Source organism: Micromonospora sp. NPDC023966, from assembly GCF_040639095.1.
Lineage (GTDB): Bacteria > Actinomycetota > Actinomycetes > Mycobacteriales > Micromonosporaceae > Micromonospora.
The window spans coordinates 1-182030 of the sequence record NZ_JBEZZJ010000015.1; the positions used below are offsets into that span (position 1 = coordinate 1).

At 74.8% G+C, this 182030-nt stretch carries 163 protein-coding genes, 7 tRNA genes, 4 pseudogenes and 1 riboswitch; of the genes and pseudogenes, 74 read left to right on the plus strand and 100 right to left on the minus strand.

The features are described from left to right. Positions 1–143 precede the first annotated feature (143 nt). Entirely contained in the window at positions 144–1103 is a 960-nt protein-coding gene (locus AB0F68_RS19925) for a vanadium-dependent haloperoxidase (protein WP_357340304.1), read from the plus strand. A 25-nt stretch (positions 1104–1128) separates the two neighbouring features. Here the strand turns inward: AB0F68_RS19925 and AB0F68_RS19930 are convergent, their stop codons facing one another. Further along, complete coding sequence (locus AB0F68_RS19930; protein ID WP_357340704.1) at positions 1129–2058, minus strand: NAD(P)-dependent oxidoreductase; 930 nt, start codon at positions 2056–2058, stop codon at positions 1129–1131. Positions 2059–2194: 136 nt separating this feature from the next. On the opposite strand from AB0F68_RS19930, the gene AB0F68_RS19935 reads away from it, so the two are divergent. The 4 genes from AB0F68_RS19935 to AB0F68_RS19950 all read left to right on the plus strand — a co-directional run bounded on the left by AB0F68_RS19935 (position 2195) and on the right by AB0F68_RS19950 (position 6835). After that, the gene (locus AB0F68_RS19935) at positions 2195–4360 is read left to right on the plus strand and encodes an FUSC family protein (RefSeq protein WP_357340312.1); all 2166 of its coding nucleotides are present in this window, start codon (positions 2195–2197) and stop codon (positions 4358–4360) included. Between the two features lie 54 nt (positions 4361–4414). Then, on the plus strand, positions 4415–4897 hold the full coding sequence (smpB, locus tag AB0F68_RS19940; RefSeq protein ID WP_357340314.1) for an SsrA-binding protein SmpB: 483 nt from the start codon (positions 4415–4417) through the stop codon (positions 4895–4897). 88 nt (positions 4898–4985) lie between these two features. Next, the gene (locus AB0F68_RS19945; RefSeq protein ID WP_357340316.1) at positions 4986–5561 is read left to right on the plus strand and encodes a helix-turn-helix domain-containing protein; all 576 of its coding nucleotides are present in this window, start codon (positions 4986–4988) and stop codon (positions 5559–5561) included. Continuing rightward, the gene (locus AB0F68_RS19950; protein ID WP_357340318.1) at positions 5558–6835 is read left to right on the plus strand and encodes an MFS transporter; all 1278 of its coding nucleotides are present in this window, start codon (positions 5558–5560) and stop codon (positions 6833–6835) included. The genes AB0F68_RS19945 and AB0F68_RS19950 overlap by 4 nt, the downstream gene beginning before the upstream one ends. 93 nt (positions 6836–6928) lie before the next feature. Here the strand turns inward: AB0F68_RS19950 and AB0F68_RS19955 are convergent, their stop codons facing one another. After that, positions 6929–9574 (minus strand): glycoside hydrolase family 3 N-terminal domain-containing protein, encoded by a 2646-nt coding sequence (locus AB0F68_RS19955; RefSeq protein WP_357340320.1) that lies wholly within the window; start codon positions 9572–9574, stop codon positions 6929–6931. A gap of 268 nt (positions 9575–9842) precedes the next feature. On the opposite strand from AB0F68_RS19955, the gene AB0F68_RS19960 reads away from it, so the two are divergent. After that, positions 9843–11081 carry a family 16 glycosylhydrolase gene (locus tag AB0F68_RS19960; RefSeq protein WP_357340322.1) on the plus strand — a complete coding sequence of 413 codons (1239 nt, stop codon included), beginning with the start codon at positions 9843–9845 and terminating at the stop codon, positions 11079–11081. Positions 11082–11103: 22 nt separating this feature from the next. Continuing rightward, positions 11104–11268, plus strand: a complete 165-nt coding sequence (locus AB0F68_RS19965) for a DUF397 domain-containing protein (RefSeq protein WP_357340324.1) — start codon at positions 11104–11106, stop codon at positions 11266–11268. A 58-nt stretch (positions 11269–11326) separates the two neighbouring features. Here AB0F68_RS19965 and AB0F68_RS19970 read toward each other — a convergent pair whose 3' ends face one another. Further along, positions 11327–11785 (minus strand): Lrp/AsnC family transcriptional regulator, encoded by a 459-nt coding sequence (locus tag AB0F68_RS19970; protein WP_357340327.1) that lies wholly within the window; start codon positions 11783–11785, stop codon positions 11327–11329. A 111-nt stretch (positions 11786–11896) separates the two neighbouring features. Between AB0F68_RS19970 and AB0F68_RS19975 the strand changes: the two genes are divergently transcribed. From AB0F68_RS19975 to AB0F68_RS19990, 4 genes are all read left to right on the plus strand, one after another. Then, positions 11897–12955, plus strand: coding sequence for a Glu/Leu/Phe/Val dehydrogenase dimerization domain-containing protein (locus AB0F68_RS19975; RefSeq protein ID WP_357340329.1), 1059 nt, complete (start codon positions 11897–11899; stop codon positions 12953–12955). Positions 12956–13019: 64 nt separating this feature from the next. Then, entirely contained in the window at positions 13020–14003 is a 984-nt protein-coding gene (locus AB0F68_RS19980) for a DUF664 domain-containing protein (protein ID WP_357340331.1), read from the plus strand. A 19-nt stretch (positions 14004–14022) separates the two neighbouring features. Continuing rightward, positions 14023–14541 carry a GNAT family N-acetyltransferase gene (locus AB0F68_RS19985; RefSeq protein WP_357340333.1) on the plus strand — a complete coding sequence of 173 codons (519 nt, stop codon included), beginning with the start codon at positions 14023–14025 and terminating at the stop codon, positions 14539–14541. A gap of 16 nt (positions 14542–14557) precedes the next feature. After that, positions 14558–15406: a PhzF family phenazine biosynthesis isomerase gene (locus AB0F68_RS19990; RefSeq protein WP_357340340.1), complete on the plus strand. Its 849-nt coding sequence runs from the start codon at positions 14558–14560 to the stop codon at positions 15404–15406. 51 nt (positions 15407–15457) lie between these two features. Here the strand turns inward: AB0F68_RS19990 and AB0F68_RS19995 are convergent, their stop codons facing one another. Then, the gene (locus tag AB0F68_RS19995; protein ID WP_357340344.1) at positions 15458–25138 is read right to left on the minus strand and encodes a calcium-binding protein; all 9681 of its coding nucleotides are present in this window, start codon (positions 25136–25138) and stop codon (positions 15458–15460) included. Positions 25139–25420: 282 nt separating this feature from the next. Beyond that, complete coding sequence (locus AB0F68_RS20000) at positions 25421–31213, minus strand: TIR domain-containing protein (RefSeq protein WP_357340346.1); 5793 nt, start codon at positions 31211–31213, stop codon at positions 25421–25423. 9 nt (positions 31214–31222) lie between these two features. Here AB0F68_RS20000 and AB0F68_RS20005 point away from each other — a divergent pair, with 9 nt between their 5' ends. Together AB0F68_RS20005 and AB0F68_RS20010 are read left to right on the plus strand one after the other, a co-directional pair. Then, positions 31223–32554, plus strand: a complete 1332-nt coding sequence (locus tag AB0F68_RS20005) for an SLC13 family permease (protein ID WP_357340348.1) — start codon at positions 31223–31225, stop codon at positions 32552–32554. 105 nt (positions 32555–32659) lie between these two features. After that, positions 32660–32983: a nuclear transport factor 2 family protein gene (locus AB0F68_RS20010; protein ID WP_357340350.1), complete on the plus strand. Its 324-nt coding sequence runs from the start codon at positions 32660–32662 to the stop codon at positions 32981–32983. A gap of 4 nt (positions 32984–32987) precedes the next feature. Here the strand turns inward: AB0F68_RS20010 and AB0F68_RS20015 are convergent, their stop codons facing one another. Beyond that, positions 32988–33437 (minus strand): hypothetical protein, encoded by a 450-nt coding sequence (locus AB0F68_RS20015; RefSeq protein ID WP_357340352.1) that lies wholly within the window; start codon positions 33435–33437, stop codon positions 32988–32990. Beyond that, positions 33430–34749 (minus strand): molybdopterin-dependent oxidoreductase, encoded by a 1320-nt coding sequence (locus AB0F68_RS20020; RefSeq protein WP_357340354.1) that lies wholly within the window; start codon positions 34747–34749, stop codon positions 33430–33432. The genes AB0F68_RS20015 and AB0F68_RS20020 overlap by 8 nt, the downstream gene beginning before the upstream one ends. Positions 34750–34942: 193 nt before the next feature. Between AB0F68_RS20020 and AB0F68_RS20025 the strand changes: the two genes are divergently transcribed. Continuing rightward, a complete protein-coding gene (locus AB0F68_RS20025; protein WP_357340357.1) occupies positions 34943–36004 on the plus strand; it encodes an NAD-dependent epimerase/dehydratase family protein in 1062 nt (353 codons plus the stop codon). Positions 36005–36158: 154 nt separating this feature from the next. On the opposite strand, the gene AB0F68_RS20030 is transcribed toward AB0F68_RS20025, so the two are convergent. Continuing rightward, complete coding sequence (locus tag AB0F68_RS20030; RefSeq protein ID WP_357340359.1) at positions 36159–37667, minus strand: hypothetical protein; 1509 nt, start codon at positions 37665–37667, stop codon at positions 36159–36161. Between the two features lie 145 nt (positions 37668–37812). Between AB0F68_RS20030 and AB0F68_RS20035 the strand changes: the two genes are divergently transcribed. The 4 genes from AB0F68_RS20035 (at position 37813) to AB0F68_RS20050 (ending at position 40798) form a co-directional block, all read left to right on the plus strand. Then, a complete protein-coding gene (locus AB0F68_RS20035; RefSeq protein ID WP_357340361.1) occupies positions 37813–38487 on the plus strand; it encodes a glycosyltransferase family 2 protein in 675 nt (224 codons plus the stop codon). Continuing rightward, positions 38484–39170: a DUF2064 domain-containing protein gene (locus AB0F68_RS20040; RefSeq protein WP_357340363.1), complete on the plus strand. Its 687-nt coding sequence runs from the start codon at positions 38484–38486 to the stop codon at positions 39168–39170. Before AB0F68_RS20035 ends, AB0F68_RS20040 begins: the two co-directional genes overlap by 4 nt. Then, on the plus strand, positions 39167–39796 hold the full coding sequence (locus tag AB0F68_RS20045) for a class I SAM-dependent methyltransferase (protein WP_357340365.1): 630 nt from the start codon (positions 39167–39169) through the stop codon (positions 39794–39796). Before AB0F68_RS20040 ends, AB0F68_RS20045 begins: the two co-directional genes overlap by 4 nt. Positions 39797–39898: 102 nt before the next feature. Next, complete coding sequence (locus tag AB0F68_RS20050) at positions 39899–40798, plus strand: GNAT family N-acetyltransferase (protein ID WP_357340368.1); 900 nt, start codon at positions 39899–39901, stop codon at positions 40796–40798. Between the two features lie 47 nt (positions 40799–40845). Here the strand turns inward: AB0F68_RS20050 and sigJ are convergent, their stop codons facing one another. After that, positions 40846–41724 carry an RNA polymerase sigma factor SigJ gene (gene sigJ / locus AB0F68_RS20055; protein WP_357340370.1) on the minus strand — a complete coding sequence of 293 codons (879 nt, stop codon included), beginning with the start codon at positions 41722–41724 and terminating at the stop codon, positions 40846–40848. A gap of 155 nt (positions 41725–41879) precedes the next feature. On the opposite strand from sigJ, the gene AB0F68_RS20060 reads away from it, so the two are divergent. Beyond that, positions 41880–42680 (plus strand): NAD(P)H-binding protein, encoded by an 801-nt coding sequence (locus AB0F68_RS20060; RefSeq protein WP_357340372.1) that lies wholly within the window; start codon positions 41880–41882, stop codon positions 42678–42680. Here AB0F68_RS20060 and AB0F68_RS20065 read toward each other — a convergent pair. Next, positions 42677–43312 (minus strand): M23 family metallopeptidase, encoded by a 636-nt coding sequence (locus AB0F68_RS20065; RefSeq protein ID WP_357340374.1) that lies wholly within the window; start codon positions 43310–43312, stop codon positions 42677–42679. The two genes, AB0F68_RS20060 and AB0F68_RS20065, sit on opposite strands and share 4 nt — an antisense overlap. 161 nt (positions 43313–43473) lie before the next feature. On the opposite strand from AB0F68_RS20065, the gene AB0F68_RS20070 reads away from it, so the two are divergent. Further along, entirely contained in the window at positions 43474–43782 is a 309-nt protein-coding gene (locus AB0F68_RS20070) for a hypothetical protein (protein ID WP_357340378.1), read from the plus strand. Positions 43783–43785: 3 nt separating this feature from the next. Here the strand turns inward: AB0F68_RS20070 and AB0F68_RS20075 are convergent, their stop codons facing one another. The 5 genes from AB0F68_RS20075 to AB0F68_RS20095 all read right to left on the minus strand — a co-directional run bounded on the left by AB0F68_RS20075 (position 43786) and on the right by AB0F68_RS20095 (position 48307). Then, positions 43786–44688, minus strand: coding sequence for an inositol monophosphatase family protein (locus AB0F68_RS20075; protein ID WP_357340380.1), 903 nt, complete (start codon positions 44686–44688; stop codon positions 43786–43788). 15 nt (positions 44689–44703) lie between these two features. Further along, positions 44704–45357, minus strand: coding sequence for a hypothetical protein (locus AB0F68_RS20080; protein WP_357340382.1), 654 nt, complete (start codon positions 45355–45357; stop codon positions 44704–44706). Then, positions 45354–46355 carry a hypothetical protein gene (locus AB0F68_RS20085; RefSeq protein ID WP_357340384.1) on the minus strand — a complete coding sequence of 334 codons (1002 nt, stop codon included), beginning with the start codon at positions 46353–46355 and terminating at the stop codon, positions 45354–45356. The genes AB0F68_RS20080 and AB0F68_RS20085 overlap by 4 nt, the downstream gene beginning before the upstream one ends. A gap of 55 nt (positions 46356–46410) precedes the next feature. Further along, entirely contained in the window at positions 46411–47202 is a 792-nt protein-coding gene (locus AB0F68_RS20090) for a class I SAM-dependent methyltransferase (protein ID WP_357340386.1), read from the minus strand. A 145-nt stretch (positions 47203–47347) separates the two neighbouring features. Continuing rightward, positions 47348–48307 (minus strand): LpqB family beta-propeller domain-containing protein, encoded by a 960-nt coding sequence (locus AB0F68_RS20095; RefSeq protein ID WP_357340388.1) that lies wholly within the window; start codon positions 48305–48307, stop codon positions 47348–47350. A gap of 137 nt (positions 48308–48444) precedes the next feature. On the opposite strand from AB0F68_RS20095, the gene AB0F68_RS20100 reads away from it, so the two are divergent. Continuing rightward, entirely contained in the window at positions 48445–49038 is a 594-nt protein-coding gene (locus AB0F68_RS20100; RefSeq protein ID WP_357340390.1) for an HD domain-containing protein, read from the plus strand. 9 nt (positions 49039–49047) lie between these two features. Here the strand turns inward: AB0F68_RS20100 and AB0F68_RS20105 are convergent, their stop codons facing one another. Then, complete coding sequence (locus AB0F68_RS20105; protein WP_357340397.1) at positions 49048–50043, minus strand: DUF5937 family protein; 996 nt, start codon at positions 50041–50043, stop codon at positions 49048–49050. Positions 50044–50118: 75 nt separating this feature from the next. Here AB0F68_RS20105 and AB0F68_RS20110 point away from each other — a divergent pair, with 75 nt between their 5' ends. From AB0F68_RS20110 to AB0F68_RS20130, 5 genes are all read left to right on the plus strand, one after another. Then, positions 50119–51378 carry an MFS transporter gene (locus AB0F68_RS20110; protein ID WP_357340399.1) on the plus strand — a complete coding sequence of 420 codons (1260 nt, stop codon included), beginning with the start codon at positions 50119–50121 and terminating at the stop codon, positions 51376–51378. 117 nt (positions 51379–51495) lie between these two features. Then, entirely contained in the window at positions 51496–52050 is a 555-nt protein-coding gene (locus AB0F68_RS20115; protein WP_357340401.1) for a hypothetical protein, read from the plus strand. 92 nt (positions 52051–52142) lie between these two features. Continuing rightward, positions 52143–52823 (plus strand): response regulator transcription factor, encoded by a 681-nt coding sequence (locus AB0F68_RS20120; protein WP_357340405.1) that lies wholly within the window; start codon positions 52143–52145, stop codon positions 52821–52823. Between the two features lie 7 nt (positions 52824–52830). Next, positions 52831–54222, plus strand: coding sequence for a HAMP domain-containing sensor histidine kinase (locus AB0F68_RS20125; protein ID WP_357340407.1), 1392 nt, complete (start codon positions 52831–52833; stop codon positions 54220–54222). Then, positions 54210–55106 (plus strand): Gmad2 immunoglobulin-like domain-containing protein, encoded by an 897-nt coding sequence (locus tag AB0F68_RS20130; RefSeq protein ID WP_357340409.1) that lies wholly within the window; start codon positions 54210–54212, stop codon positions 55104–55106. Before AB0F68_RS20125 ends, AB0F68_RS20130 begins: the two co-directional genes overlap by 13 nt. Positions 55107–55134: 28 nt before the next feature. Here the strand turns inward: AB0F68_RS20130 and AB0F68_RS20135 are convergent. Further along, positions 55135–55205 (minus strand) — tRNA-Cys (locus AB0F68_RS20135). Positions 55206–55219: 14 nt separating this feature from the next. After that, positions 55220–55292, minus strand: a tRNA-Arg gene (locus AB0F68_RS20140). 55 nt (positions 55293–55347) lie between these two features. Between AB0F68_RS20140 and AB0F68_RS20145 the strand changes: the two genes are divergently transcribed. The 3 genes from AB0F68_RS20145 to AB0F68_RS20155 are packed head-to-tail and all read left to right on the plus strand — an operon-like array spanning position 55348 to position 56209. Continuing rightward, positions 55348–55827 carry a DUF2975 domain-containing protein gene (locus AB0F68_RS20145; protein WP_357340411.1) on the plus strand — a complete coding sequence of 160 codons (480 nt, stop codon included), beginning with the start codon at positions 55348–55350 and terminating at the stop codon, positions 55825–55827. Beyond that, positions 55827–56048 (plus strand): helix-turn-helix transcriptional regulator, encoded by a 222-nt coding sequence (locus tag AB0F68_RS20150; protein ID WP_107078484.1) that lies wholly within the window; start codon positions 55827–55829, stop codon positions 56046–56048. The genes AB0F68_RS20145 and AB0F68_RS20150 overlap by 1 nt, the downstream gene beginning before the upstream one ends. Further along, on the plus strand, positions 56045–56209 hold the full coding sequence (locus tag AB0F68_RS20155) for a hypothetical protein (RefSeq protein ID WP_357340413.1): 165 nt from the start codon (positions 56045–56047) through the stop codon (positions 56207–56209). Before AB0F68_RS20150 ends, AB0F68_RS20155 begins: the two co-directional genes overlap by 4 nt. A gap of 6 nt (positions 56210–56215) precedes the next feature. Here AB0F68_RS20155 and AB0F68_RS20160 read toward each other — a convergent pair. From AB0F68_RS20160 to AB0F68_RS20185, 6 genes are all read right to left on the minus strand, one after another. Continuing rightward, positions 56216–56288: transfer RNA gene (locus tag AB0F68_RS20160), tRNA-Gln, on the minus strand. A 23-nt stretch (positions 56289–56311) separates the two neighbouring features. Then, a tRNA-Arg gene (locus AB0F68_RS20165) sits at positions 56312–56384 on the minus strand. A 41-nt stretch (positions 56385–56425) separates the two neighbouring features. Continuing rightward, positions 56426–57625 (minus strand): RtcB family protein, encoded by a 1200-nt coding sequence (locus AB0F68_RS20170; protein ID WP_357340415.1) that lies wholly within the window; start codon positions 57623–57625, stop codon positions 56426–56428. A gap of 31 nt (positions 57626–57656) precedes the next feature. Further along, positions 57657–57730, minus strand: a tRNA-Gly gene (locus tag AB0F68_RS20175). A gap of 28 nt (positions 57731–57758) precedes the next feature. Then, positions 57759–57831: transfer RNA gene (locus AB0F68_RS20180), tRNA-Glu, on the minus strand. 31 nt (positions 57832–57862) lie between these two features. After that, positions 57863–57935: transfer RNA gene (locus tag AB0F68_RS20185), tRNA-Pro, on the minus strand. 475 nt (positions 57936–58410) lie between these two features. On the opposite strand from AB0F68_RS20185, the gene AB0F68_RS20190 reads away from it, so the two are divergent. After that, complete coding sequence (locus AB0F68_RS20190) at positions 58411–59022, plus strand: DUF6058 family natural product biosynthesis protein (RefSeq protein WP_357340417.1); 612 nt, start codon at positions 58411–58413, stop codon at positions 59020–59022. Here AB0F68_RS20190 and AB0F68_RS20195 read toward each other — a convergent pair. Continuing rightward, positions 59000–61006, minus strand: a complete 2007-nt coding sequence (locus AB0F68_RS20195) for a translation factor GTPase family protein (RefSeq protein WP_357340419.1) — start codon at positions 61004–61006, stop codon at positions 59000–59002. The two genes, AB0F68_RS20190 and AB0F68_RS20195, sit on opposite strands and share 23 nt — an antisense overlap. Before the next feature lie 187 nt (positions 61007–61193). Between AB0F68_RS20195 and AB0F68_RS20200 the strand changes: the two genes are divergently transcribed. After that, the gene (locus AB0F68_RS20200; RefSeq protein WP_357340421.1) at positions 61194–62387 is read left to right on the plus strand and encodes a spore photoproduct lyase family protein; all 1194 of its coding nucleotides are present in this window, start codon (positions 61194–61196) and stop codon (positions 62385–62387) included. Here the strand turns inward: AB0F68_RS20200 and AB0F68_RS20205 are convergent. Continuing rightward, positions 62375–62773, minus strand: coding sequence for a hypothetical protein (locus AB0F68_RS20205; protein WP_357340423.1), 399 nt, complete (start codon positions 62771–62773; stop codon positions 62375–62377). The genes AB0F68_RS20200 and AB0F68_RS20205 overlap by 13 nt on opposite strands. Before the next feature lie 163 nt (positions 62774–62936). On the opposite strand from AB0F68_RS20205, the gene AB0F68_RS20210 reads away from it, so the two are divergent. After that, positions 62937–63716, plus strand: coding sequence for an alpha/beta hydrolase family protein (locus AB0F68_RS20210; RefSeq protein ID WP_357340425.1), 780 nt, complete (start codon positions 62937–62939; stop codon positions 63714–63716). Positions 63717–63748: 32 nt separating this feature from the next. Here AB0F68_RS20210 and AB0F68_RS20215 read toward each other — a convergent pair whose 3' ends face one another. After that, entirely contained in the window at positions 63749–64255 is a 507-nt protein-coding gene (locus AB0F68_RS20215; protein WP_357340427.1) for a DinB family protein, read from the minus strand. A gap of 100 nt (positions 64256–64355) precedes the next feature. Between AB0F68_RS20215 and AB0F68_RS20220 the strand changes: the two genes are divergently transcribed. Both AB0F68_RS20220 and AB0F68_RS20225 read left to right on the plus strand, forming a co-directional pair. Continuing rightward, entirely contained in the window at positions 64356–65396 is a 1041-nt protein-coding gene (locus tag AB0F68_RS20220; RefSeq protein WP_357340429.1) for a M36 family metallopeptidase, read from the plus strand. 151 nt (positions 65397–65547) lie between these two features. Continuing rightward, the gene (locus AB0F68_RS20225; RefSeq protein ID WP_357340431.1) at positions 65548–66573 is read left to right on the plus strand and encodes a LacI family DNA-binding transcriptional regulator; all 1026 of its coding nucleotides are present in this window, start codon (positions 65548–65550) and stop codon (positions 66571–66573) included. A 12-nt stretch (positions 66574–66585) separates the two neighbouring features. Here AB0F68_RS20225 and AB0F68_RS20230 read toward each other — a convergent pair whose 3' ends face one another. The 7 genes from AB0F68_RS20230 to AB0F68_RS20260 all read right to left on the minus strand — a co-directional run bounded on the left by AB0F68_RS20230 (position 66586) and on the right by AB0F68_RS20260 (position 75050). Then, positions 66586–67896, minus strand: a complete 1311-nt coding sequence (locus AB0F68_RS20230; RefSeq protein WP_357340434.1) for a D-alanyl-D-alanine carboxypeptidase — start codon at positions 67894–67896, stop codon at positions 66586–66588. 167 nt (positions 67897–68063) lie between these two features. Continuing rightward, positions 68064–68648 carry a hypothetical protein gene (locus tag AB0F68_RS20235; protein WP_357340441.1) on the minus strand — a complete coding sequence of 195 codons (585 nt, stop codon included), beginning with the start codon at positions 68646–68648 and terminating at the stop codon, positions 68064–68066. A 43-nt stretch (positions 68649–68691) separates the two neighbouring features. Continuing rightward, complete coding sequence (locus AB0F68_RS20240; RefSeq protein WP_357340444.1) at positions 68692–69666, minus strand: flippase-like domain-containing protein; 975 nt, start codon at positions 69664–69666, stop codon at positions 68692–68694. A gap of 169 nt (positions 69667–69835) precedes the next feature. Further along, the gene (locus AB0F68_RS20245) at positions 69836–71101 is read right to left on the minus strand and encodes a serine hydrolase (RefSeq protein WP_357340446.1); all 1266 of its coding nucleotides are present in this window, start codon (positions 71099–71101) and stop codon (positions 69836–69838) included. 135 nt (positions 71102–71236) lie between these two features. After that, positions 71237–71872 carry a hypothetical protein gene (locus AB0F68_RS20250; protein ID WP_357340449.1) on the minus strand — a complete coding sequence of 212 codons (636 nt, stop codon included), beginning with the start codon at positions 71870–71872 and terminating at the stop codon, positions 71237–71239. A 13-nt stretch (positions 71873–71885) separates the two neighbouring features. Further along, the gene (locus AB0F68_RS20255; protein ID WP_357340451.1) at positions 71886–73670 is read right to left on the minus strand and encodes a DUF4012 domain-containing protein; all 1785 of its coding nucleotides are present in this window, start codon (positions 73668–73670) and stop codon (positions 71886–71888) included. Positions 73671–73820: 150 nt separating this feature from the next. Then, complete coding sequence (locus tag AB0F68_RS20260) at positions 73821–75050, minus strand: glycosyltransferase family 4 protein (RefSeq protein WP_357340453.1); 1230 nt, start codon at positions 75048–75050, stop codon at positions 73821–73823. A gap of 123 nt (positions 75051–75173) precedes the next feature. Between AB0F68_RS20260 and AB0F68_RS20265 the strand changes: the two genes are divergently transcribed. Continuing rightward, positions 75174–75785, plus strand: coding sequence for a low molecular weight phosphatase family protein (locus AB0F68_RS20265; RefSeq protein WP_357340455.1), 612 nt, complete (start codon positions 75174–75176; stop codon positions 75783–75785). Here the strand turns inward: AB0F68_RS20265 and AB0F68_RS20270 are convergent. Next, entirely contained in the window at positions 75766–77220 is a 1455-nt protein-coding gene (locus AB0F68_RS20270) for a polysaccharide biosynthesis tyrosine autokinase (RefSeq protein WP_357340457.1), read from the minus strand. The two genes, AB0F68_RS20265 and AB0F68_RS20270, sit on opposite strands and share 20 nt — an antisense overlap. Before the next feature lie 367 nt (positions 77221–77587). Here AB0F68_RS20270 and nhaA point away from each other — a divergent pair, with 367 nt between their 5' ends. Next, positions 77588–78892, plus strand: coding sequence for a Na+/H+ antiporter NhaA (gene nhaA, locus AB0F68_RS20275; protein WP_357340459.1), 1305 nt, complete (start codon positions 77588–77590; stop codon positions 78890–78892). Positions 78893–78932: 40 nt separating this feature from the next. Here the strand turns inward: nhaA and AB0F68_RS20280 are convergent, their stop codons facing one another. From AB0F68_RS20280 to AB0F68_RS20315, 8 genes are all read right to left on the minus strand, one after another. Further along, positions 78933–79139 (minus strand): hypothetical protein, encoded by a 207-nt coding sequence (locus tag AB0F68_RS20280; protein ID WP_357340461.1) that lies wholly within the window; start codon positions 79137–79139, stop codon positions 78933–78935. A gap of 164 nt (positions 79140–79303) precedes the next feature. Further along, positions 79304–79891 (minus strand): TMEM165/GDT1 family protein, encoded by a 588-nt coding sequence (locus AB0F68_RS20285; RefSeq protein WP_357340463.1) that lies wholly within the window; start codon positions 79889–79891, stop codon positions 79304–79306. A 236-nt stretch (positions 79892–80127) separates the two neighbouring features. After that, on the minus strand, positions 80128–81093 hold the full coding sequence (gene egtD, locus AB0F68_RS20290; RefSeq protein ID WP_357340465.1) for an L-histidine N(alpha)-methyltransferase: 966 nt from the start codon (positions 81091–81093) through the stop codon (positions 80128–80130). Between the two features lie 40 nt (positions 81094–81133). Continuing rightward, complete coding sequence (gene egtC, locus AB0F68_RS20295; RefSeq protein WP_357340468.1) at positions 81134–81880, minus strand: ergothioneine biosynthesis protein EgtC; 747 nt, start codon at positions 81878–81880, stop codon at positions 81134–81136. 16 nt (positions 81881–81896) lie between these two features. Next, entirely contained in the window at positions 81897–83231 is a 1335-nt protein-coding gene (gene egtB, locus AB0F68_RS20300) for an ergothioneine biosynthesis protein EgtB (protein WP_357340470.1), read from the minus strand. Further along, positions 83228–84463, minus strand: coding sequence for an ergothioneine biosynthesis glutamate--cysteine ligase EgtA (gene egtA / locus AB0F68_RS20305; protein WP_357340472.1), 1236 nt, complete (start codon positions 84461–84463; stop codon positions 83228–83230). Before egtA ends, egtB begins: the two co-directional genes overlap by 4 nt. Positions 84464–84632: 169 nt before the next feature. Then, positions 84633–85418 (minus strand): hypothetical protein, encoded by a 786-nt coding sequence (locus AB0F68_RS20310; RefSeq protein WP_357340474.1) that lies wholly within the window; start codon positions 85416–85418, stop codon positions 84633–84635. A 16-nt stretch (positions 85419–85434) separates the two neighbouring features. Beyond that, on the minus strand, positions 85435–86076 hold the full coding sequence (locus tag AB0F68_RS20315) for an RNA polymerase sigma factor (protein WP_357340476.1): 642 nt from the start codon (positions 86074–86076) through the stop codon (positions 85435–85437). Positions 86077–86633: 557 nt separating this feature from the next. Between AB0F68_RS20315 and AB0F68_RS20320 the strand changes: the two genes are divergently transcribed. After that, positions 86634–88037, plus strand: a complete 1404-nt coding sequence (locus AB0F68_RS20320) for a protein kinase (RefSeq protein ID WP_357340478.1) — start codon at positions 86634–86636, stop codon at positions 88035–88037. Positions 88038–88116: 79 nt separating this feature from the next. Here AB0F68_RS20320 and AB0F68_RS20325 read toward each other — a convergent pair whose 3' ends face one another. The 4 genes from AB0F68_RS20325 to AB0F68_RS20340 all read right to left on the minus strand — a co-directional run bounded on the left by AB0F68_RS20325 (position 88117) and on the right by AB0F68_RS20340 (position 93393). Next, positions 88117–90585, minus strand: a complete 2469-nt coding sequence (locus tag AB0F68_RS20325; protein ID WP_357340480.1) for an FtsX-like permease family protein — start codon at positions 90583–90585, stop codon at positions 88117–88119. Between the two features lie 5 nt (positions 90586–90590). Next, on the minus strand, positions 90591–91355 hold the full coding sequence (locus AB0F68_RS20330) for an ABC transporter ATP-binding protein (RefSeq protein ID WP_357340482.1): 765 nt from the start codon (positions 91353–91355) through the stop codon (positions 90591–90593). A gap of 149 nt (positions 91356–91504) precedes the next feature. After that, positions 91505–92170, minus strand: a complete 666-nt coding sequence (locus AB0F68_RS20335) for a response regulator transcription factor (protein WP_357340485.1) — start codon at positions 92168–92170, stop codon at positions 91505–91507. Beyond that, positions 92167–93393, minus strand: a complete 1227-nt coding sequence (locus tag AB0F68_RS20340) for a histidine kinase (RefSeq protein WP_357340487.1) — start codon at positions 93391–93393, stop codon at positions 92167–92169. Before AB0F68_RS20340 ends, AB0F68_RS20335 begins: the two co-directional genes overlap by 4 nt. 12 nt (positions 93394–93405) lie before the next feature. Here AB0F68_RS20340 and AB0F68_RS20345 point away from each other — a divergent pair, with 12 nt between their 5' ends. After that, positions 93406–93660 carry a hypothetical protein gene (locus AB0F68_RS20345; RefSeq protein WP_357340706.1) on the plus strand — a complete coding sequence of 85 codons (255 nt, stop codon included), beginning with the start codon at positions 93406–93408 and terminating at the stop codon, positions 93658–93660. A 60-nt stretch (positions 93661–93720) separates the two neighbouring features. On the opposite strand, the gene AB0F68_RS20350 is transcribed toward AB0F68_RS20345, so the two are convergent. Beyond that, positions 93721–94404: a DUF305 domain-containing protein gene (locus AB0F68_RS20350; RefSeq protein ID WP_357340489.1), complete on the minus strand. Its 684-nt coding sequence runs from the start codon at positions 94402–94404 to the stop codon at positions 93721–93723. A 138-nt stretch (positions 94405–94542) separates the two neighbouring features. Here AB0F68_RS20350 and AB0F68_RS20355 point away from each other — a divergent pair, with 138 nt between their 5' ends. After that, positions 94543–95991, plus strand: a complete 1449-nt coding sequence (locus AB0F68_RS20355; protein WP_357340506.1) for a hypothetical protein — start codon at positions 94543–94545, stop codon at positions 95989–95991. 56 nt (positions 95992–96047) lie between these two features. On the opposite strand, the gene AB0F68_RS20360 is transcribed toward AB0F68_RS20355, so the two are convergent. The 5 genes from AB0F68_RS20360 to AB0F68_RS20380 all read right to left on the minus strand — a co-directional run bounded on the left by AB0F68_RS20360 (position 96048) and on the right by AB0F68_RS20380 (position 100230). Further along, entirely contained in the window at positions 96048–97040 is a 993-nt protein-coding gene (locus AB0F68_RS20360; protein WP_357340508.1) for a linear amide C-N hydrolase, read from the minus strand. 45 nt (positions 97041–97085) lie between these two features. Then, positions 97086–98021 (minus strand): PfkB family carbohydrate kinase, encoded by a 936-nt coding sequence (locus AB0F68_RS20365; RefSeq protein ID WP_357340510.1) that lies wholly within the window; start codon positions 98019–98021, stop codon positions 97086–97088. 39 nt (positions 98022–98060) lie between these two features. Next, on the minus strand, positions 98061–98534 hold the full coding sequence (locus AB0F68_RS20370) for a DUF1203 domain-containing protein (protein ID WP_357340517.1): 474 nt from the start codon (positions 98532–98534) through the stop codon (positions 98061–98063). Positions 98535–98637: 103 nt separating this feature from the next. Continuing rightward, positions 98638–99462 (minus strand): MerR family transcriptional regulator, encoded by an 825-nt coding sequence (locus tag AB0F68_RS20375; protein ID WP_357340519.1) that lies wholly within the window; start codon positions 99460–99462, stop codon positions 98638–98640. 111 nt (positions 99463–99573) lie between these two features. Continuing rightward, positions 99574–100230, minus strand: coding sequence for a helix-turn-helix domain-containing protein (locus AB0F68_RS20380; protein WP_357340521.1), 657 nt, complete (start codon positions 100228–100230; stop codon positions 99574–99576). 95 nt (positions 100231–100325) lie between these two features. Between AB0F68_RS20380 and AB0F68_RS20385 the strand changes: the two genes are divergently transcribed. Next, positions 100326–101294 (plus strand): NADP-dependent oxidoreductase, encoded by a 969-nt coding sequence (locus AB0F68_RS20385; RefSeq protein WP_357340523.1) that lies wholly within the window; start codon positions 100326–100328, stop codon positions 101292–101294. Between the two features lie 236 nt (positions 101295–101530). After that, the gene (locus tag AB0F68_RS20390; RefSeq protein WP_357340708.1) at positions 101531–101725 is read left to right on the plus strand and encodes a hypothetical protein; all 195 of its coding nucleotides are present in this window, start codon (positions 101531–101533) and stop codon (positions 101723–101725) included. A 53-nt stretch (positions 101726–101778) separates the two neighbouring features. On the opposite strand, the pseudogene AB0F68_RS20395 reads toward AB0F68_RS20390, so the two are convergent. The 5 genes and pseudogenes from AB0F68_RS20395 to AB0F68_RS20415 all read right to left on the minus strand — a co-directional run bounded on the left by AB0F68_RS20395 (position 101779) and on the right by AB0F68_RS20415 (position 106904). Beyond that, a pseudogene (locus AB0F68_RS20395) lies at positions 101779–103154 on the minus strand (asparagine synthetase B). 4 nt (positions 103155–103158) lie between these two features. After that, positions 103159–104124 carry a hypothetical protein gene (locus AB0F68_RS20400; RefSeq protein WP_357340525.1) on the minus strand — a complete coding sequence of 322 codons (966 nt, stop codon included), beginning with the start codon at positions 104122–104124 and terminating at the stop codon, positions 103159–103161. Between the two features lie 108 nt (positions 104125–104232). Next, entirely contained in the window at positions 104233–105018 is a 786-nt protein-coding gene (locus tag AB0F68_RS20405) for an isocitrate lyase/phosphoenolpyruvate mutase family protein (protein ID WP_357340527.1), read from the minus strand. Continuing rightward, entirely contained in the window at positions 105015–106028 is a 1014-nt protein-coding gene (locus AB0F68_RS20410) for a cytochrome P450 (protein WP_357340530.1), read from the minus strand. Before AB0F68_RS20410 ends, AB0F68_RS20405 begins: the two co-directional genes overlap by 4 nt. Before the next feature lie 132 nt (positions 106029–106160). Further along, a complete protein-coding gene (locus tag AB0F68_RS20415; RefSeq protein WP_357340532.1) occupies positions 106161–106904 on the minus strand; it encodes a helix-turn-helix domain-containing protein in 744 nt (247 codons plus the stop codon). Between the two features lie 128 nt (positions 106905–107032). On the opposite strand from AB0F68_RS20415, the gene AB0F68_RS20420 reads away from it, so the two are divergent. Beyond that, positions 107033–109252 (plus strand): family 43 glycosylhydrolase, encoded by a 2220-nt coding sequence (locus AB0F68_RS20420; RefSeq protein ID WP_357340534.1) that lies wholly within the window; start codon positions 107033–107035, stop codon positions 109250–109252. A gap of 54 nt (positions 109253–109306) precedes the next feature. Here AB0F68_RS20420 and AB0F68_RS20425 read toward each other — a convergent pair whose 3' ends face one another. Further along, positions 109307–109840, minus strand: a complete 534-nt coding sequence (locus AB0F68_RS20425) for a 2'-5' RNA ligase family protein (protein WP_357340537.1) — start codon at positions 109838–109840, stop codon at positions 109307–109309. A gap of 57 nt (positions 109841–109897) precedes the next feature. Between AB0F68_RS20425 and AB0F68_RS20430 the strand changes: the two genes are divergently transcribed. Next, positions 109898–110326 carry a nucleoside deaminase gene (locus AB0F68_RS20430; RefSeq protein WP_357340539.1) on the plus strand — a complete coding sequence of 143 codons (429 nt, stop codon included), beginning with the start codon at positions 109898–109900 and terminating at the stop codon, positions 110324–110326. Positions 110327–110342: 16 nt separating this feature from the next. On the opposite strand, the gene AB0F68_RS20435 is transcribed toward AB0F68_RS20430, so the two are convergent. Continuing rightward, positions 110343–110948: a response regulator transcription factor gene (locus tag AB0F68_RS20435; protein ID WP_357340541.1), complete on the minus strand. Its 606-nt coding sequence runs from the start codon at positions 110946–110948 to the stop codon at positions 110343–110345. Continuing rightward, complete coding sequence (locus tag AB0F68_RS20440; RefSeq protein WP_357340543.1) at positions 110945–112087, minus strand: histidine kinase; 1143 nt, start codon at positions 112085–112087, stop codon at positions 110945–110947. Before AB0F68_RS20440 ends, AB0F68_RS20435 begins: the two co-directional genes overlap by 4 nt. A 133-nt stretch (positions 112088–112220) precedes the next feature. Between AB0F68_RS20440 and AB0F68_RS20445 the strand changes: the two genes are divergently transcribed. Both AB0F68_RS20445 and AB0F68_RS20450 read left to right on the plus strand, forming a co-directional pair. Further along, positions 112221–113048: a hypothetical protein gene (locus AB0F68_RS20445; RefSeq protein ID WP_357340545.1), complete on the plus strand. Its 828-nt coding sequence runs from the start codon at positions 112221–112223 to the stop codon at positions 113046–113048. 106 nt (positions 113049–113154) lie between these two features. Next, positions 113155–114903 (plus strand): DEAD/DEAH box helicase, encoded by a 1749-nt coding sequence (locus AB0F68_RS20450; protein ID WP_357340547.1) that lies wholly within the window; start codon positions 113155–113157, stop codon positions 114901–114903. A 107-nt stretch (positions 114904–115010) separates the two neighbouring features. On the opposite strand, the gene lon is transcribed toward AB0F68_RS20450, so the two are convergent. Then, positions 115011–117347: an endopeptidase La gene (gene lon / locus AB0F68_RS20455; protein ID WP_357340550.1), complete on the minus strand. Its 2337-nt coding sequence runs from the start codon at positions 117345–117347 to the stop codon at positions 115011–115013. A gap of 245 nt (positions 117348–117592) precedes the next feature. Between lon and AB0F68_RS20460 the strand changes: the two genes are divergently transcribed. Both AB0F68_RS20460 and AB0F68_RS20465 read left to right on the plus strand, forming a co-directional pair. Beyond that, complete coding sequence (locus tag AB0F68_RS20460; protein WP_357340710.1) at positions 117593–117940, plus strand: Lsr2 family protein; 348 nt, start codon at positions 117593–117595, stop codon at positions 117938–117940. A 174-nt stretch (positions 117941–118114) separates the two neighbouring features. Further along, on the plus strand, positions 118115–118972 hold the full coding sequence (locus tag AB0F68_RS20465; RefSeq protein ID WP_357340552.1) for a hypothetical protein: 858 nt from the start codon (positions 118115–118117) through the stop codon (positions 118970–118972). A gap of 83 nt (positions 118973–119055) precedes the next feature. On the opposite strand, the gene AB0F68_RS20470 is transcribed toward AB0F68_RS20465, so the two are convergent. Together AB0F68_RS20470 and AB0F68_RS20475 are read right to left on the minus strand one after the other, a co-directional pair. Continuing rightward, a complete protein-coding gene (locus AB0F68_RS20470; protein WP_357340554.1) occupies positions 119056–120372 on the minus strand; it encodes a hypothetical protein in 1317 nt (438 codons plus the stop codon). A 267-nt stretch (positions 120373–120639) separates the two neighbouring features. Beyond that, positions 120640–121506: a DUF2726 domain-containing protein gene (locus tag AB0F68_RS20475; protein WP_357340556.1), complete on the minus strand. Its 867-nt coding sequence runs from the start codon at positions 121504–121506 to the stop codon at positions 120640–120642. Positions 121507–121629: 123 nt separating this feature from the next. Here AB0F68_RS20475 and AB0F68_RS20480 point away from each other — a divergent pair, with 123 nt between their 5' ends. From AB0F68_RS20480 to AB0F68_RS20495, 4 genes are all read left to right on the plus strand, one after another. Continuing rightward, on the plus strand, positions 121630–122199 hold the full coding sequence (locus tag AB0F68_RS20480; protein ID WP_357340558.1) for a GNAT family N-acetyltransferase: 570 nt from the start codon (positions 121630–121632) through the stop codon (positions 122197–122199). 45 nt (positions 122200–122244) lie between these two features. Further along, the gene (locus tag AB0F68_RS20485) at positions 122245–122961 is read left to right on the plus strand and encodes a helical backbone metal receptor (RefSeq protein WP_357340712.1); all 717 of its coding nucleotides are present in this window, start codon (positions 122245–122247) and stop codon (positions 122959–122961) included. A 163-nt stretch (positions 122962–123124) separates the two neighbouring features. Further along, a complete protein-coding gene (locus AB0F68_RS20490; protein WP_357340715.1) occupies positions 123125–123691 on the plus strand; it encodes a hypothetical protein in 567 nt (188 codons plus the stop codon). Positions 123692–123867: 176 nt separating this feature from the next. Beyond that, positions 123868–124236, plus strand: a complete 369-nt coding sequence (locus AB0F68_RS20495) for an FKBP-type peptidyl-prolyl cis-trans isomerase (RefSeq protein WP_357340560.1) — start codon at positions 123868–123870, stop codon at positions 124234–124236. Between the two features lie 60 nt (positions 124237–124296). On the opposite strand, the gene AB0F68_RS20500 is transcribed toward AB0F68_RS20495, so the two are convergent. Next, a complete protein-coding gene (locus tag AB0F68_RS20500) occupies positions 124297–124650 on the minus strand; it encodes an anti-sigma factor antagonist (protein ID WP_357340563.1) in 354 nt (117 codons plus the stop codon). Between the two features lie 185 nt (positions 124651–124835). On the opposite strand from AB0F68_RS20500, the gene AB0F68_RS20505 reads away from it, so the two are divergent. Then, positions 124836–125855, plus strand: coding sequence for an SMP-30/gluconolactonase/LRE family protein (locus AB0F68_RS20505; protein WP_357340566.1), 1020 nt, complete (start codon positions 124836–124838; stop codon positions 125853–125855). A 56-nt stretch (positions 125856–125911) separates the two neighbouring features. Here the strand turns inward: AB0F68_RS20505 and AB0F68_RS20510 are convergent, their stop codons facing one another. From AB0F68_RS20510 to pdhA, 4 genes are all read right to left on the minus strand, one after another. Next, entirely contained in the window at positions 125912–127186 is a 1275-nt protein-coding gene (locus AB0F68_RS20510; protein WP_357340568.1) for an Ig-like domain-containing protein, read from the minus strand. A gap of 253 nt (positions 127187–127439) precedes the next feature. Continuing rightward, positions 127440–128801 (minus strand): dihydrolipoamide acetyltransferase family protein, encoded by a 1362-nt coding sequence (locus AB0F68_RS20515; RefSeq protein ID WP_357340570.1) that lies wholly within the window; start codon positions 128799–128801, stop codon positions 127440–127442. After that, positions 128786–129790, minus strand: coding sequence for an alpha-ketoacid dehydrogenase subunit beta (locus tag AB0F68_RS20520; protein ID WP_357340573.1), 1005 nt, complete (start codon positions 129788–129790; stop codon positions 128786–128788). Before AB0F68_RS20520 ends, AB0F68_RS20515 begins: the two co-directional genes overlap by 16 nt. Further along, on the minus strand, positions 129790–130995 hold the full coding sequence (pdhA, locus tag AB0F68_RS20525) for a pyruvate dehydrogenase (acetyl-transferring) E1 component subunit alpha (RefSeq protein WP_357340717.1): 1206 nt from the start codon (positions 130993–130995) through the stop codon (positions 129790–129792). Before pdhA ends, AB0F68_RS20520 begins: the two co-directional genes overlap by 1 nt. Before the next feature lie 72 nt (positions 130996–131067). Between pdhA and AB0F68_RS20530 the strand changes: the two genes are divergently transcribed. Further along, positions 131068–131574, plus strand: coding sequence for an Lrp/AsnC family transcriptional regulator (locus AB0F68_RS20530; RefSeq protein WP_357340575.1), 507 nt, complete (start codon positions 131068–131070; stop codon positions 131572–131574). Between the two features lie 4 nt (positions 131575–131578). Here AB0F68_RS20530 and AB0F68_RS20535 read toward each other — a convergent pair whose 3' ends face one another. The 3 genes from AB0F68_RS20535 to AB0F68_RS20545 form a co-directional block, all read right to left on the minus strand. Continuing rightward, the gene (locus AB0F68_RS20535; RefSeq protein WP_357340577.1) at positions 131579–132553 is read right to left on the minus strand and encodes a DNA primase small subunit domain-containing protein; all 975 of its coding nucleotides are present in this window, start codon (positions 132551–132553) and stop codon (positions 131579–131581) included. Positions 132554–132597: 44 nt separating this feature from the next. Then, positions 132598–132924 carry a hypothetical protein gene (locus tag AB0F68_RS20540; RefSeq protein WP_357340580.1) on the minus strand — a complete coding sequence of 109 codons (327 nt, stop codon included), beginning with the start codon at positions 132922–132924 and terminating at the stop codon, positions 132598–132600. Between the two features lie 175 nt (positions 132925–133099). After that, positions 133100–133327 carry a hypothetical protein gene (locus AB0F68_RS20545; RefSeq protein WP_357340719.1) on the minus strand — a complete coding sequence of 76 codons (228 nt, stop codon included), beginning with the start codon at positions 133325–133327 and terminating at the stop codon, positions 133100–133102. 130 nt (positions 133328–133457) lie between these two features. Here AB0F68_RS20545 and AB0F68_RS20550 point away from each other — a divergent pair, with 130 nt between their 5' ends. The 4 genes from AB0F68_RS20550 to AB0F68_RS20565 all read left to right on the plus strand — a co-directional run bounded on the left by AB0F68_RS20550 (position 133458) and on the right by AB0F68_RS20565 (position 137277). Continuing rightward, positions 133458–134189, plus strand: a complete 732-nt coding sequence (locus tag AB0F68_RS20550; RefSeq protein WP_357340582.1) for a histidine phosphatase family protein — start codon at positions 133458–133460, stop codon at positions 134187–134189. Then, positions 134173–135036 (plus strand): NAD(P)H-hydrate dehydratase, encoded by an 864-nt coding sequence (locus AB0F68_RS20555; protein WP_357340585.1) that lies wholly within the window; start codon positions 134173–134175, stop codon positions 135034–135036. The genes AB0F68_RS20550 and AB0F68_RS20555 overlap by 17 nt, the downstream gene beginning before the upstream one ends. 146 nt (positions 135037–135182) lie before the next feature. Next, positions 135183–136667: a S8 family serine peptidase gene (locus tag AB0F68_RS20560; RefSeq protein WP_357340587.1), complete on the plus strand. Its 1485-nt coding sequence runs from the start codon at positions 135183–135185 to the stop codon at positions 136665–136667. Positions 136668–136776: 109 nt separating this feature from the next. Next, positions 136777–137277: a hemerythrin domain-containing protein gene (locus AB0F68_RS20565; RefSeq protein WP_357340589.1), complete on the plus strand. Its 501-nt coding sequence runs from the start codon at positions 136777–136779 to the stop codon at positions 137275–137277. 60 nt (positions 137278–137337) lie between these two features. Here AB0F68_RS20565 and AB0F68_RS20570 read toward each other — a convergent pair whose 3' ends face one another. Next, a complete protein-coding gene (locus AB0F68_RS20570; protein WP_357340591.1) occupies positions 137338–138141 on the minus strand; it encodes an SDR family NAD(P)-dependent oxidoreductase in 804 nt (267 codons plus the stop codon). A 162-nt stretch (positions 138142–138303) separates the two neighbouring features. After that, a riboswitch (ZMP/ZTP riboswitch) is annotated at positions 138304–138393 on the plus strand. Positions 138394–138411: 18 nt separating this feature from the next. Between AB0F68_RS20570 and AB0F68_RS20575 the strand changes: the two genes are divergently transcribed. Then, on the plus strand, positions 138412–139848 hold the full coding sequence (locus AB0F68_RS20575; RefSeq protein ID WP_357340598.1) for a glycine hydroxymethyltransferase: 1437 nt from the start codon (positions 138412–138414) through the stop codon (positions 139846–139848). A gap of 148 nt (positions 139849–139996) precedes the next feature. Here the strand turns inward: AB0F68_RS20575 and AB0F68_RS20580 are convergent, their stop codons facing one another. From AB0F68_RS20580 to AB0F68_RS20605, 6 genes are all read right to left on the minus strand, one after another. Beyond that, positions 139997–141652, minus strand: coding sequence for a ribulokinase (locus AB0F68_RS20580; RefSeq protein WP_357340600.1), 1656 nt, complete (start codon positions 141650–141652; stop codon positions 139997–139999). A 40-nt stretch (positions 141653–141692) separates the two neighbouring features. Next, complete coding sequence (locus tag AB0F68_RS20585; protein WP_357340602.1) at positions 141693–141944, minus strand: hypothetical protein; 252 nt, start codon at positions 141942–141944, stop codon at positions 141693–141695. 69 nt (positions 141945–142013) lie between these two features. Next, on the minus strand, positions 142014–142949 hold the full coding sequence (locus AB0F68_RS20590) for a carbohydrate kinase (protein ID WP_357340605.1): 936 nt from the start codon (positions 142947–142949) through the stop codon (positions 142014–142016). 49 nt (positions 142950–142998) lie between these two features. Then, on the minus strand, positions 142999–143841 hold the full coding sequence (locus tag AB0F68_RS20595; RefSeq protein ID WP_357340607.1) for an ATP-binding cassette domain-containing protein: 843 nt from the start codon (positions 143839–143841) through the stop codon (positions 142999–143001). Next, the gene (locus tag AB0F68_RS20600; protein ID WP_357340610.1) at positions 143838–144866 is read right to left on the minus strand and encodes an ABC transporter permease; all 1029 of its coding nucleotides are present in this window, start codon (positions 144864–144866) and stop codon (positions 143838–143840) included. The genes AB0F68_RS20595 and AB0F68_RS20600 overlap by 4 nt, the downstream gene beginning before the upstream one ends. A gap of 97 nt (positions 144867–144963) precedes the next feature. Next, the gene (locus tag AB0F68_RS20605) at positions 144964–146043 is read right to left on the minus strand and encodes a substrate-binding domain-containing protein (protein WP_357340612.1); all 1080 of its coding nucleotides are present in this window, start codon (positions 146041–146043) and stop codon (positions 144964–144966) included. A gap of 236 nt (positions 146044–146279) precedes the next feature. Here AB0F68_RS20605 and AB0F68_RS20610 point away from each other — a divergent pair, with 236 nt between their 5' ends. Both AB0F68_RS20610 and AB0F68_RS20615 read left to right on the plus strand, forming a co-directional pair. Continuing rightward, positions 146280–148826: a GH32 C-terminal domain-containing protein gene (locus tag AB0F68_RS20610; protein WP_357340627.1), complete on the plus strand. Its 2547-nt coding sequence runs from the start codon at positions 146280–146282 to the stop codon at positions 148824–148826. An 89-nt stretch (positions 148827–148915) separates the two neighbouring features. Next, on the plus strand, positions 148916–149965 hold the full coding sequence (locus AB0F68_RS20615; RefSeq protein WP_357340633.1) for a LacI family DNA-binding transcriptional regulator: 1050 nt from the start codon (positions 148916–148918) through the stop codon (positions 149963–149965). Here the strand turns inward: AB0F68_RS20615 and AB0F68_RS20620 are convergent. From AB0F68_RS20620 to AB0F68_RS20635, 4 genes and pseudogenes are all read right to left on the minus strand, one after another. Beyond that, a pseudogene (locus AB0F68_RS20620) lies at positions 149943–150881 on the minus strand (PLP-dependent aminotransferase family protein); the annotation flags it as partial. The gene AB0F68_RS20615 and the pseudogene AB0F68_RS20620 overlap by 23 nt on opposite strands. A gap of 51 nt (positions 150882–150932) precedes the next feature. Then, positions 150933–151262 carry a hypothetical protein gene (locus tag AB0F68_RS20625; RefSeq protein ID WP_357340635.1) on the minus strand — a complete coding sequence of 110 codons (330 nt, stop codon included), beginning with the start codon at positions 151260–151262 and terminating at the stop codon, positions 150933–150935. Between the two features lie 10 nt (positions 151263–151272). After that, on the minus strand, positions 151273–152424 hold the full coding sequence (locus AB0F68_RS20630) for an alpha-hydroxy acid oxidase (RefSeq protein WP_357340638.1): 1152 nt from the start codon (positions 152422–152424) through the stop codon (positions 151273–151275). A 109-nt stretch (positions 152425–152533) separates the two neighbouring features. Continuing rightward, positions 152534–152662 (minus strand): annotated as a pseudogene (locus tag AB0F68_RS20635) (alpha/beta hydrolase); the annotation flags it as partial. A gap of 197 nt (positions 152663–152859) precedes the next feature. Here AB0F68_RS20635 and AB0F68_RS20640 point away from each other — a divergent pair. Beyond that, positions 152860–152988, plus strand: coding sequence for a hypothetical protein (locus tag AB0F68_RS20640; protein WP_357340640.1), 129 nt, complete (start codon positions 152860–152862; stop codon positions 152986–152988). On the opposite strand, the gene AB0F68_RS20645 is transcribed toward AB0F68_RS20640, so the two are convergent. After that, entirely contained in the window at positions 152975–153583 is a 609-nt protein-coding gene (locus AB0F68_RS20645; RefSeq protein WP_357340721.1) for a dihydrofolate reductase family protein, read from the minus strand. The two genes, AB0F68_RS20640 and AB0F68_RS20645, sit on opposite strands and share 14 nt — an antisense overlap. On the opposite strand from AB0F68_RS20645, the pseudogene AB0F68_RS20650 reads away from it, so the two are divergent. The 4 genes and pseudogenes from AB0F68_RS20650 to AB0F68_RS20665 all read left to right on the plus strand — a co-directional run. Then, positions 153582–153653: pseudogene (locus tag AB0F68_RS20650) on the plus strand (hypothetical protein); the annotation flags it as partial. The gene AB0F68_RS20645 and the pseudogene AB0F68_RS20650 overlap by 2 nt on opposite strands. A 221-nt stretch (positions 153654–153874) precedes the next feature. Beyond that, the gene (locus AB0F68_RS20655) at positions 153875–154063 is read left to right on the plus strand and encodes a hypothetical protein (protein WP_357340642.1); all 189 of its coding nucleotides are present in this window, start codon (positions 153875–153877) and stop codon (positions 154061–154063) included. Positions 154064–154108: 45 nt separating this feature from the next. Beyond that, positions 154109–154498, plus strand: coding sequence for an MmcQ/YjbR family DNA-binding protein (locus AB0F68_RS20660; RefSeq protein WP_357340644.1), 390 nt, complete (start codon positions 154109–154111; stop codon positions 154496–154498). Then, positions 154498–155139, plus strand: a complete 642-nt coding sequence (locus tag AB0F68_RS20665; protein ID WP_357340646.1) for an HAD family hydrolase — start codon at positions 154498–154500, stop codon at positions 155137–155139. The genes AB0F68_RS20660 and AB0F68_RS20665 overlap by 1 nt, the downstream gene beginning before the upstream one ends. A gap of 33 nt (positions 155140–155172) precedes the next feature. Here the strand turns inward: AB0F68_RS20665 and AB0F68_RS20670 are convergent, their stop codons facing one another. Further along, positions 155173–155649 carry a dethiobiotin synthetase gene (locus AB0F68_RS20670; protein WP_357340723.1) on the minus strand — a complete coding sequence of 159 codons (477 nt, stop codon included), beginning with the start codon at positions 155647–155649 and terminating at the stop codon, positions 155173–155175. Between the two features lie 122 nt (positions 155650–155771). Beyond that, positions 155772–156455, minus strand: coding sequence for a TetR/AcrR family transcriptional regulator C-terminal domain-containing protein (locus tag AB0F68_RS20675; protein ID WP_357340649.1), 684 nt, complete (start codon positions 156453–156455; stop codon positions 155772–155774). Between the two features lie 57 nt (positions 156456–156512). Here AB0F68_RS20675 and AB0F68_RS20680 point away from each other — a divergent pair, with 57 nt between their 5' ends. Continuing rightward, positions 156513–157337: an alpha/beta hydrolase gene (locus tag AB0F68_RS20680; protein WP_357340651.1), complete on the plus strand. Its 825-nt coding sequence runs from the start codon at positions 156513–156515 to the stop codon at positions 157335–157337. A gap of 211 nt (positions 157338–157548) precedes the next feature. Here the strand turns inward: AB0F68_RS20680 and AB0F68_RS20685 are convergent, their stop codons facing one another. Genes AB0F68_RS20685 through AB0F68_RS20720 form a run of 8 tightly spaced genes read right to left on the minus strand, consistent with a single transcriptional unit; the run spans position 157549 to position 165224 of the window. Beyond that, a complete protein-coding gene (locus AB0F68_RS20685; RefSeq protein WP_357340654.1) occupies positions 157549–158796 on the minus strand; it encodes a beta-ketoacyl synthase N-terminal-like domain-containing protein in 1248 nt (415 codons plus the stop codon). Then, complete coding sequence (locus AB0F68_RS20690) at positions 158793–160061, minus strand: beta-ketoacyl-[acyl-carrier-protein] synthase family protein (protein WP_357340656.1); 1269 nt, start codon at positions 160059–160061, stop codon at positions 158793–158795. Before AB0F68_RS20690 ends, AB0F68_RS20685 begins: the two co-directional genes overlap by 4 nt. Next, positions 160058–160465, minus strand: coding sequence for a cupin domain-containing protein (locus AB0F68_RS20695; RefSeq protein WP_357340658.1), 408 nt, complete (start codon positions 160463–160465; stop codon positions 160058–160060). Before AB0F68_RS20695 ends, AB0F68_RS20690 begins: the two co-directional genes overlap by 4 nt. Further along, positions 160462–161169: an SRPBCC family protein gene (locus AB0F68_RS20700; protein ID WP_357340660.1), complete on the minus strand. Its 708-nt coding sequence runs from the start codon at positions 161167–161169 to the stop codon at positions 160462–160464. The genes AB0F68_RS20695 and AB0F68_RS20700 overlap by 4 nt, the downstream gene beginning before the upstream one ends. After that, a complete protein-coding gene (locus tag AB0F68_RS20705) occupies positions 161166–162692 on the minus strand; it encodes an acetyl-CoA carboxylase biotin carboxylase subunit (protein WP_357340662.1) in 1527 nt (508 codons plus the stop codon). Before AB0F68_RS20705 ends, AB0F68_RS20700 begins: the two co-directional genes overlap by 4 nt. Beyond that, the gene (gene accB / locus AB0F68_RS20710; protein WP_357340666.1) at positions 162692–163168 is read right to left on the minus strand and encodes an acetyl-CoA carboxylase biotin carboxyl carrier protein; all 477 of its coding nucleotides are present in this window, start codon (positions 163166–163168) and stop codon (positions 162692–162694) included. Before accB ends, AB0F68_RS20705 begins: the two co-directional genes overlap by 1 nt. Continuing rightward, a complete protein-coding gene (locus AB0F68_RS20715) occupies positions 163165–164895 on the minus strand; it encodes an acetyl-CoA carboxylase carboxyltransferase subunit alpha (protein WP_357340668.1) in 1731 nt (576 codons plus the stop codon). Before AB0F68_RS20715 ends, accB begins: the two co-directional genes overlap by 4 nt. Then, positions 164892–165224, minus strand: a complete 333-nt coding sequence (locus tag AB0F68_RS20720) for a TcmI family type II polyketide cyclase (RefSeq protein WP_357340671.1) — start codon at positions 165222–165224, stop codon at positions 164892–164894. The genes AB0F68_RS20715 and AB0F68_RS20720 overlap by 4 nt, the downstream gene beginning before the upstream one ends. A gap of 413 nt (positions 165225–165637) precedes the next feature. Between AB0F68_RS20720 and AB0F68_RS20725 the strand changes: the two genes are divergently transcribed. The 6 genes from AB0F68_RS20725 to AB0F68_RS20750 all read left to right on the plus strand — a co-directional run bounded on the left by AB0F68_RS20725 (position 165638) and on the right by AB0F68_RS20750 (position 170949). Then, a complete protein-coding gene (locus AB0F68_RS20725; protein ID WP_357340673.1) occupies positions 165638–166486 on the plus strand; it encodes a BTAD domain-containing putative transcriptional regulator in 849 nt (282 codons plus the stop codon). Positions 166487–166626: 140 nt separating this feature from the next. Next, positions 166627–166974, plus strand: a complete 348-nt coding sequence (locus AB0F68_RS20730) for a TcmI family type II polyketide cyclase (protein WP_357340675.1) — start codon at positions 166627–166629, stop codon at positions 166972–166974. Positions 166975–167208: 234 nt separating this feature from the next. Further along, positions 167209–168042, plus strand: coding sequence for a hypothetical protein (locus AB0F68_RS20735; RefSeq protein WP_357340677.1), 834 nt, complete (start codon positions 167209–167211; stop codon positions 168040–168042). Between the two features lie 215 nt (positions 168043–168257). Further along, positions 168258–169460: a low temperature requirement protein A gene (locus tag AB0F68_RS20740; RefSeq protein ID WP_357340679.1), complete on the plus strand. Its 1203-nt coding sequence runs from the start codon at positions 168258–168260 to the stop codon at positions 169458–169460. A gap of 117 nt (positions 169461–169577) precedes the next feature. Then, positions 169578–169784: a hypothetical protein gene (locus tag AB0F68_RS20745; RefSeq protein WP_355643202.1), complete on the plus strand. Its 207-nt coding sequence runs from the start codon at positions 169578–169580 to the stop codon at positions 169782–169784. A gap of 205 nt (positions 169785–169989) precedes the next feature. Beyond that, positions 169990–170949, plus strand: a complete 960-nt coding sequence (locus tag AB0F68_RS20750; protein WP_357340683.1) for a TIGR03557 family F420-dependent LLM class oxidoreductase — start codon at positions 169990–169992, stop codon at positions 170947–170949. Between the two features lie 97 nt (positions 170950–171046). Here AB0F68_RS20750 and AB0F68_RS20755 read toward each other — a convergent pair whose 3' ends face one another. The 3 genes from AB0F68_RS20755 to AB0F68_RS20765 form a co-directional block, all read right to left on the minus strand. Beyond that, complete coding sequence (locus AB0F68_RS20755; protein ID WP_357340686.1) at positions 171047–173152, minus strand: amino acid transporter; 2106 nt, start codon at positions 173150–173152, stop codon at positions 171047–171049. An 81-nt stretch (positions 173153–173233) separates the two neighbouring features. After that, positions 173234–173635: a hypothetical protein gene (locus tag AB0F68_RS20760; RefSeq protein WP_357340688.1), complete on the minus strand. Its 402-nt coding sequence runs from the start codon at positions 173633–173635 to the stop codon at positions 173234–173236. A 150-nt stretch (positions 173636–173785) separates the two neighbouring features. Then, complete coding sequence (locus AB0F68_RS20765; RefSeq protein WP_357340691.1) at positions 173786–174652, minus strand: hypothetical protein; 867 nt, start codon at positions 174650–174652, stop codon at positions 173786–173788. 123 nt (positions 174653–174775) lie between these two features. Here AB0F68_RS20765 and AB0F68_RS20770 point away from each other — a divergent pair, with 123 nt between their 5' ends. Continuing rightward, a complete protein-coding gene (locus tag AB0F68_RS20770; protein ID WP_357340693.1) occupies positions 174776–175324 on the plus strand; it encodes a CGNR zinc finger domain-containing protein in 549 nt (182 codons plus the stop codon). A gap of 4 nt (positions 175325–175328) precedes the next feature. Here the strand turns inward: AB0F68_RS20770 and AB0F68_RS20775 are convergent, their stop codons facing one another. The 3 genes from AB0F68_RS20775 to AB0F68_RS20785 all read right to left on the minus strand — a co-directional run bounded on the left by AB0F68_RS20775 (position 175329) and on the right by AB0F68_RS20785 (position 179968). Further along, a complete protein-coding gene (locus AB0F68_RS20775; protein ID WP_357340695.1) occupies positions 175329–176069 on the minus strand; it encodes a phosphotransferase in 741 nt (246 codons plus the stop codon). Between the two features lie 77 nt (positions 176070–176146). Then, the gene (locus AB0F68_RS20780; RefSeq protein WP_107078757.1) at positions 176147–176917 is read right to left on the minus strand and encodes a DUF5995 family protein; all 771 of its coding nucleotides are present in this window, start codon (positions 176915–176917) and stop codon (positions 176147–176149) included. A gap of 108 nt (positions 176918–177025) precedes the next feature. After that, complete coding sequence (locus tag AB0F68_RS20785) at positions 177026–179968, minus strand: AAA family ATPase (RefSeq protein ID WP_357340698.1); 2943 nt, start codon at positions 179966–179968, stop codon at positions 177026–177028. A 188-nt stretch (positions 179969–180156) separates the two neighbouring features. Here AB0F68_RS20785 and AB0F68_RS20790 point away from each other — a divergent pair, with 188 nt between their 5' ends. Next, a complete protein-coding gene (locus tag AB0F68_RS20790) occupies positions 180157–181998 on the plus strand; it encodes an adenylate/guanylate cyclase domain-containing protein (RefSeq protein ID WP_357340701.1) in 1842 nt (613 codons plus the stop codon). The last annotated feature ends 32 nt before the right edge of the window (positions 181999–182030 follow it).

A 182030-nucleotide genomic window follows, 5' to 3' on the forward strand; every position in this document is an offset into this window, starting at 1 on the left:
CGCCGGGGTGTCGGTTGGGGGGCCCCCCGCGCCGCCCCCCCCCCCCCCCCGGGCGGGGGGGGGGGGGGGGGGGGCGGGGGGGGGGGGGGGGGCCCCGCGGGGCCGGGGGGGCCCCCCCCGCGCACGCCGCGCTAGCCGGGGCCGTGCACGAGGCCCTCACCACGCTGGCGCCGGCGCGCGCCGCCGACCTGGACGCGGCGCTCGCGGCCACGCTGGACCGGCTGGGCCCGGCCGCGGTCGCACGCACCGCCGTCGTGACCGGCCGGGACGCCGCTCGCGAGGTGCTCGCCGAGCGGGCCGGCGACGGGCTCGACCTCGCCTCGGTCAACCGACCCTTCACCCCGCCGGCGCCGGCGCCGGGCGTCTGGCGGCCGACCCCGCCCGGCTTCGCCGCCGCGGTGCAGGCCGGCCAGGGCGACGGCCGGCCGTTCCTGATCGACGACGTGCGGGCGTACCTGCCCGAACCGCCGCCCGCGCTCGACAGCGATCGCTACGCCCGTGACCTGGCCGAGAGCCGGGCGGTCGGCGCCGCGGAGACCAGCAGCCGCACCGATCGGCAGACCGATGTGGCCCGGTTCTGGGCGCAGACCTCGCTGAACGGCTACACCGGGGCGCTGCGCGCCGCCGTCGCCGCGCCGGGGCGGGCCCGCGGGACGGCGCGCCGGGCGGCGCTCATCGCCCTCTTCCATGCGGCGACCGTCGACGCCCAGCTCGTCACGTACGCGGCCAAGTACCGGGACCTGCGCTGGCGCCCGGTCACCGCCCTCCGGACCGGCCACATCGCGCCGGATCCGGCGTGGGCCCCGCTGATCACCACCCCCGCCCATCCGGAGTATCCCAGCGGGCACACCACCTACGCGGGGGCCGCCGAGATCGCCCTGCGGGCCCTCGCCGGGCCGCCGGACGGGCCGGTGGCGCTCACCAGCCCCACCGCTCCCGGCGTCACCCTCACCTACCGGGACTGGCGCGAGCTGACCCGGGACAACGTCGACGCCCGGGTGTGGTCGGGCATCCACTTCCGGCACACCGACGAGGTCGGCGCGACGGTCGGCCGCCAGGTGGCGGCGGCCGGGCTCGCCCGCTGGGACGGCCGACCGCTGTAGCCGCACCCGGACGCTCCGCCGCGTGCTATCGGGTCGCCTCCCGGGCGAGGGCCCGCGTCACGACCGTCAGGTCGTCGCCGCCGAGGCCCTGCTCGGCCGCGCGTCGCCACTCGCCGGCCAGCGCCTCGGCGGCCGGGAACCGGCCGGGCGGCACCTCGCGCAGCGCGAGGTCCACGTCCTTGAGCGCCAGGGCCAGCGAGTACTGCGTCGTGTAGTCGTCCCCGGCGATCCGGTCCAGCTTGTCGCCGGCCCAGGGCGACACCAGTGGGCTGCCGCGCAGGGCCCGGTGGACCGTGGCGCGGTCCAGGCCGAGCACGTCGCCCAGGGCGACGGCCGCGGCGATCCCCTCGTTCACGAAGGCGAGCAGCAGGTTGTTGACCAGCTTCAGCCGCGACCCGGCGCCCACCGGCCCCACCCAGACGGTCTGCTGCCCGACCGCGTCGAAGACCGGCGCCACCCGGTCCCGCACCTGGTCCGGGCCGGAGGCGAGGACGACGAGCCGGCCCTGTTCGGCCGGCCCCCGGCTGCCGGCCACCGGGGCGTCCACCAGGGTCACCCCGGGGCGCTCGGCACGCACCAGCTCGGCCAGGCGCGCGGTCTCGGTCACCCCGATGGTGCTCATCTGCGCCCAGACCGCCCCCTCGGGCAGCGCGGCGAGCATCCCCTGGTCGACGGCGATCGCGCGCACCGCGGCCGCGTCGGTCACCATGGTCACCACCACGTCGGCCCGGCGTGCGGCGTCGGCCGGGTCCGCGGCGACCTCGGCGCCCTGGTCGCCGAGCGCGCGGGCCGGCGCCGGGTGCCGGTTCCACACCACCGTCGTCAACCCGGCCCGGACCAGGTTCGCCGCCATCGGCGACCCCATGCCGCCGAGCCCGAGCACCGCCACCCGCGTCATCCGCCGCTCCCCGCCTCGCCTACCGGGCAGCCTAGGCGTGCCGGAGGCGGGCAGCATCGCGATCGCGGACACTCGACCGGCGGGGACGCGGCCGGTCGGTCCAACCGGGGACCGTCACCGCCGCCGACCCGATAGAGTCCCGGGAGCAGACGGCCTGCCGCCCCCCGGGGACCTGTTGGGGAGCGGTGTGGGCATGGGTCGACGGCCCGGCGAGGAGCTGCGGGACCGGCTGCGTCGCCGCGACCCGGGCTACCGCCTCATCCGTCGGGCGGTTCGGCTGACCGTCGTCGCGTCCCTCACCTTCTACGGCTGCCGCTACGGCCTGGGCGACGTCACCCTCGCCACGTACGCCCTGTTCGGCACGGTCGCCACGGGCAGCTTCGCCCAGCTGCCGGGGCCGCCCGCGGTACGGGCGCGCACCGTGCTGGCCGCCGTACCGGTGGCCTGGGTGCTCGTGGCGGTCGGCACCGTGCTGGCGGTCAGCACCGCGGCGGCGTCCGCCGGGATGCTCGCCGTCGGGTTCGCGGTGGCGTTCGCGGGGGTCGGCGGGCCACGCCTGGTCGGGCTGGCCAACGCGCTCCAGCTCTTCTACATCCTGGCCTGCTTCCCGCCCTACCAACCGGGCACCCTCCCGGCCCGGCTGGCCGGCGTCACGCTGGGCGTCGTCCTCGTCGCGCTCGCCGAGGTGACGCTCTGGCCGGACCCGGCGCCGGCCACCTTCCCGCAGCGCCTCGCCGCGGCGGCCGGCGGCCTCGCGGACCTCGTCGACGCACTGGCGGACATGCTGGTCGCGCGGCCCGGCGCGGCGGAGGAGGCGGCCCGGCGGCACGCCCGGGCGGCACAACTGCTCGACGAGGTGCGGATGCCCCGACTGCCGATGACGGCACGCCCGACCTCGGCCGGTCGCCGCGACCGGGCCTGGCGGGACGCGGCGGCGGCCGCCCAGGAGGTGCTCGCGGTCGCCGGGCCCCTCGCGTCCCGGCCGGAGGTGCCGGGCAGTGGCGACGCCGACCTGGCGGGCGTGCTCCGGCGGTGCGCCGCCGCGCTCCGGCGCTCCGCGGACGTGGCGGTACGGCGGCCGGGGGCACCGGCCGTCGACGAGCCGGAGCGGGCCGCCGCGCTGCCGCCGTCGTGGCGGGCGGCCGGGGCGGCCCGGCTGCGCGTGGATGCGGCGGTCCGGACCCTCCTCGACCACGTCGGCACGTATGCGACGGCGGTCCGGATCGCCACCGGTCCGCCGGGACGTCGCGCCGCGCGCCCGCCCGAGGCGGGCCCGGACCAGTTCTGGTACGCCGGGCGCAGCACGTGGTCGCTGTACCGGCAGCAGTTCCGGGCGCACCTCACCCCGCGGTCGGTGTACCTCGAGGGCGCGGTCCGGCTCGCCGTGGCCCTGACCGCCGCCCGGGTGGTGGCCGGGGTGGTCAACCTGCAACACGGGTTCTGGGTTCTCCTGGCGACGCTCAGTCTGATGCGGGCCTCCGCGTCGGACACCCGGACCACGCTGCGGCCGGCGTTGATCGGCACCCTCGCCGGGGGCGCCGCCGGCGGCCTGCTCCTGCTCGTCTCGCCGGAACGCCAGGCGTACGCCGCTCTGCTGCCGCTGGCGCTGGTGCTTGCCTTCGGCGTCGGCCCCCTGCTCGGCCTGGGCTGGGCCCAGGCGCTGCTCACCCTGCTGCTCATCGTCGTGTTCGCCCAGCTCAACCCGGCGTCCTGGCAACTGGCCGGAGCCCGGGTGGTCGACGTCGCGATCGGCGCCGTGGTGGGCGTCCTCGCCGGCCTGCTGCTCTGGCCGCGCGGCAGCGGGGGCGAACTGCGCCGCAACGCGGGCGCCTACCTGGCGGCGAGCGGGCGGGCCGTCGAGAAGATCGTCGAGGCGCTGGCGGGTACGGCGGACGCGCGCGGCGCGGTCGACGCGGCCCGGCGCGCGGAGGCCCTGGCCAGCGCGTCATTCGTCCAGTACCACGCGGAGCGCCACGATCCTCGGCTGTCCCAGGTCGACTGGGACCGGGTGCTGGCGGCGGCGCACCGCGCCAGCCACGGCGGGCAGGCGCTGCTCGCCGACCGCCGGCCCGGCGCGCTGGCCCCGTGGCCCGGCCCGGCGACGGCGCTGGTCACGCGGGCCGGCCGGCTCCGGGACGACTACGCCGACCTCGGCCGCCAGGTGACGCGGGGCCGGATCGACCGGCCGCCCGCGCCCACGGACCCCGCCGGGGACATCGCGCGGCAGGTGCACGGGCTGGTGCGCGACGGCGAGGACCGGCCGGAGGTGCTGTCCCTGGTGGAGGTCGACGGCTGGCTCGACGACCTCGGCGGTCACCTCCGCCGCGCCGCCGCACCACCGCCGTCCCGGGACGGCTGACGAGCCGCGGCCGGCGGGTATCCTGCTCGGCGTCGACCGGCGGGGAGGTGGGGCGTGACCAGGGAGACCGGGCGCAAGCTCGTCGCCTCGAACAAGAAGGCACGACACGACTACACGATCCTGAAGACGTACGAGGCCGGGATCGTGCTGGCCGGCACCGAGGTGAAGTCGCTGCGCGAGGGGCGGGTGTCGCTGGTCGACGCGTTCGCCCAGGAGCGCGACGGCGAGATCATGCTGTACGGCCTGCACATCGCCGAGTACGGCTTCGGCACCTGGACGAACCACCAGCCCCGGCGCACCCGGAAGCTGCTGCTGAACCGGGTCGAGATCGCCCGGATCCTGGAGAAGCTGCGCGACGGCGGGGTCACCCTGGTGCCGCTGTCGATGTACTTCTCCAACGGCTGGGCCAAGGTCGAGCTGGGCCTGGCCCGGGGCCGCAGGTCGTACGACAAGCGCCAGGCCCTCGCCGAGCGGGACGCCAACCGCGAGATCGCCCGCGAACTGGGCCGCCGCCTCAAGGGCCGCCGTCCGTCCTGATCCACCCCCGCGCATGCGGCCCGCTTCCCGTGCGCACCGACATACAAGGCTTCTTGTACATCATCCGTTGTGGGTCTAGCCTGTCGTCATGTCGGACGAGCCGAGCACCCTGCACCTGACCGACCCGCGGGCCATGCGGGCGCTGGCGCACCCCACGCGGATCCGGCTCCTCGGCGAGCTGCGCATCCGTGGCCCGCAGACCGTGGGCATGCTCAGCGACGTCACCGGTGAGGCGGTCGGCTCGGTGAGCTACCACCTGGGCAAGCTGGCCGAGCACGACTTCGTCCGGGAGGCCCCGGAGCTGGCCCGCAACCGCCGGGAGCGGTGGTGGCGGGCCGCGCACGCGCGTACCGACTGGGAGCCGGTGGAGCTGCTCGACGACCCGGAGCGGCGGCTCGCCTCCGGCCTGCTCCGCCGGGCCGTCCTCCAGCGCTACGTCGAACGGTTCGAGGCCTACCTCGACGCCGAGGCGTCGCTGGACCCGGCGTGGGTGCGCGGCACCACGAGCAGCGACAGCTTCCTCCACCTGACCCCCGACGAGCTGGTGGAGCTGCGCCGCGAGCTTTCCGAACTGGGCGCCCGCTGGCAGGCGCGCAGCAACCCGGACCGGCCGGAGGCGCGGACGGTCACGCTGATCTGGCAGGCCTACCGGGGGCCGCAGTGAGCCGCCGGTGGGGGCCGCTGGCCGGGCTGCTGGCCGCGCACACGGTCTCGCTCACCGGCAACATGCTCACCCTGATCGCGCTGCCGCTCTACGTGCTGGCCGAGACGGGCTCCCCTGCCGCCACCGGGCTGGCCGGCGCGTTCGCCACCGCGCCGGTGGTGCTCGGCGGCGCCTTCGGCGGCGTGCTCGTCGACCGGATCGGCTACCGCCGGGCGAGCGTGCTGGCCGACCTGGTCTCCGGCGTGACGGTCGCCGCCGTACCGCTGCTGCACGCCACGGTCGGGCTGCCGTTCCCGGCGCTGCTCGGGCTGGTCTTCGTCAGCGGCCTGCTCGACACCCCGGGCCAGACGGCCCGGACGGCGCTGCTGCCCGAGGCGGCGACCGAGGCCGGTGTGCCGATCGAGCGCGCGATCGGCTGGTTCGGCGCCACCGAGCGGGGCGCCCGCCTGATCGGCGCGCCGGTGGCCGGCCTGCTGGTCGGCGCGCTCGGCGCGCTCCCGGTGCTGGCCGTGGACGCGGCGACGTTCGGCGTCTCGGCGCTGGCGGTGGCGGTGCTGGTGCCGGCGAGCCTGCGGCCGTCCGGCTGCCCCGGCGAACCCTCGGCCGGCTACTGGCGGGACTTCGCCGCCGGGCTGCGCTTCCTGGTCCGCGAGCCGCTGCTGCGCGCCATGGTGCTGCTGGTGCTGGTCACCAACCTCTTCGACGCGACCAAGAGCAACGTGCTGATGCCGGTGGTCGCGGCGCGGGACCTCGGCGGGGCGACCGCCTTCGGCGTGCTGGTCGGCGCGATGGGCGGCGGCGCGCTGGTCGGCTCGCTGCTGTTCAGCGCCGTCGGGCACCGCCTGCCGCGCCGCGCCACCTTCGTCACCGCCTTCGCCGTCTGCGGGGCGCCGCCCTTCTGGGCCCTCGCCGCCGCCCCGCCACTGCCGGTGATCGCCGCGGTCTGCGTGGTGTCCGGCCTGGCCGCCGGCGCGATCAACCCGCTGATCGGCGCGGTGGAGCTGGAGCGGGTGCCGGCGACCATGCGGGCCCGGGTGTACGGGGTGATCGGGGCGGGCGCCTGGGCCGCCATGCCGGTGGGCGCGTTCGGCGCCGGGCTGGCCGCCGACCGGTTCGGCACCACCGCCACCCTCGTCACCGTGGGCGCCGGCTACCTGCTGGTGGTGCTCACCCCGCTCCTCGGCGGCCCGTGGCGGGACCTGCGCCGGCCGACGCCACCGGAACAGCCACAGTCGGAACGGTCACCCACGCCCGCCGTCACCGGGGCGGAGTGACGGCGGCCAGCGGCCGGCCGGAACCGCGCGGCGACCCGGGCCGGCACGCCGGTCTCCCCGATGACGACTCACCCGGGAGACCGGCGTGGCGGGTCAGGCGGCCACGCGGGCGAGCAGGGCGAACGCGCGGACCGGGTCGCCGGTGAGCTGGGCGTGGTCGGCGTCGGCGATCAGCGCCGCCCAGTTCTCCGGCGCGCTCCCCCGCACCACGGCAGCCTGGGCGGCGTCCCGGGCGACTCCGAGGATCGCCTCGACCAGCCCGGCGTCCCGGCGGTCCGCGCCGAGCTGTCGCCCGAGCCGGTCCAGCACCCGGGGGGCGTCGCGCAGCGAGCCGTCGGCGTTCCAGCCGGCCGGGGCCAGGGCCGCCCGCACCTGCGGCCGGTCGGCGGCGACCGCGGCCAGCCGGTCCCGACCCGGGTCGGTGCGCAGGCCCCAGCCGAACGGGAACAGCGGCCGGTAGTCGGCGTCGCCCACGTTGACCGGTACCTGCGCCTCGTCCCGCGGCCAGCTCACCGGCAGCCGGCCGGTGAACGGGCGGCGGCCGAAGAGCACGTCGGCCACCCCGGCGCCCTCGCTGCCCGGCAGCCACGACGCCACCAGGGCGTCGATCTCGCCGAGCTGGTCGGTGAGCACCTGCGGCCGGCCGGAGACCACCAGCACCACGCAGGTCGGCAGCGCCGTGCAGACCTTGTCGACGACCGCCCGGTCGGCGGGCTGGAGCCGCAGCGACTTCTCCTCCTGCTGCGGCCCGCTGCACCAGCCGCACTCCGGGCCGCCGACGTCGCCGTAGCCCTCCGCGTACGGGGTTTCGCCGACCACCACGACGCCGACCTGGGCGCCGTCGGTGGGGGCCGAGGCGTCGGCGCTGTAGGTGACCCGGGCCCCGGGGGCGACCTCGCGGATGCCGTCGAGGATCGACGTGCCGAGGACGGCGTCGGCGCCGGAGACGCCCTGCCAGGTGATCGTCCAGCCGCCGGCCTGGTTGCCGAGGTCGTCGGCGTTGCGTCCGGCCAGGTAGATCGAGGCGTCGCGGCGCAGCGGCAGGGCCCGCCCGCTGTTCTTCAGCAGCACCTGCGACTTCGCCACCGCCTCCCGGCCGACGGCCCGGTGCGCCGCGCTGCCGACCTGGTCGACGTTGTCGGCCGAGGCGTACGGGTGCTCGAAGAGACCGAGCTCGAACTTCTTGGTGAGGATCCGCCGCACGGCGTCGTCGATCCGCGCGGTGCTCACCCGCCCGGCCGTCACCTCGGCCAGCAGCAGTTGCTCGAACTGCTCGGCGTTGTACGGCTCCATGAACATGTCGGTGCCGGCGTTCACCCCGACCCGGACCTTGTACGCGGTCAGCCCGCCGTTGGTCGGCTCGGCGGGGTCGGGGATCTGGTGGATGCCCTCCCAGTCGGAGATCAGGAAGCCGTCGAAGCCCAGCCGGCCCTTGAGCACGTCGGTGATCAGTTCGCGGTGGGCGTGCATCTTCGTCGGGTTGCCGAGCCCGTCCTCGGCCCAGTCCACGCCGGAGAAGGAGGGCATCACGCTGCCCACCTTGTGGGCCCGCACGGCCGGCAGGTACGGGGCGAGGTCGACGCGGGCGAAGTGCGCCCGGTCGGTGACGGTGACCCCCTGGTCGATCGGGTACTTCTGCTCCCACCAGGGCTTGCCCTCGTTCGCGGCGGCGACGGCCTCGTCGTAGTCGGTGTCGCCGTCGCCGGCGTAGTGCTTGGCGGTGGCCAGCACCCGGTCGTCGTCGTCGAGCCGGCCGGGCCGGCCCTGGAGGCCGTCGATGACGGTCTCCATCGACACCACCAGCGCCGGGTCCTCGCCGAAGCTCTCGTAGCTGCGGCCCCACCGCTCGTCCCGGGAGACGCAGAGGCAGGGGGCGAAGTTCCACGGGATGCCGGTGGCGCGTACCTCGGCGGCGGTCGCGTGGCCGACCCGCTCGACCAGCTTGGGGTCACGGGTGGCGCCGAGCCCGACGTTGTGCGGGAAGACGGTGGCGCCCACGACGTTGCCGTGGCCGTGCACGGCGTCGATGCCGTAGATCATCGGGATCTGGAGGCGGGTGCTCAGCGCCTGCGCCTGGAGCCCGTTGACCATCTCGACCCAGGCCGCCGGGGTGTTGCTGGCCGGCGTCGAGCCGCCCCCGGAGAGCACCGAGCCGAGCTGCCAGCGGGCGACCGCGGCGGGGTCGTCGGCGACCGCCGCCCGCTCGGCCTGGGTCATCTGGCCGATCTTCTCCGCCAGGGTCATCCGGCCGAGCAGGTCGGCGACGCGCCGCCGCACCGGCAGCCGGGAGTCGAGGTATGGCAGGCCGTGCGCGCCGACCACCACGGTGGGCCGGGCCGCGACGGTGGCCCCGTCGGCGGCCAGGGTCAGCGGCACCGTCTCGGCGGTCTCCGCCGCCCCGTCCGCGCGCACGCTGACCGCGACCGAGCGGGTGGCGCCGGACGGGCTGCCCGCCGGGAAGGTGAGCGTGCCCGAGGCGGCGGCGTAGTCGGCGCCGGGGGTGGCGGTGCCGGCGCCGGTGGCCCAGCGCACGGTGACCGGCGCGGCCAGGGGTCGTCCGTCGGGGGTGGACACACCGACGTCCACCGGCACCCGGCTGCCCTCGGCCGCCGCGTACACCGACCGGCCGGTGGTGACCGTGGCCGTGCCGGCGTCGGCGGCCGCCGCGGGCGGGGCCGGCAGCAGGGCCACCACGAGGGCGCCGGCCCCGGCGAGCGTGGCGGGTCTGGACAGTCTCATCTCGCGCCTCCCCCGGGACCGGTCGCCCGGTGCCCCGTCGGCCCCGGACCGCCCACGTCCCGGTTCCGGATCCTCCCGAACCGCATCGCATCGCGTCAATATTTCCGGCCGGTTCCGGAACCGGTCGCGGCAACCCCGGGAAGCGCTCTCTTGACAGGTCCGCACTTCGTTCATAACTTCATCGAAGTCTATCTTTATGGTTTGTTTACCGTTCGGCGACTCAGGTCCGCCGCAGCGGGGACGACCGGAAACCGCAGGGAGGCACCCCGTGCGCAGCATCCGCACCATCGCCGCCGTGGCCCTCGCGGCCGTGGGCCTCACGGCCGCGCTCACCACCGTCAGCGGCGCTCCCGCCGTGGCCGCGCCCGGCGCGGTGACCTGGTCCGACGACTTCAACGGCGCGGCCGGCACACCGCCGGACGGCAGTCGCTGGCGGTACGACACCGGCGGCAGCGGCTGGGGCAACAACGAATTGCAGTACTACACCAACAGCACCCGCAACGCCGCCCTCGACGGCAACGGCAACCTGGTCATCACCGCCCGCAAGGAGAACCCGGCCGGCTACTCCTGCTGGTACGGCAGCTGCCAGTACACCTCGGCGCGGCTGCTCACCAACGGCACGTTCAGCCAGGCGTACGGCCGCTTCGAGGCGCGCATCAAGATCCCGCGCGGGCAGGGGCTCTGGCCCGCGTTCTGGATGCTCGGCAACGACATCGCCACCAACCCGTGGCCCAACAGCGGCGAGATCGACATCATGGAGAACATCGGCCGGGAGCCGTCCACGGTGCACGGTAGCCTGCACGGGCCGGGCTACTCCGGCGGGGCCGCGCTGACCGGCCAGACCTCGCTTTCGGGCGGCCAGGCGCTCGCCGACGCCTTCCACACCTACACTGTCGACTGGGCGCCCGACTCGATCACCTGGTACCTGGACGGCGTGGCGTACTCCCGCAAGACCCCGGCCGACGCCGGCAGCAACCGGTGGGTCTTCGACCACCCGTTCTTCATGATCATGAACGTCGCGGTCGGCGGCAACTGGCCCGGCTCGCCGGACGGCAGCACCACCTTCCCGCAGACCATGGTGATCGACTACGTCCGGGTCCAGGCCTGGGACAACGGCGGCGGCTCCACCACCGGCGCGCCGATCGTCGGGTACGGCAACAAGTGCGTCGACGTCGCGTCCGCCAGCACCGCCAACGGCACCCCGATCCAGCTCTGGACCTGCAACGGCACCGCCGCCCAGCGGTGGACCTGGAACGCCGACGGCTCGGTGCGTGCGCTCGGCAAGTGCATGGACGTGGCCGGCGGGTCGACCGCGAACGGCGCCAAGGTGCAGCTCTACGACTGCAACGGCACCGGCGCCCAGCGGTGGACCTTCACGGCCGCCGGCGACATCGTGAACCCGCAGGCCAACAAGTGCCTGGACGCCACCGGCGTCAGCTCCGCCGACGGCACCCGATTGCAGATTTGGGACTGCACCGGCGGCGCGAACCAGAAGTGGCGCCGCTGACCGCGACCGCCTTTTCGCAGGAGTGACACCGGGGCGGACGGTACGGACCCGTCCGCCCCGGTGTCGCCGCGACCCGAAGGACTCGACGGGTCCGGTGCTCACCTTCGACCCGCCGGTGTGGCGGGCGTTCGTCGCTGGGTCAGCCGCTACGAGTTGGACCTGGCTGCTGGATGAGTGGTGCGTCTGAGTTCCGCCGGCTCGCGGGCGGCGCCGCCTCCGCGTGGTCCGAGCCGCGCGCCGCCCTCCTACCGGTCGAGCGGTTCGATCACCTGCTTGCGGGCGTGCTGGTAGATGACCGAGCTGCGGAACCCGACGATCTCGCGGCGTCCGCTGAACTTGTCCATGAGGAAGGCGTGCAGGCTGTCCACGCTGGGCACGGCCACGTGGACCAGGAAGTCGTCGCCGCCGGCCACCACGAACACCGACACGACCTCGGGCAGGCTCATCGCGTACTTCTTGAAGCCCTCGATGACGGTGCGGCTCAGCGGGCGGACCTGCACATGCAACAGGGCCTGCACCTCGCGGTTGAGCGCGGCGAGACTGATCTCGGCGTGGTAGCCGGTGATCACGCCGCGTTCCCGCAGCGCGCGCACGCGTTCCAGGCAGGTCGACGGCGCGATGCCCACGGCGCGGGCCAGTTCGCGGTTGGTCTGCCGCGCATGTGTCTGGAGATGCTGGATGATCGCCGCATCAAGTTCGTCCACGACCGAGATCGTGCCACCATTTCCGAACGACGTTCGGTACGACCCGGCGACACCCGTCCATCTGCCTACTGTCAACCCCGTTCCGGCAGGCGGATGACAGGAGGAACCATCGTGGTCACGGCGGAGGTCGACAGCGGGTCCATGCACGAACACGTCGTCGTCAGGCGGGGCACCCGGTCCGGCCTGCCGATCATCGTCGCGGTGCACTCCACCGCGCTCGGGCAGGCCATCGGTGGCTGCCGGCTGGCGCGCTACCCGCACTGGCGGGACGGTCTCACCGACGCGCTGCGGCTCTCCGCCGCGATGTCGGACAAGTGCGCACTGGCCGGGCTGCCCAACGGTGGCGGCAAGACGGTCGTCGCCCTCCCGCCGGGCCGGACACCGGACGGAGCCACCCGCCGGGCCATTCTGCACGACGTGGGCGATGTCATCGCCGGTCTGGCGGGCGCCTACGCCACCGGCCCGGACGTGGGATCCGGACCGGACGACATGGTGACCATCGCCGAGCGGACGCCGTACGTGTTCTGCCGACCGGTCGACGCCGGCGGCAGTGGCGACTCGTCCGCGCACACCGCCGTCGGGGTGCTCGCCGCGCTGCGCGCGTTGTGCGCCGAGCGGTTCGGTTCGGCCGACCTCTCCACGCGCAGCCTCGCCGTGCTCGGCCTCGGCCGCGTCGGCGGCCACCTGCTGCGGATGCTCGCCGGCACCGGCGCGACGCTGGTCGCCAGCGACCTCGACGACACCCGGCGCCCGCTCGCCGACGCCGCCGGCGCCGCCTGGGTCAGCCCGCAGGGCTGCCTGACCGCCGACGTGGACGTCCTCGTCCCCGCCGCCCTCGGCGGCCTGCTGACCGCGGACTCGGTGCCGAAGCTGCGCTGCACCGCGATCGCCGGGCCGGCCAACAATCAGCTCGACACCCCGGCCACCGCGGACCTGCTGCACCAGCGGGGCATCCTCTGGGCGCCGGACATCGTCGTCAGCGCGGGCGGCATCATCCATGCCACCGCCGTCGAGCTGCACGGCGAGACCTCCGAGCAGGCCGCCGTCCGGGTCCACGGCATCGCCGACACCCTCACCGGCGTCCTGCGTACCGCCCGTGCCACCGGCTCGACCCCGGCCACCGCCGCCCGCTCCCGGGCCCGCCAGCGCATCCGGGACGGCCACCGATGAGCCGTACCCGCCGTCGCCCACGCACCCGCGCCCTCAACCTCGGATTGATCTGGAGCGTCACGGCATGACCTTGAACACCAAACTCGTGATCGTCGTCCGCGCCGACCTGCCGGCCGCGCTGGCGGCCAACGCGGCGGCGGTGCTCGCGCTGAGCCTCGGCGGACGGCTGCCCCACCCACCGGCCGCCGACGCCAAGGACGGATCCGGCGAGCGGCACGCCGGGCTGAACCCCCATCCGGTGCCCATCCTCAGCGCCACCGCCGACCAGCTCCGCGACCTGCACCGCAGCGCTCGCGCCGACGACGATCTGATCACCGTGGGCTTCAACGAGGTCGCCCGACAGGCCCGGACCTACCACGACTACCTGGCCGCGCTCGCCGCGACGCCCGCCGACGAGATCGACTACGTCGCCGTCGCGGCGTACGGCCCGCGTAACCGGATCACCGCCCTGACGAAGCGACTCCCGCTCTACGCCGCCGACGCCCCGGTCGACGCACGGCCGGACCGGACGCACCGGAAGGCGGGGCTGTTCCCCACCGCCGAGGACGGCCGGTTCAGCACACCCGCCAACGTCGGTGAACGGCAACTGCTGCACGACATGCTCCGAGCCCAACGCCACACGCTCGCCCTGAAGTGCGCCGGCATCGAGGAAGCCCTGGCCCGCCGGACGGTGCCGCCGTCGACGCTGTCGCTTCTCGGCCTCGTCCGGCACCTCGCCGACGTGGAGCGCCGCTGGTTCCGCCAGGTCCTGGCCGGGCAGGACGCACCCCCGCGGTTCTCGTCCCGGACCAACCCGGACGGCGACTTCGACGACGCGGTACCCGAGCCCACCGTCATCGCCGCCGCCCACCGGGCCTGGCACGACGAGGTCACGTTCGCCGACACGTTCATCGCCGACGCCCGCGACCTCGACGTCGAAGGTAACGACGCCTGGCGCGGTACCGTCTCGCTGCGTTGGGTTCTGGTGCACCTGATCGAGGAGTACGCCCGCCACAACGGGCACGCCGACCTGCTCCGGGAACGGATCGACGGGACGGTCGGCATGTGACACTGCCATGATCAGGAGCATGACGCCCCTCACCCCGGACCCCATCCGCACCGAGCGGCTGCTCCTGCTGCCGCTGCTCGTGGAGCACGCCGAGGAGATGGCCGCCGCGCTGGCCGACCCGCGGTTGCACACCTTCATCGGCGGCTCCCCCGCCGACCCGCAGGCCCTGCGCGCCCGCTACGAACGGCTCGTCGCCGGTTCCCCCGGCCCGGCCGTCTCCTGGTGCAACTGGGTGATCCAGCTTACCGACGAGGAATGCCTGGTGGGCACGGTCCAGGCGACCGTCAGCGGCCCGGCCGACGAGCGCCTCGCGGAGATCGCCTGGGTGGTGGGAACCCCCTGGCAGGGGCGGGGCATCGCCACCGAGGCGACCCGCGCGCTGATCGGCTGGCTGGGGCAACGACGGGTGGGCACGGTGATCGCCCACATCCATCCGGAGCACCGGGCGTCCGCCGCCGTCGCCACCGCCGCCGGCCTCACCCCGACCGACATCCGGCACGAGGGCGAGATCCGCTGGGTACGGGCCGCCGGCGGCTGACCCGTAGCCTGGCGCCATGACGGAAGTCCTGCGGTACGCCGCCTTCACCACCGACCCGACGGCGGGCAACCCCGCCGGCGTGGTCCTCGACGCCGCTGACCTCACCGACCCGCAGATGCAGGCCATCGCCGCCGACGTCGGATACTCCGAGACGGCGTTCCTCACCGCCACCGGGCCCGGCGAGTACGACGTCCGCTACTTCAGCCCTCAGGCCGAGGTGCCCTTCTGCGGCCACGCCACCATCGCCTCCGCCGTGGCCGTCGCCGAGCGCGGCGGCACCGGCGAGCTGATCTTCCGTACCCCGGCCGGAACGGTTCCGGTGGCGACCGCCCGGGACGCCGACGGACGGCCCACCGCGACCCTGACCAGCGTGGCGCCCTCCGACGCGCCGGTGGCGCCGGAGGACCTCGCCGAGGCGCTCGCCGCCCTGGGCTGGGCCACGGCGGACCTCGATCCGGCGTTGCCGCCCCGCGTCGCGTACGCCGGCGCGCACCACCTGGTCCTGGCCGCGGCGACCCGGGAGCGGCTGGCCGCGCTCGACTACGACTTCGACCGGCTGCGCGACCTGATGCTGCGGCAGGACTGGACCACCGTGGCGCTGGTGTGGCGCGCCTCCGGCACCGAGTTCCACGTCCGCAACCCCTTCCCGGTCGGCGGGGTCGTCGAGGATCCGGCGACCGGGGCGGCGGCCGCCGCGCTCGGCGGCTACCTGCGTACCCATGGCCTGGTCGAGACGCCGGCCACGCTGCACCTGCATCAGGGGGCGGATCTGGGCCGGCCGGGCCTGCTGGTGGTGGACGTGCCGGTCACCGGCGGCGTCCGGGTGACCGGCAACGCCGTGGTCATGCCCGAAGCTCGACGATGAACGCGCCGGAGCCCGGCTCCCCCCAGGAGAGCCGGGCCCCGGACGCGTCCCTCAGTCGGTGCAGGACGGTGTGTCGAAGTGCCCCGGTGTGCTCGGGAACGCGGCCCCGGCCCCCTGGTCCGGGTTGTCCCGCGGGTACACGTAGGACAGTTCCAGGAAGGCCGAGGTGCCCGCCGTGGTCACGTCTCCCGCGCTGCGACCGGCGCCGTCGGCCCAGGCCAGCCCGGTCAGGAAGTCCTGCATGGCCGGGCTGTGCTGGCGGACGTCGTTGAACCCGCCGTAGGCGGCGTTGCAGTGGGTGAACAGGTTGTACGCGCCGTTCCAGTCGAACAGCCGGTCACCGTTGTTCGGCCCGTTCTGCGTCACGTCGCCCTGGAGCACGTCCCGGTCCCAACCCCCGTAGATCCAGTCGGTGCCGTGGTGGTGCTGGTTGTCGGCCAGGACGTCGTTGTCCAGGTTGGTCGCCTCGAACCAGCGGCACGGGTCGACCGTGCCGGCCGCCAGGTCCACCGGCCAGGCCCCCGCCGCACAGTTGTCCGGGTAGGAGCCGCGCGGCCGGAAGTCCAGCAGGTCGGAGCCGAGCACCGCGGTGACCGCCGGGCCGCTGGTCGCCCCGGCCCCGCCGAACAGGTGGTCGACGTACTGGTCCTGGTCGCCCCGGGCGGCGGCGCTGAACACGCCGTCCACCCGGCACTGCGGGTTGGCCGCGTCGAGCACCGGGTCGCAGCCCTTGCCGCCCCAGAGCACGTCCGAGCCCTCGCCGCCGAACACCTCGTCGCCGCCGCTGTCGCCGTTGGCCACGTCGTCGCCGAAGCCGCCGTGGATGTTGTCCGCGCCGGCGCCGCCCCGGATGAGGTCGGCCGCCCCGGCGGTCAGCCCGGCGTACGGCATGGGCGCCGAGGTGGCGCTGCCGATCCAGGCATCCCCGTCGGTGTCGTGCAGCAGGTCCACCCGGCGGTCGTACCCGCCGGCCCGGAACCCGGTGAACGACTCCTGCGGAACCGAGGAGAGCGTCAGGCTGAAGCCCAGCGCCGCGACGTCGTCGGCGTTGAGGAACTGGTTCACCACGCCGCCCCGGTCGCCGAGGATGGCGTCCCGGCCGTCCTCGCCGTAGAGGGTGTCCGCGCCCAGCTCACCGAAGAGGTCGTCATCGCCGGCGCCGCCCCGGATCAGGTCGTCGCCGTCCTGGCCCCAGGCCCCGTCGTTGCCGGCGTCACCGTAGAGCTGGTCGTTGCCGTAGGCGCCGGCCGGCTCACAGGTGGCCTGGGCGGTGGTGCAGAACCGGGTGGACGGGCCGGGCAGCGCCGGGTCGTGGGTCCGGGCCACCGTGGCGTCGGCCGGCACCGCGCCGGTCGGGTACCGCTCGGTGTAGACCCGCTCGGCCGCCTTGCCGCCGGCCGTGGTCACCGTGCGCAGCAGCGAGCCGTTGTCGGCGAGGAGCACGTCGTCGGCGCCGTTGCCCTCGACGACGTCCCCGGTGTCCCGGAACCCGGCGGCCGCGCTGCCGCCGATCAGGTCGTCCTGCCCGGCCGGCGCGCCGGCGCCGACCAGGTCGGCCGGGGCCGCCGGGTCACCCGGCCAGCCCGGGTCCGGCAGCGGCGAGACCGTGGTCCGGCCCGCCGCGCCGAGGGCGGTGTCGCCGCGCAGCGCGTCCGCGCCGCCGTTGCCCTCCAGGTAATCGCCGTCGCCGTCGCCGGTCAGCGCGTCGTCGCCGTCCTGACCCCAGAGGGTGTCGACGCCGTCGCCGCCGCTGATCCGGTCCGCGCCGAACCGGTTGGCGGTGGCCGCCGCCCGGTCCAGCAGCACCACGATCCGCGGGCCGAACGGGTTGCCGTCCGCCCCGAGCCGGACCGTCACCGCCGTGGGCTGCTCACCGGAGAGCGGGCGGAGCACCGCGCCGTTGTCCCCGATGACCGCGTCGGACCCGGGTCCGCCGAACACGGCGTCCGCGGTGTCCGGCTGGCCCGTCGTGGCCGCCCCGGTCCCGTCGTACGCGGTGCTGGAGCCGCCCACTAGGTCGTCGTCGCCGGTGTCGCCCTCGACCCAGTCGGAGCCGGGACCACCCTCGGCGAAGTCGGCGCCCGCGTCGGCGTGCACCCGGTCCGGGCCGCCCTGCCCGAGGATGACGTCGTCGGCGTCGCCGCCCGAGATCAGGTCACCGCCGCTGGTGCCGGCCAGCGGGGCGAACCCGAGGTCGAGCAGCGTGACCTTGCGCGCCGGGCCGGTCCGGCCCTGGGTGACCCGGGTCGCGTCGGCGGTGGCCGGCGTGAACCGAGCGTTGTCCCCGGCGATCAGGTCGGGGTCGCCGTCGCCGTAGAGCTGGTCGCCGGTGTCGGGGCGACCGTTGCCGGCGAGGGGCTCCTGGGCGGAGCCGCCGACGATCTCGTCCCTGCCGAGGCCACCGTGGACCAGGTCGGCGCCGTTGTTGCCCTCCAACTGGTCGTCCCCACCGTCGCCGTCGACCCGGTCGTCGCCGAGCCCGCCGTACGCGATGTCGCCGTCGGGCCCGCCGGAGAGCACGTCCCCGGCGCCGGCGGCCGGCACGTCCCCGGCCAGGTCCAGCGGGTACGGCCCGACGTCGCCGATCCGCGGGGTGCCGTTGTCCCCGACGATCCGGTCGACGCCCTCCTCGCCGTAGACGAAGTCCCGGCCGTCGGCCACGCCGGCCACCCGGCCGCCGCCGTAGAGCACGTCGTCGTCCGGGCCGCCAAGGACCTGGTCGCCGCCCTCGTTGCCCTCGGCGGTGTCCACGCCGGTGCCGCCGTACAGGCCGTCGTCGCCGGTGTTGCCGAAGAGCAGATCGATCCCGTCGTCGCCGTGCAGCTGGTCGACGCCCGGACCGCCCCAGGCCCGGTCGGCGCCGCCGCCCAGGTGCAGGGTGTCGTCGCCGAGCTGGCCGCAGGCCCGGTCGTCGCCGCCGCCGAGGTCGGCACGGTCGTTCCCGCTGCCGGCGGTGACCACCTCGACCCCGGCGCCGCCGAGGATCAGGTCGGCCGCGCCCTGGTCGGTGGCGGGTGGCTGGTCGCCGGCGAGGGTGACGTCGGCGCAGGTCTCGGCGGTCAGCCGCTTGTCGCCGAAGACGATCGCCCCGCCGTCGCCACCGATCACGTGGTCGCTGCCCAGGCCGCCGACGAGCAGCTTGGTCTGCGACCGGGTGTCGGCCGGCAACGGCTGGTGGACGACCTGGCGGGCCGGGCCGTAACCGTCGGTGCCGTCCGGGTCGCCGACGCTGGACGGCTCGGCGATCACGTAGTCCTCGTCCGGGCCGCCGAACAGCTCGTCGGTGCCGTACCCGCCGACCAGCACGTCGTCGCCGCCGTAGCCGTACAGGTGGCCGGTCTGCCCGTTGGCCGAGTGGGACACGACCAGGTCGGTGCCGGCGCTGCCGTGCACGGTGTCCTCGCCGGAGCCGGTGTCGACCTTGTTGGTCAGCCCGGCGTCGCCGCTTCCGTCCGCGTCCTGGTCGGCCGGGAGGGCGCTGCCGGCGGTGTGGATGGTGTCGTCGCCCTTGCCGCCGTTGACGATGTCCCCGCCGGGGCCGCCGACCAGGCGGTTCTTCCCGTTCGGCCGGTCGTCGAGGACCACGCCGAGCACGTCGTCGCCGCCGTTGCCGTAGACGGTGCTGGCGCCGTGGCCGACGGTGACGTGGTCGGCCACGCCCGAGGTCGCCTCGGCCGGGTCCGCCAGCCTGGTCCAGTCGACCAGGCCGTCGAGGCTCTTGTCCCCGACCGAGGTGTGCACGGTGGTGGCGCCGGCCCGGTCCACCGCGCCGAGGCCGCTGTCGCCGGCCACCACGTCGTTGCCGTCGCCGGTGGTGATGCTGTCCTGCCCGCCGCCGCCGGCCACCCGGCTCACCTGGCCGGCCGCCTCGGCGGTGACGATCACGTCGTCCCCGTCGCGCCCGTCCACGTACGCCGGACCGGTGCCGGTGCGGATCTGGTCCCTGCCATCGGAGCCGAGGACCACGGCCGCCTTGTCGAACGCGGAGGTCTTCGTGCCGTCACCGCTGGTGTCACCGTCGCCGAGCAGCAGCACCGACAGGGAGACCTTGTCCGCGTCGGCGACCTGGTAGTCGCGCCCGTCGACGACCACCCGGGCCAGGTTCGGGTCGAGGAACTCCTGCTTGCGTCCGAGCGCCTCGACCGCGAAGCCGTCGAAGTCGTCGGTGGCGCCCTCGGTGCCCGCGTCGGCGTAGTGCAGCGCGTACACCTTCACCACGTCACCGGCGTAGGTGCCGGCGCCGTTGTCCCACGCCTTGTCTCCGCGCTGCTCCTTCTTGCCGAACTTGCCGGCGAAGACGACCAGGGTGTCGCCGACCGTGCCGCCCAGCTCGGGTGGCTTCGGTTTGCAGTCGGGTTGGGCCCGGAAGTCCAGCAGGGTGGCGTCGACCAGGGTGAAGTCGAAGGTCTTGGAGAACAGGAACAGGTCGATGGTGATGTAGACCTTGAGGAAGACCGAGAGCTGGCCGCTGGTGGTGAAGAGGCAGACCGGGTTCACCAGCAGCGCCTGGAGGAACTCGCTGGTGCGGAACTTTCCGTCGTTGTTCGGATCGTTCCAGCTGAATCCGACGGTGAGCCGGATGCCACCCTGGATGCCCGCCTTGACGATGAGCACGCTGACCTCGGCCCCCGCGGCGATCTCGCCGCGCAGGGTGACCACCGGGACGGGCTTGCCGCTGCTGTCGCTGGTCTTGAAGTAGAGGCCGTCGAGCAGGCTGACCGCGTCGAGGGCGGTGCCGTCGGTGGCGGCCTCCACGGCGTGCCGGATGCCGGCGGTGTCCAGGCCGGCGATGAACCGGGCGGTCACCGAGGCGCTGCCGGAGAGGGTGATCAGCACCGGCGGCGGGGCGTACACGGGGCCGAAGGACTGCCGCCAGCTGAACCCGAGCGACAGCGGCCCGGAGTCGAAGCTGACCAGCTCGACGTCCTGCCCCATGAGCAGCCCGAACAGCGAGCCCGGGTTGTCGAAGATCGGGAAGCTGAAGCCGGTCTTCTGGGCATTGGACTTCCCATCGGAGCCCGGCGCGAACAGCTTCTCCCCGTCGTTGCCGGCGGCGGTGTCCACCGCGGACTTCACCTCGTCAGCGGTCTTCGCCTTGGTGAACGGGTCGTCCCGCTTGATCAGGCTCTCCGCCGACGCCGGGGAGGCCTCGGTGGTGAGCGCCTTCGCCGGGTCGACCAGGAACTGGCCGAGCGGGATCGAGCAGCCGGCGTCGCAGTCCGGTATCCGGTTCACGAAGGTGATCACCGCGCGCACGGTGTCGACGAAGTCGAGCTTCGGCCCGCCGGTCAGGGTGCTGAACGTCTTGGCCAGCCACACCAGGGTGATGTCCGGTCCGCCGGTGGCCTTCGACAGGTCCGACAGCACCGGGATGGGCGCGTACAGGGTGTCGATGACCGGCTGGAGCGGGCCGGTGACCGCCTTGAGCTTCTCCACCACCGGCTTGAGGATCTTGCTGAAGAAGGCGCCGGCGTCCAGCGCGACGTCGGTGAAGGTCACCTGGAGCGGGGTCGTGACCCCGCCGCCGGTGGCGCTCAGCCCGCCCTGCTTGTGCTCCAGGCCCCACTTGAGGCCGAAGCGGGCGCTGATGCCGGGCAGCGCGGAGCCCACCTCGTCGCCGGTGTTCACCGCCGCCGCCAGCTTCCAGTCGATGTTCACCTGGGCGGTGAGGTCGGTGGCGAGCAGCGAGCCGAGGTCGGCGAACTCGGCGAGGGTGAGCTTGGCGTCCGCGTCGGCGGCGCAGTCCGCGGCCACCGCCGGGTCGAAGCAGCTCTTCTCCCCGGCGGAGCCCTTCAGGTCGACCCCGAAGTACGCCCGCACCAGCGGCGCGGTGCCCTGCTTGGTGGCGTTTACCTGGATGAAGGCGAGCTGGGCGGCCAGGTCGCCGGTCATGTCGAAGTTGGCGCCGATCTGCACCTCGGGCGCGGTGTCCCCGTCGTGGGTGGGGACGTAGAAGCCCTCGTCCCGGTCGAGGACCAGGTCCAGGTGCAGCTTCCAGCCGAGCTTGGCCTGGATGCCGTCGGGGGCGCCCTTCTTCGCCTTCAGCGACAGGCCGGGGATGCCCAGGTCGAGCGGGACGTTGACGCCGAGGCACTTGTCGCTGTCGCCGGCGTCCTTGCAGCCGTCCGCGGCCGAGGGCGCGCCGCGCGAGGCGGTCAGCTTGATCCGGATGGACTGGAAGTCCTCCGGCTGGCAGGGGGTGGCCACCCCGCTGCGACAGCCGACCACCGCGCTCACGCCGGGGTCCAGATCCTTGAGCACGTCGTTGAGCGCCGTCTGCATGCCGGCGCTGTCCAGCGTGGCGTTGGCCAGCACCGGGCCGATCGCCGCCTTGACGTCCGCGCGCAGTTGGGCGACGAACTTCTGGCCCTGCTGCAGGTCGTCGCCGACCAGGGGGAGCTTGCCGTCGAAGCTGGCCAGCCGGAGCGCCTCCTCCACCTTGGCGAGGTAGCCGTCGATGCCGACGTTGAAGTCGGTCAGCTTCAGCGACAGGTTGGCGAAGCAGGAGGTGAGGTCCGGGGTCTGCGCATGCGGCAGCAGGTCCAGCCCCATGGCGAAGGTGAGCAGATTGGTGTCGTCGGCGGGTTCGCAGTTGTTGACGAACAGCGGTGCGCGGGCGCAGACCGGGGTGGTCGTGCCGCCGACCCCGCCGCCGCAGTCCACGCCGGCGGTGGTGAACGTCGGCGTCAGGCCGAGCAGGTCGGTGACCGGCCCGTCGGCGGCGAGCCCGCCGAGGCCCACGCTGAGGTTCGCCTTGACGGTGGCGAAGTCGGGGTCCTTGCCGAGGTCGAGGGCGAGCGGGCCGACCCGGGCGGCCAGCGCCGCGTCGTCCACTCCACCCTTGACGGTGACCTTGGCCGAGGAGGTCTTGTCCAGCAGCGGCGCCGCGTTGAGCTTCAGCGGCAGCAGCAGGCCCAACTTGGCCTGGGCGTCCACGTCGAGGGCGAAGGTGCCGGAGCTGTCGAGGCTGACCAGCTCGCGGGCGCCGTCCCAGGCGAAGGCGAGCGGCCCGGCGGTGCGGACGTTGCGCTTCCAGTCCAGCCCGACCCGCAGGTACGGGCCGCCGGCCCGCTCGTCCAGGGTGAACTGGATGCCGCTGTCCGCGCCGATCGCGTTGTTGAGCTGGTCGAGGGCGTCCTGGAGGGTGTCCGGGGGTGCGGCCAGCAGCTTGTCCAGCGCGTCGGCCAGCTCGGGGCGCAGCGCGTACGCGGTGCCGTCGGCGGGCTTCGGCGTGCCGGCCGCGTCGATCCGCAGGGTCTGGTCGTCCACGCGGTCCAGCACCCGGTACGCCTTGCTGCCGATGACCACGGTCCGCTTGGCCAGGCGGGGGTCGAAGGCCGCGTCACCGCTGCGGTTGCCGTCCTTGAGCAGGAAGTTCGCCCCGTCGGCGGTGAAGGTGACGCCCTTGCCGACGCCGCTCTCGTCGGCGCCGAGCAGCTCCCGGGCCGAGCGGCCGAGCAGCGGGATCTCGGTGTTCACCGGCCCGCTGCCGCCGCCGGGCTGGGTGAGCGCGGCGTTGACCAGCCGCAGCGCCTCGACCACGACCGCGAAGAGGGCCTTCGGGTCGTCCGGGTTGAAGTCGACGGCGAAGATGCCGTCGAGGCTGCTGGTGTCCACCACCGGCTGCTCGCCGGCCTTCCAGCTGACGTCCACGCCGACGCCCTGGCCGAGGGCGCCGGTGGCGCCCGGGACGCTGACCGTGACCCGGCCGGTGGTCTTCACCGAGGAGGAGACGGCGAGCAGGTCGCCCGGCTCGGACTGCAACCGGCGGAACAGCTCGCCGAGGCTGAGGTCCTGGGCCTGCTTGAAGCTGACCTGGAGCATCCGCTGCCCGGCGGCGGCCGGGCCGACGGAGAGGTCGCCACCGAGCTTGACCTTGAGGAAGCCAGCGGTGGCGAAGAAGTCGACCGCGGTGGTCACCGGGAAGTCGGCCGCGAACAGCGGCGTGGCCGGGTCGGTGCGCAGCAGTACCCGGTCCGCGTTGGCGGCCGGGCTGCCGAGGTCGTCGCGCAGGTCGAGCACGAGGGTGACCGCCGCGCTGTAGCGCGGTTTCACGGTGGCGAAGCTGGCCTGGGCGTTGGCCGTCCGGAGGCCGACCTTCTTGTCCCCGCCGGCCGGCTTGGTGAGGGCGCCGGCCAGTTCGACCGCGCCGATGTTGGGGCTGGAGCCGCTGATCACCCACACGCTCTCGGGGCCCGGCTGGCCGCCGATCCAGTTCTCCGCCAGGGTGACCGTGGTGGCGGTGTTCGCGGCGATGGTGCCGGCCGAAGTGCCCGCGACCACCCGCTGACCGACCAGCTCACCGGGGGTGAACCGGTTCTCGGCGACGCTGAAGCCCTTGGCCGTGAAGGTGGCGCCGCGGCCGGAGACCGAGGCGGCGCCCGGGTCCAGCGGCACCGCCACGGTGGACTCCCGCTCCAGCTTCAGCCGGAAGACCAGCTTCTCGCCGGCGAAGGAAAGGTTGTCGACCGGCAGCCCTTCGGCGGCGAGCAACGCCACGAGCTGCTGGATCGAGCTGAACTTCGGCTGGCCGGCCTTGGCCGGGTCGTCGGTGGCGGGGTCGAACTCCGGGTCGTCCGGCTTGGGGTGCACGTACTTCTTGAGGAAACCGGTGAGCTTCTCGTTGACCTTCACGGCGTCGGCGAAGGTGCCGCGCAGGAAGGGCAGGCTCAGGTTGCCGGCCGGCCCGCTCTGCTGCACCCCGCTGAGCAGGGTGGCGAGCTGGGCCAGCCCGGAGGCCAGGTCCAGCGGGCTCATGTTGCGGAACTTCGCGATGGTCTCGTCGAGCCCGGTGGTCGTGACGGTCGGGCTGCCCACGCTGATGTCGTTCCAGTCGACCTTGACGGTGGCGGCGACGGCGGGCAGGTCGAAGGGGGCGCCGGCGGTGGCCGCGCCGAGGTTGACCTGACCGTGCACTGAGCCGGGGCCGGGCTCGGTCTCGGTGTCGGAGATCCGGCCGCCGCCGGAGTTGTCCAGCGCCACCTGGACCAGACCGGCGAGGGAACCGGCCGCGCCCAGCTCACCGGTCCCGGCGCCGGCGCCGGTGTCGAAGGCGAGCCGCCCGTCGCCGTTGGGGTCGGTGACGGTGGCCTTGACGTGGGTCCGGGCGGTGAGGGTGCTGCCGGCGGTGAGCGTGACGCCGAGGATGCCGACCGAGGCGGTGGCCTGGTCCAGGTCGGCGCGGAGCGTCGCCGCCGCGTCGATGTCGAGGCGCGGGGTGTCCCCGTCGCGGACCAGGTAGGTCTCCCCCGCGGCGGTGTGCCGGGCCCGCAGGTGCAGGGTCGCCCAGCCGGTGACGTCGACCGCCTTGGCGACGGTCACCCCGCCGACCGCCAGGTCCTTCGCGGTGACCTGCCGCTTGGTGGTGATCACCACGTCGAGCAGGTGGTCGCCGCCCGTGGTGGTGACCGTGCTGGTCAACCGGGTGCCGCCGCCGAGGTCCACGTCGTCCCTGGTCAGGGCGCCGGCCAGGGCGTCGGACGCCTTCCGGGCCAGCTTGTCGGTGTCCACCAGGGCGCCCGGACTGACGCCGAGCAGCGGCAGCGGCTGGCCGAGCCGGCCGACCCGGGACAGGCCGCCCTCGGTCCAGGTGGCGGTCTTGGACATCAGGGTCTTGAGCGCGCTTTCCCACGCCTCGTCCGCGTGGGCCGGCGCCGCCGTCCACACGAGGGCGAGCGCGGCGGTCACCACCGCCGCGGTCAGTCCGGCGAGCAGCCGCCGTAGAGCCACCATGAGCCACCTCTTCCTCGACGCCCGTCACCGACGGCGCTGGTCCCGCGCCAGCACATCGATCGCGGAGGAGACTTACAACTTCTGTGTCGAGATCGTGACACAGCGTTAAGCTGATCGGTCGACGTCACTACGCCGGGCGTCCTGACCGGACTGAGCGGTCAGCCAGATCCACACACCGGCACGGACGCAACCCGGCGAGGCGTGTAACGAAACGGCCGGTGCCGACGCTGGTGAAAAGCGCTCCGCGCGGGGCGCCGGCGCGCGGCCGGTGGTTCGCCCGGGTCAGAACGGGGCGTCGACGGCCAGCCGCCGCACCTGGGTCAGGTACGGGTCCAGCTCGCCCACCTCGAACCGGCAGGTGCCGATGACGTGCCAGAACTGGCCGCCCGGATCACCGTCCAACTTGTACCGGCCGTCCGGGCTCACCGCCGCCCAGCCGTCCGGCAGGCCGATCAGGGTGATCCGCAGCTGGGCGTGCTCCGGGTCCGCGACGTCCCACAGCCGCACGGTGCCGTCGTCGCCGGCGCTGGCCAGCAGGCTGCTGTCGGGGCTGAACGCCACCGACCAGACCCGCCGGGTGTGTGCCGCCAGCGTGCCGTGCAGCCGACCGGTGCCCGGGTCCCAGAGCCGGATGACGAGGTCGTCGCCGGCGGTGGCGAGCAGGTTGCCGTTGGGGCTGAACGCGCACGACCAGAGCCGGCCGGTGTGCTCGGTGAGCACCGTGCGCCGCTCGCCGGTGAGCGCGTCCCAGACCACGGCGACGCCGTCGTTGCTGGCGCTGGCGAGCAGCGTCCCGTCGGTGCTGAAGGACACCGCGTAAACCCGGTCGGTGTGGTGTTCGAGGGTGAGCCGGCAGGTCGCGGTGGCCGCGTCCCAGAGCCGGACGAGCTGGTCGTCGCAGCCGGTGGCGATGGTCTCGCCGTCCGGGCTGAACGCCATCGCGCGCACCCGGCCCCGGTGCGGGGTGAGGGTGGCGAAGTGCCGGCCGGTACGCCTGTACCACAGCCGCACCGTGTCGTCGTCGTTGGCGGTGGCGAGGGCGTCGCCGTCGGGGCTGAACGCGGCCGCCCAGACGTGGTCGGTGTCCACGTTGAGCTCCCGCTCGTCGACGCCGGTGTCGGTGTTCCACAGGTGCACGCCGCCGTCGCCGCTCGGCGCGGCGACCAGCGACTCACCCGGGCAGAAGACCGCCGACAGCAGCCGGTCGGCGGGGCTGGCGAGCTGCCGGACCAGCCGGCCGGTGCGCGGCTCCCAGAGCCGGACCACACCGTCGTTGCCGCAGGCGGCGAGGACCTCACCGTCGTCCCGGAAGGACAGCGCGGTGACCCGCCGGCCGTGCCCGCGCAGGGTGTGCTGGAGCTGCCCGGTGCGCACGTCCCACAGCCGGGTGGTGCCGTCGTTGCTACTGGTCGCCACCTGCGCCTGGTCGGGCCGCCAGACCACCGGCCAGACCGATCCGCGGTGCCGGGTCAGCTCGTGCCGCAGTTGACCGTCGGCGCTGTCCCAGAGCTGGATCGCGCCGTCGCTGGCGGCCGTGGCGAGCAGGCTACCGTCGCGGTTGAACCGGACGCTGTAGATGGCGCCGCGCTGGCGGCCGAGCACCCGGACCGGACGGCCGGTCTCCACCTCCCAGAGCCGCAACACGCCATGGGTGTCGCCGGTCGCCATCAGCGTGCCGTCGGGGTGGATGTCGAGGGCGTACACGTCGGCCTCGTGGCCGCGCGGCTGGCGCAGCAGCTCGCCGTCAACGGCCCGGCGGATCCAGACCCGGCCGTGCTGGCCGACCGCGGCCAGCAGCCGGCCGTCCGGGCTGTGCACCACCCGGTAGACCACCTCCGGCTCGCGCACCTCGAAGGCGAGCCGGCCGGAGGGGATGTCCCAGCCCCGGAGCACGCCGGCGCTGTCCACCACCACGACCCGCCGGCCGTCCGGGCTGAACGAGGTGCCCCAGATCGGCGCCGCGTGGCCGGGCCACTCGTGGCGCAGCCGGGCGGTCCGGGTGTCGTAGAGCCGGACCACGCCGGCCGCGTCGCCCACCACCAGCCGGCCCCGCTCGCCGTCGGTGAGCAGCGGCCACACCCAGCCGGCGAAGACGTCCTCGATGACGTGCCGCACGTCGCCGTGGTCGGCGTCCCAGAGCCGTACGGTGAGGTCGGCCGCCCCGGTCACCAGCTGGTGCGAGGCGGCGTCGAAACGGACCGCGTAGACCCGGCCCCGGTGGCCCTGCAGGGTCCGCACCGGCAGCCCGGCGGCGGTGTCACAGATGAGCACACCACCGTCGTCGCTGCCCACCGCGAGCACCGCGCCGTCCGGGCTGTACGCCACCGGCACCGGCAGCCGGCCCACCTCGAAGCCGTACGCCACCCCCACCGCGGGCGGGGCCAGGCCCGGCGCGACGGGACGGCCCGGGGCGACCACGGCTCCGCGGAGCTCCGGCGCGCGCAGCAGCGCCGCGTCGGCGCTCACGTCGATCAGGGCGGTGCGGTGCCACCTGCTGCCGGTGATCCGGGCGCCGCGTAGGTCGGCGCGGAACAACCGGGCGCCGGCCAGCTCCGCGTCGCGCAGGTCCGCCCCGGCGAGGCGGGCCTGGTCCAGGCGGGCGCCGCGCAGCCGGGCGTGCTCCAGCCGCGCCTCGGTGAGGTTGGTGGCGACCAGGCGGGTGTCGGTCAGGTCGGCGCCGGTCAGGTCCGCCCCGGCGAGTTCCCGGTGGGAGAGGTCCTCGCCGCGCAGCACCGCGCCGCGCAGGTCGGCCCGGTCGGGCAGCCGCAGCCGCGCGCTGAGCCGCAGCGCGTTGGCCCGGACCGTCTCCCCGGCCGCCTCGTCACCCAGCACCCGGGCGGTCCAGGCGGTGCAGCGGGCGGGGTCGGCCAGGTCGCCGAGGAACTCCACGGTCAGCGCCGACAGCGGGCGCACCGCCAGCGCGAGCGGCTCCTCGCCCCGGTTGAGCTGCTCGGCGATCCCCTCGGCGACCAGCCACTCCATCACCGAGGTGTGGATGAACCCGAACAGCCCGTCGTCGGTGCGGACCAGCAGGCTGCCGGCGCCCACCGCGTGGATCGCCTGCGGCCCGGACAGCCGGGAGTCGGCCAGCCCGGCGAGCTGGCCGGCGGCCTCGGCCAGCTCGGCCAGCCGGAGGTGGGACTCGCCACTCTCCCAGAGCTGGAAGGCGAGCCGGCTCACCGCGTGCCACAGCTCGGGTCGGCGCAGGCTCACCGGCGCGCCCGGGATCCCCTGGGTGCGCCGCTCCTCGAAGTCCAGCCAGGACTCCAGGATCTCCCGGTAGAGCGCCGCCGCGCTGAACGTGCCCCCGGCCCCGGCCACCGCGGCCAGCCGCCCCTCGTCGAGGTTGGCGATGAAGCCGAGCATCCGCGGGTTGCGGGAGAGGCCGAGCAGGTCCTTCACCCCGGCCAGCAGGTCCAGCCGCTCGCGGGCGGCCCGCTCGTCGCCGCCGTAGCGGTTGCGCAGGAACGTCTCGATCTGGCCGGGGGTGAAGTCCTCGATGGCCAGCACCCGGCGGTGCGGCAGCAGACCCACCCGCTCGCCCAGGGCGGTCAGCACCTGCGAGTTGGTCTTGAAGTGCTGGGTCCGGCTGCTCACCACGATCTTCGCGTGGCCCTCGGCCGCCTGGAGCAGCGTCTCCAGGTGGTCGGCGGCCCGGTCGTAGGTGACCCGGGCGACCAGCTCGTCGAAGCCGTCGAAGAGCAGCACGATCCGGCCCTGGCGGAGCATGTAGCGGAACGCCTTGAGGTCGATCACCTGCTCGCCGTGGTTGGCCAGGTGCGCCGCGACCAGCCCGTCGACCGAGTGCGCCTTGTCCAGCGCGCGCAGCTCCACCAGGATCGGGATCAGGTCGGGCGCGGCGGTGGGCAGCCGGCGGGCCACCTCGCGCAGCGCGAAGGTCTTGCCCCGGCCGAAGTCGCCGAGCACCAGCACGAACCGGCCGTCGGGCGCGGAGATCAGCTCCAGCAGCTCGTCCACCACGTCCTCACGGACCCGCTGGTCGGCGCCGACCAGGTGCCGGTAGCGCTGCGGCACGTACTGGCCGGGCGGGTAGAGCCGGTCGGCCTGCAGCCGGGCGGTCTGCGCGGCGACGTATTCGCGCAGGTCGAGCAGGCCCTGGAACTCGGTCAGGTGCAGCACCCGCACACCGCGCCGCTGCGCCGCCTCGGCCAGCCCGCGCGGCACCCGGTCGCCGTCGTAGACCAGCTCGGAGGGGATGTCCGGATCGGTGGCGTGCACTCGGCGGGCGAAGTGGTCGACGTCGGCCGGGGTCGGGGTGCCCACGTACGCCCCGACCCGCTGCTGCCGGACCACGCCGTCGGCGCGGTAGGTGATGTAGAGGTGCGGCGGGTCGGCCTCGACCCGGCGGACCACCACCCGGTCGTGGCGGGCCTCGCAGACCTCGGCGAGCCGGTCGAGCAGGCGCTCCAGCGGGGCGGGCGCGACCACGGCCGGCGCGGCGGCCGACGCCTCGGCGGCGCCCTGGGTCGGCCCCTCGACCACGCTGGGCTGCCGGGGGTCGGGCACCTGGGCCGGGCCGGCCGCGCCGAACGTCGCCTCGGCGCGCGGCCAGCTCAGCCTGGTCGGCTCGCCCACGTCGTGCCGGTCGTCGCGGCCGAGCACCCAGCGGGTCATCCCGTCGGCGCCGAGCCGGAGCACCTGGGCGCGGCCGTCGCGGGAGGCGGTGGCCAGCGGCACCACCGGGTCGACCCGGGCGCTGGGCGCGGCGTCGGCGAGCAGCAGGTTGAGCATCGGGCCGACCAGCCGGTTGAACGAGCCGCGGTCGCGCAGCGACGCCGGGTCGGGCACGGCCAGCTCGTCGGCGTACGGGGTGCGCGGGCCGGGGGCGTGCGCCATCGCGCCGAGCCGCAGCCAGCCGGACTGCTGGTAGTGGCGCAGTCGCTGGGCGAACCAGGTGGACTGGGCCTCGCCGAGGAAGCCGTACCGGTCCTCCTCGCGGTGGGTGATCGCGACCGTGGAGTTCAGCCCGGCCACCACCACCCGCAGATCCGGCACCGGGAAGAGGGTCCACGGCTGCTCGCTGTCGAAGATCCGGTCCTCGAGGCCCTGGTAGAGCTCGTCGAAGAGGCGCGCGTAGTGCCGCCACTTCGGCCAGTACGGCGGCTGCGGGTCGACGTCGTCGGCCTCGCAGGTGGCGAAGTAGGCCCGGCTGGCGGCCATGGTGACGTCGCGCGGGCCGGGCACCACGACCAGCCGGTGCGGCTCCAGGCCGAGCAGCACCCGCAGCCCGGTGAGGAAGCTCAGCGCGTCGGAGAACTCCCGGGGGCTGCCCGACTCGGTCAGGTTGCCGGCCACCACCAGCAGGTCCGGCCGGGGCACCCCGTCGTTCATCAGCAGGGTGAGGTCGCCCATCAGGTGTTCCTGGAGCTCGCCGGGGGTGACCGGGGCACCCGGCTCGATCACCCCGCGGCCGAAGCGCGGCCCGGCCACCTGGAGCACGGTGAGGGTGCCGCGCGCCGCCGGCACGGCCGCCGCGGCGGGCGGGAACGGCGGCGGGTTGATCGGGGTACGCCGGGCGCGGCGGGGTGCGGGCGCACCGGCGGGCGCGGCGAGCACCCCGGCCGGGTCGGCGGGGTGGTGCGGGAAGGCCGGCTGCCGCATCGGCTTGGCCCGGCCGTCGAGCGCCTGCCGGATCCGGTCCAGCACCCGGGCCCGCGCCTGCGCCGGATCGGCCACGCCGACCAGGTCGACGTAGGTGATGGTGGCGAGCAGGCCGTCGATGGGACAGTCCTCGACCCGCACGGTGACCAGCTTGTTGCCGGTGCCGTCCGGGTCGGCGCGCAGCGCGGCCTGCCACTCCAGCTTGCCGTAGGTGGAGTGCAGGTAGCGTTCGGACAGCACCGCCACGACCACCTCGGCCTCGCGGACCCCGCGGTCCATGAAGTCGATGAAGTTGGTGCCGGCCACGAAGTCCCACGCCTGCAGCAGCGTGCGGTAGCCGGCGGCCTCGAACTCCCACGCCAGCCAGGTCGCCCAGCGCTCGTCGGCCGGGGAGTAGCTGATGAAGAAGTCGATGGGGCGGTCGGACCGGGTCGGGTGCGCGCCTACGGACACAGGATCATTATGGCCACCGACGGTCAATTCGTGGACACCCTCGGCAGCCGCTGCGCCGGCCGCGTCGGGCCGGTCCGGCCGGGCGACGGTGTGCGAGGATCATCCCTCGTGGAGACCGTGGGCCAGCCGCCGTCCGCCGCACCGGACCGGAGCCGCTGGGGGCGGCTGCACGTCCTGGACTGGATCGCGCTCGGGCTGGCCGCGGTGGGCGTCGTCTGTGTCCTCACCGGACTCCTCCCCCGCGCCGACGCCGAGGCCACCGTACGCCGGATCGTGCCCATCCTGATCTTCCTCGGCACGGTGGTGGTGCTGGCCGAGCTGACCGCGGTGGCCGGGGTCTTCGACGCGCTCGCCGCCCGGGTGGCGATCACCGCCCGGGGCAGCTACCGGGCGCTGTTCTGGCTCTGTGTGGGGTTCGCCTCGGTGACCACCATCGCGCTCAACCTGGACACCACGGCCGTCCTGCTCACTCCGGTGATGATCGCCCTGGCCCGCAAGCTGGGCGTGCCGCCGACCCCGCTGGCGATGACCACGGTCTGGCTGGCCAACACGGCGAGCCTGCTGCTGCCGGTGTCCAACCTGACCAACATCCTGGCCAGCGACCGGATCGACCTGGAGCCGGTGCCCTGGGCGGCCCGGATGTGGTGGCCGCAGCTGGTCGCCATCGTGATCACGATGCTGCTGCTCTGGTGGTGGTACTGGCGGCCGGCCCGCGCCGGCGCCGACCCGTTCGTCCCGCCGCCGCCGCACGTGCCGCCCGACCGGGTGCTCTACCGCACCGCGCTCGCCGCCTGCCTGCTCTTCGTCGCCGGGATCCTGGCCGGGGTCGAGATCGGGCTGGCCTCCGGGGTGGCCGCCGCGATCCTGGTCGCCGGGTTCGCCGTGCGTGCCCGGCGCAGCCTGCGGCTCGCGCTGATCCCGTGGCGGCTGCTGGTCTTCGTGACCGGGCTGTTCCTGGTGGTGCAAACCATCGGCCGGCACGGCCTGGACACCGTGATGGGCACCCTGATCGGCGCCGACCCCGGCGCGGAGGGGGCGCTGCGGGCCGGCGGGGTCGGCGCCCTTTTCGCCAACGTGGTCAACAACCTGCCCGCGTACGTGGCCGGCGAGGCGGTCATCGCCCCCGACCACCACACCCAGTTGCTGGCCCTGCTGATCGGCACCAACGTCGGCCCGCTCGCCACCCCGTGGGCCTCGCTGGCGACGCTGATCTGGTACGAGCGCTGCCGGGCCGCCGGGGTGGCCGTGCCGCTGGGCCGGTTCGTGGCCACCAGCGCCGCTCTCGCCGTCCTGGCCACCACGGCCACGGTGGCCGCCCTGCTGGTCGGTCCGGGGTCCTGACCTCAGCCCCCGGCTGCCGCCGGAACCGTGCGAACCGGCCGTGTCCGTCGTACCCGCCGGGCAGGATCAGAACGACCCGCCACGACCCGGCAAGGAGCCAGCACCGTGAACACCCCGCCCGACATCATCCGCCGCTACTTCGCGCTCGCCGGCCAGCCGGACAAGGACCCCTACTTCGCCCTCTTCGCCGACGACGCCGTCGTCGAGGACGAGGGGAGGACCCACCGGGGCATCGCGGAGATCCGCGCGTGGCGCCGCGAGACGCCGCTGGTCTCCTACGAGATCACCGATGTCGAGAACACCCCGGCGGGCACGGTCGTGACCGCCACCATCAGCGGCGACTTCCCGGGCAGCCCGTTCGCCGGCCTGCGGTTCCGGTTCGAGGACTACGACGACCGCCACATCCGCCGGCTGCGCATCGCCCCGTGACCCGTCAGCGGGCCCGGCGGACCAGCCGACGGGCGGCGTAGAGCAGCGCGCTCACGGCGAAGAGAGCGCCGCTGACCGCCAGCCACCGGCCGAGCATCGCCCGGGGCGCCAGGCCGGTCGCCGCCAGGTAGGTGCCGTCGCCGAGCCCGAGGACCCCGGGCAGGTAGACCAGAAACAGCAGGCCGGCGCCGAGCGCGGGGACCCGGACGTGGTTCAGCGGCGACGGGGTGCCGCCCCGCCGCAGGGCGCGGCGCAGCATCCGGTCGAGCGACGCGTACACCGGGAAGAGGACCAGGTCGTGCGCGATCACCGCGCCGAGGAACCAGAGCAGCATCCGGCCGGCCGACGCCGCACCGGCCAGCCGCAGCGCGATCCAGCCGGTGACCGCGAAGCAGCCGGCCAGGAGCAGCAGGTGCCAGGGCGCGGCGCCGTAGGCGCGCCGGAACCTAGCCATCGAACGCGATCTCCGCCACCCACTTCGTGCAGTGCACGCCGGGCAGCGCCGGCACGATGATCCGCGCCGGGTAGCCGTGGTCGGGGGTCAGGTCGACGCCGTTGACCCGCAGGGCGAGCAGCGCGTCCGGGTCGGTCACCTGACCGCCGTGCAGGACGGCCTCGCGGAACAGGCCGGCGCGCTCCAGCGACCGCACCCGCGCGGTGGCCGGATCGGCCGCCCCCACCAGGGCGGCCAGGTCGCGCAGCCGGACCCCGGTCCAGGTCTGCGAGGTGGACCAGCCCTCCACGCAGGCGATGGGCAGGACGGCCGTGTGCTGCGCCAGGGCGAGCAGCCGGGCCCGGTCCAGGGTGACCGTGTGGTTTCGGCCGCGCAGGGTCAGCCGCCAGCCCGGGCCGGTCTGGTCCGGGGTCACCCCGGCCGCGGCGACGCTCCGGTTGACCGGGAAGCCGGTCGGCCCGTCGTCTCTCCGGCGGCCGCGCGGCAGCAGCAGCGCGGTGTCGCGCAGCGCGTCGACGCTCTGCCCGACGGTCAGCGCCGCCAGCAGCAGCGCGCCTCCGCCGACCAGGCCGAGCACCCCGCGCCGGCTCATCGTCGCCGGCCCGGGCCGCCGGGCCACCAGGCCGTCCGGATCCGTCGGCTCCGGCCGGGTCACCTCCACCGGGGTACGCGCGAAGCCCGGCCCGCGCAGCGCGGTGACCAGCCGGGGCAGCTTGATCGCCACGTGGGTGACCAGCGCCGCCGTGAAGATCCAGGCGCCGTACCAGTGTGCGGTGTAGAAGTCGAAGCCGAACAGGTAGGCGTACTGGATGTTCAGCAGGCCGGTGACCGTCTGGAAGAGGATGCCGCCGACCAGCAGCAGCAGCGACAGCCGCTCCAGCAGCTGGGCGGCCGAACGGGCCGGCGGCCAGTCGAAGAGCTTGGGCACCACCGACCAGAGCTTCCCCAGCACCACCGGCAGCAGCACGATCCCGAGCGTCACGTGCAGCCCCTGGGTGAGGCGGAACAGCCAGGCGGGTCGGGTCGGCCAGTCGAACACCGGCGGGTGCAGCCAGCCCACGTCCCGGGGGAACGCCTGGTCGAAGCGGGGACCGTAGGCGATCCAGTCGAGCAGCCCGGTCACGATCACCAGGGGCAGGGTGGCCAGCAGCACGGCGCCGAGCACCGAGGTCAGCCAGGGCCCCCGGACCGGGCTGCGCCAGGCGCGGTCGACGGCGTCCACCCCCGGCGGCCGGTGCCGGGCCAGCGCCGCCCACAGGGCCGCTGGGGCGGCCGACGGCGCGTCGTCCGGTGGGGGTGGGCTGGCGGGCACATCTCCTCCTGGGCTGCGCGGTCCGGGCCCACCCGTCACGCCGGTGGTCCCTTCAGCAGGACGCTAGACGCCGCATCCGCGCGCCGGTCCGGTTTGCCGCATTACCGAACCCTTACCGCCGCCGTCATTACGGACCGCTGACGTGCACCGCGAACCGCCCGAACCGGACCCCGCGGTGCCCTAGCCTGGCCGCATGCGGGTACTGGTCACCGGCGCGGCCGGCTTCATCGGATCGCAGATCGCCGACCTGCTCGTCGCCGTGGGCCACGAGCCGGTCTGCCTGGACGCCCTGCTCCCCCAGGCGCACGGCGGCGCGCTGCCGGAGTGGTCCCGGCCGCACGACCCGGTGGTCGGCGACGTCCGCGACGCCGCGCTGCTGGACCGGCTGCTGTCCGGGGTGGACGCGGTCTGCCACCAGGCGGCCATGGTGGGGCACGGGCTGGACCCCTCCGACGCTCCCGACTACGCCGGACACAACGACCACGGCACGGCGGTGCTGCTCGCCGCCATGCACCGGGCCGGGGTGTCCCGGCTGGTGCTGGCCAGCTCGATGGTGGTCTACGGGGAGGGGCGCTACACCTGCGCCGAGCACGGCGTGGTCCGCCCCGCCCCGCGCCGGCCCGTCGACCTGGCCGCCGGCCGCTACGACCCGACCTGCCCGGCCTGCGGCGGCACCCTCGACCCGGCCCTGGTCCCCGAGGACGCCCCGCTGGAGCCGCGCAGCACGTACGCGGCCAGCAAGCTCGCCCAGGAGCACTACGCCGCGGCCTGGGCCCGGCAGACCGGGGGCGGGGTGTGGGCGCTGCGCTACCACAACGTCTACGGCCCCCGGATGCCCCGCGACACCCCGTACGCCGGGGTCGCCTCGCTGTTCCGCTCGGCGCTCGCCGACGGCCGGCCGCCCCGGGTGTACGAGGACGGCCGGCAGCGCCGCGACTTCGTGCACGTGACCGACGTGGCCCGGGCCAACCTGCTGGCGCTCACCGCGCCCACCCCGGACGGCCTGGTCCCGGTGAACGTCTGCTCCGGCGAGCCGCACACCGTCGGCGACCTGGCGGCGGCCCTGGCCCGCGCGATGGGCGGCCCCGAGCCGGAGGTGGTCGGCGGCGCCCGGGCGGCCGACGTCCGGCACGTGGTGGCCGACCCGACCCGGGCCCGGGACCTGCTCGGCTACACCGCCCGGGTCGCCTTCACCGACGGCGTCACCGCGTTCGCCACCGACCCCCTCCGCGAACCCGCCGCCCTGCTCGCCTGAGCCCTCACCCCCTCGCCCTCCCCGGTCGATCGTGAGGTTGGCGGTGGCGATCCGCCCGATTCGCCACCGCCAACCTCATGATCGACGCGGATGCCGGGAGATCTTGGCGAGTTGGCGTTCGGAGGGAACGGGAAGTCGTCAAGATCCGAAACGGTCAGGAGACCGTGAAGAGCAGGTGGTTGACGGCGAGGGCGGTGAACGCCTGGGCGGCCAGCCACCAGCGGCGGGTCGGCGCGGGCAGGTGTGCCACGGCGATCAGGAGCCAGACCGCGAACGGCAGCCAGATCCGCTCCACCTCGGCCTTGCTCATCCCGGACAGGTCGGCGCCGGCCACCGCCAGCGCGGCGGCGGCCGGCAGCAGCACGGTGGGCCCGAGCGCCGCCACCGGCGCCATCCACCGTCGGCCGAGCCGCACGGCACCGCTGAGCCCGCCGACCGGCCGGCCGGGCACCCGGTCACGGGGCTGGCCGCCCCGCGCGGCGCCGGGTGATCGCCAGGCGGCCCGGGCGGCGAGCGCCACGCGGCGCAGCGCCGGCCCGAGCACCGGCCCGGCGGCGAGCCCGGCGCGGCGCAGCGCCGGGCCGAGCACCGGCCCGGCGGAGAGCAGCAGCGCCGCCAGGTTCGCCCAGACCCAGTAGCCGTACGGGCGGTCGACCGCCCAGCCCTGGTAGTAGCGCTCGACCACCCGGTCGTACCCCTCCCACCAGCGGAAGCCGGCCAGCACGAAGAGCGCCGTGACGCTGGCGACGCCAGCCGTCGCGGCGAGCAGCGCGGCGCGGCGGCGGTCCCGGCGCAGCGCCAGCACGGTCACCGCCAGGGCGCCGACGAGCACGAACCCGTACGACAGGTGCAGCGCGAAGCCGAGCAGCAGCCCGCCGGCCAGCGCGGCGGCCGGGCCGCGTACCGCCAGCAGGGCCAGCCCGGCGGCGACCACGCCGGTGAAGACGGCGTCGCCGGAGGCGCCCAGCCAGACCGCGCCGGGCAGCAGCACCAGGAAGGGCAGCACCGCCCGGGCCGCCTCGGCGGCGCCCAGCGCGCGCAGGGTGACCGGCACCGACACCGCGACGGTCGCGCCGACCAGCACGCAGCAGAGCGCCGCGGCGGCGCCCCCGCCCAGGCCGATCCGGTCCAGCCAGACGAAGACCAGCAGCGCGCCCGGCGGGTGCCCGGCGGTGTGGGTGGACCAGGAGTCCGGCTGGAAGTCGAGGATCCGGTCGGTGAAGCCGGCCAGCGTCCGGGGGATGTCGGTGACGCCGGGCACCTCGTGCAGGTACTCCGCCTGCACGGTGAGCCGCCGGGCCAACCCGGCCGACCAGCCGTCCACCAGGGCCAGCGACAGCGTCCAGGCGACCGCGGCCAGCCAGCCGGCGGCCAGCAGCGGCCCCCAGCGGGCGGTCCGCGCCCAGCGCAGACCCGGCCCCAGCACGACCACCGCGACCAGCACGGCGAGCGGGGTGCCCCAACCGGCGTGCGGCCGCCAGGTGGCGTAGAGCGGCGCGGCGTCCGCGTGCAGGCCCGCGCCCCGGCGGTTGAGCACCAGCCCGACGGCGACCGCGGCGGCCAGCAGCACCGCCTCGACGGCCAGCGCGACCAGATCGCCCCGGTGCCCGGGGATGGTCCGCCGTGGGCCGGGAACGCGGGGCAGGGTGGCTGCGGATCTCATGACGACCGGACGGTACGGCCCGCCGGGCCGCCGGGTGGGCGGATCCGCCGGCACGTCACCGGATGGTAAGAAATGCCTGCTCGGTAAGGGTTCCGTAAGCACGATCCGGGCCTGGCGGGGCGCGGACCGGCCTAGCGTCGGCGGCATGCCGACACAGATCGACGTGGTGCTGCCGTGCCTGGACGAGGCCGCCGCCCTGCCCGGCGTGCTGACCGCGCTGCCGCCCGGTTACCGGGCGATCGTGGTGGACAACGGCTCCCGGGACGGCTCGCCGGAGGTGGCCGCCCGGCACGGCGCGCGGGTGGTGCGGGAGCCCCGCCGGGGCTACGGGGCGGCCGTGCACACCGGCCTGGAACACGCCGAGACCGAGCTGGTCTGCGTGCTCGACGCCGACGGCTCCTTCGACCCGGGCGAGCTGCCCGCGCTGGTCGCCCCGGTGGCGGCCGGCGCCGCCGACCTGGCGGTGGGCCGGCGCCGGCCGGTGTCCGCCGGGGTCTGGCCGTGGCACGCCCGGGCCGGCACGGCGCTGGTCGCCGCGCTGCTGCGGCAGCGCGGGGTCCCGCTGCGCGACCTCAGCCCGATCCGGGTGGCCCGGCGGGACGCCCTGCTCGCCCTGGGCGTCACCGACCGCGCCTTCGGCTACCCCCTCGAACTGATGATCCGGGCCGCCGCGGCCGGCTGGCGGATCCACGAGCGGGACGTCCGCTACGCCCCGCGCGCCGCCGGGACGCGGTCCAAGGTCTCCGGCTCGGTCCGCGGCACGGTCCGCGTCACCCGGGACTTCCTGGCCGTGCTGCGCAGCGTGGACGGCCCCCGGTGACCGTCCTGCTGGTGGTGGCCAAGACGCCCGTGGCCGGGGCGGTCAAGACCCGGCTCTGCCCGCCGGCCGAGCCCGCCCAGGCGGCCCGGATCGCCGCGGCCGCGCTGCGCGACACCCTCGACGCCGTCGCCGCCACCCCGGGCGTCGTCCCGGTTCTGGCGCTGGCCGGCCGGTTCGCCGACGCCGAGGACGGTGCGGACCTCGCCGCCGCGGTCGCCGGCTGGCCGGTGCTGCCGCAGCGCGGCGACGACTTCGCCGACCGGCTCGCGTACGCACACGCCGACGTGGCCGCCGCCTACCCGGGGCGGCCGGTGCTCCAGATCGGCATGGACACGCCGCAGCTCACCGCGGCGCGGCTGGCCGCCGCCGTACGCCGGCTCGACGGGACGTCGACCGACGCGGTGCTCGGCCCGGCCGCGGACGGCGGCTGGTGGGCGCTGGGCCTGCGCGACCCCCGGCAGGCGGCGGCGCTGCGCGGGGTGCCGATGTCCACCCCTGACACCGGGCGGCGCACCCGGGCCGCGCTGGCCGGGCGCGGCCTGCGGATCGGGACGCTGCCGGTGCTGCGCGACGTGGACGACTGGACCGACGCGCTCGCGGTGACGGCCCTGGCCCCCACGGGCCGGTTCGCCCGGGAGGTCGCCGCCGTGTGGCGGGCCCGGCCGGTCGGGGGCCGGCGGTGACCGCCGACGGTTTCGCCACCGCGCTGCGGCACCGGGACAGCGACGCGCACTGGCTTGTGCAGGGCGACGGGGCGCGCCGCCGGTTGCCGGTGGAGCGGTGGCACGGGCCGGCCGAGCCGGCGACGGCCGCGGTGGTGGCCCGCTGCGCCGGCCCGACGCTGGACCTGGGCTGCGGTCCGGGCCGGCTCACCCTGGCGCTGGCCCGGGCCGGGCTGACCACCGTGGGGGTCGACGTCTCGGCCCGGGCGGTGGCCCTGACCCGGGCGCGGGGCGCCGTCGCGGTCCAGGCCGACCTCTTCGATCCGCTTCCCGCCGAGGGCCGGTGGCGGCACGTGGTGCTGCTGGACGGCAACATCGGCATCGGCGGCGACCCCGGGCGGCTGCTGCGCCGGTGCCGGGAGCTGCTCCGCCCGGACGGCACGGTCCTGGTCGAGCTGGACCCGCCCGGCAGCGGCACCTGGCAGGGCCGGGCGCGCGTGGTGTCCGGACGGCACCGGGGTCCGAGCTTCGGCTGGGCCCGGCTGGACACCCGGGCGGTGCACGAGCCGGCCGCGGCGGCGGGCCTGGTGGTCCGCGAGCTCCACTCGGCCGGCCGGCGCTGGTTCGCCGAGCTGGTCGCCGGGTAGCGCGGCCGGCGCCCGCCGCCAGGCCCCGGGGCCCCGCCGGGCCGCGACGTCGGTCCGGAAATCCGGTACGGGTGAGGCCCGGCGGCGGGCTACCGTGCGCGGATGAGCGGCGTCCCGACCCTGCAGTTCCACACCGATCCGGGCGAGTTCCTCGCCGCGGCCGGTGACCATCTGGCGGCGAACCCGGTGGTCGGCACGGTCGTGGCCACCGTCGCGCACCGGCTGCTGGCCCGTCGGGCCGACGGGGTCGCACTCCCCGAGCACGACTGGTGGCTGGTGGTCCGGGACGGGTCCGGCGCCGTCGTCGGCGCCGGGATGCGGACGGCGCCCTTCGCGCCGCGCCCGCCGTTCCTGCTGCCGATGCCCGACGAGGCGGCCGTGGCGCTGGCCCGGGTCTGGCACGAGCGCGGGGAGGAGGTGCGCGCGGTCAACGGCGCGCTGCCCGCCGCGCAACGGTGCGCCGACGAGGTGACCCGGCTCGGCGGCGGCCGGGTCGAGGTCGCCCAGCACACCCGGCTGCACGAGCTCGGTGAGCTGGTCCGGCCGGCGCGGGTGCCCGGCAAGTTGGCCGTCGCGACCGAGGACGACGTCGACCTGGCCGCCGAGTGGTTCGACGCGTTCATGGCCGACGCCGACGAGCAGGCGGGCCGCCCGCGCGGGGTCAGCGCGCACGAGACCCCCGACCGCGCCGAGCTGCTGCGCCGGATCCGGGACGGGCGGTTGTGGTTCTGGACCGACGAGGCGGGCCGGCGGGTGCACCTCACCGCCGCCAACCCGCCGTCGTTCGGCGTCGCGCGCGTCGGCCCGGTCTACACGCCGCCGGAGCAGCGCGGCCGGGGCTGGGCCGGCAACGCGGTCGCGGAGGTCTCCCGGCTCCTGCGGGCCGAGGGGGCCCGGGTCTGCCTCTTCACCGACCAGGCCAACCCGACCTCGAACCGGATCTACGCCACCCTCGGCTACCGGCCGGTGGTCGACATGGCCAACCTGGTCATCCTCCCCTGACGCCGATCCGGGCCGGCCCACCCGCGGGCCGGCCCTCGGCACCGGACTCAGTCGGCGAGGCCGAGCGCGGCCAGCCGCTCCGGGTCGGCGATCACGTCGATGGCGGCGATCCGCCCGTCGGTGACCGTGAACGCCATCACCGACAGCGGCCGGCCCCCCGCGCTGACCAGCACGCCGGCGGCGCCGTTGACCAGCACCGGCCGGGCGAACGGGGAGAACCGGCCGAACGTGGTGGCCTGCGCGGCCACCACCCGCGCCCCGGTGAGCACGGTGGAGTGCCGGGCCCGGGCGGTCCCGCCGTCGGAACGGAGCACCACGTCCGGGTGCAGCACGGCGACCAGCCCGTCGAAGTCGCCCTCCCGGGCGGCGGCCAGGAACGCGGTGACCACCTCCCGCTGGCGGGCCAGGTCCGGGTCGGGTGCGGGCGCCTGGCCACGGACCCGGCGGCGGGCCCGGCTGGCGAGCTGCCGGGCGGCGGCCGGCGACCGGTCGACCAGCGTGCCGATCTCCTCGAAGGGCACACCGAACATGTCGTGCAGCACGAAGGCGAGCCGCTCGGTCGGGGTCAGGGTGTCCAGGACCACCAGCAGCGCCAGCCCGACCGAGTCGGCCAGCACCGCGGCCTGCGCGGGATCGGCGTCCACCTCGGCGACGTCGACGACCGGGTCGGGCAGGCGTACGTCGAGGGGGTCCTCGCGGCGGGTGGCGCGGGCCCGCAGGGTGTTCAGGCAGACCCGGGCGACCACCGTGGTCAGCCAGGCGGCCAGGTTGTCCACCGCGGCGACGTCGGCGCGGGCGAGCCGCAGCCAGGTCTCCTGCACGGCGTCCTCGGCCTCGCTCAGCGAGCCGAGCATCCGGTACGCCACCGCCCGCAGCTGCGGCCGCTGCTGCTCGAACCGCTCGGCCAGCCAGGTGTCCTCGCCCATGTCCCAGTCCTTCCTCGCGGGGTTCCCGGTTGACCGACCCGCGCCGGCCCGCCCGTGTGACAAGGGGTGACGCCGGTCACTCCGGTCACACTTTCCCGCCGCCACGGGTCGAGCCGGTGAAGCCCGAAACCTAGCGGATCTCAACGGAGGACGACATGAACGCACCGATCCTGGTCACCGGCGGCACCGGCACCCTCGGCCGCCTCGTCGTGCCGATGCTGCGCGAGGCGGGTCACCCGGTGCGGGTGCTCAGCCGTCACGGCGGCCGGCCCGGCGACGGCGTCACGCACGTCACCGCCGACCTGCTCACCGGCGCCGGCGTCGACCCGGCGGTACGCGGGGTCGACACCGTGCTGCACCTGGCCGGCGGGCCCAAGGGCGACGACGTGGCGACCCGCCACCTGGTCGACGCCGCCCGGCGCGCGGACGTGCGGCACCTCGTGTACATCTCGGTGGTCGGGGCGGACCGGGTGCCGCTGGCCTGGCTGAGGTCCAAGCTGGACGCCGAGCGGGCGGTCGCCGGATCGGGCGTGCCGTGGACCACGGTGCGCGTCGCCCAGTTCCACGACCTGGTGCTGACCATGGTGGAAAAAATGGCGAAGCTGCCGGTGGTCCCGGTGCCCGGCGGGATGCGGCTCCAGCCGGTCGACGCCCGCGAGGTGGCGGCCCGGATGGTCGAGCTGACGCTGGGCGCGCCGGCCGGCCTGGTGCCCGAGCTGGCCGGCCCACGGGTGTACGGCCTGGACGAGCTGGTCACCGGCTATCTGGCGGCGGTCGGCCGGCGGCGGCTGCGGCTGCCGGTCCGGCTGCCCGGCAAGGCCGGCCGGGCGTACCGGAACGGGGACAACCTGGCCCGCCCCGGCGCCACCCTCGGCGTACGGACCTGGGAGGCGTTCCTGGCCGAGCGGCTGCCGCACCCGGCGTACCCTGCCGGCCAGCCTTCGGCCCGTGGCTAGGGCCGCCCGGCCGGGCAGTTGTTGCTGGTGAGCGTGACGCCGTACTCGGTGTCGTCGTGGGTGATGCCCGAGGCTGAACCGTCGAACCAGGTCTCGACCTTCTCCCAGCCTCGGTGCTGCTCGTAGTGCAGGTGCGGGGCGCCGGAGTCACCGGTGCTGCCCACCCGCCCGAGCTGCTCGCCGCGGGCGACCCGCTGGCCGGCCCGGACCAGCGGCGGTTCGAGCAGGTGCAGGTACTCGGTCTGCCACTTGCCGCCGTGGTCGATCTTCACCCAGTACCCTCCGCCGCGTCCGCGCGGACCCTTCGGGTTCTCCGGGGTACGCCCACCGAGTGACCCGTTGATCCCCGCCACGGTGATCGTGCCGGCAGAGGAGGCGAGCAACGGCCGCCCCCACGCGTCGCCCGCCGCGGGGAACAGGTCGATGTCGTAGTCATCGTGGCCGGGGTAGGTGCCCAGCCGCCAACGCTCGCCGCAGGGCACGGGGAGCTGGAACAGCGGGCGCGGACCCGGCGGCCACAGCAGGGGTACGACGGCGGCGACGGCGAGCACGGCCGCGACCGCGCCGACCGCGAGGGCGATGCGAACGGCAGGGCGGCCGGTGCGGTGTCTGGGTGGCTGGCCGGTCGTCATCCCGCCGAGCATGGCAGGCATCGGCAACGCCAAGGCGGCGTCAACTACGCTGAGCACGGCACCCCGGTTCCCCACGCCGGAATCACCGCTGAACCGGCTTCCAGGCCAAAGCGTCAGGAATAGGTTGGCTCGTCGGACGTCCGGGTGGGATGGTGCGGCGCGTGGAGAACGGTGAGCCGGTCGTGATGCAGGTGTACTGCCGGGTCGAGGTCGTCGTGGACGATCCGGACGCGGTGGCGGCCCTCGCTGTGCGACGGCTGCGGGACGCGAACATCGACTGGTCGAGCGAGCCGGACACCGTCGACGAGGCTGCCGCCGAACTCCACGCGGATCTGCCGCAGGCGCTGGCGAGCCTGGTCGACGCGGACCGACTGCTGGATGGCGTGCCGGGGGTGCAGGTGCGGCGCGGGCGCTGGTGGGCCGAACAGGGTGAACCTTCCCGCCGGTTCCAGCCCGGGTTCGAGGACTGACCCTCACCAGCCCACGGTGGAGAGGCTGATCGGGGTGAGCTGGCGGACCTGCGGCTCGATCCACTGCGCCGCGGTGACCAGCTTCACCAGCCGGTCGATGGTCTCCGGCGGGCCGGCCACGAAGCTGCGCCGGTCCGCCGGGCAGCCGTACCGGTCGTCGAAGCAGCCGCCGTCGAGGGCCCGGACCACCATGCCGGCCTCGACGGCGAGCAGCATCCCGGCCGGCAGATCGACCGCCTCGGGGCGGTAGCCGACGATGCCGTCGATGTCGCCGCGGGCCAGCATCACCCAGGACAACAGCGGCGCCCACAGTTGCAGCACCCGCCGGGCGGTGGTGTCGAGCACGACCTTCAGCGCGCGGGCGGTGCTGTCGTCACGGCGTACCTCATGTCCCTGGGTCCAGGCCAGCACCGGCGCGGCCGGCACCGGGCGGTGGGGCGCCTGCAGCGGGCGGGCGGCCGGCCCGGACTCGTGAACGAAGGCGCCCCGGCCCCGCACGGCGGACCAGGTGCGCCCGGCGACCGGGTCGTTCACCACGCCCACCACCGGCGAGCCGCGGTCGCACAGCGCGATCCCGACCACGTACGCGGGCAGCCCGATCGCCACATTGTTGGTGCCGTCAAGCGGGTCGACCAGCCAGGCCCAGGAGTTGTCGGCGGCGTACTCGCCGCCCTCCTCGGCGATCACCCCGTGCTCCGGCCAACGGGCCCGGATCCGGTCGACGATCAGCCGTTCGGCGGCCAGGTCCAGGTCGGTGACCAGGTCACCGGAGTCGTTCTTGGCCCGGGCGTGCAGCTCCCCCCGGGTCCCCCGGCGCAGCAGCCGCCCGGCCGCCTGGGCCGCCTCCACCGCGAACCGGTGCGCGTCGCGCAGGTCGGGCCCGCCTCTGTTCGGCTCCACGTCCATGGCTCCTCCAGCCAGTCAGCCCCGTGCCACCAGTCGCGCTATCTCCCGCGCCATCCGTGCCGTCTCCGCCGCGTCGCAGCGGTCCCGGCGTATCCGGTGGCTGCGCCCGTCCACCGCGCCGAGGCTCAGGTCGCACACACCGGGCGTGGTCCGGCCGAGCGCCACGGTCACCGCCGGCTCGCCCGCGCCGACCTCCGAGGTGTGGAAGCCGCCCGCGCGCAGCGCGTAGGAGTCGCCGGCGGAATGGGTCTCCACGGTGGCCGTCACCGCGGTGACCAGCCGGTCGGTGGCCGCCATCTCGTCGACGTCGCCGCGGCTGTGCACCTCGTAGATTCGCCAGGACGGGTCGGCGGAGGCGTCGGTCACCTCGATCAGCTCGTTGCGGACCGTGCCGTGCAGCACGTGGCTGAGCAGGTCCCAGCTGTGGGAGTGCATGGTCGAGGTGGTCGGCCGCACCGGCGGCGGGTCGGCCGGCCAGGCGTGCACGCAGATTCCGTCCGGGCCGGTGCGCTCCACCGGCAGGCAGGTGAAGCCGAGCGGGTGCCGGACGGCCCGCAGTGGCCGCCGCCCCTCGGCGACGTCGTCGAGGACGTCGAGCACCCAGCCGCGTAGCAGCTCCGGCCGGGCGCCCCGGTCGATCTCCCGTTCGAGGTCGGCGTAGCTCATCATGCGTACGGGTTCCTCGCCTGGATGGCCCGGCTCACGATGTCGGCGACCTCGCGGTCGCCGAAGGAGCGGGGTAGCGGCAGCCCGAGGGTGGTGAACAGCCGGCGGACCTGCTCCACCGAGGGCTCGTCGTCGAGCTTCACCGGCGCGGCGGCCTCGACGGGCACCCGCCGGCTCTGCTCGCGGCTGTACTGCAACTCGATGTTGAACCGGTTGTAGTAGAGCTCCTTGCGGTCGATCCGCAGCGCCGGGGTTTGCGGGTTCTCCTGTGTGATGATCACGCACGTCGAGGAGAGGTCGTAGCGGAAGGTGGTCATCTGCGCGGTGAGCCGGACCTCGACGGTCAGCAGCCCGGAGCGTTGCAGGTGCCAGCAGGCGGCCAGCACCGTCGCGTACGACTCCTTGCGGGTGCGGTCGACGGTCCACCGCTCCCCCGGCGCGTCCGGGTCGAGGCTCCGCCGGAACCGCGCGTACCGCTCGCAGACGTCCTCGTCGGTCGGGTCGATGATCTCGATGGCGAAGCTCAGGGTGGCGTTGCGCCGACGGGCGTGCTCCAGGCACTCCGGCAGGGTGACCGCCCGGGTGAAGGTGCCGGTGCCGCCCTTGAAGGTCCACCGGTCGGTGTGCCGGCGAGCCTCGGCCAGGGCCTGCCCGACCTCGCTGCCGTGCAGCACCCGCACCATCGAGACGCTGTCGATCGCCTCGCGGGCCCGGTTCAGCGCCCCCTCCGGACCGGTGATCTCGTGCATCTGCGGGACCAGTTCGGTGAGCCGGTCGCGGGTGTTCCGCATCACCTCCCGCACCTCCTGCTGGGCGGTCTCCCGCCGGAGCCGGTCGCGCAGCACGGCCTGTGCGAGCACCGCCAGGACCAGCAGGATGGCGCTGTTGACGACGTCCTGGCTGACCGTGTTGGTCAGGCCGAGGACGGCCACGGTGACGGCCAGCAGCAGGCCGATGAACGCGTCGAGATTGTTGACGACCCAGGTGAACAGGCGCGCCATGACATCCCCCGGTCGACGACGGAAGCTCCATGATAGCCCTATGTCAATATCACCATCACGCCCTGTTCGGGTGCCCGGCATCCCTCGGTGACGGTGTCTCCGCGGTCCGCCGGGCGGCGCAGATCAGCGAGCCGCCGAGCCCCGGCGCGACCCGGGCCAGCAGCCGGGAGGCGACCCAGCGTCCACCCGGGAGCCGCCAACCGACCTCATTGGAGCGAATCGCCAGCGGTGCGAACCCGGCCCGGCACAGGACCCGCCGCAGCAGCGACGCGGTGAACGGCCGGATGTGCAGCCACAGGTAGGGGTGCAGGGGGTCCACCTGGCGGGGCGCCCGGCCGGCGAGGAAGGCCAGCCGGTCCTGCGCGGGCGCCAGGTTGGGGGTGGTCAGCACCAGCAGGCCGCCCGGGGCGAGGACCCGGTGGCATTCGCGCAGCAGCGCCAGCGGGTCGTAGACGTGCTCGATCAGCTCTCCGGTGAGCAGGCCGGCGAAGCTGCCGGCGCGGAACGGCAGGCCACGGGTGGCGTCCAGGCAGACCGGCAGGGCGTCGCCGCCGACGGCCCGCCGGGCCGCGCCCAGCGCGGCCTCGGCCATGTCGGCCACCACGAGCGGGCCGGGCAGCGTGGCCGGGTCGAGCATACTGCGCGGGCCGCAGCCCAGCTCCAGCACCGGCCGTCCCGCGGGCACGCCGTCGACCATCAGCCGGGCCGCGACGGCGCGGCGGATCCGATGGTACGGGTCGTCGACGTACCCGTTGACCTGCGCGCCGTCGTGGTAGCTGCGCCGGTTGGCGCGGCGGCCGTGTGCCTGCGCGCTGCGCGACGAGGACCCGGTCGGCGGCTCGGCCATCGCACCCTCCACTGCGGTCGTCGCCCCCGTCGGCGGCGCCCGCCTCCAGCCTCGCACCGCCGCCGTCCGGGAGCGCGGCAATCCACCCCGGTACGCCGACGCGGCGGCCGGGATGCCGGCCGCCGCGTCGCGGGTCGTGGTCGAGTCAGATGGCGCGGGCCCAGTCCACCCGCATGCTGTCGTCGTACTCGTCCCCCGGGATCCACCACTGGTCGCCGAAGCCGCTGGTCGAGACGATGATGTTGCCGCCGTCCGGATACTCGTTGGTGGGCGGCACCGACAGCGCCGCGCAGTAGCGGCCGTCCGGAGAGAACACCGGCGACAGGTACATCCGCGGCTCGTCGGTGAGCTTCTTGAGGCCGGTGCCGTCGATCCGCACCGACGCCAGCGAGTCCTCACCGAGCGGCAGGTCGACGTCCCGGTACCAGCGGTTGGTGCAGAACACCACCCGCTCCGAGTTGGGCATGAAGACCGGCCAGCCGAACCGCTCGCCCTCCTCGGGCGCGTAGACCCGCCGCACCCGCCCGGTGGCGAGCTCCAGCATGCGCAGCTGGTGGCCCTCCGACCGGCTGATCCACTGCATGACGATCATGGAGCCGTCCCGGGACCAGTTGGGCCGGTACATCGTGTGCCCCTGGACGAGCACCCGCCGGCTGCCCGTGGCCACGTGCACCGCGACCAGCGTCTCGCGGTCGACGACCAGGGCGACCTCCGTGCCGTCCGGGGACCAGGTCGGCCACTCGTACGAGATGCCGAACGGGTCGCTGATCACCTTCCGGACCTCGCCGGTCACCCGGTCGAACAGCGACAGGTTCGACCCGGTCTCGCCCGCGTAGTTCAGGTTGTTCACGGCCACGTACCGGCCGTCGGGCGAGGTGGTGGCGTCGTAGGCGTGGGTCAGCAGCACCTGCGGCGTGGTGTGGCCCCGGTTGATCTGCAGAAGCCCCGCGCTGCCGGTGACGAGCCACGGCCCGTTGACCACCTCGGTGGACTCCGCCGCGGCGGCGGGCGCCGTGGCGGTCAGCCCACCGGCCAGCCCGGTCGCCGTGGCCGCCCCGGCCAGCGCGGCGGCACGCAGCAGGGCCCGGCGATTCAACTCGGTCATGAAACACCCCCGTGATAGACGTCGATCCACCCTCCTGAACGGACGATCACGACGGCATCGGACGAGCGGCCGTTCCACGGTCGGCCACTCGGTCACCCCGTACGGTGATCGCCCCGGCGGCCGGTACCCTCGCCCCGGTGACCTCCGACGCGCTGCGCCGCGCCCTCACCGATCCGGGCGATCCGCCACTGCCGCCCCTGCCGGGCGTGGCCGCCGAACTGCTCACCGCCCTGCAGGCGCCGCCCCGGCTCGCCGCGCATCTGCGGCTGGTGCACGACGTCGCTCGGCAGCTCACCGCCGCGTTCGCCGCGCGCTTCCCCCTGGTGCCGTTCGACCGGCAGGCGGTGCTGTTCGGGGCGGCGATCCACGACCTCGGCAAGGTCGAGCACCCGGAGGAGTTGTCCGGGCCCGGCTCGGCGCACGAGGAGGCGGGCTACCAGCTGCTGCTGCGCTTCGGCGTCCCCGAGGAGCGGGCCCGCTTCGCCGTCACGCACGCCGCCTGGCACGCACCGGGCGTGCAGCTCGAAGACCTGCTGGTGAGCCTCGCCGACAAGGTGTGGAAGGGCAAGCGCGTCACCGACCTGGAGGAGCTGGTGGTCGACCGGCTGGCCGACATCACCGGCCAGCCGCGCTGGCAGGCCTTCCTCGACCTCGACGACGTGCTCGCCGGGCTGGCCGCCGACGCGGACCGCCGGCTCGCCTTCCAGGCCGAGCATCCGGTGCACGGCTGACGCCCGGCCTCAGCCGCCGACCGGCTCGGTCGGGCCGGCGCCGGCCAGCAGCGACTCCGCCGAGCCGGTCCGGGCGTACAGCAGGAACCGCCCGGCCCGGTGGGTGCCGACCAGGCCGGCGTCGCGCAGCGCCGTCAGGTGGTGGGAGACCGTGCCGGCGCTGAGGCCGCAGCGCCGGGCCAGCTCCGTGGTGGCGGCGGGCACGGCGAGTTCGTGCAACAGGGTGGCCCGGGTACGCCCCAGCACCCGGGCGAGTGCCGCGCTGGCCGGGGCGGCGCTGCGCTCCCAGAGGGTCCCGACCGCGCGGGCCGGATAGCGCAGGAGGGGCTGCGAGGCCCGCTCCGACAGGTTGGACCAGACCCGCCCGCCGCCGAAGACCGACGGGACCAGCAGCAGGCCCCGCCCGCCCAGGTCGTAGGTCCCCGCGCGGGTCAGGTGGTCGATGTGCAACGTCCCATCGTCCCAGGAGACGTACGGGTCGATCCGGTTGAGCAGGCCGCGCACGCCGTCGGTCGCCATCCGCCCGGCGCCGACGAGCACCTCGCGTTCCAGCAGGGTCCGCATCCGGGGCCAGTACGGGGCGATCGCCACCTCGACGTAGTCGGCGATCACCTGTGCGAGGCGGGCCAGCCCGGCCGGTGGGTCGGCGTACAGCGCGGCGAGCCGGGGCGGACGCGGCCCGGGCAGCTCGTCCAGGCCGGCCCGGACCACCTCCGGTGGGGTGGCGGCGAGCGCGGCCAGTTCCCAGTCGATGGTGGGCAGGGCGGACGGCGGCGGCGGGCAGACGAAGCTCGGAATCACCACGGTCGGCATCGGCACGAGGTCGGCGAGGAGCCGCCAGTCCACGGTGGACAGACGGGGCCGCACCTGCCGGTGCCAGAGCTGGTGGGCGGGGAACCAGTCGGGGCTCCGGAGCACCCGGACGCTGGCGATCGCCTCCCACAGCGGCGAGATCGCGAACCGGATCCCGGCCAGGTCCCGTACCCCCAGCGCGACGCTCAGCACCTCGCACCTCCCGACGGATTCGACCTGGCTCAAACTTATCGACCGCGGCGGTGGCCGCCGACCAGGGTCCCTGTCATGACCACCACCGTTCCCCCGTCGATCCGCTGGCCCCGCCCGTTCCGCTACGTGTACACGGCGAACCTGGCCGACAGCCTGGGCTTCCAGGTGGGCTACCTGGCCGTGCCGGTGCTGGCCGTGTCCGTGCTCGCCGCCACCCCCGGCCAGGTCGGCCTGCTCGCGGTGCTCGGCACCGCCGCCTTCCTGCTGGTCGGGCTGCCCGCCGGGGTCTGGGTGGACCGGTCGCCCCGCCGCACCGTGATGGTCGCCGCCGACCTGGCCCGCGCCGCCCTGTACGCCTCGATCCCGCTGGCCTGGTGGGCGGACGCGCTGACCCTCGGCCAGCTCTACGCGGTCGTGCTGCTCACCGGCGTCGGCACGGTCTTCGGTGACGTGGCCGCGCAGAGCTTCCTGCCGGAGTTGGTCGGCCGGGACCGTCTGGTGGCGGCGAACTCGCTGCTCATGACCACCAACGCCACCATCCAGATCGGCGGCCGGGGATTCGGCGGCCTGCTCGTGCAGTGGCTCGGCGCCCCACTCGCCCTGGCCCTGAACGCGGTCACCCACCTGCTCTCCGCGCTCGCCCTCACCCGGGTACGCCCCATCGCCACCGTCGCGATCGGACGGGACCGGCCGGCGGGCGGCTTCGGCCGACAGCTCGCCGAGGGCGTCCGGCACGTGCTGGGCAACCGACTGCTGCGCCCGCTGGCCGTCTCGCTGGCCAGCATCAACCTCACCGTGAACCTGATGACCACCATGCTGCCGGTGGTCTTCCTGCGCGAACTCGGCCTCGGCGCCGGCGCGCTCGGGCTCTTCCTCGGCGCCGGCGGGGTGGGAGCGCTGCTCGGTGCGGTGACCGCCCGTCCGTTGGCCGCCCGGATCGGGCACGGCCGGGCACTCTGGCTGCCCGGGCTGCTGGTGGCCCCGGCCGGCGCGCTGGTCGCTCTGGTCGACACCGGCGCGTGGCTGTGGCTGGCCGGCCTCGGTTGGCTGGCGCTGGCCTGGCGGACCGGGATCGGCAACGTGATCGGCGTCAGCCTGCGGCAACGGGTCACCCCGGACGCGCTGCTGGGCCGGATGAACGCCACCTTCCGGTTCCTGCTCACCGGCGCGATCGCGGTCGGCGCCGGGCTGGCCGGCCTGCTCGGCCAGTACGCCGGCGCCCGTACCTCGCTCTGGGTCGGCGCGATCGGCGCCGCGTTCACGTGGCTGCCGCTGTACCGGTCCCCGGTGCGCACGCTGCCCGACCCGGACCGGCTGCCGCCGACCGCCGGGTGACGCCCGCCCCGCTGTTACCCGGCGGTTACCCGGCTGCGAAGCCGCTGTGGCACGGCGCGCCGACCGTCGGGGCAGGGACGCCGGACGGGGTCCCGGCACATTGGCAGGGAGGGCACCATGAGACTGAGGAGAACACTGCTGGCGCTGGTCGTCGTGCTCGGCGGGCTGATCGCCGGCACCGGCGGCGCGACCGCGGCGTCGCCGTACTGCGGGATCACCTGGGGCAGCACGGCCAGGTCGGCCGGCACGCTCACCAGCGATCCGCTGATCGAGGTCCGCACCGGGCGGCACGACTGCTGGGACCGGGTGGTCTTCGAGTTCGCCGGGCCGGCGAACGGCTACTCCGTCGCCTATGGCGAGACGTACACCGAGGGGCAAGGGCTCGCGCTCAGCCCGTACACCGCCGGGGACGCGCTGCTGTCGGTGTCGCTGCGGGCGCCCGCGTACGACGACGCACACGTCGCAACCCTGCCGTACCGCGCCGGTGAGCACGCCGCGACCGTGCTGGGCTACCGGACGCTGCGGGACGTCGTCTTCGGCGGCAGCTTCGAGGGCTACACGACCTTCGCGGTGGGCGTCCGCGCCCGACTGCCGTACCGGGTCTTCGTGCTCAGCGGCCCCGGCACGCACAGCCGCATCGTGATCGACGTGGCCCACCAGTGGCAGGCGTGACCTTTCCCCAGGTGAGAGGGGCCGACCGGCCCCTCATCACCGTCCATTGCGCCCACGCCCCACAGCGGCGCACCGGACTACCCTGAGTGGTCATGGAGGGCCGTGTGCTGGTCGTCGAGGACGACGCCTCCATCCGGGAGGTGACGGCCCTCGGCCTGCGCCGGGCCGGGTTCCGGGTGGCCACCGCCGTCGACGGTCCGGCCGCCCTCACCGCGTGGCGCGCCGGCCCGGTCGACCTCATCGTGCTCGACGTGATGCTTCCCCGTCTGGACGGATTCGAGGTGTGCCGGGAGATCCGGCGCACCAGTCAGGTGCCGATCCTCATGCTGACCGCCCGTACCGACACCATCGACGTGGTGGTCGGCCTGGAGTGCGGGGCCGACGACTACCTGCGCAAGCCGTTCGACCTGCCCGAGCTGGTCGCCCGGGTCCGGGCCGTGCTGCGCCGGACCGTCGCCCCGGCCCCCGAGACCACCGTGGCCGCCGGGCCGCTGGAGATCGATCCGGCCCGCTTCGTGGCCCGCAAGGACGGCCGGGAGCTGACCCTCACCGCCACCGAGTTCCGGCTGCTGCTTGAGCTGGCCCGGCGCCCCGGCCAGGTGTTCACCCGGGAGCTGCTGCTCGACCGGGTCTGGGGGCACAGCTACCTCGGCGACTCCCGACTGGTCGACGTCGCCGTGCAGCGCCTGCGGGCCAAGGTGGAGGACGACCCGGGCGCGCCGACCCTGATCCGGACGGTCCGCGGGGCCGGCTACAAGCTTGCGACGGGGTGAGCGCGCCATGGTGGCCGGCAGAGTCGTACCCGGGCGGTTGCGGCGCCGGCTCGTCGTCGCGTTCGTCCTGGTCGCTGGAGTGTCCGCCGGCGCGCTGGCCGGCGGGTCCTACCTCATGCTGCGGCAGGCCCGGTTCGACGGCTCGCTGCAACGCGCGGCGGCCGACGCCCGCTACCAACTGGTGATCGCCGCCCAGTTCCTGCCGCTGACCGACGCCCGCCGCGCCGACCTGCTGACCAGCTTCGAAGAGTCCGGCCGGCACGTGCTGCTGGTCGCCGGCGACAGCCAGGCGTCCAACCCCCGGTACGCCCCCACCCCCGGCCCCGATCTGCGCGCCACGGTCGCCGCCGGGCAGCTCGGCTTCCAGCGCACCCCCGGCCGGCCACACCTGCTGGTCGTCGGCGGCCGGATCCCCGGCTCCACCGCCGAGCTGTACGTGGTGACCGTCGAGGACGACCTCGTCACCGCCCTCGACCAGCTCCGCACCGCCTCGGTGGTCGGCTGGGCGGCGGTGGTGCTGCTCGCCGCCGCGGTCGGCAACGCCCTCGCCCGCCGCACCCTGGAACCCGTCGGCCGGGCCAGCCGGGCCGCCCGGGCCGTCGCCGAGGGGCTGCTGCACACCCGGCTGCCGGTGCGCGGCCGGGACGAGTTCAGCGCCTGGGCCACCTCGTTCAACGAGATGGCCCAGGCGCTGGAAACCAAGATCGAAGCGCTCTCCCAGGCGCAGGCCCGGGAACGGCGGTTCACCGCCGACGTGGCGCACGAGCTGCGTACCCCGGTCACCGCCCTGGTGGCGGCGGCCTCGCTCCTCGCCGACCAACTGGACGCCCTGCCCGCCGACGCCCGCCGGGCCGCCGAACTGCTCGTCGCCGACGTGGTCCGGCTGCGCCGGCTCGTCGAGGAGCTGATGGAGATCTCCCGGCTGGACGCCGGGCGGGAGGTGCTCGCCACCCGCCCGGTGGACGTCGGCGCGCTGCTGCGCGGGATCGTCGCCGCCCACCAGGGCGCCGGCCGGGCCACCGTGGACGGCGAGGCGCCGCCGGTGCAGACCGACCCGCGCCGGCTCGAACGGATCCTCACCAACCTGGTGGCCAACGGGATGGAACACGGCGGCGGCGACCTGCGCGCCGAGATCCGGCACACCGGTGCCCAGCTCGTGGTCGACGTCGCCGACCGTGGCCCCGGCATCCCCGCCGCACACCTGGCGCACATCTTCGACCGGTTCTACAAGGTCGACCCGGCCCGTACGGGCCCCGGCAGCGGACTCGGCCTGGCCATCGCCCGGGAGAACGCCCGGCTGCTCGGCGGCCGGCTCGACGTGGCCAGCGAGGTCGGCCGGGGCACCCGCTTCCGCCTCACCCTTCCGCTCGACGCCGGGGGCACCCCATGCGACGCCTGATTCCGCCGCTCGCCGCGCTGCTGCTGCTCACCGCCGCCTGCGCCCCGCCGCGCACCGGCACCCTCGGGCCCGCCCCGGCCGGCCCGTCGCCCACCACCGCCGCCGCCGCCGGCCCGACCGGCACGCCCGCGCCGACCCCGCCCGCGCCACGCACCCCGACCACTGCGGCCACGACCGGCAGGCCGACCACCTCGGCGCCGACCGAACCGGACGGGACGCTGACCGTGCAGCTCTGGTTCGCCCGGGACAGGAAACTCGCGCCCACCCGGCGTGCGCTGCCGGCCACCGTGGCCACGTCCCGCCTGGCGCTCATCGAACTGGCCGCCGGCCCGTCCCCGGCCGAGACCGCCACCGGCCTGACCACCCTGGTACCGGCCGGCACGCGGGTGACCCGTATCGCCGGCGGGGTGGCGACACTGTCGCCCCCGGCCGGCTTCGACGCCGGCGGGGCGGCCACCGCGCGGCTCCGCCGGGCCCAGGTGGTCTGGACGCTCACCCAGTTCCCCACCGTGCGGCGGGTCGCCTTCGCCCCGACCGACAGCGCGACCGGACGGGACGACTACGCCGACCTGCTGCCCCCGATCGTGGTGACCGCCCCGGCGATCGGCGACCCGGTGGGCAGCCCGGTCACCGTGACCGGGACCGCCGACGTGTACGAGGCGACGGTGAGCGTCCGGGTGCTGGACGCCGCGGGCCAGGAGATCGGCACCGCGTTCACCACCGCCTCCTGCGGCTCCGGCTGTCGCGGCGGCTACCGGCTGGACGTCCGCTACCGGCGCGCGACGGCCGGACCGGGGACGATCGAGGTGTACGAGGTGTCGGCGCGCGACGGCACCCGGATCAACGTGGTCCGCATCCCGGTCGACCTGGCCGCCGGCCGGTGATGCGACGCCACAGCGGACGGCATGGTCGAGACCAAGCGGGGATTCGAACCCCGGTGCGCGGAGTTGCAGTCCGCTCCCTGGCCACTCGGGCACTTGGTCGGGTCGGTGCGGCGTGCCCCCGGCTGGACTCGAACCAGCGGCCTTCGGATTCGGAATCCGACGCGCTCTCCACTGCGCCACGGGGGCCTGGGCAATCCCGGAACCTATTGACATTCGATAGGTAGCGAGTGATAGTCGATGCATGTTCACAGCTCAACGGGCGGTGGCCCCGCTCAAAGCCTTCCTCGTGCTGCTGTTCGGGATCCTGGTCCTGTTCCAGGTCATGTCACTGCCCGGGCAGTTCGCGCACATGGCCAGGGAGAACCCGGACATGGCCTACCTGAGATGGCCGGCGACCGCGGTGACGGTGTTCTGGGTGCTCTGCGTGCAGGTGGTGATCGTGTGCACCTGGAAGCTGCTCACCCTGGTCAAGAACGACCGCATCTTCAGCGAGGCGTCGTTGGGGTGGGTCGACGCGATCGTGTGGGCCATCGCCGCCGCGTGGGTGGTGCTCGTGGGCGTGTTCCTCTACGTCGGCTTCAACGCGGACGACCCGGGCCTGCCGATCCTGCTGTTCCTGCTGGTGACCGGGGTGACCGTGCTGGGGCTGCTGATGGTGGTGATGCGGGAGCTGCTGCGGCAGGCCACCACGCTCCGGACCGACATGGAAGCGGTGATCTGATGCCCATCGTGGTCCGCATCGACGTCGAGCTGGCCAAACGCAAGATGAGCGTCGGCGAGTTCGCCGAGCGGGTCGGGCTCACCCCGGCGAACGTCGCGGTGCTGAAGAACGGCCGGGCCAAGGCCGTCCGCTTCAGCACGCTGGAGGCCATGTGCCGGGTGCTGAACTGCCAGCCCGGCGACCTGCTCGAGTGGGTCGAGGAAGAGGGAGAAAACCGATGAAGTACGTACTCGGCCTGGTCGCGGTCCTCGCCGTCGCGCTCGGCATCGCCGGCCTGGTGTACGGGGAGGCCGACGACTCGCCCGGCCTCCAGCTCCTGGCCGGCCTGCTCGTCATCGGCGCGCTCGCGATCGGCGTGCGGATCGTCCGACGCAGCCGGTAGGTGTCGCTGCGATTTGAGGATTCGAACCTCAATTCTCCGATCCAGAATCGGATGTGCTGCCTGGTTGCACCAGCTCGCATGGGATCCGCGGACCGCGGACCGTGCCCCGACCAGGATTCGAACCTGGGCTCTCCGGTTTCGTAGACCGGCGCGCTCTCCGCTGCGCCACCGCGGCGGACGACCGGCGCCCCTCCCCCTCCAGGGGCGCCGGTCGGTTCAACCCTTCACGCAGACGACCTGCTTGAGGTGGGCGACCACCTCGACCAGGTCCTCCTGCTGGGCCATCACCTGGGTGATGTCCTTGTACGCGCCGGGGATCTCGTCGACCACCCCGGCGTCCTTGCGGCACTCGACGCCGGCGGTCTGCTCGGCCAGGTCGGCGGTGCTGTACGTCCGCTTCGCCTGCCCCCGCGACATCCGCCGCCCGGCCCCGTGCGACGCCGAGCAGTACGCGTCGAGGTTGCCCTTGCCGCGCACGATGTACGACCCGGTGCCCATCGAGCCCGGGATGATGCCCAGGTCGCCCCGGCCGGCCCGGATCGCGCCCTTGCGGGTCACCAGCACCTCGACCCCGTCGTAGCTCTCCTCCGCCACGTAGTTGTGGTGGCAGGAGATCGGCTCGTCGTAGGTGACCTGCGGGAACTTGTCCCGGACCACCCCGCAGAGCAGCGCGAGCATGACGGCCCGGTTGCGGCGCGCGTACTCCTGGGCCCAGAAGAGGTCCCGGCGGTAGGCGTCCATCTCCGGGATGCCGGCGAGGAACACCGCGAGGTCCCGGTCGGGCAGGTCGACGTTGTGCGGCAGCCCGCGGGCCACCGCCATGTGCCGCTCGGCCAGTTCCTTGCCGATGTTGCGGGAGCCGGAGTGCAGCATCAGCCAGACCCGGGCGTCGTCCGGGCCACCCTGCTCCAGGCAGACCTCGATGAAGTGGTTCCCGCCGCCGAGGGTGCCCAGCTGGCGCTGGGCCCGCGTCTCCAGCTGCGCCACCTTCCGGTCGAGGGTGGCGAAGCCCCGCCAGAACGCGTCCCAGCCACCCTGCTCCAGACCGCGGATCCGGCGCGTGTCGACCGCGTCGGTGCGCATGGCGAAGCCGACCGGGATGGCCGCCTCGATCGCCGTCCGCAGCGGGGCGAGGTCGTCGGGCAGGTCGGCCGCGGTGAGCGAGGTGCGGACCGCGGACATCCCGCAGCCGATGTCGACGCCGACCGCGGCGGGCGAGACGGCCTGCCGCATGGCGATGACCGAGCCGACGGTGGCGCCCTTGCCGAAGTGCACGTCCGGCATCACGGCGACGCCCTGCACCCAGGGCAGCGCGCCGATGTTGCGCAGCTGCCGGGCCGCCTGCGCCTCGATCGTGTACGGGTCGGTCCAGACCCGGACCGGCGCCCGGGTACCGGCCAGCGGGGTGAAACCCATCGTCGTCTCCTCGGTTCAGGGGTGCTGTTCGAGCGGCTGGCCGGATTCGAACCGGCGATCTTCACCATGGCGAGGTGACGCGCTGCCTGACTGCGCTACAACCGCGTGGTGGTCGCGGGGTCGGGACCGGGCGTAGGCCGTACGGGACTCGAACCCGTAGCCTCCCGGGTGAGAACCGGGTGAGCTGCCAATTGCTCCAACGGCCCGTGCGGGGCGGCGGGTGCCGTCCGCGTGGTGTCCGGGACCGCGGAATCGAACCGCGTGTCTCTCGCGCCCAAGGCGAGCGGGTCAGCCAGCTCCCTCGTCCCGGTTGCCGGCCGGCGCTGGCGCGCCGGCCGGGCATCGTGCTCATGCCGTCCACTGTGGAGTTGAGAAGAAGCGACGTCGCCGGCCGGAGGTCGGGACGAGGAGTGCTGCGAGGTACGAGAACCCGGAGTGGGTGACGAAAAAGCCGCCCGGTCCCCGGTCACGGGGAGGGCGGCTGCGCGTGTGTGTCGCGCCGGCGCTAGTCGCGCCACCACCCCGGTTGCCCCTGCTGCCGTCGGCAGCGACCCAGGCCCGATTCGGGCAGCAGGGCACCGCCGCGCGGCGCGGGCCGCTCGGCTCGGGTGCGCTTCTGCTGCGACACGGTGTGCTCCCTGGGTGGTGGTGCCGGTTGACGTTTGCCCGTTCACGGTACGGGCGGGGCCGGGAGCGCGGCAACGGATATTCGCGAGAACGTTTCGGCCGGCCCCGAACGGCGCCCGCCCTAGCCTTGCTGTCAGCCGAAGCGGAAGGGGCACGGAATGGACTTGCGGCACCGGGTGGCGGAGCGGTTTCGGGAGGTCAACGGGGAGCACCCGATGACGGCGGCGGACGACGCGTACGTCAGCGCCCAGTTCGTGGTGCTCGACGCGCTGTGCGCGGCGTCCGGGCGGGACCCGGACGGTGTACGACGGTTGATGCTCGACCGGCGGCTGCCGCTGCCGGGCTATCTGCGGTCGGACGGCGCGGAGATGGTCCCGGCGGACCTGTTCGCGCTGGCCGAGCGGGCCGGCGGGGTGGACGCGCTGCCCGGCTGGTTCGCCAGGCATTGGGCGGACCGGGCGCGCGGCGCGACGGAGTGGGACGCCTACCTCAGCGGGCAGTACGTCTGCCTGCGCTCGGTGACGCCGGAGTCGATCCGGCGCAAGGACGAGCTGACCGCGGCGATCGGGGCGGCGCCGGCCGAGCCGGACGCCGGGTCGGCGGCCTGGCTCGACCGGCTGCACGCGCTGGTCGACGAGTTGGACGCGCTGGAGCCGGCGTTCACCGGCTACGACCGGCTCCGGTTCGGCGGCCCGACGTCCCGGGACACCTGCGTGGACGCGGTGCGGGCCCGGTATCCGCGGCGGGTCAGCGCGCCGACCGGCCGGTGACCCGGCGGGCGACGGCGAGCAGGTACTCCTTGCGGTGCAACGGGTCGTGGTCCCAGCGGGGCCGGCTCGGGGCCGGTCCGCGGACCGGTCGGTAGTGGTCGAACTCGGCCTCCATGGTGCCCTCGCCCCGGGTGAGCCCGGGCAGCCGCTGCTCCAGCGCGTGCACCCGCCCGGCCGGCACCTCCCCCTCGATCAGGTAGGACGTGCCGCGCAGGATGCTGGTACGGGTCGCCGCGCCCAGCCCGGCGAGCACGGGCAGCACCGCACCCAGCAGGTCGGCGGGCAGGTCGAGCCGGAACCGGTGCACCGGCTCGTGGACCCGGGTGCCGGCACGGGTGAGCGCGGTCATCAACACCAGCGGGGTGAGGTTCCGGAAGTCCCCGGCGGTGCTGGACATGCTCTTGTCGAACACGCCGTGGGCGTGGCTCTGCCGGGCCCAGTAGCCGCCGTGGGTGAGGGTGACCACGCAGTCGACCACCGCCCAGCCGCGCAGGCCCTGCCGCAGGGTCTCCCGGACGGTCTCCTCGACGGCCTTGAGGAAGGCCAGCGGCATCGAGCCCAGTTCGATGCCGAGCCGGAACTCGACGCCGCTGCCGAGGGGCCCGGGCTCGACGCGCAGGCCGACCGTGCCGAGGAACGGGTTGGGATCCTTGCCGATCCACTCGACGGCGGCGCCCACGCCCACCACCCGCTCCACACAGACGGTGGTGGTCTCCCGGAAGGTGACCGGGACGCCGTACTCGTCGGCGAGGGTGGCCTCGATGACCTCCTTCTGCACCTCGCCGTAGAGGGACACGGCGATCTCCTGGCGCCGGTCGTCCTGGCGCAGGTTGATCAGCGGGTCCTGCTCGGCGAGCTCGGTCAGGGCGGCGTGCAGGGCCGGGCGGTCGGCCGGGCGTAGCGGTTCGACGACGGTCTCCAGCGTGGGCGGGGCGAAGTGACGCCGCGCGGCGGGGCGGTCGGGCGGGACGCCGAGCACGTCGCCGACCCGGACGCCGGCCATCCCGTGCAGCCGGACGATCCGGCCGGCCCCGGCCGCGTCGACGGGCGTCGCGTCGCCGCCGTCGAAGACGCCGAGGGCGGTCACCCGGGCCTCCCGGCCGTCGCCGTGGCGGATCCGGTCGCGGACCCGCACGGTGCCGGCGAAGATCCGGGCGTACGCGAGCTTCTCGCCCGCCGGGCCGCGCTCGACCTTGAAGACGGTGCCGGAGAGCGGGGCCCGGTCGTCGCCCGCGGTGGCGGGGAGCAGCGCGGTGACCGCGTCGATCAGGTCGTCCACCCCGGCCCCGGTCATGGCGGAGCCGGCGAGCACCGGGTGCACCCGGGCGCGCCCGGTCTGCGCGGTGAGCGCCCGGCGCAGCCGGTCCGGGGTGACCGCCCGCTCGTCGGCCACGTACGCGGCCAGCAGCGCGTCGTCGTACGCGGTGAGCAGGTCGACCAGGCGGGCGTGGTGGCCGGGGTCGCCCGGCGGGTGCGGGACCCAGCGGGCGGCCGGGGTGCCGGCGGCGTCGACCCGGCCGAGGGCGACGACGTCGGGGGTGAGCCGCTCGGCGAGCTGGCGCAGCACCCGGTCCGGGTCGGCGCCGGCCCGGTCCACCTTGTTGACGAAGAACAGGGTGGGGATGCCGAGGCGGTGCAGGGTGCGGGCCAGCACCCGGGTCTGGGCCTGGACGCCCTCGACGGCGGAGACCACGAGCACCGCCCCGTCGAGCACGCCGAGCACACGTTCCACCTCGGCGATGAAGTCGGGGTGGCCGGGGGTGTCGATCAGGTTGACGGTGGTCCCGGCGACGGCGAAGGAGACCACGGCGGAGCGGATGGTGATGCCCCGCTGCCGCTCCAACGCCAGGGTGTCGGTGCGGGTGTTGCCGGCGTCGACGCTGCCGGGTGAGTCGATGACCCCGGCGCTGTGCAGCAGCCGTTCGGTCAGACTGGTCTTACCGGCGTCGACATGGGCGAGGATGCCGAGATTGAGGGTTTTCACGAAGCGTCATGTCCTCGGGGTAGGCGGTCAGTGCCTTCGGGTGGGACATCGACGCGGCTCGCATTCTCGGGCTCCTCCCCTCGGTGGACGTCGTGGTCGATTGCAGCAGCCGACGCGGGCGCCGGCAACCGATTAACCCGTTCGGGGTGGGGCGTTGGCTCGGCGGCGCAGCGGGTAGACGGCCCGGATGAGCCCAGACGATGCCGGGACGGTGGACGTCGACCAGCCGCTCGCGGTCGGCGTACCCGCGGCCCCGCACGACGCGAGCGGCGAGCGCGTGCCGACCCGCGACCTGTCGGGCCTGGCGCCGCCGCCGCGACCGGCCCGGCGGTGGACGCCGAAGCGGGTGGTCGCCACCCCGGCGGCGCTGGAACACCCGCACGGCCGGCGGATCGCCGAGCGGGTGGCGGCGCTCGGCATCGAGGTGGAGCGGCTGCGCGGAAACCGGGTCACCGGGCTGCGCGGGGAGACCGCGCGGGAGACGTACGCCCGGGCCAAGTCGACCCTGGCGATCGTGGTCAGCCCGCCGTCGCGGCGCCGGTTGCAGCCCATCGCGCCGAGCGCCGACTGGCGGGTGGACCTGGCCGAGGGCTGCCCGGCGCACTGCCAGTACTGCTACCTGGCCGGATCGCTCACCGGCCCGCCGGTGACGCGGGTCTACGCCGACCTGGACGACATCCTGGACGGACTCGCCGACTACGTCGGACGCGGGACGGTGACCAGTCGCCGGGTCGCGCGGGCGGGCGAGGGAACCACCTTCGAGGCGTCCTGCTACACCGATCCGCTGGCCCTGGAGCACCTGACCGGCAGCTGGCAGCGGGCGGTGCGGCACTTCGGCGGCTGGGCCGCGCCCGTGCAGCTGCGCTGGACGACCAAGTACGACGACGTGGACGGCTTCCTCGGGCTGCCGCACGCGGGCCGGACCCGGGTGCGGTTCAGCGTCAACTGCCGGCCGGTGACGACCCGGTTCGAGGGCGGCACGAGCCGGGTGGAGGACCGGGTCGCGGCGCTGCGCCGGCTGGCGCTCGACGGGTACCCGGTGGGGCTGACGATCGCCCCGATCATTCCGCTGCCGGACTGGCGGCGGCACTACGCCGAGCTGCTGGACCTGGTCGCGGTGGCGGTGGACGGGGTGCCGGCGCTCGACCTGACCGCCGAGCTGATCACGCACCGGTTCACCCCGGGCAGCAAGGAGGTGCTGCTCGGCTGGTATCCGCGTACCCGGTTGGAGATGGACGAGGCGTCGCGCAGCCGCAAGCACGGCAGATTCGGCGCGGTGAAGTACGTCTACCCGCGGGAGACCATGGCGGAGCTGCGGTCCTGGTTCGACCGTGAGCTGGCCGCGCGGTTGCCGGCCTGCCGGGTGCTCTACTGGACCTGAACCACCGGGGCCGGGTGGCGCTTCATCTCCTCCATGAAGGGGTAACGCGCGGTCAGCTCGGCGAGCGTGCAGCCGGCCCGCCAGGCGGCGGCCACCTGGGCGACCTGGAGCAGGTCGGTGGCGTCGCCGCGGGCCTGGACCTCGCCGTCGACCCGCAGGTCGATCATGAAGTAGCGGGCCTGGGCGCCGAGGCTGACGCAGACGACGCCCCGGTCGGAGGCCGCCTCGGCGCAGGTGAACCGGCTGCGCCCCTGCTCGGGCGCGGTCACCCGGCCGATGTCGAGCTGGTGCCGGGCCGCGGTCTGCACGAGTGCGGGAGCCAGGCCGCCCGGCTCGACCAGGTCCGGGTAGAGGCGCACACCCAGTGCCGTCGACACGTCGCTCATGACTGACTCCCACTTCCTTGTGACAGAGACCAGCAGCACGCAGGTTACGGGTGTGTTTCCGGCGCGCCTGATCATCCTGTCCCCCCTGGACGCCCGACGGCAATAGGAAGCGTCGATTCGACCACCATCGGGGCCGCATCCCGGGCCGGGTACGCTCCCGCCCATGGCCCGGATCCGCTGTGACTTCTTCTCCGCGGCGCTCGGTATGGGCACGTCGATGACGGTGCTGCTGCCCGACCACGGCTCGGCCGGGATCGGCATGGCCGGCGGGACCACCGCCGGGGACCCGCCGGTGCTCTACCTGCTGCACGGCCTGACCGACGACGACACGATCTGGACCCGGCGCACCGCGATCGAGCGGTACGTCGCCCCGCTGGGCCTCGCCGTGGTGATGCCGCAGGTGCAGCGGAGCTTCTACTGCGACGAGGCGCACGGCAACCGCTACTGGACCTTCCTCAGCGAGGAACTGCCCGAGGTGTGCCGGTCCTTCTTCCGGCTCTCCGACCAGCGTGCGGACACCTTCGTGGCCGGCCTGTCCATGGGCGGTTACGGCGCGGTCAAGTGGGCGCTGCGCCGGCCCGACCGGTTCGCCGCGGCGGCCAGCCTCTCCGGCGTCCTGGACGTCTCCCGGCGACGCCACCACCCGACGCGCCCCATGGACCCCGCCGTCTGGCACACCGTCTGGGGTGACCGGGACGTACCGGGTCCGGACGACGACACGGTGGCGCTGCTGGAGCGCGCCGGCGACGACCTGCCGGCGCTCTACGTCGCCTGCGGCACCGAGGACTTCCTCTACGAGGACAACACCCGCTTCGTCGACACGGCACGCCGTCGAGGGCTGCCGGTCACCGTGGACTTCTCCCCGGGCGACCACGACTGGGCGTACTGGGACGCGAAGATCCAGGACGTGCTGGCCTGGCTGCCGCTGCGCCGCGACGGCTGACCCGGCAGGCGCCGCACCTCCCAGGCGACCGGTCAGACGCCGACGGTGCCGTCGATGGCCTCGCGGAGGAAGTCGGCGTGACCGTTGTGCCGGGCGTACTCGTGCATCATGTGCAGCATCACCAGGCGCAGCGAGACGTCCTCGCCCCACCGGGCCTGGTGGCCCGTCACGTCGAGCGACTCGGCCTCGCGCTCGATGCGGCGGGCGTGCTCGACCTCCCGCTGCCACGCCTCGAACGCCTCCGACCGGCTCGACGCGCTCGCGTCGTACGCCTCCTGGAAGTCCCCGGTGGCCGACCAGAGCAGCGGAATGTCCTCGGCGTTGATCACCCGGCGGAACCAGGTGCGCTCGACCTCGGCCATGTGCCGCACCAGGCCGAGCAGGGACAGCGTCGATGGCGGCGAAGACTGCCGCCGCAGCTCCTCGTCGGTCAGCCCCTCGCATTTCAGGGCCAGGGTGGCGCGGTGGAAGTCGAGGAACGCCCGCAGCGTCTCCCGCTCCCCGGCCAGCAGCGGCGGGCCGATCCGTTCGGTCTCCACGAGGGTCCCTCCCCGCAGGCCGGTCGGCCCGCTCGTGGTTGCTTGGCAGTGCTCCCCGGGGAGCCTAGTCTCAGCGGATCGATCCGCCTCCGAAGGGATCATGATGCACCCCCACTTCCGACGTTCCGCGCTGGTCGCCTCGGCGGTCACCGCGGCGCTGGCGGCCGGCGGCACCACCGTCCAGGCCGCCGGCGACCCCTACGACCACACCGCCACCGCGACGGTCTTCGCGCCGAACCCCGTCCAGCAACTGGGCGACCAGTCGCTGACCGACGCCAAGGACGCCGACCAGCCGGCGCTGGCCGGGGCGTACCGGTCGGTGACGCTGACCAACCTGGACGGCTCCGGCACCCTCACCGGCAAATACGTGGTGGTCAAGAGCAAGACCGGCACCCCGGCCCGCACGGTCGACGGCGCGTACCCGGCCTGGCACCGGGACGCCGACCAGTTCGAGCAGGTGATGGGCTACCACTGGGTGAACACGGCCCAGGCGTACCTGCAGTCGCTCGGCTTCGGCAGCACGCTGCGGCCGGTCAACCAGCGGCAGATCGAGCTGCGCATCGACCAGTACGGCGGCGACAACTCGTTCTTCCGCGAGGACAAGGCGAACATCACCCTCGGCAAGGGCGGCGTGGACGACGGCGAGGACGCCGAGGTGATCGTCCACGAGTACGGCCACTCGGTGCAGGACGGGCAGGTGCCCGGCTTCGGCACCACGCTGGAGTCCGGCGCGATCGGCGAGGCGTTCGGCGACTACCTGGCGGTCGCGGTGACCAGCTGGGCCACCGGCGTGCCGACGAGCACCCCGGAGGCCTGCGTGGCCGACTGGGACTCGGTCTCCTACACCCGCACCGCCCCGCACTGCCTGCGCCGCCTCGACGGCACCAAGGTCTACCCTGCCGACCTGGTGGGCGAGGTGCACGCCGACGGCGAGATCTGGTCCCGCGCGCTGTGGGACATCCGTGCCGCGCTCGGCGACCGCCGGGCCACCACGGCGATCGTGGAGGCGCAGTTCGCCTTCACCCCGGACGTCACCTTCCGGGACGCGGCGCTGGCCACCGTGGCCGCCGCGCAGCGCCTTCACGGCACCCAGGCCGCGACCGCGACCCGGGCCGCCTTCGTCGCCCGCGGCATCCTCTGACCGCCGCGGTGGGCGCCGCTCCCCGCCGGGGCGGCGCTCACCGCGGCGAGGACCGGGCCATCGGAAGGTCCACCTACGTCCGCCGGCGGCAGCAGCAGGTTGGCCGTCTCGAGCGGGGCGGGACCGGCCGACCGAATCGAAGGAGACACGGGTGAGCGGGGACGACGAGCCGAGGGTGACCATCACCGCGATCGCGCGGGAGGCCGGTGTCTCGGTGCCGACCGTGTCCCGGGTGCTCAACGGGCGCTCCGATGTCGCCCCGGGCACCCGGGAACGGGTCGAGGAACTGCTGCGCCACCATGGCTACCGACGCCGGGGCAGCCGCGCGGTGCGCCGGGCGGACCTGGTCGACCTGGTCTTCAACGACCTCGACAGCCCGTGGGCTGTGGAGATCATCCGGGGCGTGGAGGACGTCGGCCACTCCGCCGGGGTGGGCACCGTCGTCTCGGCGATCCACCGCGAGTCCACCTCGACCCGGCAGTGGCTGCAGAACCTGCGCGCCCGTGCTTCGGATGGGGTCATCGTGGTGACGTCGCACCTGACCCCGCCGGTGCACGCCCAGCTGCGCCGGCTCAACGTGCCGGTCGTGGTGGTCGACCCGGCCGCCGGGGTGCCGGGCACGGACGTGCCGGCGATCGGGGCGACCAACTGGTCGGGCGGCCTGACCGCGACCGAGCACCTGCTGGAGCTGGGCCACCGCCGGATCGGTTTCGTGGCCGGCCCCACGCACCTGCTGTGCAGCCGAGCTCGGCTGGACGGCTACCGGGCCGCGCTGGAGGCGGCCGGCGTACCGCTGGACGACCGGCTGGTGCAGCCCGGCGACTTCTACCACGCCTCCGGCTTCACCGCCGGCAGCAACCTGCTCGACCTCGACGACCCGCCCACCGCGATCTTCGCGGCCAGCGACCAGATGGCCTTCGGGGTCTACGAGGCCGTCCGCCGGCGCGGGCTGCGGGTCGCCGACGAGGTGAGCATCGTGGGCTTCGACGACCTGCCGGAGGCCCGGTGGGCGTCGCCGCCGCTGACCACGGTGCGCCAGCCGCTGGTGGAGATGGGCCGGCTCGCCGCCCGCACGGTGCTGCGCCTGGCCCAGGGCGAGGAGATCGAGTCGCCGCGCGTGGAGCTGGCCACCGAACTGGTGGTGCGGGACAGCACCGCCCGCCCCGCCGGCCGGTAGGGCGAGGCTCTTTCAGTCGTCCTCCGGCATCTTCGCTCCCGGCACGGCCGCCCTGGGCGGCATCGCGGCGAGGGCGGCGGCGTGCCGGCGGCGCCGGCCCAGCAGCACCGCTCCGCCGGCCACCAGCACCACCCCGACCGCCACCGAGGGGCCGGTGCCCGGCCACGCGCCGGTGGCCGCAGAGCCGGCGCCCCCCAGCCCCGCGCCCCCGGCGAGGGCCGACGCCGCCCCGGTCGGCGCCGCGGCGACCCGGTCCAGTTCGCCGGGGCGGACCAGCCGGCCGACCGCCGCGTCCCGCGGCAGGCCGAAGCCCCAGTCGAGCAGGGCGGCGCCCTGCTGCCAGCCGCGCTGCGTGGGGATCTCCGCGCCGAGCAGGGTCACCACCAGCCGCTGGCCGCCGCGCTCGGCCGCGCCGACGTACGTGTGCCGGGCCAGGTCCGTGAAGCCGGTCTTGCCGCCGATCGCGCCCGGATAGTGGTCGAGCAGCATGTTGTCGTTCTGAATCTGGAACGCCTTCTCGCGCAGCGCCGGCTGGGCGGGCACCTCCGCGGTCCGGGTGGCCGTGTACCGCCGGAACGCCGGGTCGGCGAAGCACGCCCGGGCGATCAACGCCAGGTCGTACGCGCTGGTGAACTGGCCCGGACCGTCCAGGCCGGACGGCGTGAACGCGTGGGTCTGCCGCGCGCCGAGCCGCCGGGCCTCCTCGTTCATCGCGCGGATGCCCCCGGCCGTCCCGTCCGGACCGCCGCCCAGCCGGGCCAGGGCGTTGGCCGCCTCGTTGCCGGACTTCAGCAGCAGGCCCAGCCAGATCGTCTCGATCCGGTACCGCCCGCCCGCGGCCAGCCCCACCGCCGAGCTGCCCGGCTCGATGGCCAGGTCCTCGTCGGTCACGGTGACCTCGCGGTCCGGGTCCAGCCTCGGCAGCATGGTGGCGGCCAGCAGCAGCTTCTGCACGCTGGCCGGTACGCCGTACTCGTGCGGGCCGCAGCCGCCGAGCACCGCGCCGCTGTCCAGGTCGGCGACCACCCAGGAGGTCGCGGTCACCGCCGGCGGAGCGGGCGCGACCGGCGGCAGGACCAGGCCGGCGGTGGCCAGGGCGGCGCCGCCGACGGCCCGTGCGGCCGGGTCGGCCGCGGGCGGCGGCTTCGGGGGCCGGATCGCCGGGGCGGGCACGTTCGGGCAGGGCGGCGCCCCGGCGGGCAGCCGGCCGACCCGGACGGCCGGCCCGCCGGTCCGGGCGCCCGCCACAGCGGGCGCGGGCAGTATCGATGCCGGCACGAGCAGGGCGGCGGCGAGTGCCACCGACGGTCCCCAGGTCCTCATGAACCGGGACGGTAGCCACGCCGACCCGATCGGGTCGCCTGCTCGCCCATTCGCGTCCGACGACCCGCCCGCGGCGGTAGGCTGCCCGGCCCGCCCGCTGGCGCGGCGGTGCCGCCGAGTGCGGCCTCGACCGCAAGCGGGTGGCCGGCGGCGTGCCGCGGCGGCTCTCACGGGACGCGGCCGGTGGACTGGAGCAGCGCGGCGACCACGGCCACCGCGTCGCCGACCGCGTCCAGCAGCCGCCAGCGGCCAGGCTCGTCGGGTCCGGCGGTCGCGGACCGGCTCGCCGCCTCCGCTACCAGCCGCGTCGGGTCGACGCACCGCTCCCGGTGACGGCCCGCCGGGTCGGTTCGGGGCGTGCAGTGGATGTCCACGCCCGGGGTGGGGCGGGTTACGAGGTCGGCGCCGGAGGAGATGACCGGGACGCACAGCCGGCCCTGCTGGCGCAGCGGCCCCAGCAACTGGTCGGCGATCGGGGAGGTCGTCACGACCGCCCGGGCGTCCGGCGGGATCGACCGGCGGACCCGGCGCCGGACCGGGCGCAGCAGCAACCGGAGCACGGCCGTGGACACCCGGAACCGGCTGGTCAGGAGCAGGCAACGCCAGGGCACCCGGGGCAGCAGCTCCGGGAGGCTCAGCCGGTCCACCGCGTAGCCCAGGCCGCGCAGCCGCCGGGTCAGCTCGGCGGCGTCCCGGTCGGGTCCGGCGCCCGGTCCCGCGGAGACCACCACGATCCGCCCCGCGTGCTCCATGCGCGGCGGATACCCGTGGTCACCGCGTCCACGCGCCGGTCGGTCAGACCGCGCCGCGCCGCACGAGCAGCCGTAACGCCACGTAGCCGGGCAGCACCGGCAGCCAGAACGTGGCCAGCCGGTAGACGAGCACCCCGGCCACCGCGGTCTCGGTCGGGACGCCGTAGAGCAGCAGGCCGGAGACCAGGGCCGCCTCGGTGGCGCCGAGCCCGCCGGGGGTCGGCGCGGCGGTGGCCACCCCCTCCCCCACCACGCACACCAGCACCACCGGCGCGAGCAGCGCCGGCGCGGCGGACAGCCCGACGGCGAGCAGGGCCAGCCAGAGCGCGGCACCGTAGGCCAGGGTCAGCGCCACGCTCACGGTCAGCAGCGGCACGATCCGGCCGCCCTGGGCCAGCGCGCGCAGGGCGTCCGTGGCCTGGTGCCGGGCCGTCCCGAGCCGGGCTCGCCACCGCGGTACGGCGAACGCAACGGCGACGGCCAGCAGCACGGCGAGCACGGTGAGCAGCACGGCCAGTCCTCGCCCGGCGGCGGCGTCGGCCAGGTGCCGGCGGGTCCCCCGGGTGAACGGCAGCAGGACGGGCAGCAGCAGGGCGACGGCCAGCACACCGGCGACCCGGTTCACGGCGACCGCGGTGGCCGCGGCCGGCACGGTAAGTCCCTGGCGGTGCAGGTAGCGAAGGCTCAGCGCCACGCCGCCGAGCGCACCGGGCGCGAGCCGGTTGACGAAGGCGGCGGCCACCTGGACGGCGACCGTGCGGCCGAGCGGCACCGGGGTGGCGACGGCGAGCCGCAGCGCGAGCGCGCTGAACAGGTAGGTGGCGGCCGCGGCGAGCAGCGAGCCGGTCACCGCGAGCGGGTCGGCGTGCCGCAGGGCGTGCAGCGCGGCGCGTACCTGGCCGAGCTGGGGCAGCAGGAAGTGCACCAGCAGGCCGAGCATGACCAGCAGGAAGACGTCCCGCCAGGTGATCCGCACGGCGTGGGCCGGGCGGCCGGACGGTGGGTGCCTCCGGCGCATCGCCGGAGTCAGCGGGCGGTTTCCGGGCGGCCGTCCACCGCGGCGGGCGTGCCCGGCGTGGTTGCGTCGGCTGGCCGGCTGTCCCGCATGATCCGACCATAGGGGGACCGGCCGCCGAGGCGGGCGGCATCGCCGCCGATCCGCCCGACCGGTACGCGGCCGGCGCCGGTCAGGCGCGGCGGCGACCGACCCGGCGGCGCCGACCACGGCGGGCGACCAGCGCCGCCACCAGCCCGCCCACGGTGAGGGCGAGCAGGCCGGCGGCGGGTGCGATGACCTGCCAGTCGCCGTCGGCCATCCGACGCAGCGCGGTCCCGGCCGGCCCCCGCCACTGCGGCGGCGGGGTCGGGCGGGCCGCTGCCGGGGAGGAGCTGGTGTCAGCCTGCTCGGCGTCCAGTTCGCCGGGGCCGACCAGCCGGCCGACCGACGCGTCCCGGGGCATCGCGAAGCCCCAGTCGAGCAGTTGGGCGCCCTGCTGCCAGCCGCGTACTGGGCGGGCCTCGGCGCCGAGCAGGGTGACCACGAGCCGCCGGCCGCCGCGCTGGGCGGCGCCGACGTAGCTGTGCCGGGCCAGCTCGGTGAAGCCGGTCTTGCCGCCGAGGGCACCCGGATAGCGGTAGATCAGCTGGTTCTCGTTCTGGATCTGGAAGCCGCCGGCCTTGAGCGCGGGCTGGGCGGGGATCTGGGCCCGCTCGGTCAGCGCGTAGCGGCGGAACCGCTCGTCGGCGAAGCACGCCCGGGCGATCAGCGCCAGGTCGTACGCGCTGGTGAACTGGCCGGGGCCGTCCAGCCCGGACGGGGTCACCGCGTGGGTCTGGCGGGCGCCCAGCCGGTGCGCCTCGGCGTTCATCTCGGCGACGCCGGCGCCCGCGCTGCCAGCGCCGAGCCGGGCCAGCATGTTCGCCGCGTCGTTGCCCGACTGGAGCAGCAGCCCCAGCCAGAGCGTCTCCACCGCGTAACGCCCGCCGACGAGCAGGCCGACGGCCGAGCTGCCCCGCTCGATGTCCAGGTCGGCCCGGGTCGCGGTGGCCACCTGCTTCGGGTCGAGCCGGTTCAGCATGGTGGCGGCCAGCAGGAGCTTCTGGGTGCTCGCCGGGGTGGCGTACTCGTGCGGGCCGCAGGCGCCGAGCACGGCGCCGCTGTCCAGGTCGGCGACCAGCCAGGTGGTGGCCGTGAGCGCCGGGGGCGGCGGGCTGCCGGGCGGCGTCACCAGGCCCGACGTGGCCAGCGCGTCCCCGCCGATGGCCTGCTGTTCCGGCACCGGCGGGGGCGGGGTGGGACGGGGCGGCCGGGTCACCTTCGGCGCCGGCAGTCGCGGGCAGGGCACCGCCGCCCCGGCGGCGGCGGTCACCGGCGGCGCGGCGTCCGCCGGGGCCGGCGCCCCGGTGACGAGCAGGGCGACGACGGTGGTGGCGGCCAGGACCCGGGCTCTCATGGAGAGGCACCCTACCCAGACCCGTTCCGGGCGCGGCGCAGACACCGGCGTTGCCGCACGCGTGAAGGTGCCCGCCGGACCTGGTCCGGCGGGCACCTTCACGATCGGTCCGGGACCTGCCCGGGGTGCCTCAGGTCAGCGGGAGCCGATCCCGAAGCGATCGCGCCGACGCCAGGCCAGGGAGAGCAGCACGAGCACCGCGCCCGCACCGGCCAGGCCGCCGCCGAGCTTCACCGGCGTGCTGAGGCTGTCGCCGGTCACCGGCAGGTTGCCGCTGCCGTGCGGCGGCCGGTGCGGCCGCGCCGGGTAGACGATGCCCGTGGCGCTGTCCGACAGAGTCCCCCGGGTGGCGGTCTCCTGGGTGGCGGTGAAGCGGTACCGCCCGGTCCGGGTGGGCTTGTAGGTGACGGTGAAGTCGCCGTTCTCGTCCGCCGTCACGGTGAACGCGGTCGGCGCCGGCTGCGGCTGCTGGTAGGCCACCGCACTCATCGCGACGGCGCTGCCGTCGCTGCGGCGGGCCGTCCCCTGGGCGGGTGCCGCGTTGGGGAGGCCGCTGATCGCCACACTGATGGTGACCGCGCCGGGCGCGAAGCCCGTGCCGGTCAGGGTGAAGGTTTGGCCGAGGAAGATGGCGGTCGGCTGGACGGTCAGCGACACTTCTTCCGCCGGCGGGTACACGGGCGGCTGCGGCTGTGCCGCGCCGGCCGCCGTCGGCATGGCCGCCACGGCCAGGCCGACCGTGAGTGCCATGAAGATGCGGGATAGCCGCATGATGGATTCCCTCCTACTGATCACAGCTTGGTGCGGAAACAACTTGGGTGGTCCATGGGGTGACGGTGGGTGTGAGCACCAGCTCGGCCGTGCCGGCGCTCGTCTTGCCGGTGAGCAGGGTGACGTCGAGGGTCCGGGTACGACCCGGCTTGACCTCCACGTTCACCACGGTCACCTGGCGACTACCGGCGGTCGCGCTGCCCATCCGGGCGTCCCGGCCGTCGAGCCGCCCGCCGAGCACCGCCCCTCCGGTCGGCGTGTACACCGACACGAAGGTGCGGGCGGTGTACGGATCGCCGGAGAGCGCGAGGCCGGTGACCGACTTGGTCAGGCCCGACTTCGGGGCGGTGGAGTGGACCGTGACCCGGAGCCGCAGCTCCCGGCGCCCGTCCGGCTGGCAGTCGCCGACCGTCACGGTTGCCGAGAACCTCAGGTAGTAGCCGAGCTTCGCGCCGCTGCCGTCGTTGAGGAACACGCCGACGGTGGGCACGGTGTCCTTCTCGCGGAGCTTCCCGGCCAACCGGCTGTCGCCGAGGACGCGCTGCTCTGCGGGGTGGACACTCCAGAACAATATCCGACGTTCTGCAATAGAACGGTTGAAAACGGTCAAAAGAGCCCTTGGATTCACCGCCTTGGTGAAGAGCGCGTCGAACACGGCGGACGCGGCCTGCGCGAAATAGGTGTCCTGCTCCCGGGTGTCGAGCGTCCGGTAGGCGTCGCTGAGCAGAGTCCGGACCACCGTGCTGCCGGCCAGACTCGGCCGGTCCGGCACGGTGACCGGCCCGATCACGCCGAGCAGGTACGACAGCACCAGCGGATCCACCGCGAGCACCCCGTCCACCGCCGTGCCGGTGCGGCGGCGGACCATCTCCCGGTAGAGCGCCGCCGCGGTCGGGAAGTCCGGGCTGAGGTTGACATCCGCCGGGTACGTCCCGGGCAGGTCGTTCCAGAGCCGCCGCACCTCCTGGCTCACCGGCAGCGGCGGGGTGAACAGCCCCAGGCTGCTCGCGCTGTTCTGGCCGGACATCCGGATCCGGCCGTTCTCGGCCCGCAGCACCGCGTGCGCGCCGAACATCCCCCCGGTGGCGCGCAACTCGGCCGGGTTCTGGGAGACGAGCAGGTAGCTGCGGGGGCCGTCGGCGCCGAGCAGCGCCGGCAGCAGCCGGGCGCCCTGGTCCGCCGCGGCGGTGAGCTCGCCCAGCCGGTCCAGTTCGGTCCGCAACCCGGCGACCGCGTCCCGGACCTGTTCGACGAGGTCGTCGGTCGACACGGCGCGCAACCGGGCACCGGTGTCCCGCACCGCGCGGTCGGCGGCGGAGACCTCGGCCGAGACGGCGCGCAGCCGGCCCAGGTCGAGCCGCCCCTCCTTCGGCACCAGCGAGGCGAGGTCGACCCGGAGCAGGGTGGGGAAGGCCAGGCGGGCCAGGTCGTCCACGGCCACCGCGATCTGGCGTACGGCGGCCAGGTCGTCGCCCGCGTACGGGGCCTGCTGGCCGAGCCACCAGCCCAGGTCGCCGGTGGCGCTCCGGGCGGCGGCGGCCTGCTCCTGGAGCGCCGCGAGGGTGCGCTGGGCGCGGGCGGCGTCGCCGCCGACCACCTGGGTGCTGAGCTCCTGGGCCAGCCCGGCCGCGTTGAGCAGGTGCGCCCGGGCCTGCCAGCCCCGGAACCCGACCCAGCCGCCGGTGGCCAGCAGCACCGAGACGACGACCAGCCCGACAAGCAGGAACCGGCGTACCCGGGCCCGGCTCCGACGCCGGGAACGCCGCCGCCGGCGGGACAGCCCACCGCTTTCCGTCACACCACTCTCCCCAGGCTCGAAACCGGACACCAATGACGTTTGATCGCTTTCTAGCACGAATTTCCACGCATTCGTGGCGCAATCAGGGACTTTGGTGCCATATGTCGGTTTCGTGAGGTTCGCTCCGGTCAGCGACGGGCGTCGCTCCGGTCAGCGGCGGGCGTCTGCGGCGCGCGTCGAGACCTCGTGCAGCAGCCGCTCGATCCGGTCGACGCCGGCCCGCAGCGACATCTCCCGCAGGTAGGCGTCCCGCCCCCGGCGACCCATGTCCATCCGGGCCGGCGGCGGGATCGCCGAGGCGAGCCAGAACCGGTCCGCCAGCGCGGCCCAGTCCTCGGGCGGGCAGGACAGCCCGGCCCGGGCCCGTTCCACCAGGGCCACCGTGTCGCCGCCGGCCGAGGCGACCACCGGAGCGGCGCAGGAGAGCGCGGCCTGGAGCTTGCCGGGCACCATGCCGCGCAGCTCCGGCAGGTCACGCAGCATGACGAGCTGGTAGTCGGCCGCCGCGTACAGCTCGGGCATGTCCAACGGGGACCGTCGGTCGACGAACCGGACGTTGTCGGCCTGGAGTTCGGCGGCGAGCCCCCGCACGCGCCGCTCCTCGGCTCCGGAGCCGACCAGGACCAGGTCCATCCGGTCGTCGAGCGCGGCCGCCGCGCGCACCGCGGTCTCCAGCCCCTGCCGTACGCCGATCGTGCCGGCGTGCATCACCACGCAGCGGTCGTCCCGGCGGATCAGCCGCCGGGCCGCCCGGCTGGGCTCGGTCGGGCGGAAGATTCGCTCGTCGGTCCAGTTGAGCACCACCCGGACCCGCTCCGGGTCGGCGCCCCCGGCGACCACCAGGTCGCGCATGGACGGTGCGGTGACCGCGACGGCTCCCGCCTCCTGGTAGACCCGGCGCAGGGTGGCGTCCAGCCGGCCCGACCACCGGCGGGTCTCCCCCGCTCGGGACGGCTCCTCCTCCGGCCAGACGTCCTGCACGTGCAGCACGGTCGGCACCCGGCCGAGCAGCCGCACCAGGCCGGCCGCGGCGAAGGTGACCGCCGGGAGCTGGAAGACGTACAGGGCGTCGACGTCGCCGAGGTAGCGCCGGCCGGTCAGCGCCACACTGCCGGCGAAGGAGAGCCAGCTGGCCATCCGCGCCCCGGCGGAGCCGTCGCCGCCGGCGTACCGGGGCACCCGGCGGACGGTCAGCCGCTCGCTGTGCGTCTGGTGCCGCCAGCGCTGCCGCCAGCCCGGATAGACGTGCCCGCCGGGATAGTCGGGGAAGCCGGTGAGCACCCGGACCTCGTGGCCGCGGGCGGCCAGCTCCTCGGCCAGGCTGCCCGGGATGAACGCGGGCTCCGGCGGGAAGTGGTACGACAGGATGCCGATCTTCATGGCCGCGCTCCCGGCGCGGCTTCCCGGCGCGCGGGCCCCGGCACCCCGTACGATGCCGACATCCCCTCTGCGTCCGGCCGCGATCGCCGGAACATCGCCGTCGCGGCGCCGTGTCCCGCGACCATGCCGACGAGAGGGGTGCAGATGGTCGACGGGGTGCTCTTCGTCTGCCACGCCAACATGTGCCGGTCACCGATGGCGGAGTTCATCGCCCGGCGGCTGCTCCGCGACCTGCCGGTCACGGTGACCAGCGCGGGCACCGACGCCCTCGACGGGGCGGCCATGCACCCGTACGCGGTCGAGGTGGCCGCCGGGACCGGGGCGGACCCGGCCGCGTTCCGCACTCGCCGGCTCCGCCCGGAGCACCTGACCCGGGCCACCCTGGTGCTGACCGCGACCCGGCGGCAGCGCTCGGTCTGCACGGCACTCGCCCCGGCGGCGCTGCCCCGGACCTTCACGCTCCGCCAGTTCGCCCGGCTGGCCGCCGCGGCCGCCACGGCCGAGCCGGCCGAGGTGACCGAGGTGGCCGAGCCCGCCGCCCCGCCCGAGCGCACCCCGCTGCGGGCCGCCGTGGCGGCGGCCGCCCGCGCCCGGGGGCGGCTGCAACCCGCCACCCCCGACGCGGACGACCTCCGCGACCCGATCGGCGGCTCGCCGGCCGACTTCCGGCGCTGTGCCGAGGAGATCGAGCGGTCCATCCGACCGGTGCTCGCGCTCATCGGGACAGCCGGCTGAGTTCCTGGGTGTGGTCGCCCACGGCGGCCTGCTCCCCGCGCCGGGCCGCCCCGGCCCGGTCGGTGGGGACGGACGGCGCCGCGGCCGGCACGACCACCTTGTACGCCTCGTACTGGTAGGCGTCCGCCTTGGCCACCTTGGCCATGTTCAGCACGCAGCCGAGCAGCCGCACCGAGACCGAGTGCAGCGACTGGGCCGCCGCGGCCACCTGGCTGCGCGAGGTCCGGCCCTGCTGGGTGACCAGCAGCGCCCCGTCGGCCTGCACGGCCACCACCACGCCGTCGGTGACGGCGAGCAGCGGAGCGGTGTCGATGATGACGATGTCCGCCGACTCGCGCAGCGCCACGAGCAGGTCCGCCATCGCCTTGGAGCCGAGCAGCTCGCTGGGGTTGGGCGGGGTGGCGCCGCTGGGCAGCACCAGCAGCGACTTGTCGCCCCACCGCTGCACCACGTCGCCGACCTGGACGTCGCCGACGAGCACGTCGGTGAGCCCCACCCCGCCGTCAAGACCGAGGTAGTCGGCGATCTTGGGACGGCGCAGGTCGGCGTCGATGAGCAGCACCCGCCAGCCCGCCTCGGCCAACGCGATGGCCGTGTTGCAGGCCATGGTGGTCTTCCCCTCGCCCTGCAGGGCGCTGGTGACCGCGATGACCCGGGCCGGCTCGTGCACGTCGACGAAGCGCAGGTTGGTGCGGAGCTTGCGGACCGCCTCGGCGCGCCGCGAGTTGGCCGCCTCGCCGACGATCAGCGGGGCCGCCTTGGCGCCGGACTCGAACGGAATCTCGCCCAGCAGCGGGCTGCCGGTCACCCGCTGGAGCGCGGCGGCGTCCCGCATCCGGACGTCGGCCAGCCCGCGCAGGACGGCCAGTCCGGCGCCGAGCAGCAGCCCCAGGAGGCCGCCGATGACCAGGTTCCGCACGGGCTGCGGTGAGACCGGGCTGGACGTCACCCGGGGACCGCTGACCACCTCGAGCTTGATCGGCGGCGCCTTGCCGTCCGGCGGGGTCTCCACCTTCTGCACCAGCTCGATGAACTTGGCCGAGAGCGTCTCGGTGGTCTTCAGCGCCCGGGTCTGGTCGGTGTCGGTGATGGTGGCCTTGAGCAGCACCGTGCCGGCCTCGGTGGAGGTGACGATCCGGCGCTGCACCTGGTCGGCGGTGAGCCCGAGCGGGGCCTCGGCGACCACGCTCTGCGCCAGCCGGTCGCTGGTGAGCAGGTCACCGTAGGACTTCACCCGCTGCTGGAGGAAGAGGCCGCCCTGGTAGGCGTCGGTGACGCCCTGGCTCGGCGTGGTGACGAAGAAGGTCACCGAGGCCTCGTAACGGGGCGCCGTGCGGACCGTCACGAGAGCGGCGGTGCCCAGGGCGATCATCACCGTGACCAGCACGATCCACCAGTGGCGTCGGACCAGGCGCAGGTAGCTGAGAACGTCCATCACGCTCCCCCTCGCGACGCGCCGGTCTGCCGATGAAACTGCACGAAAGCCCCCTAATAACCCAGTACGCGTGCCAGGATCGAAACGCCTATACCTCACGGTAAGCGACTCGATGAATGTAAACGATCAGAACCGCACAGACGGTCTAAATCCTCCCATTTAGAGAGCACTCACCGAGGCAACCCGTGGATCGTCGGGCCACCCGGAGTGGCCGCCTTCTTCCTGTTAACGCTGGACACGGCCGCGTGGTGCGGCGGATTTCCGGCGAGTCGCGGGCGGGCCGGCGGCCGGATAGGGTCGGAACCGGTGTGCCGGGAAGCCTGGTCGGCGATCGCTTCGCCGACCCCGCTCCCGGAACGGACGCCGCATGACCGAACGCACCACCCCGCCCTCCTCCCGCCTGCTGTCCCGCCGGTCCTGGCCGGAGGCCCGCTTCCTGGCCGACGTGCTGCGCACGGAGACCGTCGGCGGCGGCCTGCTCCTGCTCGGCGCGGTGATCGCGATGGTCTGGGCCAACTCCCCCTGGCGCGCCGCGTACGCCGAACTTGGTGACTGGGTGCCGTGGCCGGGCGGCGCCGGGCTGCACCTGGACCTCAACCTCGCCACCTGGGCCGCCGACGGCATGCTGGCGATCTTCTTCTTCGTGGTCGGCTTGGAGCTCAAGCGGGAGTTCGTGGCCGGTGACCTGCGCGACCCGCGCCGTGCGGCGCTGCCGGTGGTGGCCGCCATGGGCGGCATGGTCGTGCCGGCGCTGGTCTACCTGACGGTGACGCTCAGCGCCGGCGGGGTGGGGCTGCGCGGCTGGGCGATCCCCACCGCCACCGACATCGCCTTCGCGCTCGCCGTCCTCGCCGTGGTCAGCTCGCACCTGCCGCAGGGCCTGCGCGCCTTCCTGCTCACCCTCGCGGTGGTCGACGACCTCTTCGCGATCGTCATCATCGCGGTCTTCTACACCGCCGACCTCCACCCGCTGCCGCTGATCGCCGCGCTGCTACCGATCGCCGCCTTCGGGCTGCTGGTGCGGCGCCGCCACACCTGGTGGTGGGCGCTGCTCCCGCTCGCCGTGACCGCCTGGGCGCTGGTGCACGCCTCCGGCGTGCACTCCACGGTGGCCGGGGTACTGCTCGGCTTCACCGTGCCCGTGCTCGCCCCCCGGGGCGGCGGGCCGGGGCTGGCCGAGCGGCTGGAGCACCGGTGGCGCCCGATCTCGGCGGGCCTCGCGGTGCCGATCTTCGCGTTCTTCGCCGCCGGGGTGACCCTGGTCGACGTCGACCTGGCCGCGGTGCTCACCGACCCGGTGGTGGTCGGGGTGGTCGCCGGGCTGGTCCTCGGCAAGACGGTCGGGGTGTTGGGCTCCACGTTCCTGCTCGCCCGTTTCACCCGCGCGGAACTCGACGAGGACATCACCTGGGCGGACCTGGCCGGGCTGGCCCTGCTGGCCGGCATCGGCTTCACCGTGTCGCTGCTCGTCGGCGAGTTGGCGTTCGGGCCGGGCAGCCCCGAGGACGAGCGGGTGAAGGCCGCCGTGCTGCTCGGCTCGCTGGTCTCGGCCGGGCTCGCCTCGACGGTGCTGGTCCGGCGCAACCGGGTCTACCGGCGGATCAGCGAGCGGGAGAGCCGGGACTCCGACGGCGACGGCATCCCGGACGTCTACCAGGACAGGCCGGCCTAGCTCGCGCGCCGGCCGCCACCGCGGCCGGCTCGACTCGGGTTCAGCGGCGCCGGTCGGCCCGGCGCTCCTCGCCGCGCTCCTCGGTCTCCTCCTCCAGCGCGTCCGTGACCGGCTCGGTGAGGTCGTCGCCCGGGACCGCGATGGCCTCGATCCGGTCCTGCTCGTCGGAGCGCCCGCCGGCCGGCGGCTCCGGAGCGGTGGCGCCCCCGGCGAAGCCGTACTCGTTGGGCTCGTCGTGCCTGCTCATGCGCTGGACCTCCCGGTCGTCGGGGTTTCGTCTCGTGGCTCACGCTAGGCGGTGGTCGTCGCCCGCCGCAGCGTCGCCCGGATGTTCATACCCAGGGGACCCGGCTCTCGATCATCCGCCGGCCGGTTCCGCCGCACCCCGGCGGCGGAACCGGCCGGCGGGGGTCAGGTCAGTTCGGCGACCGCCTCGAGGATCAGCCAGAGGCCGGAGATGGCGAAGAGCACGGCGGCGCCGTAGCGGATGGCCTTCTCCGGCAGGTGCCGGCCGAGCAGGCGGCCCACCAGGATGGCCAGGGCGTCGGCGGCGACCATGCCGAGGGTGGAGCCGAGCCAGGTGCCGAACCAGCCGTACTTGGTGGCCAGGGTGATGGTGGCGAGCATGGTCTTGTCGCCCAGCTCGGCCAGGAAGAACGCCACCCCGACGGCGACGATGGCGTTACGGCTGCTCTTCTCCGCCTTGCGCTTCTCCTCCTCGGTCAGCTTGTCGCCGCGCAGCGTCCACGCGCCGAAGCCGAGGAACGCCAGGCCGGCGACGAGCGAGATCCAGCTGGTGGGCAGCGCCGCGTTGAGGCCGTATCCGATGGCGACCGAGGCCAGGTGCACGATCGCGGTGGCCACGGTGATGCCGATGAGCACCGGCAGGGTCCGGAACCGGGTGGCGAACGTCAGAGCCATGAGCTGGGACTTGTCGCCCAGCTCGGCGACGAAGATGACGCCGAAGCTGATCACCAGCGCGACGAGGAAACCGTCCATGTGAACCTTCCCGATCAAGCCGGGAGGAGGTACGGGGGCGCCCTCGACCCGGCTGCGACAGCCTGAGTCGAAGGTCTCGCCCGCCCCGGGGACCGGGGCCGCGTGGCCGGATGCGGAACGCATCAGTATGTCGACCACGACATTGGGGGCTACTCCCCTTCGCGGCCCCAGCCTAGCGGATCATCACGGCGCGGGCCGCGACGGGTGAACAGGCTCACCCGCCGCGCCCCGGCGGCTCAGTCGGCCCGGGCCAGGCTGACCCCGAAGAGCCCGTCCGGGTCGGTCCAGAACGCCTGCCGGTCGAACCCCGCCGCGACCAGTTCCCGGCCGATCCCCTCGGGCCGGAACTTGGCCGAGACCTCGGTCCGCAGCTCCTCGCCGGCGGCGAACTCGACGTCCAGGTCGAGCACGCGCACCCGGACCGGACGCTCGGCCCGCAGCCGCATCTCGATCCACTCGTGCTCAGGGTCCCAGACCGCCACGTGCCGGAACGCCTCCGGGTCGAAGTCCGCCCCCAGTTCCCGGTTGATCACCCGGAGCACGTTGCGGTTGAACTCGGCGGTCACCCCGGCCGCGTCGTCGTAGGCCGGGACGATCACCGACGGGTCCTTGACCAGGTCGGTGCCGACCAGCAGCCAGTCGCCGGGCTCCAGCGCCGCGCGCGTCGCGGTGAGGAACTCGGCCCGGTCCACCGGCAGCAGGTTGCCGATGGTTCCGCCGAGGAACAGCACCAGCCGCCGGCCGCCGGTGGGCAGCCGGTCCAGGTGCCGGGTGAAGTCGCCGACGATGCCCCGCACCCGCAGCCCGGGGTACGCGGCCGCGATCTGCCCGGTGGACCGGCGCAGCGCGCTGACCGACACGTCCAGCGGGACGAAGGTGCCCAGGTCGCCGTGGCGGGTGAAGGCGTCCAGCAGCAGCCGGGTCTTCCCCGACGAGCCGGAGCCCAGCTCGATCAGGGTCTTCGCGCCGGTCAGCTCGGCGATGTCGTCCGCGTGCGCGGCGAGCACCGCCCGCTCGGCCCGGGTCGGGTAGTACTCCGGCAGCCGGGTGATCTCCTCGAAGAGCTCGCTGCCCCGGGCGTCGTAGAACCATTTCGGTGGCAGCCACTTCGGTGTCGCGGTCAGCCCGACCCGGACGTCCTCCCGCAGGCCGCGGCTGAGGTCCTGCTCCTCCAGGTGGATCTCCAGTGGCTCCGCGCTCATCAGCTGTCCTTCCTGTTCCTACCGCTGTGGGAAAGGGATGTCAGGCGACCGTCAGCTTCCGGGTGTCCAGCCCGGTGGCGGTGGCCACCACCAGCCGGCCGTCCGGCAGCGCCCGCCAGCCGGGGTCGTCGTCGAAGGGCTCCGAGGCCAGCAGCACCGAGCCCGCGGTATGCCGCGCCGACAGGGCGTGCCCGGCCACGGTGGCCGCCACCGTGATGCCGTCGGTAAGCAGCAAGTTCAGCCGCGATCCCGGGGCGGCGGCGGCGACCGCCGCGACGGTCCCGTCCAGCGCGTCGCCGGGCGCCGCACCGGCCCGCAGCCGGTGCCGGACCAGCGCCCAGAGCAGCGCCGAATCGCTCGGCACCTCCAGGGTCAGCAGGTCGCGGACGGGCAGCCCGGCGGCGAGCGGCACCAGGCTGTCCGGCCAGCCCCGGACCACCCCGTTGTGGCTGAACAGCCACCGCCCCTCGGCGAACGGCGCCGCCGCCGTCTCGTGCAGCGGCATGCCCACCGTGGCGGACCGGACGGCGGCCAGCACCGCGCCGGCGACCGTCACGCCGGCCAGCTCCGGCAGGGTGGTGTCGCTCCACATCGGCTGCGCCCGCCGGTAGCGGACCGGGTCGCCGTCGCCCGGGTACCAGCCGACCCCGAAGCCGTCGGCGTTGATCGTGCCGCCGCCGCGCATGTCGCGCGGCGCCCAGGACTGCCGCAGCAGGCCGTACGGCGGGTCGAAGAGGAGGCTGCGCAGGCTGACCGGCGGACCCAGGTACGCCAGGTGGCGGCACATCAGGCGGCACCACCCGTCACGCCGCCTCCTCGGGGCGGGCGTCGCGGGCGCAGCGGAAGCCGCTGAAGATCTGCCGCCGGATCGGGTAGTCCCAGTTGCGGAAGGTGCCCCGACACGCCGACCGGTCGGTGCCGAACGAGCCGCCGCGCAGCACCCGGTAGTCGTCGCCGAAGAAGACCTCCGAGTATTCCCGGTAGGGGAACGCCACGAAGCCCGGGTGGCCCCGGAAGGTGCTCGACGTCCACTCCCAGACGTCGCCGACGAGCTGGTGCACGCCGAGCGGGGAGGCGCCCTCCGGGTACGCGCCCACCGGCGCCGGCCACAGGTGCCGCTGCCCCAGGTTGGCGTGCGCGCCGGTCGGGTCGGCGTCGCCCCACGGGTACCGGCGGGACCGGCCGGTCGCCGGATCCCAGCGGGCCGCCTTCTCCCACTCCGCCTCGGTGGGCAGCCGCTTGCCGGCCCAAGCGGCGTACGCCGCCGCCTCGTGGAAGCAGACGTGCACCACCGGCTCGTCGTCGCGCACCGGCGACCAACGGCCGAACCGGCGGTACGCCCAGCCGTCGCCGTCGCGCCGCCAGTGCATCGGGGCGCTCAGCCCGGCCTCGACCCGGTGCCGCCAGCCGGCCTCGCTCCACCAGCGCGGCTCGTCGTATCCGCCGTCGGCGATGAAGGCGCGGTACTGCCCGTTGGTGACCGGCGCCGCGTCGATGGCGTACGCCGGCAGGTCGACGGTGTGCGCGGGGCGCTCGTTGTCCAGCGCCCACGGGTCGGTGGAGGTGCCCATGGTGAACGGGCCGGCCGGCACCAGCACCTCGCCGCCGACCCGGGCCCGCGGCTCCGGCGGAGGTGGGGCGTGCAGCACCGGAACGCCGGCGCGCAACTGGTGGGTGGCGAGCATGGTCTCGTCGTGCTGCTGCTCGTGTTGAACGATCATGCCGAACGCGTAGCCGTCCTCGACCAGCTTCCGGTCGGTGAACCGGATCCCGTCCAGCAGGTCGTACACCTTCTCCCGGACGGTGCGCACGTACGCCCGCGCCTCGGCCGGCGGCAGCAGCGGCAACGCCGGGCGGTCCTTGCGGGGCTGCTTGAACGCGTGGTACAGGTCGTCGATGTCGCGGCGCACCGGCTCGCGCCCGCCGACGTCGCGGACCAGCCACAGCTCCTCCTGGTTGCCGACGTGCGCCAGGTCCCAGACCAGCGGGGACATCAGCGTGGAGTGCTGCCGCACCAGGTCGTCGTCGTCCACCGCGTCGGTCAGCAGCGCGGTCCGGGCGCGGGCGCGCTCCAGCTCGGCCGCGATCCGGCCGCGCAGCTGTTCGCCCTCCGTGGCCGGCCGCTCGGTCGTGGTCACCGGTGTCCCCTTTCCGCGGCGGCGCGGCGCCGCCGGATCGCTCGGCTCGTCTCGTCGTGGAGCCCGGCCGGCAGGTCCAGCCGGGGCAGGGCCGCCAGGGCCAGGTCGAACAGGGTCGCCGCGGCGGCGGCCAGCGGTGGCTCGGCCAGCCCGTGCCGGGCCGCCGCGGACCAGCGGTCGGCGACCGGGGCGGCGGCGGCCAGCGCGTCCCGGGTGGTGGCCGGATCGGCGAAGAGCGCGGCCAGCACCGCCAGCGGCACGGCCCACTCCCGGTCCGGCTGGGTGTCCAGGTAGCGGACCTCCAGGTAGCCGCGCGGGCGGACCGGCGGGAAGAGCGTGCTGAGGTGGTATTCCAGGTCTTCGGTGGTCGGCGGGCGCGGCAGCGCCCCGGCCAGCCAGTCGGCGAAGGTGACGCCGGGCGGCGGGGTCCAGTCCGGGCCGTCGCCGCGTACGCAGAGCAGCGGCGCGGCGAGCGCGTAGCCGGTCCAGGCGGCGACCGGGTCGCGGTCGGCGCGGCCGGGCGACCAGACCGGGCGGGTGCGCGCCGGGTCCATGGCCAGCCAGGCGGCCATCCGGGTGGAGGCCCAGCCGGTGCGCCGGCCGGCGTGCCGGCCGGCGGTGGCGAAGGCGGCCAGCAGCGGCGGCCCGACGGCGTGCGCGGCGGCCCACCGCTCGGCCACCCGGTCCGGCTCGCCCGCGTCCAGGCAGATCTGGAGCCCGGCGGTGCTGTACATCATCGCCCGACCGGCCGGCCCGTGGCGATCGAAGACGCCGCGCATGGCGCGGTAACGCGGGGTCTCCAGCACGGGATGCGGGGGGCGCCAGGGGTCCATGCCGGTTCGGCCCAGGACGAGGCCGGCGGCGTCCAGGAGGGCTCGCAGCTCGGCGAGGTCCGCCTCGGTGGCCAGGATGAGCGCGGCGACCGACGGTCGCGGCGCGGAGGAGATCTCCACCTGCCCGCCCGGCTCCACGGTCACGGTGCCACCGCGCCGGAGCCCGGCGGCCGGGCTGGTGGGGTCGAGGGTGACGGGGCTGTGCCGTCCCAGCGCCCGGCGCAGTCGGTCGCGGTCGACCGGGCGGGTCGGGTCCGCGGCGTCGTGCACCGTCCATTCCAGCTCGATGCCGGTCAGGGTGGGTGGCCCGGTCTTGAAGCAGATCCTGGCGATGTGCCCGTGGGCCCCCGCCTCGTCCCGCAGGACGGTGATCCGGTCCAGCTCCGGCGACATCACCAAGAGACGGCTCCTCTCCCCGGGCGGGCGACCACGCTGTCGGCCGGGCGCCCCTGCCGTGGCGGCCGGGCGTCCGCGGGTCCCACCATCTTCTGTCTAGCAGACGGAATCCGCGCGCCCGAGGAGATGAATTTTTGTCCGGAATCCGATTGCGGACGGCGGCCGGATCGGCTCAGCGACCGGGGGCGGTGGTCGGCCTGCCGGTCCGCCGGGTCGGGGCGGCGGGCGCGGACGGGGTCGCCTTGTGGGCCGACGGCTTCGGTGAGGCGGCCCTCGGCGAGGCGGGCTCCGGCGGGGCGGCCTCCGGCGACTTCTCCGGCACCAGGGCCAGGCAGTAGTCCTCGACCCGGTCGGCGCCGCCGGCGGCGGAGACCAGGTCGGCGAAGACGTCGGTCTCCAACGCCCGGGCCCGCTGCCGGTCGGATTTCGCCAGGTACGCGCGGCACAGCCCGGCGAGCTGTGCGGCGTCGGCCGGCCGGCCCGGTCCGCCGGATCCGCCGGGTGTCGGCGCGGTGGACGGGATCCCGCCGGACGGCCCGCCGGACGGGGTGGCGCCCCCGGAGTGTGTCGGCGTGCCCGGACCGCTCGCACCGGTGCTGCCGGAGGTGGCCGGGACCGGCGGGGGCGCCGGTTCCGGGTTCCGGTCGAGGCTCACCGCGGCGAACGCCGCTCCGGCGGTGGCGGTGGCGGCGACGCCGGCCAGCACCGCGCCGACCCGGAAGCGGTGACGCGGTCGCGGCGCCGCGGCCGGGGCCGGGTTCGCCCGGGCGGCGCGGAACGCGGCGACCGCTCGCTCCTCACCGGTCAGCTCGCCTGGGTCGGCCGGGGCGGCCGCCGCAGCGAGCAGGAGCGCCAGCGGGTCGGCCGTCGGTTCCGGGGGTGTCCCGGTGCGGGCCGTGTCGAGGAGGCGCTCCGACTCCGCCCGGTCGGCGGGCCCGTCGGACCGGCGAAAGTTCATCCCGTTTTCCTCCACGTCAACCGTCCGCCGGCTCGGCCTTGGGCGCCTGCGGCGCCTGCCGTCCCCGGCCGGTACGGGGCCGGGGCGGGGTCGCTCCCCCGGCCTGGTCCGACGACTGGTCCGCGTCGGTGCGCTGGAGCATGGCGGCCAGCCGGCGCAGCCCGCGGTGCGCGGCGGTACGCACGGCGCCAGCCCGCCGGCCGAGCACCCGCCCGGCGGTCTCCGCGTCCAGCCCGATCACGGCGCGCAGCAGCACCGCCTCCGCCTCGCGGGGCGGCAGGCTGGCGATCAGGGCCAGCGCGCTATCGGTGCCGATGGTCTCGCCCGCTCGCTCGGCGGTGTCCGCGTCCCCGGCCAGTTCGCTGAGCGCCTGCACGGGCACCGGCAGGGCGGGCCGTCGCCGCTGCCGGCGCAGGTGGTCCATGGCGCGGTTGCGGGCGATGGTGACCGTCCAGGCGCGGAACTCCCCGCCGGTGAAGCTGGGCAGGTCACGGGAGATCTGGAGCCACGCCTCCGAGGCCACGTCCTCGGCGTCGGCGCCGACCAGGGCGGTGAGGTAGCGCAGCAGGCCGGGCTGGAGGCTGCGGTAGAGGAAGCGGAACGCCTCCTCGTCGCCCGCCTGCGCGGCGGCGACCGCCTCGTTCAGCTCACCGGTCATGGATCCGCCGTTCCCGCCGTGCCGACTTCCGGCACCGGCGCCCGCCGGTGCCGGTGTGCCCGACGCCCGCCCGGTCGGACGACCGGACCTCCACCCGCACCATCAGCCCCCCGCTGACCTGATCGGCGCCGGCACGGAAGGTGCCGGGCGCCGTATGGAACTACCGCCGTGAGGACGGTCGTCGGCGGACATACCGTACCGGCGGCATGGGGCGGCCGGGAGCCGGGCCAACGCTAGGAGCGGACGTTGGGTTGGACAAGGCGCCGCCCGCCGGCAAAAGAGTGAGAATTGTCTACGGACAGTCGCGGCGCGTCGGTGTAACGAACGCCACCCGGAATGCGCTGCGGTTCGGTGAACCGGGACAAAACACCAGTCCGGAACTCGGACACACGAACTGTCGGACACATTTTCCTGGCCGATCGTACGCGGATCGTCACGGTCAGCCAATCGGTTCGGGCGGGCCCGACCGTTCGGCCGAGTCCCGCCGGGCCGCGCGCCGGTCGTGACGGGAGAGATCGCGGGAAATACTCCGGGGCCGCTCTGGGTACGGTAATGGCGTGTTGACTTCAGACGTCGTGCTCAGCGGTCGGTACCGCCTGGATGACCGTGTCGCCACCGGCGGCATGGGCGACGTCTGGCGTGCCACGGACCTGGTGCTCGGCCGTCCGGTCGCGGTGAAGGTCCTGCTGCCCGCCCTGGTCTCCGACCCCGACTTCATCGCCCGGTTCCGCTCCGAGGCGCGGATCATGGCGTCGCTGCGCCACCCGGGCGTGGTCCAGGTCTTCGACTGCGGCGAGGACGACCTGCCCGACGGCAGCCGGGCCGACTACCTGGTCATGGAGTTCGTCGCGGGCGAGCCGCTCTCCCGCCGGATCGAGGCGGCCGGGCAGCTCGAGGTCGGCGAGACGATGTCGATCGTGGCGCAGGTGGCCCAGGCGCTGCAAGCGGCGCACACCCGGGGCATCGTCCACCGTGACGTCAAGCCGAGCAACCTGCTCGTGCAGGACGACGGCACCGTGGTGCTGGTCGACTTCGGGGTGGCCCGGTCGACCAACGTCACCAGCATCACCAGCACGAACGCGGTGCCCGGCACCGCCCTCTACATGGCCCCCGAGCAGGCCGCCGGGCGTCCGGTCTCCGGCGCCACCGACCTCTACGCGCTCGGCGCGGTGGCCTACTGCTGCCTCACCGGCAACCCGCCGTTCACCGGGGACAACCCGCTCCAGGTGGCGGTCCGGCACCTCGACGACGAGCCGCCGGAGCTGCCGGACGAGATCCCGCAGCCGGTCCGCGACCTGGTGGCCCGGGCCCTGGCCAAGGACCCGGCGGACCGCTTCCCCACCGCCGCGGCGATGGCCGAGGCGGCCCGCGCGGCCGGCTCCGAGGCGCCCACCTCGATGGTGCCAGTGGCGCTGCGCGGCGCGACCGGATCCAGCCGCACCCGCGACGACCTGACCGCCGCGGCGCAGGGGGCGCTGGTTGCCCCGGCCCGCCGGCCGGGCCGGCGCGGCACGCTGGTCGGCGCAGCGGCCGCGGTGCTGGTGGCGCTGGCCGCGCTGGGCGCCGCCCTGGGCGCGGCGAAGAACGCCGAGGCGCCGGCCACCCAGCTCGACACGACCCCGCCGGCGGTCGCCCCGAGCAACTCGGTCGCGGACGCCGCGGTCACCGAGGCGCCGCCGACGGAGGGGGGTGGCCGCAGCTACCGCCCGGTGGGCCCGACCGGCCGGCCCTCGGTCTCGTCCTCGGCGACGCCGAGCCCCTCCGGGAGCGCGTCGGCCCAGCCGACCCCGTCGAGCGTCCCGTCGACCCAGCCCGCCCCGCCGACCACGGCGCCGACCACGAGTTCGCCGCCGGTGGAGACCACCGCACCGACCGAGACCACGACGACCACGACCGCCCCCGCGGGTGGCGGCGACGGCGGGGGCGACGGGGGCGGGGCCCAGCCGGCGTCCGACCGCTGACCCGGCGGCAGCCGGAACAGATCGAGCCGGCCCCGCGCCTGTCGCGGGACCGGCTCGACGCGTCTCGGGCGCCCGGCGGTCACTCCGTGCCGAGAGCCGCCACCACCGGTCGGGACAGCGCGCGCCGGGCCGGCAGGACCGAGGCGGCCAGCGCGGCGACCACCGCCACCGCGACGATCAGCCCGAGCCGCCCCCAGGGCAGGACCAGGGTGAAGTCCCCGCCGAGCTGGGCCAGCACGGCCATCCCGCCGGCCGCCACCCCGATGCCCAACGCGATGCCGAGCAGGGTGCCGACCAGCGCGGTGAGCACCGCCTCGACGGCGAGCAGCGTCCGCATCCCGCCACGGCTCAGGCCGACGGCGCGCAGCACCGCGTTCTCCCGGGTCCGCTCCACCACCGAGAGGGTGAGCGTGTTCGCCACGCCGACCAGCGCGATCACCACGGCCAGGCCGAGCAGCGCGGTGACGAAGCCGAGCACCAGGTCCACGGTGCCGGTGAGCATCTTCTTGTAGGCGGCCTGGTCCAGCAGGTTGACCGTCGGATAGTTGGTGAGCACCGACTCGACGGCGGCCCGGGCGACGTCGGCGCTGACCCCGTCGGCGGGGTCCACCTCGGCCAGGTGACCGCGCTCGGCCGGGAAGAGGCGGGTGAAGTCGGCGTCGACGACGTCCACCGCGTGTCCGGCGGGCACCGAACTGCCGGCCAGGGCCCGGTTGTCGTCGGCCACCACGGCGGCCACCCGGAACGACCGGCCGGCGAGCGGGACCGTGCTGCCGACCGACCAGCCGCGGGCGGCGGCCAGCTCGCGGTGCACCAGCACCGCCCCCGGGCCCAGGTCGGCCGGGTCGCCGGCGTCCACCGCGGACAGGGTCCGCCGGACCAGCGCCGGGTGGGCGGCGCGCACCTCGATCCCGTCGGCCACCCGGGTGCGCTGCTCGTGCACCACGCCCAGCTCCGGCCGGGCGGCCAGTTCCCCGGCCAACGGCGCCGGCAGGTCCCCGCCGATCCCGGTGACCAGGAAGTCCACTCCGATCCGCGCGTCGACCGCGCGCTCGATGCCGGCCTTCGCGCTGCCCGCGCCGACCACGAACGCGGAGACCAGGCCGATCCCGATGACCATTGCGGTGGCGGTGGCCGCCACCCGGCGCGGGTTGCGCACGGCGTTCGCCACGGCCAGCCCGGCCGGGACGCCGAGCAGCCGGCGGGCCGGCAGGCCGAGCACCCGCACCAGCGCCGGCACCAGCACCGGGCCGAACAGCACGATGCCCAGGAAGGCCAGCACCCCGCCCGCGGCGACCAGCGGCACCTGGCCCGTGGCCCCGGCACCGGCCAGCGCGGCCACCCCGGCGGCGAGGACCAGCGCGCCGGCCGTGAGCCGGACCCGGCCGGCCCGCCGGGCGGGCTGCACGGCGGCGTCGGTCAGCGCGGCCACCGGCGCCACCCGGGTGCCCTGCCAGGCCGGCACCGCGGCGGACGCCACGGTCAGCAGCGTGCCGAGACCGAGGGAGAGCAGCACCGTACGGGCGGTCACGGCGACCGGCGTGTCGAGGGTGGACAGCAGCGCGCCGAGGCCCGCGGCCAGCCCCACCCCGGCCAGCACCCCGACCGCCGAGGCGAGCAGCCCGGTCAGCGCCGCCTCGCCGAGGGTGGCCCGGTAGACCTGGCCCCGGGTGGCCCCGACCAGCCGCAGCAGAGCGGTCCGCCGGGACCGCTGGGCGAGCACGATGGCGAAGGTGTTGGCGATCACGAAGCCGGCGACCAGCACCGCCACCGCGGCGAAGGTGCCGAGGAACAGCTCGAACTGCCGCCGGTCGCGCACCGCGTCCGCGACGGCCGCGTCGAGGATCGCCGCGCGGTCCCGGACCACGACCTGCCGCCCGACCGCCGCGCGGACCCGGTCGGCGAGCGCCGCCCGGTCCACCCCGGGCCGCGCGGCCACCATGATCCGGCCGAAGCCGCGTTCCCCGCTCACGGCCAGCGCGTCCGCGCCGGCCAGGCCGATGAACGGGCCGCCGACGTCGCGCGAGCTGCCGGCCACATCGACGGCGCCGACCAGGGTGTACGGCCGGGCCGGCCCGCCGTTCCCGCCGACCCGCACCGGGCTGCCCAGGGTGAAGCGCTGGTCGGCGACGGTCTCCTCGTCGAGCACCAGCTCGCCGGGCCGCTGCGGCAGCCGCCCGGCGACCACGTCGTACGACTGGAGGGCCGGGTCGGTGGGGATCGCGGCGAGGACGGCGTAGCCGAGCACCGGCCGACCGTCGGCGCCCATCACCCCGGCGGTGCCGGTCAGCTCCCCCTCGGCGGCGGCCACCCCGTCGACCGCGCGCACCCGGTCGACCAGGGTCGGCGGCAGCGGCGTGGCGTCGGCGTACGCGGCCAGGTCGGTGTGCCGGTCGAAGGCGCCGGCCCGCTCGTACGCCCCGGCGCGCATGCCGTCGATGAACATCAGGGTGCCGGCGACGAAGGCGACGCCGAGGACGATCGCCAGCGAGGAGAGCAGCAGGCGCAGCCCGTCGGCGCGGACCTGGCGCAGGGTCAGGCGCAGCATCCCGGTCACCGCCCCACCAGCGGCGCGCCGACCTCGAGCCGGGTGAGCGCGTCGATGACCTGGCCGGCGGTCGGGGCGTGCAGCTCCTCGACCAGCCGCCCGTCGGCGAGGAAGACCACCCGGTCGGCGTGCGCGGCGGCCGTCGGGTCGTGGGTCACCATGACCACGGTCTGGCCGAGGGTGTCCACCGCCTCACGGAGCAGCCGCAGCACCTCCGCGCCGGAGCGCGAGTCCAGGTTGCCGGTGGGTTCGTCGGCGAAGATCACCCACGGTCGGGTGACCAGCGCCCGGGCCACGGCCACCCGCTGCTGCTGGCCGCCGGAGAGTTCGGCGGGCCGGTGCCGGAGGCGGTCGGTGAGGCCGACCGCGGCCACCACCCGGTTCAGCCACTCCGGGTCGGGCCGCCGGCCGGCGATGGCCAGCGGCAGCACGATATTCTCCTCGGCGGTCAGGGTGGGCAGCAGGTTGAACTTCTGGAAGACGAAGCCGATCCGGTCCCGGCGCAGCCGGGTCAGCCGGCGGTCGTCGAGGCGGGCGAGGTCGGCGTCGCCGATGCGCACCGTGCCGGCCGACGGCCGGTCCAGGCCGGCGAGGCAGTGCAGCAGGGTCGACTTGCCGGAGCCCGACGGGCCCATCACGGCGGTGAACCGGGCGGCGGCCAGATCGAGGTCGACGCCGTCGAGGGCGACGACCCGGGACAGCCCGGAGCCGTACTCCTTGCGCAGCTCACGGGCGGTGACGGCGACGCCGGTGGTCGGGGTTGCGGACAATGTGGTGCTCCCGTCGGACGGGGATCGGCTGACCTCTCCGACGCTATGGGCGGCACCCGTCCGGTGATCTCCACCTGCGCGCTCGACCTCGGTACGCCGGTGGTCGCCCCCGACCGGGTGGACCCGTACGACCCAGGTCGTACGCCGGGTCAGCCGCCCGGGGTGACCAGCCCGCTCTCGTACGCCAACACCACGGCCTGGACCCGGTCGCGGAGCTGGAGCTTGGCCAGGATCCGGCCGACGTGGGTCTTCACCGTCGCCTCGGCGACGTGCACCCGGGCAGCGATCTCGGCGTTGGAGAGCCCCTGCGCGACGAGCAGCAGCACCTCCCGCTCCCGCTCGGTGAGCTGGGCCAGGCGCGGGTCCTCGGCCGGACCCGGCCCGAGCTGGCCGGCGAACCGGTCCAGCAGCCGCCGGGTGACCGACGGGGCCACCACCGAGTCGCCCTCGGCGACCACCCGGATCGCGGCGAGCAACTCCTCCGGCGGGACGTTCTTGAGCAGGAAGCCGCTGGCCCCGGCGCGCAGCGCGGCGAACGCGTCGGCCTCGGTGTCGAAGGTGGTGAGCACCAGCACCCGCGGGCGGCTCGCGGCCGGCCGGGCGCAGATCCGCCTCGTCGCCTCCACGCCGTCCATGGTGGGCATCCGCAGGTCCATCACCACCACGTCGGCCTCGACCCGGTCCAGCACCCGCAGCGCGTCCGCGCCGTCGATCGCCTCGCCGACCACGGCGAGGTCGGGTTGGGAGTCGAGCACCATCCGGAACCCGGCGCGCACCAGCGCCTGGTCGTCCACGATCACCACCCGGACGGTCATGCCGCCGCCTTCCCTTCCTCGGTAGCCGGCGCCGACGGTAGCGGCAGCCGCGCCTCGACCCGCCAGCCGCCGCCCAGCGTCGAGCCGGCGGCGAGGCTGCCGTCGTACACCCCGACCCGCTCGCGCATGCCGACGAGGCCGTGCCCGCCGGACGGCGCCGGCCGGACCACCGGACGGCCGCGCCCGTCGTCGACCGCCCGGACCACGACGGCGTCCGCGGACCAGTCGAGGCGCAGCTCGACGGCCGCGCCCACCCCGGCGTGCTTGAGCGCGTTGGTCAGGCTCTCCTGCACGACCCGGTAGACGGTCAGCTCCAGGCCGGGTGGCAGGGCGACCGGCGTGCCGGTGGCGGTGTCGGTGATCCGCAGGCCGGCGGCGCGGAAGCGGTCCAGCAGGTCGGGCAGCTCGACCAGGGCGGGCCGCCGGTGCGCCGGCTCGGCGTCGACCGCGGCGTCGGGCTCGGCCGCCGGCTCCGGCCGGCTCGGTTCCCGGAGTACGCCGACGAGGCGCCGCATCTCCTCCAGCGCCTGCCGTCCGGTGTCCGCCACCACCTTGGCCGCCTCCCGGGCGGTGGCCGGGTCCCGGTCGATGGTGAACCGGACCCCGTCCGCCTGCACGATCATCACGGCCATGCTGTGCGCGACCACGTCGTGCAGCTCGCGGGCGATCCGGGTGCGCTCCTCCGCGACCGCCGCGCGGGACTCGGCCTCCCGCTCGCGTTCCAGGGTGGCGGCCCGCTCCTCCAGGGTCAGCACGTAGAGCCGGCGGGTCCGCACGTTCAGCCCGACCAGCCACACCGCGCCGGTGACCAGGCCGTAGTAGAGCGCGCCCGCCCACCAGGGCGCCGGGCCGGGCATCTGCACGGCGGCGAGCAGCACACCGATGGCGGCGACGATCCCGGCCAGGATGCCGTCGCGCAGCCGGTCGGCGTACTTGACCACGCTGTAGAGGGCGATGAGCACGCCGATGTCGTAGGCCAGCGGGCCCCAGCCGACGATCACCTGTAGCAGCGCGAGCACGGCCACCCCGGCCGCCACCGCCGACGGGTGGGTCCGCCGGAACAGCAGGACCAGCGCCATCACCAGGCCGACTGCGGTGGCCGCGACGCCGCCCTGCTGGGCGAAGATCCCCAGGAGGGCGAAGAGGGCGACCAGCCCGGAGACGGCGACGTCGAACGCGACGCTGCGCAGCAGGCGCCCGAAGACGATGCGGTCCACGGTCACCCAGGGTACGGGCTGGCGTGCTCGGCGCCCGAGCCGCGCTGGATCATCCACCTGCCCACCACGCTCACCCGGCTCACCGAGGCCGTCGCGCTGGCCGTCGCGCTGCGCGAGTCGCTGGGCCACGTCACGCACATCGACTTCGGCGAGACCACGCTCAGCGAGGAGGACCGCCAGTTCGTGCGTACCCGGATCTGGTGCGACGCCCGGCTGCCCCACTGCCGCCGCTGCCCCCTCCCGGCCGACCACGACGGCCTTTGCGGCGGGTGAACTCCCGATCTTGGACACTTACCGTTCCTCGCGAACGGCACGTGTCCAAGATTCGGAAGCTCAGGGAGCGATCAGCTCGCGGAGGCGGGCGATCTCGGCGGACTGCTCGGTGGCGACCGAGTTGGCGAACTCCTGCAGCGTCTGGTCCACGCCCACCTTCAGCAGGTCGGTGGACATGATCACCGCGCCCTCGTGGTGCGCAGTCATCATCTGCACGAAGAGCCGGTCGAACTCCGCGCCGCGGGCGGCGGCAAGCTGCCGCATCGCGTCGGCGGACTGCATCCCGCGCATCGCGCCGTGGTCGTGCCCGGGGACCTCCGCGTCGAGCCCGCGCGCGCCGAGCCAGCCCCGCAGCACCCCGATCTCGGGCCCCTGGGCGGCCCGGATCCGGTCGGCGACGGCGCGTACCCGGGGGTCGGCGGCCCGGTCGGGGGCCAGGGTGGCCATCTCCACCGCCTGCTGGTGGTGCGGAATCATCATCCGGACGTACCAGACGTCGAGGCTGTTGTAGCGCGGCGGCGCGCCCTCCCGGACCTCCTGCGCGGCGCGGGTGGCCGCCGCCTCCCCGGGCCGGCCCGGCACCACGACCGGCGGCGCGTCGACCGGGGAGACTGTTGCGGACGGGCTCGCCGCGTCCGCCGCGGGCCGCTCGTCACCCGACCGGGTCAGCGCCACGCCGACCACGACCAGGAGCGCCACCAGGGCTGTGACGGCGAGCCAGACGCGTCCCTGCCGGCCGGTCATACGACACTCCCTCCGGTCGAGGTGACAGCGATCCTATCCATAGACAATCCCGCTTAGATGTGATCGGGATCACATTGATGAATGTCGTCGGCATGTAAGGTGTGGACAATCATCATCCCCTTTCGGAGGGTGCCGCCGATGATCGCCATCCGCACGTCCCGAATCCGGATCGTCAGCCTCGCCGCCGCCGGCCTGCTCGTCGCCGGCGTCGTCACCGCCCCACCCAGCAGCGCCCAGGAAATCTCCCGGGCACAGATCGCACCGGCCACCGTGGACAGCGCCGTCCCCGGGGTCGACGAGATCTCCAGCAGCCCCAACCTGCGGCAGATCGCCAACCTGCCGAAGCAGGCGCCGTTCGACACCTCCGCGGCGTTCGGCACCGACATCGCGTTCCAGGACCGGTACGCGTTCGTCGGCAACTACGACGGCCTCGTCATCTACGACATCTCCCGGCCGAGCGCGCCGACCATCGTGTCGCAGGTGCTCTGCCCCGGCTCGCAGAACGACGTCTCCGTCCACGGCAACCTGCTCTTCCTCTCCACCGACGCGCCGCGCAGCGACGACTCCTGCTCCAGCACCCCGGTGGACCGGACCGAGACCCGCTGGGAGGGCATCAAGGTCTTCGACATCAGCGACAAGACCAAGCCGCGGTACGTGAAGTCCGTGCAGACGTCCTGCGGCTCGCACACCCACACCCTGGTGCCGAGCAAGGACCGCCGCTCGGTCTACCTCTACGTCTCCTCGTACGGGCCGTCGGACACCTACGTGGGCTGTCCGCAGCCGCACGACTCGATCTCCATCGTCAAGGTGCCCGTGAAGGACCCGACCGCGGCCGCCGTGGTGGCCACGCCGAACCTCTTCCCGGACGGCGGCTACCCGGGCATCCCGGGTGAGAAGTCGGCCACCAGCGGCTGCCACGACATCACCGCGTACCCGGCGAAGGACCTGGCCGCCGGCGCCTGCATGGGCGACGGCATCCTGCTCGACATCGCGGACCGGGAGGCGCCGCGGGTGATCGAGCGGGTCCGGGACACCGAGAACTTCGCCTTCTGGCACTCGGCGACGTTCAACAACTCCGGCACCAAGGTGGTCTTCACCGACGAGCTGGGCGGGGGCGGCGCGGCGACCTGCAACGAGGCCACCGGGCCGAATCGCGGTGCGGACGCCATCTACGACATCACCGGTCGCGGCGACGACCGGCGGTTGACGTTCCGCAGCTACTACAAGATCCCCCGGGTGAACGCCGACACCGAGAACTGCGTGGCGCACAACGGCTCGCTGGTGCCGGTGCCCGGTCGGGACATCATGGTCCAGGCCTGGTACCAGGGCGGCATCTCGGTCTGGGACTTCACCGACTCCCGGCACCCCACGGAGATCGCCTTCTGGGAGCGGGGTCCGCTGGCCGCCGACCGGCTGCGCACCGGCGGTTCCTGGTCGGCCTACTGGTACAACGGCCACATCTACTCCAGCGACATCCAGAAGGGCCTGGACGTGCTGGAGCTGCGCGACCCGCGTACCTGGGCGGCCCGGCTGATCCAGGTGCCCGAGCTGAACGTGCAGACCCAGACGGGCTACCTGAGCTGGTGACCCTGAGCTCGTGACCCGTCGGCCGGGTCCGGCCCCCTGGTGGGGCCGGGCCCGGCTCAGCTCATCGGCAGCCGGTAGCCGCGCTCGCCGCCGCCCGCGGTGACCAGCCGCACCTCGCCGGTGCGCAGCGCGTACGTCACCGACCAGCGGGTGTGCGCCTGCCGCACGGCGTCCAGCAGGCGCAACGCGGCCGGGGCGTCCACCGACCCGCCGGCCCGGTCGAGCGCCTCGGCGAGCACGCCGTAGCGGTGGTCGCGGCGTAGGTCGCGGTCGGCCACCCCGACGGCCGGCACGTTGGTCAGCGCCTGCCAGGCGCCCCGGCCCTTCTCGGCCCGCATCGCGCCGTCGACGAACTCGACCACCGCGGACGCGCCGGTGGCGTCGGCGATCAGGTAGTGCAGCGGCGGACCACCGTCGAAGTCCAGGTTGTAGCGCCCGAACACGGCGATCGCCTCGTCCACGGTGGCGGCGGAGTCCAGCACCAGGCGCAGGATGCGTACCGAGCCGACGGTGGGCCGGCCGGGCACCGGCTCCGCCGTCGCGCCGTCGTCGGCGGCCAGCCCGACGGCCAGGCCCCGCTCGTTCATCCCGTCGAAGGGCAGCAGCGGCGCGTTCAGCAGCCGGCGGTCACCGGCCGGGTCGGCGGTGACCCCCAGGTAGGAGATGTCCACCAGGGAGATCGAGGCGTAGCCGTCCGGCGGGTCGGTGCGCAGCACCAGGGCCGGGTTCGCCTCCCAGTCGAAGTTGCGGGCGAACAGCGGCCGGCTCCGGTCGCCGGGGGCGGCGAAGAGCGAGCAGCCGAACGGTGTCGCCTGTGGCGTGCCCGCGACGCCGGCCGTCGGGTCGTAGTCGCCGACGTAGGTCATCTCGTACAGCGGCAGGTCGTCGACCCGGCGCAGGCTGGCCAGGGTCCGCTCGACCTGGCCGGCGTCCTGCCGGGAGGCGGTCGGCGTGCCGGCCCCGGCCGGCTCGGCGGGCCGGGGGCTCCCGGCGCAGCCGGTCGTGACGAGGAGCAGGGCGAGCCCGGTGGCGAGCAGGGTCCTCCGCATGCCCGCGACGCTAGAAGAGGCGGCGGCCGATGTCCATCGGGGACATCAGCGGTCCGGGATTCGGGCGAGCTGCGCCTCGATCGCCTCGCCGGTGAGGGCGGGCCGGCCACCGGGATGGCCCACGGTCGCGCCGGCCGCCGCGACCGCGTACCGGGCGAGCCGGGGGTACGGCTCCTCGCGGAGCAGGCCGGCCGTGACGGCGGCGACGAAGGCGTCCCCCGCGCCGGTGCTGTCCACCGTGGGCGTCTCGCTCAGCGGCACGAAGAGTTCCCCGTCGGGCCAGACGAAGGCGTTGCCCTCCCCCGCCACCTCGACCGCGACCAGCGCCGGCCCCCGGGCGGCCAGTTCCCGGCCGGCGCGCAGCCCCGCCTCGGCGTACTTCGGCGGATCGCCCCCGAGCAGCAGCCCGGCCTCCCGCGCGTCGGCCCGCAGCACGTCGGCCCGGGACAGCAGCTCCACCGCGCCGTCCGGGTCCTCCGGCGCCCCGTCGAGCACCACGAGCCGGTCGGCGTCGCGAGCGGCCCGGGCCGCCGCGAGCGCCGCCGGCAGCGGCTGCTGGAGCTGGACGACCACCGCCCGGGCCGCCCCCAGCACCTCGGCCGCGGCGATCACGTCCGCCTCGGTGAGCAGGGTCGCCTCGGGGATGTCCTCCAGGTACCGCCAGCGGGCCCGGGCGTCCACCACGTCCACGATCAGCGCGCTCGGCGTGTCCGGCCGGCGCAGCACCGGGGCAACGTCGATGCCGTCGCTGCGGGCCCGGCCCAGCAGCCGGTCGCCGACCTCGTCCTCGCCGACCACACCGAGCAGCCCGACCCGGACCCCGAGCTGGGCCAGCCCGACGGCCTGGTTCGCCCCCTTGCCGCCGAGCAGCTCCCGCCGGCACCGCACCGGGGCCGTCCCGGACGGGCCGGGCACCTCGTCCACCAGCAGCACGAGGTCCCGTGCGACCTGCCCCACCACGATCGCGTCCAGTCCGGCCATGCCGGGCTGATACCCCGGCCGCCGCCGGTCACGCCCGGTTCAGCCGCGGACCGCGGCGAACATGTAGCAGCCGTACACCACGTTGCGGCTGTGCAGGCGGTCCACCGCCGGGTCGGCCAGCAGCTCGGCGATGACGGCGTCCGGGTCGTCGCCGTCGTGGTGCCGGCCACCGACGATCCGGCCCCGCCGGTCGTACGCCCGGAGCACCTGGGGCCGCCCCCGCCAGTCGGCCGGGTACGCCGTCGCCTCCGCCGGGCCGGGGCAGTCGACTGCGTGCGCGAAGATCGGCCCCACCTCCCGGTACGGGCCGGGCGGCAGCGGCGGGGCGTACCCGAAGAGCAGCAGCGGCTCGCCCGGGGTGGCGTCGCGGAGGCAGCAGCGCAGCGGCTCGCCGCCCTCGGCGCAGTACCGCTCGGGCGGCTGGCCGGAGGCGTCGCGGCCGGTGCGTCGCACGTCGGCCAGCACGTCGGCGGGCACGGGGCGGATCAGGTACCTGGTGCGCGTCCTCGTCATGCCGTCCAGCCTGGCCGGGAACGCGGCCGGTGGCTGGCGGCGATCGGACCTCGCGTGCCCCCGGTGGGACGGGCCGCCCGCGCGGGCGGCCCGTCCGCGCGGTTCACCGCCGGGAGACCGGGATCTGCAGCTCGGTGACGCCCTTCTCCGGCGCGTCCGCGCAGTAGTCGAGGTAGACCTCGCGGGCGTACCCCTCGGCCCGCCAGCCGTTCTCCTCGATCCACCGGGCGAGCACCCGCATGCTGGTCTCCGCCTCGTCCATCGGGCCGTGGTGCACCAGCGTCGCGGCCGCGGGCAGGGCCGGCAGGTCGACCACGGCCACGTCCCCGGCGGCCGCCGGGTCGACACCGACGGTCACCCCGGCGTGCACGACCACCGCCTCCCCCTCGCCCTCCGGCTCGTACCAGGCGATGCTCGGCCCGCTGGGGCGGACCCGCGCGGCCTCCAGGCGGCGGAACAGCTCCGGGTAGAGCGGCTGGATCACCGGGCTGATGTCCGGCGGCTCGTAGCTGGCGGCGACCGCGGTCAGTTCCGCGATCCGCACCGCCGGGATCTCCTTGAGTACGACGTCCTCGGTGGTCATGCGTCCCTCCGCATCGAGCATCCGGAGTCTCGCCTCGATCCCGCCCAGCCGGGCGGTGTCGGCGGCCACCTGCGCCGCGAGCTGGGCCCGGCGCAGCCGCAGCATGCCGCGCAGCTCGGCGACGTCCAGCCGGTCGTCGAGGATCGCCCGGACCTGGTCCAGGGTGAGGCCCAGCTCCTTCAGGGCGATCACCCGGTTGAGCCGGCCGAGCTGGTCCGCCCGGTAGTGCCGGTAGCCGGTGTGCGGGTCGACGACGGCCGGGCGGAGCAGCCCGATGCCGTCGTAGTGCCGCAGCATCCGGACCGACACCCGACCGAGTGCGGCGAATTCTCCGATGGTGAACATGGCCCCCTCACGCTCGCCCCTGACACGGTGTCAGAGTCAAGCGGCGGAGTCACGGACGGGACGCGACGCGACGTGCCGTACGGCGCGCGGGCCAGGGCCCCGGCAAAGTCATCAGGTGATGCCGAGTTCAGCGGGCCGGGTGCCATCGCGGCGTTCGTCGATACCGGGTAACGGCGCCGCTGGCGGCGGGTGGGGCAGCGGATGAGCGCCCTGCGGGCGTAGGCCGTCAAAGATGATCGAGAGGTATCGGCGCCACAGGTCAGGTGGGGCGTCTGGCACATAGCTGGTGACGTAGTTGGGCGCGCACATCAGCAGGATGACGTCAGCGCCGGTGATGTCGGCTCGGACTGCGCCATGCTCACGAGCCCGATCGACAAGCTTGTGCACGGTGCAGAACATCCGCTCGCGGGCCCGGATTACGTCCGCGTTCAGCTCGCCGGCCTCCTGGAGGAACGACAGGTCGCGTTGCTGCTGCTGGTCCGCGGCGACGGTAAGGAACTCCAGCAGAGCGAGGCCCGGGTCCGCCGCGTCGAGAAGCTGCTCGCCGACGGCGTTGAGCGCGTCAATCCGGTCGAGGACGATCGCGGCGAGCAGGTCGCCCTTCGTGGCGAAGTGGCGGAACACGGTGCCCTTGCCGACACCTGCCCGGCGGGCGATGTCGGCGACTGAGGCATCCAGACCACGCTCCGCGAACTCGTCCGCAGCCGCTGCCAGCAGCAGCCGCCGGTTGCGGGCGGCGTCGGCACGCAACGGGCGGGTCGAGGTCACGTTCCCCACCCTAGCAAGTTGACCGCCCGGTCCGCTTATTGCTAGCTTCGTTGCCGATAACCTGACCGTCCGGTCCGTTTTAACGGAGGAAACGCATGAAGGCAGTTGTCGTGACCGGCTACGGGCCCCCCGAGAAGTACACGGTGGCAGAGCTGCCGACGCCGCAACCTGGGCCGGGACAGATCCAGGTCCGGATCGCCGCCGCCTCGATCAATCCAGCGGACGTTCGGCTGCCCAGCGGCGATTTCCGCGATGTCGTGCCGCTGGAGTTTCCGCACGTGCCCGGCAACGACTTCGCCGGCACGGTCAGTAAGGTCGGCGCCGGCGTGACGGCCTACCAGGTGGGCGACGAGGTCTTCGGCCAGGCGGTGCCTCGGGCACTGCGCGCGATGGCCGGCGCGACCCGGCCGTCGCTGAGCACAGGCTCGCTGGCCGAGTACGCGGTCTTCGAGGCCGACACCCCGTTCCTGGCACATCGGCCGGCCGACATCGACATCGAGCAGGCGGCCGCCCTGCCCACCATCGGCCTGACCGCACGCGCACTGATGGCCACCGCCAAGGTGCAACCAGGCGAAACCGTCCTGGTCGTCGGCGCCACAGGCGGCGTCGGAACCGCAGTGATCCCGCTGCTCGTCGCCGCGCAGGCTCGGGTCATCGCCACCGCAACCGCCGCTGACGCGGACATCCTCCGAGCTCTCGGCGCTGACGAGACCATCGGATATGCGGAATCCGGGTACCCCTCCGACGTCGATGTCGCGTTCAACCTGACCGTACCCAGCGACCACCTCACCGGAATTGCAGGCGCCGTCCGCCCGGGCGGACGCCTCCTCACGATCACCTATCCGGTACCGCAACAGGAGTGGATCGGCCGCGACGACGTCAGCCTGCATTTCGTGCTGGACATGGACGGCACCCTCGGCGGGATGCGCGACGTCGCTGAACTGGCAGTCCGCGGCGGATTACCGGCCACGATCGGCGGCCGCTACACCCTCGACCAGGGCGCTCAAGCATGCGTCGACTTCGTTCGCCGGCACACGACCGGCAAGCTGGTCGTCACGATGTGAAGCCACTGCCATCGGCGCTTCCTGGCAGTCCCACCGTCCGACTACACACGCGCGACAGGACCCTCACGTGACAGCTGACATCCGCGAACTCCAGCAGGCATTCGACGAGGCTGAATTGCACGCCGACACTGACCGTTTGAACGCCCTGCTGGCGGAGGACTTCATGTCCATCGGCGAGCGGGGCTACCCTGCTGGACAAACGGCAGTGGATCGACCGACACGCCGACTTCGCCTACCTGTCCCTGACGACAACCGAACTCGGCGTGCGCCGATACGACCGCGCCGCGATCATGCGGTGCGTTCAGCGCGGCCGGGCGACCTGGCGTGGTGAAGTGATGACACTGACGGTCCGACTGAGCCAGACATGGGTCGAACTGCCCGACGGGTGGCGACTCGCCGGCATCCAGTTCAGTTCGCTCGACCCAGCCTGAGCGCCTATCCGCAAACCTGAGCCGACGCAGTGGTGCGGTGAGTTGAACCCTGCTCATCGTTTGTGTTGGTCGGCAAGAGGCATGGCCCTACTCGGCGTCACCTGACGCCTGGGCCGGGGCCCCTGGTGCGCGGGCGGACCAGCCCGCGGGGCCACCGGCACGGCGTTCCACTTCGCCGCGCCGACCAGGTCCCGGGCGTGCTCCAGCACGGTGGAGTCCGGGCGGGCCTGCCCGTCGGCGATGGCCCGGTCCAGGTCGTTGCCGCAGCGGGGTGAGCACGCTGTCGAAGTCGCGCCGGACGGGTTCGAGCAGCTGGTGGCCGAAGGAGCGGTGCAGCCGGGCGAAGAGCGGCTTGTAGAGCCGGGCCCGCTCGTGCAGCCCCGAGGAGTACGACATCGGGTTCTTCGGCCGCCGCCGGATGTAGCCGGGCAGCAGGTCGGCGAAGGCCCAGCTCGCGCAGTCGCCGGAAGATCGGCACCGAGACCACCGCGTTGATGATGTCGCCGTACTCGGTCAGCTCGGAGATCCGGATCGCCTCGCGCACGTCGGCCAGCCGGATGTCCCGCGGGCGCAGCTCGATGACCTCGTGCGGCACGCCCAGTTCGGCGGCGAGCCGCCGGGCGTACGCCACGTCGGGGCTGTCCGGCACGCCGACCGTGACCGCCACGCAGTCCGGGTGCAGTTGCGCGGCGTGCAGCAGGGCCAGCGAGCTGTCCAGACCGCCGGAGAGCACCACCCCGACGGTGAGGTCGGTGTCCAGCCGTGCCCGGATGCTGTCGGTGAGCGCGACCCGGACGAGCAGGGCGGCCTCGTCCGGGTCGTCGATCACCGGCAGCCCGTCGCCGATGGTGAGCAGGTCGACGTAGGGGCGCAGCCGGACCGGCCCGCCGGGCTCGGCCCAGCCGTGGTGCCCCGGCGGCACCTCGCTGATCGGCGCGTCGTGCCCGGCCAGCGCCTTCACCTCCGAGGCCAGGTGCAGGCAGCCCGGGGCGCGGGACCAGTAGAGAGGTTTGACCCCGAGCGGGTCCCGGGCCAGGTACGCCCGGCCGGTGGCCCGCTCCACCACCGCGAAGGCGTACTCGCCGCGCAGCCGGCGCACCGCCTCCTCGCCCCACTGCCGGAAGGCGGCGAGCACCACCTCGGTGTCGCCGGCGGTGCGGAAGTCGTGGCCGAGCCGCGTCAGCTCCGCGCGCAGCTCGTGGTGGTTGAAGACCTCGCCGTTGTAGCAGAGCAGGTGCCGCTCGTCGGGCGAGACCCAGGGCTGCACCGCCCGCTCGCGGTCCACCACCCGCAACCGTCGTACGCCGGCGAGCAGGCCGTCCTGCTGCCGGGTCTCGGTCACCTCGCCGCGCGGGGCGAGCACGGCCAGCATCCGCCGGAAGGTGGCCGGGTCAGCCTCGGGGCCGATGCTCAGCGCGATGCCGCACATCGGCTCAGACCCCCATCTCGGCCTCGTACGCCCGCCGGAACCGCGGGCGGGCGGCGGGAGCGAGGCAGAGGTGCCAGGCCTGGCCCTCGTCGACCACGTTGATCTCGCCGGCCTCCTGCCGGGCCAGCAGCAGGTCGGCGAGGAGGTCCCGGGCGCCGAACCGTCCGTACCAGGCCAGTTCCACGTCCGCCGCCCAGCCGAGGCAGTGCCCGCTGGGCACCATGGCGGCGTAACCGAGGCGGCGCAGCCGGTACTGGTGCTCGGCGCTGCGGGCCAGGCTGGTCACCCAGAGCGGCGGGGTGCCGGGCCCGGTGGCCGCGGCGAACTCCCGGCCCACGTCGTTGAGCAGCGCGATCACCTCACGCCGGGCCCGGCGGAACCGCAACCCGGCGGTACGCGGGGTGGCGTCCGGGCGCAGCCGCCGCTGGACGGCGCGCAGCCCGCGACCGAGGACGGTGGCGGCCTGCTGCTGGTAGCGGAAGGCGAGCAGCCCGCGCCGGCGCAGCCACTCCAGGTCGACCAGATCGGTGCTGGTGTCGACCTGACCGTCGGTGAGGAAGGTACCGCTGTCCCGCCACCACATCACGTCGATCCGGGAGAGCAGGTAGATCCGGACCAGCGCGGTGAGGTCGTGCGCGGAGCTGCGGGCGTTGGGCTGGTAGCGGGCCATCTCCAGCAGCAGCGTCTCCCGGGCGCCGACGAAGCCCTGCGGGGTGGCGTCGAGGACGGCGGCGATGGCCGGCTCGCGCAGCCGCTGGTCGAGCAGCACCTGGCGGGCGGTGGTCGACGGCGCGTCCGCCAGAGCGCCCACCTCGACCAGCAGCTCCGCCACCGCCGTCCGGTACGCGCCCAGGTCCGGCTGCGCGGGCCCGGTGCGGCGGCCGGCGGCCGGGGGCAGCCGACGGGCGGGAGCGGCGGACGCGACGGCGGACCCGGGCTGGTGGCCGGGGCTTCGGCTGGGCACTCGCATGGTCGGCCCCTCTCCGGGCAGGACACGGCGTGATCAAACCTGAACACACCGTAATCACCAGGATCGGTAGCTCCCCGAACAATCCTCCTATCTCCCTCCTAAGGTGCCTCATCCCGCCGAGAGGCCCTGCACCCAGGCGTAGTCCGGCGCCGCCGGCAGGCCGGGGTCGTGGCCGGCGCGCACCGCGTCGGCCAGGTGCAGCGCCGCGCCGAGGGCGGCGCGGAACAGCAGCGAGCCGGTGCTGACCCGGGCCACCCCGAGCCGGCCCAGCGCGGTCAGGTCGGGCCCGCCCGGCCGGTGCAGCACGTTGAGCGGCAGCCTCGCCTCGGCCACCAGCAACCCGACCGTGTCGTCCGGGGCCCCCGGGACGAACAGCCCGTCCGCGCCCGCCGCCCGGTAGGCCCCCGCCCGGTCCAGCGCCGCGGGCAGCGGATCGGGCACGGCCAGCCAGCAGGCATCCGTGCGGGCGTTGACGAACAGCCCCGGCACGGCCGCCCGCACCGCCGCGATCTTGGCGGCGGCCAGGTCCACCGGCGCGAGCGTCCCGTCCGGGCGGCCGTCCTCCAGGTTGACCCCGACCACGCCGAGCGCGGCCAGCTCGGCGACGTACCCGGCCACCGCCGCCGGGTCGTCGCTGAAGCCGTCCTCGATGTCGACGGTGAGCAGCACCGGCACGTCCCGCAGCCGGCGGGCCAGGTCGAGGGTGTCGCTCCGGGTCGCCCCGGTCCCGTCCGGCTTGCCGGCGGCCGCGGCCACCCCGAGGCTGGTGGTGCCGATGGCCGGGTGGCCCCGGGCGGCGAGCGCCGCGGCGGAGGCGTGGTCCCAGGCGTTGGGCAGCAGGAGGGGCTGGCCCGGCTGGTGCAGGGCTCGGAAGGTCGCGGCGCGGTCGGTCATCGGAACATCACCTCGAGGTTGGTCGGGACACGGAGGGTGGGGTGTGGGGCGTAGCGCGGGGGCGGCCCGGCGGGCCGGCAACGTTCCCGCAGCACCTCGATTACGCCGGCGGCGAGAGCGAGGGCGTGCCGCTCCCCCGGGCAGCCCCGCGGCCCGGCGCCGAAGGTCAGCACCGCGCCCGGACGGCCGGCGCGGAACCGGTCCGGGTCCGGGTGTGCGGCCGGGTCCCGGTTGGCCGCGTCGAAGCGGAGCAGCAGCGGGGCGTCCGGCCCGATCTCCCGGCCGCCGAGGCGTAGCGCGCCGGTAGCGACCCGGCGGGTGGCGCGCACCGGCGGGTCCAGGCGCAGCATCTCGGCCAGCAGGTCCGCGGTGCCGAGCGCGGCCGGCGCGGCCAGCCCGTGCCGGACCGCGGCGCCGATCAACCCGGCGGTGGCGTCGGCGGCCTGCACCAGGAGCCCGATCCGGTTCGCGGCGGCCTCGGCCGTAGCCGGTGGCGACATCGCCAGCAGCGCGGCCACCGCCCGGTCGGCGCGTGCCATTGCCACCGGGTCGGCGCCCGGGTGGTAGGCGGCGGCCACCGTGGTCACCGCCGGCACGGCCGCCGCCGGGTCCGCCAGGCCGAGCCGCGCCGCCAGCACCTCCAGGGGTACGCGCCGCGCCAGCCGGCCCATCACCTCCACGCGGCCCGCCGCCTCGACCCGGTCCAGCGTCGCCTCGGTCTGCCGGGCGGCCGCGTGGCGCAGTTCCTCCGGGTCGAGGTCGCCGAGCGCGGCCACCCCGAGCGCGCGCCGGCCCGGATGCCGGTCCGGGGCGCTGAACCGGCTGACCGTCCCGCGCAGCCAGGCCAGGGTGCCGGGCGGCCCGCCTGGCGCGACCGGCACCACGTACCGGGGGTCGGTCAGCACGGCGACGACGTCGGCGTGCCGGGTCACCACCCAGCCGCCGTCGACGGGCACCGGGGGCCCGCAGGCCGGCGTGTCAGGGGCGGGCGGGATCATGGGCCAACTCATCGCCCGACTGTATTGCCGTTTACCTTCGGCCCCGACCGAACTGTCGCGCGGTCGCCGGCTCTCGGACGCGGCGGCTTTCCGGCCGGAACGCGCCGCCAAGGTGGAGTCGATCAGCGCACCCCGGTGACGGGGTCAGGCGCGGGCGGGGCCGCTGTCGCGGGAGGGGGGCGGTGCGAGGGCCGCCGGGTCGACGGCGAGGGCGGCGGCCAGGGCGGGGCGGCCGGCCGGGGTGAGGCGGAGCGCCCGGCCGGTGCCTCGCGCGGTCCAGCCGAGGTCGAGGAAGCGCCGGCAGAGCGCGGCGCCGAGGGCGCCGGCCAGGTGCGGGCGGCGCTCGGTCCAGTCGAGGCAGTCGCGGACCAGTGGCCGCCGGGCGGCGCGCAGGGGCTCGACGGAGACGCCGAGGTCGGTCAGCCAGGCCACCCCGGCCGGGGTGAGCGCCAGGCCGCCGGCGCGGTCGAGCACGCCCCGGGCCAGCAGGGCGTCGTGCAGCAGCACGCCGAGCCGGCCGGCCAGGTGGTCGTAGCAGGTCCGGGCGTACGCGAGGGACGCCTGAGCCGACGCGGCGCGCAACGTGCGGGGCGGGGCCGCCGGGGCGGGCACCCGGCCGGCCAGGTCCTCGATGAGCTGGGCCACCGACGGGTCGGCGAGGCGGACGTACCGGTGGCGGCCCTGCCGCTCCTCGACCAGCAGCCCGCCGCGGACCAGCCGGGTGAGGTGGTCGCTCGCGGTGGACGGCGCCACGCCGGCGGACCGGGCGAGTTCGCCGGCCGTCCAGGCCCGCCCGTCGAGCAGGGCCAGGCAGAAGCCGGCCCGGGTCGGGTCGGCGAGCAGCGCGGCGAGGCCGGCCAGCGCGCGGCCGTCGGTGCGGGTGGTCATGCCGCCAATGCTGGCACGGGAACCGTTCGGCCCCCACCGACCGGTGCGGCGGCTCTTTACATCGTTGTCTCCAACGTTGTAGAACGGGGGGCACGCAGTGACCTCCGTCTACCTCCAAGGCAGGCCTGATGGGACACCTCCGCCGTGGCGGCGTGCTCGCCGCCGCACTCACGATGTTGCTGACCACGACCACGGCCACGGCGGCCGCGCCCGCCGCCGCCGCCGACCGCTACCGGAACCCGGTCTCGGCCGGCTTCGCCGACACCTTCGCCGACCCGGCCGTGGTCCGTGGGGACGACGGCCTCTGGTACGCCTTCGGCACCTCAGACCCGCTGCGCGAGGGCGAACGCCGGGCGCACCGGGTGCCGATCGCCCGCTCCGCCGACCTGGTCGACTGGACCTACGTGGGCGATGCCTTCGCCCCGGACCAGCGGCCGTCCTTCGCCGCTCCCGGTGCGGCGTTCTGGGCGCCCGACGTGCGCCGGGTCGCCGGCCGCTGGGTGATGTACGTGACCGTCACCGACACCACCGTCTCCGGCGACACCTTCGACACCGCGATCGGGGCGGCCACCGCACCCACCCCGACCGGACCGTGGACGTTCGCCGACGCGCCCGTGGTCGCCCCGCGTCCGGGCGGGGGCGGCGGCTACCTCTGGACCATCGACCCCAGCCAGTTCACCGATGTGGACGGCCGGTCCTACCTGTACTACGGCAGCTACTACGGCGGCATCTCGGTCACCGAGCTCTCCGCCGACGGGCTGCGCGCGGTCGGCGCGTCCACCATGGTCGCCGTCGACAACAAGTTCGAGGGCAGCTACGTGCTGCGCCACGACGGCTGGTACTGGCTGTTCGCCTCCACCGCGAACTGCTGCGCCGGGCCGGCCACCGGCTACTCCGTGCAGGTCGGCCGGGCGCGCGACCCGCGCGGGCCGTTCGTGGACCGGGACGGCCAGCGGCTGGACGTCTCCCGGGCCGGCGGCACGCCGGTGCTCACCCAGAACGGCAACCGCTGGATCGGCACCGGGCACCACGCGGTGGTCACCGACCTGTCCGGACAGGACTGGATCGCGTACCACGCGATCGACCGGGCCGACCCGTACCTGGACGAGCCGTTCGGGATCAACGAGCGGCCGATGCTGCTGGACCGCCTCGACTGGGTGGACGGCTGGCCGACCGTCAACGCCGGCGCCGGCCCCTCGGAGGGGCCCCGGCCCGCGCCGGTCACCACCGGCCGGATCGACGCCCGCTTCGACACCGCCGACCTGGACGGCTGGCGGGGCGGCGCGGGCCACTGGCGGGTGACCGGCGGCGTCCTGGTGGGCACCGGCACGCTGACCGCCCGGGCCGGGCTCGGCGGGGACGTGCGGGCCGAGGCCGACCTGCGACTGGCCGGGGCGGACGCGGCCGGGCTGCGGCTCGGCGCGGTGGAGGTGCGGGTCGGCGACGGCCGGCTGACCGCCCGGGACGCCGGCGGCGCGACGGCGAGCGTGCCGCTGCCCGCCGGGCTGGACCTCACCGACCGGCACAACCTGGCCGTGGAGGTACGCGGCCGGCAGCTCGTCGCCGAGCTGAGCCCGGCCCGCCTCGGCGACCAGCTCGCCGTGGTGACGCTGACGCTGACCCGGCCGGCGGCCGGCCCGCTCGCGCTGCGCGCCGGCGGCGGCCCGGCCGAGTTCGACAACGTCAGCCTGACCCGGCTGTACCGGCCGGTCCGGCACCCGGTCGCCCCGCCCCGGGTGGGCCCGGTGCTGCCCGGCTGGTCCGACGAGTTCACCGACGGGCTCGACCCGGCCTGGCGGTGGATCCGGCCCAACCCGGCCGCCACGGTGACCGGCGGCGCGCTGCGCTGGCCGGTCGAGTCGACCGACCTGGTCGGCACCGGCAACACCGCCGGGGTGCTGCTGCGCGACGCGCCGACGGGCGACTACGTCGCGGAGACGAAGGTGACCCTCGACCTGGGCGAGGACAGCGTCCGCAACTACCAGCAGGCGGGCCTGGTGGCGTACGTGGACGACGACCGGTTCGCCCGGCTGGCCCAGGTGGCCATCTGGAACACCCGCCAGGTCGAGTACGGCTACGAGCTGCCCTTCGCCGGCCAGCCGGTGTACGGCGGCAGCATCGTCGGCACCCCGGCCACCACCACCTGGCTGCGGCTGGCCCACCACGTCGACCCGGCCACCGGCGAACACGAGTTCCGCGCCGGGTCCAGCCGGGACGGCACGCACTGGACGTGGGGCGCGGTGTGGACCTTCCCGGCCGACACCACGCCCCGGATCGGCCTGGTCGCGCACGGCGGTGCCACCCCGGCGGTGACCGCGGAGTTCGACTACCTGCGGTTCCACCGCTGACCCGGGCGACCGGGGCCGCCCGGCTGCGGTTTACCGCCGGCCGTGCGGCCCCGGTCAGGCGCCGGGGCGCGGGCAGGCCGGGGTGAGCTCGCTGACCGTCCGGGTGTCGCTGTCGTAGCTGCGCGCCGCCACGAACTCCCCGCCCGGCCGGTCCGGCCCGGCCACCGCCCGCGCCCGGCGGCGGTCGGCGACGCCGAACCGCAGCGCCAGGCTCAGGTGCGGGACCCAGCGGCCGGGCAGGTGCCACGGGTGCGGCCCGGGCGCCCCGGCGAGCACGTCCCAGACCGCGCCGTGCAGGGCGACCAGCTGCGGAGCGGGGCGGACCAGCCAGACCAGCGGGGCGCTGCCATCGAGGACGGCCACCCGGTCCAGCCGGGCCGGCAGCGGCAGCGCCGCGTCGCAGAGGTCGGCGAGGCGCTGCTCGGCGCCGGGCGGGAACTCGTCGACCGACGCGAGGGTCAGGTGCGGGCGGTTGGTCGGGTGCGCGTTGCGGGCCAGGCTGGGCAGGCCGGCGGCGGCGAGCCGGTCCCAGGCCGCCCGTACCGCCTCCTCCAGTTCCGGCGAGCAGAGCAGTTCGACCGTACGCACGCCGTCAGGCTAGCCGCCGCCGGTGTGCGGCGGCGTCCCGTGGGGAATGCCGGCCGGATGAGCGCGCTGACCGAGACCGACGAACGCCACCTGCGCCGGGCCGTTGAGCTGGCCGCCGCCGCCCGGGACGCCGGGGACGGGCCGTTCGGCTCGCTGCTGGTCGACACCGACGGGCGGGTGCTGGCCGAGGAGGTCAACACCGAGCGGACCGACGGCGACGTCACCGCCCACCCGGAGCTGAAGCTGGCCCGCTGGGCGGCCCGGCAGCTGACCCCCGAGGCGGCCGCCGTGGCCACCCTGTACACGAGCTGCCAGCCGTGCGGCATGTGCGCCGCCGCCATCGAGCGCGCCGGCCTGGGCCGGGTGGTCTACGCGCTCAGCGCCGAGCAGCTCGCCCGGCTGCGCCCGGCGCCCCCGGCCACCCCGGTGGCGTACGCCGGCCCGGCCCTGTTCGACGAGGCCCGGGTGCCGGTCCAGCCGGCCTGAGCCGGTCGGCACGGGGTCAGAGCCAGCCCGCTTCCCGCGCCCGCCGGACCGCCTCGGCCCGGTCGGCCGCGCCGAGCTTCTGCACGCACGCGGCCAGGTGGTTGCGGACTGTCCCGGCCGCCAGGTGGGTCCGCCGGGCGATCACCGCGACCGGGGTGCCCAGCTCGGCCAGCCGCAGCGTCTCCAGCTCCCGCGGGGTGAGCGGGCACTCGGGCAGGGTCAGCGCCTCGGCCGCGAGGGCCGGGTCGACGTACCGCGCGCCGGCGTGCACCCGGCGGATCACGTCGGCCAGCGCGCCGCCGGGTGCCCCCTTGGCCAGGAACCCGCGCGCGCCCGCGGTCAGCGCCGGCCGGAGGTGGGCGGGCCGGCCGTGTCCGGTGAGGATCACCGTGGCGCAGCCGGGCAGCACGCGGGCCAGCTCGGCGGCGACCTGGATCCCGCCGGGCGCCGGCATCTCCAGGTCCAGCACGGCGACGTCGGGCCGGTGGGCCAGCGCGGCGGCCAGGGCGGCCCGGCCGTCAGCGGCGTGCGCCACCACCTCCAGGTCGGGCTCCAGGTCGAGCAGGGCCGCGAGGGCGAGCCGGATCAGCTCCTCGTCGTCGGCCAGCAGCACCCGGATCACGAGGCCACCGGCACGGTCGCCACCAGGTGGAACACCCCGTCCTCGGCGTACGCGCGGACGCTGCCGCCGGCCGGGGCGAGCCGGTCGGCCAAGCCGCGCAGGCCGCCACTGAGCCCGTCCGGGCCGGCGCCGCCGGCCCCGTCGTTGCGTACGGTCATCGTCACCCGGCCGTCCTCCCGCGTCAGCTCGATCCGGCACCAGCCGGCCCGGCTGTGCCGCAGCACGTTCGTCCCGGCCTCGCGCAGCACGGCGGCCAGGTCGGCGGCGACCGGCGGGGGCAGCTCGCCGGCCGGCGGCACCACGGTGCAGCGCACCCCGCTGGAGCGCAGCACCTCCCCCACCGCGGCCAACTGCTCGGCCAGGTCGACGGCGCGGTAGCCGTGCACGGCCTCGCGTACCCGGGTCAGGGCGGACCCGGCGAGCCGGCGCACCTCGGCCGCCTCCCGGCCGGCCCGGGCGGCGTCGACCGGCGCGAGCCGTTCGGCCAGCTCCGCCTTGAGCGCGATCACGGTGAGGTCGTGGCCGAGCAGGTCGTGCACGTCGCGGGCGAAGCGCAGCCGCTCCTCGGCGGCAGCGAGCCGGGCCCGGGCGTCCTGCCCCTGCCGGGCCTCGACGACCAGGTCCCAGAACCAGACCTGGAGCCAGGTGACCGCGGCGCTCCCGGCGCCGATGCCGCCGGTGACGAGCAGGGCGGTGCGCAGCGGCCCGCCGGTCGCCTGGGTCACCGCGGCCGACGCGCCGAGCACCGCGGCCGACGCGAGCAGGGCGGGCAGCGGCCGGAACAGCAGCGGGGACATGCCGACCAGGGACGCGCCCAGCCAGGCCCAGGTCGGCCAGGCGCCGGCGGCGACCGGGCCGACCAGCGGCAGGCTGAGCAGGGCGGCCAGCGCCAGCGCGGCGTGCCGGCGGCGCCGGCGGCGCCCGGCGAGCCAGGGGGTGACCGCCGCGTGCAGCACGGCCGCCTGGGCGGCGGCGAAGCCGGCCAGCCCGAGCAGGCCGAGCGCCAGGCGCAGCGGGTCCGGCTCCCGGGCCAGCCCGGCGCCGGGCAGCAGCAGGGTGGTCCAGACGTTCGTCGCCAGCGACACCAGGGTGAGCTGCCGGGCCCGCCGCAGCCGGCGGTCCGGCGCGTCGACGGTCATGTCCGCCGATCCTAGGGCCAGTGGTCGCCCGGTTCACCCCTGCGGAATGTCACGCCGTACCCGTGCGCGACGCACGGTTTTCCGGTGACGGACGCGCCTGGTACCGGATGCGGGGCGCCGGCAGGGTCAGGGCATGACCGAGACGACGGTACGCGTACCCCTGCGGAACGACGCACGACGGCTGGCCGGCCACCTGGCCGGGATGGTCGTGGCGATGGTGGTCGGGATGCTGCTGCTCGGCCCGCTGTGGCGGGCCGGGACGAACCTGCTGGGCGGGGCGGACGTGCTGGCCCGGGCGGATGTCGGCGCGCTGGTGATGGCGACGGACATGGGGCTGGGCATGGCCGCCTGGATGTGGCACCGCGGCCACGGGTGGGCCCCGACCGCCGAGATGGTGGCGGTCATGTACGTCCCGTTCCTGCTGCTGCTCCCGCCCTGGTGGGCCGGACTGGTCGGGGACGACACGCTGATGCTCGGCGGCCATCTGCTGATGCTGCCGGCGATGGCGCTGGTGGCGCCGCGGCACCGGCAGGCGCACCCGGCGCCAGCCCGCCGCCACCCGGTGGCCGCCGCCGTGGCGCGCCGGTGGCCGACCGGGTTGGCCCTGCTCATGACGGTGGACCTCTGGGTCGCGCCGACCGTGTTCTCCCCGTGGACGCTGCTGGTGCTGCCGGCCGGCTACCTGCTCATCGGCACCTGGCGGCGGCAGTGGGGCGACCGCCGGAACCTGGCCTGGCAGCTCGCCGGCCTGGCCGGCTGGGGCGGGCTGGCCGCGGGCGCCCTGCTCGCGCCGGGCGGTCTCGCCGGTGTGCTGGTCGGCCTCGGCTGGCTCGGGCACGCCGCCTGGGACGTGGCGCACCACCGCACGGCCCGGGTGGTGCCCCGCGGGTACGCCGAGTGGTGCGGGGTGGTGGACGCCGCCGTCGGGCTGACCACCCTGCTGGCCGTCCTGTCCGGGTGATCGGGCGCAGGCACGGGGCCCGGCCGGACCACCCGCGACGTGGCGGGGTCGACGGTTTGCGACGGTCGCCGCGACGGCCGGGTGGCGGTGATGAAAAGCTTGCCCCATGAGTTCCGCACCAACCCCGACCGATCCCGCCAACCCCGCCGAGGACGAGGCCGCCGCCTTCGCCGACCTCGGGCTGCGCTCCGAGCTGCTGAACGCGCTGGCCGTCCTCGGCTACGAGGAGCCGACCCCGATCCAGCGGGAGGCGATCCCGCCGCTGCTCGCCGGCCGGGATCTGCTGGGCCAGGCGGCGACCGGCACCGGCAAGACCGCCGCGTTCGCCCTGCCGCTGCTGCAGCGGATGCCCGACGACCGTTCCGGCGGGGACCCGGTGTCGCTGGTGCTGGTGCCGACCCGGGAGCTGGCGGTGCAGGTCTCCGAGGCGTTCCACCGCTACGGCAAGGACCTGGGCGCCCGAGTGCTGCCGATCTACGGCGGCCAGCCGATCGGCCGGCAGCTGCGCGCCCTCGACGCCGGCGTGGACGTGGTGGTGGCGACCCCGGGCCGGGCGCTGGACCACATCGCCCGCGGCACCCTGCGGCTGGGCGCGCTGGCCACGGTGGTGCTGGACGAGGCGGACGAGATGCTCGACATGGGCTTCGCCGAGGACATCGAGGCGATCCTGGAGCACGCCCCGGCCGGCCGGCAGACCGTGCTCTTCTCGGCCACCCTGCCGGCCCGGATCGACGGGCTGGCCCGCCAGCACCTGAACGACCCGGTGCGCATCCGGATCGAGCGCGAGCAGCCGGTGGCCGGCGCGGCACCGCGGGTGCGGCAGAGCGCGTACATCATCGCGCGGGCGCACAAGCCGGCGGCGCTGGGCCGGGTGCTGGACGTGGAGTCACCCACCGCGGCGATCGTCTTCTGCCGCAGCCGCGAGGAGGTGGACCGGCTCACCGAGACGATGAACGGCCGGGGCTACCGGGCCGAGGCGCTGCACGGCGGGATGAGCCAGGAGCAGCGCGACCGGGTGATGGGCCGGCTGCGATCGGGCACCGCCGACCTGCTGGTGGCCACCGACGTGGCGGCGCGCGGGCTGGACGTGGAGCAGCTCACCCACGTGGTCAACTACGACGTCCCGTCGGCGCCCGAGTCGTACGTGCACCGGATCGGCCGGGTGGGCCGGGCCGGCCGGGAGGGCGTGGCCATCACCCTGGCTGAGCCGCGCGAGCACCGGATGCTCAAGACCATCGAGCGGGTCACCGGCCAGCGGATCGCGGTCGACAAGCTCCCCACGGTGGCGGACCTGCGTACCCGGCGGCTGGAGCTGACCCAGGCGGCGTTGCGGGAGTCGCTGCTGGAGGACGACCTGGAGCCGTTCCGGGCGATCGTCGAGTCGCTGACCGACGAGTTCGACCTGGTGGAGGTCGCGCTGGCCGCGGTGCGGCTGGCCCACGAGGCCACCCTGCCCGGCACGGCCGACGAGGAGGAGGAGATCCCGCAGGTCGCGGTCCGCGCGCCCCGGGAGCCCCGACCGGGGTACGACGGCCGGGACCGGCGCGGCGCTGGCGCGCGTCCCCGCGCCGGGGGCACCACGCAGGTCTTCATCGGGCTGGGCCGGCGCGCCGGGGTACGCCCGCAGGACCTGGTCGGGGCGATCACCGGGGAGACCGGGGTCAGCGGCCGGGACATCGGCTCGATCGAGATCGCCGACCGGTTCTCCCTGGTGGAGGTGCCGTACGGGGTGGCCGACGAGGTGATCCAGGGCCTGCGCGGCAGCACCATCAAGGGCCGCAAGGCCACGGTGCGCCGGGACCGGGACCGGGAATCCGACGGCGGCGACCGTCGGCCGGGCCGGGACCGCCGCTGAGCCCCGACGCTCACCCCGAGCCGTCCTGCTGACCGGTCCGGGGGTGGCCGGACGCCCGGAAGCCCCCGCCGTCCGGGGACGGCGGGGGCTTCCGGATGCGGGACCGGTCAGGCCGCGGCGAGCGGCTGGCCGCCCAGGGTCTCCGCGTCGACGTCGGCCGGGCGCAGCGCCAGGGCGAGCACGTCGGCGACGTCGGCGAGGGTGTGGATGGTCAGCGCCTCGCGGACCTCGGTGGGCAGGTCGTCCAGGTCCGGCTCGTTGCGCTTCGGGATGATCACCTCGGTCAGCCCGGCCCGGTGGGCGGCGAGCAGCTTCTGCTTCACGCCCCCGATGGGTAGCACCCGGCCGGAGAGGGTCACCTCGCCGGTCATCCCGAACTCGGGGCGGACCGGCCGGCCGGTGACCAGCGAGGCCAGCGCCGTCACCATGGTGATGCCGGCACTCGGGCCGTCCTTGGGCACCGCGCCCGCCGGGAAGTGCACGTGGATCCGCCGCCCGGCGAGGGCGTTCGGGTCGATGCCGAGGCGTCGCCCGTTGGAGCGCAGGTACGACAGCGCGATGTGCGCCGACTCCTTCATGACGTCGCCGAGCTGACCGGTGAGGGTCAGCCCCGGCTCGCCCTCCATGCTGGTCGCCTCGATGAAGAGCACGTCCCCGCCGGCGCCGGTGACCGCCAGGCCGGTGGCCACGCCGGGCACCGCCGTCCGCTCGGCCGACTCCGGGGTGAACTTGGGCCGGCCCAGGTAGCGGGCGAGGTTGTCGGTGTCGACGCGGACCGGCGCCGGGTCGGACGCCAGCGCCACGGTGACCTTGCGCAGGATCTTCGCCAGGGCCCGTTCGAGCTGCCGGACGCCGGCCTCCCGGGTGTACTCCCCGGCGATCAGGGCCAGCGCCTCGTCGGCGACGGTGACCTCCTTGGCGGTCAGCCCGGCCCGCTCCCGCTGCCGGGGCAGCAGGTGGTCCCGGGCGATGGCCACCTTCTCGTCCTCGGTGTAGCCGTCCAGGGTGACCAGCTCCATCCGGTCCAGCAGCGGGCCGGGGATGCTCTCCACCACGTTGGCGGTGGCCAGGAACAGCACGTCGGACAGGTCGAGGTCGACCTCCAGGTAGTGGTCCCGGAAGGTGTGGTTCTGCGCCGGGTCGAGCACCTCCAGCAGGGCCGCGGCCGGGTCGCCGGAGTAGCCAGCGGCCAGCTTGTCGACCTCGTCGAGGAGCACCACCGGGTTCATCGAGCCGGCCTCGCGCAGCGCCCGGACGATCCGGCCGGGCAGCGCGCCGACGTAGGTGCGCCGGTGGCCGCGGATCTCGGCCTCGTCGCGGACGCCGCCGAGGGAGACCCGGACGAAGTTGCGGCCGAGCGCCCGCGCGACGGACTCGCCGAGGCTGGTCTTGCCGACGCCGGGCGGGCCGGCCAGGGCGAGCACGGCGCCGGAGCCGCGTCCGCCGACCACGCCGAGGTTGCGCTCGGCGCGCCGGTTGCGCACCGCCAGGTACTCCAGGATGCGGTCCTTCACGTCGGCCAGGCCGGCGTGGTCGGCGTCGAGCACCGCGCGCGCCGCGGCCAGGTCGGTGTTGTCCTCGGTACGCGTGCTCCACGGCATCTCGAGGACGGTGTCCAGCCAGGTCCGGATCCAGCCGGCCTCGGGCGAGGCGTCGCTGGCCCGCTCCAGCTTGCCGACCTCCCGCAGGGCCGCCTCGCGGACCTTCTCGGGCAGGTCGGCGGACTCGACGCGGGTGCGGTAGTCGGCGGAGCCGTCCGGCTCGTCCTCGCCGAGTTCCTTGCGGATCGCGGCAAGCTGCTGGCGGAGCAGGAACTCGCGCTGCGACTTCTCCAGCCCCTCGCGGACGTCGCTGTTGATCTGCTCGGTGACCTCCTGCTCGGCCAGGTACTCCTTCACCCAGCCGACCAGTAGCTCCAGCCGGGCGGTGACGTCCGGGGCGGTGAGCAGCTCGGTCTTCTGCGCCAGGGTCAGCCAGGGCGCGTAGCCGGCGGCGTCGGCCAGCTCGGAGAGGTCGGTCATCCGCTCCATGGCGTCGATGACCTGCCAGGCGCCGCGCTGCTGAAGGACCGAGGTCATCAGCGCGCGGTACTCGCGGGCGAGCTCCCGGGCCCGGCCGGCCGGGACGGGTTCGTCGAGGGTGGTCGCCTCGACCCAGAGGGCGGCGCCCGGTCCGGGCACGCCGGAGCCGATCCGGGCTCGGGCGAGGCCACGGATCACGGCGGCGGGCTCGCCGCTGGGCAGCCGGCCCACCTTCTCGATGGTGGCGACAACGCCGACCGAGCCGTACTCGCCGTCGAGGCGCGGCACGGCGAGCAGCTTCTTGTCGCCGGTGGCGCGGGCCGCGTCGACCGCGGCCTGGGTGGTCGGGTCGAGGGTCACCGGGATGACCATGCCGGGCAGCAGGACGGCGTCGGTCAGAGGAAGTACCGGAAGAGTTGCCATCGAACACCTGCTATCACGTTGGGTTGAGCGTGTAAGGCTCAAGTAACAAACCGTCTCCCTTGTTCCGCCCTGTGACCCACGCCACTCCTTCCACCCGGCCGGGCACGCCGCCGCGTGTGAGCGGCCATTTGCGCCGCGGCGATATGCCGACTCGCCGAATGGCGAAGGGCGGGTATTGTTGCGAAATTGCCACGAGATACGTCAAACTCATAGCCACACCCCGCCCGACACAGGGAGTAATGGCGATGGCAAGGAAAGTAATCACCGTTCTGACCGACGACCTCGACGGCGGAAAGGCCGATCGGACCGTCGAGTTCAGCCTGGACGGTGTGGCGTACACGATCGACGTCTCCGACGAAAACGCCGGCGTTCTCCGCAAGGCGCTGGACCCGTACATCAGCGCTGGCAGGCGGATCGGGCGCGGCCCGGTGGAGGCCGGGCGGGCGGCGCGGGGCGTGACCCGCCCGAGCACCTCGGGAATGGACCGCGAGCAGAACCGCGCCATCCGGGAATGGGCCGTCAAGAACGGCTACGAGATTTCCGAGCGGGGCCGCATCCCCGTCTCGGTGGTGGAGGCCTACAAGAACCGCTGAACCTCCCGGTTCACCGTCGGGCACCCCGGGGTCACGCTGAGAAATCGGCCTGGCCCCGGTCGGCTTTTCCCGGCGTTAACAATTTTCAGCCGGGCGGGGAATCCCGGCAGGGGACTTCACCCCCGCGTTCGGCCCCTGCGGAGGGCCCGCGACACCTGACCTGGGAGCGCATCGGTGCGCGTCAGCATGGCGACCAGCGCCGGCACGGCCGGCCGGCCGAACGAGGACTTCGCCGGCGCGGTTCCCGGCGCCGCGGTGCTGCTCGACGGCGCCGGCATCCCCGGAACGGAATCGCTCTGCTCCCACGGTGTCGCCTGGTACACGCACCGTCTCGGCGGTGCGCTGCTCGGCCGGCTGTCGCGGGGCGACGGGCGGGGTCTCGCGACGATCCTCGGCAACGCGATCGGCGAGATCGCCGCCGAGCACCGGGGCACCTGCGACATCACGAACCCCAGCAGCCCGCAGGCGACCGTGGCGATCGTCCGCGCCCACCGGGGCCGCCTGGAGCACCTCCTGCTCGCGGACTCCTTCCTCGTCCTCGACCAGGTCCGGGGCGGCCCGCAAGTCGTCACCGACGAGCGTGAGGTCGTCGCCAGGCGCGTCTGCTCCGCGCCCCTGGACGGCGTTCGCCGAGGAACGCCGGAGTACGACCGCATCCGGGCGTCCTGCGCCGAGGCGTTGCGCGCCCGCCGGAACCAGCCGGGCGGCTACTGGATCGCCAAGGACGATCCGCGCGCGGCGGAGGAGGCGATGACCGGCAGCCGGCCCCTGCACGACCTGGACGGCGTCGCGCTGCTCAGCAACGGCGCCAGTCGCATCGTCAGCCCGTACGCCCTGACCGACTGGGCCGGCGTCCTCGAACTGCTCGCCGCCGACGGGCCGGCCGAGGTCGTCCGCCGCGTGCGACGGGCCGAAGCCGACAGCCCGGCCGGCACCGCCGCGCCGGTACCGGACGACGCCACGGTCGTGCACTGCACCGACCTGGCCCGCTTCGAGGTCGACGACGAGACGGGGCCCGCCGGAGGCCGCTGAGGCCGGCCCCGACAGGGGAGGGCACGCACGGAACGGCCGGAGCAGCCCGGGGCGTACCCCCCGGGCGGCTCCGGCCGCGGTGCTCAGTTGACCCGGATCCGCACCACGTCGATGGCCGGGGTCTGGTTCGCCCGTTCCATCATCGGGATGCGGTGCGAGCCGTCACCGGCCCAGACCGCGCACTGCGCGAGGCCCGACTGGGGCAGGCCGGGGACCTGGATGGTGACCTGGTCGGCCTGGTTGCTGCCGCCGCCGTCCTCGGTCGCCACGAAGAACGCCGGAACGTCCTGCGGGTTCGACGGCGCCGCCTGGGTGGTTTGCAGCATCCGGCAGGCGGTGTGGAAGTGCCCGCGGACCAGGCCCTGGTCGTTGAGCAGCGAGCTCTCGACGTAGTAGCCACCCTGGCCGGCGGCGAGGAACCGGTCGCGGATCAGGTTCCGGGTGCTGACCCGGAGGGTGAACGGCCGGTTGCGCTGGACCCGGTTCGGGAACTGCGTGATGAGCAGCGAGGGGTTGTTGGCGGCGGAACCGACCTCACCGAACGCCGTGCTCACGCAGCGGTTTCCGTTCTGGAAACCGTCGTGCGCCTGGAGCTGGCTGTCGGTGCAGTCCTTGGCGAGCACGTTCAGGCCGTTGTTGCCGCCGTTGTTGCCGCCGTTGTTACCGCCGTTGTTACCGCCATTGTTACCGCCGGTCTGCCCGCCGTTGTCACCACCGGTCGGCGTGCCGCTCGGCGCGCCGGTCTGCCCACCGTTGTTCCCGCCGCCGTTGTCGCCGCCGTTCTGCGCGTTGTCGGCGAGGGCGCACTGGGCCAACTGGTCCAGGCCCTGCGGGCGCTCGGCCACCCGGCCGATGGCCGTGGCGATCCGGTTCAACGTCGCGGTCCGCTTCTCGGCGAGCGGCCGCAGGATCACGTTCTCGATGAAGTCGCCGCCGTTGCGGGCGCCGTCCGCCGCGAGCCGCCGGTTGGCCTCGGCGATCTGGCTGTCCAGCAGGGCGAGGTTGCGGTCCACCTCGGCGCGCGCCCGGTCGGGCACCTGCGGCAGCTTGCTCCGCACGTCCGGGCAGGCCACGGTCGGGGTCCCGGCGCCCGCGCCGCCCCCCTTGGTCTGCTGGCACTCGACGGACGACATCTGCCCGTCACCCCAGTGGTTGCGCACCCAGCGGCCGTTCTGCCAGGTCCGGGTGGTGCTCCCCCGGCCGTCCGGCGCGGTGGCCCCCGGGCTCGCGGCCACACAGGACGCCGAGGCGGTACGGACGGTGGTCCGCCGGTCCTGGGCGGACGAGATCTGGGTGACGGCGACGATTCCGCCGAAGACCGCGAGCGTGCCGACCACGGCCAGCAGACGCTTGCTCCGCGCGTTACCGGATGACCGGCGCGCCCGTGTGGACCTGCGCATCGAATTGCTCTCCTTCTCGATCCGGTAGTTGACTGGTGACCCCGGCGGACCGATGGAATTCGGGGTGAGGATCACTGCGACGTTCCGGTCGCACGTCGATGACCGACGATGCCCTTTCCGCACCGTCCCCGCGCCGTCCGGCGCGGCGGGGAAGCTCTGCGTCCATTCCCGCTTAGGTACGGAGCGAGGGCGGCGAAGGTTCAACCGGGCATCGGGAGAATTCGCGGAGAAACCCGCGGGGGCCGGCCGGGGGCCGGAGAGGGCCGGTCAGTCGGCGCAGAGATGGTCGAAGGCGAAGCCGCCGTCGAACTCGTCGCGCCGGGCGGCCAGCCGCCGGATCTGCCCGCGCAACTCGTCCCGGTCCATCAGGGACGGCGCGGCGGCATCGAGGGCGCGCAACCGCTCCCCGACCGCCACGACGGCCAGGTCCTCGGCGAGCTGGCCCGGGTCCACCCCGCAGGAGAAGCGCTGCGCGGCCAGATGCACCCGCTCGACCAGGCAGCGCCCGGGGCGCACCTCGACCCAGCTCCAGCCCTCGGCCGGGCCGTCCGTCCACCGCACGTGCAGCCCGCGGACGATCGGGTCGGCGAGCCGGCGCTCCACGTACGCCTCGACGGCGGCGGCCCGGGTCAGCGCCCCGAGGTCGTTGACCGGCCCGCGCCGCCCGTCCGGGAGCCGGCCGACGATGTCCCGGAACCCGACCGCGTCGCCGGTGTCCCGGTCGGTGCCGGCGGCGTAGCCGCGGGCGTCGATGACGTACTCGACGAAGCGGCGGGCGTGCTCGGCGCCACGCAACGTGGCCGACTCGATCCGCAGCAGCGGCAGGCCGACCGCCGCGCAGACGGCGCTGGTCATCCGCTCGGCCCGGCGGGCGGGCGACCCGGCGGGCGCGGGCGCGGCGAACTGCACGGCGAACAGCGGCAGGCCGGTGTCGCCGGCGCAGACCACCTGGTCGAAGCCCTCCCGACCGGCGGTGCTCCACTGGTGCCCGGTGACCCCCGGCGGCCGGCCCTGCACCAGCTCGCCGAGCCGCCGGGCCGGGTAGCCGACCTGGCCGGCGCGGTTGAGCTGCGGCGCGACCCCGGGCAGGATCGGACGCAGCCAGGAGGTGGCCACGCTGCCGGTGCTCGTCATCTCGCCAGATCCATCCGTCGCTGGTGTCGACGCCCGAGTCTAGGGCGTCGATCATGGTGGCCGCCTCGGCGGTGCGGCGGAATCCGGTTGCCCGGACCGCCCGGGCCCGCTGGAATCGGCCGCGTGCAGATCTTTCTGACCACCGGACGGCTGGTGCTGCGCGAGTTCACCCCGGACGACGCCCCGCTCCTGACCGAGCTGGACAGCGACCCGGCCGTGATGCGCTACCTGGCCGGCGGGCGGCCCACTCCGGCCGCCGAAATCCGGGACCGGGTGCTGCCCACCATGCTGGCCGCCTACCGCCGGCCGCCCGGGCTGGGCTGGTGGGCGGCGGAGCGGCGGACCGACGGCGCCTTCCTGGGCTGGTTCGAGTTCCGGCCGCTACGCGACGGCGACCCCCGGGAGGTCGAGCTGGGCTACCGGCTGCGCCGGGCCGCGTGGGGCGCCGGGTACGCCACCGAGGGCGCTCGGGCGCTGGTCGACCACGGCTTCACGGCGCTCGGCGTCGAGCGGGTGGTGGCCACCACCATGGCGGTCAACGCCGGGTCCCGCCGGGTGATGGAGAAGGCCGGGCTGGCATACCTGCGGACGTTCCACCAGGACTGGCCCGAGGCGATCCCCGGCTCGGAACACGGCGAGGTGGAGTACGCGCTGACCCGCGCGGAGTGGGCCGCACGCCGCGCGGCATGCTGACGGGCGTCGATGCGCGACGATGGCGCGGACGAGGGAGGGAACGTCGTGCGGGTGGTGTCGCTGGTGCCGTCGTTGACCGAGGCGGTGGCGCTGACCCGCTCCGAGGTGCTGGTGGGCGCCACGGACTGGTGCTCCCACCCGGCCGGGCTGGACGTCGCCCGGGTGGGCGGGAGCAAGTATCCGGACCTGGACCGGGTACGTGCGCTCCGGCCCGACCTGGTGCTGCTCAACGAGGAGGAGAACCGCCTCGCCGACGCGGAGGCCCTGCGGGCGGCCGGCGTGCCCGTGCGGGTCACCTTCCCCCGTACCGTGCCGGAGGCGTTGACCCAGCTCGGCGAGCTGGTCGCCGCGCTCGGCGTGCCCGGCGAGCCGGGCTGGCTGCGGGCCGCCCGCCGGGCCTGGGCCGCGCTGCCCGAGCCGGCGACACCGCGCGCGGCGGTGGTGCCGGTGTGGCGGCGCCCCTGGGTGGTGCTCGGCCGGGACACCTTCGCCGGTGACGTGCTGCGCCGGCTCGGCGTCGCCAACCGGTACGCCGACCACCCGGAGCGCTATCCCCGGCCGAGCCTCGACGAGCTGCGCGCCCGCGAGCCCGAGCTGGTGGTGCTGCCGGACGAGCCGTACCGGTTCACCGCCGACGACGGGCCGGAGGCGTTCCCCGGCGTGCCGGCCGCGCTGGTCTCCGGCCGGCACCTCACCTGGTACGGGCCCTCGCTCGCGGAGGCTCCCGCGCTGCTCGCCGCCCAGCTCGCCGCAGCGGCCTGAGCCCCGTCGTTCGCGCGGCGGGCCGACCGGACCGGGCCGGAAGGGGACCAAGGTCCCGGTCGGGAGGGCACCGGTCGGCCCTGCTCGCCGACCGCTCACGGCGGTGGAATGAATGTGCCACCGGACAAGCGCGGTGCGAGGCACAGGAAGGGACGTGGACACCATGACCGCGACGATCGAGCGGATCACCGCCAACACCATCGCTCCGGCGGCCGAGACCACCGGGCACGCCGAGACCACCCGACAGAAGGCCACCCGGTACGTCTTCGCCGGGCTGCGGATCGCCCTGGGCTGGACGTTCCTCTGGGCCTTCCTCGACAAGATGTTCAGCCTCGGGCACGAGACCGCGGCGAAGAACGCCTGGATCAACGGCGGCAGCCCGACCAAGGGATTCCTGACCTTCGGCGCGGCCGGCCCGTTCAAGGGGTTCTACCAGGAGATCGCCGGCGCGGCGTGGGCGGACTGGTTGTTCATGCTCGGCCTGCTCGGCATCGGCGTGGCCCTGCTGCTCGGCATCGGCACCCGGGTCGCCGCGGTCGCCGGCGGACTCCTGCTGCTCATGATGTGGACGGCCGTGCTGCCCCCGGAGAACAACCCGTTCCTGGACGACCACCTCATCTACGCGGGTCTGCTGGCCGGTCTGGCCCTGGTCAACGCCGGTGGCACCCTCGGCCTCGGCCGGGCCTGGGCGAAGCTCCCCGTCGTCCAGCGGCTGCCCTGGCTGAAGTGAGGTCACCGCGGGCAGTGCCCACCGGGCGGGCGTCACCGAGAGGGGGCGCCCGCCACTTTCGTGCCCTCCCACCGGTCCCTGCCGCCACGCCGCGGCGGGGACCGACGCGTATCGGCCGGCCGCGATCCGGCAGGATCGACGGGGACCGCACTTGTCAGCACCGAGGAGACCCGCTCATGGAGAAGCCCGAGGTTGGCCCGATCGAGGGCGCGCCGCCCGCCGATCTCGTCATCGAGGACATCACGGTCGGCGACGGCCCGGAGGCCCGCCCCGGCCAGCTGGCCAGCGTGCACTACGTCGGCGTGGCCCACTCGACCGGTCGCGAGTTCGACGCGTCGTGGAACCGGGGTGACACGTTCGAGTTCCCGCTCGGCGGCGGCCAGGTCATCGCCGGCTGGGACCAGGGCGTGGTCGGCATGAAGGTCGGCGGCCGGCGCCGGCTGACCATCCCGCCGCACCTGGGCTACGGCGCCCGGGGCGCCGGTGGCGTGATCAAGCCGAACGAGACGCTGGTCTTCGTGGTGGACCTGGTCGGCGTCCGCTGACCCGAGGACCGTGGGCAGGGCCGTCGGCGGCACGCCGGCGGCCCTGCGGCGTCCGGCCGGTCAGGCCGCGGCCAAGGTGACCAGCTCCCGGGCCGACTCGCGGACCGGCAGCACCCGGTGCAGGCCGGTGGCACGCAGCACCCGGGCGACCACCGGGTCGGGGTCGACCAGCACCAGCTCGCCGCCGCGGGCCCGGACCCGCAGGTGGGCGGCGACCAGCGCGCGGACCCCGGCCGCCGAGAGCAGCCGCACCCCGGACAGGTCGACCCGCAGCACCGGCCGCGCCGGTGCCGCCCAGAGCGCGGCCCGGAACGCCGCCACGGTCGCGATGTCGATCTCGCCGACCGCGCGCAGGTCCACCACGTGGTCACTCACGCTCATCGCCACGTGGAACCGGTCGCCGCTCTCTCGCATGTCCCCGAACCTATCCCCCACCACCGACAGTTCCACCGCTCCCGCCACGGGGTTCCGGGTAGGTCCCGGGTGACGACCCTGAGCGGCCTCCGGGTCATCCCGCAGGTGCACGTGAGCCCGGGTCCGCGGCGGAACACGCCGCCGGGGACTCCCGTCCGGGGGCATCGGCGGGGAAGAATGGCCGGATGGTCGTCCCCCGCCCGCGAGCGCCCCTGCTGATCCGGCCGGTCCGTGAGCCGGCCACCGTGCCACCGCCGCTGGACGGGCCGTGGGCCCCCACCGACGCCCGGCTGGACCGGGCCGACCTGCTGCCGCTGCCCGATGGCGCGCACGGCCCGGAGGACGTGCTGATCGACCCGGACGGCCGGGTGGTCAGCGGCGACGAGGACGGCCGGCTCTGGTGGTGGCCGGCGGACGCCCCGGCCGGCACCCGCCCCACGCTGCTGGCCGAGACCGGCGGCCGGCCGCTCGGCATCGAGCTGGACCCGGTCGACGGCGGGCTGGTGGTCTGCGACGCCTACCGGGGGCTGCTGCGGGTCACGCCGGACGGGGCGGTGCACGAGTTGACCGGGACGGGGCCGCCGGTGCACCTGGCCGACAACGCCGCGGTGGCCCGTGACGGCACGATCTACTTCACCGACTCGTCGGACCGGTTCCCGCTCTCGCACTGGAAGCGGGATCTGCTGGAGCACCGACCCAACGGCCGGGTGCTGGCGTACGACCGGCGGACCGGGCGCACCGAGGTGGTGGCGAGCGGGCTCTACTTCCCCAACGGGGTGGCGCTCACCCCGGACGAGTCCGCGCTGATGCTGGTCGAGACGGCCACTCACCGGCTGCTCCGGGTGGACCTGCCCGACGGCCGGGCCACCGTGCTGGCCGACCTGCCGGCCTACCCGGACAACGTCTCGGCGGTGGGCGACGGGACGTACTGGATCGCGCTGCCCAGTCCCCGGCTGCCGATCATGGAGAAGCTGCTGCCGCATCCCCGGGTGCGCCAACTCGTCGCGCTGCTGCCCGGGGCGGTGCAGCCGCAGCCTCGCCGCTACGGGCTGGTCGCGCTGGTGGACGGGACCGGGCGGGTGCTGCGCACGCTGCACGGCCCGAGCGGGGCGTACCCGATGGTCACCGGCGTGCGGCAGCACGGGCGGTGCCTCTGGCTGGGCAGCCTGACCGCGGCGGGCGTGGCCCGGGTCGACCTCGACTGAACCGGCCGGGGCCGGCCCGCCTTCGCGGGTCGGCCCCGGCCGTTCCTCCCCGTGGGTCAGCCGCCGGTGTTGCTCTTGGACGGGGCCGGGGCGGGCGCCGATCCGCCGGCCACCGCGCCCGGGTGCGGCGTGGCGACGTGGGTGGGCTTCAGCCCGGCCGGTACGGGCAGCGCGCTGCCCTTGATGAACTCGTCCCAGCTGACGTTCCAGGCCGTGAACCCGTTGCCCTGGTCCAGCTTCACCTCGGTGCCCTTGATGGTCACCAGGTCGCCGACGTGGGTGACGCCCATCAGCCAGTCCGCGGCCGCCGCGGAGACGTTGGTGCAGCCGTGTGAGGTGTTGGTGGAGCCCTGCTCCCCCTCCGACCACGGGGCGGAGTGGATGAACTCGCCACCCCAGGTGAGCCGCTGGGCGTCATCGACGTCGACCACGTAAGGATCGGCCGAACCCCGGGTGTCGAAGGTGGTCCGGTCGAACTTCTCCATGATCACCATCTTGCCGCTGGAGGTGGGCGTGCTCGACTTGCCCATGCTGACCGGGACCTTGCGGAGCAGCTTGCCGTCCTGGTAGACGGACATCTGCTTGGTGGCGTTGTCGATGTCGAGCGAGACCTGCCGGCCGATCTTGGAGGTCGCGCTGTGGTCGGCGTCGCCGATGGCGTCCTTGCCGATCGGCAGCCCCTGCAGCGCGCTCCGTACGCTGATCTTCGTGCCGGACTTCCAGTGGTCGGGCGCCCGGTACTCGACCTGCTTGCCGTCGGACTCCCAGGACCAGGCGCCCGGCTGCGGCGGGTCGGTCTTCACGAACAACCGGCGCTGTACGTCCGCTCTGGCCTCTTTCGGAATTGGCGGATCGAATGCGACCACCACCGGCATCGCCGTCCCGTACGTCTGATTCCCGGTGAAATAGAGTTCGCTGGTGATGGTCGGCTTGGTGGGTTTCGCCATCGTGGTGAACGTCGTCTTCTGCGTGGTGGTCCGCCCGGAATCGCCGGTCGCGGTCACCTCCGCGGTGTACGTCCGCGAATTCTCCAACGGCCGGTCCGGCACCCAGCCCGACCCGTCCTCGCGCGGCTGCGCGGGCACCGGTCGGCCCTTGTCGTCGGTGAGCTTCACGGCGGTGACCTTCCCGCCGCTGACCGTGGTTCCCACCTCGGCGCTGACCGGCACGCCCTTCGTGCCCGCCGCCGGGGTGACGGTCACCGACGGCGCGGCCGCCGTGCCGTGACCGTGCTTGACGGCCTCCCGCTGGCCGGCGGTGCACCCGCCGACCACCAACGGTGTGGCTGCGATGGTTACCGCCAATAGCCTCAATCGCCGCCTTACGTCCATATTCCGCACCCCATTTCCACTCCCCCTTGGCTCACATTCTGTATCGCCGCCATGGCGCCGTGGCATATTCGGCGGAATTGCCTGCGGCGACTGCCAGCGATTTCGACATGGCCGTACGGAAATGGGAAGCAGCGACCTCGACGGGTCGCTCGTCACGGACGCGAACGATTTCCCCGGACGAGGCCGGACGACCGGTTCACTCCCACCGGGGCGCGGCCCCGGCCCCGGGGGTGGTCGGGGCCAGGGCCGGGGCTCAGACGTTCGCCACCAGCAGGGCGGGCTGCTCGACGCAGTCCGCCACGTGCCGCAGGAAGCCGCCGGCCACCCCGCCGTCGCAGACCCGGTGGTCGAAGGTGAGGCTGAGCTGGGTCACCTTGCGCACGGCGAGCTGCCCGTCGACCACCCACGGCTTGTCCACGATCCGGCCGACGCCGAGCAGCGCCGCCTCGGGGTGGTTGATGATCGGGGTGGAGCCGTCGACCCCGAACACCCCGTAGTTGTTCAAGGTGAAGGTGCCGCCAGTCAGCCGCGCCGGGGGCAGGGTGCCAGCCCGGGCGGCCGCCGTGGTCTCGGCGAGCGCGGCGGCCAGCTCCCGGGTGGTGAGCCGCTGGGCGTCCCGCAGCACCGGGACGACCAGGCCCCGGTCGGTCTGCGCGGCGATGCCCAGGTGCACCCCGGCCGACTGGACGATCCGCTGCCCCTCGGTGTCCACGTGGGCATTGAGCTGCGGGTACTTCCGCAGCCCGCTGAGGCAGATCCGGGCCAGCAGGGCCAGGATGCTGACCGGCGCCTCCGGGGTGGCCGCGTTGATCGCGGCCCGGGTCGCCAGCAGCCCGGTGGCGTCCACGTCCACCCAGATGGTCACCTCGGGGATCTCCCGCCGGCTGCGGGAGAGCTTGTCGGCGATGGCCTTGCGGATGCCGGTCAACGGGATGACCACGTCGCCGTCGCCGGCTGGGGCCAGCCCGACGTGCGCGGCCGGGCTGTCCGGCACCGCGGCGAGCTTCGCGGACGGGGCGGCCGACGCCGCCTCCACGTCGGCGCGGCGGATCACCCCGCCCGGTCCGGTGCCGTGCAGGGCCGCCAGGTCGAGGCCGCGCTCCCGGGCCAGCCGCCGGACGATCGGCGAGATCACCAGCGGCGCGCTGCGGGGCGCCGGGTCCGGGCCCGCCGTCGGGGCGGGGGTGTCGGCGGCCGCCGGGGCGCCGGGCTCGGGGGCCACGGCCAGCCGGGGGCGGCGCCGCCGGCCCGAGCCGCCGTGGCCGGTGCCGTACCCGATCAGGACGTTGCCGGAGCCGGCCCGCTCCTCCTCGCGGTAGGTGGCGTGCGGGTCGTCGCCCCCGTCGCCGTCGAGCGGCGCGATCGTGATGAGCGGCTGGCCCACCGGGCGGACCTCACCCGCGGCGCCGTGCAGGGCCACGACCCGGCCGGCGTACGGGCAGGGGACGTCGACCACGGCCTTGGCGGTCTCCACCTCCACGACGGTCTGGTCCACGGTGACCACGTCGCCGACGGCGACCCGCCACTCGACGATCTCCGCCTCGCTCAGGCCCTCGCCCAGGTCGGGCAGGAGGAAGTCCCGGGTCCCGGTCGTGGTGGTCATGCCGCCACCCACCGCTCGTCCGGCTGGTCGTCCCACTGGAGCCGGGCCACGGCGTCCAGCACCCGGTCGACCGAGGGCAGGTGGGTGTGCTCCAGCATCGGTGCCGGGTAGGGGATGTCCAGCCCGGACACCCGCAGCACCGGGGCGTGCAGGGCGTGGAAGCAGCGCTCCTGGACCCGGGCGGCGATCTCCGCGCCGACCCCGGCGAAGCCCTGGGCCTCCTGGATCACCACGCAGCGGCCGGTCCTGCGCACGGAGGCGGTGACGGTGGCGTCGTCGAACGGCACGATGGTGCGCACGTCGACCACCTCCAGGTCCCAGCCCTCGTCGCGGGCGGCCTCGGCGGCCTCGAGCGCGACCGGCACCGCCGGCCCGTACGCGACAAGGGTGGCGTCGGTGCCGGGGCGGCGCACGACGGCCGTCCCGAACGGCGCGGTCCGGGCCGGCAGTTCCGCCTCGGCGCTGGAGAAGTAGAGCTTCTTCGGCTCCATGAACACGACCGGGTCCGGGTCGTCGATCGCCTCGCGCAGCAGCGAGTACGCGTCCTCGACGGTGGCCGGGGTGACGACCTTCAGGCCCGGGGTGTGCGCGTAGTACGCCTCGGAGGAGTCGCAGTGGTGCTCCACGCCGCCGATGCCGCCGGCGTAGGGCACCCGGATGACGATCGGCACGCTGAGCGCGCCCCGGGTGCGGTTGCGCAGCTTCGCCACGTGCGAGGCGATCTGCTCGAACGCCGGGTACGCGAACGCGTCGAACTGCATCTCGACCACCGGGCGCAGCCCGGACATGGCCAGGCCGACGGCGAAACCGACGATGCCGGCCTCGGCGAGGGGGGTGTCGAAGCAGCGCTTGTCGCCGAACCGGGCCTGGAGCCCGTCGGTGATCCGGAAGACGCCGCCGAGCTGGCCGACGTCCTCGCCGAAGACGACCACCCGCTCGTCGTCCAGCATCGCGTCGGCGAGCGCGGCGTTGAGCGCCTTCGCCATGGTCATGGTGGCCATCAGGCGTCCCCCTCCTCGGCGCGGGCCGCGGCCAGCTCGGCCCGGACCTGTTCGCGCTGCTCGACCAGTTGCGGGGTCGGCTCCGCGTAGACGTGGTCGAAGAGGCTGAGCGGGTCGACCTCGGGCTGGGCGTTCATCCGGTCGCGCAGCGCGGCGGCGTACGCCTCGGCCTCCTCGGCGATCGCCGCGACCGCGGCGTCGTCCAGCACGCCCCGGTTCCGCAGGTACGCCTCCAGCCGGGCGATCGGGTCGCGGTCGCGCCACGCCTCGACCTCCTCGGCGTCCCGGTAGCGGGTCTGGTCGTCGGCGTTGGTGTGCGGCTCCATCCGGTAGGTGTGGGCCTCGACCAGGTACGGGCCCTTGCCGGCGCGGGCGTGCGCGACGGCGCGGTTGAGCACCGCGAGCACGGCCACCGGATCGTTGCCGTCGACCTGCTCGCTGGGCACGCCGTAGCCGACGCCCTTGTAGGCCAGGCTCGGCGCGGCGGTCTGCCGGGACAGCGGCACGCTGATCGCGTACTTGTTGTTCTGCACGAAGTAGACGACCGGGGCCTTGAACACGGCGGCGAAGTTGACCCCCTCGTGGAAGTCGCCCTCGCTGGTGGCGCCGTCGCCGATGAAGGCCAGCGCCACGGTGTCCCGCCCCTGGTAGGACTCGCCGTAGGCGAGCCCGGCGGCGTGCACGCACTGGGTGGCGAGCGGGGTGCACTGCGGCGCGGTGTGCACGGCGGCCGGGTCGTACCCGCAGTGCCAGTCGCCGCGAAGCAGGGTGAGCACCTCGACCGGGTCGATGCCGCGGGCGGTCAGCGCCATGGACTCCCGGTAGGTGGGGAAGACCCAGTCGGTGTCGCGCAGCGCCAGCACGCCGCCGACCTGGCAGGCCTCCTGGCCGCGCGAGGACGGGTAGACGGCGAGCCGGCCCTGCTTGGTCAGCGCGGTGGCCTGGACGTCGAAGCGACGGCCGACGACCATCCGGCGGTACATCTCGCGCAGCGCCTCGACCGGCGGCTCCGGGTAGTCGTCCCGGGCCGGCAGCGGGGTGCCGTCCGGGTTCAGCAGCCGGACCGGCTCGCTCTTGGGCAGCAGGCCGTCGGAGGGGTCGGGAACGGCCGGGGTGGCCGGCCGGCGGGTGCGCGGGGATGCCCTGCGGACCGCCTGGGGTGTGGTCGTCACGGCGGGGACCTCCTGGACGTGTGGTGGCCCTATGCTTCCGCTGTCGGATGATTGACTCAACATCCGGCGTGAACGCGGGACGAACGGCACCGGAAGGCGGCCCTCATGAGCCAGGAGACCGGAAGCACAGCGGGCACGGCGGGCGGAACGGGACGTTCGGCCGGGCCAATCGACGAGGTCGACCGGCGGATCCTGCGCGAACTGACCGAGGACGCCCGGCTCTCCATCCGTACGCTGGCCGAACGGGTGCACGTCTCGCGCACCAACGCGTACGCGCGGGTGGAGCGGCTGCTGCGCGACGGGGTGGTCACCGGGTTCCGGGCCCAGGTGGCGCCCGAACCGGCCGGGCTGGGCACCTCGGCGTACATCGCGCTGACCATCGAGCAGAACACCTGGCGCGAGGTGTCCGCCGAGCTGGCCCGGGTGCGCTACATCGAGCACGCGGCGCTGCTCAGCGGCGAGCACGACGTGCTGGCCCTGGTCCGCGCGCCGGACAACGCCACCCTGCGGGACGTGGTGCTGGACCGGGTGCAGAGCATCGCCGGGGTGCTGTCGACCCGGACCTGGCTGGTCTTCGAGGAGTTCGACGGGACACTGAGCCCGTGGGAGTGAGTTGCTACCGCTCGGGTGGCGCCTCCAGGCCCTCGCGGTCGGCCAGCTCCAGCAGCGGTTCCAGGGAGAACCGGCGCTCGTCCAGGCCGGCGTGCGGGTCGCCGCGCTCGGCGAACCGGGCCGGCAGGCTGAGCACGTCGAAGTCCTCCGGCCGCGCGTCGTCCAGCTCGGCCCAGTCCAGTGGTGCCGAGACCAGCGCCCGCGGGGTGGGCCGGATCGAGTACGCCGAGGTGACGGTGTGGTCCCGGGCCATCTGGTTGTAGTCGACGAAGACTGGCCGGTCCCGCTGCTCCCGCCACCACGTGGTGGTGACCAGGTCGGGCAGCCGGCGCTCCATCTCGCGGCCCAGGGCCAGCACCGCGCGCCGGCAGTCGCCGAAGCTCCACCGCGGCTCGATCGACAGGTAGACGTGGATGCCCCGGCCGCCGGTGGTCTTCGGGTAGCCCACCAGGCCCAGCTCGTCGAGGAACGCGCGCACCTCGTGGGCGACCGGCACCACCTGGGCGTAGTCCACCCCGGGCATCGGGTCCAGGTCGATGCGGAGCTGGTCGGGGCGCTCGACGTCGCCCGCCGAGACCGGCCAGGGGTGGAAGCGCAGGGTGCCCAGGTTGGCCGCCCAGATCACCACGGCCAGCTCGCTCGGGGCCACCTCGTCGGCGGTCCGGCCGCTGGGAAAGGTGATGTGCGCGGTGCGTACCCAGTCGGGGGCGCCCGCCGGCAACCGCTTCTGGTAGAACGCGTCACCCTTGTTGGTCTGCCGGGTGGCGATCTTCGCGCCCTCGAACACACCGCGCGGCCAGCGCTCCAGCATGGTCGGTCGGTCGCGCAGCGCGCGCAGGATGCCGTCGCCGACGGCGAGGAAGTAGCGGACCACGTCCAGCTTGGTCAGGCCACGCTCCGGGAAGTAGGGCTTGTCGGGGCTGGAGACGCGGACCAGCCGCTCCCCCACCCGGATCTCCTCGGCCGCCGTGGTCGCCACGCCTCACACCGTACGACGCGGACGGTCGCCACGCGGGGATCTCGTCACGTGATGAGCAGGGCCCCGACGATGATCAGCGGCACCGAGACGAAGAGGAAGATGCCGACGCCGGTGAGCACGCGCCCCCCGCCGCCGTCCTCACGCTCCGGAGCCAGCCCGAAGGTGGACCGGGCGGGCAGCATGCCGATCCGGCTCAGGGTCAGGTCGCCGGTCATCCCGAGCACCGCGCCGACCAGCATGAACGCCACGCCCAGCCGGTGGACGAAGTCGCCGCCGCTGACCCCGACCCAGATGCCCACCGCGATCCCGATCACCACCGCGGCGACCAGGAAGAGGACCAGCGCCTCGCGCAGACCCCTGAGGACAGTCATCGATGGCTCCATCCCGTCGTCTCCGACGGGACATTCTGTTCCATCGACCGGTCCGGCCGCTGCCCCGCGGCGGGCTGGCGGCGGGTCGGATCGGTGACGTTCCGGGTTTCCGCGACGGCGGCCGGCGGGACCGGGCGCGACGCGGTCGTCGACCCGGTCCCGGTAGCGCCGACGCTCAGCGCCCTTCCTGCTGCATACGCGTCATCAGCATCTGCTTGCCCTGGTCACCGGCCTTGCGGTTGTTCTCCTGGATCTTCCGGAACCAGTTGGCGAGTTCCGTGTCGCCGCGCTGATCCGCGTCGGCGATGTACGTCTCCATCCGGTAGACGTTGTGCAGGGACAGCTGCAGCGTGCGGATCAGGTCGTAGTTCTTGTCCCGCACGGGGCTCTTCTGTTCGGTCATGGTCGCCACGGCGTTACCTCCCCAGTCCGTGTTGTTGGAGCCAGCGCTTACCCGCCGCGGGCCCGTTCACGCCCCGGCCACGGCCGGGGCCGACGGTTACCGGGCTCAGGGCCGGGGTACCGGAGGCCGCATGGCGGAACTGGCAGCCCTCTGGATCGTCCGGCACGGCGAGAGCACGGCGAACGTCGCCGCCACGGCGGCCGAGGCGGCCGGCGCCGAGCTGGTCGACCTCACCCACCGGGACGCCGACGTGCCGCTGTCGCCCACCGGCGAGGGGCAGGCCCGGGCGACCGGCCGGTGGCTGGCCGGGCTGCCCGAGGCGCGCCGCCCCGACGTGGCGGTGGTGTCGCCGTACCTGCGGGCGGTGTCCACCGCCGAGCTGGCCCTCGCCGGCACCGGGGTGCCGATGAGCCGGGACGAGCGGCTGCGGGACCGGGAGCTGGGCATCCTCGACGGGCTGACCGGCCACGGCGTCCGGCGGCGGTATCCGGACGAGGCGGCGCGCCGCGACCGGCTCGGCAAGTTCTACTACCGCCCGCCCGGCGGCGAGTCCTGGACCGACGTGGCGCTGCGGCTGCGCGCCCTCCTCGGCGACCTGCGCCGGGACCACGCCGGCGGCCGGGTGCTGCTGTTCGGCCACGACGCGCTGGTGTTCCTGCTGCGCTACCTGGTGGAGGGGCTCACCGAGGCGGAGCTGATGGCGCTCACCCGCAAGCAGGTCATCGCCAACTGCTCGGTCACCGGCTGGTCGGCCGACGCCGCCGGCCGGCTGACCCTGGACGTGTTCAACGACGTCGCCCACCTGCACCGGCAGGGAGCGCGGCCGACCAGGGAGGACGAGGTCCATGCCGAGCCGGTCTGAGGTCATCACCCCCGCGCTGCTGCGGGACTGGGAACTGCCCGTGCCGACCGGCGGCAAGGAGGCCCGGGGCACCGTGCTGGTGGTCGGCGGGTCCCGGTTCACCCCCGGCGCGGTGCTGCTCGCCGGGGTGGCCGCCCTGCGCGCCGGCGCCGGGGTGCTGCAACTGGCCGCCGCCGAGTCCACCGCCACCGCGCTCAGCATCCAGGTGCCCGAGGCGCTGGTGGTCGGCCTGCCGGAGACCGGCGAGGGCGCGGTCCACGGCGACCCGGGCGACCTCCTCGACGGCCTGGTCGCCGAGGCGGACGTGGTGGCGGTCGGCCCCGGCCTGAAGGACATCGACGCCACCCGGGCGCTGCTGCACCTGGTCCTCGACGCGGCCCGCCCGGAGACCTCGCTGGTGCTCGACGCGTACGCCCTCGGCGCGCTCAGCCACGAGCCGGACCTGCTGGTCGGCTCGGGCCGCAAGGTGGTGCTCACCCCCAACCTCACCGAGGCCCGGCACCTGCTCGACCGGGCGCCCGGCGACGACCTGGACGCCGAGGCGGTCGAGCTGGCCCGCCGGTACGACGCCGTGGTCTCCCTCTACGGCCACATCGCCACCCCCGACGGGCGGGCCTGGCGGGAGGAGAGCGGCGACGCCGGCCTGGGCACCTCCGGCAGCGGGGACGTCCGGGCCGGGCTGCTCGCCGGGCTGCTCTCGCGGGGCGTCGAGCCCGCGCAGGCCGCCTGCTGGGCCGCGTTCGCCCACGCGGTCAGCGGGCAGCGCCTGGTCCCCCGGTACGGCCGGATCGGCTTCCTGGCCCGCGAGCTGCTGGACGAGATCCCCTACACGTTGGCCACCGTCTGACGGTTGTTGTTCGTCCGTTCGGATGTGTGTAACAACACACCGGGTCCCTACGCTGATCCATCGAAGGCGAGCAGCCTGCTCGTTTTCCGCCGGCCCGCTTCCCACCAGGGAGTGGGTCCGGCCGGATCGGCCCCCTGGGAGTCTGTGTGAAGAACCTCCGTCGCAAGACACTGGCCGCCGCGTCCGCCGCGACGCTCGGCGTCGGCCTCGCCCTCACGGGCGGGCTGGCACCGGCGGCGGCCGCCGGATCGGACACCTCGTATCTGGTCCTCGCCCCGCAGGGCGCCAACACCAGCAAGGCCGCCGCCCGCGTGGCGGCCGCCAAGGGCACCGTCGTGGCCACCTACGACCAGATCGGCGTGCTCGTCGTCCGCTCGACCAACCCGGACTTCGCCACCCAGGTGGCGGGGGCGGGCGTCGAGTCGGTCGCGTCCACCGCCGGCCTGGGCACCGCCCTCGACGAGGGCGAGACCGTGGAGGTCGCCGCGGCCGACGTCGCCAACGCCACCGGCGACCCGACCAAGGAGCCGCTGTACGGGCAGCAGTGGGACATGAACATGATCCACGTGCCGCAGGCCCACGCGGTCAACAACGGCAGCCCGAACGTCGTCGTCGGCGTGCTGGACAGCGGCATCTCCAGCACCCACCCGGACCTGGCGACCCAGATCGCCAAGGACAAGAGCACGTCCTGCATCGGCGGTGTCACCGACACCACCGAGGCGGCGTGGAACCCGACCACCAGCGACCACGGCACCCACGTGGCCGGCACCATCGCCGCCGCCGTCAACGGCGTCGGCGTGACCGGCATCGCGCCGGGCGTCAAGGTCGCCGCGGTCAAGGTGGTCAACAACGACGGCTACATCTTCCCGGAGGCCGCGGTCTGCGGGTTCATGTGGGCCGCCGAGCACGGGATGCAGCTGACCAACAACAGCTACTTCATCGACCCGTGGGAGCTGAACTGCCGCAACGACGCCCGCCAGCGTCCGGTGTGGCAGGCCGTGCAGCGGGCGCTGCGCTACTCGCAGTCCAAGGGCGTGCTGAACGTGGCGTCCGCGGGCAACTCCAACTACGACCTCGCGCACAAGATCACCGACACCGGCAGCCCGAACAACGGGACGCCGGAGGTGCGCGAGAACCTCACCAACGCCTGCCTCGACCTGCCGGCCGAGGCGCCGGGCGTGGTGACCGTCTCCGCCGTCGGTCCGACCGGCGCGAAGAGCTACTACTCCTCGTACGGCCTGGGCGTGGTGGACGTGACGGCGCCGGGTGGTGACAGCCGGTTCCGTACCCAGGGCGTTAGCCCGACGACCACGGACCAGATCCTGTCGACCACCTTCAACACCGCCACCCGCACCAACGGGTGGGGGTACAAGCAGGGCACCTCGATGTCCGGCCCGCACGCCACCGGCGTCGCGGCGCTGGCGTTGTCGGCGCACCCGGGGATGACCCCGGGCCAGCTGGCGTCGTTCCTGGAGCGCACGTCGGTCGCGCAGTCCTGCCCGGAGGGCGTCTACAACCCGGCGCCGCTGCACGCGGACGGCCCGCACGCGTACGACGCCACGTGCTCCGGCGGGGAGCGCAACTCGTTCTACGGCGCCGGCATGGTCGACGCGTACAACGTGGTCAAGTAGCGGTAGCACCAACGGAGGGGCCAGGCGACGTGTCGCCGGGCCTCTTTCGTTTGTCCTGGTCGGGACGGGGGTAGGGGGGCGTCATCAACCGACTCTAGGAGGTACCCCGGTGTCCACCGATGCGATCGTCCTGCTCAAGGAGGACCACAAGGAGATGCGCCGCCTGTTCAAGGCCTTCCAGGACGCCGAGGAGGGCCCGGCGGCGGAACGGAAGAAGCTCGTCACGCAGATCCTCGAGGCGTTGACGGTGCACACGTACCTCGAGAACGAGGTGATGTACCCGGAGGTCCGCAAGCTCGTGCCCGACGTCGAGGACGACATCCTGGAGTCGTACGAGGAGCACCACGTCGCCGACGTGCTCTGCTTCGAGCTGTTCACGATGGACGCGGACGACGAGCGCTACAACGCCAAGACGACGGTGCTGATCGAGAACGTGCTGCACCACGTCGAGGAGGAGGAGCAGGAGTGGTTCCCCAAGGTCCGCGAGGCGCTCGGCCGTAACCAGCTCCAGGAGATCGGCCAGCGCATGATCAACCTGCGCCCGAAGGCGCCGAAGACCCCGACCGCCCCGAAGGCGCTGAAGAAGTCGCTGGACGCCGTCGTCGCCTGACCTGGCACGACGTGACGGCGGGACCCGGCCGAGGCCGGGTCCCGCCGTCGTTTCCGCCGCTCAGCTGCCCGAGTCCGGCTCGGCCATCTTCCGGTGCTGCTCCGCCTTCAGCCGGTCGGGGACGATCTTGCCGGCCGCGGTCTGGAGCTTGTTCACGAACGAGCCGGCGGACACCTTGTGCTCCCCCTTCATCAGGGCCTCGAAGGCGTCCTCGGCCACCGCGCGCGGGTCGTCCTTCTTCCCCTGGCCGACCCGGGTGTCCTCCATGTGGGCCCGCTCGAAGAACTCGGTCTCGGTCGGGCCGGGCATCAGCGAGGTGACCGTGACCCCGGTGTCCTTCAGCTCGTTGCGCAACGCCTCGGCGAACGACTGCACGAACGACTTCGAGGCGTTGTAGACCGCCTGGAACGCCCCCGGCATGGTCGAAGCGATCGACGAGGTGAACAGCACCCGCCCCCGGCCCCGCTCGACCATGCCCGGCAGCAGCCGCTTGGCCAGGTGCACCGTCGAGCGCACGTTCAGGTCGACGATGTTCAACTCGTCCTGTAGATCCGTCCCGCCGACGAAGTCCCCGCCGGCGCCCCGGCCGGCGTTGAGCGCCAGCGCGTCGACCGGCCGGCCCAGCTCCGCCACGGCCGCGGCCAGCTGCTCCACCCCATCGGGCGTGGCGAGGTCCACCCGGACCGGGTAGGCCGCCGGGCCGTCGTCGCGGCGCAGGTTCCGCGCCGCCGTCGCGATCGCCGGATCCTCGGCGGCCACCACCACGTCGTACCCGTGCTCGGTGAACTGGGCGGCCAACTCGTACCCGATGCCGCTGGACGCGCCGGTCACCACGGCGAGCGGACGGCCGGTCGGTGTGCTCATGTCTGCTCACTCCCCTCGTCGTCGGGCGCGGTCCGCACGCACCGTGACCGGCCCCGATGGTGACGTGCCCACCGCACGGGCGGCTAATCCCGCGTTCCGGGCCGGGCCGACAACCGGGTGGCCCGGTCACCCCCGGCGGCCCGCGGCCCACCCGGTAGGATCGGCGCGGGCCGTTACTGGCGCGTGGGGATGGAGAACCATCGGGGAGCGGTCCCGTCACGAGGACGCATGCCGAGCGCCTGGGCCTTCCGCACGTCACCAGGAGGTCTCATGTCGCTGAACGCCGAATCCACCGCCTTCCGCAGCGCGCTGGAGGTGATCCGCGCCGTCGAGCCGCGGGTGGCGGACGCCATCGGGGCCGAACTGGCCGACCAGCGCGAGTCGCTCAAGCTCATCGCCAGCGAGAACTACGCCTCCCCGGCCACCCTGCTGGCCATGGGCAACTGGTTCAGCGACAAGTACGCCGAGGGCACCATCGGCCGCCGCTTCTACGCCGGCTGCCAGAACGTCGACACCGTCGAGGCGCTCGCCGCCGAGCACGCGAAGGAGCTGTTCGGCGCCGCCCACGCGTACGTGCAGCCGCACTCCGGCATCGACGCCAACCTGGTCGCCTTCTGGGCGATCCTGGCCGACCGGGTCGAGTCCCCGGCCCTGAAGAAGGCCCAGGTACGCCAGGTCAACGACCTCACCGAGGCGGACTGGTTCGCGCTGCGCCGCGAGCTGGGCAACCAGCGGATGCTCGGCATGTCGCTGGACGCCGGCGGCCACCTCACCCACGGCTTCCGGCCGAACATCTCCGGCAAGATGTTCGACCAGCGCAGCTACGGCACCGACCCGGCCACCGGCCTGGTCGACTACGACAAGGTCGCCGAGGCGGCCCGCGAGTTCAAGCCGCTGATCCTGGTCGCCGGCTACTCGGCGTACCCCCGGAAGGTCAACTTCCGGATCATGCGGGAGATCGCCGACTCGGTCGGCGCCACCTTCATGGTCGACATGGCGCACTTCGCCGGCCTGGTCGCCGGCAAGGTGTTCACCGGCGACTTCGACCCGGTGCCGCACGCCCACATCGTCACCACCACCACCCACAAGTCGCTGCGCGGCCCGCGCGGCGGCATGGTGCTCTGCGGCCCGGAGCTGGCCGACCAGGTCGACCGGGGCTGCCCGATGGTGCTCGGCGGCCCGCTGCCGCACGTGATGGCCGCCAAGGCGGTCGCCCTGGCCGAGGCCCGCCGCCCCGACTTCGCCGACTACGCGCAGCGCATCGTCGACAACGCCCAGGCGCTCGCCGAGGGGCTGCTGCACCGGGGCGCCAAGCTGGTCACCGGCGGCACCGACAACCACCTGGTGCTCATCGACGTCTCCGGCTACGGCCTCACCGGCCGGCAGGCCGAGCAGGCGTTGCTCGACTCCGGCATCGTGACCAATCGCAACGCCGTCCCGCAGGACCCGAACGGCGCCTGGTACACCTCGGGCATCCGGATCGGCACCCCGGCGCTGACCACCCGGGGCCTGGACGCCACCGAGATGGACACCACGGCCGAGCTGATGCACACCGTGCTCAGCCAGACCACCCCGGGCGCGAACGCGGACGGCACCCCGTCCAAGGCCAAGTACGTCCTCGACCCCGCCCTGGCCGAGACGGTGAGCAAGCAGGCCAGCGACCTGCTCACCGCCTTCCCCCTCTACCCCGCCGTCGACCTCGGCTGACCCACCCACCGCCTCTCCCGACGCCCTGCCCGGCCCCTGCCGGGCGGGGCGTTCCGCGTCCCGCCCAGCGGCGTTGATCATGAAGTTATTGCCCAGGAAGCGCGTTCCTGGGCAATAACTTCATGATCAACGCCGCTGGGGGCGGAGGTCAGGGGGTGGGGTGGGCGCGGTGGCGCATGTGGTGGAGGCGGTGGAGGAGGTCGGTGCCGCCGCGGCCGAAGTGGTCGTGCAGGGCGCGGTACTCGGCGTACAGCTCGTCGTAGGCGGCGGCGCGGGCTGGGTCCGGGTGCCAGGTCTCGCGGCGCGGCGCGCCCATGGCCGCCGATGCGCTCTCCACGTCCGGGTACGCCCCGGCGGCCACCGCCGCGTGGATCGCCGCGCCCAGCGCCGCCGGGTGCGCGGCGTCCACCACGTGCAGCGGGCGGCGCAGCACGTCGGCGTAGATGCGCAGCAGCAGCCGGTTGGCGGTGAGCCCGCCGGCGGCGGTCAGCTCGTCGACGGGTACGCCGGCGGCCTCGAACGCCTCGACCACGGTGCGGGCGCCGAACGCGGTCGCCTCCAGCAGCGCCCGCCAGATCTCCTCCTGCCGGGTGGCCAGGGTGAGCCCGACCAGCACCCCGCTCAGCTCGTGGTCCATCAGCACCGACCGGTTGCCGCTGTGCCAGTCCAGCGCGAGCAGCCCGTGCCCGCCCACCGGCTGGTCGGCGGCGAGCGAGTCCAGCAGCTCGTGCACGGACACCCCGCGGCGGGCGGCCTCCTCGGCGTACGACGCCGGCAGGAGGCGTTCGACGTACCAGGCGAAGATGTCGCCGACCCCGCTCTGGCCGGCCTCGTAGCCCCACCGGCCGGCGGTGACGCCGCCCTCGACGACGCCGCAGACGCCGGGCACCTCGTGGCAGGTCTCCGCGTTCATGATCAGGCAGGTGGAGGTGCCGAGCACGGCGAGCATCCGACCGGGCTCGACCGAGCGGGCCGCGGCCGCGGTGACGTGCGCGTCGATCGCCCCGGCGGCCACCGCGATCTCGGCCGGCAGGCCGGTCCAGCCGGCCGCCTCGGCGGTCAGCCCGCCGGCCCGCGCGGCCGGCGGCAGCAACGGCCCGTCGTCGGTCTTCGCCAGCAGGTCCGGCAGGTCCGGGTGCAGCGCGGCGAGGAAGTCGGGGGCCGGGTAGCGGCCGTCCTGGCGCAGCCCCTTGAAGCCGGCGGCCGAGGCGTTGCGGGTCGCCCGGCCGCAGAGCCGCCGGACCAGCCAGTCGGCGGTCTCGACCCAGCGGTCGGCGCGGCGGAAGACCTCCGGGTCCTCCTCCAGCAGCTCCAACGCCTTGGCGAGCTGCCACTCGGCGGAGACCCGGCCGCCGTAGCGGGCCAGCCAGGGCTCGCCGCGGGCGGCGGCCAGCGTGTTGATCCGCTCGGCCTGCCGCTGCGCCGAGTGGTGCTTCCAGAGCTTCGGCCAGGCGTGCGGCCGATTGCGGAACTCCGCCAGCTCGGCGAGCGGGGTGCCGTCCGCGCGGGTGGGCAGCACGGTGCAGGAGGTGGCGTCGAGGCCGAGGCCGACCACCTCGGCCGGATCGATCCCGGCGGCGCGGACGGCGGCGGGCACGGCGGTGCGCAGCACCTCTAGGTGGTCGGCCGGGTCCTGGAGCGCCCAGCCGGGCCGCAGCGCGGGCCCGCCGGGCAGCCGTTCGGTGATCACCCCGTGCCGGTACGCGTGCACCGCGCTGCCCCGCTCGGTGCCGTCGGCCACGTCGACCACGACGGCCCGCCCGGAGAGCGTGCCGAAGTCCACCCCGATGACGTACCGGCCCACCCGCTGCTCCTCCCCCGACCTGGGAGGCCACGCTAGCCGGTCAGCGCAGGGGGCGCTTGAGGTGGTAGCGGTGCACCTCGGTGCTGCCCTGCACGTTGTTCACGTCCTCGGCGGCGGAAACCAGCTCCCAGCCCTCCCGGCCGACCCGGTTGAGGTGCGCGATCGCGGTGTCGCCGTACGCGGTCACGTCGGTGCGCGACCCGTCCGGGCCGTACCAGACGAACGTGACGTGAAAATTGCGGCCCTGCCCCTGATAGCGGCGGACCAGCAACGCGTACTCCCAGGCAACCATCCGTCCATTATCAACGGTGGCCGTCCCACCCGGGAACACGGGTGGTGGCGGGACGGCGACAGCGCGGCGTCAGGCCGGGACGGGCCGGGCGGTCAGCTGGGCCCGGGTGGGCGGATCGGCTCCCTTCCGCCCACACGTCCAGGCGGCCACTCGTGCGGCGTCCCGGAGCACGCCGGCGATCGTGGCCGGGTCGGCGGTGTCGAGGGCGGCCCGCCGCGCGGCGCCGAGCAGGTCCCGCTGGGCCAGCGCGGCCAGCACGCCGGCGGTGAAGGCGTCCCCTGCCCCGACGGTGTCCACCACCCGCACCGGCAGGGCGTCGACCCGCACCTCGCCGTGTCGGGTACCCGCCCACGCTCCACGTTCACCGCACGTCACCACGACGAGGACGGCGCCCCGCTCGAGCCACTCCCGTCCGACCCGTTCGTGTGCGCGTCCCGGGTGGAGCCAGGCCAGGTCCTCCCGGCTGACCTTCACCACGTCGCTCGCCGCCACCAGCTCCTCGACCCGGCGCAGGACCGTCGCCGGCTCGCCCATCAGGGACGGCCGGCAGTTCGGGTCGTAACTGATCATCGTGGTGGCCCGCCGGTCCTGGACCAGCGCCAGCACGTCGTCCGCGCCGGGCGCGAGCACGGTCGCCAACGAGCCGGTGTGCAGGCAGTCGCTGCCGGCCCCGACATCGGTCAGGGCCCGCTGCGGGAAGGAGCGCCAGTCGATGTCGAAGTCGTAGCCGGCCTGGCCGTCCGCGCCCACCCGGGTCCGGGCCACGCTGGTGGACGGCAGGTCCGACAGCGACGCCGGATCCAGCCGTACGCCGCTGCCGGCCAGGTGGGCGCGGAGAAGCCGCCCGTACGCGTCGTCACCCAGTTGGGTAAGCAGGGTGGCGGGCTGGTCGAGGCGGCCCAACGCCACCGCCACGTTCGCCGGGCTGCCGCCCGGGTGGGCGGCCGCCACGCCCGAGGGATCCTCGATGAGGTCCACCAGGCTCTCGCCGACAACGGTGATCACAGTCTTCCTTTCCTGGGGCCCGCGCCACCCCGGTCACGTGCACGGCGGTTCAGTCCGCCGTCCGGCCCGGCGTCTCCTCGAGGGTGGTCGCGCCGGTCATGATGGCCACCACCTCCGGCATGGTGTGGGAGGCCGGAGTCACCACGCCCGCGCACCGACCCAGTCGCTGGATGTGGATGCGGTCGGCCACCTCGAACACATGGGGCATGTTGTGGCTGATGAGGATGACCGGCAGGCCCCGGGATCGCACCTCCTCGATCATCCGCAGCACCTGGTTGGACTCTTTGACGCCGAGCGCGGCCGTCGGCTCGTCGAGCACGATCACCTTGCTGCCGAAGGCCGCGGCCCGGGCCACCGACACGGCCTGACGCTGGCCGCCGGAGAGCGTCTCGACCGCCTGCGCCACGTTCTGCAGGGTGCCGATCCCCAGGTCGGCCAGGGCCTGCGCGGCCTCCCGACGCATGCCCTTGTGGTCGAGCATCCGGAAGACCGAACCGAGCACGCCCGGCCGGCGCTTCTCCCGACCGAGGAAGAGGTTGCTGGCGATGTCCAAGGCCGGCGCCACGGCGAGGGTCTGGTAGACCGTCTCGATACCGGCGTCCCGGGCGTCCTGCGGCCGCTTGAACTGTGCCGGCTTCCCCGCCAGGAGGATCTCCCCGGCGTCGGGCGTCAGCGCGCCGGTCAGGCACTTGATCAGGGTGGACTTCCCGGCGCCGTTGTCCCCGATCACGGCGAGCACCTCGCCCGGGTACAGGTCCAGGTCCACCCCGTCCAGCCCGACGACCCTGCCGAACGTCTTGACCAGACCCCGGGCCGACAGCACCGGTGACCGTTGGTCGCTGTCGGCGGCGCCGGACCGGCCGGCGGGGGCGGGCGTGGTGGTGGCGGTCATGACCTCACCTTTCTGATCCACTGGTCCACGGCCACGGCGAGGATCACCAGCAGGCCGACGGCGAGTACCCGGTACTGGTCGTCCACTCCGGCGAGGGACAGGCCGCTGCGGAAGAAGCCGACGATCAGCGCGCCGAGCAGGGTGCCCAACACCGCGCCCCGGCCACCGAAAAGGCTGGTGCCACCGATGACGACGGCGGTGATGCTCTCCAGGTTGGCGTCCGTGATGGCGTTGGGGCTGGCCGCGCCGGCGCGTCCGATGAGGATCCAGGCGGTGAGGCCGTAGATCGCGCCGGCGACGAGGTAGACGCTGAGCAGCACCCGGTCGACCCGGATGCCGGCCAGCCGGGCGGCCTCCTTGTCGTCGCCCACGGCGTAGACGTGCCGTCCCCAGGCGGTCTTGGCCAGGGCGTAGCCCACCGCAAGGTAGAGGACGAGGACCGCGACGACCCCGAGGGTGATCCGGAACCGGCCCACCGGGAACGACTCACCGGTCCAGCTCAGCACCGCCGGGAGGTCGGTGGCCTGGACGCTCTGGCCGCTCGAGTAGAGCAGCCCGAGGGCGGTGAAGACGCTCAGCGTGCCGAGGGTGACGATGAACGGCGGCAGCTTGAGTCGGGTCACCAGCGCCCCGTTGAGCGCGCCCGCTGCGGCGCCGACCGCGACGGCGAGGACGATGGCGAGGAGGCCCGGCAGTCCCTGCCCCTCGGCCAGCTTCGCGGAGAGCATCATGGCCAGGATGACGATGGCGCCGACCGAGAGGTCGATGCCGGCGGTCAGGATGATCAGCGTCTGCCCGACGGCGAGCGCGCCGATCACGGCCACCTGCTGGAGCACCAGCGAGAGCGAGTTGGGTGACGCGAAGCGCGGGTTCAGCGTGGAGAAGACGACGAACGAGATGACCAGCACGAGGAACGGGCTGATCGCGGGGTGCGCGTGCAGCAGGTGCTGAACACGTCGCAGTGGCGTGTGCCGGCGCAGCGCGAACTGCTGGGCGGCGGTGGTGGGTGGGGTCGTGGCGGTCATCGGAGGCTCCCTGCCGGATTCGGCGGTGGCGGACGGACTGCCCGGCCGAGGGCGCGGGGCGGAGGATGCCCCGGGCCCTCGACCGTGGCGGGGATGGTCAGCCCCAGCAGCGCTGGGCGCCGTCGGCGCTGGTGATGCTCTCGACGCCGGCGGCCGGCTTGTCGGTGACCAGGGCGACGCCGGTGTCGAAGAAGTCCAGGCCGTCGGAGACCTTCGGCTTCTCCCCGTCGTTCGCGATCTTCTTGATCGCCTGGACGCCCAGCTCGGCCATCTTCAGCGGGTACTGCTGCGAGGTGGCGCCGATGACGCCGTCCTTGACCTGCCGTACGCCGTCGCAGCCGCCGTCGACCGAGACGACCAGGACACCCTGGGTCTTGCCGGCCGCCTGGAGGGCCTTGTGCGCGCCGACCGCGGCCGGCTCGTTGATGGTGTAGACGACGTTGATGTCCGGGTTCTTGGTCAGGCAGTTCTCCATGGCCGTCCGGCCGCCGTCCTCGGCGCCGTTGGTCGGCTCGTTGCAGGCGATCGTGTAGCTGCCGCCCGAGTAGCTGCCCGTCTTCGCCTCGTCGCCGTTCTTCTTCTTGTCGCCGGTGTCGATGCCCATGCCGGTCAGGAAGCCCTGGTCCCGGTTGTAGTCGACGGAGACGATCTTGTCATTGAAGAGGTCGAGCAGGGCGATGGTGGCCGGCTTGCCGGCGAGCTGGGTGGCCGTCCACTTGCCGATCAGCTCGCCGGCCGTGAAGTTGTCGGTGGCGAAGGTGATGTCCACGGTGTTCGCCGGGTCGGGCGGGGTGTCCAGCGCGATCACGTAGAGGCCGGCGTCACGGGCCTTCTTGATGGCCGGGTTGACGCCGGGACCGTTCGGGGTGATCAGGATGCCCTCGTCACCGCGGGCGATGGCGTCCTCGATCGCCTGCACCTGGCCGGCCTCGTCGCCGTCCTCCTTGCCGGCGGCCAGGGTCAGCTTCACGCCCTCCGCCTCGGCGGCCTTCTTCGCGCCCTGCTGCATGGTGACGAAGAACGGGTTCGTGGAGTTCTTGGTGATCAGGGCTACCGCGACGCTCTTGTCGCCGGAGCCGCCGTCACCCGAGCTGTCACCGCAGCCGGCGACGACCATGCCGGTCGCCGCTACGGCGGCCAGCAGAGCGGCGCTACGGCGGCCGATGCGCTGGATCATGTGTTCTCCCATCAGGCACCCACGAGGGCCGGGGGCAGATTTGACAACGATGTCAGGGCAGTTTCGACGCAGTAGCCGGGAGATGTCAATGCCTTTGCCACTAGTTTTCTCCAACCTGCACCTAACTCGCACGCCGCCCTTGACATCGATGTCGGAGCCGGCTCAGGATTCGCCCCACGGTCACGTCCGGCACCGACCCCGGTCGGCTCGGGCGTCCTCGAAGGACGGAGGATGGGATGAGGATCCGCCGATGGTTGGCCGCGTGCGCGGCCGCGGCTCTCGTGGCGGCGGCGCCGGGCGCCGCTGCCGCGGGAGCGACGACCAGGGACGAGCCGTATCGGCCACAGCTGCACTTCAGCCCGGCGCGCAACTGGATGAACGATCCGAACGGGCTCGTCTGGTACCAGGGCGAGTGGCACCTCTTCTACCAGTACAACCCCGAGGGCGCGCAGTGGGGGAACATGTCCTGGGGGCACGCGGTCAGCCGGGACCTGCTGCACTGGGAGGAGCTGCCGCTGGCCATTCCGTACTCGGCCGACGAGCACATCTTCTCCGGTTCGGTGGTGGTCGACGAGCGGAACACCTCCGGCTTCGGCCGCCCCGGCGCGCCGGCGATGGTCGCCGTCTACACCAGCTGGTACCCGGCCACCGGCATCCAGGCCCAGTCGCTGGCGTACAGCACCGACCGGGGTCGCACCTGGACCAAATACGCCGGAAACCCGGTGCTGGACCTCGGTTCGCGGGAGTTCCGCGATCCCAAGGTTTTCTGGGACACCAGGTCCGGTCGCTGGACCATGGCGGTGGTCCGGGCCACCGAGCACAAGGTGAGCTTCTACGGCTCGGCCGACCTGCGGTCGTGGACCCACCTGAGCGACTTCGGCCCGGCCAACGCGGTCGGTGGTGTGTGGGAGGTGCCGGACCTGTTCGAGCTGCCCGTCGACGGCGACCCGGCGCACCCGAAGTGGGTGCTGATCGTCAACCTCAACCCCGGCGCGGTCGCCGGCGGTTCGGGCGCGCAGTACTTCGTCGGCGACTGGGACGGCACCACCTTCACCGCCGACAACGTGGTGACCGGCGAGGCGGAGCCGCCGGCCGGGACGCTCTTCGCCGACTTCGAGGACGGTTACGCCGGCTGGACGGTGGAGAACGACCCGGTGCTGGGACCGGGGCCGTTCGGTGGCGCCCCGTACCCGGGCACGGTGCCGGGCCAGCAGCAGGTCAGCGGTTTCCGGGGCGGGGCCCTGGTGAACAGCTTCCTCGGCTTCGACGCCCCCCGGGGCCGGCTCGTCTCCCCCGACTTCACCATCGACCGGGGCTACCTCAACCTGCTCGTCGGCGGGGGCGCGCACCCGCACCTGCCGGACACGACGACAGACTTCGTGCCGGCCGGCGCCGAACCGGTGATCGACTTCGAGCTGCCCGACGGCCGGACGTACGAGCAGGCGGGCTGGACGGCGACCGGCGGCCTGCGCGACCGCGCGCCGGTGGTGGGCCCGGCCCGGTGGGAACGCGGCCACGTCGGTGACAAGCTGCTCACCACCTTCTTCGAGGCCGACTCGACGACCGGCACGCTGACCTCACCCGCCTTCACCGTCGACCGCGACCACCTCGGCCTGCTCGTCGGGGCTGGCGGGCACCTCGACGACGGCACCGGGCGGACGGTGGTCGAGCTGCTGGTGGACGGCCGGGTGGTGCGCACCGCCACCGGCAACTTCTCCGGCTTCATGAACTGGCGCGACTGGGACGTGACCGAGTTCCGTGGCCGCAGCGCCCAGCTGCGGATCGTGGACGAGAACACCGGCGGCTGGGGCCACCTGCTGGTGGACCAGCTCGTCGCCAGCGACGAGCCCGTCCTGCCCCGCGCGGTGGAGACCGCGGTGAACCTGGTCGTGGACGGCCAGGTGGTCCGGACCGCGACCGGCGCGGACAGCGAGCGCCTCGACTGGGTCGCCTGGGACGTCCGCGACCTCGCCGGGAAGCGGGCCCACCTGGAGGTCAACGACTTCAACTCGGGCGGCTGGGGGCACATCCTCGTCGACCACATGATGTTCGCCGACCGGCCGGCGCCGCGCGAGCTGGACCGCTACGACTGGCTCGACCACGGGGCGGACTACTACGCCGCGGTCACGTACAACAACGCCCCGGGCGGGCGGCGGGTCGCGATCGGTTGGCTGAACAACTGGCAGTACGCCGGCAGTGTCCCGACCGCGCCCTGGCGCGGCGCGATGGCCCTGCCCCGGGAACTCGCCCTGCGCACGATCGACGGCCGGGTCCGCCTGGTCCAGTCGCCGACCGCGCAGCTCACCTCGCTGCGGGGCGACGGCCCGGCGTACACCCTGCGGGACACCACCGTCCCGGCAGGGGTGCGCGACCTGCCCGCGGCGGCGGACGGCACGGTGCTGGAGATCCGGGCGGAGTTCGAGCTCCGCGACGCCCGCCGGTTCGGCCTCCAGGTACGCGCCGGTGGCGACGAACGGACGCTGATCGGGTACGACGCGGGGGCAGGCCGCCTCTTCGTCGACCGGACGCGCTCCGGCCAGCAGGCCGCCCCGCCCTTCCCCGCGGTGCACTCCGGTCCCCTGTCGGTGGACGGCAACCGGGTACGGATGACGGTGTACGTGGATCGTTCCTCCGTCGAGGTGTTCGGCGGCGCCGGACAGACCACCGTGACGGACCAGATATTCCCGGCGCCCACGAGCGATGGGACCGGCCTGTTCGCCGAGGGCGGCGCCGTGGTGGTGCGCTCGCTCACGGTCCGGCCGTTGCGGTCGGTGTGGCGCTAACCTGGCAGACGATCAACGGCGGGTGGGGCTGGGCGTTTCGCCGTGGCCCCACCCGCCACCGCACGCACTTCCTTCCGGTAGGAGCGCCCATGCACGCTGCCGCCCCCGCCCCGCCGGCCGGCGTCAAGGCCCGGCCCACGCTCCGAGACGTCGCGCTGCTAGCCGGGGTCAGCACCAAGACCGTCTCGCGGGTGGTCAACGGAGAGGCGGGGGTCTCCGCGCCGAAGCTCGCCGCGGTACGCCGGGCGATCGCCCAGCTCGACTACCGGCCGAACTTCACCGCGAGCAGCCTGCGGCGATCCAGCGGCCGCAGCGCGGCCATCGCCGCGGTCCTGGAGGATCTGGCCAACCCCTTCTCGGCCGCCCTGCACCGGGCCCTCGAGGACGCCGCCCGGGACCGGGGCGTGCTCATCTTCGCCGGCAGTGTGGACGAGAGCCCGGACCGGGAGCGGGAGCTGGTGCACGCCTTCACGATGCGGCAGGCCGACGCCCTGGTCGTGGTGCCCGCCACCGACGACCAGAGCTACCTGGCCGGGGAGGTCGCGGCCGGCACCCCGGTCGTGTTCGTGGACCGGCCGCCGGTCGGCCTGGCGGTCGACGCCGTGCTGTCCGACAATCACCACGGGGCCGCCACCGCGGTGCACCACCTCGTCGCGCACGGCCACCGGGACATCGCGTACCTGGGCGACCTGCGGACCATCGCGACGGCCCGGCAGCGCGCGCAGGGCTTCAAGGAGGCGCTGAGCGATCACGGCATCCGGCCGGCCACCATGGTCCACGACCTGCACACCGAGCGCGACTCGGCGGAGGCGGTCCGCCGGCTGCTGCGCGACGACCCGGCCCCGACGGCGCTGTTCACCTCCCAGAACCTGGTCACCATCGGCGCCATCCGCGCCCTGCAGGAACTCGGCCGGCAGCACGAGGTGGCCCTCGTCGGCTTCGACGACTTCCCCCTGGCCGACCTCCTCCAGCCGGCGGTCACGGTGGTCGCGCAGGACCCGGCCGAGATGGGGCGGGTGGCCGCCTCCCTGATCTTCCGGCGGCTGGACGGAGATCAGTGGCGACCCACAATCCACCCGGTCGCCACCCGGCTGGTGGTGCGCGGATCCGGTGAGATCAAGGGGCCGCACGCGCGCTGACGGCGGTGCCGACCGCACCGGCCGACTCGGCGGTGATCAGCGCGGCCAGCCGGTCCAGGCCCAGGTCGATCTGCTCCGGGGTGACCGCGCTGACCGACAGCCGCAGCGCGTTCACCGGCGCGCCGGCGTCGTAGAAGTGCGCCATTGGGGTCCAGAGCACGCCGTACTCGCGGGCCGAGCGGTGCAGCAGCGCGTCGTCCACCCCGAACGGCACGGTGACCACCACGAAGAAGCCGCCGGCCGGGACGTTCCAGCGCACCGGCCCGCGGGGCGGGAAGCGGCGGGCCAGCCCGTCGGCCAGGTGCCGCAGGTTGCGGGCGTACGCGGCCCGCTCCCGGACGTTCGCCGCGACCAGGGAGCAGTCGTGGGCCAGCAGCGCTCCGCCCATCACCGCCTGGCTGATCGGCGAGGTGTTCACGGTGACCATGCTCTTGATCTTCGCTAGCTGGTCGGCGAGCGGGCCGACCGTGCCGTCGGGGCCGGCCACCCGCTGGTCGGCGACGACGTAGCCGACCCGGGCGCCGGGCAGCACGGTCTTGGCGAACGAGCCGAGGTAGACCACTCGGCGGCGGGTGTCCAGCGCCTTGAGGGTGGGCAGCCGCTCGGCGCCGGCGGCCGAGAAGAGGCCGTACGGGTTGTCCTCGATCAGCAGCAGGTCCTCCTCGGCGGCCAGGTCGACCAGCCGCCGCCGGGCCAGGTCCATGCGGACCCCGGAGGGGTTGGCGAAGTCGGGCATCATGTAGCAGGCGCGCGGGCGCAGCCCCTCGGTCCGGGCGCGGTGCACCTGGTCGCGCAGGTCGGCCAGGTCGATGCCGTCGGGGCCGCCGGTTACCGGGCGCACCGGCAGGTCCACCAGGCGGGCCGCGCCGGTCAGCCCGACGTACGTGGGGCACGGCGAGCAGCACGTCGTGCGGCCCGGCCCGCAGCGCGCGCAGCACCAGGAACATCGCCTCCTGGCAGCCGACGGTTACCACGATCGCCTCGGATCGGCGGTGAGCTGCTCGTCCACGGCCAGGTTGCGGGCGATCAGGTGGTGCACGATGCCCTTGGTCCGGCCGTACTGGAGCAGCGTCCGGTCGACCTGGACCGGGCTCAGGCCGAGGTCGTCGGCGAGATGCCGGCGGAAGGTGTCCAGGTGCTCGGCCAGCACCGCGGAGTCGAAGAACTCCTCGTACGGCCGGCCGGCGGCGACCGACACCGCGGCCGGGTAGTGCTGCGCCACCTCGTTCAGGAAGTTCATCGAGTTCAGCGCGGGGTCGTCCACGCTCGGGTGCAGGGCCGTGACGGCCAGGTCCACCGGCTCCCCGTCAGCCTCCGGTCAGGGTGCGCAGCTGGCGGGCGGCGGCCGGGTCGGCGCAGCCGCTGAGGACCAACGCGTCGCGCAGCTCGGCGGCGAGCAGCGCCAGGGCCGCCTCGGCGCTGGCCCGCCCGCCGGCCGCCAGGGCCCAGAGCAGCGGCCGGCCGACCAGCACGCCGGCCGCGCCGAGGGCGAGGGCGCGCAGCACGTCGGTGCCGCCGCGCACGCCGCTGTCCAGCAGCACCGCGCAGTGCTCCCCCACCGCGGCGACCACGTCGGGCAGCGCGGCGGCGCTGCCCGGAGCGCCATCGAGCTGCCGCCCGCCGTGGTTGGAGACCACCACGGCGTCCACCCCGGTCTCCGCCGCGCGGACCGCGTCGCGCGGGTCCAGGATGCCCTTCACCAGCAACGGCACCGGCGTACGCTCCCGCAGCCAGGCCAGGTCGGCCCAGTTCAGCGCGGGGGCGAACACCGCGCCGGTGTGCACCGCCACCGCGGACACCCCGGGGGTGCCCTGGTGGGCCAGGTCGTTCCGGCCTCCGGGCAGGTTCGCCGCGGTGACGTGCGGCGGCAGGGTGAAGCCGTTGCGCACGTCGCGCAGCCGTCGGCCGAGCACCGGCACGTCGACGGTGACCATCAGCCCGGTGCAGCCCGCGGTCAGCGCCCGGTCCAGCAGGTCGGCCACCATGCCCCGGTCTCGCAGCCAGTAGAGCTGGAACCAGACCGTGCCGCCGACCGCGGCGACCGCCTCGATCGGCGTGCTGGCCAGGGTGCTCGCCACGTAGGGCACGCCGGCCGCGCGGGCCGCCGCGGCGAGGCCCAGCTCGCCGTCCGGGTGCAGCAGTTTCTGGTACGCCATCGGCGCGACCGCCACCGGCAGGGCGAACCGGCCACTGGGTAGTGGCGCCTCGGTGGACGGGACGTCCACGCCGGCCAGCATCCGGGGCAACACCGCCACCCGGTCCAGCGCCGCCCGGTTCGCGGCCAGGGTGGTCTCGGTGCCGCTGCCGCCGGCCACGTAGTCCCACACCTCGGCGGGAAGCGCCGCCCGGGCCAGCTCGGCGAAGTCGGCCAGGCTCGCCGGCGGCACGAACGCGGGTTCGGCGCGGGCGTCCGGGCCGGCGAGGTCGCCCGGTCGCCGCCCGGGCACCGCCGGACGCATCGCAGCCGTCGTCTTCGGGTCAGCCACGGTCGGCCCCACTCGCCCCCGAGCCGGCGGACGGCCCGGCTGGGGTGAGGCCGAACCGCGCCCGCAGGAACGCGGCGGCCTGCCCGGCGCCGGCGCGGATCGCGGCGAGATCTGCGGCGCGGGCCTCGGCGAGGTTCTGGGTGTAGAGCGGCGCGGTGCCGGCGGCCGCACGCGCGGCCCGCCACGCGACCACCTGCGGGTCGAGCGTCATCGGTCCTCCCCGGGTGGTCACGAACAGCTTGTCGATGCTGCGCAGGAAGAGGCTGCCACTGTACGAGTTGGGCTGGCTGACCGCCAGCCCGGGGAAGCGGGAAAGAGCCGGGGCAGGCCCCGCCGGTGTCACAGACCGAGCAGTCGCAAGGGGACGGCGCCCGCCATCGCCTGGGCGCCGGAGTCGTTCGGACGGATGTGGTCCCCGGCGTCGTGATGGCGGTGGCCTGCCCGGTGCTCACCGTGGCGCCGCTGCTGGTGAGCCGCCGGCCGGCGGCGGAGCCGGTGGCCTCCACCCCGGCCGGACCGGCGGTCAGCGGTAGCTGAGCTGCACGACGCCGTTGCCGAACCGGCGCTCGGTGACCAGGTCGAGGTCGAGGCGGCTGCCGGCCGGGAAGAGCGGCCGGCCCGCGCCGAGCACGACCGGGTTGACGTAGAGCCGCCACTCGTCGACCAGGCCGTGCCGGGCGAAGGCGGCCGCCAGCTCGGCGCCGCCGAGGGCCATGTCGCCGCCCTGCTGCTCCTTGAGCGCCCGCACCTCCTCGGGGACGACCTCGCGCACCAGGGTGGAGTTCCAGTCGACGCGCTCCAGCGTGCGCGAGTAGACGAGCTTCGGCATGTCCCGCCAGATCGCGGCGAACTCGCGCACCGGCGCGGTGCTGGCCGGGTCCTGGTCGGCGGTGGGCCAGAAACTCGCCATCAGCTCGTAGTTGCGGCGGCCGTCGAGGAAGGCGGACATGCCACGCAGCTCGTCGTTGAAGTGCCGGTGCAGCTCGTCGTCGACCCGGTGCCAGCTCAGATCGCCGCCAGGCCCCTCGAAGTAGCCGTCGAGGGAGACCGACAACGCCACGATGATCCTGCGCATCCCGACCCCGATCTGGTTGGCGGACCGTGCCGCCAGTCTGCCAGGATCTCCCGTCATGCACGGGGAACAGGTGACCGCGTTGCTAGCCGAGTTCGACAGGGCCGGCCTCCGGGCCTGGGTGGCCGGCGGCTGGGCGGTGGACGCCCTGGTGGGCCGCCGGACCCGTCCGCACCGGGACCTCGCCACCGGGTGCAGGTCGATCGCGCGCCCGTCCGGCGCAGCCAGTTCGGCCCGCACCGGCAGCCAGTCGACGGTGGTCGCGAAGCCGAGCCGGCCGAGCATTGCCAGCACCAGCGCCTGCTGGGCCCCGTCCACGGCCAGGTCGCCTTCCGCCCGGACGGCAGCGGCGTGCAGGCCGGGTTGGACGGGGCCGAGTTCCGCTACGCCGCCGACGGGTTCACCACCGGGGTCGTCGACGGGCGGGTGGTGCCCTGCCTCTCGGCCGCCCAGCAGCTGCGCTTCCGCACCGGCTACCCGCTGCGGGACGTGGACCGCCACGACCTGGCCCTGCTCCGGCCGCTGGCATCGGCCGGCTGAGCCGCGACGGGCGCCGGTGTCGGTGGGGCGGCGTAGGGTCGGCCCATGGCGACCTGGGACGACGTCCGGCGGATCGCGCTCGCCCTGCCGGAGACCACCGAGCGCGGTTCGCACGACGACCTGCCGGCCTGGCGGGTGCGCGACAAGCTCTTCGTCTGGGAGCGGCCGCTGCGCCGCGCCGACCTCGACGCGCTGGGCGACGCCGCGCCCGACGGCCCGATCCTCGGCGCCCGGGTGCCCGACCTGGGCGCCAAGGAGGCGCTGCTGGCCGACGACCCCGAGGTCTACTTCACCACGCCGCACTTCGAGGGCTACCCGGCGGTGCTGGTCCGGCTCGACCGGATCGGGGTCGACGAGCTGACCGAGCTGGTCACCGAGGCCTGGTACGCGCGCGCCCCGAAGCGGCTCGCCACCGGGTACCGGGCCGGCGGCTGATGCCGGCCGGCGCCGGACGGGTGGCCGGGATCGTCTTCGACATGGACGGCACGCTGATCGAGTCGCACGAGGTGGTGCCGGCGGCCTACCGCGCGGCGGTGCTGGCCGGCGGCGGTCCGGAGCGCACCGACGCCGAGGTCATCGCGGGCTACCCGATCGGCCCGCCGGCCGACCTCCTGACCCACCTGCTCGGGCGGCCCGCCACCGACGCGGACCTGGCCGCCTACCACGCCCACCTGGCCGCGCTCGCCGAGCGGGTCACCGTCTACCCCGGGGTCGCCGAGGTGCTCGCCGAGGTCGCCGCCCGGGTGCCGGTGGGCCTGTTCACCGGCGCGAGCCACCGCGCGGCCGAGACCCTGCTCGACCGGGTCGGGCTGCTCGGCCGCTTCCGGGTCGTCCTCGGCGGGGACCAGGTGCCGCGCCCCAAGCCGGCACCGGACGGGATCGAGCTGGCCTGCCGGCGGCTGGGCGTGGCACCGGGCCGCGCCGCGTACGTGGGTGACTCACCGTTGGACCTGCGCGCCGCCCGGGACAGCGGCGCGGTGGCGGTGGCTGCGGCCTGGGGCCACCAGTACGACGCCACGGAGGCGGCCGACCTCACCGCGGCCCGGCCCGCGGACCTGCTGGCGCTGCTCGACTGACTGGGCGGCAGCCGGCTGAGGCACCCGTCGGAGTCACGCTTCGGGGGCTGGCCGGTCCGGGAGGGCCAGGCGCACGGCTTCCTCGGGCGTGGCCGCGATGACCGGCCCGGAGACCGGGACGCCGTGGGCGTCGACGACCCGCCAGCCGCCGAGCACCACCACCGGGATTCCGCCGCGCCACAGGGCCAGCGCCACCTCGCTGAGGGTCCCCCAGGAGCCGCCGACCGCGATCACCGCGTCCGCGCTCCACACCAGGATGGCGTTGCGGGCCTCGCCCATGTTGGTCACCACCGAGGCGGACAGCTCGACGGGGGCGGGCTCGGTGCCGCCGTCGGGGCGTACCCCGATGACCAGGCCGGCGCGGTCGCGGACGCCGGCGGCGACCGCGGCCATCACCCCGCCACCCCCGCCGCAGAGCACGGTGACCCCGCGCTCGGCCAGCAGCTCCCCCACCCGCCGGGCCTGCGCAAGTTCCTCAGGCGTCGCCTCCGCCGGCCCGCACACCGCCATCTGCACCCCGCCATTGTCCCCTGTCCACGGACACCCAGTCCATGATCGACGGATCCGGTAGGCCAGTGACCTCCAGTGGGCCGACCGGATCGGCGCCGAGCTGCGGTCGGTGCGGCCGGAGGTCAGGCCGGGTCGGTGGTGAGCAGGCCGGTGAGCAGGCTGCGCAGGGTGCGCTCGAAGAGGTCCCCGTCGGGTCGGGCGGACGGAGGTTCGGCGAACGCGGCCGCCAGATGGGGGTACGCCGCCAGGTCGACGTGGTCGAAGGTGACCGTGCCGGCGGCCGCCGCGCTGCGGGCGAAGAGCGACACCACCCCAGTGACCATGGCGATCGCCTCGAACTTCGCGGCGACCCCGGCCCGGACCGGTTGCAGGAGGCGCAGGCAGGCGTCGAAGTAGGCGAGGGTGTTCGGCCCGGGCACCGCGCGCCGGGCGATGGCGTCGGGCAGCCACGGGTGGCGCCGGTAGAGCGCCAGTTGGCGGCGGGCCAGCAGGAGGAACTGGTCCTGCCAGCTCCCGCCGTCCTTCGGGTACGGCCGCAGCTCGCCCACGCACCGGTCGACCATCAGGTCCAGCAGGTCGTCACGGGACGACAGATGCCGGTAGAGGGAGCCGGCAGCCATCTCGAGCGCCCCGGCGACCGCGCGCATCGACACGCCGGCCAGCCCGTCGGCGTCGGCCAGCTCGACGGCGGCGGCGGCGATCTGGTCCCGGCTGTGCGTCGGGGCGGGACCGCGGGCGCCGCGCTCCGGCCGCGCCCAGACGGACGGCCGGTCGGGCTCCGCAGAACTGGTGGGTGCGCCACTCACCAGACCACTGTAAACTGCAAACAGCGTTCGCGGTTTTGCGGGCGGGAGGGAGCAGCCATGCAGCGGATCACGGCGCCGGACGGCGCGGGGATCGTCCTGCACTCGACGGGCACGGGACCGGATCTCGTCGTGGTGCACGGTGGCGGAGTCACCGTCCACGAGTACCGGCGGCTCGCGGCGCGGCTCGCCGACCGGTTCACCGTGCACCTCTACAACCGGCGCGGCCGGGCGGACGCCGCGGCGCGGCGGGAGCCGTACACGGTGGAGCAGGAGATCGAGGACCTCGGGGCGGTGCTCGCGCACACCGGGGCCCGGCGGGCCATCGGGCACAGCTACGGCGCGTTCGTCGTGCTGCGGGCCGCGCTGCGGCTGCCGCTGGACCAGATCGCGGTCTACGACCTGCCGCTGCGCCTGGCCGGACACGGCCTGCCGACCGCGTTCCTGGACCCGGCCGAGGATGCGGTCCGGGCCGGGGACACCGCACGGGCGCTGGCGATCGTGGGGGCCGGCGTCAACCCGCAGTCACCCGCGTCGAGGCTGCCGCTCGGCGTGCGCACGGCGATCTGCCGGGCGTTCCTGCGCACCCCGGTCGGCCGGACGATGGGGGGCCTAGTGGGGATGACGCTGGCCGAGTCGCGGCAGATCGAGGCCCACGAGGGACCGGCCGAGGAGTACGCCGGAATCACCGCCGAGGCGTTGCTGGCCAGCGGCGCCAAGGCGGCGCCCTACTTCACGGAGATCAACGAGCGGCTGGCCACCGTCCTCCCCCGGGCCCGCACCCTGCGGGTGCCGGGCAGCGCCCACAACGGCATCGCCGCCGCACCCCCGCACGTGGTCAACCCGATCGCCGCCTTCTTCACCACCGCCACCGACCGGGGTTGATCAAGAGGTTGGCGTCGTGCGGCGGGCCGGATCCCGACGTGAACTTCTTGATCAATGCCAGCGGAGGGGGTCAGTCGGTGCGGAGGATGCCGGTCATGAGGACGCCTCTCGCCAGGTTGAGGACGCCCTCGCAGCCGCATCTGGAGCAGATTCCCAGCCCGAGCGCTGTGGTCCACCACTTCTTCTGGCGACGGTGACCGGCCGGGAACACCTAGACTCCGCTCGCCGGCGGCGGGGCGGCGCCGCGCAGCACCACCGCGCTGTTGAAGCCGTCGAAGCCGCGCGCCCCGACCAGGGCGATGCGGCTGCGCGGCGGGCGCGGCCGGCGCAGGAACGTCAGCTCACACCCCGGGGCGGGCTGCTCCGGACCGGCCGAGGCTGGCAGCAGGCCGTGGTGGAAGGCGAGCAGCGCGGTGGCCGCGTCCAGCGCCGAACCGCCCTGGTGGGCCCGGCCGGTCAGCGGCTTCTGCGTGGTCACCGGCGGGGTCGCCGCGCCGAAGACCGCGCGCAGGGCGGCTGCCTCGGCCCGGTCGTACGCGGGCACGCCGAGCGCGTCCGGCCAGATGACGTCCACGTCGTGCGGGCGGACCGCGGCCCGGTCCAGGGCCAGCCGCAGCGCCCGGGCGTAGTGGGTCGGGTCGGGGCCGGCCTCGGGGTCGGTCGGCGCGGCGTCGTGGGTGGCTGCCCAGCCGGTGATCTCCCCGTAGATCCGGGCTCCCCGGTCCAGCGCGTGCCCCAGCTCCTCCACCACGAACACCGCGCCGCCCTCGGCCGGCACGTAGCCGGTGGCGGTGGCGTCGAACGGCCGGTACGCCCGCTCCGGGTCGGCCACGTCGCTGAGCAGCCCGGAGCGGAGCTGGCAGGCCAGCGCGTACGGGCTGAGCGGGCACTCGGTCGCCCCCGCCACCACCAGCGGGGTGCCGCGGCGGATGGTCCGCACCGCGTGGGCGAGGCTGTCCAGCCCGCCGGCCGACTCGGAGACGGTCACCCCGCACGGCCCCTTGAGCTGGTGCCGGATGGAGAGCTGGCCGACGCTGGCCGCGTAGAACCAGGCGATAGACTGGTACGCCCCGACGGTCCGGGTCGGCCCGCCCCAGAGCCGTTGCAGCTCCTTCTGCCCGAACAGGTTGCCGCCCGAGGAACTTGCCAGGGTGACCGCCCAACGGTACGGGTCGGTGGCCTCCTCGGGCAGGCCGGCGTCGGCCAGCGCCAGCCGGGTGGCGGCGAAGCCCAGGTGGGTCCACCGGTCGGTCTGCACCCGTTGCCGGGTGTCGGTGAACCCGGCCGGGTCGAAGTCGGGCACCTCCCCGGCGATCCGGGTCGGGTAGCCGGCCGGGTCGAACAGGGTGATCGGCCCGGTGCGCCGGGTGCCGGCGAGCACCGCGTCCCAGTGCGCCCGCGCGCCGACCCCGGTGGGCGCAACCACCCCGATCCCGGTCACCACGGCCCGCGCCGTCATGGGTTGACCGCCATCCGGCGGAAGATCATCGCGGACTGGAAGCCGCCGAAGCCGCTGCCCACCGACAGCGCCACGTCCACCGGCACCTCCCGCGCCTCGTTGGGCACGTAGTCCAGGTCGCACTCGGGGTCCCGGGTGGCCCAGTTGGCGGTGGGCGGGACCACGCCGTACTCGATGGCCAGCGCGCAGGCGGCCATCTCGATCGAGCCGATCGCGCCGAGCGAGTGCCCGACCATCGACTTGATCGAGCTGATCGGCACCCGGTACGCGGCCGGCCCCAGCGCCCGCTTGAACGCGGCGGTCTCGTGCCGGTCGTTCTGCCGGGTGCCGGAGCCGTGCGCGCTGACGTACGACACGGCCGACGGGGCGAGCCGGGCCTGGCGCAGAGCGTCGCTGATGGCCACGGCCATCTCCGCCCCGTCGGGGCGCAGCCCGGTCATGTGGAAGCCGTTGCTGCGGCTGGCGTAGCCGGCCACCTCGCAGTAGACGTGCGCGCCCCGGCGGCGGGCGTGCTCCGCCTCCTCCAGCACCAGCACTGCCGCGCCCTCGGCCAGGACGAAACCGTGCCGGTCGGCGTCGAAGGGCCGGGAGGCGTGCTCCGGGTCGTCGTTGTCCGGGCTGGTGGCGCCGATGGCGTCGAACGAGGCGACGGTGACCGGGGAGATCGGCGAGTCGGACGCCCCGGCCAGCACGATGTCCGCCTCGCCGTCGACGACGAGCTGGTGGGCGTAGCCGATGGCGTCGATGCCGGAGGTGCAGCCGGTGGAGACCACCTGGGCCGGGCCGTGCAGGCCGTGCCGGCAGGCCACGTCGGCGGCCAGGCTGCTGGGGATCAGCGCCTGGTACAGGTACGGCCCGCCGAGGGTGTGGTCGACCAGCCAGCGCCGGCCGGAGTCGCTGACCCGGACGTACTCCTTCTCCAGCGCCATGGTGCCGCCGACGGCGGTGCCGAGCACCACGCCGGCCCGTTCCCGGTCGGCGTCGGAGAGGGTCAGGCCGCTGTCGGCGAGCGCCTCGGCGGAGCAGGCGAGGGCGAACTGCACGTACCGGTCGGCGCGCTGCCGCTCGGCGAGGGTGATGCCGGCGGCGTCCGGATCGAAGTCGCACTCGGCGGCGATCTGCGAGCGGAACGGCGACGGATCGAAGAAGCTGATCCGGCGGGTGGCGGTGCGCCCCTCGGTGATGGTCTTCCAGAACCGGTCCCGGGTGGCGCCGCCGGGGGCGACGACGCCGACGCCGGTGACCACGGTGCGCCGGCCGGTCACGACGGTTTCCGGGGTGGTGGGGCGCCCTCGGTGTCGACGTGGCCGAGTTCCGGGCGGGGGGCGAGCGGTCCGAGGTGGAAGACCACCTCGGCCGGCTCGTCGCCGGTGTTGCGCAGCCGGTGCCGCACGTCCCGGGGCACGAAGAGCGCCTCCCCGGCGGCGAGGGGCACCGGCTGGTCGTCCAGGTCGACGGTGATGACGCCGCGGGCCACGTAGAGGAACTCCTCGCTGTAGGGGTGGTAGTGCTCGGCGATCCGCTCCCCCGACGCCAGCGTGGCCACCCCCATGAAGCCGGAGGTGCTGCCGACGGTCTTCGGGCCGAGCAGCACCCGCAGCTCGCCGCCGCGCCGCCGGTCGGCGGTGACGTCGTGGACGGAGACCCGGGCGGTGGTGGTGTCGGTCATCGCGCGCCTCCCGCGTGCGCCCGCTCGATCCGCTCCTTGATGACGGCGAGCTGGACCTTGCTGTTGGTGTTGATCCGCTCGGTCATGCCGGCGTTGTCGACCGGCGCGGTGGGCTTCATGGCGAAGTCCTGCACCCAGGTCATCCGGGTGCCGCCGGGGATCTCGTCGTAGCGCCAGTGGATCCGCATGTACTCGAACGGGCCGGTCTCGACCCGGCGGGCGTGCACCTCGCGGGTGGCCGGGTCGGCGGTGCGTTCGCTGACCCAGCTCCACGACGTGCCGTTCTCGTCGGGGTGCATGGTCAGCCGGAACCGGACCGTGTCGCCCTCCCGGTGCAGGATGTCGACCACCGCGTACTCGGTGAACAGCTCGGTCCACCGGGCGACGTCGTTGGTGATCTCCCAGACCAGCGGCAGCGGGGCGGCGATGTCGACGGCGTTCTCGGTGTGCCCGGGCTGGTCCGCCTTCCGGGCCACCAGGTCGGCCACGCCGGCGATGCTGAGCTGCCCGGCCTGCTCCGGGATCTTCACCCGCCACCGGTCGGCCACGACCGCGGAGAGTTCGAGCAGCGCCAGCGAGTCCATGCCCAGCTCCTCCAGGCTGGCGGCCGGGGTGCGGGCGGCCGCGTCGGCGTCCAGGCCGCAGTGGGTCACCAGGATGTCGGTGATCTCGTTGGCGAGCGGTCGGTCGGGAGCGACGGTCATCGGTTCCTCCAGGCGTTCGGGCCGGCGGCGGGCACGGCCGTGACGGGGGTACGGCCGGCCGGGTCGGCGTCGGCTCGGGTGTCGGGCACCGGGACGGGCGCGACCGGCCCGGCCCGGTCGGCGACCGGCGCGACATCGGCGACCGGCGGGCGCACGGCGGCGGATACGGCGGCGGGCGGCGTGAGCAGACGTTCCACCAGGGCGGTGGTGTGCCGCGCGGCGCGGAAGGCGGCGTCGCGCAGCACCCGCCGGGCGAACGGGATGGTGGTGCGCACCCCCGGACCGGCCACCTCGAACTCGCCGAGCGCCCGGTCGAGCCGGTCCAGCGCGCCGTCCCGGTCCGGCGCCCAGACCGCCACCTTGGCCAGCAGCGAGTCGTAGTGCGGGCTGACCAGGTAGCCGACGTGGCCGTGGGTGTCGACCCGGGTGAACGGGCCGCCGGGCGGCCGGAACCGGTCCAGCCGGCCGGGCGCCGGTGCGAAGTCGCGCTCCGGGTCCTCCACGTTGACCCGGCACTCGACCGCCACCCCGCGCAGCCGGACGTCCTCCTGCCGCCAGCGCAGCGGCGTGCCGGCGGCGACGTGCAACTGCTCGTGGACCAGGTCGATGCCGGTGACCAGCTCGGTCACCGGATGCTCCACCTGGATCCGGCAGTTGATCTCCAGGAAGTGGCAGCGCTCCGCCTCGTCGACCAGGAACTCGACGGTGCCGGCGCCGGTGAAGCCGACCGAGAGGGCGCCGCGCAGCGCGGCCTCGGCCAGCGTGTCGAGGGTGGCCGGTCGCAGCGCCGGAGCGGGGGCCTCCTCGATCAGCTTCTGGTGCCGGCGCTGCACCGAGCAGTCCCGGGTGCCCAGGTGGATCCCGTTGCCGTGGCCGTCGCAGAGCACCTGCACCTCGACGTGCCGGGCGTCGGCCAGGTAGCGCTCGACGTACACCCGGTCGTCGCCGAAGGCGACCTGGGCGGCGGCGCGGGTGCGGGTGTACGCCCGGGGCAGCTCGGCGGCGCACCGGACCACGGTCATCCCGCGCCCGCCGCCGCCGGCGGCCGCCTTGACGATCACCGGGTAGCCGACCTCGGCGGCCACGGCGAGCGCGTCGGCGGCGGTCGGCAGGGTCCGCACGCTGCCCGGCGGCAGCGGCAGGCCGGCCCGGCTCATCAGCGCCCGCGCGGTGGACTTGTCGGCGAGGGCGGCCATCACCTGCGGCGGCGGGCCGACGAAGGTGAGCCCGTTCTCCGCGCAGATCTCGGCGAAGTCGGCGTCCTCGGAGAGGAAGCCGTAGCCGGGGTGCACGGCCTGGGCGCCGGTCTGCCGGGCCGCCTCGACGATCGCGGCGGCGTTCAGGTAGCTCTGCCGGCTGGCCGCCGGTCCGATTTGGACGGTCTCGTCGGCCAGCCGCACCGGCAGCGAGTCGGCGTCGGCGCTGGAGTGCACCACCACCGTCCGGACGCCCAGCTCCCGGCAGGCGCGCAGCACGCGCAGCGCAATCTCGCCCCGGTTGGCGATCAGCACCTTGTCGAACATCAGGCGTCCCGTCCGGTGAGCGGTTCCAGGGCGATCAGCGGCTGGTCGTACTCGACGGGCTTGCCGTCCTCCACCAGCAGCTCGACGACCCGCCCGGCCTGGCCGGCGGTCACCTCGTTCATCAACTTCATCGCCTCGACGATGCCGACCACCTGGCCGGGCCGGACCACGTCGCCGACGGCCACGAACGGGGCGGCGGCGGGCTCGGGGGACCGGTAGAAGGTGCCCACCACGGGCGCCCGCACCACCGGCCGGTCCGTCGCCGGCGCCGCCTCGACCCGCGGCTCGGTGACCGGCTCCGCCTCGGCACGCGGCGCGGGCGCCGGCCGGGCCGGGCCGTGCCACTCCACCTCGAGCACGGTCTCGCCGCTGCGCAGCCGTACCCGGCGCACCGGGCCGGCCAGTTCGGCGACCAGCTTGCGGGCGTGCCGGCTCAACCCGTCCAGCACCTCCTCGGGCCCCGCCTCCGCGCTCACCGCGCCACCTCCGTTCGTGTCCGACTCCCGATCGCCTCGCCCGGCGGGTTCGTGGCGGCCGAGCGCGCGGCGCCGAAGCGGCGGAAGCGCTGCCGGCGGCGGCGGACCAGGGTGGCCGGCGGCACGGCGAGCAGCGGGGCGAGGTTCGCCGCCACCGCCCGGCCCAGCAGCTCGGCCGCGCCGGCCGGGTCGCCGTGGGCGGCGGGCCGCGGCTCGGGCACCACCTCGTCGACCACCCCCAGCCGGCACAGGTCGGCGGCGGTGAGCCGGAGCGCCCGGGCGGCCTGCGGCGCGGCCGAGCTGTCCGGCCAGAGGATCGCGGCGCAGCCCTCCGGGCTGATCACCGAGTAGACGGCGTGCTCCAGCATGAGCACCCGGTCGGCGACCGCGAGGGCGAGGGCCCCACCGCTGCCGCCCTCGCCGGTGACCACCGCGACGACCGGCGTGGGCAGCACGCTCAGCGCGAGGATGTTCTCCGCGATGGCGGCGGCCTGGCCCTGCTGCTCGGCGTCCACGCCCGGGTCGGCGCCCGGGGTGTCCACCAGGGTCACCACCGGCAGGCGGAGCCGGGCCGCGAGGCGCATCAGCCGCAGCGCCTTGCGGTGCCCGGCCGGGCTGGCCATGCCGAAGTTGCGGGCCACCATCTCGGCGGTGGTGTGTCCCTTCTGGTGGCCGATCACCATCACCGGCCGGCCGTCCAGCCGCGCCACCCCGCCGACGACCGCCGCGCAGTCCGCGCCCAGCCGGTCGCCGTGCAGCTCCACGAAGCCGTCGAAGGCGGTCTCCAGGTAGTCGAGGGTGGTGGGCCGGCCGGGGTGCCGCGCCGTGCGTACCGTCTCCCACGCGTCCCGGGCCGGGCCGCTCGCCGCGGGCGCGGCGGCCGGTCGCGGCGCCGGCTCCTGCCGGGGTACGGGCAACCGCCGGGCGGCCTCGGCGGCGGCGAGCAGCGCGGTCAACCGGCCGCGCAGCGCGTGCCGGGGCACCACCAGGTCGACCTGACCGTGCCGGAGCAGGAACTCGGCGGTCTGGAAGCCCTCCGGCAGCGTGGCGCCGGTGACCTGGCGGATCACCCGGGGCCCGGCGAAGCCCAGCCGGGCGCCGCTCTCGGCGAGCACCACGTCGGTGTTGGTGGCGAAGGAGGCGGCCACCCCGCCGTACGTGGGGTCGGTGATGACGCTGACGGTGAGCAGCCCCGCCTCGCGCAGCCCGGCGACGGCCTGGCTGACCGTCGCCATCTGCATCAGCGACAGCGCGCCCTCCTGCATCCGCGCCCCGCCGGAGGCGGTGACCAGCACCAGCGGCGTGGCGTCGGCCAGCGCCCGCTCCGCGGTCCGGGTGATCAGCTCGCCGACCGCGCAGCCGAGGCTGCCGCCGAGGAAGCGGAAGTCCATCACCGCCAGGGCGACCGGGTGGCCGCCGACCCGTGCGGTCCCGCAGAGCACCGCCTCGTCCAGGCCGGTGGCGGCGCGGGCCGCGCCGAGCCGGTGCGGGTAGGGCAGCGCGTCGACGAACCCGATCGGGTCGACCCGCACCGCCGGCTCCGGCAGCGGGGTGAACGAGTCCGGGTCGACCAGCTGCGTCACCCGGTCCGGCGCGTCGAGCCGCGCGTGCGACCCGCACTCCGGGCAGACGTCGAGGTTGCGCCGCAACCGCTTGCGGTAGAGCAGGGAGGCGCAGCCGTCGCAGCGGGACCAGAGCTGCTCGTCCTGGGGCGCGGTGGTGGTCACGACCGCCGCCCAGGGGCGTCGTACCGGTAGAAGCAGTGGGCCATGGCGTCGCGCGGCGAACGCCAGGTCGGCAGGTACGGCGAGATGTACGGGCGGAGCCGCTCGCTGACCCGGACGAACTCGGGATGGCCGCGCGCCTCCTCCACCGCCCCCTGCGCCGGCACCTCCGTCTCCAGGAGATGGACGTAGAGGTCGTGCAGCCGGTAGAGGGAGCGGTGCCGGACGCCGACCAGGCCGGGCAGTTCGGTCGCGTCGGACGCGGCGAAGATCTCGGCGACCCGATCCTCGGCGGTCGGCACCACCTTGGCGACGATGAGCGAGCGGTCCATGCGCAGCCTCCCCTGAGTGCGTCCCGGTGCGTGACGACCGGTCTCGCCGGACGACTGGCGACACGGTGCCGCCGGCACCGTCAACGCGGCGTCAACCGGCCACCATCGGGCCGGGAAGTCGGTGACGCTGCGTTGACGCAAACTGTGCGGTAGCTGTGGGAAGATCGAATTCGCGAATAGATGACGACACTTCTTCGCAGTTCACAGGACGTTCGTCCGGCCATTACGGACGGTCAGCAAACTGACGCGGCGTTGACGCAGAGTAACAAGTGTTGATATCCTCCGTACCGGCCAGCCCGGCCACAGCGGGCTTTCTCCGCCGCGGCGGAGCCGTTCCGACACCGGCGTCGCGGGCAGCCGAGCCGGGCAACAGAGGACGGTCGGGACGAGGGTTCCGTGCAGGGGGTGCACCCGTGTCCGGTGGATCGAGGATGCCGACGGCGGGAGACCCCGTCCCACGGGTGTCGCTGCACCTGCTCGGCGGGTTCCGGCTGCTCCACGACGACGACACCCCGGTGGTGGTGCCCCGGGGGCTGCAACGGGTCATCGCCCTCATCGGGCTGCGCCCGGGCGCCACCCGCAGCCACCTCGCCGGGCTGCTCTGGCCCGAGACCTCCGAGGACCGGGCACTCTCCTCGCTGCGCACCGCGCTCTGGCGGCTCCGGCAGGATCCCTGCTGTCCGCTGTGCACCGACGGTGACACCGTCCGCCTCGGCCCCACCGTCCACCTCGACGTCGACGAGCTGGTCGCGACCGCCGCCCGGGTACGCGAGGGCGAGGTGCCCCGGGGGGCCGCCGGCGCCGGCCGGCACGACCTCCTCCCCGGCTGGTACGACGACTGGGTGCTGCTGGAGCGGGAACGGCTGCGTCAGCTCCGGCTGCACATGCTGGAGGAGCTCGCCGGCAACCACCTCGCCGCCGGCCGGCACGGCGAGGCGCTGGAGGCGGCGCTGGAGGCGATGGCCGCCGAACCGCTGCGGGAGACCCCGCACCGCCTGGTGGTCCGCATCCACCTCGCCGAGGGCAACGCGTTCGAAGCGGTGCACGCCTTCTACGTCTACCGGGACCTGCTGCTGCGCGAGCTGCGCCTGGAGCCGTCCCCGGCGATGTGCGCGCTACTCGACGACACCCTCGCCCCGATCCGGCGGGCAAGCCGGCGGGAGGCCCCGCCGCGGCGCGCCGACCGGACCAACGCCCCCGGCCGCCCGGCCGGCCCCACGTCGCGCGGCGCGGCCGCACCCACCAAGCCGCACCCCCGCTGACCGTCACCGGCGTCACCACGACCATCAATGTCACGGGACGGGCCGTGACGGCCAGGTGACAGCCGGCCCGGCAGGGTGGACCGCACGGTGACCGACCCCCTGGGCCGGGGTCGGCGCACCCAGCGGCGGAAGGGGGCCCGATGAGTCGACTGTTGGTCGTCAGCCGGATCGTGCCGGGGGCGCAGGGCCGGGTGGCACAGATCTTCGCCGAGTCCGACGCCACCGAGCTGCCCCGCCTCACCGGCGTACGGCACCGGTCGCTGTACTACCTGCACGACCTGTGCGTGCACCTCATGGAGACGGTCGACGTCGACCCGGACGTGGCCGCCGAGGTTCGCGACAACCCGTTCTACCAGCAGGTCAACGAGCGGCTGTCGGCGCACATCTCGCCGTACCTGCGCACCTGGCGCTCCCCCCGCGACGCCGTGGCCGGCTGCTTCTACAGCTGGGACGCGGCCGGCCTGCCCGCGCCGGGCCGGATCTGCTGAGCGATCCGCGGGAAGACCGGGGCGTCCCGGACCCTCGAACGGCACCAGGGTCCGGGGCGCCCCTTTCCGCGCTCCGCGCGGCACACGCTCGGTCATCCCGCGGCCACCGGCCGGCACCGCCCGTCCCACCAGCGACGGCAGCCGCCGACCACCCTGTCGCCGCGCGCGTACGTGTGGGAAGCTGCCCCGGGTTTTCTCGCGATTGTCGTTCACGTACATAGGAGGAGGTTGGCCATGCCGACGAGCTTCGGGCAGTGGCTGGTCGTGATCCTGGCCCTGCTGGTGGGCCTGGTCATCGGGTGGGTGGTGAGCGGCCGTCGGAGCGCCGCCGGCACCGGCACGCCCACGGTGGAGGGTGCCGCCGCCCCGGCGCCCGAGGTGACCGCCACGGTCGACCGGGAGCGGCCGGAGGCGGTGGTCGACGAGGTGCCGGCGCCCGTCGCGGTGACCGAGGAGGCGGCCACGGTCGAGCAGGACGCTCCACCGGCCGCCGCCACGCTGGCCGCCGAGGCCACCACCCTGCCGTCCGCCGAGCCGGTGACGGTCGCCGAGCCGGCCAGGATCGACGAGGAGCCGGCCCCCGCGGCCGAGCCGGTGGCCGACGAGGCGCAGCCGGTGACCCTGGCCGGCGCCAAGCCGGCGATTGCCGACGAGGCGACCGCGCCGGAGCCGGTGGCCGCCGACGAGGAGCCGGCCGCGGAGCCGGTGACCGTGCCGGCCGACGAGCCGGTCGCCGAGACCGAGCCGGTCGCGCCGGTGGCGGTGCCCGCGCCGCGCGCCGCGGTGGAGGACGTGGCTCCGGCCCAGGTGGACGCCGCCGGCCCGGACGACTTCCGGCGGATCCAGGGCATCGGGCCGAAGATGGCCGCGGCCCTTCAGGCCGCCGGCATCCGCACCTACCAGCAGCTCGCCGAACTGGACGAGCCGGTGCTGCGGGAGACCGTCAAGGCCGCCGGCTTGCGCGCCGCTCCGGGCCTGGCGACCTGGTCGCAGCAGGCGAAGGTGCTGGCCGGTGCCCGCGCCGAGGCCGAGCGGGTGCTCCCGGTCGGCGCCAGCGAGGACGCCTGATCCGACGCCCGGGCCGGTGGTGACCGTCGGTCACCGCCGGCCCGCGCCGTGTCCGGCGGCCGTCGGCCCGGGCGGGCTGATCGGCCGGTCACCGGCGCGGCGCCTCGGACGAGCGTGAATGCCGGAAACCCGGCACGGGTACGGGCGGGCTCGCTACGGTCGGGTGCGGGGCCGGACGGCCCGCCGCGCCGATCCCGCCACCGCAGGAGCAGCTCGTGCCCACCGCCACGCCGGAGCAGCCCGCCGAGCGGCGGCCCCCGGTCCGCGATCCCGAGGCACCGCGCCGGGTGACCCTGCTGGAGCTCTTCTTCGACCTGGTGTACGTGGTCGCGCTCTCCCTCATCTCGCGCGGCCTGATCACCGAGGTCAGCTGGGAGCGGGGCCTCCAGTCGCTGATCATGCTCATGGCGATGTGGTGGACCTGGGCGATCACCACCCTGGTCACCGACCTGTACGACCCGCAACGCCCCGAGATCAAGCTGCTGATCATCGCGGTGATGTTCGGGGCGCTGCTGATGACCACCGCCATCCCGGAGGCCTTCGGCGCCCGCGGGCTTGTCTTCGCCGGGACGTACGTGGCGATCCATCTCGGACGCGGACTGTTCCTCATGCCGACGGTCCGGCGGCACCGGCAGACCCAGCGCCGGGCGGCCCGCATCTTCCTCTGGTTCGCGGTCTCCGCGATCCCCTGGATAATCGGCGCCAAGGTGGGCGGCCACGCCCGCGAAGCGCTCTGGGCGCTGGCCCTGGGCATCGACTACCTCGGCTTCCGGCTCGCGTACCCGGTGCCCGGTCTCGGCGTGATACCGGACGCGCAGCGCAGCGTGACCGCCGAGCACCTCTCCGAGCGCTACCAGCAGTTCTTCATCATCGCCCTGGGCGACGCGATCCTGGTCACCGGCACCGTCTTCAGCCTGCACCACTCGGAGGCGGAGAACCTCGGCGCGTTCGCCACCGCGTTCGGCACCACGCTGCTGCTCTGGCGGATCTACGTGCACAAGTCCGGTGAGCTGCTGCCGCACGCCATCGCCATGTCCAAGCAGCCGAGCAAGTTCCTGAACACGGCCCCCTACACCCACCTGCTGATGGTGGCCGGGGTGGTGACCAGCGCGGCGGGCTTCGACCTGGTGCTGCTCGAGCCGACCGGGCTCAACTCACCGGCCTGGCTGGGGGTCATCCTCGGTGGGCCGGCGCTCTTCCTGGCCGGTCGCGCAGCCTTCGAGTACGAGGTGTTCAGCCGGGTGTCGCTCTCCCGGCCCGGGGGGATCCTGGCGCTGGTCGCCATCGCACCCGGCCTGCTGTTCCTCGCGCCGATCTACGCCGCTCTCGGGGCGATGCTGGTGCTGGCCGGGGTGGCCGTCGCCGACCACCTGCGCAGCCGGGGCCGGCCGCCGGAGGACCCCACGCCGCCGCACTGAGCCGCCCGCGATGGTCGAAATCGGCCGCGCCTCAACCGCGGCGCCGTTTGACCGTTCACCCGATCTGGGTACATGGCCTCCACCTCGAACCCACCACAACCCCAGTGGAGGCAACCCATGCGCGGCACCTCGATAGTCGGCGTCCTGGTCGTCATCTGGCTCATCATCGGCGCCATCGCCGCGGGCCAACGCGGTTACTACGGCAACGACGACACCAACTGCGCCGAGGCCGGCACCATCCTGGTCACCATTGTGGCCGGCCCGCTGAACTACATCGGCGCGAACCCCAAGGTGGACTGCGAGCTCCCCCAGCCGTCCAAGTAGGCCCGACCCCGCACCATCCCGGCCCGCGCCCGCTCCCCCGGTGCGCGGGCCGTTCCGTCCCCGCCGTATGCCGGGTCACCACCCCTAGGCCGTCCTAGGAGGCTGGGTCCCTTCCCGTCGGCGGTCGGCGGCGGGCGAGCGTTTGCCCCGCCGCCGGGTGGGAAGGGCAGCGGTCCAGCCGCGCGGGGGACGGGAGACCAGGGCGATGCAGATCGGCTACAAGCTGGCCTCGGAGGCCTTCGGCCCGCAGGAACTCATCCGCCAGGCGATCCGCGCCGAGCAGGCCGGCTTCGACTTCGTCGAGATGAGCGACCACTACCACCCCTGGCTGGAGGTGCAGGGACACTCCTGCTTCACCTGGAGCGCGCTCGCCGCCATCGCCGCGAAGACCAGCACCCTCGGCCTGGCCACCGGAGTCACCTGCCCCTCGGTCCGCTACCACCCGGCGATCATCGCCCAGGCCGCGGCCACCATGGCGCTGATCTCCGACGGGCGGTTCACCCTCGGCGTGGGGGCCGGCGAACGGCTCAACGAGCACGTGGTCGGGCAGGGCTTCCCGAGCGTGCGCGGCCGGCACGAGCGACTGCGCGAGGCCCTGGAGATCATCCGGCTGCTCTGGCAGGGCGGCTACCAGTCGTACGAGGGCAGGCACCTCCAGCTGGAGGACGCCCGGGTCTGGGACCTGCCGGAGACCCCGCCGGTGATCGCCGTGGCGGCCAGCGGACGGTCCTCCGCCGCGACGGCCGCCGAACTGGGCGACGGGCTGTTCGCCACCGAGCCGAAGTCGTCGATCGTGGCGCACTACCGGGAGGCCGGCGGGCAGGGGCCGCGCTACGCGGAGGTGCCGCTGGCCTGGGCCGCCGACGAGGAGCAGGCGGTTCGCGCGGCGAAGGAGACCAGCCGGTGGGCGGTCACCGGATGGAAGGTGATGAGCGAGCTGCCCAACCCGGTCAACTTCGACGCGGCGACGGTCTGGGTGGAGGACCAGCACATCCGGCAGCAGTTCTCGGTCGGACCGGACCCGGCGCCGCACCTGGCGAAGGCGCGCGGGTACGTCGAGGCCGGCTTCGACCACATCGTGCTGCAGAACGCCGGCCCGGACCCGGACGGCTTCCTCGACTTCTGCGCGGACGGCTTCCTCGCCCAGGTACGCGCCCTCGCCTGATCGGCCGCTGGTAGCCGGGCGCAGCCCGGGGCGGCGGGCGGTCGGCGTACCCCCTCCGGGGTCGGAGCGGGACGGGGCCGCCGGCCCGCGGCGGCGCTCACCCGCCGACGTGGATGCCGGGACGGCGGGTGGGGTCCGGCTCGGACTTGCGGATGATCTCCCGCACCACCGGCGGGGTGTCGCCGCGCCCGAGGATCAGGTAGCGCAGCAGGTGCGCGATCGGGTTGCCCTCGGACCACTCGAAGTGGCAGTGCGGGCGGACGCCGGTGGCGTCGCGCAGTGCCAGCAGGATGGCCGCGATGGCGTTGGGCGCGGCCGGGCTGTTGGCGCGCAGGATCCGGTATCCGCCGACCTCCACCCCGTGCACCCGCAGCACCTCGCTGAACCGCGAGGGGTCGCTGATGTCGATCTCCAGGAAGAGCACGTCGGCGGCCCCGGGCACCGGGTTCATGCCGCGCTGCGCGCGCTCCTTGAGCCGGTACTCCTTCAGCGAGCCGCTCTGCCGCTTGTTCGCGATCAGGTGCAGCCGGCCGTCGTGGGCGATCGACTCGGCGATGAAGCGCCGCGCCGCGTCGTCGAACTCGATCCGCTCGGCCCGCAGCTCGGTGGTCCGGGACACCCGGGAGATCAGCGAGACGGCCACGATGCCGGCGATGAAGAACCCGGAGATGGTGATGCCGTCCGGCTTCTCGATGACGTTCTCGGTGAGCGCGTAGAGCAACACCAGGGTGAGCACCGTGAAGCCGCCGGCGGCGAGCCGGTGCCGCGCCCGGTAGGCGGAGATGGTCACGGCGATCGCGCCGGAGACCATCATGGCCAGGATGCCGGTGGCGTACGCGCCGGCCTGGGCGTTGACGTCGGCCCGGAAGGCGAGCGTGATGGCGATGCTGATCGCGGTGTAGACCAGCACCACCGGACGGACCGCCCGGCCCCATTCGGGCGCCATGCCGTAGGAGGGCAGGTAGCGGGGCACGATGTTGATCAGGCCGGCCATCGCGGAGGCGCCGGCGAACCAGAGGATCAGGATGCTGCTGATGTCGTAGACGGTGCCGAACGCCTCGCCCAGGTGCTCGTGGGCCAGGAAGGCCAGCGCCCGGCCGCTGGCCTTCCCGCCCGGCGCGAACTCGTCCGCCGGGATCAGCACGGTGGTGACGAAGGTGGTCGCGATCAGATAGACCGACATGATCAGCGCGGCGGTGGTGAGCAGCCGGCGGGTGTTGCGGATCCGGGCGGCGAGCCGCCGCTCGGCGTCGCCGCCGTCCCCCCTGACCAGCGGCATCATGCTGACCCCGGTCTCGAAGCCGGAGAGGCCCAGCACCAGCAGGGGGAACGCGAGCACGCTGGTCGCCAGCACGTCGCCCCCGCCGCCGACCCGGGTCAGCCGGTCGGTCCAGTCGCCGAGCGTTCCCGCGTCGGCGGCGACCTCGGCCAGGCCGGCCACCACGATCACCGCGTTCAGCGCGAGGAAGATCGCGACGAGGGGGATGGCGACCTGCACGGCCTCGCTGAACCCCATCAGGAACACCCCGCCGAGGATGAGCAGCAGCACCACGGTCACCAGCACCGCGGCGGTGGTGCCGTGCGGGAACGACTCGGGCAGGATCGGGTTCTCCAGCAGGTGCACGGTGGCGTCCGCGGCGGAGAGCGTGATCGTGATGATCCACGAGGTGGCCACGAAGCCGAGCAGCACCAGCACGAAGAGCTTGCCGCGCCAGAACGGCAGCAGCCGCTCCAGCATGGCCACCGAGCCCTGCCCGTGCGGGCTCTCCCGGGCCACCCGCCGGTACATCGGCAGCATCCCCAACAGGGTCAGCGCCACGATCAGCAGGGTCGCGAGCGGGCTGAGCGCACCGGCCGCCACGGCCGCGATGCCGGGCAGGTAGGACAGGGTGGAGAAGTAGTCGACGCCGGTCAGGCACATCACCTGCCACCAGGGGTGCCGCTTGGCCTGGGGCTCGCGGGTCTCCGGGCCCTCCGGCTGCACCCGGTGCTGGAACAGCCAGCGAGTCAGCCGGTTGGCCGGCTCGGCCGGCCGGACCGGGCTCGCCACGCGCTCCGGGACCGTCGGGGCTCCCCCACGGACGCGGTCGCCGCGCTCCGGGTCGCGGGCGGCGCGCAGCGCCCGGTCCGCCGGTGTCGACTGCGCGTGGTGGCGGCGCCCCCGCGTCCGCCGGGGCTGCGCCCCGTCCCGTGCCTCCGCCATGTGCACCCCTTCAGGCCCTGAATCGACCGTAGGCTGTACCCAGTGCGTGACCCGGCCGAACCGGGCAAGCGGGGCAGATGATCAGGACGGGCCGGCCAGGGCGTCGCGCAGCGCCTCCGGGTCGGTCACCGTCACGGTGACGGCCGGGTGGCGCGGCCAGGGGCCGGGGGCGAGCGCCGGCACCGGGACGGCGAGGCGGATGCAGACCCCGGCGGCCACGCCGGTGCCGAAGGTGACCCCGCCGTCGGCCAGGGACAGGTGCGGGCCGACCGCCCGCCACCAGCGGTACGGGCCGCCCAGCTCCACCCCGCTGACGTTGTCCCGGGCGGTGCGCAGCCGCCAGGGGCCGAACCGCACGGTCAGGTCGTCCGGGCCCAGCTCGACGCGGGCGGTCTCCGGCCGCACCCCGAGCAGGGCCAGGGGCAGCCGGAACGCCGGGTCGAACCGGAAGGCGAAGCGGCGGACCGGCTCGGTGTGCGGCATGGCCGCCGGGTACCCGGTCGGGCCACGCCGACACCCGGTCGCGCCGGCCCGGCCGATCCCCACGTCAGCCCGGGTCGGCCCAGCCGCTCCCCCGCGGGCTGGGACCGGCCGGCGCTCCCCAGCGCCGGCCGGTCCCGTGGTCGCCTCGGGTCATCCGCGCAGCCCCAGCCGGCCGGCCAGCCAGGCGAGCCGGTCGTCCCGGGTGCGGGCGGCGCCCAGGTCGTGCTCCTCCTGCGGGTAGAGCGACACCTTGGCCTGCGGCGCCGCCGCGGCGAAGGCCGCGCGGGTCTCCGCGCCGACGAACCGGTCCGCCCCGGCGAACTGGAGGTACGCCCCGGCGCCGAGCCGCCCCACCAGGTCCACCGGGTCCAGCCCGGCGAAGACCGCCCGGTAGGCCGCCCGCTCCCCGGCCGGCAGCCGGAGCCAGTAGAGGTCGAACCAGTTGGCCCAGGTGGCGTCCGGGGCGAGCAGCACCGCGGTGCGCAGCCCCGGATCGCGGGCGGTCAGGTCGACGGCGTACATGGCGCCGTAGTCGTGGCCGACCACCGCGGTGCGGTTCCGGTCCACTCCCGGCTCGGCGAGCAGCCGCCGGTACGCCGCCTGCACCGCGTCGAGCTGGGCGGTGACCGCGGCCCGGTCGCGGGCGTCGCCGACCGGGTCGCCCGCCCACGGGAAGGTGAGCTGCGGCAGCACCGAGACCACGCCGCGGCCGGCCAGAACGGTCGCCTCGGCCAGGAAGTCGCCGCGGTCCTGGCTGGCCCGGCCCGGCTCGAACCAGTGCAGGTCCAGCACCCCGGCCAGGCCAGCGCCGGAGCGCTGCGGCCGGACCAGCCAGGCCCGGACGGCCGGCTGCCCGGCCACCGGGATCTCGATGTCGCGGACCACCGTGGCCGGCACGTGGTCTGCGGCCGCCGGGGCCGGCTCGGCGGGCGCCTCCGCGTGGGCCCCGCCGGCGCCGGCCACCGCGCCGGCGACCAGCAGCGCCGCCACGGACACGAGGACGGGCAGACGTCGCATACGCCACCTCCATAAGTTTTTAACGGCGTTTTATAACTGACGACGCTAGGATGGCGGGCGGCGATCGGTCAAGCGCGGAGGGACGGCGGGCGTGTCGGCAACCGGACGAGCGAGAAGGCGCCGATGAGCGCCGTGCCACCCCTGGAGCCCGCGCTGCGCCTGGCCATCGCGCTGCTGCACAGCTACTGGGTGCTCCAGGACCCGGTCGACCAGCTATCGGTGGCCCGGCTTCGGGCCGCCGCCCGGGAACTCGGCCTCACCGAGGTCGCCGACCCGCTCACCGACGCGGACCTGCCCCGGCTGCGCGAACTGCGCGACCGGCTCCACCGGGTCTTCGCCGCGCCCGACCCGGCCGCCCGGGTGGCCACCCTCAACGGGGTGCTGGCCGAGGTGAGCGCCGGCACGGCGGTCGAGCCCGGGCCCGACGGCACTCTGCGACTCACCCCGCTGCCCCGGCCCGGCCCGGTCGGGCCGTTCGCCGCCCTGGTCACCGGGGCGCTCGCCCGGGCCGCGGCGACCGGCGGGGCGGAGCGGTTCGGCGTCTGCACGGCCGACGGGTGCGACGCGCCCTACCTGGACCGGACCCGGGCCGGCCGGCAGCGCTACTGCTGCGAACTGTGCAACAACCGGGCCGCCGCCGCGGCGTACCGGGGGCGGTCCCGGCGCGGCTGACCGGTCAGGCCAGGGCGGCCGTCCAGCGGTCCACCCCGGCGTCCAGCAGCACGGCCGTGGCCCGCCAGTACGCCCCGTCCTCGGCGTGGATCCGCGCCCAGGGCTGCACCCCGTCGCGGGCGCCCGCCGCCAGCAGGTCGACCATGGCCCGGGCCCGGCGGCCGAGCAGCGCGGCCAGCGCCGGCCGGTCCGCCGCCGGCAGCCCGTAGCCGTCGACCAGGGCGCGCAGCCGGGTGGCGGACTCGTCGAGCGGGCGGTCCGGGCGCATCCCGGCCATGCTCTGCCCCGCGTACGCCAGCTCCCAGAGCCGGGTACCCGGGCCGGCCGCGTCCCAGTCGATGAGGACCCACCCCCGGGCGGAGCGGACCAGGTTCCACGGCGCCACGTCGTGGTGGCAGATCAGCTCCGCGCCGTCCGGCGGGATGGCCGGCTGCCACCTTGCGCCGGGCGGGGGCGGGAAGGAAGCCGTCGCGCGGTGCAGGTCGGCCAGGAACGCGCCGATCGAGGCCAGCTCGTCGAGGGAGTAGGTGCCGGCCGGATCGCCCGGCTCCCCCGGCACGTACTCCAGCACCTGGCGGCCGCGGTCGTCCTGGCCGAGCGGGCGGGGCGCGCCGCGGAAGCCCACCTCGTGCAGGTGGCCGAGCAGGGCGTCGACGGCGGGGGTCCACGGGCCGGCCGGGCGCCGAACGGTGTCGCCGACCCGGACCACCCCGGCGGTCACGTTGCCGGGGAGCGCCTCTTCCACCGGCCCATCCTCGCACCGCGGGCGGCGTCCCCGCGTCCCGCGCCCGGACGGCGGGACGCGGGGACCCCCCGTCCCGGCTACTGGAGGAACGCCCCGAGGGGCGACAGCAGCAGCCGGCCGAGCAGCGCGGCGTTGTCGTCCAACCGCATCCGCTCACACTCGCGGGCGTCCGGGTCGTGCCGGCAGCGCCAGATCTTCTGCGCGTTGCGCCAGGCCACGTTCCGGGTGTATTCCACCAGTTCGCCCTGGTACCAGTCGTCGATGTCGCCGTTCACCATGTCGATCATCAGCTGCCAGTGGTCCAGGTAGCCGCGGCGCAGCTCCGGGATCCGCTCGGCGAAGATCTTGTTGATCTCCAGGTAGTCGTGGTGCTGGTCGCTGCCGTCGACCGGCTCGGACTCCAGGCTGTCGAAGGTGGTCACCAGCGCGAACGGCAGGTCGTAGTTGATGTGGGCGTTCACCCCGGCGGCGGCCGACGGCAGCGGCCGGGCGTCCGGGCCGCGCATCCGCTGGAACAGGCACGACCACGCCTTCGGGGTGCTCGGGTGGGAGTCGGTCCAGAACCGCAGCGCGTCGAAGTAGCGGGCGGCGAACTCCACGTCGAGCCGGGCCAGGAAGGCCGGGTCGGTGAAGCGGTCGTCGTACAGGCCGTCGAGCACCGTCGAGGTGATGACCAGGTAGAGCTTGTTGAAGTCGGCCAGCGGGCAGCTCTCCTCCAACGGAGGCAGCCGGACCAGCAGGTCCTGGAGCTTGGTGAGATGGTCGACGACCGCCGGCACGTCGGCGGGGTGGTCGGCGAGCAGCCCGACGATGTCCTGGTGCACGGGACCCCACACCGGTTCGGTCATCTCTCCTCCACAGTGGTCGGCGCCCTCACGACGCCACCCGACGCTGGACAGCCTTCCAGCCGGCGTACGCCGGCCGGATCAGTAGAACGACGTATTGCCGACGTACGGCTACTCGGGACCGTTGCGCAGGAAGATGGCGCTGGCCTGGACGCGGGTGCGGACCTGGAGCTTGTCGAAGATGTGCGACACGTGCACGCCGATGGTCCGCTCGCTGATGAACAACCGCTGGCCGATCTCGCGGTTGGTCAGCCCCTCGGCGACCGCGGCCAGCACCTCCCGCTCCCGGGCGGTGAGCACGTCCAGCTCGTCCACCGCGGGCGCGGCCGGCGCGGCGGCCCGGGGGCGGGGCACGGGACGGGCGGCGGCCGGACCGTCGTCCAGGGCCACCCGGGCCCGCCCGGCCAGGGTACGGATCTCCGCGCTCAGCGGCACCGCGCCGAGCGCCTGGGCCGTCTCGTGGGCCTGCCGCAGCAGCTTGCCGGCGGTGGCCACCCGGCTGCGCCGGGCCAGCAGCGCCTCGGCCTGCCGCAGTCGGGAGTAGGCCGCCGGGTAGGGGTGGTGGCGCCGGTCCCACTCGGTGGCCGCGCGGGCCCACAGCTCCGGGTCGCCCCGGCCGTCGTCCAGCCGGCTCAGCTCGGCGGCGCAGAGGGCGAGGAACGCGTCGGCGACGTACCGCACCGGGGCGCCAGCCTTCCCGCTCTTGCGGGCCACCCGGTCGACCACCTCCCGCAGCCGGCGGACCGCGTTGGGGTCCACCTCGACGGTGCGGCTGGCGGCCGCCTCCGCCTCGGCGCGCAGCCCGTGCCAGGCCAGGGTGGCCAGCACGATGACGTCGTCGGAGCGGCTCTCGGTCAGGCCCCGCTGCACCGCCTGCCGGGCCAGGTCGTGCCGGCCCTGCCACATGGCCAGCCCGGCGCGCAGGATGAGCATCGGCAGCACGTGCCGGGCCCCGCCGCCGGCCAGCACGGTGGCGACCGCCTCCAGGTCACGGTCGGAGGCCTCGACGTCGCCGTAGCCGACGGAGAGCCGGCACCGGGCGAGCAGCAGCTCGACCGCGTCGGCGCCGGACGGGCGGTGCCGCAGCGCGGCCGCGACGACCTTCTCCGCCTCGGCCCACTGCCCCACCCGGAACAGCCCGTTGGTGGCGATGGCCAGCAGCCGGGTCTCCCAGGTGCGGCCGAGCCCCAGCTCGGCCACCCGCTCGGCACCCCGGCGGGCCACCACGACGCCCTCCTCCAGGATGTTCAGCGGCCCGGTGAGCAGCTCGGCCAGGTGCAGGTACGCGCAGGCCACGTCCTCCGGCCGGCCGGAGCGCTCGGCCGTGTCGAGCGCCTGCCGCATGACGGCCAGCCCGGCGTCCGGATCCTCCAGATAGGCCTCGCTGAAGCCGAGCGCGGCGCTGGCCAGCACCACCTCGGAGGCCGCGCCCTCGACCTCGGCCGCGAGCCGGAGCGCCTCCCGGGCCTGGTCGCCGGCCTCGGCGTAGCGGCCAAGGTGCAGCAGCAGCTCGGCCAGGTGGGCGGCGGCGGTGGCCCGTTCCCGGGGCGTGCAGTCGGCCGCCGCGAGCACCCGCCGGTATTCGGCCTCGGCCGGGGCGGAACGGCCGGCGGCGGCCAGGTAGCGGGCCCGCCGGATGTGCAGGGCGCAGGTGGGCGGGCCCCCCGGGTCGGCGGCCAGCTCCTCCAGCAGGGCCAGCGCGCGGGCGTGCTCGCCGCAGTGGTGCGCCGACTCGGCGGCGTGGGTCAGCAGCTCGGCCCGGTCCACCTCGACCGGCTCCGGCCGGCCGCCGTCGGGCAGCACGGTGGCCGGGGTGCCGGCCAGGCTCAACGCCGCCGACCAGTGGCGGTGCGCCTCGGCGTAGCCGTGCAGCCGCTCGGCCTCGCGCGCGGCGGCCATGGCGGCCGGCAGCGCCCGGGCCGGCTCGCCGGCCAGCCGCCAGTGGTGGGCCAGCCGGGCCTGGTGCAGCTCGGCGGTGGCCGAGGTGAGCGTCTCGGCGTAGCGGCGGTGCAGGGCGGCCCGCTCGGCGGGGAGCAGCTCGTGCGCCAGCACCTCGGCGACCAGGCGGTGCCGCAGCCGGTAGCCCTCGTCGGCGCCGACCAGAAGCCGGTGCGCCACCGCCTCCCGGACCGCCTCGATGAGCTGCTCCTCCGGCAGCCGGACCACCTGGGCCAGCAGCCAGTGCTCGACCGGCTCGACGCCGGCGGCGACCGCGTGCACCACGGCGTGCGCCGGCTGCGGCAGCGCGTCGACCCGGGCCAGGAAGACCTCGCGCAGCGTGTCGGAGAGGCCGTCGTGGCCGTCGCGCAGGTCGCGGGCCAGCTCCTCCACCACGAACGGGTTCCCGCCGCTGCGCTGCCAGAGCTGGTCGGCGGCCTCCGGAGCCAGCGGCGCGCCGACGACGGCGGCGGCCAGCTCGTCGGTGCCGGCCCGGTCCAGCGGCGCCAGTTCGACCACCCGGACCGAGCGCAGCCGGCGCAGCTCGGTGAGCACCCGGCGCAGCGGGTGCGCGCCCTGCAACGATTCGGCCCGGATCGCGGCGAGCACCGACAGCTGAAGGTCGCCCAGGCCGGCGAGCAGATAGAGCAGGAGCTGGCGGGTGCTCCGGTCGACCCACTGGAGGTCGTCGAGGACGAGCACCAGCGGCCGCCCGCCGGCGACCAGGTGCAGGCCGCGGGAGACCCGCTCCAACAGCGCGCCCGCGCCGTCCGGGCCCGGGGTCTCGTCGTCGAAGACCTGGAGCAGGCCGCGGACCGCGGAGGAGGTGCGCGCCTCGGTCAGGTCGGCGTCGAGGCGGCGCAGCGCCTGGCGCAGCGGATGCAGCGGGGAGGCGTCGCCGATGTCGAGGCAGGCGCCGGTGAGGACCAGCGCGCCCGCGTCCCGCAGGCGCTCGCCGGCCTCGGCCAGCAGCCGGGTCTTGCCCACCCCGCTCTCGCCGGTGAGGAACACCGCCGCGGTCTGCCCGGGGGCGACGTCGTCGAGCAGCGCCGACCGGAGCGCCGCCACCGTGTCGGCACGGCCGACGAGCGGCGCGGTGTCCACATCGCTGGCCATGTCTCGCAGCCTAGTCACAGCTCCCCGCACCGTTCTACGGGCTCAGCGCCCTTGTGGTACTCCTCGCGTCGACATTGCGACTAATGGTTGCGGGTGGTCGACATACGTCGTCCTACCGATCCCCCGAGGACCCGGTGGTGAAAGTCTCCGGAGGTCGTCAGGCACCGGACCGGGGAAAGGGGGGTGCGATGCCCATCACCACGCCCGTGGGCAGTCGGGAAGGCGTCACCGTCGCGCGCTGGCCGGTGCCGGTGGAGCGCCGTACGGTCACCGTGCTCTTCGCCGACATCGTCGGGTCGACCGGGCTCGTCGAGCGGCTCGACCCCGAGGACGTCCGGGCGCTGCAACAGGCGTACTTCGGCACGGTGGCCGCGGTGCTGCGCCGGTGGCACGGCGTGGTGGAGAAGTACGTCGGTGACGCGGTGATGGCGCTGTTCGGGGCGCACGGCTCCGACGGGTTCGACGCCTACCGGGCGGTACGCGCCGGGCTGGAGATCCAGGCCGCGCTGGACCGGCGGCTGCCGGCCGGCACTCGGCTGCGGGTCCGGGTCGGCGTGGCCACCGGCGAGGTGCTGGTCGACCTGGCCGCCACCCGGGACGGCGGGCACGGCGCGGCCAGCGGCGCGGTGATCACCACGGCCGCCCGGCTCCAGGAGTACGCCCCGCCCGGCGGGGTGGTGGTCTGCGCGGCCACCCGGCGGGCCGTCGCCGGCCTCGTGGAGCAGCGCCCGCTGGCCGCCATGACGGTGGCCGGCAAGCCGGTGCCGCTGGACGTCTGGCGGGTTTCCGGGGTGGCCCGGCACCGGCCGGCCCGGCACCACGGCCCGCTGGTCGGCCGCCGGCGCGAGCTGGCCACTGCCGGCGACGAGATCACCCGGGCGGTGCGGGAGCGGCGGCCACGCTGGATCTCGCTGGTCGGCCCGGCCGGCAGCGGGCGCAGCCGGATGCTGCACGAGCTCGTCCGCGCGGTGTCGACGGTGGACGGTGTCCGGGTGCGCTGGTGCGTCACGCACTGTCCACCGTTCCCGGACGGCGAGCTCGCGCCGCTGGCGGACATGGTCCGCGCCCTCGCCGGGCTCCGCGACACCCACCCGCCGGAGACCGTACGCCGGCGCCTGGCCACCGCACTGGACGGGCTGCCGCCGGCCCGGCGCGGCACGGCGGCGCGCGCGTTGGCCGAGTTCCTGGCCGCGCCGCGTGACGCCGGGGCGGCCGCCCGCGGCGCCGAGGTGTGGCGGGAGGTCCTGCTCGACCTGGCCGCCGACCAGCCGATGGTGGTGGCGGTGGACGACCTGGACCGGGCCGCGCCGGCGCTGAACCGGTTCCTGCACCGGCTCTTCGCCGCCGCGAGCGAGCGAGGGCTGCCGCTCGCGGTGGTGGCCACCCACGGTCCGGGCTGGGCCGATCTGCTGCCCGAGGCTGCCGGCCGGCGGCGCCGGGTGCCGCTGCCCGCGCTGGGCACCGTCGACACCGGACGGTTGCTGCGGCACCTGCTCGACCGGGCCGGCCGGCCCACCGCGCCGGCCGCGGAGCTGCTGCCGCTGGTCGGAGGCAACCCGGCCGTCGCGACCGCGTACGCCGGCGCGGCCGACACCGACGGCGAGCCGGCCGGGGTGCCCGAGCCGGTCCGCCGCCTGGTCGACGCGCGGCTGGACCGGCTGGACGGCGAGCAGCGGGCGTTGCTGATGGCCGCCGCGGCCCCGGGCGCGGAGGTGGCGGCCGGCACGGTGGAGCGGATGCTCGGCTGGACGGCCGGGCGCACCCGGCCGCTGCTGCGGGCGCTGGTCGACGCGGGCCTGCTGCGCCGCACCGCCGCCGGCCGGTACGCGGTCGCCGAGCCGGCGGTGGCCCGGGTGGCCGCGCACCGGCTGCCCCGCGCGGTCCGGGCGGAGTTCACCCGCCGGCTGCGGGCCGCCGAAACGGCGGTCCGCCCGGCCGGAGCGGGGCCGGACGGCGTCGCCGCCCGAGCCGCCGCCGGTCGGGCGGCCAGAAGGGAAGAGCGTCGGGGTGGGGAAGAGTGTGCGGGGTAGAGTGTTTATATAGGGGGGGGGCGGATGAAATA

What these genes read in the sequence shown, in the direction of transcription:
- AB0F68_RS20190 (WP_357340417.1), top strand. Translation starts at nt 58,411, where the DNA reads ATGGACTTGCGGCACCGGGTGGCGGAGCGGTTTCGGGAGGTCAACGGG.
- AB0F68_RS20200 (WP_357340421.1), top strand. Translation starts at nt 61,194, where the DNA reads ATGAGCCCAGACGATGCCGGGACGGTGGACGTCGACCAGCCGCTCGCG.
- AB0F68_RS20745 (WP_355643202.1), top strand. Translation starts at nt 169,578, where the DNA reads ATGCGCGGCACCTCGATAGTCGGCGTCCTGGTCGTCATCTGGCTCATC.
- AB0F68_RS20310 (WP_357340474.1), bottom strand. Translation starts at nt 85,418, where the DNA reads ATGAACTTTCGCCGGTCCGACGGGCCCGCCGACCGGGCGGAGTCGGAG.
- AB0F68_RS20335 (WP_357340485.1), bottom strand. Translation starts at nt 92,170, where the DNA reads ATGACCGTCCGGGTGGTGATCGTGGACGACCAGGCGCTGGTGCGCGCC.
- AB0F68_RS20605 (WP_357340612.1), bottom strand. Translation starts at nt 146,043, where the DNA reads ATGATCCAGCGCATCGGCCGCCGTAGCGCCGCTCTGCTGGCCGCCGTA.
- AB0F68_RS20555 (WP_357340585.1), top strand. Translation starts at nt 134,173, where the DNA reads ATGCCGAGCCGGTCTGAGGTCATCACCCCCGCGCTGCTGCGGGACTGG.
- AB0F68_RS20025 (WP_357340357.1), top strand. Translation starts at nt 34,943, where the DNA reads ATGCGGGTACTGGTCACCGGCGCGGCCGGCTTCATCGGATCGCAGATC.
- AB0F68_RS20405 (WP_357340527.1), bottom strand. Translation starts at nt 105,018, where the DNA reads ATGACCGACCGCGCCGCGACCTTCCGAGCCCTGCACCAGCCGGGCCAG.
- AB0F68_RS20005 (WP_357340348.1), top strand. Translation starts at nt 31,223, where the DNA reads ATGGCCACCGACGGTCAATTCGTGGACACCCTCGGCAGCCGCTGCGCC.
- AB0F68_RS20265 (WP_357340455.1), top strand. Translation starts at nt 75,174, where the DNA reads ATGCCGACGAGAGGGGTGCAGATGGTCGACGGGGTGCTCTTCGTCTGC.
- AB0F68_RS20665 (WP_357340646.1), top strand. Translation starts at nt 154,498, where the DNA reads ATGCCGGCCGGCGCCGGACGGGTGGCCGGGATCGTCTTCGACATGGAC.
- AB0F68_RS20355 (WP_357340506.1), top strand. Translation starts at nt 94,543, where the DNA reads ATGATCGCCATCCGCACGTCCCGAATCCGGATCGTCAGCCTCGCCGCC.
- AB0F68_RS20540 (WP_357340580.1), bottom strand. Translation starts at nt 132,924, where the DNA reads ATGACTGTCCTCAGGGGTCTGCGCGAGGCGCTGGTCCTCTTCCTGGTC.
- AB0F68_RS20695 (WP_357340658.1), bottom strand. Translation starts at nt 160,465, where the DNA reads ATGACCGACACCACCACCGCCCGGGTCTCCGTCCACGACGTCACCGCC.
- AB0F68_RS20790 (WP_357340701.1), top strand. Translation starts at nt 180,157, where the DNA reads ATGCCCATCACCACGCCCGTGGGCAGTCGGGAAGGCGTCACCGTCGCG.
- AB0F68_RS20115 (WP_357340401.1), top strand. Translation starts at nt 51,496, where the DNA reads ATGAGACTGAGGAGAACACTGCTGGCGCTGGTCGTCGTGCTCGGCGGG.
- AB0F68_RS20060 (WP_357340372.1), top strand. Translation starts at nt 41,880, where the DNA reads ATGAACGCACCGATCCTGGTCACCGGCGGCACCGGCACCCTCGGCCGC.
- AB0F68_RS20755 (WP_357340686.1), bottom strand. Translation starts at nt 173,152, where the DNA reads ATGGCGGAGGCACGGGACGGGGCGCAGCCCCGGCGGACGCGGGGGCGC.
- AB0F68_RS20250 (WP_357340449.1), bottom strand. Translation starts at nt 71,872, where the DNA reads ATGCGGCTATCCCGCATCTTCATGGCACTCACGGTCGGCCTGGCCGTG.
- AB0F68_RS20400 (WP_357340525.1), bottom strand. Translation starts at nt 104,124, where the DNA reads ATGCGAGTGCCCAGCCGAAGCCCCGGCCACCAGCCCGGGTCCGCCGTC.
- AB0F68_RS20065 (WP_357340374.1), bottom strand. Translation starts at nt 43,312, where the DNA reads ATGACGACCGGCCAGCCACCCAGACACCGCACCGGCCGCCCTGCCGTT.
- AB0F68_RS20080 (WP_357340382.1), bottom strand. Translation starts at nt 45,357, where the DNA reads ATGATGAGCTACGCCGACCTCGAACGGGAGATCGACCGGGGCGCCCGG.
- AB0F68_RS20230 (WP_357340434.1), bottom strand. Translation starts at nt 67,896, where the DNA reads ATGAGGACCTGGGGACCGTCGGTGGCACTCGCCGCCGCCCTGCTCGTG.
- AB0F68_RS20760 (WP_357340688.1), bottom strand. Translation starts at nt 173,635, where the DNA reads ATGCCGCACACCGAGCCGGTCCGCCGCTTCGCCTTCCGGTTCGACCCG.
- AB0F68_RS20475 (WP_357340556.1), bottom strand. Translation starts at nt 121,506, where the DNA reads ATGACGAGCACCGGCAGCGTGGCCACCTCCTGGCTGCGTCCGATCCTG.
- AB0F68_RS20510 (WP_357340568.1), bottom strand. Translation starts at nt 127,186, where the DNA reads ATGGACGTAAGGCGGCGATTGAGGCTATTGGCGGTAACCATCGCAGCC.
- AB0F68_RS19995 (WP_357340344.1), bottom strand. Translation starts at nt 25,138, where the DNA reads ATGGTGGCTCTACGGCGGCTGCTCGCCGGACTGACCGCGGCGGTGGTG.
- nhaA (WP_357340459.1), top strand. Translation starts at nt 77,588, where the DNA reads ATGACCGAACGCACCACCCCGCCCTCCTCCCGCCTGCTGTCCCGCCGG.
- AB0F68_RS20090 (WP_357340386.1), bottom strand. Translation starts at nt 47,202, where the DNA reads ATGGCCGAGCCGCCGACCGGGTCCTCGTCGCGCAGCGCGCAGGCACAC.
- AB0F68_RS20375 (WP_357340519.1), bottom strand. Translation starts at nt 99,462, where the DNA reads ATGTTCACCATCGGAGAATTCGCCGCACTCGGTCGGGTGTCGGTCCGG.
- AB0F68_RS20700 (WP_357340660.1), bottom strand. Translation starts at nt 161,169, where the DNA reads ATGACCGTCGCTCCCGACCGACCGCTCGCCAACGAGATCACCGACATC.
- AB0F68_RS20270 (WP_357340457.1), bottom strand. Translation starts at nt 77,220, where the DNA reads ATGGACGTTCTCAGCTACCTGCGCCTGGTCCGACGCCACTGGTGGATC.
- AB0F68_RS20645 (WP_357340721.1), bottom strand. Translation starts at nt 153,583, where the DNA reads ATGACGGGAGATCCTGGCAGACTGGCGGCACGGTCCGCCAACCAGATC.
- AB0F68_RS20735 (WP_357340677.1), top strand. Translation starts at nt 167,209, where the DNA reads ATGCCGACGAGCTTCGGGCAGTGGCTGGTCGTGATCCTGGCCCTGCTG.
- AB0F68_RS20600 (WP_357340610.1), bottom strand. Translation starts at nt 144,866, where the DNA reads ATGACCGCCACGACCCCACCCACCACCGCCGCCCAGCAGTTCGCGCTG.
- AB0F68_RS20470 (WP_357340554.1), bottom strand. Translation starts at nt 120,372, where the DNA reads ATGCGCAGGTCCACACGGGCGCGCCGGTCATCCGGTAACGCGCGGAGC.
- AB0F68_RS19935 (WP_357340312.1), top strand. Translation starts at nt 2,195, where the DNA reads ATGGGTCGACGGCCCGGCGAGGAGCTGCGGGACCGGCTGCGTCGCCGC.
- AB0F68_RS20285 (WP_357340463.1), bottom strand. Translation starts at nt 79,891, where the DNA reads ATGGACGGTTTCCTCGTCGCGCTGGTGATCAGCTTCGGCGTCATCTTC.
- AB0F68_RS19980 (WP_357340331.1), top strand. Translation starts at nt 13,020, where the DNA reads ATGACCTTGAACACCAAACTCGTGATCGTCGTCCGCGCCGACCTGCCG.
- AB0F68_RS20110 (WP_357340399.1), top strand. Translation starts at nt 50,119, where the DNA reads ATGACCACCACCGTTCCCCCGTCGATCCGCTGGCCCCGCCCGTTCCGC.
- AB0F68_RS20765 (WP_357340691.1), bottom strand. Translation starts at nt 174,652, where the DNA reads ATGCGACGTCTGCCCGTCCTCGTGTCCGTGGCGGCGCTGCTGGTCGCC.
- AB0F68_RS20240 (WP_357340444.1), bottom strand. Translation starts at nt 69,666, where the DNA reads ATGCGCCGGAGGCACCCACCGTCCGGCCGCCCGGCCCACGCCGTGCGG.
- AB0F68_RS20660 (WP_357340644.1), top strand. Translation starts at nt 154,109, where the DNA reads ATGGCGACCTGGGACGACGTCCGGCGGATCGCGCTCGCCCTGCCGGAG.
- AB0F68_RS20415 (WP_357340532.1), bottom strand. Translation starts at nt 106,904, where the DNA reads ATGACCACCCGCACCGACGGCCGCGCGCTGGCCGGCCTCGCCGCGCTG.
- AB0F68_RS20545 (WP_357340719.1), bottom strand. Translation starts at nt 133,327, where the DNA reads ATGACCGAACAGAAGAGCCCCGTGCGGGACAAGAACTACGACCTGATC.
- AB0F68_RS20365 (WP_357340510.1), bottom strand. Translation starts at nt 98,021, where the DNA reads ATGGCCGGACTGGACGCGATCGTGGTGGGGCAGGTCGCACGGGACCTC.
- AB0F68_RS20325 (WP_357340480.1), bottom strand. Translation starts at nt 90,585, where the DNA reads ATGCTGCGCCTGACCCTGCGCCAGGTCCGCGCCGACGGGCTGCGCCTG.
- egtC (WP_357340468.1), bottom strand. Translation starts at nt 81,880, where the DNA reads ATGTGCCGCCACCTGGCGTACCTGGGTCCGCCGGTCAGCCTGCGCAGC.
- lon (WP_357340550.1), bottom strand. Translation starts at nt 117,347, where the DNA reads ATGGCAACTCTTCCGGTACTTCCTCTGACCGACGCCGTCCTGCTGCCC.
- AB0F68_RS20530 (WP_357340575.1), top strand. Translation starts at nt 131,068, where the DNA reads ATGAGCCAGGAGACCGGAAGCACAGCGGGCACGGCGGGCGGAACGGGA.
- AB0F68_RS19990 (WP_357340340.1), top strand. Translation starts at nt 14,558, where the DNA reads ATGACGGAAGTCCTGCGGTACGCCGCCTTCACCACCGACCCGACGGCG.
- AB0F68_RS20550 (WP_357340582.1), top strand. Translation starts at nt 133,458, where the DNA reads ATGGCGGAACTGGCAGCCCTCTGGATCGTCCGGCACGGCGAGAGCACG.
- AB0F68_RS20315 (WP_357340476.1), bottom strand. Translation starts at nt 86,076, where the DNA reads ATGACCGGTGAGCTGAACGAGGCGGTCGCCGCCGCGCAGGCGGGCGAC.
- AB0F68_RS20410 (WP_357340530.1), bottom strand. Translation starts at nt 106,028, where the DNA reads ATGAGTTGGCCCATGATCCCGCCCGCCCCTGACACGCCGGCCTGCGGG.
- AB0F68_RS20585 (WP_357340602.1), bottom strand. Translation starts at nt 141,944, where the DNA reads ATGGTTGCCTGGGAGTACGCGTTGCTGGTCCGCCGCTATCAGGGGCAG.
- AB0F68_RS20150 (WP_107078484.1), top strand. Translation starts at nt 55,827, where the DNA reads ATGCCCATCGTGGTCCGCATCGACGTCGAGCTGGCCAAACGCAAGATG.
- AB0F68_RS19945 (WP_357340316.1), top strand. Translation starts at nt 4,986, where the DNA reads ATGTCGGACGAGCCGAGCACCCTGCACCTGACCGACCCGCGGGCCATG.
- AB0F68_RS20685 (WP_357340654.1), bottom strand. Translation starts at nt 158,796, where the DNA reads ATGACGGCGCGGGCCGTGGTGACCGGGATCGGGGTGGTTGCGCCCACC.
- AB0F68_RS20505 (WP_357340566.1), top strand. Translation starts at nt 124,836, where the DNA reads ATGGTCGTCCCCCGCCCGCGAGCGCCCCTGCTGATCCGGCCGGTCCGT.
- AB0F68_RS20770 (WP_357340693.1), top strand. Translation starts at nt 174,776, where the DNA reads ATGAGCGCCGTGCCACCCCTGGAGCCCGCGCTGCGCCTGGCCATCGCG.
- AB0F68_RS20680 (WP_357340651.1), top strand. Translation starts at nt 156,513, where the DNA reads ATGCAGCGGATCACGGCGCCGGACGGCGCGGGGATCGTCCTGCACTCG.
- AB0F68_RS20145 (WP_357340411.1), top strand. Translation starts at nt 55,348, where the DNA reads ATGTTCACAGCTCAACGGGCGGTGGCCCCGCTCAAAGCCTTCCTCGTG.
- AB0F68_RS20575 (WP_357340598.1), top strand. Translation starts at nt 138,412, where the DNA reads ATGTCGCTGAACGCCGAATCCACCGCCTTCCGCAGCGCGCTGGAGGTG.
- AB0F68_RS20035 (WP_357340361.1), top strand. Translation starts at nt 37,813, where the DNA reads ATGCCGACACAGATCGACGTGGTGCTGCCGTGCCTGGACGAGGCCGCC.
- AB0F68_RS20280 (WP_357340461.1), bottom strand. Translation starts at nt 79,139, where the DNA reads ATGAGCAGGCACGACGAGCCCAACGAGTACGGCTTCGCCGGGGGCGCC.
- AB0F68_RS20030 (WP_357340359.1), bottom strand. Translation starts at nt 37,667, where the DNA reads ATGAGATCCGCAGCCACCCTGCCCCGCGTTCCCGGCCCACGGCGGACC.
- AB0F68_RS20500 (WP_357340563.1), bottom strand. Translation starts at nt 124,650, where the DNA reads ATGCGAGAGAGCGGCGACCGGTTCCACGTGGCGATGAGCGTGAGTGAC.
- AB0F68_RS20630 (WP_357340638.1), bottom strand. Translation starts at nt 152,424, where the DNA reads ATGCGTCCGGCGGTGCCCGGGCGGCGACCGGGCGACCTCGCCGGCCCG.
- AB0F68_RS19955 (WP_357340320.1), bottom strand. Translation starts at nt 9,574, where the DNA reads ATGAGACTGTCCAGACCCGCCACGCTCGCCGGGGCCGGCGCCCTCGTG.
- AB0F68_RS20205 (WP_357340423.1), bottom strand. Translation starts at nt 62,773, where the DNA reads ATGAGCGACGTGTCGACGGCACTGGGTGTGCGCCTCTACCCGGACCTG.
- AB0F68_RS20125 (WP_357340407.1), top strand. Translation starts at nt 52,831, where the DNA reads ATGGTGGCCGGCAGAGTCGTACCCGGGCGGTTGCGGCGCCGGCTCGTC.
- AB0F68_RS20385 (WP_357340523.1), top strand. Translation starts at nt 100,326, where the DNA reads ATGAAGGCAGTTGTCGTGACCGGCTACGGGCCCCCCGAGAAGTACACG.
- AB0F68_RS20075 (WP_357340380.1), bottom strand. Translation starts at nt 44,688, where the DNA reads ATGGACGTGGAGCCGAACAGAGGCGGGCCCGACCTGCGCGACGCGCAC.
- AB0F68_RS20015 (WP_357340352.1), bottom strand. Translation starts at nt 33,437, where the DNA reads ATGGCTAGGTTCCGGCGCGCCTACGGCGCCGCGCCCTGGCACCTGCTG.
- egtD (WP_357340465.1), bottom strand. Translation starts at nt 81,093, where the DNA reads ATGAGCGCGGAGCCACTGGAGATCCACCTGGAGGAGCAGGACCTCAGC.
- AB0F68_RS19930 (WP_357340704.1), bottom strand. Translation starts at nt 2,058, where the DNA reads ATGCTGCCCGCCTCCGGCACGCCTAGGCTGCCCGGTAGGCGAGGCGGG.
- AB0F68_RS20130 (WP_357340409.1), top strand. Translation starts at nt 54,210, where the DNA reads ATGCGACGCCTGATTCCGCCGCTCGCCGCGCTGCTGCTGCTCACCGCC.
- AB0F68_RS20595 (WP_357340607.1), bottom strand. Translation starts at nt 143,841, where the DNA reads ATGACCGCCACCACCACGCCCGCCCCCGCCGGCCGGTCCGGCGCCGCC.
- AB0F68_RS20460 (WP_357340710.1), top strand. Translation starts at nt 117,593, where the DNA reads ATGGCAAGGAAAGTAATCACCGTTCTGACCGACGACCTCGACGGCGGA.
- AB0F68_RS20440 (WP_357340543.1), bottom strand. Translation starts at nt 112,087, where the DNA reads ATGACCGTCGACGCGCCGGACCGCCGGCTGCGGCGGGCCCGGCAGCTC.
- AB0F68_RS20490 (WP_357340715.1), top strand. Translation starts at nt 123,125, where the DNA reads ATGACCGCGACGATCGAGCGGATCACCGCCAACACCATCGCTCCGGCG.
- AB0F68_RS20370 (WP_357340517.1), bottom strand. Translation starts at nt 98,534, where the DNA reads ATGACGAGGACGCGCACCAGGTACCTGATCCGCCCCGTGCCCGCCGAC.
- AB0F68_RS20750 (WP_357340683.1), top strand. Translation starts at nt 169,990, where the DNA reads ATGCAGATCGGCTACAAGCTGGCCTCGGAGGCCTTCGGCCCGCAGGAA.
- sigJ (WP_357340370.1), bottom strand. Translation starts at nt 41,724, where the DNA reads ATGGGCGAGGACACCTGGCTGGCCGAGCGGTTCGAGCAGCAGCGGCCG.
- AB0F68_RS20730 (WP_357340675.1), top strand. Translation starts at nt 166,627, where the DNA reads ATGAGTCGACTGTTGGTCGTCAGCCGGATCGTGCCGGGGGCGCAGGGC.
- AB0F68_RS20155 (WP_357340413.1), top strand. Translation starts at nt 56,045, where the DNA reads ATGAAGTACGTACTCGGCCTGGTCGCGGTCCTCGCCGTCGCGCTCGGC.
- AB0F68_RS20445 (WP_357340545.1), top strand. Translation starts at nt 112,221, where the DNA reads ATGACCGAGACGACGGTACGCGTACCCCTGCGGAACGACGCACGACGG.
- AB0F68_RS20210 (WP_357340425.1), top strand. Translation starts at nt 62,937, where the DNA reads ATGGCCCGGATCCGCTGTGACTTCTTCTCCGCGGCGCTCGGTATGGGC.
- AB0F68_RS20245 (WP_357340446.1), bottom strand. Translation starts at nt 71,101, where the DNA reads ATGAGAGCCCGGGTCCTGGCCGCCACCACCGTCGTCGCCCTGCTCGTC.
- AB0F68_RS20420 (WP_357340534.1), top strand. Translation starts at nt 107,033, where the DNA reads ATGGGACACCTCCGCCGTGGCGGCGTGCTCGCCGCCGCACTCACGATG.
- AB0F68_RS20220 (WP_357340429.1), top strand. Translation starts at nt 64,356, where the DNA reads ATGATGCACCCCCACTTCCGACGTTCCGCGCTGGTCGCCTCGGCGGTC.
- AB0F68_RS20360 (WP_357340508.1), bottom strand. Translation starts at nt 97,040, where the DNA reads ATGCGGAGGACCCTGCTCGCCACCGGGCTCGCCCTGCTCCTCGTCACG.
- AB0F68_RS20495 (WP_357340560.1), top strand. Translation starts at nt 123,868, where the DNA reads ATGGAGAAGCCCGAGGTTGGCCCGATCGAGGGCGCGCCGCCCGCCGAT.
- AB0F68_RS20705 (WP_357340662.1), bottom strand. Translation starts at nt 162,692, where the DNA reads ATGTTCGACAAGGTGCTGATCGCCAACCGGGGCGAGATTGCGCTGCGC.
- AB0F68_RS20780 (WP_107078757.1), bottom strand. Translation starts at nt 176,917, where the DNA reads ATGACCGAACCGGTGTGGGGTCCCGTGCACCAGGACATCGTCGGGCTG.
- AB0F68_RS20085 (WP_357340384.1), bottom strand. Translation starts at nt 46,355, where the DNA reads ATGGCGCGCCTGTTCACCTGGGTCGTCAACAATCTCGACGCGTTCATC.
- AB0F68_RS20350 (WP_357340489.1), bottom strand. Translation starts at nt 94,404, where the DNA reads ATGACCGGCCGGCAGGGACGCGTCTGGCTCGCCGTCACAGCCCTGGTG.
- AB0F68_RS20120 (WP_357340405.1), top strand. Translation starts at nt 52,143, where the DNA reads ATGGAGGGCCGTGTGCTGGTCGTCGAGGACGACGCCTCCATCCGGGAG.
- AB0F68_RS20570 (WP_357340591.1), bottom strand. Translation starts at nt 138,141, where the DNA reads ATGAGCACACCGACCGGCCGTCCGCTCGCCGTGGTGACCGGCGCGTCC.
- AB0F68_RS20520 (WP_357340573.1), bottom strand. Translation starts at nt 129,790, where the DNA reads ATGGCCACCATGACCATGGCGAAGGCGCTCAACGCCGCGCTCGCCGAC.
- AB0F68_RS20170 (WP_357340415.1), bottom strand. Translation starts at nt 57,625, where the DNA reads ATGGGTTTCACCCCGCTGGCCGGTACCCGGGCGCCGGTCCGGGTCTGG.
- AB0F68_RS19985 (WP_357340333.1), top strand. Translation starts at nt 14,023, where the DNA reads ATGACGCCCCTCACCCCGGACCCCATCCGCACCGAGCGGCTGCTCCTG.
- AB0F68_RS20785 (WP_357340698.1), bottom strand. Translation starts at nt 179,968, where the DNA reads ATGGCCAGCGATGTGGACACCGCGCCGCTCGTCGGCCGTGCCGACACG.
- AB0F68_RS20615 (WP_357340633.1), top strand. Translation starts at nt 148,916, where the DNA reads ATGCACGCTGCCGCCCCCGCCCCGCCGGCCGGCGTCAAGGCCCGGCCC.
- AB0F68_RS20670 (WP_357340723.1), bottom strand. Translation starts at nt 155,649, where the DNA reads ATGGCGGTGTGCGGGCCGGCGGAGGCGACGCCTGAGGAACTTGCGCAG.
- AB0F68_RS20260 (WP_357340453.1), bottom strand. Translation starts at nt 75,050, where the DNA reads ATGAAGATCGGCATCCTGTCGTACCACTTCCCGCCGGAGCCCGCGTTC.
- AB0F68_RS20450 (WP_357340547.1), top strand. Translation starts at nt 113,155, where the DNA reads ATGAGTTCCGCACCAACCCCGACCGATCCCGCCAACCCCGCCGAGGAC.
- AB0F68_RS20095 (WP_357340388.1), bottom strand. Translation starts at nt 48,307, where the DNA reads ATGACCGAGTTGAATCGCCGGGCCCTGCTGCGTGCCGCCGCGCTGGCC.
- AB0F68_RS20720 (WP_357340671.1), bottom strand. Translation starts at nt 165,224, where the DNA reads ATGGACCGCTCGCTCATCGTCGCCAAGGTGGTGCCGACCGCCGAGGAT.
- AB0F68_RS20610 (WP_357340627.1), top strand. Translation starts at nt 146,280, where the DNA reads ATGAGGATCCGCCGATGGTTGGCCGCGTGCGCGGCCGCGGCTCTCGTG.
- AB0F68_RS20430 (WP_357340539.1), top strand. Translation starts at nt 109,898, where the DNA reads ATGAGCGCGCTGACCGAGACCGACGAACGCCACCTGCGCCGGGCCGTT.
- AB0F68_RS20235 (WP_357340441.1), bottom strand. Translation starts at nt 68,648, where the DNA reads ATGGAGCACGCGGGGCGGATCGTGGTGGTCTCCGCGGGACCGGGCGCC.
- AB0F68_RS20050 (WP_357340368.1), top strand. Translation starts at nt 39,899, where the DNA reads ATGAGCGGCGTCCCGACCCTGCAGTTCCACACCGATCCGGGCGAGTTC.